We start from the raw sequence: 205,596 nt of genomic DNA on the forward strand, positions 1-205,596 counted from the left end.
GAAGAACATCGGAAAGCCGTATGCGGGAAAACCGCACGTACGGTTTGATGAGGAGGGGCTGGTAATCCCAGCCCTTTACTCTACTATTTTGTGCGTATCCGCCAGGATGGAGGAAATAAGAGCGGTTTGGAGCTTTTAAAATCAGCAAAAAGGGTGCATCTCTCGCCAGTGGGTTGAAATAAGGGGTACAAACCGCCTTTATTAACCTCGTTTTTTGGAAAGAGCCCAAAATAGAAGGTGCCAAAGACTCCTATATGGTTTAGAACCCGCGAGCGCATACGTTTTGGCGAAGGGAGTGGAACACAATCCGCTCGCAAGCAAGATGTTTTCGGGCTGCATTTAGAGCCGGGCGGGTCCCCTAAACCTCATCAGCCAGCGGCTGGAGCGAAGGTCCCCATTCCCTCCGATATACAAGCGTACGGGTTTGCGCGTCAATGGACCATCGGGGTGAATCTCTGACACATTCACATTCATAGTCATTCATCGTAATAAAGGCTTCGTTAAAATGAACCGGCATCGGCGGCCAAGGAGCGGCTTTCGTAGAACGAGCCCTATTATCGGGAAAAAAAGAAAGGAAAAGAAAAAAGGAAAAGAAAAAAGAACGCGGATACGAGGAGCAAGGAGCAGAGCGGTATGGAGCATTCTTTCAGTAAAGTGACTCGTAAAATTACAAGTTGTTGTTTATTTAACTCGTTAAATAACAATTGACAGCGCTTTACTTCCCTTATACACTCAAAGTATAGAGAAAATCTAACAGAAAAACCATATTGTGACTCATAAAATAGTTTATTTTATGAGTCGGCATAAAATGCGCAGGGACTCCTGCAACAGCGGAGGTGATCGCAGGCTGAGCTGAAGCGAATCGATGGTTGACTATACAGAGCCGGGGTGCATCACGTTGAGAAAAAGACCGACCAAGGAACAATTCGGACAACAGCTGGAACAGTTCGCAAAGGAATTGCGTGAAGAAATGATAACAGGAAAGTGGGCTCCCGGAAGCTTCCTGCCGCCGGAGAAATCGCTGGAAATCCGGTTCGGGCTGAGCAATCACTCGATCCGGCTCGGGCTGGAGCAGCTGGTGCAGGAAGGGTGGATCGAGAAAATTCCGAGTGTAGGGAACCGGGTCGTCGCCGACCGCCCTCCTGTCCATCTGACGGTGGCCTGCAACCACGTCATGCTGCGGAATTTGAAGCTAGCCGGGCTGATTGAGCAATTTCGGCGTTTGTATCCGTGGATAACGGTGGAAGTCCGGTCCTGGAGCGGTTCGGTCCCGGGAGTGGATCTGACGGAGCGCGTGCTCACGGACGATCTGGCCCTGATGGATAACGTTCAGTTTCAGCAGCTATTGGAGCGCAAGCTCACTCACGTCTTCGAACCTTTTGCGTGCTCCTATGATTTATATCCGCAATTCGCAGCGCATTTCAGCGCGGAGGACCAGCTACTGCTGCTGCCGATCGTATTGTCGCCGCTCGTGCTTTGCTACAATAAAGCGCATTTCCGGGAAAGCGGCTTGGCGGAGCCGAACGGCAGCTGGACCTGGGACGATCTGATCCGGCATGCGGAGTTGCTGTACGACGGCAGGGGGCGGTACGGGTTCGCCTTCCATATCCAATCGATGTACCGGTGGCCGCTGTTTCTGATGCAGAGCGGCGAGCGGTTCGAGTGGGACGGGGCGCAGCTCAGGGATATACGCGGCTCCCGGCTGCTGGACGGCTTGAAGCGGTGCAAGGACATCCTGCATAACCGGAAGGCGGTCCCGCTATATTTATCGGAAAACAACGACGATATCGACCGGATGTTCATGGAAGGGAAGCTGTCCATGGCGCTAAACACTTACATGGGCTTGAACGGCTGGACCGAGAGGGAGATCGAATACGATATATCGACGGTCCCTTATATGGACTCTCTGAGAACGCTTCTGATTACGCTTGGGGTTGGGGTAAATAGCAGTTCCGCGCACAAAGCGGAGGCGAAGCTGTTCGCTGATTATCTGGCATCGCCGGAGGCGCAGTCTTACCTGTATCAGCATACGCTGAGCATTCCAGGGCTGGCGACATTGCCGATGAAGCAGGTAGAACGGTCGGTGTATTCCCCGGACCGGTATATGCTGTTCCGTGAAACGATGGGGTCGTTCCGTACGCATGCGGAGCTGAACATTTCATCCGCCGCTTTTGTGTCGCTGGCCAATCTGCTGAAGCCCTACTGGGCGAATATGATCGATGAGGACGAGTTGTGCGACAGGTTAAGCGAAGCACTGCGAACGGAAGCTTATTGAATGGAGGAGAAGAAAATGGGAGTCCGAAAAAAGTTTGCTTGGCTTGCGGCAGTTTTAGTAGTAGGTTGCTCCAGTTTAATTGTAAGCGCTTGCTCTAGTGGTTCCAAGGGGGACCCTGCTGCCGCTGATCCGGCTGTAAGCAAGCCGCCAGAGAAAAAAGAGCCGGTTGAGCTCGTGTTTTACTCCCAGGTTCCGGACTACGACGAGTCGTTCATGGAGACGTTCGGAAACAAAATCCAGGCCAAGTTCCCTCATATGACCGTCAAACATCTGAAGGCAGGAAGCAATAAGATTGACAGTCTGATTACGAATGGCGATACGATCGATGTCATGTTCATGTCGATCGGCCAGGCCGATACACTCATTCAATACGGTTTGCAGAACGATATTTCGGATATGATCTCCAGTCAAAAATTCGATCTGAACCGGCTGGAGACGACGGCGGTCGAGCTGCAGCGCTCCTTCGCAAGCGGCGGCATGTACGGGCTGCCGGTATTTACGAATACGCTGGGGCTGTTCTACAACAAAGATCTGTTCGCCAAATTCGGCGTAACCCCGCCGAAGGACGGCATGAACTGGGACGAAGTGTATGATCTGGCGAAACGGATGTCCCGCACGGACGGAGGGGTCCAATATTACGGTCTTGCGATGTCGTCGTCGGCGAATTTCGCCTTGAATCAGTTCGGAGCCTCGTATATCGATCCGAAAACGCGGAAGGCGGCCTTTACGTCCGAGCCGTTCCGGAAAACGATGGAGCTGCTGGCGGGCGTCTCGAATATTCCGGGCAATGGACTGACCGCGCAAAACTGGGCGCTGGGCAATCAGCAGAAGCTGTTCCCGGAAGGCAAGGCAGCGATGTTCCTGCATTTCGTCGTATACGGACTATCGTTTTACAAAGATACGCTGAACTGGGACGTCGTCTCGTATCCGCAGCTCAAGGATAAGCCGGGCATGGGCGCGCAGACGTATCCGACCTATTTCTACGTCACCAAGACGAGCAAGCATAAGGAGCAGGCTTTCGAGGCGATCGCTTATTTGACCTCGGAGGAGTTCCAAAATCATCTGGCCCGCAAAGGGATGCTGCCGGTACTCAAAAACCGCGTAGCCGGGATGGCCGAGTTCGGTCAAGAGGTGCCCTACCTGAAAGACAAAAACGTAAAGGGGCTGCTTCCGGAGAAGTTCGCTCCGTCGCAGTTTACGTCCGTGGATGTGGTGAGGTCGCAGTCTCCGGGCCATTCGTTCTTTTTCAATGCGTACCAGAAAGCCGTTCTCGGGCTGGAAGATATGAACACGGCTCTGCGGAGCGAGGGGGAGAAGCTCGATCAGAAGCTGGCGGAGCTGTTCAAGTAACGCGATCGGTCTGCACTACCGCACTTTCCTAAATTAGGAATGAAAGAAGGATGAGGCATGGGAAAACGGTTTAAAGTCCAAACCTTGGTACGTCTCGTAATCGCTCTTCTTCTGTCATCGATGGTGTTCCCCGCTCCGGCCGCGTATGCGGATTCGTCAGGCGGAGGCCAAAGCGCCGCAGTCCCCCAGCCGATTCGTTACGACTCCGACAAGTGGGCCGTGCTGCCGGAGTGGAATTCGGCTCCTGTAATCGACGGCCAGATGAACGAATGGATGTGGGGGCTCGCCGCGAGCCTCAAAGATTTCAAAACGGCTTATTACGGCCATTCCTTGTCGCAGGATGCGGAATACCGGGTCGCTTACGACGATAACCAGCTGTATATCGGCGGCAGTATCGCCCGCTCAGAAGCGGATACGCTGGCGTTTATCGAGGTTCTTCTTCGTCCGGCCGCAGGGGCTAACGATTTCTATACGGTGAAAATTCCGCTCCCGACCGCGCAGGCTCCCGTCTTGACGACGATCTGGAATCCGTCGCCCGACGTGACCAATTTATCGGCGGATGAGGGCAAGCACGTGATCCAGTCGTTTACGCACGCTACGATGGTAGAGCAGGACAGACGATTCGTCGAAGCAGCCATTCCGCTCGCCTCGATCGTGCCCGAGGGCGTGTCCGCAGGCGACGAGTGGCAGATGAACATTATGCATGTGCACAATCTGTACACGCAGCCGCTCAGCTCCTGGGTGGGGGTCCGGCAGTCCGACCATTGGCATGAGAGCGGCCCCGGCGCGAGGATGCGCGCAAGCGTGATCGATCAGGACCGGATGGGAAGCATTTATTTCTCCCGTTTTCCGAGAGTGATCGTGGAGGCTGGAAAGGTGATGCTGCCCTGGCATCCGAAGGAAGCGAATACGGAGCTGCTGTACCGCGGGTATACGGAGAAAAGGCTGGTCTTGACGCTGCCCGCGCTCCAAAGCGGAGGACTCGGCCAACTGGGCAGCCAGGCGCTGAAAACGTCCACGGTCGAGCTGCTGTGGAAGGAGCCCGGCAAGTCTTGGCAAAGTCTGGGCGATCATACGTGGAGCGAGGACGGAAGCTCCTTCCTCCTGGATTTCCAGCATCCGGCTCCGCTGGCCAGCGGAACGTACCAGCTGAGAATGGTGCTCTCGCCCAAGCTGGCGTTTCTAAAAGGAATCGCCACGCTGACGTTCGACCGGGATGCGCTCGTATCGGCGGGCACCGCCGCGTACAACGCCGGCGGAACGACAGGGCCGGAAGCGCCTGCCGTCATCGTCCCGTGGAGCGCGCCGTCGGCTGAAGTTCTGCGCATTCAGGGGCTTATTCCGCCGCAGCCGGGATTTAGATTCGTCGGCCTGCCGGAGATGCCGGACTTGTATCCGGGCGGGTTGTACCAGTTGTCCGCAGACGGGTTAAAATTGACGGCTTCGCGCACCGGCACCATATACCCGAACGAACAGTTCGAGGAAGACAAGGAGCTTGTGGTCACGAATGCGAAAGGCGAAACCGTCTCGATTCCGTACTATGAGGATGCTGCCGGCACACGCTACTTTATAACGGCCCATCTGTGGTTTTTGCAAAAAGCCCGGGCGATCAGCCAGACGGCGGCGCTCGCGAAGACCGACCCGCTGGGCGCGGCGCGTCTGCTGTACGAATTCGCCAAGGCGTATGAAGGCTACAATCCGACCGTCGACCGGGTGGCCGGCAGCCTGCATGCGAACTTGTCGGCGGACAAACGGTCGGGTCCCCCGTACGCATACTGGGGCGGCATATGGGACCGCTGGTGGTACAACGATCTGACCCAGCTGACCCCGCTCATTAAGGCCTACGCCGAGCTGAAACAAACAAATGTGTTCGATCTGCTCGACGCGGAAATCGGGGAAGACGTGGAGGCGCGGGTCGTGCAGGGGCTGATCGTTCCTTCGGCGGATTTCGTACTGACGTATCCGGATTATCTGGGCAATATGTCGTTTCAGCCTTGGAAAGGGCTGATCGATGTCGGCAAGGCGCTCGGGGAGCCGGACTATATCCACCGGGTCGTCGAACTGATCGAAAGCCTCGTGACCCAAATGTTCCTGTCGGACGGCTACTGGCAGGAAGTGACGCCGAGCTACCACCTGCAGACGGTGAATGGTCTGATCCAGGTGGCGGATCAGCTCAAAGGCTGGAGCGATCCACCGGGCTACGTATCGCCGCGCACCGGCATCCGGTTCGACAATCTCGATATGGAGCAGCAGTTCCCGATCATCCGCCGGGCGGTCGAGAACAGCAACAAGCTTGTCTACCCGGATGGAAAAGTGCTGCCGGTCACCGATACGTGGGCGAACGGCAAGCCGGCCAATCCGATAATCAATGGCGGCTCATTCCTGCTGCCGGCTGCCAAAATCGGCCGTCTGGCCGGAGGGGCGGGACCGGGTCAAACCCAGCTGTACATGGGCTTTCAGCCGAAATACGGTCACGCGCATCTCGATCCGCTTAATCTGAGCCTGTACGCGCAAGGCCAGGAGCTGCTGCCCGATCTCGGCTATACGCACAATACGTTTTACCGCTGGTTCGCGTTATCCACGATGGGGCATAACACGGTCGTGGTGGACAGCGCGAATATGGTGAACGGCGCCCAGGCGAAGCAAGGCGGCAACATCGAAGCTTTCGTAACGGAGGGCGGTTTGTTCCAGGCGATGCGCGCCGATTACGCTTCGGCGTACGGGGTGACGGAGGCGTACAGCCGGGAGCCGTGGTTCGTGCCGTTCGCGGACGGAAGCGGGGAGCAGGGCTACGTGCTGGATCTGTTCCGCGTCAAGGGAGGAAGCCGTCACGAATATACGCTGCAGGGGGACGCAAACCGCGATGCGGAATTTGCGACGGATATGCCACTCACCGATTACGGTCCGTATTTGCTGCCTCCGGGAACGAATGTGGTGCAACCGGTGAGCAACAGCGACAGCGGCAGTGCGGAAGGTCATTATCCGGGTTATATTTACGTCCGCGACGTAAAGCAGGCGCAGTTGGAGGATGACCGGTACGAAGTGACGATGGTGACGAGCACCGGCGGCGAGGAGCAGGCCAAGCTGAACATCACCGGACTGCTCGAGCCGGGCGATAACGAGCTGTATCTCGGGCGATCCCCGTCGCTCCGCTCGATTCGCCTTGGAGGCACCGCCTTGGACAATAACGACGAAGCGGTCAAGTATACGATGCCGAAGCTGGTGCTGAGACGGGACGGAACGAATCTGCAAAGCACGTTTATAACCGTAATGGAGCCTTACCGCGGGAACGGAGCCCGGATCGAAGCGATCGACCGGCTGCCGCTCGATCAGGCGCCAGAAGGCGCGGCCGCGGTTCGCGTCACCTATGGGGATACGACGGATATCCTGCTGAGCAATCCGAATCACCCGGAGCAACCTCTGACGACCGGCGATGTGACGATGGTCGGGGAGATGGGCTTGATCCGGCTTATTAACGGGGAAGCGCGGGAGATGTCGCTCGTCGGCGGTACGCTGCTTAAGAAAGGCGATCAGCAAATCGCCGGACCGGGTGTGGCTGTGACGGGCAATGTCAGCGGTACGAAACGGGCGGCGAAGGGCGACGCCTACGATGCGCTCGTCGTGGACGCCGCTGTGCCTGAATCGGCGGCAGGCCAAACGATCGTTGTGAATCATCCCGACCAAACCGCAACCGGTTATAAAGTCGGGCAGGTGCTGAGGGAAGGATCGCAGTCGATCGTGGTGCTCGCCGAGCACGACCCCGGCTTCGAGATGATGGCGGACGGCTCGTCGCGTCAAGTCTTTTATCCCGGTCGCACGTGGACCGCAAACCATACATTTTCCTTGTCCGGCACGGTAAGCGCTCAAGTGTACGGAGGACCGCCTGCGCTGACCAGCACAGTCACCGGGGCGGTGTACGGGATGGACGGCAGACCGGTAGCGGGGGCGACGGTTCATGTAACCGGTTATACGAACCTTGCGGCGGTTACGGATGCCGGCGGAGCGTTCACGATCCCTCAGATCCCGTCCGGAACCCAGCGGGTGACGGCATTCGGGGGCGGGTATGCCAAGACGGTATCGGATGCGATCGTTGTCGCTCCCGGTCAGACGGCTCATGTTACGCTATTTATGGAAAGTCTGCCACCGGAGCTGATTGGGGTTACGCCTGCTTTGCTGATGGAAGGTGATCCGGTACAGGCGACGGGCAACAGCAACGGGTACGTCCATCTGGTGCCTGCGGATACGCCGCCGACCAAGGAAACGATCGAAACGGTGACCGCGAGCGTGTACGGAACGAGAGCGCAAGCGACGGCGAACGTGCCGTCTGTTCTAAGCACGGAAGCAATAAGCGGCGGCAAATACAAAGTGTACCTGATCAACGATAGCGGTCGGGTGTCTCCGGGCCGAGAAATTATCGTCCTGCCCTTCAATCTGGCGAGGATGGAAGACACAAGCCCGTATATCTCTTATGTCGGCAAATGGGAAAGGTTCAACTCGTCCAGCTATTCCGGCGGTACGATGATGCTGGGACGGGAGAAGGGAGCCTATATGGATATTCCTTTCTACGGCTCGTCGGCTAAACTCATAGCCGATCTTCATACCGCAAGAGGCAAAGGAAACATATATGTCGACGGCGAATACGTCGCCACGATTGATTTCTACAGCTCTCCGATCCGCTATAAGCAGGAAGTGTTCGATACCGGACCGCTGGAGGAAGGTATTCACACGATTCGCGTGGAGGCGCTTTGGGAGAAGCAACCGAGCTCGACCGGTTACAATGTTTCTTTTGATGCGCTTCAAGTCACCCAGTCGGACTTCCACCTTACGGGAGTAACGGCAGGACCGCTCGTACAAGGCGGGCCGGTAGCTGCAATCAGCCCAAGGAACGGTTCGTTGTATCTGGTGCCGGCCGATACGGCAGCCACCCGCAGTGCGATCGAACAGGCGGGTGCGGGTACGGCCGGGCGGACGTCCCCGGCGGCGGCAGGCATTCCGGGATCGCTGAATACGAGCGGATTACCGGTCGGCTGGTATAAGGTGTACGCGATCGATGCGCACGGCAAAGCATCCCCCGGATCGGCAGCGATCGCCATCGTAGACCCGCAGCAGCAAGCTTCCGTTATGGAAGATCATGATCCGCTGGTGAGGTATACGGGAGATTGGAGAACGTACACCTACACAGCTTATTCGGGCGGTACGATGAAGCTTGCTTTCGAGAAAAACGCATATGTGGAAATTCCGTTTTACGGCACATCGGCTGTATTGGTCACCGACCTTCATACGGCGCGCGGCAAAGGCGCGGTGTACATCGATGGCGTATTTGCAGGGAATCTCGACTTTTACAGCTCTCCGATCCGTTACAAGCAGGAAGTGTTCCAGACGGGGACGCTGGCGGAAGGGGCGCATGTTCTGCGGATCGAGGCGTTGTGGCAGCACCATGCCAGCTCGACGGGTTATACGATACCGTTTGATGCGTTAAAGGTATCGGCGAACTAGGAAATGGCGCAAGCCTGTTTTGCGGCTTTTTGTAAGAAAGGTTGAAGCCTCCCCCAAAAGTATGTCGCCCGGCAACGGAAACGAACTTGCTTTTGGGGGGAATTCAGACAGGAGAGGATCGGGATGTCGAAGAGATTGCTCTCCGCAATCGGGGGATGGCTCGTGATTGGTATCGTTCTCGCAACCGCGATCGGGTCGTATAGCGATCGTACTGCCGGCAGACGGGTGCCGGACGGCGCTTTCCAGCCTTACACGGATAAATGGGCGATCGTTCCCCCGGCGGGGCAAGCTCCGTCGATAGACGGAAACCGGGATGATCCGGCCTGGAACGGGGCGGCCGTGCTCGGAGACTTCAGGACCGCCTACTTCGCCCGCTCGCTGTCCCGCGCCGTAGAATACCGGGCTGTTTACGACGAGGACTATTTGTACATCGGCGGCAGGATCGCCCGTTCGGAGGCGGATGCGCTGTCGCATATTGAAGTCATCGTCCGGCCGGCGGGCCGTGATGACGGTTTCTATGTCGCGCGGATTCCGGTGGCTGCCAATGCGCCTGTCGCTTTATCCACGATCTGGAATCCGTCCCCGGACGTCACGAACCTTTCCGCCGATACGGGCAAGCGGATGATCCGCTCGTTCCGCTACGCCGTATCGGGGCAAGAAAGCGGTGGAAGCGGCGCCGGACCAACGCCGGACCGGGGGCCGACCGCAGGCGATCCGTTGGTCGTGGAGACGGCGATTCCGTTCTCCGAACTGCTGCCTGCCGGCGGTCAGTCTGCCGAAGGCGACGAATGGCAGCTGAACATCGTGCATGTGCACCATCTGTACACGCAGCCGCTCAGCTCCTGGGTGCCGGTCCGTCAGTCGGATCATTGGCATCAGAACGGGGCGACGGCCAATCTGCGAGTCAGTCTGGTGGACCAGGATCGGCTGGGCAGCATCTTCCTGGGCCGGTTGCCGGACCGTCTGGCTGCTGAGCCGGGAAGTTTCGCCGCATGGCGTCCGGAGGATGCTCTGTTGATGGATAACGGTTTTACCGCCAAACAGTTGAGGTTCACATGGAAGGAGGCGAAGCTGTCCGCATCCGACGTACAGCTGTACTGGAAAGAGCCGGGAGGCTCGTGGCAGCAGTTGAACGACGCGGATGTCAGCCGGAAAGGCTCCGCTTATACGGTGGACTTCCGGCATCCGGCTCCGAAGAATAGCGGACTGTATCATCTGCAGCTCGTTCTGGCGCCTGCCGCGTCCTCCGGCCGGACGACGGTGCTGACGTTCGACCGCGACATGCTGGCCGCCTCCGGCGATGCGAAGTATGCCGCTTCCGCTCCGGCGAACGGCGCGGCGAAGGATCAATCGGCCGAACCCGTCCTGTGGAGCGAGCCGTCGGCTGAGGTTCAGCGGATTAAAGCGCTGATACCGCCGCAGCCGGGGTTTATCTTCGTCGGCTTGCCGGAGATGCCGGAATTGTATCCGGGCGGCGGACTGTACCAGTTATCCGCGGACGGGCTCAAGCTGACGGCGCCCCGCACCGGTACGGTGTATCCGAACGACCGGTTCAAGGAAGACAAGGAGCTTGTGCTCACGAATGCGAAAGGCGAAACCATCTCGATTCCGTACTACGAAGACGCTTCCGGCAAACGTTACTTCATAACGGCCCATCTGTGGTATTTGCAAAAAGCCCGTGCGATCAGCCAGACGGCGGCGCTCGTGAGGACCGACCCGCTGGGTGCGGCGCGTCTGCTCTACGAATTCGCCAAGGCGTATGAAGGCTACAATCCGACCGTCGACCGGGTGGCGGGCAATCTGCATGCGAACTTGTCGGCGGACAAACGCTCGGGTCCCCCGTACGCGTACTGGGGCGGCATATGGGACCGCTGGTGGTACAACGATCTGACGCAGCTCACTCCGCTCATTAAGGCGTATGGACAATTGAAGCGCACGAATGCGTTTGCGCTTCTAAACGAAGAAGCCGGAGAAGACGTAGAGAAACGAATCGTGCAGGGACTGATCGTTCCGTCGGCGGATTTCGTGCTGACGTATCCGGACTACCTGGGCAATATGTCGTTTCAGCCTTGGAAAGGGCTGATCGAGGTAGGAAAGGCGCTCGGGGAGCCGGATTACATCCACCGGGTCGTCGAGCTGATCGAAAGCCTCGTGACCCAGATGTTCATGTCGGACGGCTACTGGCAGGAGGTGACGCCGAGCTACCACCTGCAGACAGTGAACGGCTTGAAGCAAGTAGCGGATCAGCTCAAAGGCTGGAGCGATCCGCCGGGTTACATGTCGCCGCGCACCGGTATCCGGTTCGACAATCTCGATATGGAGCAGCAGTACCCGATCATTCGCCGGGCGGTGGAGAACGGCAACAAGCTGGTCTACCCGGACGGAAAAGTGCTGCCGGTCACCGATACGTGGGCAAGCGGCCAGCCGGCCAATCCGATAATCAATGGCGGCTCGTTCCTGCTGCCGGCTGCCAAAATCGGCCGTCTGGCCGGAGGGGCGGGACCGGGTCAGACGCAGCTGTATATGGGTTTTCAGCCGAAATACGGCCACGCGCATCTCGACCCGCTGAACTTGAGCTTATATGCACAAGGCCAAGAGCTGCTTCCTGACCTCGGTTACACGCACAATACGTTTTACCGCTGGTTCGCGTTATCCACGATGGGACATAACACGGTTGTGGTGGACAGCGCGAATATGGTGAACAGCGCGCAGGCGAAGCAAGGCGGCAACGTCGAGGCTTTTGTGACGGAGGGCGAGGGTGGCTTGTTCCAGGCGATGCGCGCCGATTACGCTTCGGCGTACGGGGTGACGGAGGCGTACAGCCGGGAGCCGTGGTTCGTGCCGTTCGCGGACGGAAGCGGGGAGCAGGGCTACGTGCTGGATCTGTTCCGCGTCAAGGGAGGAAGCCGTCACGAATATACGCTGCAGGGGGATGCAAACCGCGATGCGGCATTTGCGACGGGTATGCCGCTTACCGATTACGGTCCGTATTTGCTGCCTCCGGGAACGAAGGTGGAGTTGCCGGTGAGCAACAGTGACAGCGGCAGCGCGGAAGGTTTCTATCCCGGGTATATCTACGTCCGCGACGTGAAGCAGGCGCAGTTGGACGGCGATCAATACGCGGTGACCCTCGTAACGGAGCGTAACGGGACTCCGCAATCGAAGCTGAACATTTTCGGGCTGCTGGAACCGGGGGATAACGAGCTGTATCTCGGGCGTTCCCCTTCGCTTCGATCCATCCGCATGCTTGGCAGCAGCAAGGACAATAACGACGAAGCGGTGAAGTACACGATGCCGAAGCTGGTGCTGCGGCGCGAAGGCGTGAACTTGAGCAGCACCTTTACGACCGTGATGGAGCCGTACAGCGATCGGGCTGCCCGGATCGAATCAGTCGAGCGGTTGCCGCTGGACGGGGCGCCCGAGGGCGCTGTAGCGGTCCGAGTCACCTACGGGGATACGACGGACATCCTGCTGAGCAATCCGAATCACCCGGAGCAACCTCTGAAGACCGGTGATGTGACGATGGTTGGAGAGATGGGCCTGATCCGGCTGACGGGCGGAGAAGTGCGGGATATGTCGCTCGCAGGCGGCACGCTGCTTCAAAAAGGCGATCGGAAGGTGACAGGTCCGGGCGCCGTAACCGGCACGATCCGTGATACATGGCGCAAAGCGAAGGGCGATCCGTTCGATGCGTTTGTGACCGATCAGGACGTACCGGAACAGGCAAAAGGCCGCTATATCCTCATCCGTCACCCGGACGGAAGCAAGACCGGGTTCAAAATCGGGGGCGTGCGCCGGCAAGACGGGAAGACGCTGATTGTTCCGGCAGAGCACGACCCGGGGTTCGAGGTGGCGGAGGACGGCTCGTCGCGTCAAATGTTTTATCCCGGACAGTCGTGGACGGGGCCGGGAACGCATACGTTTGCCATACCGAATATCGAGCGATTGAATCGATAACAGGAAGTTCGGCGGTTCGCCTTTGCACAGAACCGTCTTCACTGGATCGGCCGGGGAAGTCAGCGCTGCTGGCGGCTTCCGGCCGTTCTCAACACTACTGGGAGAACAGGGAGCGAGATTATGAAACCCTATCGGGCAGTCGTCATTGGAGCGGGGAAAATTGCGGGCATTCATTTGCAGACGCTGCATGAAAACGGAAGAACCGAGCTTGCGGCCGTAGCGGATATCGACCCAAGCAAGGCGGAGTCTGCTGCTTCCGCTTACGGAATTCCCGCGTATACGGATTATAAAGAGATGGTGCTGACGGAGAAGCCGGATATTGCGGTTATCACGCTGCCTCATTTCCTGCACAAAGAATCCGCCATCTGGTGCGCCTCTCACGGATGTCACGTGCTGGTCGAGAAGCCGATGGCGATGAATGTCCGGGAATGCATCGAGATGAACGAAGCGGCGCGCGCCAGCGGCATTATGCTCGCGGTCGGACATATGCAGCATTATTATCCGGTGAACCGGAAGGCGAAGGAGATTATCGAGTCGGGGAAGCTCGGAAAGCTTGTGATGGTGATCGACCGGAGGTGGAGCGATTATTTTACCGATGACCGCCCGTCCTGGTTTCTGAACAAAGCGCAGTCCGGAGGCGGGATCGTCATCAATATCGGCAGCCATTCGATCGACAAGCTGCAATGGTTGACCGGCAGCCGGGTAACGAGCGTCAAGGCGAGCCTGACGTATTTCGGAGACCGGGGAGATGTGGAGGGAAGCGCCAGTCTCCAATTGAAGACCGATTCGGGCGTTGACGCGAACCTATCGCTGAGCGGTTACCGCAACGTGATGACGAACGAAACGGAGCTGCTGTTTACGGACGGTCAATTAAAGATGGAGGGCAGCCGCAGGCTGTGGATCAGCGGCAAAGACAACAAATCGTTGGAACTGATCGTTACGGATCAACAGCCCGGCGCGTTCCAGGCGCAATGGGACGACCTGCTGGATGCGATCGGAAGCGGTCATGAGCCGGGAATATCCGGCCGATACGGCCAGAGCGTCGCTGCCGCGGTCGCCGCGGTGTACCGCTCTCACGAGACCGGCATGGAGCAAGCCGTCGAGGAGGCAGAAGCACGGGTCGTTTAGATCCGTGCGGCTTGCCTGCAATCGTTGAGGCCCAAACTGGAACGGCCCCCAACAGTCAGCCTTCTGAAACAACTGCAACGCTTTCGAACACTACCCCCTTCTATACTTCCTCCCCTCTCTTGTGCTAATGTAGTAGCTAACTTATAGTACGTGTTCAAAAAGTCCGGTTTTCAGCTCCGGAAGTTCCGGCTGAAATCCGTATTCGATGTCGGGTAGGATTCCTGATCGGCTACGTGATCAAAAGCGGACTTATTGAACAACCTCTTATAGCAAGGGAGGTCCGCCATGTCCGTACGCTCCAAAATTATCGTATCCTATACGCTCGTGCTTGTCGTTACGATCTTGATTTTTATTACGACGGCTTTTTTGGTCGCTTTGGCGGTCACGGGCGACGCGAGAAGCTTCAAGCCGTTTTATACGATCCATTTTACGCTTCAGCCTTTAACGCCGGAGCAGGAAAGCTTGTACATGGATTTAAAATATATAGCCAAGACGAGCCCTGAGAAGCTGTACGACGACAGTCTTCAGAAAGATTACGAGTTTCAGCTTCGCGTAGCGAAATCGACGCTGCTGATCCGTAAGGAAGGCGATGTCGACTTTGCCTCCCCGCAGCTGGAAGGAACCGGCGTGGAGCGGGTGCTGCCCGATTACGAGCTGGACAATATCCGAATCCGCAGCTCGGTCAACATCGGAGACCGGTTTTACGGCTATGCCAAATACGACTTCGTTCTGCCTGACCAGTCGCGGGGCAGCTTGTTCGTGATCCGCGAGCTCAGCCCGTTTGCGGCTTTGACCAGCAAATTGCTGCCCTTGCTCATTTCGCTGCTGTTTGTCGTATTGGTGCTGGCGAATGTGATGCTGTATTTCTTTATCACCCGGCGGATCATCAAGCCGCTCGATACGCTGCGTTTGTCCGCCGCCCGGATCAAGGAGGGCGACCTGGATTTCCGGGTTGAGGCCCAGTCCCAGGACGAGATCGGCCAGCTGAGCCAGCAATTCGAAGATATGCGCCGCAAGTTGAAGGAATCGGTCGATTTGCAGCTCCAGTACGAGGTCAACCGGAAAGAATTGATCTCCAACATTTCCCATGATCTGAAAACGCCGATTACGACGATCAAAGGGTACATTGAAGGGATACGCGACGGCGTGCCGAACACGAAAGAAAAGATGGACAAGTACGTCGATACGATTCTCACGAAGGCGGTAGCGATGGACCGGCTGATCGACGAGCTGTTTCTGTACTCGAAGCTTGATTTGAAAAAGGTGCCGTTCGATTTCGTCCGGACCGACCTGCGGGCGTTTATCGACGGTCTCGTGGGAGAGCTGCGTTTCGAGCTGGAGCAGCAAGGGTTTCAGGTGGAATGGGCATGCAAGGGCGGCGCTCCGCTCTACGTTCTGCTTGATCCCGACAAGATGAAACGGGCGATTGTGAATATTGTTGAGAACAGCATCAAATTCTGTGATAAGCGGGACAAAAAAATTCGATTTACGTTAACGGAGGAAGCCGGCAAGCTCAAGCTGACGATCGAGGATAATGGGCCCGGCATTGCCGAAGATGCCGTCCGCTCCGTATTCGACCGGTTTTATAGAGCCGATTCGTCGCGCAATATGCGGACCGGGGGAAGCGGTCTCGGACTGTCGATCGCCAAGCAAATCGTGGAAGGCCATCAAGGTTCGATCGGCGTGGCAAGCGAACCGGGTGAAGGAACGGTTGTTTCAATCACATTTAACGTTTACGAAGAAACGTAGGAGTCGATCACGATGAAGCACATATTGATCATTGAGGACGAGACGAGCATAGCCGAGCTCCAGAAAGACTATTTCGAATTAAACGGTTTCCGCGTCGACATGTGCCATACCGGCCGCGAAGGGCTGGAGAAGGCGCTGCAAGGGGATTACGATCTGATCGTGCTCGACTTGATGCTGCCGGGGATCGACGGTTTTGAAATATGCCGGAGCATCAGAAGCACCAAAGAAGTTCCGATCATCATCGTGTCGGCGAGGAAAGAGGAAATCGATAAAATACGCGGCTTCGGCACAGGCGCCGACGACTACATGACCAAGCCGTTCAGCCCGGGTGAGCTCGTCGCCCGCGTCAAAGCCCATCTGTCCCGTTACGAAAGACTGGTCGGCAAAAAACCGGCCGACGACGAGATCCGTATCCGCAATCTGACGATTCAGACGGCGTCGCGCCGCGTGTTCGTAGCGGAACGGGAAGTGACCTTTACGGCCAAGGAGTTCGACCTGCTTACGTTTCTGGCCGTTCATCCGGACCGGGTGTTCAGCAAGGACGAGTTGTTCGAGCGCATATGGGGAGCCGATTCGCTGGGCGACAACAACACGGTAACGGTCCATATCCGCCGGATCCGTGAAAAAATCGAGTCCGACCCGTCCGCTCCGCAGTTCATCGAGACCGTATGGGGCGCGGGTTACCGGTTCTCCGTCTGATTGAGGTTGTTCAAAAAGTCCACTTTTGATCACGAAGCAGATCAGGAAGCCTACTCGACATCGAATATGGCATTCAGCCGGAACTTCCGGTGCTCACGTAGCTTACACTACGCTCCGCTCCTCATTTCCTAGCTTCATCCCATATTCTCGGTGCTGAAAACCGGACTTTTTGAACTCGTACTAACAGTTAATAAATATTTAATCTCCGGTTTCTTTCGAGTTTAGAATTGTCCGTTATGATGAATGCATGAAGTCGCAATCATTATAATCCGGGAGGAATTCAAGATGAAGAAACCACTTATGACTCTTTTCGCGGCCGCCGTCATCGGCTCCGCGTCGCTTATTCCTTATCATGCCCAAGCTGCGGCCGTTGACACGACAATCGCTGCTGCACTTAGCGATTTGTCCGAGGCAGGCTCCTACCGCAGCGCGATCGAAGGGCTGATCAAGCTGAACGTGCTGTCCGGCTATGAGGACGGAACCTTGAGACCGAACCGCGAGCTGAGCGGCGCCGAGATCGCCAAAATTGCGGTAACCGCGTTCGGCCTGCAGCCGAAGCCGGACGGAGCTCCGCTGCCTTCCGACATTGCCGAATCGGACTGGTACGCGTCGTATGTACAGGCGTTTCTCCATAACGGACTGAAGCTCGGCACGAACGACAAGTTCACGCCTGCAGCGCAAGTGACTCAGCAGGATCTCGTATCGATTGTGGCAACATCGCTTACTAAAAAACCGGCGATCGTCCAACAATGGGTGACCGATTATACCCCGGGCAAGGCGGTAACCCGCGGGGAGGCTGCACAGCTGATCTGGAAGTCGATCCCGTACCTTCCTTCCGCGAATGCAGAAGTGACGAGCGTGAAGGCGCTCAACCCGGTGACGCTTGAAGTCACGTTCTCCGCACCGCTCACGGCTGCTGACGTCAACCTGGATCAGGCGAAGAAAAATTTCACTTTCGACAATGACATGATGCTCTTGAATGTACCGCAATTAAAAACCGGAGCCGTCTCCACCTATATCGTTCCCGTAACGGTACAAGCGCCAGGGAAAACGTATACGATGTCGTATAAAGGCAAAACCGCCGGTACGTTCGAAGCGGTAACGAACAAAATCCCGACCGGAACGGCTCGTCAGGTGACCAGCGATACGTTCGAGATCGATACCTTGCTCGAAGACGGAACGGCGGACTACGGCTATGTGGTGGAAGGTTACTATGGCAGCCGCAACGGTCAGGAGCTCACTCTTGACGAAAATAACTCGGCAAACGGCAAAACGTATGCGATCATCTCCTCGCTGCGGGACAAATCCGTAACGATCACGCCGGAGGGCGGACAACCGATCGAGGCGAAGTACGTACCGTTTACGCAGGCGACCGACGGACGTCAAGCTCCGAAATACCGGCTACCGGCCGGCGAAACATTAAAACCCGGCGTAACCTATACGGTATCGTCCGACTGGTCGACGATAGCAGAGCCGACTTTCAAGGCGGAATCGGTAGCTCCGCTTGCGATCCAGTCGGCAACCGCGATAAACGAGACGTCGGTCGAGATCGTGCTGAACGCCGATCCGCAGGACGAGCTGTTCGCGCTGCGCAGCGTAACGCTTACCGCCGAAGACGGAACCGCGGTTACCGCGATGTACAAGTTCCAAAGCCGTAAAGGTGCGGCAGGTACGTTCGATTTGACGAACGGAGCGAAGCTTGCTCCGAACATGACTTATAAAGTGATGGCTTCCGGTGATTGGGCTTCCGCCGATCAGGTGACCGTTACAACGAAGTAAGCATAAGCATACAACCGACCGGACAACGTTCGGGAAGAAGGATCTCCTTGGAGGTCCTTTTTCAACAGAATGAGGGGGCGGGTCAGATGGACATCTGGCATAAAATAGGGATTATTACGCTGCTATCCGTCATGCTGGCGGGCTGTCAGGCAGCCCCGGCGCCAAGCGGACCGGGCGGCGGGGAGCCGATTGGGGCGGAAGCTCCGCAACAGCCGAATGAAACGCCGCAACAGCCAAACGAAACGCCCGCACCGCCTGCTGCGGCACCACAAGACGAAAGGAGCGCCGGCGAAATGAGCAAACAGTTGATCGAAGCGGCGGAACGCGGGGAAACCGGCGTCGTTAAAACATTAATCTTGCAAGGCGCGGCGATCGACGCTAGGGACGATCGAGGCCGCACCGCCGTGATGGCGGCCACGCACGCCAATAAGCCGGAGACGGTAAAAGCGCTGATCGGAGCGGGAGCGAACATCCATATTCAGGACGGCCGGCAGGACAATCCGTTTCTGTACGCCGGAGCGGAAGGGCTGTTGGATATTCTGAAGCTGACGATCGAGGCGGGGGCGGATACGAAGCGGACCAACCGATACGGCGGGACCGCCTTGATTCCGGCGGCCGAACGCGGCCATGTGGACATCGTGAAGGAGCTGCTGACGACGACGGATGTGGATGTCAATCACATTAACCGGCTCGGCTGGACGGCTCTGATGGAAGCCGTCGTTCTGGGCAACGGGGGCGTCAAGCACCAGCAGATCGTGCAGCTGCTGATCGATCATAAAGCGGATGTGAATATCCCCGACAAAGACGGAGTAACTGCCCTGGAACACGCCGTCAAACGAAAGTATAAAGATATCGAGCGCATTCTGATCGAGGCAGGGGCGAAGAAGTAATCATTCGGACCACTGACGTACCGGACGCGCCTAAATAAAGACGCAGCCATCATCGCTTGCGAGAAGCGGTGATAGCTGCGTCTTTTGTCGGTTAGGCCGTCGTTGACGGTATTTCTATACGGCCGGCAGGGTGTTGCGCCTATTCGTTTCCGGTGTTGGTTCTTTTCCCCCATTTGTTTGCGATTCCGTCTATGCCCCATCCGGCGATCAGCCAGAACAGCAGTGTAATCAAGTAATAACCGGCCAGCGGAATTCGGACGTAGGATCGTACTGTTACGCTTGCTTCATGCAACCAAAGCGGCGGACTTGTCAGAAATAACACGATGTTGTAATCGTCGGCACCCGATAGATTAAACAAAATGACAGCGGCGTACACGACCGGAAGCCAAAACTTCGCTTGCTTGAGCATGTTTGGGCCCTCCCCGAATCACCGGTATTCGATCAAGGCAAGTTCGGAAGCAGCCGGGCGACCAGCGCGTCGCCGTTGCTTGCGACTTTCACTTCCGCATATTTCGCCGTCCGTTCCACGTCCATGCCCGTTCCTTCCGGAACGAAGAAATGCTCGATGCCGTATTCGATCGTCCGCCAGCTTCTCCATTTGCCGTTCAGCACCACTTCGCCCGGCTGGAGCGCATACGACTTGTCGTACAGCTGTTTGAACTGATACACGCCGGACGGCGACCTGGCCAGCACTACGGATACTTTGCCGCTTTCCTCCGGCGTATTGTCGGTCCAATCTCTTCCGAACGGCTCGGAAACGGTATACCGCAGCTGTACGTAGTCTCCTTGCAGCAAAGAACGCGGGTCCAAAGGAAGGAGCTCCAGATATACGGTCTCTCCGCGCGCCAGTATCGTTTCGCTCCGGCCGATCTGGACCGACAACAGCATCAGGCAGGCAACGACTACGGCCGCCATCCAGAACGAGCGGACACGCGGTCGGATATCAGACAACCGTTCCTCGGGAGCGTTCCGGAATTTCCGCTCCAGCCAGTAGGTGACCAGCAGGAGGAGGCAGCCGATGAGCGCGAGGCTCCACGACTTATGCAGCAGCTTCCACGCGGTATCGTAATATTTCCAGAAGACGAACAACGTCCAAAATCCGAATGTGACCCGGTATGCCGCCCTTTCGCCCAACCGATGCGCACCGACGATACAGGCGAGCAGAACGATAAAATAGAGCAGGTCGTACTCGTAACGTTGTGAAGCAAAAGTCAGCAGCAGGAACAAGGTCAAAAACGAGTAATACCCGCACCAGCGCATGGCGGACCGGAACGTGCCGACCGGTACGAAGCGATGCAGCCAGGAGATAACCGGCATGACGCAAGTTAGGAGAAGCAGCACCTGCACGGTATCGTCAAGCAACATAAACAGCCACAGTCCCGCGATCGTAACGGCTGCCGCAAAAAACATCGAACGTTCTGCCAGTCCTGTCGCGAATGTGAACATCAGAGCGCAAACAACCAGGTAGACGAGAAGGAGCAGCGTAAATTCGTCGAACAGGGCGGAGCCTACGCCGATGCATAATCCGATTGACAATAACGAGTAGCGGATCACCGGATTCAGCTTGCGCGCGGCCGTCATGGCGATCGTCAGAAACAACCCTGCGCCGTTTAATACGTTTAACGGCTCTTCGAGATCGAAGATGAGGATCAGAAAACCGATCAGGCTGACGGCCCCGATCACCGTTCCGACGAAAATAGCGGTTATCGTAAGCACTCTGACGATCCAATGCCGGAGCGCTTTGCCGCTTTCCTTCTGATCCTCGCCGCCGTCGGCATCGTCCGGAGGAACGAGTGATTTGACGTATTGTATCCATTTCGCGCTGCCCCATATAAACAGCCCGGCGAACAAAAGCGACAGGATGAAAAACGATTCGCCGGCTTCGAAATGAAGAAGCAGCTCGATATATTTCATAATGAGATACACCGACACGAACAATCCGGTTCCGAGCAAATACGGCTGGTTCGCTTCCCGGATGAAAAGCCGGACCCATACGGCGAACAAAACAACCGCCGCAACATTGAATATCTGTGCGTAATCCTCGTACGCAAACGAGTTGGAGAGCAGGATGACGATCCCGTTTAATACCGTAAAAGCGGTCGCTGCCAGAAATGCGCCCCGGAGCCGGTTCGTCCGGACGAGATAGTAAAGCAGTCCGTTAATGAAAGCGAGCAGAGACAAGATGCCGATCGCTTCAACGTCCTCGTAATCGACAAAACCGGTATTCGGAAAAAAGTACAGCCAGTAGGCCAGCGTACCGAGAATATAGGCGAGCACGGTGAATGGTTGCCAATTGACCTGTAAGGCGAATACGATCGATGCTGCGCACCAGACGGCGTACAGGGCGTAACTGTCGGCATGCGAATTGTACGTTTGCCCGATGACCAAAAGCGCGACGCCGAACGTGATGCAGCAGGAGAACAGGGAGAGCCGGCTTAGAAACTGCCGTCCCGGACGTCCGGCCAAATAGACGGACAAGCCGTACAAGGCCGCAAGCAGAATCATGATCGGGGCAAACTTTTGCCAGCGGTCCAGCGAGCCCCAATTGGAGGCGAAGAAATAGACGAGAGAAGCGAGCAGCGAGCTGCAGCCGAGCGTGTATCCTGCATTGTAGCCGAAGGATTGGGTTTTCATGGCGATTCCTCCCTGAAGCTTTAGTGGAGTAACATATCGAGTCCTCTTGATCTTATTGTATCCGCTTGGCTCCGGATTTCTAAGTACTAACTTTCTCTAGTACCTGGTCATAATCGCTGCTTATAAATTACCCGGAAACAGCAGTTTGACACAAGGCGCGAAGCAATTTCCGCCGCTTTCGGCCGATAGGCAGTCACCCGTGGGCGATTCGCGTAATATGATGGTTGTAGAATAAAAACGTCTGCGAGGTGTACGAATGGCTGTGGTCAAAGCAAGGGCCAACGATATCGATCTGCTTGCAAGACTTCTGCGCGCCGAAGCGGAAGGGGAAGGCGAGCAGGGCATGATGCTGGTCGGCAATGTGGGCATCAACCGGATCAGGGCGAACTGCTCGGATTTTAAAGGGCTGCGGACGATTCCGCAAATGATTTACCAGCCCCACGCCTTTGAAGCGGTTCAGCACGGATATTTTTATCAGCGGGCGAGAGACCGCGAGAAGCGGCTGGCGCAACGGTCCGTTAACGGGGAACGGAGCTGGCCGGGCAAGTTCAGCTTGTGGTACTTCAGACCGGAGGGCGATTGTCCGCCTACGTGGTACAATCAGCCTCTTGTCGGCCGATATAAGCTGCACTGCTTCTACGAGCCCAAGCCGGGCGAATGCGATAATATTTACAATACGTTCTAGTTACCGGCAGTGTTCTCGGCCGGCCGGCATGCCGCCTTTGCTGACAAGGGCGGCTTTTTTGCGTCCGACTGCTGCCGGCGGCAGGGAAGCCGGCGGCTCGTGAAGAATACCAAAGATGTCCGTAATGGAACAAAACAGGATCAAAGGTGGATCGGAATGAAAAACAAGCTGCAAGGAATCGCAATCGGCATTATTATCGGCGTCGTATTTTCCCTCTCTTTCGTATCGGCGTCCGGAACGAGCACATCGATCGACGTGTACTTCAAAAATTTGCGTTTTCTGTTTGACGGCGTCGAGAAGAAAACGGAGCAAAGAAGCTTTATCTACGAAGGGACGACCTATGTACCGATCCGTTTCGTCAGCGAAGCGCTGGGCTTGCCTGTCAAATACTTCGGCGAGACGGAAACGATCCGGATCGGGCGAATTTACGACGCGCCTCCGGCAATGACAATCGATCAAGAGCAAACGTACGAGGCGACGATCACAACGACCAAAGGGAGCTTCAAGGTGGAGCTGTTTGCGAAAGACGCCCCGAAAACGGTCAATAACTTCGTTTTCCTGGCCAAGGACGGATTTTACGACAATGTCTTGTTCCATCGCATCGTCCAATCGTTCGTCATTCAGACCGGCGACCCGACCGGAACCGGAAGAGGCGGACCGGGGTACGAATTCGAGGACGAGCTGGACAACGGCCACAAATATGAGATCGGAACCGTCGCGATGGCGAACGCCGGAGAGGACACGAACGGCAGCCAGTTTTTCGTATGTTCGGGAGCGAACTGCGATAATTTGAATAAAAATCCGAACTATTCGATCTTCGGCAAGGTGTCGGAAGGGATGGAAGTCGTCACGGCCATCGCCGCTACGCCGGTTGAACTGTCGGAATACGGTGAACCGACCAAGCCGACGGAAGAGGTTCGCATCGAGAAAATCGAAATCACGGTAAAACCGCAGTAGACATCTTGTTGAAAATGAATATCATTGTCATTATAATGGAAAAGAAGCAAGCTGACTGGGGTGAGGAGTGAAGCAATGTTTTTTGAGACGATAACCATTACGGTGAAAGAAGGGACGTCCGGGCTGGTCGTCGACCGTTTCAGCGGACCGGGACATATCGAGAAGTCGGAAGGTTTTATCGATATGAGCATTACGGTGAAGAAGACCCGGCGGGGCGACGAGGAAGTAATGATATTGATCCGCTGGGAGTCTGAAGCGGCATGGAAAGGCTGGGAGACGAGCGATGTTCATATCGAGGGCCACCGTCAGAGCAGAAGCCAGCCGAAGCCGGACCACATTATCGACCGGACCCACAGCCTGTATGAGGTTAAGGCGGTAAAGGGCTACGCAGGCGGCCAGTAAAACGGGGCGTCCTCCCTTGCCGCGCTGCATGGTGTACATAAACGAATAAGAACGGATAAGAGAATCCTTGCTGAGCCGCCGTATGCGCGCCAAGCGGGGTTTTTTTCTTTCCCCGGAAAACGTGTCTGTTCATAAGTTCTATTGTAGGATGACTGTCCATATAGTAAAATAGTAGCAGGACCTTTTACTTATTGCTAAGGGAATGATGCCGGGTGAGTGTACAAGTGGATCATTGTCCGAACTGCGGCTCCGTCTACCGGAAAAATTTCCGCAACATCTGCAGCGATTGCAGCGCCGCTCAAGATACGTATTTGAGCCGCTGTCTCGATTATTTATGGAAAAATCCCGATGCGGCAACCGAGGAAGTCAGCCGCATGGCTGAGGTTCCTTTGGCGTCCCTTCATAGCTTTATTAAAGAAGGCCGGATCTCGCGGTTTTACCGCAAGCTTACCTGCCCGTGCGAATGCTGCGGCGCCCCGGTACGGGAACGCAGGTTATGCGGATCGTGCAGCGCTCCTTTGCAGGAGATCGCGCGCCAGCTGCAATCGAGAGTCATTCCGCTGCAGCCGGGAAGCGGCTATATTATGAACAATCGGGGAAAATAACGGAAACAAGTGTCACTTTGAACAAGCGGCCCCTCATATGATGGTTAATATTCGGTATGAGGGGGAAGAACTGCGATGGCATCTTGTCTTCCATGGAAATACAAAAACGTGACGCCTGCTGTGTTCCGCTCGCTCCAGACACTGGGGAAACAAAAAGGCATTACGATCCCGAGCACGCCCTCGGGGACGTTTACGGTAAAGGTTGCGGGAATGCAAGTTAGCTTTCAATACGCCTGGGACGGAAAAACCGGTCAGCTTATGCTGAAGTGCGTATCCAAGCCTCCGCTGCTGGGCTGTTCGACGATCAAAGGGTTTGCCGATAAAATCGTAGCCGAAAGCGGCGGGAAATCGGAATAATCCAAAAGTGATGGAACGTGCGCAGGAAGCGAAGCTCAACCGTAACCATCTTGTATGGTTATGGTTTTTTTGTTTTTCATCGCAGAAGCGATTTCGACTTGAAGCTTTTCATAAGGAAAGACAAGCTGTGAAGCGGATTGAGCCCGTTTTCGATTTGTGAAATAGAGGGAAGCGTCAGCTAAATGGCATCTAAAAAAGCCTCCCTCCTGCAACAGGAAGAAGGCTGAAAGTTAGTGGTTGATTTCGATTGGTAACTATGTTATTATCAAGGGTATAGCTGATTGGGAACATCAAATTTTCATTACTGTTCTACTTTACAGTACCATATGCTAAATTAATTGTCAATACCGGAAATGGAGAACGATCCCAGTTCCTAGTTGGCAAGATGAACTATCCAGGTTGGGGGGAGCCGTATGACAGACAACGATCGTCAACCGGGACCGGAGACAGCGATTACGCTGGAACAGGTGAAAGAGGGATTTGCTTCTTCCGGGGAAGAGACGAACTTCGCAGACGACCTGACACTGCCGCCAGGCACGAATATCAACGATCCTGTTCGTATGTATCTGAAAGAAATCGGGCGTGTTCAGCTCCTTTCTGCCGAAGCGGAAATCGACCTTGCCCAAAGAATCGTCCAAGGCGACGAAGAAGCGAAGCAGAAGCTGGCCGAAGCGAATCTAAGACTCGTAGTCAGCATCGCCAGACGGTATGTCGGCCGGGGCATGCTGTTTCTCGACTTGATTCAGGAAGGCAACATGGGGCTTATGAAAGCGGTCGAGAAATTCGATTACTCTAAAGGATTCAAATTCAGCACTTATGCCACATGGTGGATTCGTCAGGCGATTACCCGCGCTATTGCCGATCAGGCCCGAACGATCCGGATCCCGGTACATATGGTCGAGACGATCCATAAGTTTATCCGGGTGTCCAAGCAGTTGCTCCAGGAGCTCGGCCGCGAGCCGACGCCCGAGGAAGTGGCGAAAGCTATGGATCTTACGGCCGAAAAGGTCAGGGAGATTATGAAGATCGCCCAGGAGCCGGTTTCTCTGGAAACGCCGATCGGCGAAGAAAACGATTCGAACTTAGGGGACTTTATCGAGGATCATGATGCGCTGGCACCGCCGGATGCGGCTGCCTTCGAATTGCTGAAGGAGCAGTTGGAAGACGTGCTCGATACGCTCACGGAGCGGGAGGAGAACGTGCTTCGTCTGCGCTTCGGCCTGGATGACGGGCGGACCCGTACGCTGGAGGAAGTGGGGCAGGTGTTCGGCGTTACCCGCGAGCGGATTCGCCAGATCGAGGCGAAGGCGCTTCGCAAGCTGAGACATCCGAGCCGCAGCAAGCGTCTGAAAGATTTTTTGGAATAAAGGATATGCTTGTATAAATAAGTAGGCGACCCGCACTTTGGTGCGGGTTTATTTAATTAGAATGCAGGAGAGCGCAGGAGTGTACATAAGGGTACATAAGAGCGGTTTGTAGCGTTTATTTCGCCCGAAATCGGCTTGGCTGGGGAAATAGGAGCGGATTGGGACTGCTAAAATCCGCGAAAAGGGGGCATCAACCATCTGTTGGTTGAAATAAGGGGTGCAAACCGCCTCTATTCGTACCGGACATCCCCATATGCCGACAATAGAGGGTCTCAGAGACTCTTATTTTGTTTAGAGCCCGCACGTGCAGACGGTTTTGCCGAAGCTGAGCCGAACTCGCAACTGCTCGCAAGAAAGCCGCTTACGGCTTACGGGCCGGGCAGCATCCGAAGTCGAGTGTTACTGCAAATCCTCATCGAAGAGCGGTGGAGCGAAAGCAACCATTTCCTCGAACGAGCCGCAGCAGATTGTACGCAAAAAGAAGGGTTATTCCAATCGTGTTCCTAGGACAGGGGACCGTCCCCATGTGAATACATAAGGACCTCAAATTCCACAGTAAAGTGGCAGCTGAGGTCCTTTTTTATGAGGAAAATCGATTCAAAGCGGGAAAAATAGCCAATCCGAGACAATCAAAACAAGATGTCTGAAGCTTCAAGCAATTTCTTTCTGAACAAAATAGACGGTAATTTCATTAGTTTAACTTATATAGACAGCCCTTTTTCTTCTTTTGTGCAGGGAGACTGGATTTAAGTTCAATCGTAAAAAAAATCATTGGTATACTTATAATTAAAAATATCGCTTGATATATTTTGAAAAGTGAACCAGTTGTTGCGGCTGAAACGAAATGAATCAACAAGTTAGTCCATGCTTACGAAACTGACGGAAGTTGATAAATAAGCATTGACAGCGTTAACAACGAGAAATATAATCATAAGTGAACCAGAACTTCGAAAAACGCTAACAAACAAATGGGTCAGGCTAAAATGGTTCACTTATAGTTATTTGATCAGAAAGGGGATGTTTACGATGATCAAGAAAGCGATTACAGTTTCACTCGGTGCTATGCTGGTGCTCACCGGATGCGGCGCAGGCGGCCAAGGAGGGGCGAAAAGCACCGATACCCCCCAGCCGGAAGCGTCCAAGCCCGTTGAGAAGGCGCCTGATCCGGTCACCTTGAAAATGTACGATGTGCAGCAATTTACGGACGACGATTTCAATCGGTTAATTGTGGAACCGGTGAAGAAGAAATACCCGCATATCACAGTCGAGCGAATGGCAAAAGCGAATAACCCGATCGACAACGTAATCGCCACGAAACAGCAGTTCGATCTGGCCACCTTATGGCACGGCGGATTGCCTTCGCAAAACTTGCTCGACTATTTGGAGGACATGACGGCGCTCATCCAGAAAAACAAGTTCGATCTCGGCCGATTCGATCCGAATGCGCTCGATGCGGTTCGCAAAGTTTCGAACGGGGGCTTGTTCGGCATCCCGTACAACGTTAATTTTAATGCGTTGTATTATAATAAAGACATCTTCGATAAATTCGGAGTCGGTTACCCGAAAGACGGCATGACTTGGGACGAAACGATCGAGCTGGCGAAGAAGCTGACGAGAAGCGAAGGCGGAGTCCAGTACAAAGGTCTTGATCCCGACGGTCATGTGCGTATGATGTTCCCGCTCTCGCTGAACCTGGTCGATCCGAAGACAAACACGGCGAATATTAATGCGAACGATCAGTTGAAGCGGGTGTTCGAAATGGGCAAAACGATTCACGACATACCCGGCAACGAGCAGCAAGGCTCCTTCCTGAACGTGTTTCCGAAAGATAAGACGATTGCGATGCTGGCCACCAGTAATTTTACGTCGTTCTTCCGCGACGTTCCCAACTTGAATTGGGATATCGCTCAATATCCGAGCTACAAGGAGCGCCCTAACGTGTACGGCATGTACGATCTCCATGTGATGGCCGTCCCGAAGACGAGCAAGCTCAAGGACGACGCGTTCAAAGTGATCGAGGTGCTGATGTCCGACGAAGTGCAGCTTGATTCGGTCAAAGTGACGGGACGGGTGTCGCCGCTGAAGGATCAGAAGTTCAAGGACAATTACGGCGTCGACCAGCCCGGGCTGAAAGGGAAAAACGTCAAAGCGATCTTTAAAAGCAAGCCGGCGGAAGCACCTGAATTCTCCAGATTTTATTCGGATGCCAATGCCGTCGTCACCGCCGAATACAAAGATTATCTGGCTGGCAAAAAAGACGTCAACAGCGCCTTGCGGGATGCGGAGGAAAAAATCAACCAAGCGATCAAGACCAAGCTCGGCAAATAGGCCGGTGATGAATCGCCGATAGAGAACCAGGCGTGCCAGCTTGGGTTCGAACCGCCAATGGCCTGGGGAAAAGGATGCGGCAGTGTCCGAACGGCAGTCCGAAATCCCGTTCGTAACTTTGGCGAAAGCGGGGCATGTCGAATGGAGAACAAGTCGAACGGCAAGTCGCAGGAAAATCAGGGAGGAGCCCGCCCGGTCAGCCGTCGGACGGCGATCGCGGCGATCGGCACAGGGACGCTGGCGGCGGCAGGGGCGGCCATGCTGCTCCCTAAAAGTATCGCAATGGGCCAGACGGTAGCAGAAGCTGTGTACGGCGGCGGCGAAAGTTGTTGCGGGACTGCGAATGTGACGATCGCCCAAATGCGGACCGACACTGCGCCCGACTTGTCTGGAGGCATCTACTACGTAACGGATGCGGGCCGCGAAGGGGAGTTTTATTACGACGCCGGCGATACGTCGTCAACGGACGACAACGGCACCGTATTCGTGTCCGGGTCGGGGAAGCGCTACAAACGGTCGTCGGGGAGATTTCCGGCCAACGTATACAACGTACGCTGGTTTGGCGCAAAAGGCGATAATACGGCGGATGACAGCGCGGCGTTTCAGGCGGCGATCGACAAGGCGCAGGAGCAGTACGAGGTGGACAAAACCGGAGGGACGGTCTACGTGCCTCCGGGAAAATACAAGGTGACGGGGCTGACGGTGAGGAAGCCTTACGTAACGATCAAAGGGGAAGGCAACGGTTCGTCGATCCTGATGAATTACTCGAATTCGGCGGCCATGTTCGATATTCAGCGGGAGGCGAACGTGACCAGTTCGATGCATAGTTTCGAGATGCGCGATCTGATGATCAAAAACAATGTGAACCGGCTGCCGGGAGATCGTCCGCTGGTGTATGCGAGACAATTGGTGTCCTCCCGGTTTACGAACGTCATCTTCCGCAATTCGAACGCTTTTGAAGGCGGCAGTGGCTATAACGGATCGGGTCTGAAAATATTAAATGGTTTTGAGCTTACGTTTACGAACTGCGTGTTCAGTCATTTTCTGAAAGGATACGCTGTCGATTTGCCTTGCCAGAGCATGAACGTCGGCAACTACCATTTCCTCGACTGCTTGTGGATGTACTGCGGTCACGGGCTGCTGATCGGCAGAGGCGGCAGCTCGATGCACAATTCGACGCTGCTCTCCAATCCGAAGTTCGTCGGTTGGCAAGGCGGCCATTATATCCGGGACGGCAAAGTGAAATATGCGCAAACGACGATCGCGTCCTCGCCTGCGGCGAATCAGGTGACCTTATCGAACGCAAGCGGCTTCGAGAGCGGCCAGCTGGTGCTGGTCGGCAGCGAGAGCCGGCTTACGCCGGCTTATATAAGCGCAATCAGCGGCAGTACGATCACGCTTGACCGGGACGTAGCCGTCCTGCCTGGCGATACGGCGCTGCAAGGAACAGTGGCGGTGCTTAGCGGCTGGAACGTTCAGGAGGTGCGGATGAACGTGGGGCATTTTGAAGGATACGACGTCGGCTTGCTGGCGAGCAATCATCTCGGTCTGATCTCGCTTGACAGCGTTCATGCGGGGAATTGCTCGAACGTCGTCGTTATCGACGATCAGGTTCAATATGTATCGATCCAGAACTGCCGCGTCTTCGCCAGCGATCCGAATAACCTGTGGCCGAACTGGTGGACGGCCGTCCGGATTACGAAGCTCGACAGCGACGACAACCTGATTATACTGGATAACAATATGATCGAAGGCGGCGGCGCCTATGTGTCCTATGTGGGCCGCGAGGTGTTCAACCAGACGGCTTTCCAGCCGAAGGTGCGCATCCAGAGCAGACAAAGCGGGGCCGTCTACGCCGGCAGATTCGACCATTCTTTCAGCGGAAACGTCAAGATAGGCGGAGCCTGGAACGGCCCTCACCTGATTATGGGGACGTATCATCTGTGGGTGGACGCCTCCGGCGCGCTGCGGATGAAGAATGGCGTTCCGTCGGGCGACCTGGACGGCAGCCCGGTGTAATTCCGCTTCGGGCACATCGAACGCTGAAAGCAGCCGCGCTTCGAGGAAAGTCGGGAAGCTATGAACCTGGAATGTGCACGCGGCGAATGTCCGCGAAAGATGCGAGTCGCTTTTGCGGGAGACAGCATTACATGGGGAGACGGGATGCTGGATGACGGCTTCGTCGGAGAAGCGGACCGTTATATCCGCAAGACGTATGCCGAGACGCTCGCCAGCGAGCAGTTGAACGTTTCCGGGACGGCGGAAGCTCTCAGCAGCCGCAAGTTGTATGGCGGCCGCGCCTTGAGACTGACGGGAGCCGGCAGCGCGGTGTCGTTCGAGCTGGAAGGCGACGAACTTACCGTCGTGCAGGCGATGGAGCGGGGGAACGGTTCGGCTTCGCTGATCGATGTGTATGTCGACGGCGCGTTGTTCGATACGTTCTCCAACCGGAACGAAGCCCCGTGCGGGGAAGACACGATCCGGTTCGTCGCGGACGGTGCGGGCAATACGTTCGATTTGGGACGTCCGTTTACTTATGCCCATTCGATTAGCGCGGATGGGAGGCCGGTCGTGGGAGGGCTGAATTGCGGCGGTTACGGAGCGGCTTTTCCGGCGGATCAAGACTACCGGGTAATTCGAATCTACGGTTCGGATGCGCACGGGGAGACCGAAGTGCATCATGCGCTGCAGTTTCGCCGGACACCCGCACAGGGGATTGTCATCGAAGCTTCTTTCCGTTACGGTGAAACGATCGCTTATGCGAAAACGACTGTCGGCGAGACAGAGGAGCGTTTCGGCTCCCCGCTCGAGAGCCGTTACGGCGAAGGCGGCGTCGCTTTCGACCCGGCGAGGCCCGTCGCGGTGAGCAGCGGACTCGATTACCGCATAACTGACGATCGGGCGGTCCGGACCTGGACGTTCCCGGATACCAGGAGACGAACGTTCGAATTGAAAATACGCGGTTTCGATCCGCTGGGCGGCAAGACCGGAGATCCTTATCTGATCGTCAATTTTGTGACGAATAGGTTCCATTCGATCATGAACGCGGGAATCGGAGGATGGACAGCCAATTTGTATAAGGGCGACAAAGGATTGAGAAACGTCAACGGTCTGTGCGACTGGAAGCCGGATATCCTTTTTATCGGTCTCGGTACGAACGACGACTGGGAGGCTGGAAATACGTTTGCCGCTGTTCGGCGGATCGAAGGACTAAGCGAAGCGGACGTAAGGCGCTTGCCTACTCTGCTTATTCAGAACTGCCGGTATGACGGGCCGGATCGGTACAGCGTCGATACGGCCGAGCTTATCGTCGCGGCCTGCGAACAGCGATGCGTCGTCCTCGATGGAACGGGAGCTTCGTTTGACTCCGTGAAGCAAGGGGATCTTGTCGTCGTCGGCGATTATTACGGCGACAACCGCAATGTGCAGAGCCGGCTGATCGAAAGCTGGGACCCGGATACCCGCACGGCCCGATTCACAGAGCCGCTCGAACCTACGCCGCTTACGCCTCACATAGAGGATTACGCAGGCCAGGCAATCCGAATCAAACGTGTGGACGGTTTTGTAACGGCGTTGGAGCGGATGCTCGCCATGATCCGGACAGCTTCTCCCGCAACGCGGCTTGCCTTGATCGAGACCGGTCTGAGCAACTATAACACCCGGCTTCTGATGGGTTACCCGGAAGTCATCCGGGATATCGCGAAACGTTACGGAGCGGAACTGGTGAACGTGTACCGGCCTCTGATGCAGTGGCAGTATGAACAGCCACTCGACTTCCAAGGGTACATCGGGCCCGGAGAGCAGCAAAGGTCCGGCGGCTCTTCCGAGTATCCGCTCGTTACCCCGGATGGAAGAGACATGGCGGAGGCCGTACGTTACCAGCTGCGCAACTGGTCCGTTCGTATAGACGGGCGGGAGAAGTATGGCGACGGCTGCCGGATCGAAGGCGGCTATGCGCTTGCGTTCCTGCCCGGCACGGAGCCGGAACAGCTCACGATCACGGATTGGAACGGGCGAGGCCGTAATCCGAAGGTCGGGTACCGGTTCATTCCGTCCAGGCTCGTCTTCACTCGCGATGTGCCTCCCCCTGGGGCCCGGATCGAAGTATCGGCTTCGCCCGCGAAGTGGAGTATGGACGATGCGCATCTCGGAATGCCCGGCGGAAACGGCATTTACGCGGCGCAAGTGAAAGCGGCGATCCGGCGGATGATAGGCCGCGAATAACAACGAAGTGGGGAGAACCTCCAAAACCTTAGGCGTTGGCCGGGATTGGAGGTTTTTTTGTGCTGCCGGAATGACTGGTATTACGGGAAAAGAAAAAATGTTGCAAAGAGCGGGTTCGGATGATTGACAATCGCCGAACTGTGATGTACTGTGTATATAGATATAAACACATGTACACATATACAGTATATCACTTACGCACACTGAGGAGGATTTTCACATGATTATGGAGTATTTGGATAAGTGGTCTTATTTGGCAGTATTCGTCTTGTCAGTCCTGCCCTGGGTCGAATCGGCGATCGTCGCGTTTTTCGCCGTTATGTTGGGGCTTAACCCCGTAGCGTCCGGAATTCTTGCGTTTTTGGGCAATTGGCTCGTCGTCGTTCTGGTCGTATTTCTGTTCGACAAGCTGAACGTTTGGCGCAACCGCAGAAAGGGAGCCGCTCTGAACGAAGAGGCCGACAGCAAGAAGAGAAAACGCGCCTATCACATTTTCGTTAAGTACGGTCTGCCCGGACTTGCCATTATCGGTCCGCTGTTTATCGGAACGGAGATTGCCGCCGCTTTCGCTATGGCGTTTAAAGCCCCGCGTGGAGCCGTCATGTTCTGGATGACGACCGCTTTGGTGTTCTGGACTGTGGTTGCCTGTGTTGCCGCTTATTTCGGGATCGATGCGGTCGGATTGATCCGCGGTACCGTATAATTGGAGGGAGAGCCATGTTGCGCGATGCTTGGCCGATAGCCTGGTATGAATTCAAACAGCGTTATCTTTCGCTGGCGATGAATATGTTCGCTTCCGTACTGATTGCGCTTGTGGCGGTAGAGGCGCTGATGCGGTTTGAAAGGGACGACCTGTCACCGAATAACGTTCTGACGTTTTTGAATGTCGCAGATTTGCTGCTGCTTGCCGCTCTTCCGGCGCTCGGAGCGTTTTCGTTCTCCAGAGAATACATGTCCTGGAATTCGCTGACGGATGAACCGTTTCTGAAAAGGCTGCGGTTTTACCGGATGTGGGCGATCCCGCTGCCGGTTATTGCCTGGAGCCGCATGCTGTATATGCTGCTTTGTTTTGTAGTCTCGATGACCGTGTTTGTTACCGTGTTCGTTGCCGTGGGCTGGACGGTGCTATCGGATACTAGACCGATTGCTCATTTGTTGTCGTTCGCGCTTGTCTGGACCGGTTATGCGGCCGCGATTTGCGGCTTGCATCCTTTTCTGGAGTACGGGGCGAAGGCCAAGATGATCCACGTGGTCTCCATCGGAATGGTCGTAGTCATTGTCGGAGCGGATCTGCTGCTGAACTACTTGCTGAATAAGCCGATTTTTTTACACGTGCTCGAAATGGTGAACGGGAATCCGTTCTGGCCTGCCGTTATCTCCCTGTGCGCGGGCGTTATTGGCATCATCGCATTTCAGCGGGGGCTTGTTCGGCGGCTGGAACGTATCGATCTTCCCTGAGAAAGGAGGCGACGGGCCATCCGACTGCCGATACAAATATCCGAACAAAGCCGGGAGCCGATCTATCATCAGATCGAGCAGCAGCTCCTTTCGTTTATCGTCAGCGGCCAGCTAAAGCCGGGTACGCCGCTTCCCTCGATCCGGGCGCTCGCAGGCGATCTGGCCTGCAGCGTCATTACCGTCAGCAGAGCCTACCAGAACCTGGAGCAGCAGCGGTACATCCAGACCATACAAGGCAAGGGGACGTTTGTCGCGGAGATGGAGGCTAAGCAGCAAAAGCAGGTGGCGGATGCCAGCTTGTACCAGGCGTTCCGGACCGCCGTCGAGATGAGCTTCAGGCTGCAAATGGACCCGGATACGACCCGCAAAACGTTTGAGCAGGTGCTGGAAGATATGTTGAAGGAAAGGGGGAAGCAAGGATGAACTCAACGATTGCGCTCCGGACGGAGCGGCTGGTGAAGCGGCGTGCCGATTACTGTCTTGGACCGGTCGATCTTGCGCTGGAGCATGGATACACCTACGCGCTGGTAGGCCCGAACGGAACCGGCAAGACGACCTTGCTGACTTGCTGCATGAACTTGACGCGGCCTACTTCCGGTAAGGTAGAGCTGTTTGGTCGCTCCTACGAGACCGGGGAAGCGGAGATCCGAACCTATGCCGCATTCGTCCCGGACCCTCTCGAGGGATGCGAATCGTTTACATTGCTGGAGATGGAGAAGTTTATCGGCAGGTGGTACGAGCGGTGGGACGGGTCGGACTACCGCAGACGCGCGGAACGGTTTCGAATCCCGCTTCACAAACCGTACGGCCGGTTGTCGCAAGGAGACCGCAAGAAGGCGGCCTTGACGCTTGCGCTCAGCACGAGGGCGCCGCTGCTGCTGCTGGACGAACCGACGAACGGGCTCGATCTGGCAAGCCGCAGCCAGTTGAAGCAAATGCTCGTAGAAGATTCCGAGACGATGGAGCGCACCGTCCTGATGTCTACGCATTCCGTAGAGGATATCCGCCAGTTTGCCGATTATATATTGCTGCTCAAAGAGGGGCGGGTAGAAGGGCCGTACGACAAGGACAGCTTGTCGATGTCCTGGCGGAGATTGTGGTTAACCGGCCCGGCGACTCTCGATATGTCGGCGGTACCGGGGGCGGTAGAGTGGAGCGAGGCTCCCGTACCGCACCTGATCACCCGGGACCGGGACGCTGCGCTGGCCTATTTGGAGGAGAACGGCGTTCAAGTGACAAGCGAACAACCGCTGCCTTTGGACGAACTGCTGGAACGGCTGCTGCAGCTGTAAAATTAGCTTGTAAAATCTATGAAAACAGCTTCCAAAACTTGCTTTCGCGGTTTTCGTATGGTATAGATGGATACGAGACCAACTGGGAGGCTAAGGATGCAAAGCTGGATTACGGACTTTATGAGCGAGTATGGTTATATCGGCATTTTTCTGATGATAGCGCTGGAAAATTTGTTTCCTCCGATTCCGTCCGAAGTAATTCTGACGTTCGGCGGATTCATGACCACTTATTCGGAGCTTACGGTAACAGGCGTTGTCGTAGCGGCAACCGCAGGAAGCATCGCGGGAGCTGTCGCCCTTTACGGCATCGGGCGTCTGCTGCATGTAGACCGGCTGGAAGCGATCATTGACCGCTGGGGACGGCTGCTTCGCGTGAAGAAGGAAGATTTGCATAAATCCGCCGCCTGGTTTGACAAATACGGGTACCGCACGGTATTTTTCTGCCGGATGATTCCTCTGATCCGCAGTCTCATCTCGGTTCCGGCCGGTATGGCCAAGATGAAGTTCGGTCTGTTCCTGCTGTTCACCACGATCGGGACCTTGATCTGGAACGTGGTGCTCGTCTCTGTAGGCGCCGCCGTCGGGGAATCGTGGGAAGATATCGTCGGTTTCATGGACGTGTACTCCAATGTCGCTTATGCGTTGATTGCCGTCGCAGGTCTGACGGTCGTCTACTTCTGGATTCGCAGAATGAGGAAGAAAACTTCATAGAATGATATAGGATCGCAAAAGCAGAGAGCCGCCGGTTAACAGCCGGGCGGTTTTTTTGTTTAGAGCTTAGAGCTGAGCAAGTATAATCCCCTTGCAAGAACAGCTGTTTCTTACAAGGGGCGTTCGTCGTGGAAAAGGCTTTGTTTAGAAGCCTTTCTTAGTTAGGGGACACGTCTTGACCCGCACGAACCGTTCCATAACGAACAGTGGGATATCACCGAATTATTAGCCATACCTCAGTTTGAGAACATTGATGAGCTCCATAATGTCGGTTACTATAGTCTTAATTTGTAAAGAAGCGGGGACATGGGAAGGGGGCGGGTGGGAAGTTGGTTTACGTTATAGTTAACTTGTTTCTCGTCGCGGCTTTCACCTTGTCGATTCGGAGAGCCGGTGTTTCCAGACCTTCTTCGAAAGCAATTGCCGCAGCGCTCGGGCTTTCGATTGTAGCCGTTGTCTGTCTGGCGCAAAACTATATGAACAATCAAGTTCCCGGAGCGCAGGACGGGATTGGCATTACAAATCCGGTCGCTTATTGGATTATCGGTGAGGATCGATGGTCGATAGAAAAATTCAGGATCGCGCTTGTACATTCCGTTTGCTTGACGCTGCTGCTCATTGCCGCTTATCCAGCGGTTTCTTGGAGGGAAGCGCATGACTCGGAAACAAAAAGCAGCTAATGGACTCAGCGTATAAGATAATATGTTTGCAGCCTTTATTTTGTCCGAAACCCGCTTGAATGGGGAATTAGGAGCGGTTTGGAGCTGTTAAAATCGATGAAAAGCGTGCAGCCCCGGCCGGTATGCGAAAATAGGGGGTACAAACCGCTTTATTCGCCTCGGTTTAACGAATAGGCCGAAAATAAAGGGTGCAAAAGACTCTTATGGGGTTCGACCGACCGCACTCACATCGTCGTCACGTTGCCAAACAACGGACTGGAAATTACGTGCGGTACGAACATCTTCGTAATCCGTAATCGGGCCGCACGCGTCGTTCCCAGCGAAGGCTGAACACAAACCGCCGGCAAGAAAGCCGTTCGGGCCGCAAAGGAAGTCGCGGCTGTAGCTGCTGCCGCCGGATACTGCCGGTTGCCGCCCAAACGATCCACATAAGGAGAGAGCGTCCGCAGCGAAGGCGTCCGTTCCCTCCCGCACTTCCTCGTATGGATTAGCGCGCACCGTTGAAGGGCCGTCCCGACGGCGTTCTTTGACCGGCTTAAACGAACCGGCGCAAAGAAATTACCGCAGCAGGGCCGGATCGATCTCCGGCACGAGCCCCTCCTTGGCGGCTCGTGTTAGCAAAGCGGTAATGGCGGCATACCCGTCTTCCCCTAAATTGGCCGTAAACTCGTTTACATACAGATCGATATGCGCCTTCGCGACTTCCGGCGACATCTCCTGGGCATGCTGCATGACGTAACTCCGCGACGCGTCCGGGTTCGCCCAGGCGTATTCGACCGAAGCGCGGGTCCAGCGCGCGATCGCGTCCAGATCGAGCGAACGGCGGGCGATAATCGCTCCGAGCGGGATCGGAAGTCCCGTATCGGTCTCCCACCAGCTGCCGAGATCGCTCAGCATGTTTAACCCGTAGGACGGATACGTAAAGCGGGCCTCGTGAATGACCAGGCCGGCATCGATCCGGCCGTCGCGGACCGCCGGCATAATCTCATGAAACGGCATGACGACAATGTCCTTGACGCCGCCGGGCACTTGCTGGGCCGTCCACAAGCGGAACAGCAAATACGCGGTGGACCGTTCGCTCGGCACGGCTACGCGCCGGCCGGCGAGTTCGGCCGGAGCTGTAATGCCGCGATCGCCTCCGGCGGATAATACGAGAGGGCCGCAGCCTCTACCGAGCGCGCCTCCGCAAGGCAGCAAAGCATAGTCGTTCAGCACCCAGGGGAGGGCGGCGTACGATATTTTAAGCACCTCCGGCCCGCTCGAAGCGGTTGCCAGACTGTTGGTGATGTCGATATCCGCATAGGTGACATCGAGCGCTGGCGCTCCGGGCAGTAAACCGTGCGCCCATGCGTGAAAGACGAATGTATCGTTCGGGCAAGGCGAATAAGCGATCTTCATGGCAGTACCTCCGTTAGTAGGGCGCCGGCAGACTCCAGCGCCTTCATGGCGTCTATAATATTCCAGGCGGAGCGGTCGCGGGGACCGACCGGATTGGAGATGGCGCGGATCTCCAGTACAGGCAGACCGCGGCCGGCAGCCGCAACCGCGACGCCGTAACCTTCCATCGCTTCGGCAGCAGCTCCGGGGATGCGGCGGACGAGCCTATCCGCCGTCTCGGCCGTTCCGGTAACGGTGCTCACGGTCAGGACGGAACCTGTCGTCACAGGATGTCCGGCGGCCTGCAAAGCTTCGGCAAGGCGTGCGGACAATTCGGGTTCCGCAGCAATACGCGAGGAACCGAACCCTAACTCGTCCACGCTGATAAATCCGTCGGGCGTCTCGGCGCCGAGATCGGCGGCAATCATGGCGTCGGCTATGACAAGCGATCCGACAGGCGCCCGGCCTACAAAACCGCCGCCGATTCCTGCGCTGATGACCAGACGATAGTCGGCCGCTGCAAGCGCGGCCGCCGCTCCCGCTGCGGCGGAAGCTGGTCCGACGCCTGCCGCCGCCAGTACGAATCGGTTGTCGCCGCCCAATCCGCGCTGCAGCGCTTCTTTTTCCGCCTCGACGGCGGTTATGATCAGATAAGGCTTTTCGGTGCTGGAATTAAAATAAAAATTCGGAGCTTGGCTCATCCGGTAACCTCCTTGACCTGCGGGTACAACCCTGTCCTATACAAACTTATCCCGAATAGGCCGCTGTTGTAAAGAGGCGCCGGGATTTCCCGGACCTGCATAACCGTCCGCCCTGCGACAAACACTACCTTTAATTCTGCAGGTTTGGCAAGGAAAAGGAGGCCGCTTCGTGAAAGGTGCAATACGTTACTGCTTGGGTGTGGGACTGGTGGCAGTTGCATTGACGGTATCCGGCTGCGCGAACCAGAAAACGCTGAAGGTCGGAATCGAAAGCGATTTTCGCCCGTTCACCTATACGGAAGGCGGGGAAAACAAAGGGTTCGAGGTCGAACTGTGGGAAGAGATCGCGAAGAAGGGAAATATCAAATACGAGCTTGTCCCGATGGAGATGGGAAATATGTCCACGGCGCTTAAATCCGGAGAGGTCGACCTCGTCATCGCCGGTATGACCGTTAACAAAGCGCGTAAAGACAATTTGGCTTTTTCCGATCCGTATTTTCAGACCGGGCTTGTGATGCTGACGGCGCAGGATAATACGGACATAACAGGTAAAGATAAACTGAAGGACAAGACGGTGGCGACGCGTATCGGCTCCACGGCTTATACGTACGCGGGCATGCTGCCGAAGCTGAAGGAGGTTCGGGGTTATCCCGATATCAATCGGGCGTATGAGGATTTGGCCAACAAAAAAGTCGACTGCGTCATTTTCGACGAGCGGAACGCTCGCGATTATATCCAAACCAAAGGCCAGGGCAAAATCAAAATCGTCGGCGATGTTCTGAACAAAGAAAGCTATGCGATCGCCACCAAGAAACGAAACAAATATATCGGCAACATTAACAGCGCAATCGAACAAGTATCCAAAAACGGCACCTACGAAACGTTGTATATGAAATGGTTCGGCAGCAAGCCGAAAAAGCTGCCCGGCCAGTAAGTGTGTCAGCAATAGATGTTGAATCCATTCAGCTTATAGCAATCGGCAGGCCCACTCTTCGCAGAGGCGGGCTGTTTGCTTTGCCAACGCCGACTTGTCAACTAATGCTCACATTTGCGGACCGTTTATAGCCCGTTATAGTCATTTTAAAATCGGCCTGCTCGGATATGATAGATAAGGAAGCAGCGAATAAGACTAGCCGGAAGGAGTCGGCCGACATGAGAATCAGATGGACCGTAAAAATGACAGCGTTGATGCTTGTGTTTCTCGTAGGCGTATTATCTGCCTGTTCGGGAAGCGATATCCGTTCTGTCGACCCGGCGGATGTGGAAGTGGGATTAAAGTCCGATCCGTCGCCTGCCAAAGCGTCCCAGCCGGTAACGCTGACTGCGACGTTCGACGGGGTGGAGCCGGCCGAATGGGCGAAGGCGGTGCTCGAAATCCGGGTCGACGGCAGCATGAAGCTGGTGGATGCACAGAAGACGCCCGAAGGGGGCTACGCCGCCAAGTTCACGTTCCCGAAGACGGGGACCTATGACATCTACGTGCATCTGTACCAGGGAGATTTTCACGTAACGAAACTGAAAAAGCTGGAAGTATCATGAGGATATCTGCAATTGGCAAAGTTCTCGCGATTGTATGCCTGTCGGTTGGACTCGGAATCGTGTCCGGGGAGCGGGCACGGGCAGCCGACGCGGCGATGGAATCGGCGAATATCCAGAGGTTGCTGGACGAGGCGCGTGCCGGAGACACGGTACGGATTCCGCCGGGCACGTACGATGGCTCGCTCGTCATCGGCAAGCCGCTTCGGATTGAGGCGGACGGCGACGTAACGATCGTAACGAGGTCCGGTAAGCCGGCCGTGCATATAACCGCCGACGGCGTTCAGCTCGGAGAGCTGCAACTGGTCAACGAATCGGCCGGCGATTCGTCCGCCGTACTCGTGACAGCCAATGACGCCAACCTGCACGGGCTAAAAATCCGGACATCGGCTTTTGGCATCAAGCTGGAAGGAGCGAACCGCGCCGAGATCCGCAACGCAGATATTACATGGGGCGGCCCGGAATCGGCGAAGTTGACCGAGAAGCGCAACGGAATCGACTTATACAAGTCGGACGACAACGTAATGACAGGCAACACGATATCCTCGATGCATGACGCGATCTACTTGGAGAGCAGCAACGGCAACAAGATCGAGAGCAATCAAGTGGAGAAATCCCGTTACGGGATTCACTGCATGTATGCGGACCGTACGACGATACGCGGCAATACGGGAACCTATAATGTAACCGGCGCGATGATCATGAGCGTCAAAAATTCCGAGCTGTCCGGCAATTCGTTTGCGAAGCAAAGCGAAAACGTCCACTCGCAAGGCATTTTGATGTTCGACGTGCAATCGTCGCGCGTAGTTGACAACGCGGCAGAAGGGAACCGCGTCGGGATCTATGTCGAACAGTCGCAGCACAACGAGTTGTCGGGGAATGTGCTTACCGGCAATTTTATCGGCTTTCAATTGCTAGATTCCGAGAACAACCGGATTAGCGGGAACGAGCTGATCGGCAGCGTGGTGGACGCAGAGGCGAGGGACAGCAGGAACAATGCAGTGTCGGGCAATTACTGGGATTCCTTCCGTGGAATCGATACGGACGGGGACGGGCGCAGCGATACGGCGTATGCAATCAATCCGTTTTTTCAGGCAATGGCAAAGGCTAAGCCTGCGTATCAATTGTTTTTTCAGTCGCCGGGAATGACATTTCTCGAAAGTTTGTTTCAAGGTGGCCGCCAGGAGTGGACAACGGATGCCGCACCGCTTATGAAGCCGCCTTCTTACGGTACGAAGGCAGGCGAAGCGCCGAATGCGGCGGCCACGGGCATTCTGGCGTCGTTATTGCTGGCCGCGTCGCTGGTAATCATTTATTATACGGGGGTTAGACGATCATGATCATGAAAAAAAAATCCGGATTTACGGCGCTTGCGATTATTCTCGCGATGCTGATGCTTGCCGCTTGCGGAGGGAAAACCTATGAAGCAGTCCCGATTCAAGAAGGGGTCGACAAATGCGAGATTTGCAATATGCTGATCAAGGACGACGAATTTGCAGTGCAGCTGCTGACCAAGGAAGGGAAGGTTTACAAGTTCGACGACATCGGCTGCATGAACGAATGGAAGACGAAAAACGCCTCCGTACCGGTTACGATCGAGTTCGTGCGGGATCATGCGAGCAAAATGTGGATCGACCTGGAGAAAGCGTATTTCGCCTATGACGCTTCATACAAGACGCCGATGGCATACGGGCTCGTCTCGTTCAAGGACAAGGCTTCGGCCGAGAAGTATATCAGCGAGCAGGGCAAAGGCAAACTGCTGAGCGCGGCAGATCTGAAATCGCATGCGTGGGAACGGAACAAGGCGGGCATGGACATGCATCATGGCGAAGGACATGAGCAGAAAGCCCATTCCGAAACGGACAAAAAAGGAAGCTCGCATTGAGCCACGCCATCCATGTTGCGCTGCGGGAAGTCAAGATCGGATTCCGCAATCCTTGGGCCTATTCCTTCATGGCCCTTTTTACCGTATTCAGCCTCGCGCTGCTGCTCATCCAGGCGCAAAACGTTGTACGCGGATACTCCGCTGCGACCGGGACGATGCTGAGTCTGATCTTGTACTTGCTGCCGCTAATGACGCTGCTGCTCGGCTCGTTCTCCCTGACGGCGGAGAAGGAGGAAGGGAGCTGGCAGTTGCTATCGACGTATCCGATGAGCACGTTTTCGTTCATCTCCGGCAAATATGCCGGCCTTGCCGTCGTCCTGCTGACGATCGTCGCCTTCGGCTTCGGGGTTACCGGCTTGCTCGGCGCGATCGCCGGCCAAAGTTTCGACGCTGGCACGTACGCGCTGTTCCTCGTGTTCTCCGCCGGACTTATCTTACTCTTTTTGGCTGTCGCTCTGGGGATTGGGACGATTGCGGGCAACCGTTGGCAGGCGCTTACGTATGCGGTGGCGATCTGGTTTTTCGCCATAATCGGCTGGCAGGCGCTGCTGATTGCCGGACTCGGCATGCTCCCCTATATGTGGATCAAACCTGCGGTTACGGTGCTGACCTTCCTGAATCCGGCCGAGCTCGTCCGTCTGTTCGTCGTCGTCAAGCTGGGCGGCGGAGCGGTGCTCGGACCGGAGTATTACAACTGGGTGCAGTGGATTCGGGAGCCTTCCGGCACATGGGCATTCGTCGGCATATGCCTCGTCTGGATCGTGATCTCGATCGGACTTGCGAACCAGATCTGGGAAAGGGGGCGCGCACGTGGATAAGCCGATGGTAGTAGTGACAGATGTGGCGAAATCGATTGGCAAGCAGACGATCGTGCAGCAAGTGCAGCTGAGTGTGCAGCCCGGTCAGGTGGTCGCGTTATGCGGCGGGAACGGAGCCGGCAAAAGCACGATTCTCCGGATGGTGGCGGGAATGATGCAGCCCACCTCCGGAACGATCGAAGTGAACGGGATCAAGTGGAAGGAGAACCGGAGACGTTACGCCGAGCAGATCGGTTATATGCCGGACGATTACCGGTTCGGTCCCGGGCTGACCGCCATGGAGACGCTGACGTTCTGGGCGTCGCTGCGCGGACTGCCGAAGAGCAGGGCGGAGGAAGTGCTCGCCGACGTCGGATTAACCGATACGGGACGCAAGCCGGTCGCATCGTTCTCCAAAGGGATGCGGCAGAGGGTGTTGTTCGCGCAAGCGCTGCTGGCGCGCCCGCCCGTGCTGATCATGGACGAGCCGACCAACGGGCTGGACCCGTACTGGATGGATTCGTTCGTCAAGCTCGTACAGGCGGCGGGAGAGGCCGGTCAAGCGGTTATTTTCTCGACGCACCAGCTGGAGATTGCCGAGGCGCTGGCCCAACGGGTAGCTTTCCTGCGTCAAGGCCGGATCGAGCTGGAGGGAGCGGTGGAGGACATCCGTACACGGCTCGGTTCGAAGGGGCTTCACGACGCGTTCGCTTCCATGTTCGGCATTCAGAGGGCGGCGAATTGACCGCTGGATTGCTCCACGTAGTGCGGCCCGGCATCTGCGATACCGGGCTTCCGTCTGTTGCCTGGACTTATTTATGTTCGGCCAGCCATAACGACAGGTTGGCAATCTCCTCTTCCTTCAAGGAGCTTTTGAATGCGGGCATTCCGCCTTTGCCGTTCAGAATCAGCTTGTACAGCTGCTGTTCGGTAAATTTGGTTCCCGCCTTCTGCAGGTTCGGGCCGATCTTGCCCTGGAGCTGGTCGCCGTGGCACGACAGGCACGATTGCTTATACACCGTCTCGGCAGCGACTTTGTCCAGCGTAACGGCAGGTACGGCGATTTGCGGTTCCGGCTCCGCTTCGGGTTTCGGCTGGGCCGACGTTACGATCAGCATGACGAGCCCGAAGGTGCAGGCGCCGAAAAACAGTACGGCCATAATCCATTTTTGCATGTGGACAACCTCCTTTCAACCGTACAATACCAGAGCGGACCTCCGCTTGTATATAGCTCCAAATAGTCATGCCCGGCGCGGAAGGCATGGCGGTTACCATTTACGAATCGCTTCCAAGGAGAGACGGACCTATGTCCTATAAGCAAATCAAATGGCTGATTCTGATTTTGCCTACCGTCACGATCGGGCTGTGGGAATATATCCGGCACCAGTTTCTGTTGCCGTACATTTCGATGGATCTGGGCAATCTGCTCGCTCCGGTGATCGTATTTCTGGTGACGATGATTTTCCTGACACAGTTATTCTCGATGCTGGAGGATATGCAGGAGGAGCTGAAGGAAGCCCGCGCCGCCAAAGCCGCGCTGGAGGAACGCGAGAAAATCGCCCGCGAGCTGCACGACGGGATCGCCCAGTCGCTGTTTCTGCTATCGGTCAAGGCGGATCAGCTCGACAAGCGTTACGCCGGGGAAGCCGCCGACATACGGGGGTTCAAGCAGACGGTCTATGAAGTGAACGGGTACGTCCGGCAGGCGATCGCGAACTTGCGTTATCCGGCCGAATCGGATTCGCTCCCTTGGATGGATATGCTGAAGTCGCTGGCCGCAGATCTGACGATGAATACGGGGATCGGCGTCGAGTGGAGCTGGAAGCTGCCCGAGGACAAGCTGACGGCGAAGGAAAAGGTGGAGCTGTTCGCCTCCATACGCGAGGCGCTGCTGAACGTGCGCAAACATTCGAAGGCCGAGCGGGTAAGCATCGACGCTGCGGAACGAGGCGGGGGCTGGGTATGCGCCGTCAGCGACGACGGCCAGGGCTTCGAGGGCGATCCGCTGAGGCGCGATAACAAATTCGGGCTCAGCATGGTGAAGGACCGCGCGGACGAGATGGGGTGGACGTTTGAGATCGTCAGGGAGCAGGGAGAGACGGTAGTCCGCATACGAAAGGGGGAAGATGGATGACTCAGCCGTTTCGGGTATTGATCGTAGACGACCATAAGCATGCCCGGGAAGGGATTCGGACAATTCTCGAACTGGACCCGGCTTTCGCTATCGTGGCGGAAGCGCAAAACGGCCGGGAGGCGATGGAGCTGACCGACCGGTATATGCCGGATATGATCCTGATGGACATCCATATGCCGGAGATGGACGGGTTGGAGGCGACCAAGTGGATCAAGGACAAATACCCGTATATTAAAATCGTCATGGTCACCGTATCCGACGACATTACTCATCTGTTCGAGGCGCTTAAGAAAGGGGCGCAGGGGTATTTGCTGAAAAATCTGCATCCCGAGGAATGGCACCATTACTTGCGGGCGGTTGCGGTGGACGAAGCGCCACTTAGCCGCGAGCTTGCGCTGCGGATTTTGCACGAATTTTCCCAACACAAAGAACCGGCAGCCGTTCAGACGCCGCTGACGGCGAGGGAGCAGGAGATCCTTGGACTCGTCGCCAAAGGGATGTCGAACCGGGACATCGCCGGCAGGCTGGACATCTCGGAGCATACGGTCAAAAACCATTTAAAAAACATTTTGCACAAGCTGCATCTGGACAACCGGGTCCAGCTCGCGAGATACGCGTTCGAGAAAGGGATGATCAAGAAATAGCGGCCCGGCAGCGCAAGCAGACATTGTTCCTGCATCCGCAGCCGCCGGTTAACGGTCAGCTTGCCGCCTCGTCATCCCCCGGCTCGACCGTTACGTTCCCCCACGCTCCCCAGACGAACACGCCGGCGACGGCCGCAGCGACGACAAGCAGCGGGGCTCCCATTATGAGAAACGAGATCATGCGGCAACGCTCCTTCCGTTACATTTAATGCTTGCTTCGTTTGCCCTGGACGTACAACGCATCGAACAGAAACAGTCGCAGCAGCAAATACAGCGACGGAATCAGCAGCAGCAGTCCGAGGACGAATACCGTAATTAGCCCGGCCGCCATCGCGTCGCTCGTAAAATGATCGTGGATCGTCAGGTACGGATACAAAATGTACGGCAAATGAGCCGCCCCGTAGCCGAAAAAGGCGAAAGCGAATTGCAGCATGACGAACAGAAACGCCCAGCCGAGCCGGATTCTCCGTGCGATCAGCGTAATCGCGATTACGAAGCAGATGAAGGAAGCCGCGAACATCCACGACAGCGACAACATGTTCTGATAATGCTCGTAGTTGTGGCTGCGTATGGCGAAGAAGACAAGCAAGCTGCTGAAGATCGTCGGCAGGCTCCAGGCCAGGGCGTAGGTGCGGACAATCTCGAACGCTTGACGGTCTCCGGCTTTATGGGCGTAGTAGCTGAGAAACATCGCGGAGATGTACAGCACGCTGACAAGTGCAAGCAGGACGACGGCCCATGAATAGGCACTACTGAACAAGGCTCCGTACAGGAAGCGGACTTCGCCGGTGCCGGTTACCTCGATAAATCCGCCCTCAGATATCGTAAGCACAGTGGACAGTGAGGCCGGAATGAGCAGACCGCTGGCGCCGTACAGCAGCATATAGACCCGGTTGGAGCGGGAGCCGTACGTGCTGAACGCATAATAGGAGCCGCGGATCGCCAGCAGCACGATCGCAATGCTTCCCGGAACGAGCAGAGCCGTCCCGAAATAATAAGCCGTATCCGGGAAAAAGCCGACGATCCCGACAAAGAAAAAAACGAGAAAAACGTTGGTCACTTCCCATACCGGGGACAAATAACGTTCGATAACGTTGTGAATCAGATGGCGGGTACCGGTGACGGAGCTGTAATAGCTGAAAAATCCGGCTCCGAAATCGATGGAAGCGATGATCAGATAGCCGTACAGAAATAGCCACAATACCCCAATTCCAAGCGTTTCGTAGCTCATCTATGATCGCCTCCTTCCATGCCGAGCGCTCGCAGCTCGTCCTCCGCCCGGTTGGAACGGAACATCCGGCTTAATACGCGGACCGTCGTGATGCCGAGCACGAGATATAACAGCGCAAATACGATCAGCATCGTATCGACATGCCCGGACGTCGTGGCGCCTTCGGCGGTTCGCATAATCCCCCGCAATATCCAGGGCTGCCGGCCCACCTCGTTCAAGATCCAGCCGTGCTCGATCGCCAGCATCGCCACCGGAGCCGCGACGACGATAAGCGCCAGCAACTTGCGGCTGCGGTACAAACGCCCCTTTCCCCGCCACATATACCAAAGAAACAGCAGCACCACGAGGGTCATGTAAGCGACGTACATCATTTTAATATCGAATATATAATGGGTCCACAGCGGAGGCTGCTCGTCCTTCGGAATGTCGTTCAGTCCGGTTACTTCCGCACTCGGGATGCCGTGGGCCAATATGCTGAGCGCATAAGGGACGGTCAATCCGTACTTCACCTCGTTGTCGTCGCCCAGCACGCCGCCGAACAGCAGAGGCGCATGTCCGGTCGTCTCGAAATGCCACTCCATCGCCGCCAGCTTCTCCGGCTGGTAGTTCGCCAAATATTTTCCGGACAAATCGCCGATCAGGGCGGTGGACATCGTAAATACGGCCGCGCAGCCCATCGTCAGCTTTAATGCTTTTTTGTAATAAATGTGTTGGCGTCCTTTCATCAGTGACCACGCCGCGATCGCAGCGAGCACGAAGGCACATGTGACGAAGGCGGAGGAGAGCACGTGCGCCACCTTGGTCGGCATCGCCGGACTGAGCATGGCGGCGATCGGATGAACGCTTGTAATCGTGCCGCCTTCCATCGTTAAGCCGACGGGATAGTTCATAAAAGCGTTGACGATCGTAATAAACAGGGCGGAAGCCGACGAGCCGATAACGACCGGGACAAGCAGCCAGATATGAGCCGTTTTGCTTTTGAACCGGTCCCAGGTGTATAAGTAGATGCCGAGGAAAATAGCTTCAAAGAAAAACGCGAACGTCTCCATAAACAGCGGCAGCGCGATCGATTGGCCTGCGACGCGCATGAAGCTCGGCCACAGCAGGCTGAGCTGCAAGCCGATGGCCGTTCCGGTAACGACGCCGACCGCAACCGTGATCACATATCCGCGGGCCCAGCGGCGGGCGAGCAGCAGGTAGTGCGGGTCGTTTCTGCGGATGCCGGTCCATTCCGCGAGCGCGATCAGCAGCGGGACGCCAACTCCCAAGGTGGCAAATAAAATATGAAAGCCGAGCGTAAGCGAGGTCAGCAGTCGGCTTAGCAGGACAGGATCGTAGATCGTGCCGGACATAGCAATACTCCCTTCGTTACTGCATCTTGAGCGTATTCAGGCGAACAGGTGGCGGGACAGCGAGAGCAGCATAAGTGCAGCGACAATAAGGCAGAGGACGATCAACCGCTTCTCTTGCTTGGCGATACGCCGATCTTGATTGGAATCCGGCATGGAGAACCTACCTCTCTTGGAAGATATACGGAGCGAAACGTCTCTCCAGATTATTACCGGGAAGCGAAATCTTATGCATTCACAAGAAATTAACAATCGCCGGGATTGTTAGGGTTCTTGACGATCTTCTATAATGGAGCAAGGGAAGATTGGGAAACAAGCGGAGGCAGGATACATGGCAGGCAGCAGAAAGAGGGGCGCACGAAATTCGTGGCTTGAAGTATTAAAAGTGTCGTTGAAACTAGGACTGACTTCATTTGGCGGCCCAGCCGCCCATTTAGGGTATTTTCATGGGGAATACGTACGTAAGAGGCAATGGATGGACGAACGCAGCTACGCGGATCTGGTCGCCTTATGCCAGTTTCTACCCGGGCCTGCAAGCAGTCAGGTGGGAATAGGAATCGGGACGGTCCGTGCCGGGCTCGTTGGCGGGATCGCCGCCTGGATCGGTTTTACGATGCCGTCCGTTGTCGCTTTGGCTTTGTTCGCGATGCTGCTCCAGTCGTTCGATCTGGCTGGCGAGGGCTGGATACACGGCTTGAAAATCGTAGCGGTAGCGATCGTCGCTCATGCGATAGCGGGGATGGGGCAAAAGCTGACGCCGGATCGCAGCAGAATCTCGATTGCGGTAGCCGCTTCGGTCGTCACCCTGCTTGTTCCGAATGCAGCCGGTCAAATTATTGTGCTGCTGCTCGCTGCTGTGTGCGGCTGGATCTGGTTCCGGCGACAAGCGGAGGCGGATGTTCCGGTTCTGGATGTTCCGGTAAGCCGGCGGACGGCGATCGTCTGTCTGGTCCTTTTCTTCGGACTGCTTGCAGCACTGCCGCTGCTTCGGGGATGGATCTCCTCTCACTGGCTGGCTGTCTTTGACAGCTATTATCGGTCCGGTTCTCTCGTATTCGGGGGCGGGCATGTCGTTCTTCCCTTTTTGGAGAAAGAGACGGTGGCCGCAGGTTGGGTGTCGAAGGAAGCGTTTCTTGCCGGTTACGGGGCAACGCAGGCTGTACCGGGTCCGCTGTTCACGTTCGCTTCTTATCTGGGGGCTATCGACGGGGGATGGATCGGGGCGGCAGTTGCCACGTTCGCGATTTTCCTACCCGCCTATTTGCTCGTCACCGGAACGCTTCCGTTCTGGAATGTGATACGGACGAGTCCCGCGTTGCAGGGAGTGCTTGCCGGAGTGAACGCCGCGGTCGTAGGGCTGCTGCTGGCCGCCTTGTATGATCCGCTCTGGACGTCGGCGATCGGCTCGACCGCTGATTTCGCATGGGCTGCGGTTCTGTACACGATGCTTGCTTACTGGAAAGTACCGCCATGGATCGTTGTCGTAACAGGGGCGCTGGGCGGGATGGGGCTGGCTGTGCTGCTTTAATCTGCAAATAAAATCGAAACAAGGACCGTTTTCGCGGTCCTTGTTTCATTCCTGCATGTTCGGAAGACACAAATGTTAGGCCACTAAGGCTTAAACGTTTGTCTGACTATCCCTTTCCCGTCTTTTACCTCAACTTCGGCGCAGGCTCCGTTAATGAACGTAATTTGAGGCGGTACATGACCGCAATCGATATCGTACACGATCGGAACCTGCAATTCGTTTGCCAGCTCGTCATAGACGTCCTCCGCCGTATAGCCGTCTACAGGCTGATTGGCGGCGCTTCTCCCGAACATAACACCTGCACAGTTGTCAAACCATCCCGCCAATTTCATTTGAACCAACGACCTTCGCAGATCCGTTGCGGACAATTCGCAATTTTCCAGATACCACAATATCGGTTCGTGGTTTATGAAATGATTTTGAAAATGTCGAAGGTTACCGAACGGGGTTCCGATCAAATGCCGGATCACGTCGATGCACCCGCCCAGCAAGCGGCCGCGCAGGTGCACTTCAGTACGGCCTGTGACTTTCCAATACGTTCGTTCAGTTAGGTGAAAGACACAGGGCGAAGGGTTCGCGTAGTTCCATTCTTTCTGATAGTTGGATGAGGAATGCTGGGTGATCGACTCGCCTGCTTGAGTCTGCAGTACTTGAAGCCACATCGCCGTCGTGGGGTCCGAATATTCTCCCCGCAGATCGATGAGGTTCGTCCCGTGAGCCGTTGCAATTCCTGTCTTTAATGTAATGGCTAACAATAGGACGCTGATATCCGAGTACCCCAATATCCATTTCGGCTTTACATTTTCAAAATCGATATGTTCCAGAATCTCGATTATCAGTTCTCCGCCCCATGGTGGGAAAATCAGACGGATGGGGTCATTTTGCATCCATTCATTGAGTTCAGCCGCACGTTTTTGGGCAGGCGCCGACTTCGCTTTCATCTGAGTCCATACGGCTTGACCATAAAGGAGGCGAAATCCCATTTGCTCCATACGTTTGCCTGCAAGCCGCAATAGATCATGAAGCTCTTTATTAACTCCGGACGAAGGCGCGGTAACACCGATCGCGGCTCCTTCTTCAAGAACAGGATACCTTATCATAGTTTTGGGTTACCTCCAGTATCTCAGCCTCATCGAATCGAAAGCATAGCAGCCAGGTAAGCGGATATTGTAAACGCCACGCCAAAGCATACGGCTGCCCGCGGCGAGTTGTTTTTCCCGGATCGGAAAATGAAATACAGAAGCAATAGCGATAAAGCGGCCAAACCAATCCCCAGCGGCTGGAAGCCGAGCTCCACCTGCATGTTGACGCTGACGCCATCGCCGTGAATCAAGCGGAATAACGCGGAAGGAACGGGAAGCTCGGGATTTTCCGGATCGTCATGCGGCGGTCTTTGCATACCCATAAACGCCGTAGCGGCAAAGACGAGCAGGAGGATGACGCTTTCCGCCCGAAGCCATCTGCGCGGATCGAAGCCCGGGTTCGTACGGACTTTGCTTTTGAACCATAAGCCGTTCAAAATCCCGAACGCTACGACCGGGACGATCAGCAGATGCTTGATCAGCATCGCCTGGCCGTACGAGACAACCCAGCTATTCGTATAGTCGGGCACAATAAAAGCCATCATGACGAATCCCGCGCCGACAATGACAAGCACACAAATCATCGCCAGCGGATGGAACCAGCGTAAAAATTCGCTCCAGCGTGCCGTACCGTGAGCGAACCATCCCGCCGCGATCAGCAGTCCGATCCAAACGCTCGCCGCCGTCAAGTGAAACGATTGGGCGAGAAAGCCCCACGATTCGGATTGTCCGGCGGCATGGCTGGCCCAGCCGTAAGAAAACAGCAGCCCGAGGGTCAATAAAGCCGCCGCCGCGTTGGCCAGCGGATAACGGGCCGGATCGCGGAGCGACAGCAGCGCAAGAAACAGCGTGCACAAAATAAACATCCAGACCCACGCTTTGCCGAATTCCAGATCGAGCAGCACGTCGTCGAAAATCTCCCAGAACGGCCCAGCGAATTGAGTCAGAAAAATCGTGTTTTTGATGACCGGCACAAACGATAATACCGCAATCCCGATCACCGCATTGAACAAAAGGGAGCCCGGTATTCGGATATCGGGCTTGGCAGAAACGGGAACGAAGTTCAGCAGGATCGCTCCGCAAACCAGCGCGAAGCATAGGTACAGCAGCGTTTCCGAAATATATACGATCATGGTCGGTTTTCACTCCAATAGATAGAGACGGCTGTTTGCCGTCAGCTTGGCATAGGTGTCGGGGTCGGTTTGGCATATCCCTTCTGGTACGTCTCGTCGATGATCTGCCGGATTTCTTTCACGGACTTGCCCTGCTCCTTCAGCTGATACGACGTGACGGCGATCTGCATGCAGACGCCGCAGCGCGTCCCGTGGTCGTCCCACACGACCGAGCCGTCGCTGTTGATTTCCTGAATAAAGCAGTCCTCATTGCTTTTGTGTCCGACGCTTTCGCCGCAGCCGCAGTAACACGGCATCGACCGCAGCACATCGGCCGCCTGCGCCGCTACCCGGTAAGCGATCCGGATCTCCTCGCGCTGCTTGTCCAGAAAGGAAGGAAGCTGTTGAAGCGAAGCGGTTTTCTCCTGAATATCCCCGGATACGACCGTACTGTGATCGTGACCGTCGTGCTCTCCGGTCGATGACGGCTTGCCCCCGCCGCCGCAAGCGGTCGTGACGAACAGGGATGCGGCGGCGATCAGAACGCCGATAGTTCGTTTCTTCATCCTGCACCTCGTTTATTTATAAAGAATCGGTAAGGGAATCGTACAATCCCCATCATATCATACATATGATATCTGATCGTATGCTCATATGACAAAAGTTCGAAAAGTTGTCCATCCTTTGCAGAGGGAGAACCAGCCTGGTTTGGTATACTGGGAACGTATTCCCGGATTAATCGGGAAAAAGAATCGATGAGGAAGGAAAAAGCGAAGATGAAACAAACGATGAGCCTATTCGTGCTGCTTGTCCTGCTGCTGATGCCGTCTGCCGTGTACGCTCACACCGGTCTCCAGTCGTCCTCTCCGGCGAACGGGACGACGGTCAGCGAGCCTCTGAACGAAATCAGGATGGTGTTTAACACCGAGATCGGATCGCTAAGCTCGTTCGAGCTGCGTGCTGCCGACGGAACAAGCGTCAAAATCGCCGACCGCAAGGTGGACGGAGCCACGATGAGCGGCAAGCCGGAAGCGGGATTGGCCGACGGGGAGTATACCGTCGTATGGAAAATTGTAGGCAGAGACGGTCATCCGGTCGAAAATAAATTCGCGTTTACGATGAAAGCGTCCGGACAAAATCAAGCCCAGCAGCCGCCGGCACAATCGCCTCAGTCTGCCGATCCGGTAAAGCAGCCGGCAATGGCCGTACCTCCGGAGAAGGCGAACGGTCCCGTGTTGGTGATGGGAGCCGTAATCGTGCTTGTAGCGATCATCCTGATCGCTGTACTCGTTATTTTCAAGATGAAAAAGGGGAGCGGACGGGCTTGAGTCTGTCGGCTCCCGGCATTGCCGGCCGTCTTGTCCGGCAATGTATAAATACGTTTGACACGAAACCAAACGGTGTCGTATAATCAAATGCGAAACCAAAAGGTTTCACGTCGAGACGTCAAGTTTGTCTGATCCAAGCCAAATAAACGGTTTATTCAGGAGGAATTGAATAATGAGTGATCTTACACCGGAATCCATCCCCGACATTCGCAAAACGCTGGTGCTGAACGCGCCGATCGCCAAAGTATGGGGCGCCGTGGCCACAGCCGAAGGAATCGCAGCCTGGTTTATGCCCAACGATTTTAAGCCGGAGATGGGGTGCGAATTTCATCTGGAGGCCGGTCCTTTCGGCCGTTCGCCATGCAAAGTGACGGAGATCGACCCGCCGAACCGGCTGACCTTCCATTGGGGCGAACAATGGTCGGTTACGTTCGAACTGGCCGAGCAAGGAGATAAAACCGAGTTCACGCTCATTCACTCCGGATGGGATCTAAATAAAGTAACCGAATTCGGCGAAGCCCATACGATCGTGCGCGACCGGATGAACAACGGCTGGACGGGCATCGTACAAAAGCTTGGCGCTTACGTCGGGTCCTGAGATGACCGGTACTTCGCCGAAGCATGATGTGTTCCATGCGATTGCCGATCCGACTCGGCGCAGACTGCTTCATTTGCTGGTAGATCGGGAGATGCCGGTCACCGTGATTAGCAGCCACTTTCCGATGTCCCGGACTGCGGTGTCGAAGCATCTGCGCATCTTGTCAGATGCCGGGCTCGTCAAGGAGAGGAAGGTCGGGCGGGAGACCCGCTACAGGCTGGAGCCCGAGCCGCTCCTTGAGCTGAAACGGTGGCTGGCCTTTTATGACCGGTTCTGGGATAACAGGCTATCCGTACTGAAACATCTGGTCGAAGCGGATGACGCGAACGAACCGGAAACTGCGGTAAAGCCGATCAAACCTCAGGCGATGGACCCGTTATCACTCGATTGAACGGACAACTGGGAAAATTTCATTTGGCGCGCTTTATCCGTCTTCGGGTTATTCGTTTCCGGCAGCCGCATCCTGCCATAATGCCGGCAACGCCTTTCGCCAAATAGGGGGCGGGAGCGACCGGCTTTAATCCGGGCAGGCGAAACATCTCGATTATTTTGGGGACATCGTCATTAACCATTCTCCTCATGAAGCGGATCGGACGACCGAATTTGACGTAGTCGTAATCGGATTTATCTTTGTTGAGAAATTCATCCGGGAGCTCGCCGGGAGTGCTGTAGGCAAACAGCCTGCCGTTCCGTTCGCCGATCAAAATGAACGGGGAGCTGTCATAGCCTTGTCTGATCCATTCCTGGCGGGACATCTTAAATACGGAGATCGTCAATACGTCGCCATACGTTTTACCGCGGTACTTAAAGAGAAAGCGAACGTCGTATTCGGTCTCCCCGCCGCTTCGCGATCGGTCGATAACGGTATACGGTCTCCACCAGTCCGGAACGCGAATCGTGAAGCCATACCGGGGATCTCTATACAAATAATGCAGTTTGGGTTTCATCGAAGGTCTTCTCCTGTCTGTCCGACAAGCGGGCAAGCTCGTTCGGAGCTGGAATTGTTCTTCCAACAGGATATGCGGCAGCAGCGGATCGGTTCGTCGGCAGGAAGACCGGTGTGACCGCTGTGCGAAAAGAAGAGCTCTGATTCCGTCCGGGCAGGACGGAATCAGAGCTCTTCTTCGGTTTAACGTGGCGGAAAATGGCGGGACTACCTGGTGTCTTTCTGTTTTTCCTTTTTCTCGCGTTTGAAGCGTGTTTTTAATTTTTGATACAGCAGGTAGATCGATTTCGATTCTTTCGTCAATAAAGGTCCTAATACAGCTAGTATTAGCACATATAATACGGCGAAGGATTGGATGGCCGGCATCAGTCCTCCGGCTTTTCCAATATTAGCCATTATAATCGAAAATTCACCCCGGGATACGAGCGTAAAGCCAACGTTCAGCGATGCGCGCGGGGAAACGCCGGATAGTCGTCCGGCAATCGCTCCTGCGAGCAGGTTGCCGATGATCGTCAGGACGACGGCGATTAACGCCATGCCGACTGCACCGCCCAGCGTTGCCGGCTCGATGGTCAGTCCGAATCCGAAGAAAAAGACGGCGCCGAAAAAATCGCGGAAAGGCAAAATGTGATGTTCGATCCGCTTCACATGGGCGGATTCTCCGAGCACCAGTCCGATCATCAACGCTCCGATCGCTTCGGCTACATGGAGCGTCTCCGAGAAGCCGGCCACGAGAAACAGCATCGTCATCACCATGAGCAGAAATAGCTCGGAGGATTGGATATTAAGCGCAATATCGAGATATTTGATCACTTTTCTTCCTATGATCAAAAAGACGACGATAAACAGGAGGGCGGATAAGGAGATCAGCACGACTCCGCCGAGTGAGGTCGCCCCGCTCAAGACCAGACCGGTCAGAATGGAAATATGGACGGCGATGAACAAATCGTCAAACATGATCATGCCCATGATCAATTCCGTCTCCGGATTGGCCGTTCGCTTCAAATCAACGAGCACCTTGGCGACGATGGCGGTGGAAGAGCTTGTCATAATCCCGCAGACGACCAGCGTTTCCTTCAGCGGCAAATCCATCATCCAGCCAAGCAGAAGGCCGGATACGAAGTTCAGCCCGACATAAAAGGAGCCGCCAACGAGAATCGCTTTGCCGGACTTGAGCAGCCGGGCGACGGAAAATTCAAGCCCCAAATAAAACAGCAAAAATAAAATGCCGAGACGCCCCATAAAATCGATAAACATCGAGCTCTCGATAAATCTCAGGTCGATAATCCAAAAATGCGGAGCGTGCGGGCCGACGGCCATCCCGACCAGAATATAAAAGGGGATGACGGAAAAGCGCAGCTTGGTGGATATGAATCCGACAAGTGTGATCAGGGCAACGGCAAGACCCACTTCGAAAATTAGCATATCCATAAGTTACAAGCTCCCGTTCAATAGCAGCTGCTTAAGTTCCTTTAAATGCATCCGTTCCCCGGCTACGACCAAGGTCGATCCGGCTGCAAACATATACTCCGGCCCGGGATTCATACATTTTTGATGATTTTTCTCAATGACGGCGATGATCGTTGCCCCTGTTCTCCGCCGAATATCCAATTCCCCGATCCGCTTCCCGATACATAACGACAACGGTTCGATCCGCAGCCACTCGATCAGCAGTCCGTCCAGCATCATTTCCTGCGTTTCCAACTGCTTCGGCTTGTACGTGATGCCGGATAAGATCCCGGATACCGTCCGAGCTTCCTCGTCGTCGAGCGTAATCATCGACATGACCTCGTCGGGATCGTCCGGATTCAAATGGTACAGCTCACGGCGGTCGTCGTTATGAATGACGATTACAAGCTTGTCGCCGCTGCGGGTATCCACGCAAAATTTACGGCCAATGCCCGGCAAATCCGATTCTCTAATGTTCAAGATGCGCCCCTCCTTTCCTGATTGCTGGAGAAGCGATACAACTCGTGACTAGAACTATGGGTCATTGTACGAAACGCCTCCTATGCCAGTATTGAGAACCAGGACTGAACAATCGCTTAAGTACTCCATGTCAATCTCCTCCTTTGAAATGTTGTACGAATAGACCTCCCGGAAGAGGTCTACTTCAAATCTTACCAGACGACAGAAATAAGTCCAGTCTCTAGTCCCAGGTAATTTATGATGTCACCAGAATGTAAGATGTCCCGGTTATAATCCGATTAGCAGGATCAAGCTAACGGAATTGGAGATGACGGGATGAGCATTTTAAAAACGATAGATATTAAGAAAGTTTACGGCAAAGACTCGAACCGGGTCGTCGCGCTGGACGGCGTTAGCCTGGAAGTCAAGGAAGGCGAATTCATTGCGATCGTCGGCTCTTCCGGCAGCGGCAAATCGACTTTGCTTCATATGCTGGGAGGCCTGGACAGAGCTACAAGCGGACAGGTGTATGTCGATGGCAAGCCTATTTTCGATATGAATGACGACGAGCTGACGGTGTTCAGAAGAAGGAGAATCGGGTTTATATTTCAACAGTACAATCTCGTTCCGATCTTAAACGTCTACGAGAATATCGTGCTGCCGATCGAGCTGGACGGCAACCGTGTCGACACTGCGTTCATCGAACAGCTTGTAAAGAGGCTGGGGCTGCAAGACAAGCTGCATCATCTGCCGAACCATCTGTCCGGCGGGCAGCAGCAGCGCGTTGCAATCGCCAGGGCGCTGGCGACGAAGCCGTCGATCGTTCTGGCCGACGAGCCTACCGGAAATCTGGACACCCGGACAAGCCAGGAAGTGATCGGGCTGTTGAAAGTAACGAGCCGCAGCTATAATCAGACGATTGTGATGATCACGCACAATGAGGAAATCGCTCAGCTTGCCGACCGGATCATCCGGATCGAAGACGGTATCATCGTCGCCGGCGGTGAACGGCTATGATGTTCCCCAACTCGAATTCCAGCATCGTCAAACGACTGACGATCCGTTCCTTACAGCAAAACCGGCTCCGCAACCGGTTTGTATGGCTGGCGATAGTTCTTACGGCGTTTTTGGTTACCTCGGTATTCAGTATCGGAATGAGCTACGTCAAAACGATCGATAGGCAGCAGTTGAAGATGATGGGGACAAAAAGCCATGCCGCGCTTACGCTCCCGAGGGAGGATCAGATCGATAAGCTGAGGAAGCTCGATTATGTGGATGATGCAGGATTGTCCGCAAGTGTTGCACATGTGGTCAACACGCCCGAAATGGGCCATATATCCGTGAATCTGCATTGGTACGACAAGGCGGAATGGGAGAAGATGAGAAAACCTCTAGTCGATTCGTTCACCGGTACTTATCCGCAGAAAGTTAACGAAATACTAGTGCCAACCTGGATTCTGGAGAAGATGGGAATTCGGAATCCGCAGCTCGGGATGCCGATCGAGCTTGCTTACAGGACGATACGGGGAACGGAACTGTCGGAGGAAATACAGAGCGGCTTCGTATTAAGCGGTTGGTATTCGGAGACGATGCATATCCGTTCGGGCAATATCGGGTCGATGTTCGTCTCTGCTCCATTTGCCGAGTCGCTGGGCGCTTATCCCTGGACGACGGGCAGCGCCTCGATCGTTTTCAGCAGCGAGAAGCGAATTTCAACGTTAGCGGAAAGGCTGGAGCGGGATATCGGGCTGACCGGCGATCAGAAGGTTAAAGTCGTCCCGCTGTATGAGCGTGAAACGGAAGGCAGTCTGGCTACGGGTGCCGGGTTCGCCGGGCTGATCGGGTTCATCTTATTCAGCGGCTACCTGCTTATTTACAATGTGCTGTATATATCCGTATCCAAAGATACGAGGTTTTACGGGTTGTTAAAAACGATCGGAATGACGCCGAGGCAGATTCGTACAATCGTTACCGGTCAAGCTCATAGGCTCGCATGGACCGGAATACCAGCCGGAATGGCGCTTGGGGCCGTCACCTCGTTCGCAGCCGTACCGCTGGCGCTCGGCAGTCTGGACATGGAAGCCGGGGTGGAAGTGTCCTTTAGTCCGTTCATCTTCATAGGAACCGCCTTGTTTACTTGGCTGACGACAATGGCAAGCAGCATGAAACCGGCCGCGATCGCGGGCAGCATTTCGCCGATCGAAGCGGTGAAATATACCGGATTAACAATGAATACGAAAGTGAAAAAAAGCACCGGCGGTTCGAAGCTGTACCGGATGGCGCTGCGCAACGTCTTCAGGGACAAGAAACGCGCGGCGGTTGTGTTCCTGTCGCTTTTCCTCGGACTAACTACGTTTTTGACCGTGAATTCGCTCGTCTTAAGTATGGATACGGACCATTTTCTGGCCAGCTACACGGAAAACGATTTTGATCTGTACAACAATACGATGAGGATCGGCTACCCGGATGAAGTAAAGTCCGTAATCACGGAGGACAAGCTGAAGGACATCCAATCGATCGAAGGGATCCGTCAAATCAGAACAACGTACATGTCCAAGCTGGCGATCCGCTACGACCCGGGTGTGTTCGGCAAACATATCGACGCTTTTGTACAGAAAACCAAATCGGAACGGCCGAGCGACGAAGCTATCACCCAGAACGATTTGTTCCGTTCTCTGCTTATCGGGCTGGATACGGACTATGTAAGGGAGATGAATCAAAAGCTGGAGGAACCGATTGATATCGGGGCATTTGAGCGAGGGGAAGTCGCTTTGATCGGCGGTTCGCCGGAATATTACGAGACATGCAGTCCGGTCCAGTTCCGCCTGCCCGGGAATAACGCCGAAAGAACCGTACAGATCGGCGGGTTCGTCGACTGGATGTTTCAAGCTCCTTACGGCAGTCTGGCGCCGAATGTATATGTCAGTCATCGGGCTTTCGAGCAAATGGTGGCCGATCCGCTCATTTACAAGCTGAACATTCAAGCCGATCCCGCCAAGCATCCGCAAATCGCGGATCGTCTCAAGGCGATTATTGACGGAGATCACGCCTGGTATATGGAATCGAGAATGGAACAGGCGGAGGATCTGAAAGCGGGCAAGCAGATGCTTTATATACTCGGCGGCGGTATTACGGTGATATTAGCTTTTATCGGCATACTCAACTTTATGAATACGATGCTGACGGGAATAACGGTCCGGCAGCAGGAGCTGACGGTTATGGAAAGTATCGGGATGAGCAAGAAGCAGTTGAGAACGATCCTGCTCTACGAAGGAGTCTGGTATGCCGTTTTGACGGCTCTGCTCCTCTCGACGCTCGGGACGTTGATCAGCTACGGAGCTTATCGGTTGTTCCGGATCGAAGCGACGTATGCGGTATATACATTTCCGTTCGTACCGCTCCTAGTATCGCTAATGCTTGTTTTTGCGGTATGTCTGGTTGTTCCACTCGTTTTCTATCGAATATTGAAAACAAAAACGATCGTGGAGCGGTTAAGAGAAGCGGCCTGACCACGGGCAAGAGATGAGGTATCCCGGCGTACCTCTCTTTGGTTATGTCTGCAGCCGGACCGATTAGACGATGCAGGTATTAATACTTATAATGGAAGTATAGGAAGGGGAAAAAGGGATGACCCGAATTCTCATAGTGGAAGACGACAAACTGCTGAACGAAGGATTAACCTTTGCGCTCGGCAAGCAGCATTACGACGTAATCGGCGCGTTCAGCTATGACGAAGGGTTGTCCGCCTTTCGGAAGTTTTCCCCGGATCTCCTTATCCTGGACATTAATCTGCCAGACCGGAAGGGGACCGAGCTGTGCCTGGCGATCCGGCAAACCTCTCAAGTTCCGATCGTCTTCTTGACGGCGAATGACAGCGAGCGGGATATTGTCGAAGGGTTCGAGCTGGGAGCCGACGATTATGTGTCGAAGCCGTTCAGTATGGCGGTACTGTGTCAGCATGTCAAAGCGATATTGCGGCGAAGCGGTAAAGATGGCGCGGACGACACGTTTACCGACCGAGATATTGCGGTGCATTATGCCAGGATGAAGGTGTACAAACGAGGCAGGGAAGTGAAGCTGACGGCCAACGAATTCAAGCTGCTTGCGATTTTGACCCGGCATAACGGACAGGTGCTTACCCGGCAAATCATTCTGGAAAAGCTGTGGGATTTGGACGGCAACTTCGTCGATGAAAATACGCTGAGCGTGAACATCAAAAGGCTGCGGGACAAGCTGGAGGACGACGTCAAAAACCCGGATTATATCAAAACCGTATTCGGCATCGGTTACACGTGGGGAGAATAGCCGGATGAAAAGCTCTTTCACCCGGATGATCGCCTTTTGTTACGGCGCATTTCTGCTGTCCGGTACCGTTTACTTCATCATACTCATCGTGCTGTTCGAACCGGGACGTGGGGTCATCGTGTTGACGGCCGGCTTTATGGCGATTTCTGCGCTTATATGGACCGGCTATGTGCTGGCGATCCGCAAACGGATGACGACGATTTTGCACCAGTTGTCGCTGACGATACAATCGCTGATCGAGCTGGAAGAACGGGAGCTGTTTCCCGTCACGGAAGATACGATGTTGTCGAAGCTTCAATCCCAAATCGTGAACCTCTCGCGCGTGCTGAAATCGCAGAGGAAGCGGTATCAGGAGGAAGGCGATGAAATGAAGGCGCTCATCTCCGACATCTCCCATCAGCTGAAGACGCCGCTGGCCAATCTGAACTTGTACAATAGTCTGCTGCTGGATGAAAGTCTGGATGACGGCAAACGTAAGCAATTTACGCTTCATATGCAAAATCAGCTGGAGAAAATGACCTGGCTTATGAACAGTCTGATCAAAATGTCGCGGCTTGAGGCCGGGATGATCGAGATCCGCAAGGAAAGCGCAAGTCTTGCCGATACGGTGTTGTCGGCGATCAAGCAGGCCTATCCGGGCGCCGATTCGAAAGGAATGGAGATCCGGTTTCAGTGTGGACAGCCGGTCGTGATCCATCACGACGTCAAATGGACCGGTGAGGCGGTTTACAATGTCATCGACAACGCCGTAAAATATTCGCCGCCCGGTGCGATCATCGAGGTCGGAATCGACGTGTATGAGTTTTTTGCGAGAGTAGACGTCTGGGATTACGGCGAAGGGATCACTGAAGACGAGATAAACCGGCTGTTTCAGCGGTTTTACCGGGGAGACAACGCACGGAACGTCGAAGGGGCCGGCATCGGTCTGTATTTGACCCGGAAGATGATAACCGAGCAGGGCGGCTACATCAAGGTAACCTCGACACCAGGGAAAGGAAGCCGATTCTCGGTCTTTTTACCTGTATAACCGGTTCGGTCCGGCGCCGGTTCAAATCTGCTATTCGAGGGGGAATTGAAATGAAAGCCGTAGTTATCGTAGCTCATCCGAACAAAGCCAGCTTTAATCACGCGATTGCAGGCCGAGTCCGCAAAACTTTGGAGAACAAAGGGTATGATGTGTTTTTTCATGATCTATACGCGGAGAACTTCAATCCGATCTTTGTGAATGAAAGCTCTAACGTCGAAGATGAGCTTGTCTTGCTTCATCGCCGGCATATGGTGGAAGCGGACGCTATCTTTATCGTTCATCCGAATTGGTGGGGGCAGCCGCCTGCGATACTGAAAGGCTGGGTCGATAAAGTATTGTTCGAAGGTGTGGCGTATAAGTTCCCGGAAGGAGTGGACGGCGGCGGAGTTCCGGTAGGGCTGCTGCAAGCCGGCGTTGTTCAAATTTTGAACACTTCCGACACGCCTGAAGAAAGGGAACGGGCGGAATTTCACGACCCGCTGGATACGATCTGGAAAAACTGCATCTTTAAATATTGCGGTGTCCTGAACGTACACCGGAAAGTGTTCCGGGTTATAGCTTCTAGCACGGAGCCGGAACGGATCGCCTGGCTGGATGAAGTGGAAGCGATCACGACCAGCCGGTTGAGTTAGCCGCTGGTCGTTCAGGGCAGTGGTTAGGCTGCGATGTATAAATCGGTATGTGCTTTCGATATTCTACTATATAAAAGAAGAATTCTATTTCTCGCTTGAAGGGCGGGTGGCGGATTGGAGAGTCACAATACGATTTTATATTTTGTGAGGCACGCCCAATCGGCATATGTCGAAGGCTCCGAATGGACGCGGGGATTGACGGAGCAGGGGAAACGGGACGCGGAGCGGGTCAAGGATTTACTGACCGGCGAACAGCCGGACTTGTTCGTGTCGAGCCCTTATCGGAGGGCGGTCGATACGATTCTCCCCTTGGCGCAAGCATGCGGATGCGAGATCCGGCTTGAGGAGGATCTGCGTGAACGTGCATTGTCAGGTGCGGAAATGGGCAAGGATCGTTTTTTTGATGCGAAGCGGACCTTGTTCGAGCAGCAAGACTTCGCCTACCCCGGCGGCGAATCGAGCAACGAGGCGCGGCGGCGGGCGAGTCCGGTTATCGCGGATTTGCTGAAGCGGCATACGGGCAAACGGATCGTGATCGGCACTCATGGCGACATTATGACTTTAATGCTGCAGACGTACGACCCGTCCTGCGATTTCGGGTTTTGGCAAAACACGACGATGCCGGATATTTACAAGCTTGAATTTGACATGCAAGGTGAGCTGATCGCGAAGAGAAGATTATGGGGCTGAAGGAGGTCTGACATTGATCCGATTGTGTACGATGGACGATGCTGCGACGATTTATGAGATTATTAATGATGCCGCGTCAGCCTATAAAGGGACGATCCCGGAGGACCGGTATCGGGAACCGTATATGCCTGTAGAGGAACTGGAGGCGGAAATCGCGGACGGCGTCTTGTTTTGGGGCGTCGAGCGGGACGGAGGTTTAGTCGGTGTGATGGGCATCCAGGACAAAGGAGAGGTGGCGTTAATCCGCCATGCTTACGTCCGCACGACCGAGCGGAACGGGGGGATCGGTACCCGGCTGCTGTCGCACTTGATGAGCCAGACGGAGAAGCCGGTGCTGATCGGAACTTGGGAAGCGGCGGAGTGGGCGATCCGGTTTTATCAGAAAAACGGGTTCGCGTTCGTGTCACCGGAAGAGAAGCGAATCCTGCTTCAGCGGTTCTGGAACGTGCCGGAACGGCAAATCGAGACGTCCGTCGTCTTGTGCGACAGCCGGTGGAGCGCGAATTGATATCCGGAAAACGAACGTAGATGATGCTTTATATCGGACCGGAGGAATTATGCCAATCGTTCATGTGGAGATTGTAGTGCGAAGCGACCTCGAAAGCTGCTTCGACGCGTCAAGGGATATCGGTCTGCATACGAAGACGGTATGGAAACATACGCGGGAACAAGCGGTAGCGGGTGTGACGTCCGGGCTGATCGGCTATGGCGAGACCGTAACGTTTGAAGCGACCCACTTCGGCATCCGGCAGCGGTTAACTTCGAAGATTGTGGAATTTGATCGGCCGTACCGGTTTGTGGACGAGATGCAAAAAGGAGCGTTCGCTTACCTCCGGCATGCTCACGATTTTCTAGAGCATCCGGAAGGAACGCTGATGAAGGATACGCTGGAGTTTCATTCCCCGTACGGAATCATCGGGAAAAGCTTCAACTTCGTCGTGCTGGAGCGGTACATGACCCGGTTTCTCGCGGATCGGAGCCGTTGTTTAAAGGAACAGATGGAGTCGGGCTTGTGGCGGCGGAGCTGACTGCATAAAACCCTCCGGGAATCGTATGCCCGGAGGGTGTCAATGAAAAGGAGTTAGCCCGGCTGCTTCTGTCTGGTTTGGAGCAGAATCGTTAAACTGACGAGAGTTACGAATATCGTCGCTCCCATATCGGACAAGATGGCGATCCATAGCGTCAGCCAGCCGGGTATGGTGAGCAGAATCGCCAGCAGCTTCAAGCCGAGCGAGACGGAGATGTTGAACTTGATAATCCGGTTCACTTTTTTGGAGATGCGGATCGCCTCGGGCAGCTTGCCCAAATGGTCCTGCATCAGGACAATGTCCGCCGTCTCGATTGCGCTGTCCGTTCCTTTCCCCATGGCGATTCCGAGCTGGGCGGCGGCCAGAGCGGGAGCGTCGTTCATGCCGTCCCCGATCATCGCTACGCGGCCGTGCTGTTCAAGCTCCTTGATCTTAGCGACCTTATCCTCCGGGAGGAGATTGCTGTAGTAATTGCTGACGCCTACGGCAGCCGCCACTTTCTCGGCTGTTTTCCGGTGATCTCCGGTCAGCATAACGGTTTCACGGATGCCGGCCCGGTGAAGGGCGGCGATTGTATGGCGGCTTTCCTCGCGAACCTCGTCGGCGATTCCGAATATACCCAGAATGTGATCCGTATCCGCCACAAGCACGAGGGTAAGTCCTTCGTTTTTTAACTCCTCGATCGAAGCGCGTACGGTGTCGTTAAGCGTAATATGATCGATCGCTTTTTCGCTGCCGATCCAGTATGTCCTACCTTCCACTTTTGCGGTCAAGCCTTTTCCAGTCTGATTTTGCATCTCCTCGGCATCAGGCGGCACGATGCTTAATCGGTCCAGTTCCTTCATGATGGCTTTGGCCAGAGGATGGGAGGACGATTTCTCCATAGCCCCCGCAACCCGGTAAAAACGTTCCTCGGCGTATACGACCGTACGCTGCACATGCGGCTCGCCTTTCGTAAGCGTTCCGGTTTTGTCGAAGGCGAGGATGTCGATTTTGCCGAGCTGCTCCAAAAACACGCCGCCTTTGACGAGAATACCGTTCCGTGCGTTCCGCGCAATTCCCGAGATGATCGCAATCGGCGAAGACAAGATTAACGCACACGGGCAACCGACGATTAATACGGCCAAGCCCTGGTACAGCCATTTCCCCCAGTCGCCCCCGAGCATCAGGGGAGGGACGATGATAACAAGTGCGGCGATGATCATAATAAGCGGCGTATAGATTTTGGCGAATTTGTTAATGAACAGCTCCGTTGGAGTTTTCGTCTCCTGGGCCTCTTCGACCAAATGCAATATTTTTGCAAGCGACGAATCGCTATAAGGCTTGTCGATGCGAACCCGCAGGACGCCGTCGTTATTGAGACTGCCTCCGAATACGAACTCGCCGGCCGTTTTCTCGATCGGCATCGATTCTCCGGTAATCGCCGCTTCGTTTACCGAGCTTCTTCCTTCCGCAATTGTCCCGTCGGACGGAATTTTCTCGCCGGGTTTTACCAGAACGATATCGCCCACCGCCAGCGCCTCGATCGGGATGACCGTTTCTACGCCGTTGACCACTTTGACGGCTTCCTTGGGAGCGACTTGCAGCAGCGTTTCCATCGTCCGCCGGGCTTTCTCCATGCCCATGCCTTCCAGCAGCTCGTTCAACCCGAAGAGAATGGCGACCAGGGTCGCTTCCTTCCATTCGCCGATTGAAACCGCTCCGACCAAGGCTACCGTCATTAACGTGTCGATATCGAACCGGAGCCGGAACAAATTTTTCAAGCCGCGCATAAACGTGGTATACCCGCTCAAAACAGTCGCCAGCAAATACAAACCGATCAGATACGGTTCGCCGATCTGTCCGCCGAGCAGCAGGGCCGCCGCATACAAAGCGCCCGACGTGATCAGCAGCCCCCAGATTCGCGAATGGGAGCCGCCGTGCGAATGGTCGTGCCCGTGCGAATCGTCGTGATCATGATGAACATGTCCATGCGAATGATCGTGGCCGTGGTCGTGACCATGGGAGTGATCGTGTCCGTGACTATGCGAATGTCCGCCGGATGCGTGATTTTGATCGTGTTGATGCGGTCTGGGCTGCGGCCTGATCAAGGCGGCGCCGTCCGTTTTTAATATTTGTTCGACCTTGGCGAGATCGATTAGCGGATGAAGCGTAAGTTTGCCGGAGTTAAAGCTAAGCTTGGCATCGCTGCCGTGCTCCAGCCGCCGGATTTCATCCTCGAGTCTTTGGGCGCAGCCCCCGCAGGAAAGTCCCTTTACTTTGTACTCGGCCATGACGAAACCTTCTTTCCGATAACATATGATTATATGTTCATATGATATGTCGCATTTCGTTTTTTGTCAAACCTATATTTCCCACAATGCAGCAATACTAATTGATTAAAAACGTTGTTTCTGTTGCGATACCCAAAAAATGTATAATAGGATGGATACCTGAGGAAGCAGGGACTTGAACGCTGATGGAGGAAAAGAAAATGGCAGTCGAAGCAGATCGCGAAACGGGATTCAGCATAACTCACGACTATAACGACGAGGATTACGACTATGTGGCGGAGAGCTTATACGAGTACAATGTCAGTGCGACCGGGGGACTATTGAGGAAGCCGGCCCGGGATATTCATCTGTTTTTAAGGGACGAGTCCGGGCGGGTGGCCGGAGGGATTTTTTGCGAAACGTTTTCCTACTGCATGTACATCGACGTTTTTTGGATCGATGAGTTATACCGGAGCCAAGGTTACGGCAAGAAGCTGCTGCTCGAAGCGGAGAGAGCCGGCAAAGAGATGGGATGCCTGTTCTCGCACACGTCCACCTTTTCGTATCAGGCGCCAGAATTTTACAAAGGGATGGGATATGAGGTGTTCGGCGTGCTGGACGAATACCCGGACGGGATCAAGCAATTTTTTCTGAAAAAACGGTTGTAGGTGGAGCTGCGGCATACTTCATGACTTTGGCTAAAGCAAGGAGACGATGCACCGATCCAAAAGAGTAGATTATTTTTCAAAAAAACCGAACGATTTCGATAAAAAAAACCAATATAGTGTAGGCAAAAGGAGGGAGGAGAGCGCAATCGATCCGACACCGGAATTAATCGATCGGGTGCTGAATGGGGATGGCCATGCCTTTGAGCAGCTGTACAACCTAACGATCCGTAACGTATACCGGACCTTATACTTCTTATGCGGTGCGGACCGGGACGACGTCGAGGATATCGTCCAAAGTGTATATTTGGAGTTGTACCGCTGTCTGTCGAACTTCAACAAAGGCAGCTCATTCACTGCATGGATGTCGGGAATTACATTGCGGCAGCAGCAAGCCTATAAACGGCAAAAGTGGAAGGAACGGCGCAGGAGGGAGCGGCTCTACTCGGTTCGAGACACGGACCGGAGCATCGGCGCGGACGGGACATCCCATTCGCCGGCTGAAGAAGTTATGGAGCAGCTGGACCTGCTGTCGGATAAGCTTCGGCAGGTGATCGTCCTGCATTATCTAAGCGACCTGACTCAACAGGAAGTGGCCGATCTGCTGGGCATCCCGGTCGGCACCGTCAAGTCGAGAATCAATCTGGCGTTAAGACGGCTAAGGGAACTGGGAAGGAGGGAGCACGATGCGCAACCGGGACGAGCTGATCCGGTCCATACTCGACAAAGCGGCCGCCATTGAACCGCCTCCGGAGCTTAAAGGGAAAGTGATGCAGCTGGTGCTGCGCGGCGGCAGCGGAAATCCCGTATCCGCGATCCGAGTCGATTCCTGGGATGAGTCCGATCCGATGGACCGGATCTTGCAGCAGTTGAAGCCGGGCATGGGCATTGCAGTGTATATAGCCGGTACGGCAGATCGCACAGTCAGCCAGCAAACCTGCTACAAACCGGTCGAATGGACAGGGAGTCTGAACGGGCTTCTGGAGGCAGCCGCACCGTATGATCCGCGATTGCCAGCAGGGGCCGAGTTGATCCGAGCGAGTGTGATGTACGGATTCGATAACTTAACCAATGACGAAATAGCGGAAATGATCGAACGGAGCGAACATACCGGACAGCGGGTAGTCGTCAGAGACCTGGTTCCGAACGATCGTCTCGTAGGCGCACAGCTGGATTATACGTACGGAGGCACATCGTTTGAGTATCACATCCTGACGACAACCAAAAGCCGGATACACGTGCCGGATATACAAAGTCATCGCATTGAACGGGTGGCGGTTAACGGACAAGAGGGCCTCTACTTGTCGGACGGGTATCAGAATCAAATGATCTGGGTTGAGGAAGATTCGGCTTCCGGTTATCCGCTTCAATACGAGATCCGAGCCCGCCAAGCGGAGAAAAAGTGGCTGCTGGCGATCGCCGGATTATGCACGATCAGGTGATCAGGTGAAAAGACAGTGACTTCGCCATAAACGGAAAAAACCGATTGCAGAACCAAGCCGCCGCCGGTTCCGTAATCGGTTTTTTGTGCGCAACCGGTAACGTTCCGTTCGGGGAAACGCACCCATGAAGCCATCAAGAGCCTGTCGAACGATAATGCTTCACGCCGAAATGCCACACCAGCAAGCACGGGATTATGAAGACAACCCCGGCTAAAGGGGAGATCATATAGAGCAGATCGCTGCCTTCGGTTTTGCCGAGAATGTACAGCATCGGCAAGTAATTAATACATGCAAACGGGATGACGAACGTAAAAAAACGGGACACCCACTTCTCGTAAATATTGAGCGGATATTGGGCCATCTCTCTGCCGCCGTCCGTAAAAATATTGGCTACCTCCAGCCCCTGGATCGTCCAAAAGCATAAAGTGGCCGCAAGGATGAAAATTCCCGTAAACACGAGGACGCCGCAAGCGATCATCAGGATCAGCGTAACGATTTTCCAGGCGGTCCAATCGACGGGCAGGCTGGCAATCGCCCAGATCAGCACAATCAAGCTCTGGGTCAACCGTCCGACCCGGGTGAATTCGAATTTGGAGCCCATCACTTGCACGACGGTGCTTCTCGGGCGGACGAGCAGCCGGTCGAAGTCGCCTCCCGCAACCAGCGAGGAGAACGTATCGAAGCCCCGGGCAAAACATTCGCTGATGGCAAAGGAGATATGAGTGACCGCGAAGATCATCGCCACCTCGAAAAACGTCCATCCCTTCAACTGGCCGAACCGTTCGAACAAAAAGTACAATCCTGCGAACATCATAAACGGGGTGAGACACTGGCCGACAGTCAGCATCCAGAAAGACGCGCGGTACTGCATCTGAGACTTGAACAAGATGACCATATATTTGAAATAAAGCTTCATCGCCCGCTCAACCTCCTTGTACGATAACTTTCCGCATCGCCCGGCTCAGCAGCCATTTGCCGAGCGCGACCAGCACGAGCAGCCAGCCGATTTGTGTGGCGATCCCGATCAGCGCCTGGTCATGCGGGATGTGACCGGTATACACCCGGAACGTAAAGTCCGCCGTCAGATGAAACGGGAGCAGGTAGGTAACTTCCTGCAGCCAGGTCGGCATGAGCGGAATCGGGATAATGCGCCCCGAGAAAAATTCGCCGACGATTCCGAACATAATCATCGAGCCGGTAGGCGACATCGTAACGAATACGGAAATGTAGATGAGCATCGAAATCGCCACGACAAGCAGCAATCCGAGCATCATCGTAATGAGGAAATAGATAAGGGCCGCGCCGTCATTCGGCAGCGACAAGTTGTAGGGCTCCGGTATAAAAAAGACGACAGCCAGTATCGGAAAACAGCGAAGCATCGCGCTGGACAGACGCTGCGCGATCAGCTTGGAATACCAAAATTCATAGATGCCGGCCGGCCGGCACAGCTCGTAGGCGATATTGCCTGTTGTAATAAGCTGAAACAGCTCGTTGTCGCGGGACCATAACATGACGATCGCCAGAAAGGCCTGCTGCAGCCAGACATAGGTAACCAGCTGCGGCAGAGACATCGGCTGCACTTCAACGGACTGGCTGTAAAAAGCGGAAAATATCATAATAAAGACGAAACCGAAGAAAAACTGGGTAGCGACTCCAGCCAGCGCGGCCGCCCGGTATTGCATCCCGTTTTGCAGCCGCAGCTTTAACACAGACGAGTATGGCTTCATATTTGATACTCCCGGTACAGCTGCACGATAATCTCTTCGACCGGGTACGCTTCCACAGCGAGATCGAGCAGTTCGACTTGAGCGGATAGCTGGCCGATGACTTCGGAGATGTTCGCTTGCTCTGTATTCACGCTTAGCGTTGCCCGTTCGGGCGTCCAGGACACGATCTCCGTTCCCGGAATGTCCGGCCGTATGGAAGTTTCCCGGTAATCGGCGGTGATCGTTTTGCGCGTGCCGAACCGGCTTCTTAACGAGTTCAATTTGCCGTCGAACAGCAGGCTGCCCTTGCCGATGAGCAGAATCCGGTCGGCCAACGCTTCGATATCGTTCATATCATGGGTCGTCAGGATGACGGTTACGCCTTTTTCTTTATTGATCGTTTTGATAAACTGTCTGACGGCGATTTTGGAAATGGCATCGAGCCCGATCGTCGGCTCGTCGAGAAACAAGATTTGAGGGCTGTGCAGGAGGGAAGCGGCGATTTCGCATCGCATCCGCTGGCCGAGACTCAACTGTCGAACGGGCGTCCGAACGATACTATGAAGCTCCAGCGTATTGACGAGCAGCTCGACGTTGTCCTTATATTCCTTTTGCGGCACTTTGTAAATATCCCGGAGCAGTTCGAAGGAGTCCATCACCGGAACGTCCCACCATAATTGAGTCCGCTGGCCGAACACGACACCGATGTGCTTCACATACGGCACGCGCTCCTTCCATGGCGTATACCCCATGACGCTGCAGGTGCCGCCGTCCGGGACGAGAATCCCGCTCAACATTTTGATTGTGGTTGACTTTCCGGCGCCATTAGGTCCGATATACCCTACGATTTCGCCTGGTTGAATCGTAAATGATACGTGGTTTAAGGCGTGGACTTCGGTAAACTCGCGGACGAACAACGCTTTGGCCGCCTGCATCAGTCCGGTGGAACGCTTGGCGACTTTAAACGATTTGTGCAAACCTTCTACGGATATCACTGACCTCATGCCTCCTTTATGGAACGATGGATTTTTTGCAGCACATCCTATTGTCCTCAAGCGAAGCGGCTGGGGCAAGGGGGAAGATGAGTATAATTATTTTCCCTTTTGAGAGATTCATGTCCTTGAAAAAGGCAGGGCAAGGGGACAAGCAGACACGTCTGCGGGTCTTTGATATCATAGGAATAGATGGGGAGTCGAGAATAGGGCGAGCGGGTGAGTTTACGATGGAGGAACGGATTCGGAAGCTGCTGAAGGAGCTCCGTCAGCAAGCGGAGTTTGACCGGCATGAAGTGGTGGCGAAAGGGCACTCGGATGCGGTGAAGCTGGCTTTATTCCGGGATGGGCTGCCGGCCTATTTACTGCGGATCTATAGGCTGGACACTTACAGCCGCCGCAAGAACGAACACGATTTCATAAGGCAGCACTACACCAACGGGGTTCGCTGCCAAAAGCCGATCGCGCTGGAAGCTTGGCCCGAGCTGCAGCTATGCGGGCTGCTGTTAACTTATATGGAAGGGGAGAGCGGGGAAGTCGTACTGCCGGGACTGTCCTCCGAAGAGCAAATCTTGCAAGGCGAAGCAGCAGGGAAAGAGCTTCGGACGATCCATACGGTTGTTCCCGAGACAGAGATAAACGGGTATGAGCGCAGGTACGTCAAATATTTAGACAAAAAAAGAAAATTCGGCGAGCTTGGTCTTCGCTTCCACAAGCAATCGGAGCTTGAAGCTTATATCGAGCGGAGCTTCGGTCTGCTTCGCGACAGTCCGGTCTGTTTTCAGCATGACGATTATCATCCGTCGAACTTGATCTTCCGGGACGGTCGACTTGAAGGGGTAATCGATTTCAGCCGGTTTGACTGGGGCGACCCGTGGGAAGAGTTTTTTAAGCTGCCCAAATACACATGCGCCGTCAGCCGATTATTTGCTGCAGGTCAAATCAGCGGTTACTTCGACGGAAAAATCCCCGATCGTTTCTGGGAGAAGTACAATTTGTTCGTGGCCCTTAATCAGCATGCTACATTGCTTGGGAGTTCGTCAAACGGCAAAGTTCAACAAGCGCTTGAAAAAATCGAAACGACGATTGAAGGCCACGATTTTGCCGGCGGGGGACCTCCTGCCTGGTTCCGGGAGACGAGTATTTAAATAGTCACATTCGGCTTTACGGTGTATTCTTACCGGGTTCCGGGAGCACGCTTTGCTTCGAAATTCATGCAGGGCTTGCCGGACGAGGACAGCACGGTGACGCTCGGCATTTGCGGCGACTTGAAGCCGAACGCTTTGCAGCCTTTCGGAAATTGGGGGTCCCAGGTGACATAAAAGTAGGCGCATTTCATACAATCGATCCGTTTGTGGTCTGACATAGGCTCTCCTCATTTGCTTGGTCGGTATTATTATAACGTACCGGAAGAAAAAAGAGAGCAAAGTTTATTCTGGCGATAATCGGGAAACGTATGCCGGGAGTCGCGAAAGGACCGAAAGCGAATAGGAGCGGTTTGTACCCTTTATTTTGTCCGAAATCGGCTTGTACGGGTAAATAAGAGCGATTTGAAGCTTCAATTATGAGCGAAAAAGGTAATATACCCAACCGATGAATGATATAAGGGGGGCAAACCACCTTTATTTGCTTCTGTCTTCCATAAATGCCGAAAATAAAGGGTGCCAACATCTCTTAATTAATTGTTCGGTGCAGAGAACATACGATGAACAGACGGGTGCATACATAACATTAGTTATCGCGAGATATCGCGCCTTTTGCCTTCAAGCGGACAAATCCGAAAGGAAGGTGCCGGAATGAACGATGGAAAGAACGAAAGGCAGAACGAGAGACGGAACGAAAAGCAAAATGAAAAGCAAAATGACAAGCAAAATGATAAGCAAAATGATAAGCAGAACAAAAGAAGTAATCGCAGCGTCACCGCAGACGGCATACACGGACCCAGCATCCAGGTAGACCCGCTGTTTCCCTATTACGCCAACCGGTCAGCGGACAGTATCGCCGAGGAAGTGTTACTGGCGGGGTACCGGATCGTACACTATTTCGTAGTTAACGAAAACAACATAAACGCCGAACTGCTCCGGGCGTTCCATCGGCGCGGCATGTTCGTATGGGCGCTTGTGCTCGGCAACGGGACGTTTTCCACGGAAGGGTATCCGAAGGAGTGGATGCAATGGGAGATGAAGCTGCTGAAGCCGGTCGAGGACGGCTACCGGCGATTCTCTTATTTCAGCAGGGACTATGTAAGGTGGAAAAAGCGTACGATCGCGGAGTTGCTGGCGCGATATCCTTTCGACGGGATCGAGATTGCCGAGCCTTATTTTCCGGAATGGGACGGCATCCGCCGAGGCGTATACGGGGATGTGGGCCCGATGGCGCAAAAAACGTTTATGGAGCTGCACGGCTGCCGGATGCCCGATTTTGTCAACCAGTTATCGCCGCGATATTACAAAAGAGATACCGCGACTTATACCAAATGGGTGGAGTTCCGGGTCGATGCGGTAAACGGGTTCGTCGACGAGATGATCAACGGGGAAGGGGGCGCCCGCGACGTACGTCCGGATATCCGGACCGCGACCTGGTCGCTGGCCGTAGACGACGGCCCGGATTCCGCGTCCCGGCTGAGAGAGATGCAGGGATTGGACGCTCCGGCAATGATCGCCCGTGTGCGTCCCGATCTGCATATGCTGCAGACGCATTGGCCGGATTGGGTGAAGGCTCGCCTGCCGGGCGATTACATCCGCAGCTACGAACCGTTCGTACGTGATATCCGGGCATCGCATCCCTTATTGCCCCTTGGCGTTCAAGCGGATATCGGCTCGGCGAAGACGATGATCAAGGACCGGAGATGGCTTCATACGTTTGCGGGTACGGCGAATCAGCTTGGTTACGCGACATGGACTGCATACGAATATCATATCGGCGGGACGATGTACGAGACGAGGCCGGTTCCGTGGAAAGCGGTCCGGATATCGTTAACCGAGGTGATGATCTCCTTTAACAAGCGGATCGATCCCGGCAGTTGCACCAATTTGCAGCAATTATTTGGAGTATATGAGGCCGGGGAGCACAGACCTGCCGGTATCAGTCATCTGCAGACGGACGGCAACCGGCTCTTCGTGCGTTCCCCGATATTCCCGGCGGGTCCGTTCGAACTGCTGATCCCGGCTATCCGGGATACGCCGGAGCTGTGGCTGTTCAAGGACTGCAAGGCGAACGAGGCGGCACCCGGATCGCGGGTTTCCGTACCTGCGTGTCTGGTATAGGCAGGCGGTGCGATCGATTTTCAGAAAAAAGCTTCGGCTTCCTCGTAACCGGATGGTATAATAATCAGGATCATGAACAGTAGGAGGAATATTCCAATTGACGTCACATCAACAACCCCTTAGTTTCGGCCGGATGCTGGACCGCAGCTTCCAACTGTACCGACGCCATTTCGCGAAGTTCGCCTTGCTCGCGTTGATGATGTTTGGTCCATTGTATTTGATGTATTCCTGGATATTTGCCGATACGAATCCGAGCTTTTCATTTGACAATTTCGGCAGCTCCTTCACCGCTCCAATGGACAGCGAGATCGGCGAGAACATCAGTGTTGGAGCTATATTGTTTTTCGTGTTTTTGTTGCTGCCCGTCACGTTCCTGATTCTTACACCGGTGGCTTTCTCAACGTCGGTATTTTTGATCGGGCAAGTGTATGACGGGAATTCGCCGGATCTGGGCACAGCCTTCAAACAAACGTTCCGCCGGTTTTGGCCACTATTCGGCAACAGCGCGCTGTTTGGTCTTATTATGCTTGGCATCTACTTGGTGCTCGTCTTTGCAATCGTTTTGCTTGTCGTCGTATTGGTTTTTGTTTTTGGAATCATGGGCGGATTAACGTCCAGCGCCGGATTCAACGGTAGTGCGGGACTTATCTTCACCGCTGTCGTCTTGTATATTGCAGTTATTTTTCTCGTTTATGCGGCAATCTCGTTTTTCCTGATCCGCTGGGGCTATTTCATTCCGGCGGTTACGGCCCAAGGGGAATCGATCGGATTCGGTCCGAGCTGGCGGCTGACGAAAGGCAGCTTCTGGAGGCTGTTTTTCGTATACCTGGTGCTTAGCTTGGTCATGACCGCTTTTTCGTTTTTGAATTTGCTGCTGATCGGCTTCATTCCGGTCACGATTTTGCAAGTGCTTTTGTCTGCGCTGTTTTATATTTTGCTCTCGCCGCTGATTTTGTCCGTGTATGCCGTCAGTTATTACGATATGACGCTGCGGACGCAAGGCAAAGATCTGGAATCGATGCTTACCCGGATGCGTGAAGCGGAGCCGGATGGAGGGGTCCGAACTGTCGAGTGAACGAGCGATAACGCCTGCCGAGCTGGCCGCCGACCGGGAGAAGCTGAATGAAATTTTGTCGGGAAGCGAATACGAGGCGTACCGGACTGTGGCGGCAGAAGGGGAAAATGCGCTCAAGCGGCTGTTGCTCAAATTGTGGGAGACGATCCGGGAGTGGCTGCCCGATACGGCGGTCCCCCGTACGTTCGCGGATGTGATCGCTTATGCGGTCATCCTCGGCGGACTGGCTCTGCTTATCTGGCTCCTTATATGGATTGGCCGTTCGCTGGCCGGCAACCGTACCGTTCTGCGTAAAATCGGGCTAACCGAGAAGGAGCTGAAAGGAGCTTCTTCCAGCCGGTATATGGAACAGGCGCTGCAAGCGGAACGGTCGTTCGACTATAAAGAATGCTTGCGGTATCTGTTTCTCGCGCTGCTGATTTATGCGAACGAACGCGGATGGCTGCGGGCGGAACGGTGGAAAGCGAACGGCGAATACGCACTGGAGCTGAAGGCAAGCAAGCCGGAGCTGCTTCCGCTGTTCCGCAGCACGGCAAGTTTGTTTGAGCGAGTCTGGTACGGCAGCATGGAAGCGGATCGAGATTCGGTCGTCCGTCTGCGGCTTGAGATCGAAGCAGGGCTGACGGCGGGGGAGGCGGATGGATATGCTACGGGCGAATAGCGGAGGGGGTAGGCTCAAACCGTGGTCCCCGCTAGCGGCTATGGCCGCAGCCGTCGTCCTGTTCCTCGCAGCCGGCTTGTTTCTTGTCCGGGAGAAGGCGCCTGATCAGACTCCGTATGTATCGTTCTCCGCCGACCTGGACGGAACGAAGGCAACTGCCGAGATGATCGAAGGAGTCGCGGCCGACGTGCGCCAGTGGCGGCAGCCTTGGACGCAGCTGCCGGAGCCGGTGACCATAGGCGTGCTGGCGGCGATTCAGCCGGCGGCCGGCGGCATCGATCCGAAAGAACGGGATTCGGTTCTTCAATGGGTGGAGCGCGGGAACCATCTGCTGTTATTTCAGCAGCGGCCTGACGAATGGGCCGGCATGAACGGGGAGCGATTGGAGAAAACAGCGGATGCCGCAGACGGTGCGTTTCCCGTCAAACGGCTTCAGCCCGGATCGCCAGCCGTCGAAGCGTTAGCGGACAAGCCGGTAACGAGATACAGGCTGCAGGGAGCGGAGCCATCGGAGCAGCTGTTGACCGACGATTTCGGTACGCTGGCGGCGAGCCGCAGGTATGGCGAAGGAACGATCACGATCGTCCTGACGCCGGAATGGCTGCGCAACGATACGATCGACCGGCACGGCCACTTCGAGCTAGTATGGCCGATTCTGCGCGAGCTGTCCGACGGACGGACGGTATGGATCGACGAGTATCATCACGGGATTACATCCAAGCCCGGCCTGTTGGCCGTATACCCGGGCTGGCTGCTGGCCGTTTACGCTCAGCTGGCGCTGGCGTTTCTCGGCTGGCTCTGGATTCGCGGGAAACGGTTCGGCCCGGTCCATACGCCGAGGGAATGGATCGTGCGGCGCGGGGACGAGACGCTGCTTGCGGTATCCGGCTGGTTCCGGAAACGGCGGCTGAACGGGCATTTGCTCCGCGAGCAGGAAATGTACGTCAGACAACGGCTGCAGGACCGGTATGGAGTACGAGCGCAAGCATCCATCTCCGAATGGGTGGAAACGGTGCGTTCCCGCGCCGGAGACCGGGCTGCGTCGGAACTGCAGGTTATCCTGGAGCAGCTTGAGCGTGTATCGGGTTCGGACAGCGTTCCGGATCGCGAATTTTTGCAAACAAGTGGAAAAATCGCTGAATGGATCGAAAAGCTGGATAAGGAGAGATCGCGTTAACTATGGAACGACTGATCGCAAGCATGGAACAGACGATTATCGGCCAGCCGATGAACGTCCGTCTACTAATAACTGCACTGCTCGCCGGCGGCCATGTGCTGCTGGAAGGGGCTCCCGGACTGGGCAAGACGAAGCTGGTCCGGACGCTGGCGGAGAATATCGAGGGCGAGTTCAAGCGCATCCAGTTTACACCCGATATGATGCCGAGCGATATATCCGGCAACGTCGTCTGGAACGCGCGTACGAGTGAGTTCGATACAGTTCGAGGGCCGGTATTTGCCCATCTCGTGCTCGCCGATGAGATCAACCGGGCCGGGCCGAAGACGCAAGCGGCCTTGCTGGAAGCGATGGAGGAGCGGCAGGTAACGATTCATGGACACACTTACCCGCTGCCCGATCCGTTCCTCGTCGTCGCCACTCAGAATCCGGTGGAGTACGAAGGAACGTATCCGCTGCCGGAAGCGCAAATCGACCGATTTATGTTCAAGCTGACGCTGGATTATCCGTCCGAGGAAGCGGAAACGGCGATTCTGCGCGGACATGTTCCCCTTTCTGTGCAAAGTCCGAATAAGCCGGTTCCGGTAAGTACAATTGAGGAGATTCGAAGCAAACGTGCGGAGGCGGCGGGTGTAATCGCAGAGGAAGCGGTCCTCGGCTATATCGCCCGGATCGTCAGGCGGACCCGCGAGCTGTCGTCCGTGCGGCTCGGGGCGAGTCCTCGTGCGGGGATTGCGGTGCTTTCGGCCAGCAAAGCATGGGCTGTGCTGGAAGGTCGCACCTATGTCACGCCGGACGATGTGAAGCTGGTGGCCGTTCCTGCGCTGCGGCATCGGCTCATCTTGTCGCCGCAGGCGGAATTGGAGGGGATGAGCGGTGACGAAGCCGTCCGGGAAGCGCTCGCGTCTGTTCCGGTCCCTCGTTGACCGGCTGATCTGGCAGTCCGTGCTGCCTTCCCGGCGTGCGGTTGCCGTGCTGCTGGCCGGTGCTGCGGTCATTCCCGCTGGTTACGTCTGGAGCGGAGGCATGCTCTGGTTTTGGCTCTATAACGGGCTGTTCGCCGCCGTATCGGTCGTCGATCTGGCCACGCTGCCGAAGCGGCGGAAGCTCTCCGTCCGCCGTGTACTGCCGGATCGGGCCGAGCACAAGCAGCCGTTCGATGTTCGCATCGATGTATCGTTCAGCCACGCTCCGCAGTTTCCGTTAACAGTCGAAGTCGCGGACGATCTGCCTCTGACCTTCCGGGAGCATGCTCCGTTGAAGGGACGGTTGGAAGGAGAAGAGCTGCAGCTGTCGTATACGACCGAAGCGTCGGAACGGGGAGATTATCCGCTGCGCTACATATACGTCAGATATGGCGGCATCATCGGGCTCTGGTACAAGCAGGCGAGGGTGGAGGCGGAGCAAATCGTGAGCGTCTACCCGGACTTGTCCAATGTCCGCGGGGTGATGGCTTCCTTGCAGGACAGTCTCGTGCTGGACGGCCGCAAGCTGCATCGCAAGACAGTGTCGGGCATGGAGCTGCACGCGATTAGAGAGTATTCGCCCGATGACGACCCGCGCACGATCAACTGGGCGGCTACGGCGCGGGCGGGACGGATGATGACGACGATTCGGCAGCCAGAGAAGGGCAAAATCGTCACGCTGCTGATCGATTGCGGAAGGATTATGACCGTCGAGCTGGACGGCCGGACCGTGCTCGACCGGTCACTGGAGGCGGCGCTGACCTTGGCGGCCGTCGCATTACGGCAAGGCGATCAGGTCGCAGCGCTCGCGTTCTCTGGCAGCTTGAAAGCGTATGTCCCTCCCGGGGGTGGAATGGCGCATGTGCAGACGATTCTCGAAGCTTTGTACAATTTGAAGGGAGACTCTGCGGAGACGAATTACGCCCGAGCTTTTGACCACCTGCTGCGCGTACAGCGCAAGCGAAGCTTGATCGTGCTGTTCTCGGATATGGAAAATTATTTGTTCGAAGAGGAGCTTGCTCCCTATCTGCTGAAACTGCGGCGGATTCATCCGCTCGTCTTGCTGTCGCTGCAGGACCCGCTTCTGGCCGGATGGGCCGGAAGCGAAATCCGGACGGTGCAGCAAGCTTACGTGAGCAGTACGGCTCAGTCGTTCGAGCTGAAACGGAGACGGTTCGCCGCCCGGATGGCCGGGATCGGCGTACCTGTCCTGGATGTAGCCGCCGACAGGCTGGCGCTGGCGGCGGTAAATCATTATCTGGAACTCAAATCGAGGGAGTCAATCTGATTGCGTCTCAGCCTGCCGTAGATGTAATAGGCTGCCAAAGCGAGCAAGGTGAGCAAGGCGAACGCGTATTTCATCTCGAGGCTGAGGGCCGAAGGGGTAATATATCCTTCAATGATTCCGGCGATGACGAATAAAGGAACGGTTCCGAGCAGCAGTTGCACGGACTGCTTGGCCGAGCGGAGCAACTGCAGCTTCCACACGTATCGGCCAGGTACGAACATCCGGTACCCCATATACAGGCCGGCGCCGCCGGCGATAAAGATTGCGGCCAGTTCAATAACGCCGTGAGGCAGGATATAAGCCCAAAATAAATAGGTTTGTCCGGCTTTCCAGTATACGGCTGCGAGCGCGCCTATGAGGATGCCGTTATAAGCAAGCAGGTAGACGGTCCAGATGCCAAACGTAATGCCGCCGGCGAACGCGAGAATCGCGACCCGAATATTGTTGGTCATGATCTGGGTGGACAGGACGGAGTGGGGCGCGTCCTCGAGCCCTTTGCCTGTCTGCGACGGATCGATATGACCGGCGATTTGCTGCGGAAGAAGGGCGTACAGATTTTGCTCATCCACCAGGACGGAGGCAAATCCGGAGACCCCTCCGAATAGAAATAAGAGGGCGGCCGCAACGATAAACCACTGCCTTTCCCGGATCAGCCGTATAAAGTAAGTTCCGAAAAACTGTTTCAGCTGTCCGCTGCTTTTATGCTGCTGCCTGTACATCATATGATGGGCGCGGGTGACGAGCTGATTCAAATAAGCGGTAAGCTCGCCGCCGGGATCTTCGGTCTGCATCACGGCCAGATGCGAGGAAGCTTGCTTGTACAGAACGGTTAGCCGGTCAATGCTCTCCGCGCTTACCCGGCCCGGGGATTTGTCGAACAGCTCGATCAGTTCCTCCAGCTGCTTCCAATTCCCGCGGTGACGCAGCAGCTTTCGTTGTAGGTCCATATGTAGTTCCTTTCGTTCATTCCATTTTTAGAATTCAAAGATGAAATTGTATGCTATAGCAATCCAATACTCTAATGCTACCATATTAAGGCTCCAAAAGGGAGATCGAGGCAACATGAATCAAACGTTTCAAAGGGAAATGGATGTTGTAACCCCCGAGCAGGTCCGTCTAAAATTTCAGACGGCAGGCATTGGCAGCCGTGCGGGAGCGCAAGCGATCGATATGCTGCTGCTGGGACTCGTTATTTTGCTCGTGTACGCGTTGTTCGGCGAAGTGCTAATCCGGACCGGAGAGAGTCTGCTGACGGAATACGCGCTGGCCGGAGCGATCGTCCTTGCCTTCCTGTTGCAGTACGGATATTTTACGGTCAGCGAGTACGTTGCCGGTCGGACGATCGGCAAGCGGATCGTCGGCCTTCGGGTGCTGCAGGACAACGGTCAGCCGGTTACGGTATTGTCGTCGCTGATTCGCAACCTGCTTCGGATATTCGACTTTTTGCCTGTGGGTTACACGCTGGGGGCCATAGTCAGCTTCCTCCATCCTTCCGATAAGCGGCTCGGCGATTTGCTGGCCGGTACGGTGGTCGTTTACGATACGGCAGGAGAGCGGGGACGACGCAACAAACGGACGAACAAGGTGATCGAGCGCAGAAGAGTGAATCTCCCGGCTTTTACGCTGGATGAGCGTTACAAACGGCTCGTCGGCCGTGAGGATTGGCTGCTGCTGCGCACGTTTATCGACCGGCTGGAATGGATGGACAGTTACTCGCTGCGGATGCTTGCGCCTCAGATCGTCGCTCATTTTACTGCCAAGCTGGAGCTGACGCCGGGCGAATTGCCGGCATTGCCTCCGGAGGACGTGCTTGTCGCTTTGTATGAACAGCTTCGGGAAGACTGGGAGCTGTGAGCCAACAAAATTTCTGCTTGTTGAATAACGGTAAAGAAGCGGGAAAGGAGTGAACGGAATCGGACAGCGGAGTAGATTAGGTATCGTAAGTGTTTTGATCCTTGCGGCGGCTCTCTGGACTTATTTCGAATGGGTCCGGCCGCCGGTCAATCAGTTGGCGGAGCGGAGTATTCGCGAACAAGATCCGTCCTATCAGGAAATGATCCACCTCCAGGCATGGGGGGATCAACTGGTCGTTTATTACCGGACGAACGATAAAGTAACGGCGGTCTTGCTTCACAAGAAGATGCTTGGCTATGAAATCGCCCAGTATTTATTAAAACACGAATTGAACGAGATGCAGTCCAAAGCCATCAGCTGGAACGGCAACGGAGGAGACGGCAAGGAGAACCCTAATCTGCTGCACGGGATCGTATACGATCCGGCGGTCACGCAAGTTATTTTGATTAGCGAGCGAAGCAAAGGAGCGACGATTATTAGAAACGGTTCGACAACGATATGGTTTTCGTTCCTGGACGATCAGCCCCAATTGCCTATAACGATTCGCGCAACGGATAAAAACGGAAAAACGTTATACGAAACCGGCGTTATGGAGCACTGGGGCGAACAGAAGCGCCTGTAAGAAACCGAGCAATCGGCGGCGGACGGGGCAGTGGGAGGGAGGAGATTGCCAGCTTGAACCGCGACATACGTTTATTCGATCCGAAATCCATTCGTCAAATACTCTGGCCGTCCACCGAGGACGGGGATTACGCCAGGCGTTACATCGTCTCGTTGCTGGAGCAGCAGGTAGACCGACTTATTCCGAATGTGAAAACGGGTCTTCATGCGCTGCAAGTCGGAGATGTCGTACTGCCTGTTACGGTGAACGATAAAGAATACGGAAATTGCTACGTTTGTTCCCCATACACGCATTATGTGAGCTACGCAAGAGAAGAGCTGTACGTGCTGAACTCCCGATTCGCGCGTATTGCGTTAGGGGGCTTGCTTCACGCCCTGGGGTTTTTGATGCGGTTCAGCCGGATTAACCGGACGGTCCATATCAATAATTGGCTGTTATCGACCAACCTGTACGATCCGCTTCCGGACAGCGGGGTGGAGCAAGCCGTCCGTCTCCTGCTCCGCGAATATCCGGGGCATTCGCTGGTTTTCCGCTCGTTAAACCGGACGACGAACGGCCCGCTGATCGATCTACTCGTGAGGCTCGGTTTCCGGATGGTGCCCAGCCGGCAAGTGTATTTGCTCCATCCGTCTGATCCGGCGGCGACGAATTCCAAAGCCCGCTGGCTGGTGAAGCGGGATTACGGCCTGCTGGCGAAACACGGATACGAGACGGTCGGTCCGGACAGGCTGACCGAAGCCGATATGCCTCGTCTGGCGGAGCTGTACCGCCTTCTGTATCTGGATAAATACTCTACCTACAATCCCCAGTTTGGAGCGCCGTTTCTGGAGCTGGCCTGGAGACAAAAGCTGCTGGAGCTGCACGCCATCCGGCATATCGATACGGGCCGGATCGATGCGGTGCTCGGCTTTTATTGCCGCAGCGGCGTGATGACGACTCCGGTGTTCGGTTACGATACGGCCTTGCCCCAGGAGACCGGACTGTACCGGATGCTATCGGCCGTCTTGATCGGAATCGCCGGACAGAGAGGGCTGCTGCTCCACGAAAGCTCGGGCGCTCCTCAGTTTAAGCGGAATCGCGGGGCGGTTGCGGATATCGAATACAGCGCCGTCTACGACCGGCATCTGCCAGCCCGTCAACGCATAAGCTGGGCGCTGCTGGACAAGCTGTTGAACGGCTTCGGCAAGGAACTGCTTCAAAAATATAAGCTGTAGACAATCGCGATTTGACCATGCGCAGCTGAACACGTTTTGCACGCCAAAAGGGCCTCAGCTTCCACTATAAAGTGGAGACTGAGGTCCTTTTTCTCAAGGAAGCGGCTCTGAGCGAGGCTCAATAAATCGCAAAAAACTTGGATGCTGCTCTTTCTTCAAGTCCGGTCAATCGGTTGTTCCGCAGGCTGCTCGTACAGACTGGAGCGGTTTTGGAACCAGTGGAACAGGTGGGTAACGATTACTTTCAGAACGGCATAGCCCGGAACGGCGAGAATGATTCCCAATATTCCAAACAGTTTGCCGGCGGTCAAAATGACGAAAATAATCGTAATTGGATGGATGTGCAAGTTTTTCCCCATAATTTGCGGCGATATAAATTTTCCTTCGATCAACTGCACGATCGTCCATACGACGATCATCTTGAGCAGCATAATAGGCGAGGTCACGATCGCTATGATCAGAGCGGGCGTAATCGCGATTGCCGGTCCCAGATACGGAACGATACTGGTCGAAGCGGCGAAGATGGCGAGGACGAGCGAATAGTCCAGGCCGATAATCAGGTAACCGAAATAAAGCAGCACGCCGATGCAGAAGCTCACGATGATCTGGCCCCGGATATAGGAACTGATCTGATTGTTCATCTCGGTCATCACCGTGTACGTCTGACCGCGTAGGGAGGTCGGCACGAACTTAAGGATAAATTGCGGCAGCTGCTTCCCGTCCTTCAACAAATAAAACAAAATAAACGGAACCGTCACGATGGCGAGAATTACTTCCGTTACCGCGCCTACAAAGGCGCCGATGCTCGTCCAAGCGTTATTGACGATCGCGGTCAGTCGGCCCGTCATTTTCTCGATATAACTTACAGCATCAAAGTTGATCGACTGCTGGATTTGTGCGAAGTACCCGCTGCCGATGAGCCGTTCGAATTGGAGCTGCACTTCCCTGCTGTATCTCGGAACGTTTTGAATCAAGCTCTCGACTTGTCCGCGGATGAACGGAACCACGATAACGAATAAGAGAGTGATGATCCCGATAATAAGCAAATACAGGACGAGGATCGAATAAACCCGCTTCACTTTTTTGCTTTCCATATAATCGACGATCGGGTTCAGCAAGTAAAAGACGACTCCGGTAAGCAGAAGCGGGAGCAGCACCGACTTGATCAGCGCGATGAAAGGAAGAAAAATAAAAGAAACTTTCGTAAACACCATAATGTTTAATCCGATGAGCAACAGAACGAGCAGGACCAGGACGAACCGGTTGTTCAAAAAAAACAGCCTGAACCTGTCGCTCCAGTTGGTTGGACTTTTCATATCACCGCATCCTTCCGTAACGAAACCACAGCCGCTATAGCCATGACTAGGCCAATTGTGGTACCCGATGAAAATTAGCATATCGAACACGAAAAACAGAGTCAAGTTTCGCAGGAGAAAGACATGCGATTTTTGAAGAAAAAAGCTCATACTGATGCCGATTCGGCAGCGTCTGCCAATTCACCGGAATAGAAGCAAGGTGAAAAATCAAAAATTGCTGCCGCTTAAGCCGGTAGGCCATTGATAATAAAAGCGATTATCCCGGAAAATGGACCAGTTGCAAATCGACTGCGATTTTGTTGACTCCGAACTCAACATGTGCTAGGATGGAAATTGTTGGGGGAGACATGCTTCTACGCCTTAAATGTTGAGTTGAATATCAACTCTAATATAATCCCGCACATCGGGTTTATAGAATAGAATCTAATTGGTGGAGGTAGGCAGGATGATGGCTAATCAGGACCGGAACATGAACAGCAATGATAGGCAATCGAGCACTCAGGCTGATAGGGAGCGTGTCGAGTTTCACGTAAGATGCGCCATGGAAGAAGAATCGGCAGCTCTATCAAGGGTGACGCAAAGAAGGATTGAGCAAGCTGCGCTACGCGGACAGAGTTCGATCGGACTGGTCGGCTATGACGGAATCCACGCCTTTATCGAAGCGGAAAAAACCGCGACATATTCCGGCATTAAGCCGATATTCGGAATCCGCGCGGCGCTGGGAATCGAATCGGAACGCACCGTTCGCTGCTGTATCTACGCGAGAAACGAAAGAGGCAAGAGATGCTTATATAAGCTGATCTCGCACTCGAACGGTTTTCATGACGATTCGGGACTGGCCGTATCGTTGGACTCGCTTCAAGCTGATCGGGGAGATCTTCTCTTGTTAAGCGAACCGGACGATGCGGAACTTCTGGATGCTATCCATCGAGGGACGCAAGTAGAAGCGGAGGAGTTGGCCCGTAGCTTCGATGTTTTGACGATCGGAGCTTGGCACTCCGACCTTGGAGGCCCGGACGGCCGATGCTATTCCCGTCAAGAATGGGAGGAGGTCGTCCGCAGCGTCTGGGACTACGGAGAGGGGGCCGGACAACCTGTAATCGCCGTAGATCAGCCCGTCACAGCGCATCAGGATGGGGATTCGCACCGCCTCCAGGCCTCCGAAATGATCCGCGAGTTCGGCTATCTGGGTGCGGAGAATGCATACGCTGTCGTCGTTGGCAATACGAGAGAACTGGCCGCCCGGTTCGAATCCTTCGAGCTGATTCCCGGTGGGCTGTTCCTGCCTAGACTGGAAGCCGAAGACGAGCATATATGTACGCTTAGTTACGACGCGGCCCGGGCCCGGTACGGCCATTCGATCCCGCAGCCGATTCAGAACCGGCTGGAAAAGGAACTGTCTTTCATCTGCAATTTCGGATTTGCTTCGATCTATCTGATTGCGCGAAGCGTCGTGAACCGGTCCAAGAGCGACGGGTACCCGGTTCTCCCGCGCGGCTCCGTCGGGTCGTCCCTTGTCGCTTATTTTCTCGGGATTACGGATACGAACCCGCTGCCTCCCCACGCTTTGTGCGGAACGTGCCGGCAGATCGAGTGGATTCCGGCAGAGGAAGCGCGAAGCGGCTTTGATGGACCGGACCCGTTATGCTCCCGGTGCGGGGGAGGAATGTGGGGAGACGGACACAACATTCCATACGAGATGTTCCTCGGATTTCACGGCAATAAAATGCCCGATATCGATCTGAACGTAGCCGGTGAGTATCAGAGGCAGGCGCAGTCCGGGGTAAAAGAGCTGCTTGGAGAGAATAACGTCCTTCTGGCGGGAAGAAGCGACGGAACCCCGCATCCGTCAGGGCTTCTGCTTATTCCGGACGGGATGGCCGCCGAAGATTTTACACCCGTCCGGGACGCCTCAAGCGACGGCAGGCCGGGATGGAGAAAGTCGTATTTCGATTACCGGCAACTGGATCATACGGTACACAAATTCGATATTCTGGGTCACGACGGCCCGTCCATGATGAGGCTGCTTCACACCTCTACAGGCATCGATCCGGAGACGATCCCGATGAACGACAGGCGTGTATTAAGTATGTTCCGCTCTACGGCAGAACTTGGCGTAACCCCCGAGCAGCTCCTTTCTCCGGTGGCTACATACGGGTTGCCCGAGATGGGGACGCCTGCCGTCCGTAAGATCCTCGAACAAACGAAGCCGGATTCTTTCTCGGAGCTGCTCCAGATATCGGGACTGACGCACGGAACAGGAGTATGGGAAGGAAACGCCCATGAGCTAATCCGGACAGGAACCTGTTCGCTGCAAACCGCGATCGCTTGCCGGGATGACGTGATGCTAACACTAATCGCCTATGGGTTGGAGGGCGAAGCCGCATTCAAGATCACGGAAAACGTGCGGAAAGGAAAAGGGATCGCAGAGGCGGAAGCTGCACAGATGCGTGCGAAAAACGTTCCGGAATGGTACATCGATTCCTGCTGGAAGATCGGCTATCTGTTCCCGAAAGCTCATGCGGTGTCTTACGTGATGTCCGCAATTCGCCATGCGTACTATAAACTGTACAATCCTCTGGAATATTACGCGGCCTATTTTACTGTAAAGCGCCCCGCCTTGGAGATATCCATGTGCCAGAGTGGATATGAAGCGATAAGAAGCCTGCTGCTGGAGCTGCCCGAAGCGGAGCCTGGCCGCACCCTGGAGAGTCCTCTACCCAGCAAGCGCATTCTGGAAGTCACGCTAGAGATGAACGCAAGAGGAATCCGGTTCGTACAGGGGACTTCCGGCGCCGGCGAATGGTTCATTGAAGGAATGAACCGTCGCATACGTATCGGCGTTTCGGGAACTTTAGAGCAATTGAACGTATAATCGCGAAGCAGAAGCCGTTTCCTCCCGGAGGGGGAACGGCTTTCCGCCTTCGGTACGCACACAATGTTTGTTTGTGCCAAACGGTTCATGATGTACCATCGATATCTTCCTCATAACCGCGCAGGAGGAGTTTGGTCCGGTTTGGTAGAATGAATAAGCATCATCGATTGGGACGAGAGGTACCGCGGTGCTCAGCCGAACGTAGGGACCGGTTACGGCTCGACCAGATGAGCGAATCAGGCCATAACAGGAGGAGCGAAATCAGATGAAGGTTCACTTTTTGGGGACGGCGGCGGCCGAAGGCATTCCTTCTTTGTTTTGCCGGTGCGAGACGTGCAGGCAGGCGATGCAAAAGGGCGGTAAAAATATTCGGACCCGCACGTCGGTGATGATCGATGATGTGCTCAAGCTCGACTTTCCTCCGGATACGTACTTCCATATGATCCGGGACGGGCTCGATCTGGAGACGGTTCAGGATCTCATTATTACCCATTCGCATTCCGATCACCTGCTGCCGGAAGATCTGTATATGCGGCTGCCGGGTTTCGCTCAATCGGAGAACCGGCCGATTCACGTCTACGGTCACGACCGTCCGATCGGCAAATGTATCGATGTAGTCGGAACAGCGCAGCAAAAATTCGCTTTCCACATCGTCCAGCCCTTCGTTCCGGTGCGGACGCAAACGGCTGTACTTGTCCCCCTGCTGGCGGATCACGATAAAACCGAAACCTGTTTGCTCTATTACATCGAGAAAGACGGCAAGACGATGTTGTACGGTCACGACAGCGGCTGGTTTCCGGAAGCGACCTTGGATTGGCTCAAGGATAAAAAGCTGGATCTGGCGATACTCGAGTGCACGACCGGCCGGATTCCATACCGGCATAACCATATGGACATCGACTGCACATTGGAGACGAAAGAGTGGCTGGCTGGCAACGGCGTTTTGAAGCCGGACGCGCAAGTCGCAGTGACTCACTTCTCCCATAACGCCCATATGCTGCATGAAGATTTCGTCGCCGCCTTTGAACCGCACGGTATCACAGTCGCCTACGACGGGATGGTTTTGCACATTTGACCGATTCGGCTGTGTCGCTCCTTTTATGACTAAGGTTTTGAGGCCCCTCGTTGATCACGGATCTAGGCGTTTTTAGGGATGGAGTTGACAGCTGCGAGAACTTTCCGTATAATCCCAATAAATTGAATATTCGAATTAAAAGCGATGAAGAGAAAGAGTACCTGACGAACGTCTTATACAGAGAGCTCCGGCAGCTGAGAAGGAGCGAAGAATACGCCAGGGAATATGGTCTCGGAGCTGCGCATCGATGCCTTAACGGGCTGTAGGTTGCGCCGGGTCCCGCACCCGTTACCGTGCTAGGGTATACACGCCTGTTGTAAACGGAAGCGTCGTACCTGAAGAGGTTTATGCCGCGAGGCATTCATAAAATTGGGTGGTAACGCGTGAGTCCAACTCTCGTCCCTTTGGGGATGAGAGTTTTTTGTCGTTTTTACACAAAAAGGAGGTAGTTAGGATGGCAAATGTATTTATCGGGGGCGCATGGCCTTATGCCAACGGTTCGCTGCATCTCGGCCGGCTGGCGAGTTTATTGCCTGGGGATGTGCTGGCAAGGTATTATCGGGCGAAAGGGGAGCGGGTGCTCTATGTGTCGGGAAGCGACTGCCACGGCACGCCGGTCGCCGTGCAAGCGAATCAGGAAGGCGTCACTCCGGACCGGATCGCGGACCGGTATCACCGCGAATTTCTCGATTGCTTCGAGCGGCTAGGATTTACGTACGATCTCTACACCCGGACCGATCATCGCTTTCATCATCAGGTCGTTCAAGAGCTGTTTCTGAACCTGCTGGAGAATGGGCATCTGTACAAAAAGACCGTGTCGCAGACGTATTGCGAGACCGACGAAAGGTTTCTGCCGGACCGTTATGTGGAGGGGGAATGTCCGGTATGCGGGCAGCGTGCGCGGGGCGATCAATGCGAAGCGTGCTCCACGATCCTCGATCCCGCCGATCTGATCGGCAAAACGTGCAAATTGTGCGGAAATCCGCCGATAGAGCGGGAGACCGAGCATTATTATCTCGCTCTTTCCCGGTTCCAGGAAGCGCTGGCCCGCTATGCGGAACGTGCCCAAGGCTGGAAAGACAACGCGGTGCAGCTGACGCAGCGTTACTTGAAGGAAGGGCTGCGCGACCGGGCGGTGACCCGGGATCTTGACTGGGGTGTCGACGTGCCGCTGGACGGGTTCGAGGGGAAGAAAATGTACGTTTGGATCGAAGCGGTATGCGGTTATTTGTCGGCGAGCAAGCAGTGGGCGGCCGAGGCGGGCGGCGATTGGGAATCGTTCTGGACGGACGGCGGGGAAGAGATTACCGCCTATTACGTCCACGGCAAAGACAACGTGCCGTTCCATACGATCATCTGGCCGGCGCTGCTGCTCGGAGCCGGCGGGCTTCATCTGCCCGATCGGATCGTTTCATGCGAATATATGACCCTCGAAGGGAAAAAGTTTTCGACCAGCCGCGGCTGGGCCGTCTGGGTTCCTTACCTGCTGAGCCGCTATCACCCGGACTCGATCCGGTACTTCCTCCTTGCCAACGGGCCGGAGAAGCGCGATTCGGATTTTTCGTGGAGGGAGTTTATCCACAGCCATAATGGCGAGCTGCTGGGCGCTTTCGGCAATTTCGTCAACCGGACGCTTGCTTTCATAGCGAAATTGATGGAGGGGACCGTTCCAGCAGGCCAAGTTCCGGCAGACTGGTCCGGCCGGATCGAGTCGTTATACCGGGAGGCCGGGGAGCGGATCGGCAGCGGGAACCTGAAGGAAGCTCTGGAAACCATATTCGCAGCCGTCCGCGCCGCCAACAAATATTATGACGAGCGAAAGCCTTGGGCCGAGTGGAAAGAAAACAGGTCCGGCTGTAACGATACGATATTCGCCTGCGTTTTTATCATTGCGAATTTGGCGAACGTCCTGCAGCCTTTTTTACCTTTCTCGTGCGACCGGATTCGAACGTTTCTGTCGCTGGAGCCGCCGAGCTGGGAACCGGTGACCGTTCCGGCCGGCCGGACGATACGGGATCTGAGCCATTTGTTCGAGCGGATCGAGCCCGGGCGGATCGAGGAGGAGACGCTGCGTTTGGGCAGCTTGTAAAAAAAACGTCGAAAACCGACCGGCGGATCAAGTACAATAGAAGCTGGACGCAGGGAGGGATTGCGGATGATTTTATCCGTTCAGGACAGAGAAATGTTATTGGCGGAATTAAACGCGGAGCAGCGGCATTATTTGTCGGAGCAGATGGTCCGTAGCCGCCGTACCGTATTTGCCAATGCGATGGCCAGGGAGAAAGGGTATCATATCCCCGAGCATGCGGACCCGGAAACGATCGAGGTGCTGCTGGACGATTGGCTGTATACCGGCTATATCGATGCGGGGGCCGTTACTCCGGATTTGCGCTGCGAATGCGGGAGGCCCTTGAGATACCAGCATCATGTAACCCATAAGGTTACGGGCGAAGAGAAAAAGTTCGGGATCGAGCATCTGAAGGAGCATCTCGGCATCGACGCTTCCATCGTGACGGCTATTAAGCAAGGCTTCGATGCGATCGACTATGAGCTGGATGAGATCCTGATCAAGCTCCGAAGCGGCTGGAAGCCCGAACCGGAATTGCTGGCAAACTTGCCGGCTTCGCTTCCCGAAGAGATCCGGATGCATCAGAAGCTCGGACTGCCTTTACTGGAAAGGCACACCCGGAAGCTTCGCCAGTTGAGGTCCGAAGGACTGAAACCGAAAATATTGCCGCCGCTGCCGCAAGGGGCGCCTCCTTCCGGGACCGGCACGTCCCGCCGGGAAGAGAAGGAGAAAGAGAAGGTCGACGATCTGTTCAGCTGGTTCGAGGAGCCGGAGGAAGAGCCGGAGCAGCCCGGACAGCAGGCGGAGCCGGTATCCGCCGCTTCCGCCATTTCGGTGCAGAGCTTGCCGCCCTATTTGCAGCAGAAGGTGGAGAGTTATGTCCGGGACGACGTGCGAAGCGCGCGGGTCATCTGCGAGCTGCTGATCCGGGAGCACGGAGCCAGCGAGGCGAGATTCGCGACAGGGAAACCGATGATTTATTTGCCCGTCTGCCTGTATATTGAACGGGTATTCCCTGACGCGAAACTAGAACGACTGTACCAGGACGACCGCTGTTATACCGTGTAAAACCAAGGAGCCGGGTTGGTTTAACAGACGAACAAATGATATATTGGAATATAGCTGAATTCAGGAAGGAGGGCCCTATCATGATCGATCATATCGTCTTAGTCAAATTCGCAGAATCGACCTCCCAGGAGCAGCTGGAAGAAGTCGTAACCCGGTTCAAGGCGCTTCAAGGGAAGCTGCCGGGAATCGCCGATATCCAGGCCGGCATCAGCTTCACCGGCAAACATCAGGGCTACCAGCTGGCGCTGACCGTACGCTTCGAAAACCGCGCCGCTCTAGAAAATTACGGGCCTCATCCGCTGCATCAGGAAGTGGCGGCCTATATCCGTGAAATCGGCAGAGTGGACAGCATCGTAGTCGACATCGAGATTTAATTGGGCCGGATCAGACGCCGTCCGGCGGGGCAGACGGGCGGCAGTCTTGCAAGTGAATGCGTGGAGGGGAAAGCATGCTGAGAACGATCATTATCGACGACGAGCTGCCAGCTCTGGACTGGATGAAGAGGCTTCTGACCGGCAGCGGAAGCGTCGAGCTGGCGGGCGCGTACACGAATCCGATGGATGCGCTGGAGCAGCTCGGATCGGAGCCGATCGACGTCGTCTTTCTGGATATCGAGATGCCTGTCATTAACGGTCTGGAGTTTTCCGGCCATATTGTGGAAATCAGTCCCTCGACCGACATCGTGTTTGTAACCGCCTATCATCAATATGCGCTTGAAGCCTTCGAACGCCATGCGGTCGATTACGTGCTGAAGCCCGCCTCCCCTGACCGGATCGGCGCCACGCTAGCGAAACTTTCGGCCAGACGGCGCCAATCGGCCGGTCCCTCGGTGAAAAGCGGCGGAGCAGGCGAAGGCATCCGCTGCTTCGGCCGATTCGATTGGCTCCGGGACAACGAGCCGGGCGGAGCTGTCAAGTGGCGTACGACCAAAGAGCGCGAGCTGGCGGCGCTTCTGGTCCATAATGGCAACGAGTGGGTCCAGAAGGAGAAAATACTCGATGCGCTGTGGGGGCAGGATCATATCGATCAGTCCCGGGCGTATTTGTATACTTGCATCTACACGCTTCGGAAAAAGCTGAGCGCCATGGGGCTCGAGCGGCTGCTGCAGTCGGAGCAGAACGGATACCGGCTCGACGTGTCGAGCATCGGCTGCGATGCGGCCGAGTTTTCCAAAGTATGCGAAGGCGAGCAGCTGGTCGATGCGGCATCGATTGCCAAAATGGTGCGGGCCGTCTCCTTGTACCGCGGAGATTATATGGAGCAAGACGGCTATTTCTGGGCGATGCAGCTGCAGGAACGATACCGGGAGCGATACATCAGCCTGCTGAAACGAATGGCCGCCTATTATGCCGGCGTGCAATCGTATTTTCAAGCTATCGAATGTCTGCGCAAGATTACGGACAAAAATCCGTTTCTGGACGACATCAACGAGCTGATGATCCGGTATTACGCCAGAATGGGCGACAGATTGTCGATGATCCGTCATTATGAGAAATTTACGAAACAACTGAAGCAGGAGCTTGGCATCGAACCGCTCCAACGAACGGTATTGTTGTACGAGCATTTGCGCAGCGGTCTCTCCGACGACACATTTTCGTTGTGAGTTTTTTTTGAACGTTAAAGAATGTTTAAGTTTACTAAAGCGTTAAAGCGGTAAAATGAAACATTTTTTACTAAGAAAAGCCTCCTCTTACGCAGGGTCATTCATCGTGGATAAGGCTTCGTTTAGAAGCTTTTCTTATTTGGGAGTTTATCCCGAACCGGAAGTATGAATAAGAGGGCTGCCCGAATGCGAGATCCGGACAACCCCCGTTACTTGTTCGTTACCAGCTAATCTCAGGATCATCCAGATCCAGTTCGATCGGAGCCGGTCTGGATGGAGATTGAACCACGACCTTATTCGTCTCCGGATGGACAGCAACGACCTTCACTTGGCCATAAGCGGTCGTGATTGTACCGCCAGGGGAAGGGAAGCCGGATTTCCCGCTCTCATAGTTGTGGGTCTCGAAGCGGAGACAGCACATTAATCGTCCGCATAAACCGGATAGCTTGACAGGATTGAGAGACAGCTTCTGGTCCTTCGCCATCTTAATCGACACGGGCTCAAATTCGCCCAGAAAGGTCGAGCAGCATAGTATACGGCCGCACGGCCCGATTCCTCCTATTAGCTTCGCTTCATCCCTGACGCCCACCTGTCTTAATTCCACCCGGGTACGCCGATACAGGCTAACCAAATATTTGACCAGCTCCCGAAAATCGACCCGGCCTTCCGCCGTATAATAAAAATACATTTTACTGCGGTCGAACGTATATTCGATCTGAAGCAGCTTCATCTTTAATTGCTTGAATCTATCGGTCAAAGAGGCCAAATCCTGCACGGCCTCGACGCTGTTTCTGTTCATCCGGGCAAAGTCGTCGCTCGTCGCTGACCGAATGATCTTCCTTAACGGTTGGACGATATCGCGTTCCTTCACGTCTTTGGAAGGAAGTACGACCGTTCCGAATTCGACTCCATGCGAGGTTTCCACGATTACGTTAGCGTGTACCCCGAATTCGCTGCCTGCGGGGTCAAAATAATAAATTTTACCAGCCGGCTTGAATCGGACGCCAACTACCCGATACAAGATGTGTACCACCGCCTTCTCTGTAATTTGGAATGTAGAAGCGTTTATACGCCGCAATTATGATAGCCCGAAAGTCGCAGCAGGATCAGGTCAGGTTCCCCGAAAATAAGCGACTTAGGGAAAGTTTACCATATCGTCTCCTAAAATCAAGCACTTGCGACGGAGGCATGAGGCGTTCGGGTTCTACAAAAGTTGGAACTACAACAATCCTGCACGGCTGGATACGATTATAGGTGCAGAGGACGCAATCTGCGGACACCATAAACAGGGAGAGGAACGGGTACCGACATGGGCGTGAAGGGGATAGGGGTTATCCTTGCAGGAGCCGTCTTGCTGCTGTTTTCGGCTTGGCCGCTTTATTTGATGGGGCAGGAGTTGTTTTTGGAACGAAAGGTGCGGCAGCAAGCCGACATCGATCGGATTTATGTGAATTTTCTTGAACTGGGCAAAGTCGAAATATTAGGCAGGGGCGTTCCCATTCCGGTAACCCGCATCTCCGTCCGTAATCGGGTGGAAGCAGCCGGTGAAAGCCGAGAGCCGCTGTCATACGATGACTACTACAGGTATATGGAGAATACCGCTTCGGAAACGGTTCGGTATACGAGGGAGTACACTTGGGAAAACCAAGTGATTCGAATCGAGGACGAAACCGCGCCGGGTGTGCGCAGTAGGGATAGCCACAGCCGCTCGCCGCTGCGGATTACGATCAATCAGAACGATTGGAGCGTATCCGACCCGGTTGAGGTGAGGTCTTATTTTTTGGATGAGAACCGGTATCACGGTTATTTTGGAATGCTGACCGTTCGGCACCGCGATCACGATCAGCTCGTCCTCGTACAGCGTATATCGGAGATCGGAGATTTCCATGTGCCGTCACTGGCATGGCGGGTGCTCTCCATCGCTTCGGACGGTCAAGTCCGGGAGGAGCGGTTCGAGTATGGCGAACGGGCGGACGACCCGATTCGGGTGAAGTACATTCAACAGTCATCGGCATCGCCGATTTCATTCGGTTACCGATCCAATATGTTGCATGTGTGGCCTTCATTATGGTTTCCCGTTCTGTATCCGTGGACGACTGGCGGGCTCGGGCTTCTGCTTCTGGCCGCAGGGGGAACGGTTCGATGGGCGGACCGGCGGAAGATCAAGTCAGTCCGTCACAGGCAATGACCCAAGTGAAGAGTTTCCGCATCCCCGCTTCCGGCCAATTTGTAAATATTCAAGATCATACGTTCGCAGAAGGAATCGCTCCCTGTTGCATCGAATGAATTCAGCAGGCAAGAACTGCCAACGAGAGAGCCTTGCAGGGACGGTAATCGAATGGATCTGTATCATTATTATGAAGCTGATCTGGGACCGTTCCGGAACTTATCCGGTTTGAACCGATCAGAGGCCCGGCTGATCATGGAGGAGCTGAGAAAAGACTCCGTCTTGTTCGCCAGCCGCCGCCCGGACGGCTATATGGACATTCGCCGGGAGCTGGAAGCAAAGGCCAGGGCGATGTTTATTCAGAAAGGCGGAATGCCGGTTCTTTCTTATCCCCACTATATGACCGTTGGAGAATGCGCATGGATCAAGGAATGGTATAGAGATGGCCGAGAAATTCGCATTCCCTTAGGCGAGTTTGCAGGAAGTTCGATCAGCTTCACTTACGGAGATTTATTCCCGACGATGCGTTATAAGGACGGCAAACCGTACAGGGAGAACGTCTACACGAAGCGGGAGATCGAAGAACTCATCGCCCGGCACGGGTTGCCTCAGCAGTGGAATCCGGACGGCCAGGGCGGGCCGGAACGGTATATCGAAGTGCAGGTGTGGGACGATGCGGTGCTGAGGAGATACATGCCGCTTGAATCGTGAACAGTCGTGAACAGATGAGCAAGCGCAAAAAGGGCCGCTCCATCGGAAGAGGCCCGCAACGCTCAGGCTAGCAGGTAGCGCCGGTCAGCTCGTTGGTAAACATCCGCTTGTACTCTTTGGGCGACATCTTGACCGAGGACGCGGCGGCGTAATGAAACTGAAGCGCCCGGCGGCGTTTGATGGAGAAGTTCGGCGGAGTGCCATGTATAAGCAGGCCGTGAAAAAACAGGACGCCTCCGGGAGGCAGCGGTACGGCTACATCCCGCTCCACTTGTACGTTGTCGTCGCAGACTTGCCAGTCCCGCTTGGCGTAATGAGGCGTGCCGCCGTCCATATGCGAGCGCGGGATGAGGTGCATGCAGCCGTTGTCGAGCGCGGCTTCGTCCAGGGCGATCCATACGCCTACAACCGCTTTATCGTAGGCCAGCGGCCCGTAGGCCATATCTTGATGCCAAGGCTTCTCCCCGCCGCCATGAGGGGGCTTCAGCAGCGCCATATCTTGAATCAGCACCGCTTCCTCGCCCAGCAGCTTCTCGACGCACGCCAGCAGCTCCGGGTGATGGGCGATCTCGTACAGAGTCCGGTTGCCATGTACGAATTCGTATATTTTCCGGACAGACAGCTCCCGTTCCTCAGCGGTGATAATTTCGTTCTCCGGTTTGGTGAACTGGATTTTCGCGCCGTTAGCGTCCTGGAACAGGATGGACATCAGCGCTTGTATGGAACGGTTCGTATCGTCCCCGGACAATACCCGGGTAACGGCCAGATACCCTTGCTCATGGTACAGCTTGATCTCGTCCGGGCCGATCGCTGCGGGCGAATCCAGCCTGATTGCCATGTTGTCGTACTGGTACAGCAGCCGGGCGATTTCCTCCGGCGACTTTTCGTTTGCAGCCAAATGCATCTCCTCCGTTCTTTTGTTTCTTTCATTATAAAAATGAACCGAGAGCCGGGGAATGGTCTGCAAAGCTGCCGGTTTGTACCGTAAGGCATATCGAGATTACAACCGTGGAGTCGCTGGCGACAGGCGGACTGTTGCGGAAAGGAGCGCTTATGAGCGAAGTGAAACCGGGCCGGGCGCCGGGCAGTGTCAAGCTGGCGGCAGTGCGGATCGGGAGCGGAGGAAGGTCGGGGAAAGCCCGGTGCGAGCCGGGGTGGGACTGGCGTCCGGCTCCGCTAGGCGATTACGACCTGTGGTATGTCGTATCCGGCAAAGGGGACGTCCGGTTAAACGGCGAGCTTTTCCCGGTGCGGCAAGGCTCCTGCTTCGTGTTCCGACCCGGCGACCGGATAGAAGCGACCCAGCACCCGGACGACCGGCTTACAGTGATCTACATTCATTTCGACGTGACGGATCTGCGCACCGGAGAACCGTGCGATCCGGAGTCAAGCTGGCTTCCTCCGGGATACGTATATACCGAAGACGCCTATCCGCTTGAAAGCCGGATGAACGAAGTGCTGGAGGCGGACGCCGAGGAAGAAGAGAGCGAGATGCGGGATGAGTGGTTTCATTGTCTGATGAAGCTCGTCCTGCTGCAATTGTCCAAAGCCGGTGAAGCCGGTTCACCCGAAACGGAGGCGGAACCCCCGATCTCGCACAAACAGAAGCGGCTGCTGCTTCAGACCAAGCAATATATTAAGGAACACATCGCTTCGCCTATCGATTATGACGAAATCGCAAAGTTCGCCGGACTAACCCCAAGGTATCTCAACCGGCTTTTCAAGAGGTATACGGGACAATCGTTGAAAGCTTATATCACGAGCACCCGTGTGGAGCGCGCCAGGCATCTGCTCGCAGAGACGTCGATGACGGTCGGAGTAGTGGCCGAGACGCTGGGGTATTCGGATATTTTCTTTTTCAGCAAACAATTCAAGAAATACAGCGGCATACCGCCATCCACGCTCCGGGCGAAGGCGCTGCCTGCAGAGCCTCATACCGGACGGTAAGCAACTACATCGATAACTGGAACGTTCCAGAAGAAAGGCAGGCAAACCCAAATGAGTCAAACCGTAAACCGTTTGGAAAAACAAATAATTAAGCCGATCCAGCTTCAATATTTATTGCATTTGCCGCAATCGTATGATCCCGAATCGTCCGAGCGCTGGCCGCTGATCCTGTTTCTGCACGGCGCCGGCGAGCGGGGAGACGATATCGAGAAAGTGAAAATACACGGCATCCCGATGCTGGCGGAACGCAATCCGTCCTTCCCGTTTATCGCCGTATCGCCGCAATGCCCCAAAAACGCTTATTGGCACCAAAAGCAAGACGGAGTGATGGCGCTCCTGGACGAAATAACGGCCAACTATAACGTCGACGACAAACGGATCTACCTGACCGGACTCAGTATGGGCGGATACGGCACTTGGAATCTTGCCTGCGACTATCCGGACAAATTCGCCGCGATCGCGCCGATTTGCGGGGGCGGAGATCCGTACCGGGCGAAGCTTTTGGTCAAAACGCCGGTATGGGCGTTTCACGGGGCTCAAGATACGATCGTGCTGATCGAGGAGTCCGAACGAATGGTCGAGCAGCTTCAGGCGTGCGGATCTGATGTACGCCTTACGGTGTATCCCGAAGCGAAACATAATGCCTGGACCGAGACGTACGAGAATCCGGAGTTGTACGAATGGATGCTGAGCCATTCCCGCTGATTGCAGGCTTGCCGCAATAACCGATCCTAGCCCCGCGGTCCTACTAATCTTCCTAAATATAGGCGGATTGGTAGTGGATTTATAACTGCGACTAGTATTAATATATAACGATACCCATGATCAGCAGGGAGGAAACTGCAAATGTCCGAAGTAAAACTAACGATCGATTACGACCAATATGAAGAAAACGTGAAAATGACCGAACTGCTCGAGCAACTGGCGAACAGTCCGGAAGCTGCGGATATGACCAGTCTGATTATCGGCGATTGGGGCGGCTCTTACGAGAACGATTCTAGCGATATCGTGGAGGCATTGGTTCGTTTAAACGGCCGCTTTCCAAAGCTTCGCAAACTGTTTATCGGCGACATGGGTTTTGAAGAGTGTGAAGTGTCCTGGATCATGCAATCGAATATCGGACCGGTCCTTGCCGCCTATCCGGAGCTGACGTCGCTGACGATCAAAGGAAGCAGCGGGTTGGCGCTCGATCCGGCCCGCCACGAGAAGCTGGAGGAGCTGGTCATCATCTGCGGAGGTCTTGGCTCGGACGTCATAACGAGCATAAGCAACGGATCATTTCCGCAGTTGAACAAGCTGGAGCTCTACTTAGGGGTCGACAACTACGGCTTCGACGGGTCGCTGGATACGATACTGCCGTTAATCGAACCGGGGAAATTCCCGAAGCTTACTTATCTGGGCCTGAAAGACAGTGAGCTTCAGGATGAAATCGCGATTGCGGTTGCCGAAGCTCCGATTCTCGACCAACTGCATACGCTCGATCTGTCGATGGGCACGCTGTCGGACAAAGGGGCGGAGGCGCTGCTGCAAAGCGATAAAGTGAAAAAGCTGCAACATCTGGACCTTAGCTACCACTTTATGTCCGATAAGATGATGCTGAAGTGGAAACAGTCGGGTCTGAACGTTAATACGAGCGACCAGCAGGAAGCTGACGACGATGAAGACTATCGCTTCCCGGCTTTAACCGAGTAAGATGGACCGATTGATCCTAATCGGCAATCCCGGCAACCGGCGCACCGAAGGATTGCAGGAGGCCCGCAGAAAACTCGGAATGCCGCCAGCCGTCGTCGTTCCTTATCTCGATCTGCTTCGCGGCCGTACGTCGCTGGAGCAAACGGCCGAGCTGGCGGAGCTCCGAGGCGGCCGCTCTCCGGTGCTGCGCCTGGACGCGCCTGGCGAGCTGTTCGAGGTGGAGCGGGAGCTCATCGCGCTCGGAGCCCCGGATGCGCCAGCCGAGCTTGCCGACGACCGGCTGCTGCCCTACGGGGCATGGAACGACCCGCAGCCGCTGCCGGTCAAGGCGGCGCTGTCGATTCAAGAGCAGCGGGGTCGGCTGTACCATCCGTCCCAATGGTTTCGCGGCTATGGCCGTCTGCTTGCGATGGTGGAGAAGAGGGCGAAGGAACTGTGGCCGCACGGACGGTGGATAAATGCCCCGGACGATATTGCCGCCATGTTCGACAAACGGTACACGCACCGTGTATTAACGGCTGCGAACGTCCCCGTTCCCAAACGGCTCGCTCCCCCCGAGCAGCTGCCGGATTACGAAACGCTCCGCGAAATGATGAGCCAACGCCGGCTGCACCGCCTATTTATTAAATTGGCTGCGGGATCGGGCGCTTGCGGCGTGATCGCTTATCAGACCAATCCGGTCACAGGCGCCGAGCTGGCGGTGACGACGATCGGCGTAGAATCCTACAATACCCGGCCTCCGGCTTATTACAATGCGGTGAAGCTGCGCCGGTATACCGGGAGCCAGGAGATCCGGTCCATCATCAATTGGCTGCTGGCGCACGGCGCACATATCGAGCAATGGATCGCCAAAGCGGCGTACATGGGTCATTCCTACGATATCCGTCAGCTCGTCGTAGGCGGGGAAGCTTGTCATCGGATCGCCCGTGTCAGTCCGACTCCGATTACGAACCTGCATTTGCGAAGCCAAAGAAAAACGCTGGACGAAGTGGGATTGAATTCGAGCGAACAAGATACGGTCAAGGATTGTGCGGAGCGGGCGCTGGCTGCGTTTGGCGGCTCTACGGTAGCCGGGGTCGATGTGCTGCTCGATAGCCGATTGAAGAAACCTTACATAGTAGATGTGAATCCCTTCGGCGATTTGCTGTATCGCGTCGAGTACAGCGGCTGCAATCCGTACGAATGGGAGATGCGCAGGCTGGGGGAGACATTTTCGCCGTTTTCCCCAATGGGCAAGGAACGGTCCGAACCGGCAGAGAGGAAGAACGAGTATTGATCAACATGAATGACATCGTCGGCAGCCACGACATTTTAATGATTACGCTGGATACGCTGCGCTACGACGCCGCCGTACTGGAGGAGAACCATTGTCCGAATTTGTGCGGAAGCGGGTCCTGGGAGAAGCGTCATACCCCCGGCAGCTTTACCTATGCGGCGCATCATGCTTTTTTCGGCGGATTTCTGCCAACACCGGCGACTACGAACAAAAAAGACCATATCCGGCTGTTCCACTCCAAACATACCGGCTTGCCCACTCACCCGAATACGTGGCTGTTCGATACGCCGGATATCGTCTCCGGGCTGCAGGCGGAAGGCTACCGGACGATCTGCATCGGCGGAGTGATCTTCTTCACGAAAAAGGTACCGCTCGCCAAAGTGCTGCCCGGTTATTTCCAGGAAAGCTACTGGCGCATGACCTTCGGCGTGACGAACTCCCGGTCTACGGAGCATCAGGTCAATCACGCCCTGAAGCTGCTGGAACGCGCGGGGATGGAGGAGAAGCTGTTTCTGTTTCTCAACGTGTCCGCCATTCACGGGCCGAATCATTACTTTGTGCCGGGGGCGAAAAAAGACTCCGTAGATACACAGCGCGCCGCGCTTCGTTATGTGGACGGGCAATTGGGCCGGCTATTCGAGGCGATGCGTTGCCGGGAGAGGCCGGTTTTTTGCCTCGCTTTCTCCGACCACGGCACCGCTTATGGCGAGGATGGTTATGAGGGACACCGGCTAGCCCACGAGGTCGTCTGGAACGTGCCGTACCGCGAGTTCGTGCTGTAAGCGTCAATGGTTTCATACAGCCGGCAACTACTAACTTTCATTAGATTCATGGATGACTGCTTACACCATTACCCGGAAAGGCTGTGGCCCTTTTGTTCGAATCTTTTGCTGCCCGTTCGGGAAGCGCAGGCGGCGGTCCGGATGAGCTCCGCGGCTGGAAGGAGAGGCTGACTTCCGATCCTTACCGGTCTTATTTATATTCGTACCCACATAAGACGGCTTACTCGGAGCTGGAACCGAAGCGGTCCTTGTCGGAGCTGTGGCGGGACGAGCCGGCGGAGAGCTTCTTTCTGTATATGCATATCCCGTTCTGCGGGGCGAGATGCGGCTTCTGCAATCTGTTCACGCTGCCGGACAAACGGGCGGACGTACACGAGACTTACGTCGATGCGCTGCATCGGCAAGCGGTGCAATGGTCCCGATTCGTCGGCCATAAGCCGTTCGCCCGGTTTGCGATCGGCGGGGGGACGCCTACGCTGCTGGAGCCGCGTCTGCTGGAGAGGCTGTTTGATATCGCCGAAAACGTGATGGGGCTGAATCCGCAGCAAGCGTCCATCTCCGTTGAAACTTCGCCCGAGACGGTTACCGCGGAGCGGCTTCGAATTTTGAAGCAGCGGCAGGTCGACCGGGTGAGCATGGGCATTCAAAGCTTCGTGGAATCGGAAGCGGCTGCCGTATACCGGCCGCAAGGCCCGGCGGAAGCGGAACGCGCGCTTGAACTGCTGAAGCGGGAACGGTTCCCGATTCTGAATGTCGATCTGATCTACGGTCTTCCCGGCCAGACGGTCGATTCCTGGCTGTACTCGCTGGACCGTGCACTTCAATACGCTCCGGAGGAGCTGTTTATTTATCCTTTATATACGCGGGACCATACGATCGTGAAGCCGGAGGATGTGTTAAGCGGCGGCGAAGATATCCGGATGGCCTGCTACGGGGCGGCGAGGGAGAAACTGCTGGCGGAAGGCTACATCCAGTATTCGATGCGCAGATTCGCAAAGCCCGAAGCCGATTCCGACAAAACGGTGCTGTCTTACGGCTGTCAGGAGGAAGGAATGGTCGGGCTTGGCTGCGGAGCCCGCTCTTATACCCGATCGGTGCACTACGCTTCCCGCTACGGGGTTAGCCGCCGGGCGACGGCAAGCATCATAGCCGACTACGTCGCGGCGGAGCGTTACGATACGGCGGATTACGGGTTCGTGTTGTCCGAGGCCGAGCAGAAGCGGAGATATATATTGAAGGCCGTCCTGCATCGCGAGGGGCTGGATCTGGGGGCTTACGAGAACCGGTTTGGGAGCCGAACGCTGGACGATCACCCTGAGCTGGAACAGCTGCTGCGTGCCGGACTGGCCGTACTCGAACATAACGTATTCCGGCTGACGGACGATGGGGTGGCTTATTCCGACGCGATCGGCGACTGGTTCATCTCGCCGGAGGTGCGGAAGCGGATGGAAGGGTACGAGCTGGTATGAAGGCGACCTTGTACTTCCGGGGCAGCCTGACCTCCTGCAACTACGATTGTCCGTATTGTCCGTTCAGCAAAAATGTCGATACCCGGGCAACGCTGGCCAGAGACCGCGATCATGTCATGCAGTTTGTCGACTGGGTACGCGGTCGGGCCGGGGAAGGCGACCGGCTGTCGGTGTTCTTCAACCCTTATGGCGAAGCGCTGATTCACCGGTGGTACCGGGAGGCGATCACAGAGCTGTCCCATCTGGATCATATAGAGAAAGTGGCGATCCAGACGAATTTGTCCGCCAAGCTCGATTGGACGGAGAAGCTTAATCGAGATAAGGCCGCCTTCTGGGTTACGTATCACCCGGGGCAGACGAAGGAAGCGGACTTTCTCGCTCAATGCCTGGAACTGCACCGCCGGAACATTCCGTTCAGCGTAGGTTCGGTAGGAGTGCGAAGCGCCTTCGGGGCGATCCGGTCGCTGCGCCGGGCTTTGCTGGACGATGTCTACCTGTGGGTCAATGCGTACAAAGACAAGAAGGACTATTACTCTGACGAAGACCTGATCTTCCTGCGTGCGATCGATCCGTTGTTCGACTACAATGTGTCAGATTACGACAGTATGGGTAAACCATGTGAAACGGGACACAGCGTTTTTTATGTTCAGGGGCCGGGAATCGTGAAGCGCTGCTACAAAGACCGGCAAGTGATCGGACATCTGTACCGGGACGGACTGGAAGGTTTGTCCAAGAGACGGGCTTGCGGGATGAAATGCTGCGACTGTTACATCGGCTACATTCATATGCCGGAGCTGAAGCTCGATCGTGTGTACGGGGACAAGCTGCTGGAGAGAATCGCTTCCCCGGCGGTTCTCGTGGGGACGCAGATCAGTCCGTCCTGAAGCCGGAGGCTTATGCCTCTCCTGTTGAAACGTCCTCCTCCCGAATGTATAATTTCCTTGTTATCAGAATCGAATGACGCTTGTTGTTGTCGGCTCCTGATTACAATTGCCCATTCAACAAGGAGGAGAAAACGCTATTACCATGACATTCGGAGCACGTATGCTCAAGACGGGAATCGCCGTCACCTTGGCCTTATACATCAGTACATGGCTGCAGTTTTCTCCCCCTGTTATTGCCGCCATCGCCGCGATTTTCGCGGTGCAGCCTTCGATCTACCGGTCTTGGCGCTATTTTCTGGAGCAGGTGCAGACGAATACGCTCGGAGCCGTGATCGCGATGCTGGCCGGCACTTATTTCTCCAAGGAGCCGATTGCGATCGGGGTCGTCTGTATCCTGGTCATTATGCTGTGCATCAAGCTGAAGATGGAAGAGACGATCGGCCTGACGCTGGTCACAGTCGTTGCGGTAATGGATGCATCCGGGCAATGGGGATTTGCGCTGAACCGTTTTTTGCTGAGCATGATTGGAATTGTATCGGCGTTTGCCATCAATATCGTCTTTTTACCGCCAAAACCGAAAGAGCAATTTACCGACCAGGTTCATACGGTTTTCGGCAAGCTGTCGCTGCTGCTGCGGACAGCGGTATCCGACGAGATGAAGGAGAAAGTGTTCCGCAGTCAGAAGCAGGGACTCGCGGACAGCCTGAATTCGCTGAGCGGCAAGTACAAGCTGATTGAAGAGGAAGTCAAAAAGCTGAAGCGCTCCAAATACCGGCAGACGCGCCAGCTCGTCGTCTACAAGCAGATGCTGTATACGCTGCAAAAAGGCTACGAGGTGCTGGAGGCGGTGGAGGAGCATTTCTTCCAGGCCGACCGGACGGACGATATGAACAAAAGGTACGACCGGCATATGGAGAAGCTGATCAAGTTCCATGAGCATGTGCTGCTTAAGTTCGAAGACAAGCTGAAGCCGGAGAGCTGGAAATCGGATTCGGTCGTAGAGGCGAACGATCTGTTCATGAAGCACGCCACGGACGGTTACGCCGAAGAACGGGAAGGGGCTTTGCGGCTGTTTATCGTTGCTGCGGCGATGTACGATTACGGTCATCAGACGGCGCGGCTGGACCGGCTCGTGGAACATGTGGACTCGGAGGAAGACGAATAAGGGCGGAGGCACACCGCCCGGCATACAGCCTGTCGAATCGCTCGACAGGTTTCGTTTGTCATTTACCGCTGCAGAGCGTGCAAATGTGTTGAAAGGGTAAGGCTTCAAGGCGCTGCTTTATCGTGGCCAACTTGTACCGGACGGATTTGTTTGATCTGCCAGAACGTATACTCAGGTTCGATGACTAACGAATCGTATCGTTCTTATGGCTGAAAAACGATGTTATTTCAGACGTAACGAATCCGGGTATCGTTATCGAACCGAAAGCGGAAAAAAACGATCCGATTTGCGAGGAATAACCATACAAGAGTTCGTTACAAATTCAAACATCCGCATTCGGTTCTGGTAACGAATGTTGGGTTCGTTAGCCATACCGCCGCATGAAGACAACAACGACTTTAGCGAGCGGCTGGAGCGAAGGTACCCATTCCCTTCGATGCGCATAGGTATGGGTTTGCACATCAAAGAACCGTCCGGACTTCGCTTGTACCGGACGGTTTTGTTTTACCCAAGCAAAAGAAGCTCCCGGATGTCCGCCTCTGTAAACGACGACAACGATTCCTGTCCCGGCCGGATTACATCCTCGATCAGATGCAGCTTTTTCTGCTGGAGGTCGTACATTTTTTCTTCCACGGTGCCTTGGGCGAGCAGCCGGATGATCTGCACCACTTTTTTCTGCCCGATCCGGTGGGCGCGGTCGGCTGCCTGCTGTTCCACGGCGGGGTTCCACCACAGATCATACAGAACGACGGTGTCCGCTCCGGTCAGATTCAGCCCGGTGCCGCCGGCCTTCAGCGAGATGAGGAACAGATCGCGTTCTCCTTCATTGAAGCGGCCGCACAGCTCGACGCGCTCGGCAGGCGGAGTCGAGCCGTCGAGATAAAAGAACGGAATCCCCCGCACCCCAATCTCCCGCCCGATCAGTCCGAGCATCTCCGTAAACTGGGAGAACAGCAGGACCCGTTTGCCCGCGCTTTGGCATTCCTCCACAATGTCCAGCAGCTGCTCGAACTTGGCCGATGAGCCGTTGTAGTTTTCCACGAACAGGGCAGGATGGCAGCACAGCTGGCGAAGCCGGGTCAAGCCGGCCAATATTTTGATCCGGTTTTTGTGGAAACTGGCTTCGCTCAGATGCTTCAACGCTTCCTTCTGGAGTTTCGCCAAATAAGCGGCATACAGCTTTTTCTGCTCGGGCAGCAGTTCCGACGTATGCAGCGTTTCGATTTTTTCCGGAAGCTCCGTTAATACGTCGCTCTTCAGCCGGCGGAGCAGGAAGGGGCGGATCTTCTTGGCTACCGTGCTGCGGGAAAGCTCGTTGAACGCCTTTCTTCCCGGGAACAAGCCCGGAAATACGACATCGTACAACGTCCACAGCTCCTCCAGCCGGTTCTCGACAGGCGTTCCGGTCAGCGCGAACCGGTAGGGGGCTTGCAGCTGTTTGACCGCATGCGCCGTCTGGGTCGTGTGGTTTTTGAAAAACTGGGCTTCGTCCAATATCAGCGTATGAAACGACCGCATCATATACGCCTCGATATCTCTACGCAGCAGCGGGTAGGAGGTGATGATCACATCCAAACCTGCTGCGTTTTTCCAAAACTTGTTCCGCTCCGCTTTGCTGCCGTCGGCGATCGCCGCCCGGATGTCCGGTGCGAACTTGTGCAGCTCGTTTTGCCAGTTGTACACCAGCGAAGCGGGGGAGACGATGATCGCCGGCAGCTCCTGAGCCCGGATCTCGGGCAGCATCGAGACGAGGAAGGCGATCGCCTGAACTGTCTTGCCCAGCCCCATCTCGTCGGCCAATATGCCGCCGAAACGGTAATGGGCCAGCGTCCTCAGCCACTGATACCCGTATTGCTGGTAATCCCGCAGCACGGGGGCGAGGTTGTCCGGCACCGGGAAGTCTAGATGGTCCGGATTGCGCATGTGCGTAAGAAGGCGCCGGAGCGTTTTGCCCAGACGAACCGTGTGGCTCTGCCTGTCGGTGTCCATCAACTGGAGACCGCGAACGACCGGCAGCCGGAAGGTCGTACCGTCCGCCTCTCCCATCCGGACGCCGAGCTCGTTCATGCAGCGCACGATTTCCTGGAATTCTTCGGATTCAAGCGGCAGCAAAGACCCGTCCGGCATTTTGTGATACCGGCGTTTCTCCTCCAGCGACTGGAGCACTTTACGGATTTCCGCTTCGGGAATTGTTTCAATATCGAACCGCGCTTCCAACCAGTCGACTTTGTCATTGACATCCACTGTAATCTTGGGCGGAACATGAACCGGATAGATCCGTTCCTTCACGTTGGAGGTGGCATACACTTTAACCAGCTTTTCAAGCCGGGGCACGGTATGAACCAGGAAATCGTACTCGCCGTCCTCGTCGTCCATCCGGTAGCCGCTTTCCGTCCGGACGAAGGACGACTGCTCCATCAGCTCGAGGATTTGCCGCTCCAACTCGCCGTCCCGCACCAGAATCCGGTCGGAGCTTCGTTTGGCCGACCAAGGCTCCAGCGGGTTGATCGTAATGTCACCGTAATGGAATTCCAGGGCGGCCAGCATCTTCTCCTTCACCCGATCCAGGTACAAGCTCGCTCTCAGCGGCGTCTTTACGAACTTCTCGGATACGGCGTCCGCAATCTGAACGCGACCAAGCTTCATTAAGCCGGGTACGGCTCTGTCCATCATCGATTCCAGCTGAACCTGAGACAAGGGAAGCTGCCGTCTGCCGGCGTCGTCGAACATCTGCTTAAGCTCCGATAACCGGCTGCATGATTCGGACGGCAGCTGCAGCAGCTTGCCGTTTGTAAGAACAACCCCGTAGGATTCCAGTACGGTCACGTCGTCCAAGCCCGTTACTTCCAACTCGTAGGCGTGATTCCCGTTTCCGGTCTGCCGGAAGTCAAAGTGCAGCGGCACCGGCTCAACGGACAACTGCAGCGGATGGACGGAACCGTCGGGATGTTCAACAAGCACGGACGTCTCCGCACGGGTTAGGAGCGGCAGCAGACTGTCCCAGGAGAGCGGAGGGAGGAGCAGGGTCCGATCTGTCTGGTGCTTGCTGCGGACGGGGAATACGTTCGAATCCCGATACAGTTGCTCGTTCTCGGCAATATTGGTTAATTGCTGGATGATCGACTCGTCTTCTTTTTTAAACCGGTGGATCTCCGGATCGTACGTGAACAGTTTAGCGAATGGATACGAACTCCCCTTATCGAGCTGCTCGAGAAATTCCCTGATTCTCTGAACGATATAAAGCCGTTCCGGCCCCACTTTCATCTCGATGCCGAAAAGCTGTTTCCGGTAACCGTAGGGAAGCAGCGTACACTTAAACTGTACGTGGAGCGGGTCTCTCGGATCGTGCAGCAGCCCGCTGCCGACGGATCGTGCCGGCTGTTTGCGGAACAGCCCGAGCATGCTTTCGACCAGCCGGGCCTCCTCGCGGGGCGTGCCGGCAGGCGAGTCCTGCACTTGCGGCTGCAAGCCGCCGGCATCCGCAGCGGACTCGGGCCGGTCGCTGCGCTGGATCTCGATCAGGCACAGCAGCGCGGACGCGATATGTTTGCAATGTTTGCTGTAAGAGCCGAGCGTTGGGCAGGAGCAGCTTGCCGCAATCGTTCCGGACGGATCGTCCAGCCTGACGGATACTTCGCTCCGCCCTTTGTCCGTTACGGCCGCTTCGAACAATTGCCCGGGCTGGTACCGAACAACGGACACTTTCCCCGACAGAAAGTCGGCTTTTCCTTTATGGTAGGCCATCCGGCCGCACATGGATTCCACAATTTTATTATGAAGCGACAAACTCATAACCGTCATCATCCTTTGAATGAATCGTTGCCGCCATTCGAGCGGCAGAGGTGCGATACTAGAATAGTGTACAATGTTTCCGGTTTTTAGTCGAACGTATGATCGATTCGGCTCGCGGCCATCCCCAAATACTATGTTGGGCTATCTTTTTAGGCCGAACTCTATTAAAATCCCAAGATAGTCTATTATTTTATTTTATATATCATTGAGGAGTAACAACATCATGTGGAGAAATCGCAACGTTTGGATCGTCCTCGTCGGTGAATTTATCGCCGGGTTAGGGCTCTGGATGTCCATTATCGCCAATCTGGAGTTTATGCAGCAAAAAGTACCGTCCGATTTCCTGAAATCGTTAATTTTATTTTCCGGTTTGCTCGCCGGCGTACTGTTCGCACCGCTCGCCGGCCGGATCATCGATACGAATCCGAAAAAAACGGTGCTGCTCTTGTCGGGGGCGGGCCGGCTGGTGGCGGTTGGTTTTATGTTCGTCGCCCTGTATTTCGACTCGGTGTGGTGGATGGTGCTTTTTGCCGTGACGCTGCAAATATCGGCTGCGTTTTATTTTCCCGCGCTGCAGTCGGTCATTCCGCTGATCGTCCGGGAGAAAGATCTGCTCGCCCTGAACGGTGTTCATATGAATGCCGGAACGATGGCTCGGATTCTGGGCACTACGCTGGCAGGGATTATGCTGACGCTGATGAGCCTCCAGGGGCTGTATATTGTGTCGTTCGTTGCTTACGCTGCGCTTCTGCTGACAACCTGGTTTCTCAACGTGCCGGAGAACGGGAAGCAGCAGGCTCGGACAAACCGGGAAGCAGCGTCATCGGTCCCGCCTGCCGAAACCGGTACGGACGCCGCAGGTAATGGAGGTTTCAAATCGCTTATGCCGGTATTGCACCGGCAGCCAGTTATCGTCGCCGTATTGCTGCTGTCGGTCGTGCCGACGCTGTTCATCGGGGCGTTTAATTTGATGGTCATCAATATAAGCGAGCTTCAGCAAAGCGCGCAGATCAAAGGACTGCTATATGCGGCGGAAGGAGTCAGCTTCATACTCGCCGGTTTTCTTGTCAAAAAGGTGGCGGACCGGGGCAAACCTTTGAACCGGTTGTTTCTGTTCGCCGCTGTTGTAGCCGTCGCCCAATGTTTGCTCTATTTTGCCGATTCCCCGGTATGGTCGCTCGTATCGTTCGCTTTATTCGGCCTGGCGGCCGGCTGCTTTTTTCCGGTGGCGTCGACGATCTTTCAAAAGCAAATGCCAAAGCCGTATCATGGCCGCTTTTTCTCGTTCCGGGCCATGCTGGATCGTGTCATGTTCCAGGTCATTCTGCTGAGCACGGGTCTGCTTTTGGATACGATTGGCTTGCAGCGGATGGTGCTTGTTTACGGGGGCTTGTCGTTTGTTCTGGTAGCGTTGTTTGCGTGGCGCGAATCCCGGGCGCCGAGACGAGACGGGGACGACAAAGCCGGAGAGTTTGTCTGAGAGAAGAGAGAAAGCAAGTTAGTCTGCCGCCTCCGGAACTCGTATAGGTCACATGAAACGTGAAAGGAATTGATAAAAATTGAATCAGGGCCGAACCCTTGGGGGATCGGTCTTTTTGGCGTCTAAGGACAGACGGCGACGGCCTCCGGAGCGGGCGGAGCAGGTTTGCGTTCAACGCTTTTGGTAATAGATAGGGGGAAATGCCGGCACACAGAATAGGAGGACAACGTCATGAACGATAAAGCCCAGTCTGCTGTCCTGTCGACGAACCTTTCCGATAATTTGGCTTTGATCCGCAGCCTGCTGAACGAGTCAAGCGATCTGTTCGTGAAAGTGATCAAGAGCGGAGACGGTCCTGCCAGCTTCGCGGTAATTTGCCTATCCGGCCTTTCGGATACCGGTCTCATTCACGATCATATTATCCGGCTCATCCAGCAGAGCAGGCTGTCCAGCGAAGAATGAATGCTTCTGCGGGACGACAATGCGCTGCTAGATGAGCTTGAGAACAAGCTGCTGGCTGTGCAAATTATTCGCCGTGAGCGCTGCTTGCCGGAAATCGTGCCGTTTCTGCTGACGGGGGATACGGTGCTGATCGCCGAAGGAACCGGACAAGCTCTTGTGATAAGCAGCCGAAGCGGCCCGGAGCGCAGCGTCGAAGAGCCTCAAACGGAAGCGTTGGTCCGCGGGCCGAGAGTCGGATTTACGGAAAATATCCAGACCAACGTATCGCTGATCCGGCGAATGATCACCGATCCGCAGTTGAGCTTCGAAACGTACACCGTCGGGCAACGGTCCAAACAAACGCTGTCCGTGACGTATATTAAAGGGATCATTCATCCGGATATCGTAAACGAAGTGAAGCGCAGACTGGACTCGATCGGGATCGACATGGCGCCCGAGTCGGGTACGGTCGAGCAGTGGATCGAAGACAGCTTTCTGTCGCCATTCCCGCAAGTCCTGCATACCGAGCGGCCGGATAAGGTCGTAGCCGCGTTGTTCCAAGGAAAAGCGGCGATTCTGCTGGACGGGACTCCGTTCGCGCTGGTTCTGCCGACGACGTTTATCTCGCTCGTCTAATCACCGGAAGATTATTACGAGTTCGGCACCGTTCGACCCTTCGCTGCGAGGTGACTGGCAGGATTTATTTATCAGGGCGCCGATTACGGTGTTGACGAGAAGACCCCGGTTTATGCAGACCCGGGACGAGGACCGCGTCGATCCAAACGGTGGAAAACGATGAAAAACTTCGAATACGGAGATAAAGAAATCGGACAAAAGGAAGTCGCGTACGCGATCAGCAACATGGTAATCGGGCTCGGTATTCTGACGCTGCCCAGCACCATCGTGGCGGCGACGACCTCCTCGGACGGATGGATGTCCATCCTGATCGGCGGGCTGATCGCCCTTGGCTGCGCGTGGGCTATCGCCAAGCTCGTCATGCGGTTTCCGAAGATGAACTATTACGAGATAACAGCCAAGCTTACGAATCCGGCTGTCGCTTCAATTGTCACGCTATTGTTTGCCTTGTATATGTTTTTGTTTGTCAGCATCGAGGTGCGGGGCGTATCCAGCATATCCAAGCTGTATTTATTCGACACGACGCCCGTGGAAGCGATCTGTTTCTTTTTTTGCTCGTGCTGCTGTACGGAGTGGCCGGTCCGAGCGTGTCACTGCTGCGGCTGAATCTGCTCTATTTACCGGTCATCGTGTTCATTTTGCTGGCGGTGCTGATCATGAGCCTGGGGGACTTCAATATTCGTCTGCTGAAGCCGGCGTTCGTTACCCCTTGGTCCGAGATTGCCTTAGCGGCGAAAGAAACGTCGATCTCGTTTCTCGGCTTTGAGATATTGCTGTTTTATAACGTCTTCATTAACAAGCCGCAAAAAACCGTAAAATCGGTATTGATCGGCTTGCTGGTGCCGCTTGTCATGTGCGAGCTGGTCCTTGTGTTTGTGATCGGCGTGTTCGGTTCGGTCGTTGTCGCCAATACGATGTATCCGCTAGCGGAGGATATATCAATATGATCAATCACCCCACCTACCAATATCGGCCAGGTGCATGCGTTTCTGCTGCAAAACACCAGCTTCGCGCTGCCCAAGGTCCGATCCTTGGATAACAAAGTCGTTACAAGCGGCGCAGCGATCTTCGACGGGCATACGCTTCTGCTGAAAGGATTTCTGAACGAGGACGAGGCGACAGGCCGCAACATATTGACAGGTACGCTAAAGGCAGGGGCTCTGGAGCTATAGTGAAGGACCAAGTGGTTGTGTCCGAGGTCAAGCAAATGAGAAGAACGATCAAGGCAAGCGTTGCAGATCCGCGCCGTCCGGCTTTCGATGTGTACGTTTCTGTCGAAGGCAATATAAGCGAGTCTCACCTCGGCCAGTCGCTGATCGATCCGGACATTATGGCGGAGACGGAGAAAAAAGCAGAGCAGAAGCTGATCGATTTAATGACGGACGTTACGCGCAAAGTGCAGAAGGTGTACAAGACGGACATTTTCGGGCTAAGCGAGCATTTGTATCAGGAACATTATCAAGTATGGCGGGCGCTGAAAGAAAACTGGGAGCAAGGCGAGCAGATTTTCTCGAAATGCCCGATCCGGGTCCATGCGAAAGTGAAGCTGCATGTGGTCGGTTCGATTTTGAAATCGGAGTAATAAGGAAGGGGCGAGAGATGGAGTTTTTGAGCGATCGGATTCCTTCGCTGAGTGTTCTGATTTATGCGCTTCTGTCTATGGTTATTCCATGGGTCGTCTACGCCGTGAACCGCTGGCAGCACCGGATGGCCGATCCTCCTTGGAAAAAGGAGCCGGAAAGGAGGGAGGAGAAGCCGTAAGTCGAGTTTGATATAGATGTTTTCTATGGCAGGGGTTCGTCTTTTCGATTTCATTTATTTCATGACCCCCGCTATAATCGAGCTATACCCACAGCGATTGGCAGGAGGCGGTCATATGGCAGGCAGTTCGTTTGGAGAAATGCTACGGATCACTACGTTCGGAGAATCCCACGGGGAAGCGGTTGGCGTCATTATCGACGGAGCGACGCCGGGCGTCGAATTAAGCGAGTCGGACATTCAGACTCAGATGGATCGGAGAAAGCCGGGACAATCGTCCGTAACCTCTCCCAGAAAAGAGTACGATGTGGTGCATATTCTGTCGGGCGTGTTCGAAGGGAAAACGACCGGCACCCCGATCTTCGTCATCCTTCATAACACAGATATGCGTCCGGAAGCATACGACGATATCCAATACTCGTTTCGTCCCGGTCATGCGGACTTTACGTATTGGCAAAAATACGGAATCCGCGATCACCGGGGGAGCGGAAGGGCTTCCGGACGGGAGACCGCCGGACGGGTCGCGGCCGGGGCGGTGGCCCGCAAACTGCTCGCGAACCGGGGGGTGAGCCTTGTCGCATATACGAAAGAAATCGGCGGCATCCGCTGCGAATCGTTCGTGGAGAGCGAGATCGAGCGTAATGCGGTGCGGGCGTGCGACCCCGAAGCGGCGGCCGAGATGATCCGCAAGATCGAAGCGCTCGCCTTGAAGGGAGACAGCTGCGGCGGCATCGTGGAGTGCCGGATTCGCGGAGTCGTTCCCGGCTTGGGCGAGCCGGTATTCGACAAGCTGGATGCGGAGCTGGCGAAGGTGATGCTGTCGATCGGCGCGATCAAAGGAATCGAGTTCGGGGCCGGATTCGCCGCAGCGGGCATGCTCGGCAGTGAGCATAACGACCCGATGGACGCCAGCGGCTTCCTGAGCAACCATTCCGGCGGCATCGTCGGCGGGATCAGCACCGGTCAGGAGATCGTCTTCCGCGTCGCGGTCAAGCCGACCTCCTCGATATCGGTTCCTCAGCGGACCGTACGGATCACCGGCGAGGAGCAGACGATCGTTACGGAGGGCCGGCACGATCCGTGCATTTGTCCGCGAATCGTTCCCGTCGTCGAAGCGATGGCATGCCTTGTCATTGAAGATCATTACAAGCGTCTTGCGGCTATGCGCGACTAGTCCATGTCGTGCGCGGCAGCGAGGCGTCATATCGCCAAGGAAGCGCACGTAGCCGGGGCCGTCCATTATCGTGGCCGTTCGGCCCGATGTCCTGCTACTAGCTGGGATGGGACCGAATAGGAGCGGTTTGCAGCCTTTATTTGGTCCGAGAACCGGCTCGGGCGCGGAATTAGAGCGGTTTGAAGCTGCTAATATCCACGAAAAGGGCGCAGTCCCCTTCAAAGGGCATAAATAAGGGGTACGAACCGCCTCTATTTGTCTCAGTCCTCCCAAGATGCCGAAAATAGGAGGTACCAGAGACTCTTATAAGGTGAATTAGCCCGTATGTAATTCGTCTCAGCGAAGCCCAATGCGGCGGTTCGCAAGAAAGGGTATACTGGTTTCCTGCGGAGTCGCGTTGTTCCCGCACAACCTCTTCAACGACCGGCTGGAGCGAAGGCCCCGGTTCCCTTCCACTCATAGACGTATGGGTTTGCACGCAAAAGGACCGTCCGGAACCTTTCCGGGACCTGGACGGTTTTACTTAGTGAACAGAACGGTTTTCGATCCGAAACCAAGTGCGATTTGGACCGATTGCAAAATGTGGCTTAAAAAAATGACCAATTTGGCTAGAAATGGGTGAGGGAAATTTTGTATAATTCAGTATGTAAGCGGATACAACGGCGATTGTATACAGGTAATTTCCGTGTCTGCATATGACATCCGCCACTGTCAATAAGTCCGGGGGAAGGAGAGGGATACAGAACCGTATACAACTTGGGGAGCCGCATGCAGCCTGGCAAGCGGACTGTACGAACAGCGCCGGCAATCGGAGGAGCTAGGTTACGCTGTGCAGATATTAGGTGTCTGGTCGCCGGGAGGGGCAACTCCTGCTGCCGAATCCGTCCTTGTACTTGTACAGAGACGGAGCTGACGGGGTGTCCTGAATCCGGACCGCTATCGCCGAATGGCTCGGAACGCATGGCAAGAGCCGATATCGTACAGGGAATTTGCTGCCGGCAATCTGATTGGTTTCGCGAAAACACTGCATGTCAGTCCGAACAATCCATGGATCGGAGAGGAGCGTTATGATGACCGTTCGCTTACGGCAAAAAATGATCGCGCTTGCGGCTATCTTCAGCTTATTGGCAGCTCTGCTGCCTGCGGCCGTGTGGGCCGATTCGCCTGCCGGCACGGAGGCCGAGACAGAGACGATCGCTAACGGCGGCTTCGAAGAAGTTGCAAGCGGCAAACCGGCCGGCTGGATCGGCTTCGGCTCGGGAGCCGTCTACGAGTCTGTGTATCAGCCCGTTCACGGAGGCAATTTCAGCGTGAAACTGACGGACAACTCGCCCCAGGGAGGGAACGGCATTCGCAGCAGCTCCATCCCCGCCGTTCCCGGCAACCTGTATAAAGCTTCCGTCTACGGGCGAAATGAATCGGGAACTTCCCAGCTGTATCTGGAGTTTTGGAACGCGGCCAATCAGCGGATCGACGTGAAGATCGCCACCGTTCCGGCAGGCGCGCAATGGAACGCCGTTGAGATTGTTGCCGAAGCCCCCGCAGGAGCGGTGGGCGCCAACGTGCTGCTCTACCAGCATCAGTCGAACGTCGGGGTTGCTTATTTTGACGATGCTTCGCTTCTGGAGGTGCCGCTTGTCATGCCTTATAACGGCGGATTTGAAGAAGTGGCGGGAGGCAAGCCGGTCGGTTGGACAAGCCTCAGCCCGTCATCGGTGTATAGCTCCGATTCAACTACGGTTCACAGTGGCGTGTACAGTCTGAAGATGGAAGATCCGAGCACGACGTCGGGTCCCGGTCTGAGGAGCGGCAGCATGCCTGTAATTGCGGGCAAGCTGTATGAAGCGTCCGTGTATTCGTATAATGAATCCGGCCTATCCCAGCTGTATCTCGAGTTCTGGAACAGCTCCAACGTACGGATTCTTACGAAAATCATCACCAATTCCGCGATCGGCACCTGGGAAAAACTCGAAATTCAAAATGAAGCGCCAGCAGGAGCGGCCTATGCTACGCTACTGATGTATCAGCATGTAGGCAACCAGGGCACGGCTTATTTCGACGACGCCTTGTTCCGGGTGGCGCCTCCCGAGCCGGTAAGGGAATTTCCGCTTCTGAACGCAGGCCATCCGAGATTGTACTTCACCCCCGCGGATCTTCCTTCCTTGCAGTCAAGAGCTCAGGATACGGTCCATGCCCCTTTCGGCAAAACTGGCAAGCAGCTCTGGGACTCGATCAAAAGCACAGCAGACGCTTATTTGACCGAAACGAGCTTCTCCAGAACGTATTATGCCGGCAAAGTCGTGACCTTCCCGCTGCCGCCGGTGCAGCCGGGACCGATCGAGAATCCGCCCGGATTTACATCGCCATATCCGTATTGGACGATGATGACCCGCTCGATTCAAGAACGGCTGGAGACGCTTAGCCTCGCTTATGCGGTGTCCGGCAATACGGCTTATGCGGACAAGGCCAAATCGTACGTGCTGTCGCTCGCCGGTTGGAACAGCTGGACCGATCCGACCTACCCGTGCGGCGGGGAAACGTGTCTCGATACGTCTCACCTGACATTCGGGGTCAGCATGGCGTTCGATATTTTGTACGACATATTCACCGAAGCGGAGCGCACGCAGGTTATGACGGCGCTGGAGAATAAAGGTCTGATCCCGCTTTATAAGGATGCCAGAAACAAGCTGGACCATAATATCCAGTCGCTCCGCGCGGCGGCGCTGGGCAGCGGGGCGGCGGTTCTGCTCGGGCACAGCCCGAACGCAAACGCCTACTTGACGAGAGCGATGAATTATTACCAGTGGTATCTGGACGAGCGGATGACTTCCGGCCAGCAGGAAGGCTTGCTGTATACGAGCTATGCGATGGACAATATGATTAAGGCGTTCGATCACATTAACCGCGTCACCGGCGTTCAAGAGCTGGCCGATCATCCGTTCATCAACGATTTCCTCGTTCGCTGGATCGTGTATGCCCTGGCTCCAGGCGGAGGCGGACTCGCGAACTTCTCGGATTCCGGCACGGCGAACTATTTCGGCTTGACGATGAACGTCATCAACGCCTGGCTGAACAACGGGCAGGCCGGGTGGTATTTGCAGGAAACGGGCGCGGCTGCCAGCGGCAACGACGGCTTCCTGTACTTCCGTCCGAACGCCGTGATCGCATCTCCCGACGAATGGCCGGCATCCGCTGTTCTGGACGAGATCGGCTGGGCGCTGCTTCGAAGCGGCTGGGAAGCCGACGATATGCTGTTCGGGATGGTCGGCAACAATTCGAATCTCGGTCACAACCATTTCGACCAGAACAGCTTCCAGATTGCGACAAACCGGACATGGATCGCCGGCGACGCCGGGTATCAAGACTACGTAGCCGGTCCGGCAAACGATCTGACCGTCCGGCTCGGGCACAGCACCATTCAGGTGGATGGCCAAGGGCAGACGGTCCGGGGCAGAGGTTCCTTGACGGAAGGGCTTCTCGCTCCCACCTATGATTACATCAAAGGGTCCGCAGCCGGCGCGTACGGCAATCCAAAGCTCGACCGTTTCGACCGCCACGTCGTTAACTTGAAGCCGGATACGTTCGTGCTGCTGGACGAACTTGAGGCGGACGCCCCCCATGTGTACGATTGGGTGCTGTTCAGTGGAGCGCTGAACCATTTCGAGGTAAACGGCCAGGAGGTGCAAGCCGGCCAGACGACGCAAGGCAACGGATTGTACGTGCGCAGCGGCGGAGCCGAGCTGGCTGCCAAGTTTTTGGCCGATACGACATTGCCGATCACGGTCACCCAGCATCCGGGGGCGGAATCGTACGGCTACTATACGAAAGTAGGCAGCGGCGCGGCAACCGCCGATCACCGGTTCCTGACCGTGCTGAAGGCCCGTCCGTACCAGCCGCAAGGTCTGTTCGACGAGTCCAACCTGCTGCCGCTCACAGACAGCTCCGGCCGTGAAGTGAAGCTCGTTCAAGCGTCGGGCAGCACCGTTATTTTCTATCGCGGAGCTGAGACCGGCGACTACATGACCGTCACCGTCAACGTTCCGGAAGACGGTACCTATGCGCTGAAAAGCCGATTCTTAAAATCGCCCATGTACGGCATCGTCCAAACATACGTCGACGGACAGCCGGCCGGCGGAGCGTTCGACGGTTATGCTCCCGATGTGACGGGGCCGGTTACGGCCGATCAAGGCAATCTTCAACTGACGGCCGGAACGCATACGATCCGGTACGAAGTAACCGGCAAAAATGCGTTGTCGGGCAACTACTTTATCGGCCTTGACGCGGTTACGCTGCTGCCTGCCAATTCTCCCGAGCTGGAGCAGTTGGAGGTTAGCGCGGCGATGGTTACCGGCACGAACGGTGTCGGAGCGAGCGTCGACCGGGAAGACGGAAGCGGCGTGCGCGATCTCGTCGTGTTCCGCACCGGAAATTCCGGTTTCACCGTCGGCGCTGTGACCGGCGATGCCGAGCAAGCAGTCGTAAGTTATAACAGCAATGACGATATCGTCGGATTTAAGATGACACGGGGAACCTCGCTGCTCTCCGCCAACAGCGTCCTGTTATCGGGCAGTTCGGCGTTCAGCGCATCGTTCGATACGAGCAGCGAGACGTTGGAGACCGAAGGGATTATAGACACCGCCGCAGCGCAAAACATCAGCATTCAAGCGCCGGCCGACGCCCTAATTTATGTGGACGGTCAATTGCTGGGCCAAGGCAATTACACGGTCAACGAGCCGGCGGGGACGGTCGAGCTGGCGTTGAGGGCGGGACGTCATCAGGTGCGGATCGTGTCGCTCTCGGCACGGATCGATGCGATGATCGAATCGTGGGGACTCACTCCTCCGGCCTCTCAGATCGTCTCGAATACGGTTCGGCAGATGCTGCATCACTGGAATCGAGATAATACCGAACAAGCGATAGCGCGTCTGGAGCGGCTCCAGGATCATCTGAACAAACCGCCGCTGTTAGCCGTATTGCCGCAGGAGATCCGTTCGAAGATTCAGCAGACAGTCCAGGAAATGATCGGTCTACTGGGCGGCTGACCCCTATATCACAACGCGGAAAGAGAACCGGGTGCCGCTTGAGCCGTAAGGCTTGAGCGGCGTTTTCCGCGCCGGGCGAACGGGGAATTTGTCGGAGTGTGACGAATTTTTTAACGGGAATAGGTCCTAAGCTCCCTATGTTTGGAAGAAACCGTGTGGTAAAATCCTCAACGGATAGGGAGGAGATAAAAATATGAAAAAACAGACAAAACTGAAAAAAACGGCAACCTCTGTACTGCTGGTACTTTGCGTAGCCGCTTTGGCCGCATGCGGACAAAAACCCGCCGAGCCTGCCGGCCAGACGCCTGTGGCATCGAACGGTACGGAAGCGTCTTCGCCGGCGAAGACGGGCGAGACTCCAAAACCGGCGGAAACGCCAAAAGCGAGCTCCGCTTCGGAAATTTTTATGAAGTCGATGGAAGTAACGGCCAAGTTGGACAGCTATACGGTAAACATGAACGCCAAGCAAAATATCGAGCAGGGCGCTAACAAAATGGACATCCAGTCCAAAATCGATATGGATGTCGTCATGAAGCCGCAAATGTCGTTTAAACAAACGATGTCGATGAACATGATGGGCCAAGACATGAAGATGGAGATTTATATGACCAAAGATGGCGTCTTCATGAAGGAATCGACAACCGGACAATGGATGAAGATGCCTAAGGAGCAAATGGACGCGGTAATGGGCGCGATGTCCAGCGAGCAGCTCGATCCGGCCAAGCAGTTCGAGAAGCTGAAGGAATTCGCCAATGACTTCACAATGACGGAAAGCGGCGATACGTACACGGTCGTTTTGTCGGCAAACGGAGATAAATTCAACGATTTTATCCAAAAAGAGATTCAAAACAACATGGGCAGCGATCCGGCGATGCAAGAAGTGGTGAAGCAAGCGGCTTCCGGCATGAAGATTACGAAGATGGAATATTCGTTTACAATCGATAAAAAGACGTACTATCCGAAAAACATGAAAGTGAACATGGATTTCGACATGGACGTTCAAGGCCAGAAGATGCGCATGATTCAAGCGATCGACGGCACGTACGCCAACTACAACGGCGTAAAAGAAATTACGGTTCCGAAGGAAGCGCTGGAAGCTCCAGCAGCCGGCTAAGCGCCGGTCCCGGACAGCTTTGCGGTGAAGTCGTGAGAAACGGCTCCGCAAAGCTGTTTTTTTGAAAGACCCGAAGGTGTAGGTTCTTCACCGGGGTAAAGCGGAGAAGGAGGCTCCTTTCTAGTCCAGCCAGAGTCGGCAAGTGAGGAAGCTCCTCGCGGGCGGCCGGTTGGTTTTGCTGACCGCTTCAAGCGGGGGAAGCAACCGATTAAGAGCGGTTTGTACCCGTTATTCTCTTCAAAACCCGCTTGGCTGGGGAAATAAGAGCGGTTTGAAGCCGCTAAAATCTGCGAAAAGGGTACATCCCATCAGTTTGGTTGCAATAAGGGGTACAAACCGCCTCTATTCGTTTTCGCTTGTCGATAAGGCCGAAAATAGGAGGGGCCAAAGACTTCTATTCTGCTCAAAGTCCGCGTGCGTGCATACGTTTTGGCGAAGGTGATTACAACCTGCTCTCCCAAATGAGGGCAACGGGTTTCGAATGGAGTGGAGTCGGGTTGATCCGTAATACCTTATCAACGAGAGCCGGAGCGCAGGACCCTTCCTCTTTATCGCACCAACCTATGGGTTTGAACACCAAAATAGGACCGTCCGGTTTTCACTTTCACCGGGCGGTTTTTTCTATCGTCGTGCAGCCTGTCCGGTGACGGGAAGGCAGTCAGCTCCGAACCAAAAGCCCTATTACGAGGCAAAACAGGGGGCCGTAAAACAAATTACCGCTTGAAGCGTATAAGCCTATGGTATACGATTTGGCTTATTATTGATTTATCAGGGAGCCGTCAGTGATTCCCGATTTTTAATCAGGCCAAAATGGGATAAGATGAGGAAGATAGCAGAATCGGAGGGAAACGCAACTTGGAGACGTTCGCATGTTTATATATTGTTAGAGGGGAGCCCTTTCAGCCCGGGACATGCTTGAATTTGACGGCGGAAGAAACCGTGGTCGGAAGAGCTTCAACTGCCAATTCCCCGGACGTTGCATTTACGAATACGTTTATTTCCCGCAACCATTTTGTTATTCGCAAGGAACGGCAGAAAGCGGTATTGTACGACTCGGGAAGCCGTCACGGCACCGAGATAAACGGAGTCAGAGCGGTTGCCCACACGCCTTATCCTTTGGAGACAGGGGATATGATCAAGCTGGCCAAAGGGTTAACCGTCATTCAATTCTCGTATTCATTCGGCGATCAGACGCTGGAGATGGAGCCGATCCGTCTGGCCGAGCCGGGAGACCTTCCGTCGGTTCAGCCCGCAGTAGATTGGGAGAAGCGGGAATGCGTCATCGACGGTAAACGGATGGCGATGTCGGAGAAGGAATATTTGTTCCTGCAGCTGCTGCAGGATCATTCGGGGCGTCTCGTAACCATCCCCGTCATCAAGCAGACCGTATGGCCGGATCGCAACCCCGGTCCCGACGGAAGCCCCGACGTTACGATGGACGAGCTGAACGCCCTTATATACCGGATTCGTAAAAAGTACGGGAGGGACACGTTTCCGATCCGTGCGGTACGCGGGAGCGGATATATTATGGACAACCAATCGACATAGGACCTATGAGAAGAGGGTGGAGCGGGAATGCGATATATACAGATCGAGCCTGCCGGCAAACTTCAAGGCGTTATTCAAGTACCGGGCTCCAAAAACAGCTCGCTTGCCTTGCTTGCGGCATCTTGTCTGGCGGACGATATTGTCACGCTGGAAGGCGTCCCCTACAATGAGGACGTGAGGGTCATCAAGCAGATCGGCAAGGAGATCGGGCTGAAGCTGACCCGGCACGGAGACGGGCGGATCGAGCTGGACCCCCGGTATATTCACAGCGCCGTGATCGATCCGGGGAGAGCTTCCTCGTACAGAGCTTCCTATTACTTCGCCGGCGCCTTGCTGGCCAAATTCGGACAAGTTACGATCGGTTATCCGGGTGGCGACAATTTCGGATCGCGCCCGATCGATCAGCATATCAAGGTGTTTCAAGCGATGGGAGCCAAGGTCGTCTTCCAGGAGGAGGGCTACCGGGTGGAAGCCGCCGAGCTGCACGGCGCGGATATTTATTTCGATACGATCACATGCGGCGCTACGATCAACGCGATGCTGGCCGCTGTCCGGGCGAAGGGCCGGACGCATCTGTACCATGCGGCTGTCGACCCGGAGGTTGTCGACACGGCTGCATTTCTGTCCCAGCTGGGCGCAAAAATCGTCGGAGCCGGCACAGGCCGTATCCGGATCGATGGCGTCCCGTATCTGAACGGCGGGTACCACACAGTCATCCCGGACCGGCTCATTGCCGGCACGTTCCTGATGTCGGCGGGAATCACAGGTGGACAAGTGACGGTGGATCAGGTCATTCCCGAGCACTTGGGGTCCTGCATTGCCAAGCTGAAGGAGATCGGGCTGACGATCGAGACGACGGACAGCCGTATAACCGCTTACGGTGCCGATACGATCAAGCCTGCGCGTATACGGGCGTCGATGTACCCGGGATTCGCCACCGACCTGCAGCAGCCGATGACCGCGCTGCTCGTCATGGCCAAAGGGAAAAGCGTAGTGACCGAATCCGTCTTCCCGGACCGGTTCAATCATATTCCGCAGTTGAGGCGGATGGGCGCCGATATCGAACTGCGCAAAGAAACTGCAACGATTCGCGGCGGCCGGCCGCTTCAAGGCAACTGGGTGCATGCGACCGATGTGCGCGCAGGGGCGTGCCTGCTGCTCGCCGGACTCGCTGCGGAAGGAACGACGCGTATTACGGGCGTCGAGCATCTGGAGCGCGGATACGCCGATGTCATCGGCAGCTTCCGTTCGTTAGGAGCGCAGCTTAGCTTTATGGAGCAGGCAGCGGAGGCGGGCTTCGACTCGCACATCGGCTAGAGAAGGCTCCATGTGTCGTTCAGGCGCATAGAGATTCGAACAGGCACACGTATCATGCTATCCCCAAAGTGTCGAATGACAGGGGAACGTCCCGAATTTCAAACAAAAGGACCTCAAATTCCGTTGCAAAACGGAGGCCGGGGTCCTTTTTAGTCGTGGAAAAGCCGTTTCGGGCGGGCACTAAATTGTAAAAGGACTAAGGGAACAGCCCCTCTGCTACGGAAAAGTAACCGCTTTTGAAGAAGAGGAGATGGCATAATTTGAATTGATTTATGGACATATAGGTGTTAAGATTTTCATATGGGTCATTAAATGACCTATAGGGACATCAACTGTCCCACGACTTAAAAAACTCAGCGTAGACTATATCCGCTTCTCCACAAATAGCAGGAGGTATTCCGATGGATTATCCCGAACTGGTATTACCCCGGCTGCGTTATCAATATTGTCCAATGTGCCGCACGAAGCTGATCCGGGGAGTGTTAGGCGACGACGGGATTGAGCGGGTGAGCTGCCCGTCATGCCGCTGGACGCATTATCCGTCGAATGCGATGGGGGTTGTGATCCTGATAACAACGGATCATGGGATTGTCGGGTTATTGCCGCCGGACGCTCCGGCTTCATTTCCGGGTGCGCTGCCGGGCGGTCACGGAGAGTACGGCGAGTCGCCGGAGGAAGCGGCTGTACGGGAAGCCTATGAGGAGACCGGACTGCACGTGGCGATCACCCAATTGTTAGGCTGGGAATTTGCGAGAAACGAATCGTATCCGGGGCCGATGCTTAACTTTTATTTCGAAGCGAAAGCGGTTGGCGGCGTATTACGGGGAAGTGAAGAAGGAAGAGCAGCGGTATTCGAACTAGACCGGTTTCCGTCCGTCTCGCCCAAGCGGGGCGGAAGCACCCGGACGTTAAAGCTGTACAAGGAAAAGCTCGATCAAAGGAAGCTTGGCAGCATGGGCAATTGACGCATCCTCCGGACCGAAGCCTTCGTATACGCAGGCGGCGCCTGAGCAGCGGCACATGCTTCGACGGGCTCCTTCGAATTGAACTAGCACCGGGGAGCCCGGAACCGCGACGACGATCGATGATGGAGCCGGTTAGCTTGACAGGGCGGTTACGAATTGTCTGATCTTCGGGAAGTGCGTTCCAGGCGAATCGGTCTCTGAATTTCCGCATAATTGTCGTCGATATCCGATTGGATCGACTTGATCAGGTGAAGCGCATAACTTCGTTCATACTGGTCGGGAATGGATTGAATGATCTCCTCCAGCTGTTTAAACCTCGTTTCCGTGACGAACCTCATCATCGGTCCCCCTCTGGTCGTTCTTCCTTACATCGTTCGTTCGGCTCTTCACGTTTCAGTCGAATGCTGTTCATCTTTCTATTCTACCCGTATCCGTTCGGTAAAGAAAGGGGACGTGGGAGAGCCGAGCTATACTTGCCGGGAATCGAGATTATGAACTTGATAGGATAGACATGACGTGAAAAAAATTTACACCGCGATGACAAATTCGGGATTGTGCTTTAACAAATGATCCTTAAAATAGAGATTGTAATTGTTTAATAAAACAAATTGATTTATTAATTAAAAGGGGGCGTTTGGTATTTTGGTTTCGACCGCGCGATACCGGAAAAGGTGAAGATGACCTTCCGACCTGCCGCGCTGAGCACAAAAAAGCACAATGCAATGAAGCACGGCGACTGGGTATTCATGCATGACAGCAGCAGATGAACGTATACACTGTAAAAGAGTACAGGACCGGACCCTCCGGTTTTTCCGAACCAACCATAGCTGGGGATGTTCCTTTCCTATTCAAATCATTTGATTTATAATACGAAAGGAAGAAGTACCGAACCGGAGGAAAATATGCAAGCTAACAAACCGACAAGCAATAAATTGTTGAAATCGATTAATCAGCAAAAGGTTCTGCGCCTTATCTTCACAGACGGCCCGATCTCCCGGGTGGAGCTGGCGGAGAAAACGGGACTGACCCAACAAACGATTACGAATATCGTGAACCGGCTGCTGCAGGATCGGATCGTGCTGGAGATGACTCCGACCACAAGCAGCGTGGGCCGCAAGCCGGTCCCGCTCATCGTCGACGGAAGCAGCATGTACGCGATCGGGATCGAGGTGGCGGTCCAGTATATCCGCGGCTCGCTGATGGATTTTCAGAATAAACGGATTTTTGAAGTCAAACGGGAGAAGATCGACCGGGAAGGTTATCCGCTAGCGTATATGATTCAAGTTGTGGACGAACTGCTGCAACACGTGCCGGATCAGAGCCGGCTGCAAGGAATCGGCTGCAGCATTCAAGGGCTCGTCGACTCCAAGCAAGGGATTGTGCTCTATTCTCCGGGGCTCGGCTACCGTGATTTCCCGCTTAGAGACCGGCTGGAGGAGAAGTACGGACTGCCGGTGCTGCTCGATAACGACGTTAATTTGCTTGCGCTCGTGGAGAACCTGAACGGCAGGCTGGCCGCATCCCAGAATAATATGACGCTGAAGCTGGATTACGGGATCGGCGGAGCGATCGTAGCCAATAACCAGCTATGCTCCGGCGCGAATCATGTGGCCGGGGAATTCGGACATTACAAAGTCGTCGTCGGCGAACAGGCCGTAAAATGTCACTGCGGCGGCAAAGGCTGTCTGACGACGATCGCTTCGATCAGCAGCTTGCGGCGGTCCGGCTGGAAGCTGGACGATTTCCGGACCCGTGTGCTGGAGCAGGAACCGGAGGCGATAACGCGATTCGGTTCGATGATCGACGGTATCGGCCTGGCGCTGAGCAACATGATAACGATGCTGAATCCCGAGCATGTGCTCGTAACCGGCGCTCTTGTAGATGCGTTCAGGGACACGCTGATCGATGCCGTCAAAGAACGGATCGCAAGCTCCGTCCCGGATACGTGCAAAGGGGTCCAAATCATATGCCTGCCGGAGACCCCGAATGAATCGATATCGGCGGCCGGATTGGTCATGAACGATTTTTTCGAGGTGCCGCTGGAGCAGCTGTCTCTGTAGCGAACGGGGGAGAGGATATCAGTACGTGTCGTCTTCCTGCGCCCCCTTAATGAGGCGGAGCTGCGCGTTCCTCTTTTTCGGCACATTACTAAATCAAATATATTAATCAAATAAGGGTAATTCCGATGCTGTCTCATAAAAAGATTGCAACGTACGGCACTGTGCTGCTCGCCGTTTCCATCGCTTTGTCGGGCTGCAGCCAGTCCGGCAGTGGCGGTACTCCGTCCGCCGGAACGACGGAGCCGGGCGCTCCGCAGAACGTTCCCGAGTTAAACATCACGGAGCCGGTTACCGTCAAGCTATACTCTCACTACGCGGCGATCAACAACCAGAACGATCTGAACGCATTGTTCAGCACCGTCAACCAGAAGCATCCGAACATCAAGATCGAGCTGATTAAAGGAATTACGCTGAACGATATGATAGCAGCCGGCGAAGTTCCCGACCTGATCGCTACGACCCATTTTTATATGAACGGACTGCTGCCTCTCGGGGTTGCCAGCGATTTGAATGCATTCGTCAAAACATACAAAGTGGATCTCGGCCAGTTCGAGCCCCAAGCCGTCAATGCTGTGAAAAGTTATGGCAAAAACGGCGAATTGTATGGGATTCCGTATACGTTAAATTACGGGGTGCTGCTGTACAACAAAGAGATTTTTAACAAGTTCGGGGTTCCGTTCCCGAAAGACGGCATGACCTGGGAAGAGGCGATCGACCTCGGCAAAAGGCTGACCCGCAAAGACGGCGAAACACAGTTTATCGGACTCGATCTCGGGACCGACCGGACGCTTGCCCGCGGCTATTCGCTCGGAACGGTCGACAAGCAGGGCAAGGCGGCTTTCGATTCGGACGGCTACAAGAAGATGTTCGGACTTATGAAATCGGTTTATGAGATACCGGGGATGATCGGCGATAAGAACAAATATACGTACGGTGTCGATTATTTGATCAAGGATCAGAAGCTGGCCATGTTCCCGTCCTGGTTGGCAGCGATTACAAGCCGGTTGAAGACGGCGGAAGAAGGAGGGCAAACGTTCGATTGGGACGTCGCCGGACACCCGGTATTCTCGGATAAGCCCGGCGTGGGCAGAGAGATTGAGTTCCAGTCGCTGATGGTGCCGCCGACGGCCAAAAACAAAGAAGCTGCCTACCGGGTCATTTTGACGATGATCGGCGAAGAGTCGCAGGAGGTGATGAACAAAGACCGGAATTTGACGATCCTGAACAAGCCGGAGCTGCGCACACAGTATGCTTCAACGACGAACATTTTCAAAAACAAAAACTTATCTGGTGTATTCTCGGTGAGACCGGCCGAAGCGCCAATCGCCTCGGAGTATGATAGCGAAAACTACAAGTATTTGCGCGAGGCTACGGAAAGCATGATCTTTGGCGGTGTGGATATCAACTCCGCGCTCCGTACGGCGAATGAGAAAGCGAACAAACACATTGAAGAAGTGAAGACGAGATAATGCGAGGTTGGGGCTCCCGGGCGGAGCCCCGCATTTGCGTCACTACATTCGCAAATCTTATAGGGAAAGAGGGATATCATGACCGCATACCGGTTGCTGGCATTGGATATGGACGGCACGTTGTTAACCGACAACAAAACGATAACGGAGGCGGCGGCCCACTGGATCAGGCTTGCTGGAGAAGCGGGGGTCACGGTCATGTTCGCTACCGGGCGCGGGATGCAGACGGCCGGCGCGTTCTGGGACGAGCTTGGCTTGTTGTCTCCGATGGTTCTGCTGAACGGTGCGGAGATATGGGAAGGGCCGGGGCGGCTGCATGAACGGACGTTTCTCAGCAGGGAAGATATCCGCAAGCTTCACGAATTGGCGGCGGTTGTGTCGGGGGCTCGCTTCTGGGGCTACAGCGTCGAAAGCTTGACCGGCAGCAAGCATTGGAACGACGAGATGTTCGACCGGGATTGGATGAAGTTCGGCATCCATCATCAGGAGATTGACGTCATCGAATCGCTGCGGGAAGAGGTGCAAAGCTGGGGGCATCTGGAGGTTACCCGGTCGGCGGATACCAATATGGAAATATCGGTACGGGGCGTCAGCAAGGCGTCCGGTGTAAAAAAAGTGTGCGGGCTGCTCGGAATTACGATGGACCAGGTGATGGCGGTCGGCGATCAGCATAACGATATGGAGCTGATTCGCGCAGCGGGACTCGGGATCGCGATGGGCAATGCGGACGAAGCGTTGAAGCGGGCCGCCGACGGGGTGACGGATACGAACGAGCGCAACGGAGTGGCGAAGGCGATTCAGAAATATATTTTTCAATTGGCCCCTTCAGAGTCGCAAGCGGGATAAGGGGAGGGCAGACCGCAAGGGCTGTTCCAAGGGCGGCCCGTAAGGATACAAGCCCGGCAGCAACACCAGAACGAAAGCCTCTATATCCACTTTGCAGTGGGAGCGGAGGCTTTTTTTATGCTTGGCCTGCAGCTTGTCCGCCTCGCTTACACGAGTGCGATTAGAAGCCATCCTTATTAACAAATCAGTTGGCAAGTAAGTATATATTATGTATAATATATAATGTAATGAAATAGTCGGCGATTTCACCTGCCCAGCCGCCCCGAGACAAGTCGACGGAACCTGCAATGTACATTAGGCAAGTCCACCATAACCAGGGAGCTGATCGGATCGTGAGGACCATCAAAAGAGCGGTGCATATCGATTTTCATACGATGCCGGACATACCGGATTTCGGAGAACGGTTCGATGCCGTCCAGTTCGCGCGCACGCTTGCCGATGCGCGGGTCGATTTTATCAATTTCTTCGCCAAATGCAATATCGGCTTTGCGTATTATCCGACGAAGATCGGCATCCCGCATCCGCATCTCAAGTTCGATATGCTGGGTCAGGTCGTCGAGGAGTGCCGCAAGCTGGGGATTGGCGTTACCGCGTATTTTAATGTAGGCCTCGACCACGAGATGGCGCGCAAGCGCCGGGACTGGACGGTCGTCAACGAGGACGGTCAGATTATATACGGGGACAGAACCGCCAACTTTTTCCGCAACATGTGCTACCATTCCGGTTATCGCGACTATATGCTGGCGATGATCCGCGAAGTTTTGGAGCGGTATCCGGTGGAGGGCGTGTTTCTGGACTGTATGGCGGTGCGCCCGTGCCACGGGAACGAATGTCTGGAGACGATGCGCGAGAAAGGGATGGACCCGCTCGATCCCGGTCAGGTGCGGGAGTTTGCCCGCGAAGCGCTGCTCGAGTTTTGCCGGGATGTCAAAAAGCTGGTCGGGGATGATAAATTTTTATATTTGAACGGACTGAGCACGCAGGAAACGAAGGGGCTGCGGACTCATTGGGAAATCGAGTGTCTCCCGGGCGCCTGGAGTTACGACTTCTTTCCGGCGCAAGCCGCGTATATCCGTAATTTGGGGCAGCAGGTGTTCTACATGACGGGGCGGTTTCATGCCAACTGGGGCGATTTCGGAGGACTCAAAAGCAAGGCGTCGCTCCAGAACGACTGCTGGGATGCGATCATGAATGCGATGCCGACCTCGGTCGGCGATCATATGCATCCGCGGGACGGACTGGATGAACCGGTGTACCGGATGATCGGAGACATCTACCGCGACATCGAACGTTACGAGCCTTGGACCGACGAGGCGGCAGCCGTTGCGGATGTTGCCGTGCTGACCCGAACGGACGGACATCTTCACGGCTGTCATGCGGGAGCGGTCCGCATGCTGGGCGAACTTAAGCTTACGTACGACATTATCGACGAAGAGATGGAGTTTGACCGCTACAACCTCCTTATTATGCCGGATCAGATAACGGTCACTCCGGCGCTGCGGGCGAAGCTGAAGGCTCATTTATCGGCCGGCAAAGGGATTATCAGCTCCGGACACTCCGGGCTGGACGAGGCTCACACCGGGTTTGCCATGGAGGAGTGGCAGTTGAGCTATGAAGGGAAGGATGCGTCGAACGCCTCTTATTTCCGGATAAAGGAAAATGCGGGGGATGACATACCCGATATGCCTTGCTCGATGTACGGAACGGGAATCCGGATGAAGCTCGGAGAGGGCTCCCGGACGATTGCGGACTACGTGCAGCCTTATTTTAACCGGCGGTGGGACGGTTTCCACGGTTCCTTCTATACGCCGCCCGAGAAGGAGAATGGGGAGCCTGCCGTGGCGAGATGCGGAAACATCATTCACTTCTGCTTCCCCGTATTCGGAAATTACAACCGTCATGCGTACCCGGTGCACAAATATGCGGTGAAGCATTGCATCGATCAGCTGCTTGCGCAGCCGGTGATCCGGTGCGAACGAATCCCGACGACAGCGCGTGTGACGGTTACGGCGAAGGAACGGAACCGGATGATCCACATCAAGCTGACGTATCCGGAGAAGCGCGGCAGCTACGAAGTGATCGAGGACCGCCCGGTTCTGCACGGCGCGGCGGTATCCTTAAGGGCAGACGGCGTGACGGCCGTCTATATGGCGCCGGACCGGACGCCGCTGCCCTTCGACCGGACGCCGGACGGCTATGTGCGGATTGCCCTGCCGTCTATTGAAGGGTATGCGATGATTGTTGCGGAAACTGCGCTATGACGGACGGCTGACATTGGATTCGGAATGAGGAAAAAAACACTTGCTTACCTGCAAGTGTTTTTTTATTGACGCCGGAAGTTCAAGTTCTTCACCTTACTAATGCGGGTAAAGAGATCCTCGTATTTGTCGAGTCAGCCAGTGTTATGAGTTGCATGTCATTGTTTATCATTGCTTATCATAGCCGTTCGGCTCTCTGTGCTGCTGCTAGCTGGGGGAGGGGGACCGAATAGGAGCAGTTTGCAGCCTTTATTTGGATGTTCAAGATTGAAGCTGCTAGAGACTCTTATCTGGTTAGGCAGTCTGTAGGCGCGTCGTCTCCGGTTTTCCGAAGCGGTATTTGTTCTGGCCGGGTTCCGTCTTATGGTATAATGGGCTGGATAGGCTTGGGAAAACTGCCGGTATACGGCCATGACGAACGGACAGACAGAAAGGGAATCGGCAATGAGTATTAGTCAAATGGAACAGGTAAAGACGATCCGCAACAAAATTACGCGGTTTATGATGATGTACAAGTTCGCCCTAAGCGAGCTTGAGACGAAAGTGGACATTCTGAAGGAAGAATTCCATCTGCTGCACGATTACAATCCGATCGAGCACACAAAGTCGCGGATCAAAACGCCGGTCAGCATTATGAACAAGCTTCACCGCAAAGGCTGCGGCACTTCGTTTTCCAGCATCAGGGAAAATATCAAGGATATTGCGGGGCTGCGGATTACGTGCTCCTTCATCTCGGATATTTATTGGATCAGCGAGATGCTCAGCAACCAGAGCGACTTGAACATCGTAGAAATCAAGGATTATATCATGAATCCGAAGCCCAACGGCTATCGCAGCCTCCACCTGCTGATGCAGGTACCGGTTTTTATGTCGGACCGCCAGGAGAACGTGTTTGTCGAGGTGCAGATCCGGACGATCGCAATGGACTTTTGGGCGAGCCTGGAGCACAAAATTTTTTACAAATACGATCAATCCGTCCCCGCCCGTCTGCTGCAGGAGCTGAAAGAAGCGGCTGACTCGTCCAATGAGCTCGATCTGCGGATGGAACGGCTGCACCGGGAGATCGAAGCGATTAAGGGAGAACAGCATCACGACGACGCCGAGGAGCTGGCCCGGTTTATGATCGACAATAAGCATTTCTCGATCCCGGCCGCTTTGATGGAACTGCTCAGCGAAGATATAAAGCTTGGAAAATCCGGGGTATAAGCGCCACGCTCGATGTGCCGGGGGAGAGGAAGAAAAAGGGAGGTTTTCGAAATGAGCTGTACGGTTATGTTTCCGCATGACGGCGATATATTGAATGTGTACGATGGCCAAATCCGGGAGGAGCGGCTCGTTATTAACGTATCCATATCCGCGCCGGACGGTAGGCAGTTGCTCGTCAACGGTGCCGAAGCGCGCCGGGAGGGCGAGTACTACTACGGGGAAGCCGCTTTGGACGGATATGCGAATACGATAACGGTGACGGATCGGGAGACGGGTTACACCGACAGCCGGGTCGTCTATTGGCTGAAAAACGCCGTGAACAAATACCGGATTGCGGTTGACGACAACATCTGGTTTCTGAAAGACATCGTCGACAATCGTCATCAGTACCGGTCCATCTTCGACAACCCTTACCTCGGCATGTTCAAGGATATTCACGACAAGTACGGCACGAAGGTGCAGTTTAATCTGTACTACCAGACGGAAGGCTTCAACCTGACGCAGATGCCGGATACGTACAAGGAGGAGTGGAAGGCGAATGCCCACTGGCTCCGGTTAACGTTCCATGCGCTGCAAAATGACCCGCCCCGGCCTTATGAACACGCGGAGCCCGAAGAGGTGCTGCGCGACTGCAAGCTCGTCACCGGCGAGATCGTCCGGTTTGCAGGCGAGGAGGTTCTGGAGCCGGCCACGACGATCCATTACGGCGCGGCGACACGCGAAGGGTGCAGAGCGCTCCGGCAGTTCGGCTTCCGCGGATTAGCCGGTTATTTCCGGTTTGCAGACGGACGCCCGATCGTCTCTTATTATTTGAACGACGAGCAGACCGCGCATCTGAACGGGCGGGACTTCTGGAAAGATCACAGCGAGGATCTCATCTTCATCAAGATCGATGCAGTGCTGGACGGGCTGAAGAAAAACGATATTATCCGGGAGCTCGACCGGGTCAAGGCGAACCCGGGCGAAGCGGGATTTATCGAGCTCCTGATTCACGAGCAATACTACTATCCGCATTATACGGCTTACCAGCCGGATTACTGGGAGAAGCTGGAGACCGCAGCCAGGTGGGCGACGGAGAACGGTTACAGTCCGGCCTTTTTGAGCGAGTGCATCGGGGAGTAAGGAAGCCGGAAGGAGCGGGTGAATCGGATGAAGCGGATGAAGACGGACACATCGCTAAATTTGAATAAGATCGTGGATCTGTTCAGGCAGCTGCTCGAGGACCGGTTGATCGGTATTTATTTGCACGGTTCGCTCGCTATGGGCTGCTTTCATCCGGATCGGAGCGACATCGATTTTCTGGTCATCCTGAAGGATAAGCCGGACGAGGACACGTACCGCAAACTGGCGCGTGCCGTACTGAGGATGGCCGACGACATGCCGGAACTTCCCGAGCTCGAATTCAGCGTGCTGCTGGAATCGGCGGTGAAGCCGTTTACGTATCCTACGCCTTTTGAATTTCACTACTCCCCGCTCCATAGAGAGAAATACAGATTGGACGCAAACTACAGATGCGGCGGATTAACGGACGAGGATTTGGCAGCCCATCTGACGATCGCCTATTACCGGGGCATCGCTCTATACGGCCCGCCGCTCCGGGAGCTGTACGAGCCTGTAGATGCCTTGTACTATACGTCGTCGATCCTTAATGACATTAAGGATGCGGCCCGGGATATTCTTGTGAACCCGCTGTATATGACGTTAAATTTATGCCGGGTGTTGTACTATTTGAAAGAAGGGACGATAAGCTCCAAAAAAGAAGGCGGGGAGTGGGCGGTACAAGTTGTTCCGGACCGGTACAAGGCGCTGATCCGCCATGGTCTGGACGAATACAGCGGAGTATCCGCGCGCCTGGAAGCGGAGACGCCGTTGCTGCCTGGCTTCGCCGAGTATATGCTGACTGAAATCAACCGGTCCCTCAGGGAACGCGAATCGTCCGGAAATCGGCTGACGAAGGAGTGAGCGGCAGCAGATGAACCCTTATCATTGCTGTGCTTCCTGTACGCATTATGAGATCCGGAAGCACACTCCGGAGAAATACTGGTGCAGCCGGCTCGGTTATGCAACGAGCCCGAAGTACGTATTCGACTGCTGGACGCCGAAAGAATCGGTCCTTCATGCAATCGGGAAGAACAAGCCGAAATAATTCGCCGCGGCTGCGTTCGGGGTCGGGGAAGAGAGACGGCCTTTCCGCATTCCGGCAAATCGCTTCATCCTGGACGAGTACCAGCATGATGTTAACCGTACCTTTCCGGGCAGGAAAGCAGCTACACCGCTTGGAAGGAAGACCAGCAAGTTTCGGCAGGCCGAGCGCCTGCTTTTTTTGATTTTACGAATCGAAGAGGAGCTGTGTTTCAACTTTTTTTTGCCAAAAGGCGTATTGCATGCAACCGGATCGGCACAGCTTGCATCTAAAGTGCAGAGAGAGGGGGCGAGCGGACTGGATGTCATCGAACGGTTGAAGCGCCGGGATGAAGCTGCGCTGCAAAGTTTGATGGAGATACACGGCGACTATTTGCTTCGCACGGCCTATCTCCTGCTCAAAGACCGGCAGGCGGCGGAAGAGGCGGTTCAGGACACCTTTATCACCGCTTATTACAAGATCGGACAGCTCGCCGAGCCTTCCCGGCTGAAAGGCTGGCTGACCCGGATCGCCGTCAACCGGTGCCGGATGAAGCTTCGTACCTGGGACTGGAACCGGCTGCTCTCATATGCACGGATGGAATCGTTTCTGGGGGACGATCCGGAGCCCGGTCCGGAGGAGCGTTTCTTTCTGGAGCGGCGCACCGAGCGTCTCACCGATGCGGTTCATCGGCTGACATATTTATACAGAGAGGCGATCACGTTATATTACTACAATGAACTGACTGTGCGGGAAATGGCGGAACAGCTCGGAACGAACGAAAATACGGTTAAAGCGCGCCTCGCCAGAGGGCGTTCGATGCTGAAGCGGATCTGGGAGGAGGGGGACCACGATGAGCAGGGACAACGAGTCGGCAAAAATACGATTGGATGAGGAGCTCAGCGAGCTTCATTTTACGAAGCAGGAGGAGGTGCGGAAGCAAGCTTTTCCTGCTACCTGGAGCCAGCGGCTGCGCGCGTTATGGAACAAAGAGATCGAGCTTCCGGTCGTGCCCGGCGCTGCGGCGGCTTTGTTATTGTTCGTCTTGCTGGGCGTTCAGCGGCTCCCTCCCGGCTCCGAACCGGAGCATCCCGCGCCTGCGGCGGTCCGGCAGCTCGTCGAAGCGGGCGGCAATACGTATTGGGAAGATGAACTCGAGAAGGCGGTGACCTATGCTGAAAATCAAAATAAAAGTTAAGCATCTGGTCCTGTCGGTATTGGCGATCGCGGTGGCCTTGCCGCTGCTGACGGAAGTGGCGCTTCCTTACTGGAATTTGTATTACGCTCGACAGCAGGCGGCTGCCGGCAATATCCGGGGGGGGCAGGGCATCATGGAGGCGCTCGACGGTTCGCTGTTTACGGAAAAGCAGAAGCTGAAACTGATACGGGAGACGATGATCGAAGGAGCTATGGCGCCTGAGCGGATGCGTGCATCCAACTACGATTTGTATGTCGGCCCCGGTCATACCCAGTCCCATCTGCCGAACCGTACGGAGCTGTTCCGGACCGAAGAGAAAGTGCCTTACCTGGAATACTATGTGAACCAGGCTCCGATCGACGGTTATTGGTCGCAGGCGGTGAAACATCTGGCGTATGTCTACGACCGCAAAGGGCTGCCGGAGGAAGCGATCCGGACGCTCGAGGAGGCGGAGCGGCGGCTGACTGCCAAAGGCTTCGCTAATGTGCGCCAAACGCTCGTAATAAGACGGGCGGAGCTGCTCGCGGCCAGCGGACAAGTGGAGGAGGCGGACCGGGTTCTGGCAGAGTTCGCATACCGCCAGCTGGAGGGCGAGATGAACAGCAGCGGGGAGATCGCCCGGATGAGAGCCCGGGTCTGGATCGATGCCGGTCAAAGCAGGCAAGCGCTGGAACGATTCAGTGCCGAGCTGGAGGAAGCGAATTCGCTCCCGGCGGCATCCGCCAATAGGCAGGTCTTTATACACCAAATAACGATGCTGCAGGAGCTGCTGCAAAAAGAGGAACAACGGCTCGAAGCGGGACGTACAATCGTCTCGGGGACGCTCCGCCGCAGCGACGGCACGCCGATCGTAAACGCCGGCGTCTTCCTTCGGGAGGAGTCGATCGCGAATCGCAGCGTGACGGAACAAGATCCGTATCAGACGACTACGGATGCTTCCGGGCAGTATACGTTTTATGGAGTCACTCCCGGCAGCTACCAGCTGTACCTGGGGATGAATTTCGATCAGATCAGCGGCTGGACGTGGCCGATCGGCAATGACGAATGGACGATCATCGACGGACAACCGAACGTTTCGCTGCCGGTGACGTTATATCCGCTGTTGGAGCTGTTTTCTCCGGTGAACCAGCAGACCCTGTCCGGACCCGACATCGAGTTCGAATGGGAACGGGTGGAAGGAGCAGCCTATTATAATGTAAATGTAGGAATCGGATTCAAAAACGGATCGGGCAGCACGACGCTGCAGACGCATGTGGAGAATAACCGCTTAACGATTCAGGCGGAACGGTTGTACGATCAGGTATTCGGCTTGTCGTATGAGACGGAGAGGGACTGGGCGTCAGCCGACCCGGCGGGTCTGCTTGGTTTTTCCAATCCGGACAACCGGTTTTTCTGGAGCGTCGAAGCTTTCGGCGCGGACGGCCGGATGCTGACGAAGAGCAGCGGCTACCGGCTGGATGACGATTCCATCGGCAACCTGCCTTTCTTCTACATGAAGCAGAGGACGTTGACCGAAGCGGATCGGCTCGTTCAAGCACGCCATTATGAGGAAGCTTTGTCGAAATACAAGAAAGCGCTGGAGAACGATCCGAACGACGTTCACGCTCTCCGGATGGTCATTCGCCTGCTCCAGTCGAAAGCGCTCGTGATGAAGGACGAATCGATACAAGAAACGCTTGTTCCGTATTTGAAGCGGATGCTGGAGGTTCGTCCCGAAGCCGTCTATGCGAGCGCGCTGGCGGAATATTATGCCGGGAAACGGGACTGGGCGGAATACAATACGAGAATCGGGCTTTACGACCGGCTGCGTCGCTCGCCCTTGTCCTCTTACGAGCTATCGGTGCGCGGAAAGACGCTGACGCAGCAGAGCCGGTTCGACGAAGCTTTGACGTACTTCGAACAGGCGATGCGGCAAGATGGCAGCCACCGATTCGTCGGATTGTATCTTGCAGTCGAAATCTTTACAGACCGCTCGATGGAGGATGCGCTACGGATTGCAAAAGCTTACCCGGAACATTTCGTCGGTCCGCCGCAGCGGAATTGGGTCAGGCTGGTCGAGGCGATGGGCGAAGAATCTGCAGCCTCATCCCAGGCGAAGGCGTACATGGACGAATTAGGAGAGAAGCTGGAATGGGTGTTTCAAGGCGACGAGGAGCGGTTGAGATCGTGGATCGCGGCGACCCGACAAGACGGTATGAAGGAGTTTGTAAGAGCGGTTATGGCGGTTCGATAACTGAATCGGGGTGGAGGAGAAAAGTCCGAGCGATCGGGCTTTTTTCGTTATGCCTTGAAGCTGGGGCATACGGCGAGCGGGCGTGTGCTTGACAGCAAGTGTAGGGGAGGATATATAATACTATTATGATAATAACAAAATGATACTAACAAATTTCAGTCTAGCTGACGGAATAAGCTGGATAGGGAGGGGAACTTATGAATCGGTTGAATCGTATAAAAGGCGGTCTGTACGGTGTCGCAATCGGGGATGCCCTGGGCGGAACGACGGAGTTTATGACCCGAAGCGAGGTCAAAAACAAATACGGCTACCTGACGGAGATCATCGGAGGCGGCGTCTGGGATCTGGAGCCGGGCGAAGTGACGGATGATACGATGATGACGCTCGCGGTCGGCGAAGGGATCGTCCGCAACCCGCATGATCCGATTCCGCATATCGGGTCCAACTTCCTGGAATGGTACCGGTCCGATCCGAAAGATATCGGCAATATCATTAGAAGAGTATTAAGCACTTATAACGGCAGCTGGTTCGAAGCCGCCTACATCGCGGATCTGGATCTCGGTCAAAGCGCCGGTAACGGCTCGCTGATGCGTTGTCTGCCCGTAGGGCTAAGCTACCCCGGACTGCCGGAGATCGAGAAGTTTTCGCGGTTGCAGTCGAAAATGACCCATTACGACGAACGATGCAGCGAAGCTTGTACGCTGTACAACCGGATCGTATACCGGATTATGAACGAGGAGCCGCTGCGCGAAGCCGTTCGCAGCGAAATCGGGAATACCGTCTACGCATCCGTCCTCTCCCGGGAACCCGACTGCGAACCAAGCGGTTATGTCGTTCATAGTATGAGCTGGGCGCTTTATATCCTGCTCCAGGCCGAATCGTTTGCGGAGGTGGTCCAAGCGGCGGCGAACTTGGGCGGAGACTCGGATACGATCGCTGCGATAGCGGGAGGGATCGCGGGCGTGTATGATGGATATGAAGGCATTCCCGCGTCCTATTCGACCAAGATTCTGATCAGGGACCGGTTGGATGAGCTGGCGGAGCAGTTGGCCGCCGTGCGCGCCAGGCTGATTACTTAGCGACTGGTCGCTATGAGCTCCGGCTGGCGGCATCCGTTCCGGCCGAACGGTGTGAAATTCGCAAAGTGAAGGTGGAAGAAAAGATGAGCAGCCTGTATCAAGACTTATACATAAGGCGGTTGGAGGATGACGATATCGGTTCCGTGATGGAGCTTATGCAGCTGATCGTATCGCTGCTTCCTTCTTCCGACTATTACGCGATGGACGATTCCGGCTATTTTCGCGAGCATATCCGGAATATGGGGGAGCTGTACGGCGCTTTTGCCGATACGCAGCTTGTGGCCGTAACCGTCCTGGGATTTCCCGGACCGGGTCCCCGGAACTTGGCACGCGAGTACGGGGTGCCGGAATGGGAGCTGCTTCGCGTAGCGGCTCTGGAAGGCTCGGCGGTCCATCCGTCCGCAAGGGGGAAAGGGCTGCAGCGGTTATTCGTGGAGCTTCGCGAACGGAGAGCTGCCGAGTACGGATGCTTGCACCTGTATTCGACAGTTCATCCGGACAATGAGGCAAGCCGGCGCAATCTGGAGTTGTCCGGATACGAATGGAAATTTTCCCGTCTGATGTACGGCGGTCTGCCCAGACATTGTTATGCGAAGCGGCTGAACGGACACTTGTAGGCAGCAACCGGCGGCTGCATCTGTGGCTTCGAACACCGCCCCAATGCGGTAGGGGGCCCCAACAAAACATCCTCTGCCGCATCCGCCGAATATTGGCGGGCGATAGAGGATGTTCCGCGTATATCGGATCGCAAGCGGCTTAATTGGCTGAATGGCCCAGCTTGCGGAGCGTTTCGCCGATGAAATCCGGTTCATCGTGCGGTCCCCGGGAAGTTACGAAGTTGCGGTCCACGACGACCGGCTGATCGGAATATACACCGCCTTGCTCGGCGATTTTCTCCGCTACGCCCGAATAGGAAGTGAAATTTCGGCCCTGGACGAGCCCGGCTTCGGATAGCAGCAGCGGACCGTGACAGATGGCGGATATTGTGATCTCCTTCTCGTTGGCTTGCAGAAGGAAGTCCAGAATCTGATCGTTCTCCATCAGATTTTCGGGAGAACGTCCGCCTGGAATGACGATCGCGTCATAATCGTCCGCAGATGCTTCGTTGATCGACAAATGCGTCGTATACGTGATCGTCCCCTGCTTGCCTTGCAGCTCCTGTTCTTTCTCCAGGCCGATAATGACGGCTTCGTGCCCATATTTGGTTATCGCTTCGAACGGATGTTTCATCTCGGAATCCTCATACCCGTCTGCCAGCAGAAAAGCGACCTTGCATCCTCTCTGTTCCATGTTCCGCACTTCCTTTCGTCATAAAGTTCTCTCTACAACTATGTATTACCCGGCTTGGACGCGAGTCAAACGAAAGCCGGTATTCAACCGCGGGGCGGCGCGGGCTTGCGGGATTGCCAAGAATGACGAGAAAAAATCAATTCCGTCCGGAAAATACGGAGGAGATGGAAGGGGATTCACGAATATATACGTATTGGGGTTTCATCGCGCCAATCTTCATGAGCGGGTTTTCATGGCAGGGAAGAAGGGGGAACGATATGAGAAGAGTAGCCATAATAGGAGCGGGCAGCGCCGTATTTTGCAAAACGCTGATGCTTGACATGATGGCCACGGAAGCGCTTGAAGATACGGAGTTCGTCCTGATGGCTCCCTCAACGAGAAAAACGAGCCAGGTCGCGACTTTCGCAGATCGCGTCATCAAGCGGAACGGGTTGAAATCGAAAGTAAGTGTAACGACGGACCGCCGGGAAGCGCTGCGCGGCGCCGATTATGTGATCTGCTCGTTCCAGATCGGCGGGATGGGCGCATTTGAGCTGGATTATAAAATTCCGCTGCGCTACGGCGTCGATCAATGCATCGGCGATACGCTCGGTCCCGGCGGCGTGTTCCGCGCGCTGCGCACCATTCCGGTTATCCTGGACGTAGCCCGCGATATGGAGGAACTGTGTCCGAAAGCGACGATGCTTAATTACGTCAATCCAATGGCGATGGTCGGTTGGGCGCTCGGGGAGACGAATATTCAGTACGTCGGCTTGTGCCACGGCGTGCAGACGACGCTTGATCTGATTTCCGGCTATGTGGAGGTGCCGAAATCGGAGATCGATTTTGTCTCCGCAGGGATCAACCATATGGGCTGGTTTCTTAAAATCGAACATAAGGGGAAAGACTTATATCCGGAGCTTCGGAGACGGTTCGAGGAGCCGGAGTATTACGTAAACGAGAAAGTACGAGGCGAAGTGTTCCGGCATTTCGGCTATTTCATGACCGAATCGACCGGGCACCTGTCCGAATACGTTCCCTGGTTCCGCAAAAGCCCAAAAGCGATGGAGCTGTACTGCGACGAACCCGCCTTCGGAGGCGAATCGGGAGCCGCCTATCAATGGGGCGAATACGTGGCCCGCAAATACGAGGAGCGTGACCTTCTGGCGGACGAGCCGGCCGACCTGCCTCCGCGTAGTATCGAATATTGCGCCTACATCATTGAAGCGCTCGAAACCGGCAAAACGTTCAAATTCAGCGGCAACTTGCGAAATAACGGCATGATCGCCAATCTTCCGGCGGATTGCTGCGCGGAAGGCCCGTTGTTCGCGGATCGGACCGGCATCCACCGGACGATTGTCGGGGAGCTGCCGCCGCAGTGCGCCGCGCTTAATATGACCAATATCAATGTTCAGCGTCTGGCTGTTCTGGCAGCCAAATCGGGAGATCCGGAAACGGTGGTGCAGGCCGTCGCGATGGACCCGCTTACTTCATCTGTGCTGACGCTGAAGGAAATCCGCGATATGGTGACCGAGATGCTGCAAGCGCAGGCGCAGTGGCTGCCGCAATTCACAGGGCGGCTGCCGAAGTCGACTCCGGTGATTCCGATTCCGGCCGACGTCCGGAGGGCGCATGTACCGATCGATCCGGCGCTCGCGATCTTCTCGCGTTTCGGAGAATTGGCCAAGTAGGCTGCACGATAAACGAATACATACATAGGAGCCGAGTTAACGATGAATCCATTTGCAGATTCCGTAAGTATGGGAAGGTATCATTTAGAGCACGATTCGTACGGCCTGGCGTCATTTTTCTTTTACCGGGCGATCTTGGAAGAGAATACGAACGGAAACGCCTGGAACGGATTAATCATGTCCTTCAGCCTGATGCGTAGGGAGGAAGACGCTCAGATCGCGCTTGCCCGGTTCGCTTTGCAGGAAGGGCTGCCGTTTGATAAAAATCTGGTCACGTTCGCCATGATGATGTTTCAGCGCAGTCCGATCGCTTTGTCGTCGTGGTTCCGGGCGATGTCGAAACGTTTCGGGCTGACTGCCGAGGAGCGGGATAATTACTCGCAGCTGGCGGACGAGATGGAGCAGACGTACCGGAAAGCGGCGGAAGAGCAGGGCGAGACGCTGCTGAACTTGCAGGGCAACCTTACTTTGGAGGAATATGCGGGCAAAACGATGGAGCTGGACAATCTGGTCGGAGGCCAGGTGGATGCAATCTATACCCGCGCCCAGGCCGGCTTGGACGGGGATATGCACGAGGCGCTGAACGCGGTCCGGATGTTGTGCATGGTGCCCGATCCGAGAAGCGAGAAGCTGCTCCGCCGCGTATGCCGCAACGAAGACCTGAACGGCAAAGTGATTACGCAGGCGCTGCTGTCGCTGCGCTGGCTCGGAGTCCGCGGCAATGTGAAAATTCATAAGATGGGCGAGCCGTTCGTCGTGAATCTGGACGATCCGCAGCCGGAGCTTACGATATCGGTGCCGGCCGCGTACAAACCGGCTCTCGACCGGATGAAGCTGTGGATGGCAAAGGAACAGGGCGCCGTTACCGAAGCGGAATACGAAAGCCACGCGTCTACGGACGAGCCGGAGCTGCCGCAGGAGCTGGCCGAGAAGCTGGAGAAGGCGGACATCCCGGCCGTTCTGCAGGAAGTGGTGCATACACTGATCCGGGCCGCCTACGATCATTATTATCCGTTCGTACCGACCATTCGCGAAACCCGCCAGTGGAGCACGGCGTTCCTTCTGCTGATGAGGGAGTATTTATTGGGCATCGGCGAAGCGTGGCCATACGGGGAGCCGGAGCAGGACGATACGGCTGTGCTGCACCGCAACTGGCTGTTAAGCGCCAGCCCGGATTTTCAAAATTCGGTGAAAACGGCCGGATTGATTCGGGCCAGCTTGAAGAAAGACTAGGGTTGTCGGAGTGGAAGGATAAGGATAGGGCAAGTGCAGGTGCAAGTGCAAATGTGAGTATACGAAAACGGCTATAAGACGGGCTGTCACTATAGTGATTATGCGATTGTGGAGCCCGGCCAAGAATCGATTTGAACAATAAGGACCTCAATCCACGTTACAGTGGAAGCTGAGGTCCTTTCGTTTTGAAACCCGGGGATGTTCCCGCCTCATGCGACACGTTTGGGGCAGCCACATACTTGCGCGGGCATCTTAATGACGGTGTCGGAGGCAGTGGCAGGTTCGCGATTTGTTGCTGACGGGTGCTGCCGCACCGATCATGGCGCTTTGCCAACGTGGCTGCCGCGATCTTCTGGCGATCTGCGTGCTGCCCAAGTCGCAGGATTCATCGTAGCCGCCCGGTCCGGTGCCTCTGCTTATGGGGAGGAAGGAGCCGAATAAGAGCGGTTTGTACCCTTTATTTCCTCCGAAACCGGCTCGAAGGGGGAAATAAGAGCAATTGGAGACTCTTAAAATCGGCGAAAAGGGTGCGGACCCCACAAGTTGGTTGAAATAAGGGGTACAAACCACCTCTATTTGTCCCGATCATCCTCAAATGCCAAAAATAGGAGGTGCGAGAGACTCTTATTCGTTGTCGAGCCCATGCAAGGAACGCTTGCCTTCAAGCGAATCATGTCTGCTGCAAGTAACGTCCCGTTTACGCAGTGTATTCTACGCGGAATAGGCTTCGTGAAAAAGCTTCGTACGATAGTTTTTGTTCCTGTATATTTTGTACAAACACCAAGACACATTTTTGAGTTTGTCCATTGAGTCTCGTTCCGATTTTGTGTAATCTCATTAATGATAATAATTATCATTATCACAGAGAGGCAGATTGCTCAAAAAGCGGGAGGGAACCAAGTTGAAAAGGCTGACAAAACAGAGCATATCCGTGATCGCTGCGGCAACGATGATGGGGCTGCTATTGATCGGGTGTACATCCGGCAATTCGGATTCAGGTTCAGCGAAAGGGGACAACGGCGGCAGTCCTGCCGGTACGAATGCGACATCGCCAAACGGGCAGACGGGAACTAAGGAACAAGCGACGACACGCTCGTATACAGATTACAAAGGGCATACAGTGCAAATTCCGGCAGCGCCGAAAAGAGTTGTATTCGCAGGGGAGACGACAGGCGATCTGATTGAGCTGGACATTCCTATGATCGGCATTTTCGGTGATCATCTGGATGGCAGAGTGTACCAGAAAGAAGCGGCGCAAATCGAAAACGTAGGTTTTCCGCTTAATCTGGAGAAGGTGATTTCCTTAAATCCCGATCTGATCATCGTCGGCAATACGGACGAGAAAGCTTACGCCCAGCTGGACAAAATCGCGCCGACAATTATGTTCGACACGTTTGCTTCGCTGGACGACCGCTTCAAGGAATTGGGCATTATTTTCAATAAACAGCAACAGACGGCCGACTGGTTGAAAGCTCATCACGCCAAAACCGCCGAGATGTGGAAGAAGCTGTATGCGACAGTGCTGAAGCCGGGCGAGACGGCCTCCGTGTTCACTTATTACCCCGGAGACCGGTTGTTCGTCATGGCAAGAGCAGGTCTGCCGCAGCTGTTGTACGGCGAAGGCGGGCTGAAGCCGACGGCCCCGATTCAGCAAGTGCTGGATGCGAAGGAAGGTTTCCGCCAAATATCCGTGGAAAGTCTCCCCGAATTTGCAGGCGACCGCATCTTTATTCTGGACCCGGTTGCCGACGAAGCAAAGAAATCGACGGATGCCCTCATAAACAGCGCGGTATGGAAAGGACTGCCGGCCGTTAAGAATGGGCATGTATATCGCCTTTACATTCAGAAATCGGACTCCGACGCCGCCTCGCGGGAATGGCTGCTGGAGGAGCTGCCGCGCATGCTCGCCAAGTGACTGTCAAGAACCATGAAGAGCAAGAAGAGCAAGAAGAGCAAGAAGAGCAAGAAGAGCAAGAAGAGCAAGAAGAGCAAGAAGAGCAAGAAGAGCAAGAAGAGCAAGAAGAGCCATGAAGAGCCAAAGAGCCATCGTCAAAGCTGGTACTTCCAGCACGTCGGGAAAAGTTTGCCGGACCGTGCTTCACCCTTTGGGGATTTCCTGAGCCTTCGCTTTGCTGAAGCTATTGTCGATAAATTGTCGGTGGACATTATGTCCCATGGATGTATAATGTAGAGATATTATGTGTACATGGATGCTGGACCGATAGGCATGTGCTGGATGGAGGAACTTACGGATGGTTGCGGATCGAGTCAGACTGGAAGACATTATCGTGGCGGGGCACGCGCTGAAGGACGTTGTGCACCATACGCCATTGCAAAAAAACTATATTTTATCGGAACGGTACGGCTGCAACGTTTATTTGAAACGGGAAGATCTCCAAGTCGTCCGTTCCTTCAAAATTCGCGGCGCTTATAACCTGATGCGCGGGTTGTCCGAGGACGAGCTTAAGAAAGGCGTCGTCTGCGCGAGCGCCGGCAATCATGCGCAGGGAGTCGCTTATTCATGCAAGGCAATGCAGGTTTCGGGCAAAATTTTCATGCCGGCGACGACGCCGCGGCAAAAAATATCCCAGGTGAAGCTGTTCGGAGGCCCGTTCGTGGAAGTGCTGCTGACCGGCGACACGTTTGACGATTCGTTGCGGGAGGCGCTTGATTATTGTAGTCGCGAAGGGATGCAGTTTATTCATCCGTTTGATCAGCCCGAGATTATCGCCGGACAAGGTACGGTCGGTCTGGAGATTTTGAACGATATGCGGGAGCCGGTCGATTACATTTTTGCCGGGATCGGCGGGGGTGGCTTGATGGCCGGCATCGCCGCTTACGTCAAAGGCTCGAAGCCGTCCGTGAAGCTGATCGGCGTAGAAGCGACCGGAGCGCCATCGATGCGCCAATCGATCCAAAGAGGCGAGATCGTTACGCTCGGTGAAATCGACAAGTTCGTGGACGGTGCCGCGGTGAAACGCGTAGGCGAGCTGACTTACGAAATCTGCAAGGAAGCGCTGGACGATATTCTGGTCGTGCCGGAAGGCAAAGTGTGCACCACCATCCTCGAGCTGTACAACGAAAACGCGATCGTCGCCGAACCTGCGGGAGCGCTGCCGATTGCCGCGCTCGACTTTTACAGAGACCAGATTGCCGGCAAAAACGTCGTATGCGTAATCAGCGGAGGCAATAACGATATCGACCGGATGCAGGAGATCAAAGAGCGCTCGCTTATTTATGAAGGGCTGAAGCATTATTTTCTGGTCAATTTCCCGCAGCGGGCCGGGGCGCTCCGCGAGTTTCTGGAGTTCGTCCTCGGGCCGAACGACGATATTACCCGCTTCGAATATGTGAAGAAGACAAGCAAAGACAACGGACCGGCGCTTGTAGGCATCGAGTTGAAGCAGAGGGACGATTACGAACCGCTGATCGACCGGATGCGGACGCGGGGGCTGCAGTTCAGCTATATTAACGAGGATTCCAATCTGTTCAGCCTGTTGATTTAAGGGCTGGACAACTTTGGAAGCCAGATGAGCTTCGATACCCAAAAGACAGATGATCCAATCGCTGTCTTTTTTTGTTTTTTCAAGGAAATAGCAGGAAATATTCGGGAATTGGGCGAATCTATCCGATATGGAGGCAATATTCTATATTAGCTAATCAGCATAATCGGAAGAAAGGGGGCGCGGCACCGGAACTTGCAGACTTACACGAAACGGGGAGGTTAGTCGGATGCACAAACCTAACTACAATGTCGGTCACAACGTCGGTACGACCATTCGCTGGTTTATTTTCATACCCAGCTTTTTCGGCGCTTATATGCTGATGGCCTTATTTCGATATCCGGTCGATTATTTCGTGCTTGGTTGGTTTACGAAGTATAGTTTGCAGACCAAATTTATTTTGGACCATCTGTATTCGGACTTTATCTGCATCGCGTTCGCCATATTCGTAAGCTGCATATTCGCGCCCGGAAAAAGGGTCATGATCGCGGCCGTCTACATGGGATTTGTGCTTATCGCCATACCAGGGCAGCTCAAGACCGATCTGCTCTACAACTATTACGGTTATCAGCCCTGGAAGATGCCGTTTCTTATTTCTTGCTATGTAGCCGCAGCCGTCTTACCGTTTCTTTTTATGCTGCTGCAGCAGTATTTAGAAAAGAAAGCTTCAATGCCGGCGGACACCCCCAAGCAAATCGCGTAATAAAAAACCGGATCAGCCGGGAGGTTTCAAAGTGATCATTCTGCTGGTAGTCGGCCTGTTTGTCCTTGCAGCCGGAACTTTCGCGGGTATTCTGGAATCCGATATTCTGATCGTCGTTTGCAGTGTTGCCGGAGGTCTGATCCTCGTCTCCCTATGGAAAATTTGGAACGTGCTGCAGAAGATTCATTATCGGCTGCTCGGCATTGCGTTGACGGACAGTCAACTGAACACGATTGTGAAACATTCCGGGAAATACGTTGTCGAGTCGGACCTGTTCGACGTTTATCCGGATTCCAACACTCTATACCCGCTGGTTATGCTGGACGGCGAACTTTATATACGGGCCAGACTGTTTCGCGATTATGTGGAGCAGGAAGAACATCGGTATCGGTTTTCGCTGCCGGGCCGGGAGCCTGTCCAGATGAAGTTTTCCGATCGTTATGTTCCGGGCGCCGCGCTGTTCGGTCACGGGGATCAAGTGTTCGTTTCGGTTTCGAGGCTTGGGCTTACCCCGGTTTTCTATAAGGATCGTATCCAGCTGGAGTAACTGCCGAGAAGATGGCACGATAAAAACCCCCGCAAGGCGATCAGCCTCATGCGGGGGTTGCTTCGATTGACAGTCAATCAGATCGCTTTGAGCTCGGCGGACAAGTCGAGCCAGTTCAATTCCTCTTCGCTCAGCTGAATCCGGGTAGCGTCGTGGCACGATTCCAGCTCCGCCTTGTTTTTCGGTCCGATCAGAGCGCAGGACGGGAACGGCTGGTTCAATACGTACGCAAGCGCAATCTGAATCGTGGACACGCCGCGCTCCTTGCCGAGCTGTTCGGCCCGGCGATACCGCTCCCAGTTGGCGTCGCTGTAGAAGACGCGGACAAGGTCGGCGTTGTCGCGTACTTCCGGCGTAAACGATCCGGTAAAAAATCCGCGCGCCTGCGACGACCAGGACAGCAGCGGGAACTGCTTCTCGCGGTGCCAGGCGCAGTCGGCGCTGTCTGCGGATACGCAGCCTGCCCAGAACGGCTCGTTAGCCTTCGCCAAGCTTAAGTTCGGACTGCTGAACGTAAAACCGACGAGTCCGTTCGCTTCGGCATAATCGTTCGCTTCCTGAATCCGTTGATGCGTCCAGTTCGATACGCCGATGGCACGTACGCGGCCTGCTTCGATATGCTCGTTCAGCGCCTCGATAATCGGGCCTACCGGTACGTTCGGGTCGTCGCGATGAAGAGCATACAGATCGACATAATCGGTGCGCAGACGCTGCAAGCTGATGGCGAGCTCTTCGTCGATCGCTTGCTTGTTGACGCGGGGACCGCTCGCATTGTGATGGGCTCCTTTCGTCAGCACGATCACTTCGCTGCGGTTGCCGCGGGATTCCATCCATAAGCCGATTGTTTCTTCGCTTTTGCCACCTGCATAAATATGGGCGGAATCGAGCGAATTGCCGCCCAGCGCGATATATTCGTCAAGCAGCACACCGACCGTGTCCAGCAGCTCCGGCTTGTAGTAATCCGTTCCCATCATGAGCTGGGAGCAAGGTTTGTCCAGTCCGGGTATCGTAAAATAGTTCATGTCGGCTTCTCTCCTTTATCCGTTCGGGATCGAAATTCGGGAACGCGTGCGCGCCGATTCGAGGCAGGCGTCGAGAACTCGCATATTCAGGACGGCATCGTTCGGTGCAAATCGGGCAGGGGTGCCATCCAGGACGGCAGCCGCCATCTCATCCGATTGCAGACTGTACTGGTTGACGGGCTCCAGCTGTTCTTCGCGCCGGTTGCCTTTGACCGTGACATAAAAGACCGAAGGAGCATCCGTCGAGCAGACGAAGGCGGAAGGAAGCTCGATGCGGCCTTCCGTGCCGAGCACCTCCAGCGTGTTGCGGCCTGCGGCCCACATCGCGCAATCGAACGTAAGCGCCACGCCTCCGGAAAATTCCAGCAGCCCGGAAGCCATCATGTCCACGCCCCCATGCTCGGGCGAGAAGAACGCATGTACGGTTGCCGCTTCCGGCTCGCGGCCGAGCAGCATACGGGCGGCGCTGATCGGATAGACGCCGATATCGTACAAGGCGCCGCCTCCCATGGCTTGGTCGTTGCGGAAGTTGGTCGTATTGGCCGAGCTGTTAAAGGTAAACGTTCCGTGGATTCCGCGAATCGCGCCGATCTCGCCGGATGCGATAATCTCTTGAATGCGCGCATACCGCGGATGATGGCGGTACATGAACGCTTCGGCCAGCTTCACGCCGTGCTTGTCGCACGCGGCGACCATCTCGGCCGCTTCGGCGGCGTCCATCGAGAACGGTTTCTCGCACAGCACGTGCTTGCCGGCTTCCGCGGCGCGGATCGTCCACTCTTTGTGCATGTTATTGGGCAGCGGTATGTATACCGCGTCGATATCGTCGTCGGCAAGCAGCGCTTCATAGCTGCCGTACGCTTTCGGGATGCCGAGCATCTCAGCGGTTTGCTTGGCTTTGGCTTCGTCGCGGCTTGCGATCGCAGTGACGATACCCCGCTGCGATTGCTGGATTCCGGGAATGACCGAACGGATGGCGATTCCGGCGCATCCCAGAATGCCCCATCGAAGTTTACTTTGTCCCATTAGTTGTCCAACCCCTTATTAGCAGTATATTGTCATTATAGTTCAATCACATTAGAATAAAAATAATAATATATTGACTCGGATAACACGATATTGTCATTATTCGTGTTTCGTGCTTGGCCGCTTGCGGCGCTCGTTGTCCCGCCCCGGAGCGCACTCCCGTTACCTGGATATATGCATATTTGAGAGTTCATTCCAGTCGTTTGGCTTCCTATGTCTGGGGCAAATGGCAAATACGAAATCATTCATGCCCGCATCGAAATCGGCGTGATATAATTGGGATAACGCAAGATATGACGAGACCGGGTAGACGATCATGAAGAGGGACCCATCACGGTCTACGAAAGGAAATGGGGTGCCGGCCATTGAACAACCTGGCAAACGGAACGGGCGAAGCAGGCGGTTTTAACGATAAGCCGAATCAGGGAACAGACGCGTTGCGGTGGATACAACCCGAAGAACTCCGCACGGATGAAGGTACAGACATTTGGCAAATGATAATGGCTTCGATCACGGGCGATCTGGCAAGCGCCGAGCAGTTGCTTCGCGTTAAGCCGCAGCTCGCCGCGTGCAGCTGGGGGTATTTCACGCCGATTCATTTTGCCGTGCGTTACGGACATGCCGAGCTTGTCCGGCTGCTGCTGAAGCACGGGGCGAATGCGACGGAACGATGGCTGGGCTGGCAGGACGACCCGCTTACCAAAGCGAAGGATCGCGGGTATGCCGGCATTGAGGAGTTGCTGTCCGGTCACCTGGAGAGCACGTTCCATATATCGCCTGACGGAGCCCGGGTATGCGGATTGATCCGGTCGGGTAAGAGCGAAGAAGCTGTGCAGCTGATCGACGGGCGCCCGGAGCTGATCCATGCCGGCGACGAGCGCGGCAATACGCCTTTGCACTGGGCTGTGCTGACCCGTAATCTGCGGCTGCTGGACGGCTTGATCGAACGAGGGGCTGACCCGGACGCCCGGAGGATGGATGGGGCGACACCGCTTCAACTCGCGATTGAAGGCGACTACTGGTTTAGAAGCCAGCGCGATCTGAATCGTAACGCCATCCGCAACGCGTGGTTTGTCGTCGGTTATCTGGTTGCCCGCGGAGCGGCATACGATCTATGGACGGCAGCGGCCATCGGCGATACCGAATCGATCGAGTCTTTTCTGAACGAAGACTCCGCACTTGTTCAGGCGCCCGATTCGATGGGGAGAAGAGCGTTAAGCTATGCCGCCAAATACGGACATTCCGCAGCCGTTCAACTGCTGCTCGATTATGGAGCCGATCCGAATGCGGCGGAACCGGATGCGCCTTACGGCAGTGCTTTGTGGCATGCCGTGAACGGCAATTATGAAGATATCGTTCAAAGGCTGCTCGAATCCGGAGCGAATCCGAACGCCCCGGTCGATGCAAGTGGCAATCCGCTGTTCATCGCGGCGAAGAGAGGTCACAGCTCGCTCGTTCAGCTGCTGTATGCCCACGGCGCTGCGATGAATCTGGATGCGGCATGCTGTCTGGGCCGGCTCGATCTGGCCGGCGAGATTTTGCAGGCGAACCCGTCTCTCGTGAACAGCGGCGGCGACTACGGGCCGTTGTGTATGGCGGCGGGAGAAGGGCGTACGGACCTGGTTCGTCTGCTGATCCGCCGGGGTGCGGATCTGAATGCGCCCTGGTACGCCAACAATTATATGGGCTACGCGATGGAGAAAGGACCGGAACTCGTAAGCTTGCTGCTCGAATCGGGGGCCGATCCGAATCACGCAAACTGGCTCGGTGTCACGTATCTTCATAAAGCGGCGGCGGCAGGCAATCTGGAACTTGCCCGGCAGTTCGTGGATGCCGGCGCCGATTGCAACGCGATGGACGAGGAGTACGGGGCGACGCCTCTTGGCTGGGCGGCCAAATACGGCAAAGCCGAATTGGTCCAATATTTGCTGGACCTTGAAGCGGACCCCCGGCTTCCGGCCGAGCAATCCTGGACACAGCCTCTGTCCTGGGCAAGGCGCAAGGGGCATGCGGATATCGCGGAACTGCTTGAGGTTGCGCTGACAAAATTGAAGACAGCCGGACATTGACAGGTCCGGTCTCCAGCAATTACGAAGGGTGCCGTATGTGATACCGGCACCCCAATTTCATGGATTAAACATGTACAAATAGCTGATCCTCGTTAACCGTAACGTCATAGCGCTCGACGGTCACATCGTACGTTTTCGTTCTCGTCTTCGGATCGACCACCATGCAGCCCGTCTTGATCTCGAATTCCCAGAAATGCCAGGGACACCGTACAATTTCGCCTTCCTGTTCAAAGCAAAACTCGCCGCGGGCGGTAGAGGTAACGAAGGAAGTCGTGATTCCCAAGCAGAGCGGTGCGCCTTGATGCGGACACAAATTGCGGATGGCATAATAATTTCCGTTCACATTGTACACGCCGATGCTGCGTCCGCCGATCTCCACGATTTTTCTCGACCCCGGTGCGATTTCCGAGGTGCTGCCTACACATACACGGTTCAAGCCCGGGCACCTCCCGCCGCTTGTTTTCTCGCCGGCAACCTGTACAGCTCCGCCGCATTTTGATAAAAGATACGTTCCTTCATCTCCTCGTCCATCTTCGGAAATGCAAGCAGCGGCGAATCAAAATCCCAGTGCGGATAATCGCTTGCAAACATTAAGTTTTCCCGGGCGTAGATCGCCTCCATCATAGGCATAAACATCTCCTTTTGCGGCGGAAGCTCGATGGGCTGGGACGTTACTTTCATATGCTTGCGATAGTATTCGCTTGGCGGCTCTTTCACCCACGGAGTCTGATGACGCAGCGCCTTCCAATCCTGATCGAGTCTCCAGATGAAGGGGGCCACCCACATCATCCCGGCCTCGACCATGATTACTTTCAGGTCCGGATATTTGACGAACACGCCTTCGAAAATAAAGCTGGCCATATGCGCCATCATAATTTGCGTGCGTGCTGCCCTGTATTCCGCGTAATAGCTTACATAACCGGCGCCGGTAGGCGGGTTGTTGATCCCGATTCCCTCCATGCTCACGTGGATCGCGAACGGCAAATTGTTGCGCACGCAAGCTTCGTAGATCGGCTCGTACATCCGGTTGCCGTATGGTTTTATCGCACCGTTGGAGACGATGACTTGAACCATGTCCGGATGCGAGCCGACCCGGTCGATTTCCTTGGCCGCCAGGATCGGATCCTGCTTCGGAATATGGACCGAACCTTTCAGCCTGCTGTCCCGGGACAAATAGTGCTCGATCACGTAGTCGTTGGAAGCCGAGCAGAGCGCTGCCGCATAATCCGTGTCCGGCGTCGTGTGAACGCCGTAATCGCTGCCCGTCATTATTCCGTACTCCAGATTGAATTTATCGATATGCTGGGCCCGAATATAGTTCAAATAGCTGTCTTCTTCCTTATTTCGCGGAGGTTGATGCTCCTGCATCGAGCCGTTCGTGCCGCCATTCAGATACATGTGGTTTTGTCCGGGAAGCCGGCGTCCCCAAGTTTCAACCTGTTCGCGGTATATACGGGGCAAATACGGCTTTATTCCGTCCAGTGGAATGGTGGCATGAATATCGCAATCGATGATGGACGTTTTCCCTCCGGGGGATTTGATTTTCGTCGACGCATTCGTTTCCATACGGTCACTTCCTCAACTATTAAGGTTTGGTAAAGTACTTATTTTCATCTTACAGGGGAGGGGGGGGCAAGAATATACAGGAATTTACCGTTTTATTTTCACTTTTTTGCATATGATCCGAATAGGTGCGGCTAATTTCGGTTCTTGATCCTTCGGGATCTGTCAGAGGAACTTCGGTCAGTGGACGAAGTATGGAAATGGAGGGCTTGGACAAAATTTTCGCCGGAGTACGCCGCCCGCCTGCCATCTTATCGTTAAAGAAGAAACAGACCTCCCGCCGAACCTGCAGCTGGAAGGTCTATTGGATTATGAGGATTACTTGCTTGCTTTTTCCTGCGCGATCCATTGATTCGATTCCTCTTCAATTTGCCGGAAAGCGGTATTTAAGTCGATTGTTCCTTGCGCGAGCTGCTCCAACGGCTTGAGGTATAGATCCTGCACACGCAAATCGTACACTGTCATCGGAGGGGAGTTCGTAAATTTGTTTTTGAGAATCGCCGAATAGTTCTTATTCGGGTAAGGCGCTTTGGTGCCGTAGGCTTGGATGACGGCCGGCGTTTGCAGGATCGGAATGATGGCGCGTTCGGATAACGATTTTTGCACTTCTTCCGACAGCATGTAGGAGAGCACTTCCATAGCTTGATCCGGATGCTTGCTAAGTGAGGTTATGGCGAACATCGTAGGCAGCGCCTGCTGTCCGACTCCGGGAACTTCTTTATATAGAGGATAAGAAGCGATGTCCCAATTCATTGCGGATACGTCAAAGTTCAGAAACATATTGGCTAGTCCGAGAAACATGGCCATATTGCCTTTCAAAAATTGATTCGGATCGGACATTTTCTTATTATCGGTAGTTTGATAGGCGGCAACCAAATGCTCGTACAGCGTCTTCCAGCGGGGATCGGTTTGGATCGTCGGCTTGTCCGTTTTGGCATCGACGTACGGAATCGAGAACGGACTTAGGGCAAGGGCGTAGGAAGGATACGTTCCGAGTCCGTAATATTTGATCCCGCCGTCGGTCCGGTTAAACCGCTTGGCCAGATCCAGCAGCTCGTCCCGTGTCATGCCGTCTTTCGGGAACGCCACTCCGAACTTATCGAATACATCTTTGTTGTAATAAAGTACCTCGGTGTTGCTCACCAGCGGGAGAGCGGAGATGCCGCCGCCAGACATCGATTTGGCGATATGGAGGGAGGACGGGTCCAGTTGGGCCAGGTTGACATTATGTTTCTGGATCAGCCCGCTCATATCGGACTGGATCTTGAAACGGTCCAAATTGTTGAAGGTGGCCGTATGAGTATCCCAATACACGTCGATCGCGGTTTTGGATGTGATCAGACTTTCCATCGTAACTTCTTTGCTTGCTTGAATATACTTGATCGTATATTCCGGGAATTTGGCTCTCATCGTTTGGCCGAATCGTTCGTTGAACGCTTCCTCCGACCAGCCCGAGGTGGAGAAAAAAACAAGCTCCACCGGTTCCCGCATCGCTGACGGTACCGGCTGTTGCGAAGTCTCTTGCCCGGTGAAGCCGCATGCAGCCAGTATCGACATAGTCCCTGCATCGAGCAGAAACCGGTAAGGGGTTAGCGCTTTCCTAGAAATAGGTTTAATCAGCCTCTTGACGGTATGGACACTCGAAAAAAACAACTTGTAACCCTCCTCAACGTCATTGGATAACCTAATTACGCTTTCATGATACATGCCGCCTGCGCGAAAAAACATGCAAGAATTTGAGATTTAATTTTCATTTTTTTGTGTCCGAAAGTTTGTTATTCTGAAAAAGGACGATCTGGCAAACAGGGGAGAATCGCGCATGATGACATTATGGAACGGGAGCATCGAGGTGGAGAACTGCGTTTATACGGGACCGCGACCGAGCTTCATGTACCCGGAGAGCACAAACCAAACGTACACGCTGCTTGGGATCGAGACCGGATCCTTCGAATATGAGATTAGGGAAGAGTCGGGCCGGGCCGCCTTCGGGGACTTGTTGTTATGTCCGCCGGACACGCTGTTTAAACGTAAAGCGCTTGAGGAAATTACGTTCCATGTCATTTATTTTCATTGGGTCATGCCGAAGCTGGAGTTGTACGATCAGCTGCCAGTCGGCAAATTTGGAATTCACGACACCGCCCGGCTGCTGTCGACTTATTCTTATTTGCGTGGGATGCAAAAGATTTTCAGCACGATGACTACCGCTAGAAACAGGGCGATTCCGCTGCTGCTGGACCTGCTGTTTTTGTGCGAAATGGACAGGGAGCTAGCCCTTAAGGGTAAAGATTCGAGCGACCCGATCATGCAGCTGGCCGCGGGGTATATCCACCGGCATTTGTTCGAAGAGATCAGCCTGAAGCAGATTGCGGGGAAGCTGGGCATCGGGCAATCCCAATTAACCCGGCGTTTTCATGCGGCTTATGGGACGACTCCTGTCGATTATATAACGAAGCTCCGCTTGGACGAAGTAAAGAGACGGCTGCTGGAGACCGATGAGACGCTGGATACGATCGCGTACCGGTGCGGATTCGAGAACGGCTCGTACTTAAGCCGCGTATTCAGCGCGAAGATCGGAATAACCCCCTCGTCCTTCAGAAGAAATTACCGGATCTAGCTGGCGGCGCTTTTAAGAAAATTCCTGACGGGGTTTGAGGCTCGCTGTTTCCGGAGAATATGGTTAAATAAAAATACTCGGTTGCATGAACGGAGCGTTAAGGTTAGAATAAGGGGTATGTTCAGGAACGGAGGGTTTCGTGTGGTGGATTTTATCCGAGTAGCAAGAATTTGGCGCGGCTAATGGAAGGTGCCAAAGGTCTGCCTGCGGGCAGAGGACTCGGGATAGGTCTGTCCACATAAGCTCATACGACAAGAAGGGAAATTGTGCTGCAAGACGGGAGGAGTGTGTCCCGAGGCGGCAGAAGTTCTGTTTTCTTTCTTTCCGTGTGACGATAGACCCGGCTATTCGGAATCTAGGCGTTTCGCCTTGCGAATGTATCCTTACGTCCTCTATACCGGTAACACAGGCAACGGCCGCGTCGTCTGTGTTTTTTTGTATTTTCAAAAACCGAGAATGAAAGGGCGATGAATATATGGAACAAAAAGCGATAATAGTTGGAGTTAATTTAAACGACCAGTCCGATTTTACGGATTCGATGGAAGAGCTTAAAAATTTGGCGGCGGCCTGCGATGTTGACGTAGTCGGGGAATTGACGCAGAATGCAAGCAAAATTCATATCTCGCATTACATCGGAACAGGCAAAGTCAAAGAAGTGAAGGAGCTGCTGGAACAGCGCGATGCCTCGATCGCAATATTTAACGACGAGCTGTCTCCTTCGCAAATCCGCAATCTGGAGAAAGATCTGGACTGCAAGGTGATCGACCGCACCATCCTGATTCTCGATATATTTGCCGATCGGGCCCAGACGAGAGAAGCCCAGCTGCAAGTCGATGTGGCCCAGCTGCAATATATGCTGCCGCGTCTGATCGGACTGCGGGAATCGCTCGGGCGGCAAGGCGGCGGTGTCGGGATGAAGAACAGAGGGGCTGGCGAAACGAAGCTGGAGCTGGACCGCCGCAGAATCGAAGCCAAAATATCCGCCCTGCAAAAAGAGCTGGAAGGGTTGGTCGCCCAGCGACAAGTACAGCGGAAGCAGCGGCAAAAAAACCGGATTCCCGTAGTCAGTCTCGTCGGATACACGAACGCCGGCAAGTCGAGCCTGATGAATGCGATCCTCGAGACTTACAATCCGGAAAGCGGCAAGCAGGTTTTGGCCAAAGACATGCTGTTCGCCACGCTCGAAACGTCGGTGCGTAATATTACTTTGCCGGACAACAAAGCGTTTCTGCTCACCGATACGGTAGGTTTCGTAAGGAAACTGCCGCATCATCTGATCAAAGCGTTCCGCTCGACGCTGGAGGAAGTATCCGAAGCCGATCTGCTGATTCACGTTGTCGATTATTCCAACCCGGAGCACGAGAAGCTGATCGAGGTTACCCGGGAGACGGTGGAGGAGCTGGGCGCCGGCCATATACCCGTTATATACGCCTACAACAAGGCCGAATTGACGGATGGGGAGTGGCCGGCCAACGAGGAGGAGCGGGTGTACATCTCCGCAAGGCATAAGACCGGGCTGGATGAACTGATGCAGCGCATCCGCAGTAGCATCTTCGGCGACTACGTCCGGTGCGACATGCTGGTTCCGTTCGATCAAGGCCGCCTCATCGCGTACTTTAACGATAATGCGAATGTGACGGCTACAAGCTACGAGGAGAACGGGACGAAGCTGACGATGGAGTGCAGGCGCGCGGATTACGAGAAGTATCAAGCTTATATTGTCGAAGGGGAGGGCAGCTGATTTCAGGCTGACTGTAACCTCTTGTCGAAACCCGGGACGTTATGTCCCGGGTTATTTCAACTTACCGAAATCCGCGACATGATGTTCCGTTTTTGGCAACGTTGCGTGCCTAGCCAAGCCAGCTTTAACGAACCGGTGGAAGTGGCCATGTGGACTTTTTGCCCTGCTTCAATCGGGGAAGGAACACAATAGGAGCGGTTTGTACCCTTTATTTTGTCCAAAACCCGCTTGAATGAGGGATTAAGAGCGATTTGAAGCTGTTAAAATCGGCGAAAAGGGTGCAGTCCTCACCAACTGGGTGAAATAAGGGGTGCAAACCGCCTTTATTGGTTTCGTTTTTGCGAAAAGGCAGAAAATAAAGGGTGCCAGAGACGCTTATTACGTATAGAGCTCGCACACGCAGAGAGTTTGGCGAAAGCATGGACAAGCAATCGAAGTTCCGATTGACGGCCGTCACCTATTTAGTATATTATATATAATATAGATTATGTACATGGAGGTTGCGGAGAAACCGGAGGCATAAGATGGAAGCGCATGCACGATTGCCGTGCAGGAACAAGCACACAGGGGATCACACCGCGAGTGGTCGTTACTAACGTATTTAGAAGATCATATCGATGAGTACAGGGGAGGATTTCGCCTTGATCGATGCTAAATATTTGTTGAACGATGAGCAGGTGGCTCAGTTTATCACCCATGGATTTGTGCAGCTTCAGACTGATTTCACCGAACAGTTTCACCAGGCCGTGCTGAAGAAAATGAGCGAAGTGTACGAGAACGAAGGCAATCCCGGCAATAATCTCGTTCCCCGCATTCCGGAAATTCAGAAGTTTTTCGATCATCCTACCGTTAAAGGGGCATTAACCAGCCTACTTGGGCCTAGCTATACGATGCACGCTCACCGGCACGGGCATTTCAACCGGCCGGGAACGAGCGACGGGGGATGGCACAAGGACAACTATTGGGGGAATGAGAAGACCCGCAATCATCTTCCGTGGTCAGCGATGATTTTTTATTATCCGCAGGACGTCACGGACGATATGGGGCCTACCGGCATCGTACCGGGTTCGCAAAACCGTTATAAAATGAACGTCGCCTCGGAAATCAACTTGCCGGTCGTCGGCAAGGCGGGGTCGTTCGTACTGATCAATTACGATATATGGCACCGGGCTACAGCCAACACGTCGGCGAACGACCGGTATATGCTGAAATTATTATTTTTCCGCCTGGAGGCGCCGAAGCGAGCGGAGTGGAACAACCTCAGGGAGGAGTGGAAGACGCCTGAGGGAATGATGCCCGTTCCGGACAACACCTTATTGTGGAACCATGTGTGGAAATGGATGTCCGGGTCCCCGGCTTGGGCGGACCGGCCGGCCGATCCTGCCGAGCGTACGGGGGCAGCGCGCCATAGCGATATCGCCGGGCTGGAAAGCCGGTTATACGGAGAAGACGAGAATGAGGCTTTGAACGCGGCTTACGGCTTGGCGGCGATCGGAGCGGAAGCGGTCCCGGCGCTTATACGCGGATTGAAGCATACTGATCCCGATGTGGTCAATCCGCTGACGTTTTCGATTCCCCGGCTTTGCGCACACGGCCTGGCGGCTATGGGACCCGAGGCGATTCCCGCACTAACTGAAGCGCTGGGCGATTCGTACGGGAACCGGGACGTGATCGGGCAGATCGCTTTTGCACTCGGCGAGATCGGTCCTCCCGCTTCCGGCGCCGTACCCGCATTAATCGGCTTGCTGCAGGAGGAATCGGATTTTATCCGCCAACATGTCGTGGAAGCGCTCGGCATGATCCAGGAGCCGGCGGAACAGGTCGTTCCCGCTCTTGGCGGCGCTCTGCAGGACTCGTCGATGTACGTCCGCTTCTCGGCCGGCCTGGCGCTCGCGCGGATCGGTCCTGCGGCCGCCTCCGCAGTCGGCGCGCTGAAGCAGGCGCTTCACGACGGGGATGAAGGTCCCGCTCCGATGCTGGCGGCATCCAAAGCCGACAAAGGGGCGCGTTACGTTTCGGCTATCGCCGCGACTGCGCTTCAGCGAATACGAACAGACGAAGCGTTGGACATTTTGTTATCCTATTTGCAAACCGCCAGATGGTGTCCGTCCACAACTAAAGTTTCTACGTTTTAATGTACAGGAACGGAAGCGGGTCCATCGTATAAGAAAACAGGTGCGGCTCGACCCCCGGCAAGTACGACGGTTATTGGGCAAATTGGCCTTGCCGGGGGGCCGGCTCCCTACGAACAGAACGGATGTATGCCTCCCTGGGGGCAATCGTTCGCCCTATCCTCCCATCCTCCAGCCCTACGGCTTCCTAGCTGCAGATGAAACCTATACCTACGGATTTCGATCGATCATACCCGCAGTTGCGATACCTCTTCTGACTAACAACAGCATGTGCCGAGTTTCTTTCAACCTTGTATGCGTTTACAAGTATGGATAGATAGGACGGATTACGTTGCAAGTCCGGAAAAATTAAAAATGGGGTGTTCCATATGCGGAAATCAAGAGTGATTTCATCCATCGGACTTTTATCCCTCACGTTAATTGTAAGCGCTTGCGGAAAGGCGGCCGGTCCAGCGGAGCCGGCTCCCGGTCAAACGCCGGACACTTCGCCGCCTCCGGCAACGGTTAATAACCAGCCGGTTACCGTGAAAATCGCCGTCCACGCCGGGATCGTCAACGACAACGATTTGAAACGGTATTTTATCGAACCGGTAAAAGCGAAATATCCGCATATCACAATCGAGAGAATCAATGTGGCCGACAAAGGGCTGAGCTTGCCCGAGCTGGTCTCGACGAATGCCGTTCCCGACATGGTGATCAATTATCCGTACAACTTGACGGATCTGACGCAGCTCGGCATCAGCTACAACATGGATGAATTGATCAAAACCCATAAGCTGGACTTGAACCGGATCAGCCCGGAATATTTGGAATCGATCAAAATCGTGAATGGTTCGAATTTTTATACGGGGTTGCCGATGAACAACAATACGTTCGCGTTGTTTTTCAATAAAGATTTGTTCGACCGGTTCGGCGTATCGTATCCGAAGGACGGCATGACCTGGGATGAAGTACGTGAAATCGCGGTCAAATTGACCCGCAGCGAAAACGGAGTCCAGTATTACGGCCTGTTCCCGGATAACGTGTACCGGGGGGCATATCAGGCAAGCGTGCCGTTCGTCGATCTGCAAAACAATAAATCGGTATTCCAGACCGATGCATGGAAAAACTTGTTCGAGCTGTGGTATAGTCTCTACAAATTTCCCGGAGCCGTAATCATGCCGAAAGAAATGAATACCGTCAACGGCTTCAAGACCGGACAAATCGCGATGTTCTCCGGGTATTCGGGCCAATTGCCGGATCTGTTGTCGATGAAGGATCTCAACTGGGATGTGGTCACCTATCCGACCAATAAAGTCGCGCCTGGGGTCGGCCAGCGGGTAGATTCTCCGATGATGTCGATTACGAGCACAAGCAAGGTCAAAGATGCGGCGATGCAAATCATATCCGTCATTTTGTCGGATGAAGTGCAAACCGAGATGACGCGCAACCTGCAGTCGTCCGTCTTGAAAGATCCGAAAATTAACGCCCAGTTCGGTAAGGCGACTCCGGAGCTTGCCTCCAAAAACGTCGTTGCGTTTACGAAGCTGAAAGTAGCGGTGCTGAAACCGTTCGGGTTCGTGCCGGTCGGCAGCGCAGCCGGCATCCCGATCACCGCGTTCACCGAGCTGCTCTACGCAGGGAAAGACGTGAATACGGTTCTTCGCGAAGCGGACGAGAAAATGGAAAAGGTGATCGCGGAAGAATTGCAGAAGAAAAAATAGAGCGGGTCTTTCAGGAACGAATCCATCACCTTCTCCAAGGCGGGGCGGGAACATAGAAGGAATGCGAGGAAGGCTGCCGCGTGCGGCCTTTTTTGTTTTAACCGATTGATCCTTCGGCGGGGGAAGGAAATCATGGAAGTAGTCCAGAATAACTATCCGGATAAGGAAGGGGGCTTACCGAACGATGAGTGAATGGAAATCGTTGACGGGTGATTCGCAGGCAAGGTGGGATGAGGTGGCGCCATTTTGGGACGATTATATGGGGGCGGCCAGCAACCGGTTTCACCGGGAGATCGTCAGGCCGAAAACGGAGGAGCTCCTGGATGTCAAAGAAGGACATGCCGTTCTCGATCTGGCCTGCGGCAACGGGAATTTCTCCAGACGGCTGGCGGATCTGGGCGCCAATGTAGTCGCTTTTGACTACAGTCCGGTCATGGTTCAGAGGGCGCTGGAGAGGTCCTCGGACTATGCCGGACGAATCGATTACCGGGTGGCGGATGCGACGAACGCCGAATCCTTATTGGGGCTGGGGACGCAGCAATATGAAAGCGCAGTGGCAAATATGGCGCTGCATGACATCGCGGATATATCGGCTATTCCGAAAGCGCTGCAGGTTATGTTGAAGCCCGGCGGCGTATTCGTCTTTTCGATTCCGCACCCTTGCTTCCAGCCTCCCGGTATGAGGAAAATTCATGAGACGGAAGAAATAAACGGTGTTGTTGCCACGAGAAACAGCATTCAGATCAGCAAATATTTGACTCCGGAGCCGTGCGAAAGCATCGGGATTCGCGGTCAGCCGGTACCGCATTATTTGTTCCATCGCCCGCTGTCGGCGTATATGAACCTGTTTATGCGCTCTAGCTTTGTGCTGGACGGCTTCGAGGAACCGAGCTTCGAGCCGGACGACAAAGCGGGCGAAAGGTTCGACTGGTATGAGATCCCCCCGGCGGCGATATTCCGGTTCCGCAAGCAGGGATGAGGTTTCGCCAGCTGTTGTGCGGCTGGCGTAATATAACATCGGAGAAAAGGGGGGACACGCTTGACTAAGCCGGTATCGACGGATTCGGACAAATCTTTGTGGGCGGTGTACGTCTGGTGCGTATCCTTTCTCAAGCCGTATCTGTTCTTGTTAGTTTTATTAATAACGTCAGCTGCCGTCGTATCGGCGGCCGAGCTTGCCATTCCGCAATTTATCCGTACTTTTATCGATGTTACGCTCCCGTCCGGGGACCGGAGCGGATACTATTCGGCGATGGCTTGGCTGGCCGGTATTATCGCAATCATGATCGCGGCGGGCATGGTTCAGAATCTGCTCCGCCGCATGTTACAGGAGAGAGCGGCACGTGATTTGCAGGTTGCCATCCTCGGGCATCTGCGGCGGCTCGGATTTGCTTACTTCGAACGTACGCCGTCAGGCCAGACGCTGTCACTGGTCCATACGGAAGTCGCCGCTGCTCAGAACTTATACCGGCAGCACTTCCCAGCGATGATCGGCAGTTTTTTGTTCTCGGCCCTTTCGATCGCGATTATGGCATCCACGCACATCGGGCTGACGCTGATCGTGATCCCCTGCTTCTTGCTATACTACGTATTCGGTCCGATGCTTGAGCGCAAAGCTTCCGTCAGCGGCAAGGAAATGTCGCAAAACCGGATCGAAGAAAACCAGAAGGCGTACGAAAGCGTCTCCGCTGCGATGGAACTGCGGGCGTTTGGCGCGCACGGATGGGATATGAACCGGTATAACGAAAAGGTGACTGCTCACAACCGGAGCATGATTCGCACGTATTGGTACGCCTATTTGCGGGGGACGAACCGGAGACTGACTTATTACGCGGGTGCCATTGCCGTTTTTATATACGGATATCATTTGATACAACATGATCTGTTAACGGTTGGGGGATTCGTATCTTTTCTGCTGTATTATTTCGCTGCGATGCATCGGCTGACCGCTGTCGTGACCAGCGTTACGGAGCAGAAAGTGCTTATGTATCAAGCGGAGAAGCTGTATCAATTCATCCGGCGCAAGCCGCTCGTCGAACCGCCGGCGGAGCCTGTAAGACGGGACAGCATTCAAGGAGAGATCCGATTCGAACGGGTTTCGTTCAGCTATGATAACGGAAGGCTCGTTTTGAAAGAGATGGACTTGGTCGTACGGCCAGGGCAGCGGGTAGCGCTGGTCGGACAAAGCGGCTGCGGTAAATCAACCGCCCTCAAGCTGATCGGCAGATTTTACGACCCGGACAGCGGCTCCGTTCGCATAGATGGCATACTTGTCCGAGATTTGTCGCCCGACTCGCTTGGACATGCTCTAGGTTATGTGTTCCAGGACACCTATTTATTTGGCGCCTCGGTCAAAGAAAATATCCGTTTCGGCCAACCGGATGCAACAGATGAAGAGGTTGAGCTTGCCGCCAAAGCCGCGTTCGCCCATGATTTCATTACCGAGCTGCCGGACGGCTACGATACGCTTGTCGGGGAACGCGGAGTGCGTCTGTCGGGCGGACAAAAGCAGCGCATCTCCATCGCTCGCATGTTTATCAAAAATCCTGCCGTCGTTTTGCTGGATGAAGCTACCTCCGCCCTGGACAATACCAGCGAACGCGAGGTGAAATCGGCACTGGATCGTCTGTTGGCGGGCCGAACGGTGATCGCCGTCGCTCACCGGCTGACGACCATTAGCGACTTCGATGTAATCGCTATGATGGAAGACGGCCGGGTGATCGAATTCGGTACTTATAAGCAGTTGATAGCGGCCGGAGGTGCTTTTAAGCAACTGGCCGAAGGCGAAGCGCCGAGAAAGGAGGGGGCCGGTGTCTAATCTCATTTGGCTGGCCAGGCTGGCGGGCAAAGCTAAGTGGCTGCTCCTGCTATCCGTTGTATTGATGACGGCTGAGTCGTTATCGTATCTGATGCAGACCGGACTGCAGCAAACGATCATTGACGACGTGCTGATGGCGGGACGGACGGAGTTGTTTTGGCCGACCTTGCTGCAAATCGCTGCGGCTTATATCGCTTATTCGCTTTTATTTACGTTCGGGCCGCATGCGATCCATCACACCGTTGCCCGGGTTCGCCATTCGTTGTCGGGCAGTCTGATGGATCGGCTCCACCAGATCCCGTCGCTTGATTTGCAAAAAGAAAGAACCGGGCACTACGTGTATCATTTCACAACGGATTTGCAAAATGTGGCCGGCATGACCGGAGGCGATTTGCCGAGGTTGTTTCAGCACTTGACCACCGTGTTGTTTCTATCCTATGTGATTGCCAAGGCAAACCTGATCTTGTTTGCAGTTTTGGCAGCATTCAGCGTGATTTACGTACTTCTTGGAAAAAGGTTTGCCGCCGAACGCAAACAGGCTGCTGCCGAAATCAACCGCACCAAATCTGCGCTGCTTGTACATATGGAGGAGAGCATATCGTCAACTCGTGAAGTCATCGCCTTCCACCGGCAGTCGTGGGAATCCGCCATCTACAAAAAACGGTTCGGAGCTTATTACCGTGACGTCATGCGGGAAGGCAAGCTGATTAACCGGCAGCAGCTGATCAGCGACCCTCTGCGATGGGGAACGACGTGGATCGTGCTTCTGGCCGGCGGACTTCTCGTCATCGACGGCCAGCTGTCGCTGGGGATGTTCGTGATCACGTACCAGTTTGCCAACCGGTTTATGGATTCCTTTCATGGTTTGTATCAATTTGCGCTGGGGTTGTCCGGCAAGGTGTCCTCGGTCGAGAGGTTGCGCCGCTATCTGGATGGGGATCGTCTGCACTCGTTAGGTGACCCGCTGCAAGGACCGCTCTCGGAACTGAGGTTCGAACAGGTATCGTTTGCGTATGACACCGGACGGAATGCCGTATTGGCCGGAATCAGTCTGGACATCCCGCTGGGACGGAAGGTTGCTCTGGTCGGCACAAGCGGCGGCGGCAAATCGACCCTAGCGGGCTTATTGCTCCGGTTTCTGGAACCTACGGACGGTGTACTTGCGGTAAACGGCCGACCGCTGCCGGAATGGTCCCGCGGCGACTGGATGAATCGGGTGGCAGTCGTGCTTCAAGACCCTTACTTTTTCCCCGATACGATCCGGACGAATTTGCTGCTGGGATTGGAACAAGTGTCGGATCGGACCATGATCGAGGTGTGCGAGGCGATGCAAATTCATGATTTCATTATGAATACTCCTCAGGGCTACAACACGGTGATCGGGGAAAGAGGCATTACGCTCTCCGGCGGGCAAAGGCAGAGGCTTGCTTTGGCGAGAGCGCTGCTGCGCAATCCGGATATTCTCATCCTTGACGAATCGACTTCGGCACTCGATCTCGAGACGGAACGGTGCATCCAGGAGCAGTTGGATATCATCCGCGAGGGGCAGACGACGATCATCATCGCGCACAGGCTGTCGACGATCCGCAATGCGGACCTGATTGTGGTGCTCGATAAAGGGAAGCTGGCAGAAAGCGGGTCGCACGATCAGTTAATGCAGGACGGGCCGCTATACCGCGAACTTGTATGGAAGGAGCAGGAGGGGGAGGGGCTCGTGGCCGGGTAACAATCAAAGAAGCAGACAAGGCTTGAAGCTTGCGCGAAAGCGTACCCGGTTTGATGCTGGAACAGGTACGCTTTTGTATGTTAAGCCGGGTGGTGCACGAATGCCGATCCCGGTACCATCATAAAAGAAATCGGTCCGCTGTAAGTCGTATCCAAGTCTGTTTCCAACCTCCCAAAAAGACAGCAATCCGTAAGAAAGCCTGGCGCAATCAACATGCTACAATAGGAAAGCAATAGGAGCATAAGTTCGCTTATGGCTAATTGCTTATGGTTTTAGATGGAGACAAGACCGGAGAGGAGCCAGATGGTGGAGAGTCAAGGTACTAAAAAAGATAGAGAAGGAACCTTTGGCAGCAGAAGTAATTTTATTGTAGTTTTGGTTATGATTCTGGGCGTGTTTGTCGCCATTTTGAACGAGACGCTGCTTAATGTGGCCTTGTCCAAAATTATGGCCGATATCGGCGTTTTGCCCAGTAAGGCCCAATGGCTGACGACCGGATATTTGCTGGTGATCGGGGTGCTGATCCCGGTGACGGCGTATTTGATTCAGAGATTTACGACAAGGAGTTTGTTTCTGACCGCTATGGGGCTGTTTACGGCGGGGACGTTCGTCGCTGCGGTCGCTCCCGGATTTGAAGCGCTTTTGGCCGGGAGAATCTTGCAGGCGGCGGGGACGGGGCTGTTGTTCCCTTTGCTGACCAATGTCGTATTCGCTACAGTCCCTATCGAGAAAAGAGGCTCGGCCATGGGGATGATCGGGATCGTGATTACGTTCGCTCCTGCAATCGGGCCGACTTTGTCCGGCATCATCGTCGAGCATTTCAGCTGGCGGCTGCTCTTTTACAGCGTGCTTCCTGTCGCTCTGTTCGTCATCGCCTTCGCTTACGTGAAGCTACGCAACGTGACGGAGACGACGAATCCGAAAGTCGACCTATTGTCGCTTCTGCTGTCGACGCTCGGGTTCGGAGGACTGGTGTACGGGTTCAGCAGCGCAGGAGAAGGGCACGGCGGATGGACCAGCAGCAAGGTTTACGTGCCGATCGGAATCGGAGTTGTTTCGCTGGTGTTATTTACATGGAGACAGTTGACGCTGACGCAGCCGCTGCTTGACCTTAGAACGTTTAAGTACAACGTGTTCCGGATGTCGACGCTGATTATGATTATCGTCATGATGGCGATGTTCTCGGCGATGATGCTTTTGCCGATTTATTTGCAGAACGCCTTGAGCTACAGTCCGCTTGAAGCCGGGCTGATCATGCTGCCGGGCGGAGTCGTGATGGGGATCATGTCGCCGGTCACGGGAAAGCTGTTCGACAAGTTTGGCGCCAAGTGGCTGGCTGTGGTCGGGCTGGGGCTGATCGCCGCTTCGTTATGGCAGTTCGCGTTTCTTTCGGTGTCCACACCGTATTTCACGATCATGATCTTTAATACGTTGCTGATGCTCGGAATCTCGATGCTGATGATGCCGGTTATGACCAATGCCTTGAACGAACTTCCTTCCAGGCTGTATCCTCACGGAACGGCCATTATCAGCACGCTCCAGCAAGTGGCCGGAGCCGTAGGGACCGCGCTGCTCGTCACGATTATGACGAACGGGTCCAAGCGTTATTTGGAACAACTCGGCGGCTCTGCGGACGATAGGGAGATGCAAATTCTTGCCATGATGGCGGGAATGAAAAGCGCCTTTCTGCTCGCCTTCGCTCTGGTCGCGGTCGCATGGGCGGTATCGTTTATGCTCAAACGGTCAGTTCCGCCGGAAGGGGAGCTGGAAGGCAGCAGGGCAACGGTTCACTAGTCGCCGAAGCGGCGGACTGTTGGCGGTTGAGAGGCGCTCTGAATATCAAAAGCTCTGTTTCTATCTATTTATTAGGTTTGCCCGGTTTTGGGACCATTTTCGGCTTGGCCACTAACGTCATTTTCTTATTGTCGATATAGTCGATTTCATAGTCGCCGAGCTGGCGGATCAGGGACAAGACGGCGGGCGGAAAATTGGCTGCCTGAACATCCAGCGCATCTTCCAGCTCGTTGTACCAGCCGAGCATATTTTTATGGATCGTGACGAATTTCGCTTTATTTTTCATAGCGTACCCCTCTGTTCTAGTTTTTCTATATCCTATGCGCCGCCACAGTAATAGGGATGGACTAATAGAGGTAGAAACCGAAAAAGATTCGAAACGGAACCCCCGTTTGTTAATCCTGACCGAATCGTTGATAATAACTTTAACGCGGTTATTACACCATATAGAAATGAGCGATCAACGGTGCAAAAACGATGGGTTGGCGAGGTCACGCATATTACGAGATATCCGGTCAAATCGATGGCGGGAGAGTCTTTAACCCGGACGGCTGTAGCGGCTTACGGGTTGTACGGGGACAGGAGCCATGCTCTCGTCGATCCCGCGAAGCAAGGCTGGGAGCGTTATATTACCGCCAGACAAATTCCCCGGCTGCTCGGCTACAGGCCGACATTTCTCGAACAAAGCACGGAGGGGGAATTTCCGCAGTTGCAAATCGCTTCTCCGGATGGGCGGACATTCGGGTGGGACGAGCAGTTGTTAAGCGAGCTCGGCAGCCTCTCGAACCGGACGATGACGATGATCCGGCACCAGCCGGACAGTGTCGATCTGCTGGCCGTGGATACGGGGGCGATTCTTCTGATTACCGACCGGTCTTTGCGGAAGCTGGAGCGTCTGACGGGCCGGGAGATCGATCCGCGCCGGTTTCGCGCCAATATCGTCGTTTCCCTGCACGAGGATGCCACAGAGGACGAGACCGGTTGGATCGGAAAGGAACTTTCCATAGGCGGCTGCCGGCTCCAGATCGAAGAGCCGTGCGAGCGATGCTCTGTCATTACGTTAGATCCGGATACCTACGAGCGAGATGTGAAGATTCTGAAGCAAGTCAACGAACAGATGAATCTGATCTTCGGCGTATATGCTTCGGTAACGGCGGTCGGCGACGTAGGCGTGGGAGACCGGGTGTATGTAGGGGAGCAAGGATAGATTTGATCAGATGGCCAATTAAAAGAATGGAAACTTATGATCAATTATTCCTTGACAGGAATATTCCTTAAAGGGTATATTTGAAACGTAACCTACAGCGGATAAGAAAAGCTGCTACGACTAGAGGAACCAAAAACGGCTGGCCAAGCGGCTCAACCTTATAGCCCGTAACAAAGCCGGCTCGACAAATTATCGATGAGGTGATCGTATGGCAGTTAGAGCGAATCAAATTTTTGTTAATTTACCGGTTAAAGATTTGAACCAAACGATCGAGTTTTTTACAAAAGTCGGGTTTGAGTTTAATCCGGAATATACGGACGAGAATGCAGCATGTATGATCGTCAGCGACCATATTTTCGTGATGCTGCTGGTCGAAGAGTTTTTCAAAAATTTCACTAAAAAAGAGATCGCGGATGCAACGAAAACGACGGAAGTTATCGTGGCGCTGTCTGCAGACAGCAAAGAGCAAGTGAATGAGATCGTAAACCGTGCGCTCGCAGCCGGCGGTACAGTATCCAATGAACCTATGGATCAAGGCTTCATGTACGGATGGAGCTTCCAGGATATTAACGGCCATCTGTGGGAACTGATGTATATGGATATGAGCGGAGGCGGCCAAGCTTAAATCCGCGGCAGAACGAGCTTGTTGGGTATGAAAGCGAAGACGGGCCTCCTCAAGCGGGAGGCTTTTCGCATACGGGGAGATCGAAAGGAGTTCATAGTGGGCGCATATGTGTATTCGGGAATCGTATGGGGGCTGCTTCTGATCGCGGGCGTGCTGCTCATCGCCGCATCCCGGACGAATCGGAAAGATAAGAACAGCGGCATTTTAAGATGGACGGGGTATGGACTTCTTCTCTGTACTCTTGGGCTGATTGTCCTGGAAATCTATGCTGGTTTCGAGGAAGCGTCGCATCGGATCGGTCATTAAACGCCGAGCGCGAGCCGTTTATTCATTTCGCTAAGATGATATGAAAGAAAAAGGGTATGGGTAGCAGATCGGAAGTCCGATTCTGGATAGAGCGGGCTTTTTTTGCATTCGAAGCTGACGGGTTTCTCTGCCGGATTTATCGGCCTGCGACCGGAACGGGACGTTTTCCGTCCTTTCTAAGTATAATGAAAATGTTGACATTTCGTTTTTAGGCAACTAAGCTTAATTGAAAATTAATACGATTTTTTTGGGGAATTTTTTGGGGTTATCCGTAATACATGATAGAATTTCCTTCCTACTATTAGTTCATCTTATATATTTATATAGTAAAGAATTTTTGAGGGGTGCCGAAGTGGAATTTATCCAATTAATTTGTCCAAATTGTAACGGGAAAATTGAAAATAAAAAAGGGCAAACGTTCAAATGTCCTTTTTGTGAGACGGAACTATTATTAAAAGAGAATAAAGTCTATTATGTGGACCAAACGATTCATAATTATTACGGGACGCCTCCTGCATCCGCTCCTGTGACAACAAACCCGGCGAAACGTGCAAAAACGGCAGGTCTTGTGTCGCTCGTGCTCCTTTGTGCCATGGTTGGATATTTCTTTTTGATCGGCAATCCAGTTAAAGACAGCGGTACTGTCAAATCGCCGCCTGTACGAACGATGCCGGAAAGCGAAGTGCTCCTGTTCTTTTTAAAAGATATTTTCAACAAAGGCACAGCGATGCCGACGGAAGAAGAAATTGAGCGAATCCGTTATTTGTCCGCAGACCATTCTGAAGATCAGTGGCATTTCGTTTACAGCTTCGACGATCCGTTTACGAATAAGCAAGCTGAAAAAATCAACTATGTGATTTCAGACAAAATATTGAATACTCAAAAAATCGAACAAAAAGACTTTGAGGCGTTTAGCGGACTAACGGCGTTAAATCTGATGGGGGAATACGAGATCTCCAAAAATCAGGACGTCAGTTTTCGGCATATGGAACAATTAAAAAGCTATGAAGGCGGCTTTAACGAATCGTTCCAGGTGTTCGCCCAATATTTTGCCGATAAAGCCAAGGTCGTAGAACTCTCCGTACAAATCCGGAACAACGCTGAACTGGCCTTACTGCTGGAGTTTCCGAATTTGCAGTCGCTTGACATTTCCTATGTCGATAAGTCTGTTACGGACTTCCATCTGCTGAATCAGCTGAAGCTAAAGTCATTATCATTTCGTACGATCAACGATATAAAATGGTTGTCTTCCTTAACCGGCTTGGAGTCCTTAGGCATCTATTATAGTGATGCAACCGACTTTAGTTCTTTGTATTCACTGAGTCAATTACAAGAGTTGAGGTTTGAGGCAGTAAAAAATTTAAAAACGATTGATTTTGTACAAAACATGCCTAACCTGCAAGTGCTGGAGATCGATCGGGCCGATCTTGCGAGCTTAGAACGGCTAAGAAATAAGTTATCCTTGACGAAGCTGCGAGTAGCGTACCTCTCTCCATTAGGTTCTGTTGAATTTGTGAACAGTTTAACTTCTCTGACGGAATTGTCGATAACGGGTTATCATGGAGCGGTCTCCTCATTCACACTGCCTAATTTAAAGAAAGCCGAAGTATCCGGTTCGATCTTGAAAAAGCTGACGGCGCCTGCCTTGCAATCTTTAAAGGTTAACATTGGCAGCGTAGATCTACATGGGGCAGATGTCGTGAAATACCCGCAGCTGGAGCAGCTTTCACTGATTGATGGAAGTTTTGAAGATATCCGTTCCCTGGATCGTCTGCCCAGTCTGCAATCCTTATATGTAGAAGATATGAGTTTTTATGATGAAACGAGTGCGTTATTCCAATTGCAGCATATCAAAACGTTGACCTGTAAGGATTGCAGTTTCCAGCTCCGCAGCCAAGATCCGTTCTCAAATGATACGCTCGAACATTTAATTTTGACCAAGACGTGGTTTCAAATAGGCAACGAACGAGTGAGTGAAATGGATAAGGTGATGCCTTATTTTGCAAATGTGACAGCCTTACGTTCATTTTCCATGCAGGACAGCTCGCTGCAATCGCTGGATTTCATGAACAAGTGGCAGCATATGGAGGTGCTTCATTTGGAAAATAACGCGATTTCCAATGTGGAGCCTCTGGTGAAACTTCCAAATCTGAAAAAGTTGTATATGGAAGGCAATCCGGTACAAAACAAGTCTGTTCTGGATAAGAGAATTTTAGTTTATTGATAAAAAAGGTCGGTTGTCCAGCTCCCTATAGGATAGACAGGTAACACGGTCTGTCGCATAGGGAGTTTTATTTGCTGCGGAAACGATTGTATCAAATCCCTCACGGAAGCCGCACAGGGGAACAGCGTCTCCATGCCCGGTCCATATTCCGTAGATAGTAGGCAGGACTTGAAAAGGACGGTGCGAATTGATAAGATTTTGGTGACGTCCAAAATCCAATTCAATCAGGCAGGGAGCAGGAATAGCGATGAATTCAAAGCCGAGCCGACGCACTTTCAGAGACCGTATGAACGAAATGATCGCCACGCTGCGCCGCGATATCGAGTCGGGCGTTTATGCGCCCGGCTCTTTTTTGCCTTCGGAAGAACGACTTGCCGAGCAGTTCGAAGTGAGCTACAAATCGGTGGCCAAAGCACTTGATCAGCTGGCGGCCGAAGGGTTGCTGGTCAAAATACGCCGGGTGGGCAGCAAGGTCGTCAAAAAGGAGACGGTTCATTTCGGGTTTCACGATACGATGTACCGGGACGTCGACCTGGCCTCGCTGCTTGCCTTGTTTCACCAGGAGCATCCGCATATCGAGATCCGTCCGGTCGCCATCTCGCAAAACTATGCTTCGGATACGATCGACGATCTGATGACATCCGGCCGGTTCGACGTCATGATGACCAATCATATTTACTACCAGCACGCCCGGGAGCGCAATCGGCTGAACGTGCTGGAGCCGGTGTGCCTTGCGGACGACACGTATCCGTTTCTTCGCGAGGAGCTGCTTGTCGACGGCGTCAGCTACGCTTTGCCGCTTGTATTTTCACCGGTCATCCTCGCCTATAATCCGGAGCATTTCCGGGAGGCGGGGCTCCCGGAGCCGGACAGCGGATGGACGTGGGAACGGATGCTGGAGGCTGCCGCGCAGTTGACGAAGCCAGAAGGAAGATATGGATTTGCCGCCAGCTTCCTGGCCGGCAACAACCGCTGGCCGGCGATCTGGATGCAGCTTGCCTCCGATCCGCTGCATTCATCCGGCTGGCGGCTGGAGGCGGAGGAACTTGCCGCGGCCCTGACGTACAGCTGCGGCTTGATGAAAGCAGACGGAGTCGTTCCGAGTTTTCTCGACGTTTCGACGATGCAGTCCCTGTTCGCCGAAGGCAAGCTGTCGATGCTGATGACGACTTACTTTTTGCTGAACGGCTTGGGCGACAAGATTCCGTACGATATAGCGCCATTGCCTTACGTAACGAAACCGCGGACCATGCTGCTGTGGATCGGACTGGCCATTTACCGCAAGACGGCGGTGCCGGAGGCGGCCCGCACGTTCGTTGAGTTTATGTCGTCTCCCGAGGCGCAAGCGGTCATCCGCCGCAATACGCTCAGCATCCCGGGCTCCGCCGTCGCGGCCGGCGCGTCGGAGCCGAAGGTGCACAAGCCGGAACGGTACAATTTGTACCGGGAAATTATTCCGACCTACCGGAGCCATCGGCAATACGGGCTGAGCCACGAGACGATCGAAGCGGTGCGCGAGCTGCTGCCGCTGCTGTACTCCGGCTTGATCGGAGCTGCGGAGCTGCGCGTCCGGCTGGCGGAGCTGCTGGATCAGCAGGAGGCCGGGCGGATCGCTTCCGGCGGTTAAGGCACTTCGGCACGGTGCGGCTGCCAGTCCAATAACAAAAGGGTACATCCCCCGCCAGTTGGTTGGAATAAGAGCGGTTTGAAGCTTTTATTTTGTGCGAACCCGTGTGGATGGAGGAATTAAGAGCGGTTTGGGCTGTTAAAATCGGCAAAAAGGGTGCAACCCCCACCAGTTGGTTGGAATAAGAGGTACAAACCACCTTTATTTCGTTTGTTTTATGGATAATGAGGAAAATAAAGGGTTAAAAGACACTTATCTTGCTCAAAGTCCGCGTGCGTGACGAATGTTGGCTATCTGCACGAACACGGCGTATCTACATGGGACGAATGGGCTGATGAGAACGGCGATTTGGGGCCGGTGTGCGGCAAGCAGCGGCGCGAATCGGGAGGACCAAGCTGCTCGCAAAAATGAGGTGACCGGTTTCGCTTATTGGAGTCGGGTTGCCCCCGTAACACCTCATCAACGAGCGGCTGGAGCCAAAATACCCGTTCCCTCCACGCACAAACGTAGGGGGTTGCTCGCCAAAGGACCGTCCGATGGTTTACAGATCCCAGAAAAAGTCATGGTTTTTTCAGGGAGTGCGAATTATTAAGTTTGATCTTCAACGAGAGACCGTTTAATGCCAGTTCACAGGCTAAAAACGGTCTTTTTGCATCTTAGAAAAAAGCCAAGAGGGCTGTTCTGTTCAGTGGCCGCGAGCTTTTTGGACGGTTTTTTGGCGTGCATTTGTGCAGCCGGACGCGCAATTGAAATCAAAAAAAGCGACGAATGAAAATCCGATGGTTGACATTGCTGCGGGAAGGATTATAATTTGTTATGTAGATAGTATGTAGATGTTTATTTTTGAATTATTGTAGCTTGTTAATGTATTCTGCGTATCTTCTACATATCTAAAAAGAATGGAGGACGAGAAGCTTGGCATGGACGATCGCTCTCTGCTATCCGCCCAACTTGCAACGACCGATTATGCACGAACGGCACCTGGAACGTCTGGCGGGCCTGGGGAGGGTGATTCACACGGAATGGACGGACCCGGAGCAAGCACGCCGTTCGCTGTATGAGGCCGATGCGGCCATCACCTCGTGGGGGACGCCGGCGCTGGACGAGGAGTGGCTTCGCCACTGTCCCCGGCTGAAGGTGGTCGCGCATGCAGCCGGCACGGTCAAAGGGCTTGTATCCTCCGCGCTGTGGGAACGGGGCATCCGCGTATCGAGCGCCAACGGACCACTGGGGGAGGGGGTTGCCGAGACAACGCTAGGCATGACGATCGCCTCGCTGAAAAATATGTGGCGCATCGACCGGGCAACGCGTTCCGGCGGATGGAAGGAAGAAAGAAAAGGGGCGAGAGAACTGTATCAGATTACGGTCGGCGTGATCGGAGCGGGCAAGGCGGGCATGCACTATATGAAGCTGCTGCGCCCTTTTCAGATCAAGGTGCTGGCTTACGATCCGTTCGTCAACCAGCAGCAGCTGGCAGAGCTGGGAGCGACCCGGACGGACCTGGACGAATTGATCCGCCAATCCGATGTCATTTCGATTCACGCGCCGCTGCTGCCTTCGACCCGCAATATGATCGATCGGAGCCGGCTTATGGCGATGAAGGACGACGCCATTGTGATCAATACGGCCAGGGCGCCGATCATCGACGAGGAGGCGCTGGTCGAGCAGCTGTCGCTCGGACGGCTGTTCGCCTGTCTGGACGTCACCTCGTCGGAGCCGCTGGCGGCCGATCATCCGCTGCGCTCGCTGCCGAATTGCGCGTTGACGTGCCATATTGCAGGAGCGGTATCCAACGGCGGCTATCGGCTCGGACAATTTGCAGTCGAAGAGCTTGAACGTTTTAAGCGGGGGATCAGGATGGAAGGCGAAGTGGAGCGCGAGCAGATGGAGATTTTGGCGTAGGAGCCGCTGGCTTGGACAATTAAAGAAAGCGTTTGCAAAAATAAGGAGGCAATGTGGACCATGAACCGAACTGTGAAAACGGCATGGCTGCCAGTGATGCTGGCGAGCGCGCTTGCCCTGACCGCATGCGGCAGCGACGGAACGGAGCGGCGGCAGGCCCAAGAGGACAATGGCGCGGCCGTACCGAGTGGGCCTAAGCCGGTCGATCTGTTTATTTATACCGATGTGACTGACGAAGTGTTCCAGGCGACTTGGGGCGAGCGCATCCGCCGGCAATTCCCCCATGTGACTATCAAACATCAGCAGGGGGTAAAAGGCGCGCGGATCGAAGATCTGGTGGCGGCGGGCACGATCCCGGATGTGATGCGGACGCAGACGACAACGATTCGCGACGAATATTTGAACCTGGGGCTTTCCTACGATATGCGCGAGTTGGTGCAGAAACACAAGCTGGACCTTAACCGGTTCAATCCCGTTTATTTGCAGCGCATCATCAATGAAACCGGTGCGTCCGGAGGCGAAATCTACGGCTTGCCGATCAATTCCCCCAGTCCGCTCGTCCTGTTTTACAACAAAGACCTGTTCGGCAAGTTCGGCGTTCCGTATCCGAAGGACGGTATGTCATGGGACGATTTGGTTCCGCTGGTCCAGCAGCTGTCACGCTCGGAAGGCGGCATCTTGTATCGCGGGCTGACGACCAATTATATGTCGGTGCTGCGGGACAATGCGTGGTCCCACCCGATTTTGAACCCGAATGCCGACGAGATGGCCGATACGGCCAAATGGCAAATTTTGTTCAACAATCTGAAGCGTTTTTACGAGATTCCCAACAATCCGATGGCGGCCTCGCTTACGGCCGAGCTCCAGCTGTTTTACAAAGAACGGACGGCTGCGATGTATGTCGGGCAAATTAACCAGTTCAACTCGTTCCCGGCCGATCTGAGCTGGGATATGGTCAGCTTGCCGCAGTTGAAGGAAGCGCCGAACAGGCTGTCCCAGCTGACGCCTCCGTACTGGTCAATTACCCGTCAAAGCAAGGTGAAGGACGAAGCGTTCGCCGTCATACTGGATTTGCTGTCCGAGGACGTGCAGCTCGCACAAGCCAAGGAAGGCAAAATTCCGACTCTTGCGGACAAAAAGCTGGAGCAGGCGTTCGGTCAGGAGACGCCGGCGCTGAAGGGTAAAAATACAAAAGCGGTCTTTTATCATCCGTTCGCCGACCCGACGCCGCTCAGGAAAGCCGAACTGCCGGTTGTGCCGCTTGGCAAGCAGCAAACGATTGTCAGCAACGCTTTCGAGAAGGTAGTGAAGCAGGGGACCGACGTCAATACGGCGCTGCGGGAGGCGCAGGATCAGCTTAAAAAAGAGCTGGATACCGCAAAAGCCAAGTAGAGCCGGCCGACTGCGCAGGGCGTACAGACGACAGAACAGCGGACCGGGATGAAGCGATCCTATGACGATACGAAGCTGTATATCGCCTGGGACGGACGATATGTAAGCGGATACAATAAAAGGCTGCAGCAATCCTTACAGCCTTTGAGGAGGAGACGCACATGCAGGGAAAATGGAAGCAAGGTCTCACCCGGGTGCAGGCGGGCGTATTGATCGTGGCGCTGGCATCGCCAGGCTGGACGGCAGCGGGCGGCTCGCCGGTGACGGAGCCGTATGAAGGGGAGAGCGCCGCTGTAGTAGTTGCGCCGGAGGTTGCCGTGCATACGGATCGATGGCTGACAGCGCAGCCCACTTCAGTCCCCGTCCAGACGGACGGCGTGTGGAGCGAAAGCGTGTGGGAAGAAGTTTACGGAACGGGCGGTTTTTCCACCGCCTTTTTCAATGAACAGGCGGAACAGCAGACGATCATGAAGCTGGCTTATGACGATACGCATCTGTATATTGCCTTGGACGGCCAATATGAAAGCGGATACAGTGCGGCGAATGCGCCGGAGGCGGAGCGGGTTTTCGTGCTGCTGAGCCGCGACGACGACATGATGAAATTTTACAGCGTCCCTGTCACGATTACGCCGGGACCGCATCCGATCCGGATTCGGTACAACAATTTCACCGCCGCCGATGTGCGGGAAACGCTGCAAGTGACGGTGGACTTGACGCAAGCCGGGCAGTCGCAGCAGGCGGTGAGCAAACGAAGCGACGGCTGGAGCGCCGAAGTCAGCATCCCGCTGTCCGCGCTCGGAGTCGATGAGATCGAACCCGGTGAGCGCTGGCATGTGAATGCGATCCGTTATTTTGGGATCGCTTCCCAACGTCCGCTCAGCTCCTGGGCGCCGGTGCGGAGGGCGACGGTGATCGACGGCGACGGTTCCGGCCCGAACCGCGGATATACGCTGAGCGTATACACGGCCAATGAAGGACGATTCGGCAGCCTGTATTTCGGAGGAAGAGCGAATGCGCCCGTCAGCGGCAAGCCGGTTGTCGCGTGGCCGCTGACGACCCCGGCACGATTGCTGTACGACAGCTTTACGGAGAAGCAGCTAATCCTGCAGGAGAGTGATTGGAATGCGGTTGAGTCGTCGGTGGACATGCGCTGGACTTCACCGCACGGTGAACAGACTTCGATCGTTCCGGTGTCCAGTGTAAGCGAGGGAAACGAGCGGGTCCTCTCGTTCACCCATCCGGAGCCGCTGCAAAACGGGACGTACCGGCTGCAGGTGACCGCAGAGGAAAACGGAGGGCTTCAGGCCAGACAGCTGGAGCTGGCCTTTGACCGGGACGGACTGATCGCGGCCGGCGATAAGCGGTTTCCGGTTCAACCGTTGGCGGCGGTGACTCATTTGACGCCTGCGGCCCCATCGCCGGAAGTCGCTTTGCTGCTGACACTTGTGCCGGAGAAGGTGGGGATGTTTTTCGCGGGGGTGCCGCATGCCCCGGAGCTGTCGGAGCGGGCGACCAATTACACTTGGTCGGTTGCCGATCCGTGGGCATTGACCTCGACGGACAGCGGGAAGTTGAAGTATCCGAATGCGCAGTATCCGGAAAACAAGCAGCTGACGGTGACCAATCGTCTGGGTCAGACGGTGGACTACCCGTACTACGAGGATGCGAACGGAACACGGTACTTTCTGTCCGCCCATCTGTGGTATTTGCAGCGGCAGTACTTGTTGACGCGGACGCGGGAGCTGGCGTTAACCGATCCGCTCGGTGCGGCGCGTCTGATACATCGGTTCGCCGAGGTGTTCCCGGGCTGGGTGCCGATGAACGATTACGACAAAGGCGTGCAGTATCCGGTCGAGCCGGCGGGCGGTCCGCCTTACCCGTACTATGGCGGCTTGTGGTCCCGCTGGTCGCAGTCCGAACTGAACGCGCTCGGGCAGTTGGCGGATGCTTATGCGATCGTTAAACGGACAAACGCCTTCGATCTGCTGAGCGCCGAATTGGGCGAAGACGCGGACGCGCGCATCGTCGAGGACATGTTCCGGCCGACGCTGGATTACTTTCATTCGTTTCCGGTCATTAAGCACAACAACGAGGTGCTGAACTACATCGGCCTGATCGCGCTGGCCAAAGCGCTGAACGATCCCGCCTTGATGCACGAGGCGGTGGAGCTGGTGGAGCGGTACGCAGCCAATGTGTATATGCTGGACGGCTTCTGGAAGGAAGTGTCGGTGACGTACCACAAAGATTCGGCGCTGCTGCTCAGCCGGGCGGCCGAGCAGGCGGCGGGGTGGAGCGATCCGCCGGGGTACGTGTCGCCGCGGACGGGCACGCGGCTGGAACAGCTGGATTTGCTGCAGCGGATGCCGCAGCTGCCGGCGATGCTCGGGCTCGCTGCGAAGCTGACGTACCCGGACGGACGGGTGCTGCCGATCAACGATACCTGGGCGTTCTATAAACCGCCGCAGCCGCAGGATACCGGCTCGCTGGTGCTGCCCGGCGGCGGGATTGCCAAGCTGGCGCGCGGCCAGGGGGCCGGACAGACGATGCTGTATATGGGCTTTTCGCCGAACAACGGCCACGATCACAAAGATCCGCTCAATTTGACGCTGTATGCGAACGGTCAGGAGCTGCTGCCGGACATCGGTTATACGCATACGAAGTATAGGCAGTGGAGCGCATCGACGCTGGCGCACAACACAGTGGTGGTGGACGGCCGCGATGCGTCGATCTCGGGGAATGCCAAGCCGGGCGGCCTCATCCGCGAGATGGTCAAGCTGGGCGATGCGGCCGAGGTGGTGCGGGCGGAGCAATCGAACGCATACCCGCAGACGGAGACGTATGGACGGGAGCCTTGGCTGATCGGGTTCCACGGAGGGGGAGCGAACGAGGCGTATGTGCTGGACTTGTTTCGCGTGACCGGCGGAGCGAGGCACGAGTATACGCTGAACGGCGATGCGAACCGGACGGCATATTTCGAAACGGAGGCGGCGCTGCAGGAGTACGGCCCGTATTTGCTGGACGGAAATCCGGCCGTGGTGGAGCCGGTGAACGAATACGATACCGGCACGATCAGCGACGGTCAGTACCACGGGTACATGCATGTGCGTAACGTGCGGTCGGCCGCGCTGGAGGACGGACGGTTCGAAGCGACGCTGCGGACGATGGAAGGCGCGGGAGCGCGTTCGAATCTGCGAATCAGCGGGTTTGCCGGAACGGGGGCGAGTCAACTGTTCATAGGTGAATCGCCGTCGCTGCAGGCCACCCGGCTGAAAGGCTTGAACTATGACACGCAGACGGAGGCGGTCAAGCATTTCATGCCGAAGCTGGTCGTGCGCCGGGAAGGAACAGCGCTGAAAAGCAACTTCATTACGGTGCTGGAGCCGTTCGCGTCCGGGCAGCAGCCGCGGATCGAACACATCGAAGTGCTGCACAGCGACGAGCAGACCGGAGCGGCGGCGGTGGCGATCACCTACGGCAACATGCGGGATATTGTGCTAAGCGCGCCGCAGTATGCGGGTGTGCCGCTGGTCGTCGGCGATTTGCGGCTGGACGGCAAGCTTGGCTTTATCCGGCTGGTGGACGGCCAGATCGAGCAGATGCGTCTGGCGGACGGCACGCGGCTGAGCAAGGGAGCGGTCGTAATCACGGCAGGCGGCGCGGTTCAAGGTACGATTGTGCGAACGGAGCGGGAGCGGGACGGCGACGGGCATAACGCGCTGGTGACGGAGGCGGCGGTGCCGCAGTCCGCGGCAGGCCGTTACGTGATCGTCACGCATCCGGATGGATCGGCAGCCGGCTACCGGATCGAAAGCGTTCAGCCGGGGGCAGGCGAGACGGCGCTTGTGCTGGGAGAGCAGGAGCCGGGCTTCACGATCGGGCCGGACGGCCGCTCCGGACAGTTGTATTTTCCGATGAAGCAGTGGACCGGTGCGCATACGCTGCATCTTGCAAATCTGGAGGCAAGCGGGTTTGCCGCTCTTCCGCAACTTATGGCGGGAACGGTAAGCGGAACGGTATACGGTCCCGGGCTTGAACCGCTGGATGGCGCAAATGTGAATGTGAGCGGATTTGGCGGTTTCTCAGCCGTAACCGGACCGGACGGCGCCTTCGTGCTGCCACAGGTTCCGGGCGGCTGGCAGCGGGTAACGGCTAAGAAAGACGGCTATCGTACGACAGTGTCGGATGCCGTCTATGTAGAAGCGGGTCAGACGGTAAGCGTTCCGCTGAAGCTGGATGACAACTCGCCTCCGATGTTGACCGGCGCGCCTGCGGTAGGCGCGGGAATCGGGGAGTCGATACAGGCGGCGTCGTCCCGCGACGGCTGGCTGTACCTGGTACCGGAATCGGTTCCTCCGGTGCCGTCGCAGCTGGAAACGGCTGTCGTCAGCGCAGCGGTGTACGCTGCCCGCGCCGAGGCCGCGGCTCATATTCCAGCTTTGCTCGATACGTCCGGTTTCGCTGCCGGGAGGTATTTGTTGTACGCAGTAGACGGCCGCGGACGTGTGTCCGCAGGATCGCTCGTATGGCTGTTGTCTACCGTCCAAGAGATCGTGGACAATGAAGATTCGCTCGTCGGGTATTCCGGGACGTGGACGACGACGCGCAACGACGACCGGCATATCGGCAGCAGCGCTGTAACGGCGACCTCGGACGGAGCCTACGCCGAGATTCCCTTTTATGGCGCAAGGGCGCAACTGCTCGGCGTTCGTTTCCATACGCACGGCAAAGCTGCGATTTATGTCGATGGCGAATACCGGACAACGGTAGACAACTACCGTGCAAGCTGGAAAGCGCAGGAGGTCCTATTCGATACGGGAGAGCTGCCGGAAGGGGCGCACATCATCCGGTACGAGCGGCTCGGCGAGAAAAACGCAGCCTCCAGCAACTATTTGATCCACTTTGACGCGCTGCGTGTCATGACAGCGGCACAACTGCCGCCGGTTGCCGCCCGCGTCGGAGAAGGACCGGTTGCCGTTGGCTCGCCGGTAGCGGCCACGAGCTCCAAGAGCGCTACCCTTTATCTTGTCCCGCGAAGCACGAGCGCGATCCGCAGTGCGATCGAAGCGGCAGCGGCGGGAGCCGGCGGCTCAAGCGTGACGGTGACGGCTTCGGCATACGGGCTGCTGGACACGACCGGTTTTTCGCCGGGCTTGTACAGCGTATATGCGATCGATGCGAACGGCGTCCTATCCGAACCGCTTCCGCCGATTCCCGTGATCGATCCCGGCGCAACGATTGTAGACAGCGCCGGCCCGGTTGTCTACTACAGCGGATCGTGGTATACGACAAACAATGATAGCCGGCATATCGGCAATAGCGCGGTGACGGCGATGAACAATGGGGCTTATGCCGACATTCCGTTTTACGGGAAAAGGGCGCAGCTGCTCGGCGTTCGCTTCCATGCGCACGGCAAAGCCGCGATTTATATCGATGGCGAGTACCGGACAACGGTGGACAATTACCGCGCAGCCTGGAAGGCGCAGGAGATTATTTTCGATACGGGAGCGCTGCCGGAAGGGCTGCACACGATCAGATACGAGCGAATCGGCGAGAAAAATCCCGCCGCCAGCGACTATTTGGTTCACTTCGACGCGCTTCGGGTGACCAACGAGCCGTAGTCGGGGGGAGGAGGGGATGCCGATCCGCAGATTCGCAGATCAGATGTATAACATCCTCAACCTGCTCATGCGGGAAAGTGGGCCCCTCCCTTGACGAGTCAGCAAGTGTCGCAAGCCCGATACCAAGCCGTTTGTCGCGGCTGTTCGGCTTTCGGCCCTGCTTGTAGCGGGGAAAGGAGCGGATAAGAGCGGTTTGTAACCTCTATTTTGTCCAAAACCCGTTTGGCTAGGGAAATAAGAGCGGTTTGGGACTGCTGTTATCCGCAATAAGGGTACCGACCCCACAAACGGGTTGAAATAAGGGGTACAAACCACCTCTATTCGTCTCTGTTTTCCCGAAACGCCGAACATAGCGGGTGCTAAAGACTCTTATATTGTGCTAGAGCTAGAGCTAGAGCTAGAGCTAGAGCCCGTACGAATGGCAACTTGCGATCCACATAGCCGACCCAATCTGCCGATCAAGCAAGAAAGAGAAAGAGAAAGAGGTAGTCTTACTTGCCCCCATTGCAATCGGGCGTTTACCACCACGAAATCTGAGCATGGGATGCTGGAGCGAAGGCCCCGTTTCCTCCCACGCACTGCATGTCAACAGACCGTCCGGACTTTTACCGGACGGTTTTTTGGCTTTCTCAATCGGATTGTCATCGAGTGACAAAAGTGGTGACAACGCGCTCCCAGATATGGGCCGTTCGTTGCTATGTTGCGGATGGCGCCTCTCCTATAATGAAAAAGGCAAAAACTGCACGCATTGCCAACAAATCGAGGGAGGAAGAGGAGATGAGGCACGGATGAAGCGCGAAGTCGGGTACGGACAGCAGCCGATGCCGGGTTATGGATCAATCCGCGATTAGGAGAAGGAGCAGTGCAATGGGAAACCGTAATCGATTTTTGGGGAAAACGCTTTGTTTGACGCTGGCGCTTTCGATTCCGCTGTCCGGTCTGCTGGCGCAGACGGGAATCGGGGGGACTGCGGCGGCCGAGGCGAGTACATCGGAAACGATGCTGAGAAGCTTGTTCGGCGGGTTGACCACAGAGTCGATCATGTCGCAGGTCGGGACGCCGGAGTCGAACGACGACCCGATCGTTAAACAGAACCTCGGTTTATTCGCCGCAGAGGCCGGGGGTGTCGCCAAAGCCGTCTACGCGGCGGAGAAGCCGGCCGCGCCGGTACTGGACCCGCTGCCCGCCTACTCGAACCTTCCAAGCATCGCCGTAACGGGAAGCGCGGCGGCGGGAGCGTCCGTAACGGTAAGTTATGTGTGGAACGGGGGAGGCGAAACCGCAGCGGGAACCGTCACAGCCGACGCTTCCGCGGCATTTCGGTTCGATTTGCCGCTGATGGAGGAAGGGGAGTACCGGATTACCGCCATAGCGAGTCAGAACGGGACGTCAAGCGACCGTTCCGGGCCGGCTGTCGTCATAGCCGACCGTACGCCGCCGCAGAGAGTTGAGAATGCGGGCTGGAAGCTGCTGTACCCGTCCAATACGACGGTGCTGCTGCAGTGGATGCCTCCGCTTGTCCCGTACGGACAGGGCGGCATGAAGCCCGATGCTTCAATCGCCCGCTACACCGTGTCCGATACGTCGGATACGCAGCTTCGGGAAACGGCGGGGCTGGAGGCGATCATGGAAGGGCTGGAGCCTGCGCGCATGTATCTGTATCGGGTTCGTGCGGTCGATCAGGCCGGCAACGTATCCGACTACGAGACGATTTATGCGGGAACGTCGCCTGCCGGGGAGGTCAAGTTGACCGATTTTGACTCCGAGGTGCCGGTGCCTCCCGCAATGAGCGGCGATGGCGGCACGATCCTGTACACGGACGAGGAGAGCCGGCTGTACCGCGTCGATACGTCGACAGGAGATCACGTGGAAGTGGTTCTGACGCGCGACGGGGAAGCGCCGGATGGCACTATCCGGGAACTGGCCGTCAACCGTGCCGGGAACCGCTTCGCCTTCTCGTCGGATGCGGCCAACCTGCGGGTCGCCCAAGATCCGAACGGCGCGCCGAATGCCGTGTATGTGTATGACGCGGATACGGAGCTGATCGGGCTTGTGTCTACGTCCGGACAGCGGGCCGGCAAACCGGTCTTGAGCGGCAGCGGGCAGCTGCTCGCCTTTGTGGAGAACGGCCAAGTTTACGTGCACGACCGGGCGGGCAATTCCGTCAGGCTGGTAAGCGCGGCGGAGGAAGGAGGGGCCGGCAACGGCATCAGCGACTTTCCGGCGATCAGCGCGGACGGGCGTCGGATCGTCTATGAGACGACCTCGACGAACCTGAAGGGGGCCGCAACGAGCGGGGGCGGGTCCAACGCCATCGCCGTGTACGACGTCGCCTCGGACCGGCACCTATGGGTGGCCGGAGGCGGCGGCTCGAGCCGCAACCCGGCGATCAGCGCCGACGGCGCGTTTGTCGTGTACCGGGGCAGTTTTGGCGGCTTCCCCAAGCTGCATATGCTGGATATGCGGGACCCGGACAGCGCCAATTGGACCAATGAGGCGTTCCCGGACAACCGCTCTACGAATCAGCGGAAGGACAAATCGTACAGTCGGGTCGCGATCAGCGGCGACGGCAGCTATGCGGTTGCGACACTGCATGACTATAACCCGCAAGGAAGCCCGTACGCCAATTCGTATGCCGAGCGGTTCAACCGTCAGACCGGAGCGGTCGATACCGTCGGCAATCCGGCATCCAGCGCCCCGTTCGCCTTGATCGACGAAACGGGCAACCGGATCGTTTATGCGAGGGACGGCGGTTTGTACACGTACTGCAACGGAGTATGCGTGCAGCCTGAACCCTCGGATGACATCGAATCGGTTAATTGGTCGGCGGCAAGCGGCGATCAGACGTTCGGCAACGTGAATCCCGGCGCCGTTGTCACGATTCAGGCGATCGGCAAGCCGGGAGGCGATGTCGTGGCCGAGGTTGCTTACCGCGAGAGGATCGAGGGAGATCCAGCCCGTGAGGGTGCGGCGAAGAAAACGCTGGTGATGACGGAAACGCCGGGCGGTTCCGGCTTATACCGGGCGACGTTCTCCGTAGCCGAAGGCATGACGCAAATCGACTCCATCGCCGCCCGGCCGGCAGGCGGCGGAGATTCGCGGTACGCGCCTCAGACGCCGATTCACGTCGCCGGCAAGCTGTCGGTCACGATTGAGGCTCCGTATCCCGGCGTGCTCGGCACACTCCAGCTCGCGCTGCAAGGCTCGGGAGGACTGTCAACAAAGAGGCCGCTGGTTGCAGGACAGACGCGTTACGAGTTGATGTGGCCGGCCGATCCCGGCGTGACCTTGGAGATCCGCGACGCGAACGGCACAGCGGTTTACGCGAGACAAAGCGGCGTAGCGGTTCACAAGGGAGCGGCGACATCGGTCGCGCTGGCTCCGGTCATTCCCGCCACCCTGTCCGTCGAGGTGTTGCACGGCTTTCGCCCGGTGGTTGCACAGCTGACGTTCAAGGACGAGAGCGGCGCGACGATCGGCAGCATGACCACGGACAGTATGGGTAAGGCTGTCTTGTCGGGCCGCCAGGCCGGCGAAACCGTAACGGTATCGGTCGCGCCTCCGAACGAATATGCCGTGCCGGCCGATCGGCAGGTTACGCTCCGCATCGGGAACGAATCGCTGCAAGTTCCGCTCGAAAAGTGGAGCGATACGGTAGGCAGCCATAAAATCGAGTTCGCCCGCGAGGTTGGCCGGGAACCTTTTACACTACCGGTAATCGGCAGCGAGGTCCGCGTGACGGCCAGAGCGAAAAGCGGTATTGCGCTGCGGGCCAAAATCGTCAAGGAGGTGTGGGACGGCGGGGAGTCGACCGTACCGGCAGACGAGTGGATCGGGCTTGCCGAATCGCCGGATGATCCGGGAGGCTACACGGGGAGCTTTGCGATCGCAGAAGGAACAGCCTCATTAAAGGAGCTCACGTTCGAAGCTAACGGCGTCTTGTTCGCCGAAACGTATCCGATCCGAAAACATGTGGCAAGCCGGCTCCAGGTCCAACTTGACGTGCTTCCCGATTCGGAATGGTCGGCCAAATTGGCAGGCGCTGCGTTAGACATGTCGTCTTCCGGCGGTTCGAATCTGTTCTATTACTCGGAGAGGAAGACGGTCGGCGACGGAACGGAGGTGTACACGTTTGACACCCCGTATCCCTTGTCAGCGCATTCGCTTCTCTTGCGTCCGGCCGGGTTGAAGTCGGTACAGCTTACGATGGCTTCGCCTGCGAGCGGGTTAACCTCGAATGTGTCGCTCGCTCCCGAATTCAACTTCGCCTTTCGCTGGAACATGAAGCAGGACGGCGTTCCGGCTATGTGGTATAAAGGGACGCTGCGAAACGTCTCCGACGGTTCCGTCGTCTGGCAGAGCAGCGGATACGACTTGTTGCCCGCCGCCGTCCAACTGCCACGCCGCAGTGCGTCGGCGGAAAGGCTGCAATTGACGATCGTTCCGTCAGACCCTTCGTACGAGGTTCAAACGGTCGAAGTGACGGCAAACAGCGCCGTCACCGCCATGAATGTCCCGATTGTCAAAAAGCCGGAAGCGCTGCTGAGCGGGCGCGTGTTCGGGACAGGTGGGGCACCGTCGGCTGGCAGCTCCGTCACCGCTACGGTCAAGCGGGACAACACGTCCAAAACGTTTCGGGCGGTTACGGATAAATCCGGCGCTTACAACCTGACCGTGCCCGCGGGCGAGGTAGAGCTGAAGGCGACTAGCTCTGCCGGCGCCGGACGATTGTCCCGCACGTTGAAGCTGGAGGCGATCGGCGAGCAGACCGTCGATTTGACCTTGCACGACTATGCCAAGGTAACCTTCCGTCTGTATACGAAGCTGCTCGGAGGGGATTGGTCAGGCCCGATCGAGCTGGATTGGCGGACTTCCGTCCATTTTCATGTGAAGCCGTCGTTCCAAGTCATGAGCCAGAAGGGGAACGAGTACCGGGCAGAAGCCGTAATCGGGGATACGATCGGCATATGCGTTAACGGATTCGAGGCCGGACTTCCTGGAAAATGCCAGGAGACCGTCATTGACGAGAATAACGAAGCCGTGATCGAGATCCGTTTGGAAAACTCGGGCGGGCAAGCTGCATTCCGCGCGATCCGCCCCGACGGCAGTACGCCTTCGAGCGTTTCGGCGGTACTGTATCAGCCGGACGGCTCGCACTCCAACTACTCCAATCTGTTGATTCATAAGGAGAAGCAGCAGTTCGTCATCCCGATCGGCAGCGCGGGCAACCACCGCCTGCAGCTGAAAGCGGCGAACGGGGATGCCGCCATGGTCGATTTCGCTGCGCGGCCGGGAGACATCGTCGAATTGGGCAACATTGCCCTGCAGCGGCCGATACGATTTTTCGGCGCAGGCAACGGGCTTGAAAGCGCGTCGGATTGGGCGACGCCGAACGGACGCATTACGCTGCGCGCTTTTTATTTGGACGGCGGCGGCTCTGGTCAAGCCGAAGTTCGGGACACTATTCTGTCGCTTCAACTGCCTAAAGAAACGGAATACGTACCGGGGACACTCGTCGTGAATGGTACCGCCGCGCAGCCGCCGGCCGTCGGGCAAACGCTTGAAATCCCGCTCGGATCAGTTAAACGGGGAGAACGCGGCGCCGTGCAGCTGCAATTGAAGCTGCGGGAGCAGCCTTCGCTGTCCCAGGTCGCGATCGCAGGCAAAATTCGCTATTCGGACAGCGCTATACGCGAGGAAGCCCTCGGCACGACGGTCATCGACATCGTGCCGGTTACGATCCGGGCGCCGGAGACGGTTGCGGCGCCGCACTTCAAGGTGAGCGGGTACGCGCCGGCCGGAGCGCAAGTAACTGTCTATGACAACGGAGTCGTGATGGGCGTAGCGTCCGTATCGCCGGAAGGCACATGGTCGCTTCCCGTGGAGCTGGCCGACACGTTGACGCGGAAGCATCGCCTGACAACGGAAGCGGAGGTCGCCGGCGTACGCACCTACGGGGAACGCGCCTTCGTCGAGTATGATCCAAACGATCCCGGGCTTTCTTCGGTCGTGATGCGGCAGCCCGACGGGCGCGTCTACCAGTTCGATCCGGGCGAAGGAGTGGCGGTATTTCCATATGTCGTCGCCCCGAGCTATCCGTTTCTCTTCGAGCTGAGTTTTCGCGATATTTCCCGCGTCTATGACGTTTATGTGACGGTCGGAGACAGCGTCGCGCCAGCACAGCTGGTGGACGGCCGTTACCAGGCGAGCGTGCCGGTCACGTACAATCTCGGTCCGATCGGCGTGGAGTACAGAACGAAGCGAGCGGCAGATGAAGGGCCGGGTCCGGTACCGGATGAGGAGCAGTTCCGCCGCAGCCTGCCCAGCGATGTTGCCGGCTACAGCGTCGATTGGATCGCCGGTCCGGGCGAGAGAACGCCGGATGGAACGGTTATGCCCGCAGGCGCCGCTTCCGTCAAGCTGCAGTTCAATAGCAGTCTGAAAGGGCAGATGAGCGTGCTCACGGAACCGGCAGGCGCCTACGAGCCGAGCGAGCGGGACCGGCAAATTGCGGAGCGAACGGGTGTCCCTGTATACGGCTTCAACCTGAGTCTGTCCAAGAACGAGTCGTCTATGACCGTCAAGCTGACCGGCTACGTGCCGGACGGCTCGGCCTCGCCGGCGACGGCGCGCGGCGGTCCGGTCGCTGCGCTTGCGGTCAAGGAGGAACTGGTCAAGAAAACAGTGAAATTCACGATCGATAGGGTTGGCCAGGCGCTCGGCTTCCGCGACATCATCGCCGGGGGGATGGACGCCGCCGATCCGGACAATTTCGCAAGACGGATCAACCGGGCGATCGAAGTCGCCGAAAACCTTTGCGATTTGCAGGCGCGGGAATATTACACCAATTTCGCCTGGAACGTCAAACTGGATATTCATATGCACGAGCGAGTCAAAACGACAGTCGGCGTGCTCGGTACGTATCTCGGCAAGGGCCTTGGCGGTATCGCCTTCTGGGGAGAAGGCTACTACATCGGGATGAAGCTGGATGAGGTCATCAACGATGAATTGACCGAGCTGGAAGACCATTTGAATAAATATAACAGCGAGTTGAAATGCTCCAAGAAAAAGCCGAAGAAGCCGGTCGCCGATCCGAAATATATATGGGACCCGAGCGGTTATGTGTATGAAGGCATTCCGGGCAACCGGGTACAGGGCGTGACCGCGACCGTGATGGAGAAGGAGCCGGCAACCGGCGTCTGGAACGTGTGGGACTCCGAGTGGTACGGCCAGTCGAACCCGCTGTTGACCGACGGTCAAGGCCGGTATGCCTGGGACGTTCCGCCCGGTAAATGGATGGTCAAGTATGAGAAGGAAGGTTACGAGACGACATATAGCGACGAGTTGGACGTACCGCCGCCTCAGCTCGAGGTTAATATTCCGATGATGTCGTTTGACGAGCCGCAGGTGGACGCCGTTTACGCTGCCGCGGGCGGTGCGCATGTGGATATCCGTTTCAGCAAGCCGATTGATGAAGGCTCGATCGGTCCGGATTCCTTGATCGTGACCGCCGAGAATGGAACGGCCGTCGCGGGGGAAGCGAAGGCGAAGGCGCCGGTTGAAGCGAACGGCAAGACGCTGACCGAAGCGGTCCGTTTCGTTCCGGCCGGTCCGATGCCTGATGGGGCTTACCGGATGACCGTATCGGGAACGCTCGCCAGCTACGCCGGGGTAACGATGGGACGCGTTACCGAGCTATCGTTCCAGGTCGCAAGGCGGGACGTGACGCCTCCGGCGGATGTTGCGGGTGTGACGGCCGGGGTGGCGTCCGGCACCGCGATCGTGGCGTGGGACGAACCGAAGGACGCCGATTACGCTGCATCGCGCGTGCGCTGGAAGATGCGCGGAGCATCGGCGTTCGGCGAGCCGATCGAGGCGGCAAAAGGCGCCGGATGGGCACAAATAACGGATTTGCCCGACGCGGACGGTTACGAGTTCCAAGTGACGGCCATCGACGAGTCCGGCAACGAATCCGCGGGCGTCACCGCATTCTGGACGCGCGGGGAAGATTGGACGCCGCCGCTTGCCGCTGCCGATCTGGAGGCTCTTGCCGTCCGGGAGGATCGGATCGAGCTCCGCTGGACCGATCCGGCTTCCCCCGATCTGGCAAAGCTGCGATTGTCGTGGGCCAGGGAGGATTCGCCCGACGACGTTCGTTCCGGCGAAACGACGCCGCGGACGGGTGCTTATACGATATCCGGGCTGACTCCGGATACAGCGTACATCGTATCGGTTGTGGCTGTCGACACCGCAGGCAACGAATCGCTGGCGGCATCGATCCAAGTCCGGACGAACGCGGCGTCTACAGGAGGCGGCGATCCGGCTCCGGGCGGCGGCTCCGGCGGGCATCCGGGTGGTCCTGCAGGCGGTGGTACAGGCAGCGGAACGGCGGCGGACCCGCATGCAGCGGAAGCGACGACCGGCCCGGCTGGCGGCATCTACCGGGCGTTCGAAGGCAAGGTGGAGCTGACCGTTGCTCCGGGAACGTTCCCGGCCAATACGAAGCTGTCTCTGCGCCTGAAGGAAGGAACGGACGCCAGGCTGCCGGGCGGTTATGTCCGCATGTCGCATGCGGTTACGATCGCATCCGACGGAGCCGTGCCGGCGAAGCCGATGAAGCTGAGCCTTCGGTTCGATCCTGCAGCGGCACGAACGATCGACGTGCGGAAGCTCGGCTTGTATAAGAAAGCAGATGCCCATCCGGCCGGATGGACTTATGTCGGGGGGATCGCCGATCCGGACAGCGGTAGGGTCGAAGCCGATGTAGCAAGCTACGGCGAATACGTCGTACTGCTGTACGACCGGACGTTCTCCGACTTGCTCGCACATTGGGCGCGAAGCGATGCGGAAGTTCTCGTCAGCCGGCATCTTGTAGACGGTGCGGGCGCCGACCGTTTCGAGCCCGACCGGCCGATTACGCGGGCCGAGGCGACGAAACTGCTGGTAGAGTCGCTTCGGCAAGGAATGGCTGCGGAGCGGAACGGGCAGACGGAAGCGATGGCGAACGCCGTATTTGCAGATGTGGCCCCGGACGCATGGTATGCTCCATACGTGGCTGCCGCCGTCCGGCTCGGCTTGGCGGAAGGGGCCGACAACCGGTTCCGTCCGGACGATGCCGTCACCCGCGAGGAGTTGGCCGTCCTGCTGCGGCGGTTTGCCGGGCTGTACGGCGGCGGCGCCTTGCCGGTGCCGCGCGGCGAAGAGCCGGCAGTGCTGGAGCGCTTCGCCGACGAGCGGGACATCTCCGGCTGGGCCAGAGAGGCGATGGCGGATTCCGTCAGCCAAGGCTGGCTGCAAGGCGTAACCGCCACTGAGCTGCTGCCGCAAGGCGAGGCGAATCGCGCCCAGGCCGCCGTGATGCTGCTTCGCGTGCTCACCAGCCTCGGCGCTATAACGAAATAAGCCGCGTTTTTTTAACCTAGCCGCCTGGTAAGGGCAGCGGAACACCTTCGGGTATTCCGCCCTCTTCCGGGCGGCTTTGTCTTGTTCTCTGAAGGGGCCTTCGCAGCAATTTCCGCTCAACCCGCTTTGTCCGAACCGACGGTTATGTATCGCGGCCTGCCGGGGAGAACCGTTTTTTGTACGACAACGGCGTCTCGTTCACCAGTTTCCGGAATTCCCGATAAAAGGAAGAGGCGCTCTGAAACCCGCATTGCTCGCAAATGTCCTCGATCGGCATATCCGTCTGCACCAGCAGCCGCTGAGCCGCTTGCACACGCAAATGAAGCAGGTACGTTTTGAACCTTTCCCCCATCACCTCCGCAATCAGATGACGGGCCCGCGACGGGCTGAGCGACATCGCTCTGGCGACGTCCTCCAGATGGATGCTCTCGCGATAATGGGATTGAATATAGGCAAGACCGGCTCGTACGGTTGCATATTTGGAATAAAACGGCTTCCATGTCCCATCTGTCTCGGCATCGTAATGACGCGCCAGCAGCGAGCATATGTGAAACAGCAAGCTTTTGACCAGCGTGCCGTAGGCCGGACGGCGCTCCGCCAGCTCCTCCTGCATCTGTTGTATCAGTTTGCCGATCTCTTGAGCGATCGGGAGCTGCCCGGGGATCCGATGCGTAAACCGCTCGCGGTCATAGATGAACGGGCGGAGCAGATGGAAGTCCAGCTGCTCGATCGTCGATGCCTGGAAAAATAAAAACAAATTCGAGCAGGTGCGACCCCTGTACGATTTGGACGTATGACGCTCGACGTTGTTGACGATGACCAAATCGCCGGGCTCGATGTCGTATTCCCGGTTTTTGAAATAAAACACCCCTTTGCCGGAAAGACAGTAGCAAATCTCCAGCGTATCGTGCCAATGCGGTATTTCCGGAATGGTCGGCAGCGTCCACGGAACGAGCGAAACCCCCGTTTCGGCGCTAGGCAGATGGTGGTTCCGGATCGCCTCGACGGACAGAATAATGTCCACAGCCACAGCTCCTTTCGTATAGTGCCTTCTCGGTTCCAGTATAGGACCCGGTCAGCCGCCGTTCAATACACTCCTGACGAAATAGCCGTTTTTGGGAATAAAATAGACGCTGCCGCCATTGTTTGCGTTAGGGATGGTCAGTAAGATGAAATCACGATCGGTGACCGGATGAGCAAGGTCAGCGGTTGGACAAAAAGGAGGGTTATTCGGATGCCAGCACATGCGACATTGCCGTACCGCTTCGAATTCGACAAGAACGAGGTGCGGAACATTGTGGAATGCAACAAGCAGCATGGTTTTGCGATTGTAAAAGGGATGCTGCCCCCGGCTATGGTGGAGATGCTGAAAGCGGAAGTGCGCCGCGTGCTCGAGCCCGTCATACAGTCATCCGGCGTTATTACGTATACGCATACTCAATTCATCGAATGTTCTCCCGTTTACGCGTCTTTGATGGCTTATGAGCCGTACATGCAGATCGCTCGGGCCCTGAACGACGATGAACCGATCACATTGAACCGTTCCGCCGCGATTTACAAAAAAGCGGGCTGCGGCCCGATGGCCTGGCACACGGACTGGGGGCCGCTGGAGCATCCGTACGATACCAATGCGGTTTTGAACAATTCCGGCGCCAACTCCATGTGGTTTTACTTGAATGGCATTGACGATGTGAGGGGAGGATTGGCGATCATTCCGGACTCCCATACGGAAGATTGGAACGCGCCCGAAGGCTTTGCTTTTACGAAGCACAACAAGTCGTTTTACCGAAAAGGGGACGCGCCGGCGCCTCATACAAGGATGGACGATGTGCCCGGCGCGATGCCGGTAATCGCCGAACCGGGCGATATGATCTTGTTCGCGGAGCGGACGTACCACGGGGTATACCCGCACCTGGGGACGGAAACGCGGCTAAGCTGCGGAATGAGCTTCCGCAAGATAAGCTACAAGCCCGAGCAAGTATGGCCGCTGACCGAATCGGCGAGACGGTTTATCGACTCAAGCGCGCCGGAGATCAAGCCGCTCGTCGAAGGGTATATCGGGATGGGCGGGGATTGGCGGAGCGTCGCCCGTTAAGGTGTTCCCGCAAGTCGCAGGAATGAGTCGTAGAAGCTGTCCTCAGAGATACTTTGCGCTCGCGCTTGCTTTCATTAATCACGAATATAATCTTTTGCCGCCAAATGGCGGCTTTTTTTATCGGCTTTAAGTTGTTCGCCGCACTGGAGCAGAAAAGGAGGGGCTTTTCTTATCGAGCCGGCAAGGGGCGAAGCCGCCCATCACAGGTGGCCGTTGGGAGCTTCTGCCCTGCTTCAAGCGGGAAAGGAACCGGATAAGAGCGGTTTGTATCCGTTATTTTGCCGAAAACCCGCCTGAATGAGGGAATAAAAGCGTTTTGGAGCTGCTAATATCCGCGAAAAGGCGACACCCTCATCAGTTGGAGGAAATAAGGGGTACTAACCGCCTCTATTCGTCGATGCTGTCCCCAAATGCCGAAAATAGCGGGTACCAAAGACTTTTATTTCGTGGTAGAACCCACGCACGATACCTAGCTTCTCGCTTTTTTTTGATCCGATGTGGCTATTTCACGTTTTCTGGTGTCTAATGGGATGTGACGTCATAAGGAGGTTAACCGCATGCCTGCATCCGCCGACCGAATGGAAGACCTCTATATTAGGTATCACTATAGGCTTCGTAAGTATTTACAGCTGAAAGTCGACAAGCAGACGGCGGAAGATCTGACCCAGACGACCTTCGTCAAAGCTTTGGAAAACAGGCACGCCTTTCGCAATCACGCCAGTCCTTTTACGTGGTTATGGCGCATCGCCAGCAATACGCTCAAGAACGAATACCGCAGTAAGAGCCGCAAGCGCGAACAATATACCGATCTGGACCGGCTCGAAAACCGTTTCGTATCTTGTGAATTCGCGAACAACGTAGAGATTCGGATCGATGTCGGCTCTGCGATTCGGAAACTGAACGATACGGACCGTGAAATTCTCGCGCTCCACTATGATATCGGGTGTACGCTGAAAGAAATTTCGGAGATCGTTGGGCTAAAGCGGAGCACGACCAAAAATCGGCTGTATCGGGCGCTTGCAAAATTACGCACCGATTTGGCCGACCTTGAGGAGGGGCCCGCCAGCATACCGCTTTTTCAAAACTTTTTGTTCATGGATCGCCCGGCTCCCGCACACGCCGCGCAAGTCCGGGAGGATCTGCTCGGCGGGCTCGGAAGCGGCGTCGAACGGGTCACCGCTCGTCTTCGGCATCAACCGGCCGAGAAGCTGACGATCCAGATATATCCCGATCTTGCTGCCTTCCACCGGGCGGTCGGCGAACCGGACGCTCCGGACTGGTTCATGGGCGTCATAGACGGCACGACGATTAAGATCGTATCGCCGTTGAATCCCGGTCCCGCTCATACGTACAGATCGGTGCTGCAATCCGCCGTTCATCTGTTCACGATCCTCCTGGTGAAACAGGTGAACCCCATTTCGCCGAAATGGCTGTATCAAGGACTGGGCGGATATGAAGCCGGGTTAATGACAAAGGAACATATTCGCCGCTCCATCCGCAAGACGGTCGAATGCGACGAGGTGCCGACATTCGAAGACTTGGAGGATGATTCCTGGGATTTCGAGCGGAAAAAAGGGTTTCAATACGCGTATACTCTGGCGGAATATATATTGCGGGATTACGGAGAGGAAGGATTGAATCGGCTCATCCGAACGCCGGCTGATTTCGAGGACGCGCTCCGATGCTCGGAGCCGGAATTCCGCAGCCGATGGATCAAATTCCTGAAGGCTCATTACGCGTGACAGCGCCAAGTCTCCTCGTGTTATGCATACCATATAGCATCTCCTATAGCGTCCATACTGTTAGACAGGAAGTATCTGTCCGAATGGAAAAAATGAACAAAACCATCGGTGGTGATTGGTCTGGAACCTTCTGATCAGAATAAGCAATCATGGAATAGCGGGGCTTACCGGGCATGGACCAACCGGTTCGGTACCCCTTCCGAAGCCGCAGTGAGGATCAAACGCGACCCGGCAAAAAGAATCGGAAAAGCCCTTGACTATACTGGTGATGTCAAAGATAAAAAAATCGCGAATTTGCTTGGGTCGAACGGAACTAAGGCCGTCGCTTTAGCGCTACTGGGCGCAATCGTCACTGTTGTCGATTTCTCTACCGAGAACGAAAAATATGCATTGGAGCTGGCTGAAGCTGCTGACGCTCCTATACGTTACGTAGTATCCGACGTCCTGCAGCTTCCGGCCGATGTGCCGAGGGGCAGCTTCGATATGGTTTATATGGAACATGGGATTCTCCATTACTTTACGGATTTGAATGTTCTGTTCCATGTGGTGAGCACCCTTCTGCGCCCGGGAGGACTGCTTGTTCTACAAGATTTCCACCCGGTGACAACAAAGCTTATAACGTCCAAAGGCTCAACGGCCAATACACGCAAGCATAAGGTAACAGGCGATTATTTTGATGCTTCGATTGAAGAAAAAGTAATTTCCTTTTCGAAATTCGGAGATGACTGCAATGCGAATGTGCGAAAAGTACTTTTGCGCAGATGGACTCTCGGGGAGATTATTACCTCCATAGCAAGCAGCAATCTAACGATTAGACTTCTGGAAGAGCTGCCTAACCAATCTTCAGACGACTTCGATAAAGGCATCCCCAAAACGTTTACCCTCCTAGCCGAAAAGTTGTGAGGCGATCACTGCACGAAGGATGGCAGCCCTCCCTCGGAAAAAATGCCTCCGCAGCCCGCACATCACCCCAACCCAACTAAATCACAACGCGGGAACGAACCGTTTCCGGTATTCCATCGGCGTGAAACCGGTTTGTTCCTTGAATACTTTGTCGAAATAGTTGATGTTGCAAAACCCGCTTTTTTCGGCGACATCGGTGACCGGTATGTCCGAATCGAGCAGCATCCGTTTCGCTTGTTCGATGCGAATCCGGGTCAAGTAGCGGATGGGGGGAAGGCCGAACACTTTTTTGAACAAGCTGGAGAAATGGTACGGGCTTAAATTGACGGTTTGGCTGACTCGCTCCATTTGCACTTTGCCGGCATAATGGTGTTCCATATAATCGATCGCCGGCTGCAGCCTGCGGAAAGAGGCGGCATGCTTCTCGGCATCGCCGTTCCGCGGTTCGTGCTGGTGCAGCCGGAGCAGCGGCGCCATCACCCGGTAAATGCAGGACAAAATGCCGTATTCGTAGGCAAGCTCCTGCTTGGTATATTCGTCGTACGCCTTCTCCATCGCCTCGGCCAGCTCCGCCCATAGCGGATGCTTGGTGTCATAGTGATTGCGGATCACGTTGGAGCCGCCGAACAAGGAGAGCGCCTGGCGGATTGCCGGATTGTCCGCGGCAAGGAGCAGCAGCGACTTATCGAACACCATTCCTTGGATTTCGCCCTTGCCGTTCCCGTTCGCATCCACTTCGGTCGTAACGGAATGGATCTGGTTGCTGTTGAAAAAAAAGATATCGCCGGCTTGCGCTTCGAACGTTTCCCTGTCAATCCGGACGGTAACGGAGCCCCGCGATACCCGTATAAATTCGAGATGCTCATGCCAATGGGCGATTACCAGATAAGGCGCTCTATGCTGAATGGAAGCTTTGAACGGAAAACGCGTTCCTTCAAAATCTTCTTTTTTTTTCATGGGCTCCATCAATGGCTGCCTCCTTCGGCTGCTGCTATTGTATGGCTTTATTGTAGCACGACTCGGTTAAGCGTTTTACCGGAATCGCAAAAAAACATAACTTAATCGCGAAAAGTTGTATAGCTATCCCTATCGGAATCGGGCATAGTAAAGAGGGTAAACCGCGCGGGGCCCAACGAAAGATACGAATTGGAAAACGATTTCATAGGGGGATTACAATGTTTAGTCGCGGATTGCGTTTTTTTGCTGCGGTACTGGTTGTCGTCACGGCGGCGGGCTGCTCCGGAGAAAGTAAGCCGGGAGCTTCCTCGCCGAATAGCGACGTTTCGTCAAACAAGGGCGAACCGTCCGCCGAGCCGGTTACGTTGAACTTTTATACAGAAGGGAATGCATCGGTTTTGGCGGATACGATTGCCGAGCTGGTTGCGAAAAAATATCCCCATATCAAACTAAACACGACGTTAGGCAAGGGAAAGGCTCAAATCGAGGATATGGTCGGAGCCGGTCAAGTGCCGGATCTGATCTCCTATTCGCTCGGCGGCGTCACACAGCTGAAAGAGATGCAGCTCGTCTCCGACTTGACCCCGCTGATCCAGAAACACGGCTTTGATCTGACGCGCCTCGCGCCCGGAGTAGAGGACAATATCCGCGCTTTCTCGGACAATGACGGCAAGCTCATTCTGATGCCGTTCGAGTTGAATAACAACGCTTTATTTTATAACAAGACCATCTTCGACAAATTCGGGGTCGCGTATCCGAAGGACGGCATGACTTGGGAAAGCCTGCTCGATGTGGCCAGACAGGTGACGCGTATGGACGGAGGCGTTCAGTACAAAGGCTTCCGCTTCGAGGAAACGAATCTGGTGTTCAAAAACCAGCTCGGACTTCCGTTTATTGATCCGGTTACGTTGAGGGCTTCGATTCATAACGACGGCTGGAAACGTTGGCTGACTACGATGACGGCCTTTCATGCGATTCCCGGCAATACGCTGAATACGAAGGTCAGCGAGAAGGACGAGTTCATCAAGGAGCAGACGCTGGCCATGCGGACAGGACCGAATTTCATGAGCGAGCTGCCGGCCGCCGTCGGAAGGGGAGGCTTCGATTGGGACGTCGTATCGCTTCCGGTTTTCCAGGGATATGAGGGAAAAGGCTCCCAGTTTAATGCGCCGTATTATGCGATCCCGCCGACGAGTAAATATAAAGATCAGGCGTTTCAAGTGATTGCGTATATGATGTCCGACGAAGTGCAGCAGATGATGTCCAAGCGGGGACGGCTTCCGATCGTGAAGGACGAGAAGGCGAAGAACGAATTCGGGACCGGAATCGAAGGCTTGAAGGACAAAAACTTAAAAGCGTTCTTCATGGATACGGTCGCCATGCCCGCGCCTTCGACGATTTATGATACGATAGCCAAAACGACGATGGTCCAGAAAGGCATACGCGGTATCGCTGTGGACGGCAAGGACGTCAATACGGCGCTTCGCGAGTCGGAGGACGATATCAATAAACAGATTGAGGCTGACAAAGCGGCTAAAAAGTAAACGAATCGGACCTGGTCGTCAAAAGCGGAAGAGGGAGAGGGAACGACATGACCAACGACATGACCCATAAACAGGAGCAATACGATATTGTCATCGTCGGAGCGGGAGTGGGCGGCATATGCGCCGCTCTCGCGGCGGCCCGGCTGCGGCGCAGCGTGCTGCTGCTGGAGGAGATGGCGGAGATCGGCGGAACGGGCGTGCATTCCGCCGTCTCGCTGATCTGTGCGTTCAGGGACAACAACGGACGGCCGATCAATAACGGAATCCACCGTGAGCTGTTTCCGCAAGCGTATACACACGGCAAGGGCTTGTTCGAAGTGGAGGAGACCGTCCCCACCTACGACGAGAAGCAGTTGAAGGCTTCCTACCAGGCATTGCTGGAGGCGGAGCCGGGCATAACGGTTCGGACAGGGCACAAAGTGACGGGTGTCGAATCGAAAGACGGCTCGATCGTCTCGTTATCGGCGGAGTCGGTTAACGGGGAGACATCTCGGGTAGGCGGACGCGTGTTTCTCGATGCGACGGCCGACGGCAACCTGAGCGCCCTGGCAGGCGCCGAATGCCAGATGGGACGCGAAGAGGACGGGAAAATGCAGACAGCTACCGTGACGTTCAAGATGGTCGGCTTCGATCCTGCCAAGCTCTTCAACCCGCGTATCACGACATGGGGCGGCATCCATTCGTTAAGAAAAGAGTTGACGGTGTATTACCAGCAAATGAAGGAAGCCGGGGGAACGAACAATCCGCGCCCGAGCGTACTGTGCTTTCCGTATCCGGACGGACGGGGCATTTTGTTCAATTCGACGGCCGTGACCAATATCGACCCGACGGATGCGGAATCGGTTTCCGCAGGGATGCGGGAAGGAACCGAGCAAGCGGTTCAACTGGCCGAAGCCGTCAAGCGCCACCCGGCGTTTGCTCAAGCGCAGGTCGAATTTATCGCGCCGAAGCTGGGCGTCCGCGAAGGGCGGCGTGTCGTCGGAGATTATATGCTGACGGCCGACGATTGTTTGTCGGGGCGCGCTTTCGACGATATGGTCGCCGCTTGCGCGTACAGTTTGGATATTCATGATCCGCTCGGCGGCGGCGCCAAGCTCGTGAAAATCGGCGGCCCCGGTTATTACCATATCCCGTATCGTTCGCTGATCGCAAAAGGCTGGACCAATTTGCTGCTGAGCTCACGCTGCATCAGCGGCTCCCATGAAGCGCACAGCTCGTACCGCGTCATGTCCGGTGTTAGCGCTATCGGGGAAGCGTCGGGGACGGCGGCGGCATTGGCACTATGGAGGAATGCCGGCGATGTGCGCGACGTTCCGGCGGCGCAAATTCGCTATGTGCTTCAAGCCGGCGGCCAGTTTGTGGAAGGTCGCGTAGAGAAAGTGAGCCTGAAGCAGCCTCCGGCGGAACCGGGCATCAAGCGGTAGAACAAAGGAAGAACGATCAGGCTGCCGGACAGCCGGATCGTTCTATTTGCGTAGGACAGCTTGACTCTTGGTATTTAAGGAATTGGGTTTTTCGTCGGAGCAGATTTGTCAGATTCAGCAAAGAGTGGCGAGCTGAAGCCGATCTTCCGCCCCGGAATTACGCGCCGCTTGGAGTCAAGGAAGTGCGGATGCTCCGAAACACATCATAAGTGCGTTTGGCGCATTCCGAGATCGAGATGGGGTGGAATCCGATCAATTCCGCGTATAACGTATCGTTCAGCGGTTGCGTCCAGTTTGCAGGCAGATTGTTTGCGCCTAGCGAGGCACCCATAATGGAACCCACAGTTGCGCCATTGCAGTCGGTATCCCAGCCGCCAAGCACGGAAGTCGCGATCGCAGTAGTGAAATCGCCTTTGGCGAAAATGATCGAGGCGGCGACAAGAGCCGCGTTGTTGTTCGTATGGACAGGGTGGTAGTGCTTGAACGACTCCCAGATCCGGTCGACAAGCTCTACCTGGTCTTTGGCTTCTTTGGCGATCGTGATCGCAAGCTCGATATCGTGCGCAAGTCGGCAATTGCGCGGGATTTCGCTCAATCCTATGCGTACGATCCGCTCCGGATCGCTTTCGACGAAAGCGGCTGCGATCATGGCCGCACAGAACATTTCCCCGTAGATGCCGTTCTTCACATGGGAAAAAGAAGCGTCGCGCCAAGCAAGATCGGCTGCAAGTTCAGGGTTGCCGGCTGCGCCGTAGGCGAAACCGTCGGCGCGAATTTGCGCTCCGATCCATTCCCGGTAAGGATTCAAATACGTGCGCACCCAATCTATGCGGGAATTCCAATCGTCCGGCCGTTGTCCCTTCTGATGAGAGGTCGCCTGCATGAAGTTCAAATAAGCTTGTGTCTCTGCCGTACAAACCTGTCTGTAGGCGAGCCGTCTGTGCCATAATTTCCCGATGTCGAACGAGTCGAATTCAAGCCCTTTCTCCTCCAGCATAACCAGTCCGAGGACGGTATAGCGGATATCGTCGTCCGTTTCCATGAATGCGATGCGTTCCCGCGTGCTTTTCACGCTGGCAGGGGCAATCGCTAAACCATGCTCCTTCTCTGCGCGGGATGCGATCGGGGTGTAGCCCTGAATCGGCCAGGCGTCAGCGCCTTCGAACCACAGCTGGACGTTGCGCCATCCCGGATTGTTCTCCGTTCCTGCCATGTAGGGCCATGCCTCGAGCGGCTTGCCCAGTGCGCAGCCGGCGCTGCGGCCGAGCCAGGCGCCATAAAATTTGTCCTGCCACTGCGCTTCATCCATCGAATCGTTCAACAGGCGCGGACCGTCAGGCCGCAGAGCACGTATATCCGCCAGCTCCGATGGCTCCTCGAACGGGAAATCGCTTCGAATCGGAAGCGCTGCCAATTCGTTGTAGAGCGCCATCAGTAACGCTTCATCGGTTCCTGCCGCCGCGACCTTCTCGGCATAGCCGTCCACATTGCAGCCTTCCTCCTGTCTTTGCACGACTTCCTTTTGTACCAGCTCATCGAGCGATGTCCAACCCGCCATATCCGAACCCTCCATAAAATGATGTTGTTGTAGGATCATTATAGTTGCGGCACGAGTGAGACTTCTACTCAGCTATTGTCGGGTATTCTCAATAATTGCGCAAACGGAAAATTTACTGCGGTAATCTAACGGAGAAATTCCCGCGATCGATTTGAAAAGACGATAGAAGGAAGGGATGCTCTGAAAGCCGCTTTCAAAACAAACGTCTGCGGCGCTCAGGTTCGTACTGATCAGCAGCCGCTTCGCTTCGTTAATCCGCAGCTGCAGCAAGTAATCTTTAAAGCTGCGGCCAAGCTCCTGTTGAAACAGATGGCTGGCCCGGGAGGGGCTTATGTGAAGGGCATCCGCCATGTCCGTCAACTCGAGCGGTTCTCGGAAACGCTCTTCAAGGATAGCCAAAGCCGGCCGCATCCGCCGGAACGAGTCGCTCATCCGTTTCCATTCGAGCTTTGACATGCCGGTCGAATAATGGCGCAGCAGCAGCACGCACAGCTCCAGCAGAGCGCTTTTGGCCATGCTTAAATAGCCGTCCTGTTTGGCGTCGAGTTCGTACCATACTTTCTCAATTAATGCCCCGATCGGTGCAGACAGGGGAGAGGCGGAAGTCATGCGATTGTCGAAATGATCGGAGCTGTAGGCGAAGGGCAGAAGCAGCGATTCTTCCTCACCCAGTAGCAGCCGCGGATCGAAATTGATAAAGATGTACGTACTGGGGTCGCATTCAGCCGATTGGGCAATATGAAGTTCCCTGTTATTTACAATGAAAATATCGCCGGCAGCGACCCGGTACCGCTTCTCGCCGAAATAAAAAAAACCGCTGCCGGAAATACAGAGGCCGATTTCCAGGCTGGAGTGGTAATGAAGCGGCTCCAGCTCTGGGCTCGGCGTCCAGCGGAAGGCGTTGATCGGAATATGATTCTCATAAGTAATAGTCAGCCTCATCAGGAACCTCGAATTCTCATGTTTTGCCCCGGGCATCCCAAAGAAACGCCAGTTAAGGCTGACGCGGCCCCTGTGCCTTCGTCTCCCGCCGCTCCTGCTGCTGATATTGGCGGGGGGAGCAGCCGTATTTGCTGCGGAACACCCGTTCGAAGTGGGTCAAGGTGCGAAAGCCGGAAGCGTAGCAAATATCGGTTACCGGCCGGTCCGAAGCAAGGAGCAGGGCAGCCCCGAATTCGAGCCGCAAGTTCTGCAGGTAGTGCTGGAACGTATGGCCGGTCGTCTGCCGGAAGCATGTGCTGAAGTAACCGGGCGCGAGATTGGCTTCTCTGGCGGCATCCTGCAATCGCAGCGGTTCCCGGAAGTGATGATGAATAAAGGGAAGGGCGTTCGCTACCGCGGCGTGCCCCGATGTCGTAGCCTCGGCGCCGATGAAGCCCCGATCGGCCGGGCTGATCTCCCGCTGGCGCAGCAGTTCGATCAGGATGCGTTCCAGCGCCCCTTTGACCATCAGCCGCTGGGCGATCTTCGGCTCCCGCACCTCCCGGTCGATAACCCTGTATTCCTGCTCCACCCGCAGCAGTACATCGTGGTCCAGACGGATCATCCGGCTGGTATTGCCGTACAGCAGCAATTCGCGCAGCTCGCCGACCAGCATATCTTCCGAAAAGATTACGTTATAGATATGCAGGACGGAATCGGGATAAACTTCGTGAAAATCCGCCGGGGTTAGCAGGAAAAGACTGCCTCTCTCCAGCGGATGGGAGACTCCGTTCAAGATGTTCGTTCCTGTTCCTTCCGTGATGACGCACATTTCGTAAAATTCGTGCCAATGAAGCGGAGACGGCTTCGTCAGCTGTTGTACAAAGATGTTGAACGACCGGTTAAGCTCCATATACTGCTCATTCAACAGCCGCCTTGGCTGAGTGCCGCTCTCCCGCTTCATCGGATCATTCCTTTCCTTTAACAGGCGTCTATACGTTCTCGAAACGGCTTCCTGCTACATCCCGTCCCCGGGCAAGCCATACCTTGTGATTCTCATTGCGCTCCGGAATGACGCGCGTTTCCGTAGAGAAATAACGCATCGTATAGCCGCATCTGCGG

Annotated in this window: 165 protein-coding genes, 3 pseudogenes and 1 other annotated feature; of the genes and pseudogenes, 130 read left to right on the plus strand and 38 right to left on the minus strand. The window is 55.3% G+C overall.

The annotated features are described in order from the left end of the window. The first annotated feature begins 898 nt into the window (after positions 1 to 898). The 9 genes from IDH45_RS13325 (at position 899) to IDH45_RS13365 (ending at position 19,323) form a co-directional block, all read left to right on the plus strand. Positions 899 to 2,275, plus strand: a complete 1,377-nt coding sequence (locus tag IDH45_RS13325) for an extracellular solute-binding protein (RefSeq protein WP_190928353.1) — start codon at positions 899 to 901, stop codon at positions 2,273 to 2,275. 15 nt (positions 2,276 to 2,290) lie between these two features. After that, complete coding sequence (locus IDH45_RS13330; RefSeq protein ID WP_190928355.1) at positions 2,291 to 3,625, plus strand: ABC transporter substrate-binding protein; 1,335 nt, start codon at positions 2,291 to 2,293, stop codon at positions 3,623 to 3,625. A gap of 57 nt (positions 3,626 to 3,682) precedes the next feature. Further along, positions 3,683 to 9,121: a carboxypeptidase regulatory-like domain-containing protein gene (locus IDH45_RS13335; protein WP_190928357.1), complete on the plus strand. Its 5,439-nt coding sequence runs from the start codon at positions 3,683 to 3,685 to the stop codon at positions 9,119 to 9,121. 123 nt (positions 9,122 to 9,244) lie between these two features. Then, a complete protein-coding gene (locus IDH45_RS13340; RefSeq protein ID WP_190928359.1) occupies positions 9,245 to 13,078 on the plus strand; it encodes a heparinase II/III domain-containing protein in 3,834 nt (1,277 codons plus the stop codon). Between the two features lie 120 nt (positions 13,079 to 13,198). Beyond that, entirely contained in the window at positions 13,199 to 14,206 is a 1,008-nt protein-coding gene (locus IDH45_RS13345; RefSeq protein ID WP_190928361.1) for a Gfo/Idh/MocA family protein, read from the plus strand. Between the two features lie 285 nt (positions 14,207 to 14,491). Next, positions 14,492 to 15,955 carry a sensor histidine kinase gene (locus IDH45_RS13350; protein WP_190928363.1) on the plus strand — a complete coding sequence of 488 codons (1,464 nt, stop codon included), beginning with the start codon at positions 14,492 to 14,494 and terminating at the stop codon, positions 15,953 to 15,955. A gap of 12 nt (positions 15,956 to 15,967) precedes the next feature. Further along, positions 15,968 to 16,654 (plus strand): response regulator transcription factor, encoded by a 687-nt coding sequence (locus tag IDH45_RS13355; RefSeq protein WP_190928365.1) that lies wholly within the window; start codon positions 15,968 to 15,970, stop codon positions 16,652 to 16,654. Between the two features lie 285 nt (positions 16,655 to 16,939). Further along, positions 16,940 to 18,433, plus strand: coding sequence for an S-layer homology domain-containing protein (locus tag IDH45_RS13360; protein WP_190928367.1), 1,494 nt, complete (start codon positions 16,940 to 16,942; stop codon positions 18,431 to 18,433). Between the two features lie 86 nt (positions 18,434 to 18,519). Beyond that, a complete protein-coding gene (locus IDH45_RS13365) occupies positions 18,520 to 19,323 on the plus strand; it encodes an ankyrin repeat domain-containing protein (RefSeq protein ID WP_223836633.1) in 804 nt (267 codons plus the stop codon). Between the two features lie 139 nt (positions 19,324 to 19,462). Here IDH45_RS13365 and IDH45_RS13370 read toward each other — a convergent pair whose 3' ends face one another. Both IDH45_RS13370 and IDH45_RS13375 read right to left on the minus strand, forming a co-directional pair. Then, positions 19,463 to 19,732, minus strand: coding sequence for a hypothetical protein (locus tag IDH45_RS13370; RefSeq protein WP_190928369.1), 270 nt, complete (start codon positions 19,730 to 19,732; stop codon positions 19,463 to 19,465). 32 nt (positions 19,733 to 19,764) lie between these two features. Then, positions 19,765 to 21,957 carry a GDYXXLXY domain-containing protein gene (locus tag IDH45_RS13375; RefSeq protein WP_190928370.1) on the minus strand — a complete coding sequence of 731 codons (2,193 nt, stop codon included), beginning with the start codon at positions 21,955 to 21,957 and terminating at the stop codon, positions 19,765 to 19,767. A gap of 256 nt (positions 21,958 to 22,213) precedes the next feature. Between IDH45_RS13375 and IDH45_RS13380 the strand changes: the two genes are divergently transcribed. The 16 genes and pseudogenes from IDH45_RS13380 (at position 22,214) to IDH45_RS34040 (ending at position 37,023) form a co-directional block, all read left to right on the plus strand. Further along, the gene (locus IDH45_RS13380; protein ID WP_190928372.1) at positions 22,214 to 22,642 is read left to right on the plus strand and encodes a cell wall hydrolase; all 429 of its coding nucleotides are present in this window, start codon (positions 22,214 to 22,216) and stop codon (positions 22,640 to 22,642) included. Positions 22,643 to 22,798: 156 nt separating this feature from the next. Then, complete coding sequence (locus IDH45_RS13385; protein WP_190928374.1) at positions 22,799 to 23,599, plus strand: peptidylprolyl isomerase; 801 nt, start codon at positions 22,799 to 22,801, stop codon at positions 23,597 to 23,599. A gap of 75 nt (positions 23,600 to 23,674) precedes the next feature. Then, on the plus strand, positions 23,675 to 24,001 hold the full coding sequence (locus IDH45_RS13390) for an antibiotic biosynthesis monooxygenase family protein (RefSeq protein WP_190928376.1): 327 nt from the start codon (positions 23,675 to 23,677) through the stop codon (positions 23,999 to 24,001). A 212-nt stretch (positions 24,002 to 24,213) separates the two neighbouring features. Next, complete coding sequence (locus tag IDH45_RS13395; protein ID WP_190928378.1) at positions 24,214 to 24,606, plus strand: flagellar protein; 393 nt, start codon at positions 24,214 to 24,216, stop codon at positions 24,604 to 24,606. Positions 24,607 to 24,681: 75 nt separating this feature from the next. Then, complete coding sequence (locus IDH45_RS13400) at positions 24,682 to 24,963, plus strand: hypothetical protein (RefSeq protein WP_190928380.1); 282 nt, start codon at positions 24,682 to 24,684, stop codon at positions 24,961 to 24,963. 413 nt (positions 24,964 to 25,376) lie between these two features. Beyond that, a complete protein-coding gene (gene rpoD, locus IDH45_RS13405; protein ID WP_190928382.1) occupies positions 25,377 to 26,330 on the plus strand; it encodes an RNA polymerase sigma factor RpoD in 954 nt (317 codons plus the stop codon). 1,026 nt (positions 26,331 to 27,356) lie between these two features. Continuing rightward, the gene (locus tag IDH45_RS13410; protein WP_190928384.1) at positions 27,357 to 28,658 is read left to right on the plus strand and encodes an ABC transporter substrate-binding protein; all 1,302 of its coding nucleotides are present in this window, start codon (positions 27,357 to 27,359) and stop codon (positions 28,656 to 28,658) included. Positions 28,659 to 28,799: 141 nt separating this feature from the next. Further along, positions 28,800 to 30,677, plus strand: a complete 1,878-nt coding sequence (locus IDH45_RS13415) for a glycosyl hydrolase family 28-related protein (RefSeq protein ID WP_190928386.1) — start codon at positions 28,800 to 28,802, stop codon at positions 30,675 to 30,677. Between the two features lie 60 nt (positions 30,678 to 30,737). Then, on the plus strand, positions 30,738 to 32,882 hold the full coding sequence (locus IDH45_RS13420) for a hypothetical protein (RefSeq protein WP_190928388.1): 2,145 nt from the start codon (positions 30,738 to 30,740) through the stop codon (positions 32,880 to 32,882). Positions 32,883 to 33,102: 220 nt separating this feature from the next. Beyond that, positions 33,103 to 33,585: a small multi-drug export protein gene (locus tag IDH45_RS13425; RefSeq protein ID WP_190928390.1), complete on the plus strand. Its 483-nt coding sequence runs from the start codon at positions 33,103 to 33,105 to the stop codon at positions 33,583 to 33,585. 14 nt (positions 33,586 to 33,599) lie between these two features. Next, positions 33,600 to 34,340, plus strand: a complete 741-nt coding sequence (locus tag IDH45_RS13430; RefSeq protein WP_190928392.1) for a hypothetical protein — start codon at positions 33,600 to 33,602, stop codon at positions 34,338 to 34,340. Between the two features lie 96 nt (positions 34,341 to 34,436). Then, positions 34,437 to 34,532: pseudogene (locus IDH45_RS35275) on the plus strand (GntR family transcriptional regulator); the annotation flags it as partial. A gap of 66 nt (positions 34,533 to 34,598) precedes the next feature. Continuing rightward, positions 34,599 to 34,763 (plus strand): hypothetical protein, encoded by a 165-nt coding sequence (locus IDH45_RS34035; RefSeq protein WP_223836634.1) that lies wholly within the window; start codon positions 34,599 to 34,601, stop codon positions 34,761 to 34,763. Then, complete coding sequence (locus tag IDH45_RS13440; protein WP_190928394.1) at positions 34,760 to 35,632, plus strand: ATP-binding cassette domain-containing protein; 873 nt, start codon at positions 34,760 to 34,762, stop codon at positions 35,630 to 35,632. Before IDH45_RS34035 ends, IDH45_RS13440 begins: the two co-directional genes overlap by 4 nt. Before the next feature lie 96 nt (positions 35,633 to 35,728). Next, positions 35,729 to 36,343 carry a DedA family protein gene (locus tag IDH45_RS13445; RefSeq protein WP_190928396.1) on the plus strand — a complete coding sequence of 205 codons (615 nt, stop codon included), beginning with the start codon at positions 35,729 to 35,731 and terminating at the stop codon, positions 36,341 to 36,343. A 329-nt stretch (positions 36,344 to 36,672) separates the two neighbouring features. Further along, entirely contained in the window at positions 36,673 to 37,023 is a 351-nt protein-coding gene (locus IDH45_RS34040) for a hypothetical protein (protein WP_223836635.1), read from the plus strand. A 224-nt stretch (positions 37,024 to 37,247) separates the two neighbouring features. Here the strand turns inward: IDH45_RS34040 and IDH45_RS13455 are convergent, their stop codons facing one another. The 3 genes from IDH45_RS13455 to IDH45_RS13465 form a co-directional block, all read right to left on the minus strand. Further along, positions 37,248 to 37,451 carry a hypothetical protein gene (locus tag IDH45_RS13455; RefSeq protein WP_190928398.1) on the minus strand — a complete coding sequence of 68 codons (204 nt, stop codon included), beginning with the start codon at positions 37,449 to 37,451 and terminating at the stop codon, positions 37,248 to 37,250. A gap of 130 nt (positions 37,452 to 37,581) precedes the next feature. Then, entirely contained in the window at positions 37,582 to 38,421 is an 840-nt protein-coding gene (locus tag IDH45_RS13460; RefSeq protein ID WP_190928400.1) for a 1,4-dihydroxy-6-naphthoate synthase, read from the minus strand. Further along, on the minus strand, positions 38,418 to 39,101 hold the full coding sequence (locus tag IDH45_RS13465) for a futalosine hydrolase (RefSeq protein WP_190928402.1): 684 nt from the start codon (positions 39,099 to 39,101) through the stop codon (positions 38,418 to 38,420). The genes IDH45_RS13460 and IDH45_RS13465 overlap by 4 nt, the downstream gene beginning before the upstream one ends. 169 nt (positions 39,102 to 39,270) lie before the next feature. Here IDH45_RS13465 and IDH45_RS13470 point away from each other — a divergent pair, with 169 nt between their 5' ends. From IDH45_RS13470 to ccmA, 6 genes are all read left to right on the plus strand, one after another. Beyond that, positions 39,271 to 40,035 carry a transporter substrate-binding domain-containing protein gene (locus IDH45_RS13470; RefSeq protein WP_317891206.1) on the plus strand — a complete coding sequence of 255 codons (765 nt, stop codon included), beginning with the start codon at positions 39,271 to 39,273 and terminating at the stop codon, positions 40,033 to 40,035. 218 nt (positions 40,036 to 40,253) lie between these two features. Next, positions 40,254 to 40,640 (plus strand): hypothetical protein, encoded by a 387-nt coding sequence (locus IDH45_RS13475; protein WP_190928404.1) that lies wholly within the window; start codon positions 40,254 to 40,256, stop codon positions 40,638 to 40,640. After that, complete coding sequence (locus IDH45_RS13480) at positions 40,637 to 41,977, plus strand: right-handed parallel beta-helix repeat-containing protein (protein WP_190928406.1); 1,341 nt, start codon at positions 40,637 to 40,639, stop codon at positions 41,975 to 41,977. Before IDH45_RS13475 ends, IDH45_RS13480 begins: the two co-directional genes overlap by 4 nt. Beyond that, complete coding sequence (locus IDH45_RS13485; RefSeq protein ID WP_223836636.1) at positions 41,974 to 42,522, plus strand: nitrous oxide reductase accessory protein NosL; 549 nt, start codon at positions 41,974 to 41,976, stop codon at positions 42,520 to 42,522. Before IDH45_RS13480 ends, IDH45_RS13485 begins: the two co-directional genes overlap by 4 nt. Continuing rightward, on the plus strand, positions 42,519 to 43,340 hold the full coding sequence (locus IDH45_RS13490; protein WP_190928408.1) for an ABC transporter permease: 822 nt from the start codon (positions 42,519 to 42,521) through the stop codon (positions 43,338 to 43,340). Before IDH45_RS13485 ends, IDH45_RS13490 begins: the two co-directional genes overlap by 4 nt. Beyond that, the gene (ccmA, locus tag IDH45_RS13495; protein ID WP_190928410.1) at positions 43,333 to 44,064 is read left to right on the plus strand and encodes a heme ABC exporter ATP-binding protein CcmA; all 732 of its coding nucleotides are present in this window, start codon (positions 43,333 to 43,335) and stop codon (positions 44,062 to 44,064) included. Before IDH45_RS13490 ends, ccmA begins: the two co-directional genes overlap by 8 nt. A 67-nt stretch (positions 44,065 to 44,131) precedes the next feature. Here ccmA and IDH45_RS13500 read toward each other — a convergent pair whose 3' ends face one another. Beyond that, complete coding sequence (locus IDH45_RS13500) at positions 44,132 to 44,494, minus strand: c-type cytochrome (protein ID WP_190928412.1); 363 nt, start codon at positions 44,492 to 44,494, stop codon at positions 44,132 to 44,134. Between the two features lie 131 nt (positions 44,495 to 44,625). On the opposite strand from IDH45_RS13500, the gene IDH45_RS13505 reads away from it, so the two are divergent. Together IDH45_RS13505 and IDH45_RS13510 are read left to right on the plus strand one after the other, a co-directional pair. Next, positions 44,626 to 45,453, plus strand: a complete 828-nt coding sequence (locus tag IDH45_RS13505) for a sensor histidine kinase (protein ID WP_190928414.1) — start codon at positions 44,626 to 44,628, stop codon at positions 45,451 to 45,453. Further along, positions 45,450 to 46,097 carry a response regulator gene (locus IDH45_RS13510; RefSeq protein WP_190928415.1) on the plus strand — a complete coding sequence of 216 codons (648 nt, stop codon included), beginning with the start codon at positions 45,450 to 45,452 and terminating at the stop codon, positions 46,095 to 46,097. The genes IDH45_RS13505 and IDH45_RS13510 overlap by 4 nt, the downstream gene beginning before the upstream one ends. A 55-nt stretch (positions 46,098 to 46,152) precedes the next feature. On the opposite strand, the gene cydS is transcribed toward IDH45_RS13510, so the two are convergent. From cydS to IDH45_RS13520, 3 genes are read right to left on the minus strand one after another with little or no spacing between them, the layout of a single operon-like run. Then, complete coding sequence (gene cydS / locus IDH45_RS34660; protein ID WP_263364813.1) at positions 46,153 to 46,278, minus strand: cytochrome bd oxidase small subunit CydS; 126 nt, start codon at positions 46,276 to 46,278, stop codon at positions 46,153 to 46,155. 24 nt (positions 46,279 to 46,302) lie between these two features. Continuing rightward, positions 46,303 to 47,328, minus strand: a complete 1,026-nt coding sequence (locus tag IDH45_RS13515) for a cytochrome d ubiquinol oxidase subunit II (protein WP_190928417.1) — start codon at positions 47,326 to 47,328, stop codon at positions 46,303 to 46,305. Next, a complete protein-coding gene (locus IDH45_RS13520; protein WP_190928419.1) occupies positions 47,325 to 48,680 on the minus strand; it encodes a cytochrome ubiquinol oxidase subunit I in 1,356 nt (451 codons plus the stop codon). Before IDH45_RS13520 ends, IDH45_RS13515 begins: the two co-directional genes overlap by 4 nt. A gap of 328 nt (positions 48,681 to 49,008) precedes the next feature. On the opposite strand from IDH45_RS13520, the gene IDH45_RS13525 reads away from it, so the two are divergent. After that, a complete protein-coding gene (locus IDH45_RS13525) occupies positions 49,009 to 50,205 on the plus strand; it encodes a chromate transporter (RefSeq protein WP_190928421.1) in 1,197 nt (398 codons plus the stop codon). 83 nt (positions 50,206 to 50,288) lie between these two features. Here the strand turns inward: IDH45_RS13525 and IDH45_RS13530 are convergent, their stop codons facing one another. Genes IDH45_RS13530 through IDH45_RS13540 form a run of 3 tightly spaced genes read right to left on the minus strand, consistent with a single transcriptional unit; the run spans position 50,289 to position 52,965 of the window. Beyond that, positions 50,289 to 51,305 carry a S66 family peptidase gene (locus tag IDH45_RS13530; RefSeq protein WP_190928423.1) on the minus strand — a complete coding sequence of 339 codons (1,017 nt, stop codon included), beginning with the start codon at positions 51,303 to 51,305 and terminating at the stop codon, positions 50,289 to 50,291. A gap of 29 nt (positions 51,306 to 51,334) precedes the next feature. Continuing rightward, positions 51,335 to 52,420, minus strand: a complete 1,086-nt coding sequence (locus IDH45_RS13535) for a copper resistance D family protein (RefSeq protein ID WP_190928424.1) — start codon at positions 52,418 to 52,420, stop codon at positions 51,335 to 51,337. Between the two features lie 41 nt (positions 52,421 to 52,461). Then, positions 52,462 to 52,965, minus strand: a complete 504-nt coding sequence (locus tag IDH45_RS13540; RefSeq protein WP_190928426.1) for a PCYCGC motif-containing (lipo)protein — start codon at positions 52,963 to 52,965, stop codon at positions 52,462 to 52,464. A gap of 210 nt (positions 52,966 to 53,175) precedes the next feature. Here IDH45_RS13540 and IDH45_RS13545 point away from each other — a divergent pair, with 210 nt between their 5' ends. The 3 genes from IDH45_RS13545 to IDH45_RS13555 all read left to right on the plus strand — a co-directional run bounded on the left by IDH45_RS13545 (position 53,176) and on the right by IDH45_RS13555 (position 54,716). Further along, on the plus strand, positions 53,176 to 53,727 hold the full coding sequence (locus tag IDH45_RS13545) for a copper resistance CopC family protein (protein WP_190928428.1): 552 nt from the start codon (positions 53,176 to 53,178) through the stop codon (positions 53,725 to 53,727). 172 nt (positions 53,728 to 53,899) lie between these two features. Beyond that, positions 53,900 to 54,325, plus strand: a complete 426-nt coding sequence (locus IDH45_RS13550; protein ID WP_190928430.1) for an SRPBCC family protein — start codon at positions 53,900 to 53,902, stop codon at positions 54,323 to 54,325. A gap of 1 nt (position 54,326) precedes the next feature. Next, entirely contained in the window at positions 54,327 to 54,716 is a 390-nt protein-coding gene (locus IDH45_RS13555) for an ArsR/SmtB family transcription factor (protein ID WP_190928432.1), read from the plus strand. A gap of 19 nt (positions 54,717 to 54,735) precedes the next feature. On the opposite strand, the gene IDH45_RS13560 is transcribed toward IDH45_RS13555, so the two are convergent. The 3 genes from IDH45_RS13560 to IDH45_RS13570 form a co-directional block, all read right to left on the minus strand. Continuing rightward, a complete protein-coding gene (locus IDH45_RS13560; RefSeq protein ID WP_190928434.1) occupies positions 54,736 to 55,272 on the minus strand; it encodes a hypothetical protein in 537 nt (178 codons plus the stop codon). A 206-nt stretch (positions 55,273 to 55,478) separates the two neighbouring features. Continuing rightward, positions 55,479 to 56,702 carry a cation:proton antiporter gene (locus IDH45_RS13565; RefSeq protein ID WP_190928435.1) on the minus strand — a complete coding sequence of 408 codons (1,224 nt, stop codon included), beginning with the start codon at positions 56,700 to 56,702 and terminating at the stop codon, positions 55,479 to 55,481. Between the two features lie 3 nt (positions 56,703 to 56,705). After that, entirely contained in the window at positions 56,706 to 57,203 is a 498-nt protein-coding gene (locus tag IDH45_RS13570) for a cation:proton antiporter regulatory subunit (protein ID WP_317891209.1), read from the minus strand. Positions 57,204 to 57,515: 312 nt separating this feature from the next. Here IDH45_RS13570 and IDH45_RS13575 point away from each other — a divergent pair, with 312 nt between their 5' ends. The 8 genes from IDH45_RS13575 to IDH45_RS13610 all read left to right on the plus strand — a co-directional run bounded on the left by IDH45_RS13575 (position 57,516) and on the right by IDH45_RS13610 (position 64,861). Further along, positions 57,516 to 58,196 carry an ABC transporter ATP-binding protein gene (locus IDH45_RS13575; protein WP_190928439.1) on the plus strand — a complete coding sequence of 227 codons (681 nt, stop codon included), beginning with the start codon at positions 57,516 to 57,518 and terminating at the stop codon, positions 58,194 to 58,196. Then, the gene (locus IDH45_RS13580) at positions 58,193 to 60,688 is read left to right on the plus strand and encodes an ABC transporter permease (protein ID WP_190928441.1); all 2,496 of its coding nucleotides are present in this window, start codon (positions 58,193 to 58,195) and stop codon (positions 60,686 to 60,688) included. Before IDH45_RS13575 ends, IDH45_RS13580 begins: the two co-directional genes overlap by 4 nt. 118 nt (positions 60,689 to 60,806) lie before the next feature. Further along, complete coding sequence (locus IDH45_RS13585) at positions 60,807 to 61,484, plus strand: response regulator transcription factor (RefSeq protein WP_190928443.1); 678 nt, start codon at positions 60,807 to 60,809, stop codon at positions 61,482 to 61,484. 4 nt (positions 61,485 to 61,488) lie between these two features. Next, the gene (locus IDH45_RS13590) at positions 61,489 to 62,511 is read left to right on the plus strand and encodes a sensor histidine kinase (RefSeq protein ID WP_190928445.1); all 1,023 of its coding nucleotides are present in this window, start codon (positions 61,489 to 61,491) and stop codon (positions 62,509 to 62,511) included. Positions 62,512 to 62,561: 50 nt separating this feature from the next. Next, on the plus strand, positions 62,562 to 63,143 hold the full coding sequence (locus IDH45_RS13595) for an NAD(P)H-dependent oxidoreductase (RefSeq protein ID WP_190928447.1): 582 nt from the start codon (positions 62,562 to 62,564) through the stop codon (positions 63,141 to 63,143). Between the two features lie 114 nt (positions 63,144 to 63,257). Beyond that, positions 63,258 to 63,833, plus strand: a complete 576-nt coding sequence (locus IDH45_RS13600; protein WP_190928449.1) for a histidine phosphatase family protein — start codon at positions 63,258 to 63,260, stop codon at positions 63,831 to 63,833. A 13-nt stretch (positions 63,834 to 63,846) separates the two neighbouring features. Then, positions 63,847 to 64,341 carry a GNAT family N-acetyltransferase gene (locus IDH45_RS13605; RefSeq protein ID WP_190928450.1) on the plus strand — a complete coding sequence of 165 codons (495 nt, stop codon included), beginning with the start codon at positions 63,847 to 63,849 and terminating at the stop codon, positions 64,339 to 64,341. Between the two features lie 49 nt (positions 64,342 to 64,390). After that, positions 64,391 to 64,861, plus strand: coding sequence for an SRPBCC family protein (locus IDH45_RS13610; RefSeq protein WP_190928452.1), 471 nt, complete (start codon positions 64,391 to 64,393; stop codon positions 64,859 to 64,861). 53 nt (positions 64,862 to 64,914) lie between these two features. On the opposite strand, the gene IDH45_RS13615 is transcribed toward IDH45_RS13610, so the two are convergent. Further along, a complete protein-coding gene (locus IDH45_RS13615; protein ID WP_190928454.1) occupies positions 64,915 to 67,134 on the minus strand; it encodes a heavy metal translocating P-type ATPase in 2,220 nt (739 codons plus the stop codon). Between the two features lie 200 nt (positions 67,135 to 67,334). Between IDH45_RS13615 and IDH45_RS13620 the strand changes: the two genes are divergently transcribed. From IDH45_RS13620 to IDH45_RS13630, 3 genes are read left to right on the plus strand one after another with little or no spacing between them, the layout of a single operon-like run. Beyond that, positions 67,335 to 67,781, plus strand: coding sequence for a GNAT family N-acetyltransferase (locus tag IDH45_RS13620; protein ID WP_190928455.1), 447 nt, complete (start codon positions 67,335 to 67,337; stop codon positions 67,779 to 67,781). Positions 67,782 to 67,827: 46 nt separating this feature from the next. Beyond that, positions 67,828 to 68,520, plus strand: a complete 693-nt coding sequence (locus IDH45_RS13625) for an RNA polymerase sigma factor (RefSeq protein ID WP_190928457.1) — start codon at positions 67,828 to 67,830, stop codon at positions 68,518 to 68,520. Continuing rightward, on the plus strand, positions 68,465 to 69,220 hold the full coding sequence (locus IDH45_RS13630) for a hypothetical protein (RefSeq protein WP_190928459.1): 756 nt from the start codon (positions 68,465 to 68,467) through the stop codon (positions 69,218 to 69,220). Before IDH45_RS13625 ends, IDH45_RS13630 begins: the two co-directional genes overlap by 56 nt. Before the next feature lie 133 nt (positions 69,221 to 69,353). Here the strand turns inward: IDH45_RS13630 and IDH45_RS13635 are convergent, their stop codons facing one another. The 3 genes from IDH45_RS13635 to IDH45_RS13645 are packed head-to-tail and all read right to left on the minus strand — an operon-like array spanning position 69,354 to position 71,921. Continuing rightward, on the minus strand, positions 69,354 to 70,136 hold the full coding sequence (locus tag IDH45_RS13635; protein WP_190928461.1) for an ABC transporter permease: 783 nt from the start codon (positions 70,134 to 70,136) through the stop codon (positions 69,354 to 69,356). 7 nt (positions 70,137 to 70,143) lie between these two features. Continuing rightward, positions 70,144 to 70,947, minus strand: coding sequence for an ABC transporter permease (locus tag IDH45_RS13640; RefSeq protein ID WP_190928463.1), 804 nt, complete (start codon positions 70,945 to 70,947; stop codon positions 70,144 to 70,146). Then, on the minus strand, positions 70,944 to 71,921 hold the full coding sequence (locus IDH45_RS13645) for an ABC transporter ATP-binding protein (protein ID WP_190928464.1): 978 nt from the start codon (positions 71,919 to 71,921) through the stop codon (positions 70,944 to 70,946). The genes IDH45_RS13640 and IDH45_RS13645 overlap by 4 nt, the downstream gene beginning before the upstream one ends. 227 nt (positions 71,922 to 72,148) lie before the next feature. Between IDH45_RS13645 and IDH45_RS13650 the strand changes: the two genes are divergently transcribed. Further along, a complete protein-coding gene (locus tag IDH45_RS13650; protein ID WP_190928466.1) occupies positions 72,149 to 73,066 on the plus strand; it encodes an aminoglycoside phosphotransferase family protein in 918 nt (305 codons plus the stop codon). Between the two features lie 29 nt (positions 73,067 to 73,095). Here IDH45_RS13650 and IDH45_RS13655 read toward each other — a convergent pair whose 3' ends face one another. Next, positions 73,096 to 73,284, minus strand: coding sequence for a uracil-DNA glycosylase (locus tag IDH45_RS13655; RefSeq protein WP_190928468.1), 189 nt, complete (start codon positions 73,282 to 73,284; stop codon positions 73,096 to 73,098). 430 nt (positions 73,285 to 73,714) lie between these two features. Between IDH45_RS13655 and IDH45_RS13660 the strand changes: the two genes are divergently transcribed. From IDH45_RS13660 to IDH45_RS13685, 6 genes are all read left to right on the plus strand, one after another. Beyond that, on the plus strand, positions 73,715 to 75,184 hold the full coding sequence (locus IDH45_RS13660) for an N-acyl-D-glucosamine 2-epimerase (protein ID WP_223836638.1): 1,470 nt from the start codon (positions 73,715 to 73,717) through the stop codon (positions 75,182 to 75,184). A 97-nt stretch (positions 75,185 to 75,281) separates the two neighbouring features. Further along, complete coding sequence (locus IDH45_RS13665) at positions 75,282 to 76,259, plus strand: hypothetical protein (protein ID WP_190928470.1); 978 nt, start codon at positions 75,282 to 75,284, stop codon at positions 76,257 to 76,259. After that, positions 76,234 to 76,920, plus strand: a complete 687-nt coding sequence (locus tag IDH45_RS13670; protein WP_190928472.1) for a DUF4129 domain-containing protein — start codon at positions 76,234 to 76,236, stop codon at positions 76,918 to 76,920. Before IDH45_RS13665 ends, IDH45_RS13670 begins: the two co-directional genes overlap by 26 nt. Continuing rightward, positions 76,904 to 78,097 carry a DUF4350 domain-containing protein gene (locus tag IDH45_RS13675; protein ID WP_190928474.1) on the plus strand — a complete coding sequence of 398 codons (1,194 nt, stop codon included), beginning with the start codon at positions 76,904 to 76,906 and terminating at the stop codon, positions 78,095 to 78,097. The genes IDH45_RS13670 and IDH45_RS13675 overlap by 17 nt, the downstream gene beginning before the upstream one ends. Before the next feature lie 2 nt (positions 78,098 to 78,099). Further along, positions 78,100 to 79,020: an AAA family ATPase gene (locus tag IDH45_RS13680; RefSeq protein WP_190928475.1), complete on the plus strand. Its 921-nt coding sequence runs from the start codon at positions 78,100 to 78,102 to the stop codon at positions 79,018 to 79,020. Next, positions 78,971 to 80,347: a DUF58 domain-containing protein gene (locus IDH45_RS13685; RefSeq protein WP_190928477.1), complete on the plus strand. Its 1,377-nt coding sequence runs from the start codon at positions 78,971 to 78,973 to the stop codon at positions 80,345 to 80,347. The genes IDH45_RS13680 and IDH45_RS13685 overlap by 50 nt, the downstream gene beginning before the upstream one ends. Here the strand turns inward: IDH45_RS13685 and IDH45_RS13690 are convergent. Then, positions 80,314 to 81,294, minus strand: a complete 981-nt coding sequence (locus IDH45_RS13690; RefSeq protein ID WP_190928479.1) for a stage II sporulation protein M — start codon at positions 81,292 to 81,294, stop codon at positions 80,314 to 80,316. The genes IDH45_RS13685 and IDH45_RS13690 overlap by 34 nt on opposite strands. 115 nt (positions 81,295 to 81,409) lie before the next feature. Here IDH45_RS13690 and IDH45_RS13695 point away from each other — a divergent pair, with 115 nt between their 5' ends. The 3 genes from IDH45_RS13695 to IDH45_RS13705 are packed head-to-tail and all read left to right on the plus strand — an operon-like array spanning position 81,410 to position 84,037. Further along, on the plus strand, positions 81,410 to 82,201 hold the full coding sequence (locus tag IDH45_RS13695; protein ID WP_190928481.1) for an RDD family protein: 792 nt from the start codon (positions 81,410 to 81,412) through the stop codon (positions 82,199 to 82,201). A 49-nt stretch (positions 82,202 to 82,250) separates the two neighbouring features. Beyond that, positions 82,251 to 82,823, plus strand: coding sequence for a hypothetical protein (locus tag IDH45_RS13700; RefSeq protein ID WP_190928483.1), 573 nt, complete (start codon positions 82,251 to 82,253; stop codon positions 82,821 to 82,823). Between the two features lie 53 nt (positions 82,824 to 82,876). Continuing rightward, on the plus strand, positions 82,877 to 84,037 hold the full coding sequence (locus IDH45_RS13705) for a GNAT family N-acetyltransferase (protein WP_190928485.1): 1,161 nt from the start codon (positions 82,877 to 82,879) through the stop codon (positions 84,035 to 84,037). A 155-nt stretch (positions 84,038 to 84,192) separates the two neighbouring features. On the opposite strand, the gene IDH45_RS13710 is transcribed toward IDH45_RS13705, so the two are convergent. Beyond that, positions 84,193 to 85,353: an AI-2E family transporter gene (locus IDH45_RS13710; RefSeq protein ID WP_190928487.1), complete on the minus strand. Its 1,161-nt coding sequence runs from the start codon at positions 85,351 to 85,353 to the stop codon at positions 84,193 to 84,195. A gap of 445 nt (positions 85,354 to 85,798) precedes the next feature. Here IDH45_RS13710 and IDH45_RS13715 point away from each other — a divergent pair, with 445 nt between their 5' ends. The 6 genes from IDH45_RS13715 (at position 85,799) to IDH45_RS13740 (ending at position 94,042) form a co-directional block, all read left to right on the plus strand. Then, positions 85,799 to 88,228, plus strand: coding sequence for a PolC-type DNA polymerase III family protein (locus tag IDH45_RS13715; protein WP_190928489.1), 2,430 nt, complete (start codon positions 85,799 to 85,801; stop codon positions 88,226 to 88,228). A 265-nt stretch (positions 88,229 to 88,493) separates the two neighbouring features. After that, complete coding sequence (locus IDH45_RS13720; RefSeq protein ID WP_190928491.1) at positions 88,494 to 89,303, plus strand: MBL fold metallo-hydrolase; 810 nt, start codon at positions 88,494 to 88,496, stop codon at positions 89,301 to 89,303. Between the two features lie 135 nt (positions 89,304 to 89,438). Further along, positions 89,439 to 89,710: a binding site (T-box leader), on the plus strand. Between the two features lie 47 nt (positions 89,711 to 89,757). Next, on the plus strand, positions 89,758 to 91,392 hold the full coding sequence (metG, locus tag IDH45_RS13725) for a methionine--tRNA ligase (protein WP_190928492.1): 1,635 nt from the start codon (positions 89,758 to 89,760) through the stop codon (positions 91,390 to 91,392). Positions 91,393 to 91,458: 66 nt separating this feature from the next. Continuing rightward, the gene (locus IDH45_RS13730; protein WP_190928494.1) at positions 91,459 to 92,439 is read left to right on the plus strand and encodes a DUF3895 domain-containing protein; all 981 of its coding nucleotides are present in this window, start codon (positions 91,459 to 91,461) and stop codon (positions 92,437 to 92,439) included. Between the two features lie 80 nt (positions 92,440 to 92,519). Beyond that, entirely contained in the window at positions 92,520 to 92,813 is a 294-nt protein-coding gene (locus IDH45_RS13735) for a Dabb family protein (RefSeq protein WP_190928496.1), read from the plus strand. A gap of 74 nt (positions 92,814 to 92,887) precedes the next feature. Then, positions 92,888 to 94,042 (plus strand): response regulator, encoded by a 1,155-nt coding sequence (locus IDH45_RS13740; RefSeq protein ID WP_190928498.1) that lies wholly within the window; start codon positions 92,888 to 92,890, stop codon positions 94,040 to 94,042. A gap of 220 nt (positions 94,043 to 94,262) precedes the next feature. On the opposite strand, the gene IDH45_RS13745 is transcribed toward IDH45_RS13740, so the two are convergent. Further along, positions 94,263 to 95,063 carry a PSP1 domain-containing protein gene (locus IDH45_RS13745; RefSeq protein WP_190928500.1) on the minus strand — a complete coding sequence of 267 codons (801 nt, stop codon included), beginning with the start codon at positions 95,061 to 95,063 and terminating at the stop codon, positions 94,263 to 94,265. Positions 95,064 to 95,351: 288 nt separating this feature from the next. Here IDH45_RS13745 and IDH45_RS13750 point away from each other — a divergent pair, with 288 nt between their 5' ends. Both IDH45_RS13750 and IDH45_RS13755 read left to right on the plus strand, forming a co-directional pair. Then, positions 95,352 to 96,230 carry a hypothetical protein gene (locus IDH45_RS13750; RefSeq protein WP_190928502.1) on the plus strand — a complete coding sequence of 293 codons (879 nt, stop codon included), beginning with the start codon at positions 95,352 to 95,354 and terminating at the stop codon, positions 96,228 to 96,230. A gap of 150 nt (positions 96,231 to 96,380) precedes the next feature. Continuing rightward, on the plus strand, positions 96,381 to 96,920 hold the full coding sequence (locus IDH45_RS13755; protein WP_190928504.1) for a hypothetical protein: 540 nt from the start codon (positions 96,381 to 96,383) through the stop codon (positions 96,918 to 96,920). Positions 96,921 to 96,987: 67 nt separating this feature from the next. Here the strand turns inward: IDH45_RS13755 and IDH45_RS13760 are convergent, their stop codons facing one another. After that, entirely contained in the window at positions 96,988 to 97,818 is an 831-nt protein-coding gene (locus IDH45_RS13760; RefSeq protein WP_190928506.1) for a phytanoyl-CoA dioxygenase family protein, read from the minus strand. Positions 97,819 to 97,973: 155 nt separating this feature from the next. Here IDH45_RS13760 and IDH45_RS13765 point away from each other — a divergent pair, with 155 nt between their 5' ends. The 8 genes from IDH45_RS13765 to IDH45_RS13800 all read left to right on the plus strand — a co-directional run bounded on the left by IDH45_RS13765 (position 97,974) and on the right by IDH45_RS13800 (position 106,135). Continuing rightward, complete coding sequence (locus tag IDH45_RS13765) at positions 97,974 to 98,867, plus strand: AraC family transcriptional regulator (protein WP_190928508.1); 894 nt, start codon at positions 97,974 to 97,976, stop codon at positions 98,865 to 98,867. A gap of 51 nt (positions 98,868 to 98,918) precedes the next feature. Next, positions 98,919 to 99,572: a carboxylesterase family protein gene (locus IDH45_RS13770; protein ID WP_190928510.1), complete on the plus strand. Its 654-nt coding sequence runs from the start codon at positions 98,919 to 98,921 to the stop codon at positions 99,570 to 99,572. Positions 99,573 to 99,713: 141 nt separating this feature from the next. Beyond that, a complete protein-coding gene (locus IDH45_RS13775; protein WP_190928512.1) occupies positions 99,714 to 100,559 on the plus strand; it encodes an STM4015 family protein in 846 nt (281 codons plus the stop codon). 1 nt (position 100,560) lies between these two features. After that, positions 100,561 to 101,835 carry an STM4014 family protein gene (locus IDH45_RS13780; RefSeq protein WP_190928514.1) on the plus strand — a complete coding sequence of 425 codons (1,275 nt, stop codon included), beginning with the start codon at positions 100,561 to 100,563 and terminating at the stop codon, positions 101,833 to 101,835. Further along, positions 101,832 to 102,617 carry an STM4013/SEN3800 family hydrolase gene (locus IDH45_RS13785; RefSeq protein WP_190928516.1) on the plus strand — a complete coding sequence of 262 codons (786 nt, stop codon included), beginning with the start codon at positions 101,832 to 101,834 and terminating at the stop codon, positions 102,615 to 102,617. Before IDH45_RS13780 ends, IDH45_RS13785 begins: the two co-directional genes overlap by 4 nt. Positions 102,618 to 102,709: 92 nt before the next feature. Next, positions 102,710 to 104,086 (plus strand): STM4012 family radical SAM protein, encoded by a 1,377-nt coding sequence (locus tag IDH45_RS13790; protein WP_190928518.1) that lies wholly within the window; start codon positions 102,710 to 102,712, stop codon positions 104,084 to 104,086. Further along, on the plus strand, positions 104,083 to 104,970 hold the full coding sequence (locus tag IDH45_RS13795) for an STM4011 family radical SAM protein (protein ID WP_190928520.1): 888 nt from the start codon (positions 104,083 to 104,085) through the stop codon (positions 104,968 to 104,970). Before IDH45_RS13790 ends, IDH45_RS13795 begins: the two co-directional genes overlap by 4 nt. A 142-nt stretch (positions 104,971 to 105,112) precedes the next feature. Next, positions 105,113 to 106,135, plus strand: a complete 1,023-nt coding sequence (locus IDH45_RS13800; protein WP_190928522.1) for an FUSC family protein — start codon at positions 105,113 to 105,115, stop codon at positions 106,133 to 106,135. Between the two features lie 504 nt (positions 106,136 to 106,639). Here the strand turns inward: IDH45_RS13800 and IDH45_RS13805 are convergent. Next, entirely contained in the window at positions 106,640 to 109,927 is a 3,288-nt protein-coding gene (locus tag IDH45_RS13805; protein ID WP_190928524.1) for a DEAD/DEAH box helicase, read from the minus strand. A 223-nt stretch (positions 109,928 to 110,150) separates the two neighbouring features. Between IDH45_RS13805 and IDH45_RS13810 the strand changes: the two genes are divergently transcribed. The 13 genes and pseudogenes from IDH45_RS13810 (at position 110,151) to IDH45_RS13875 (ending at position 125,402) form a co-directional block, all read left to right on the plus strand. Next, positions 110,151 to 111,407: an MFS transporter gene (locus tag IDH45_RS13810; protein ID WP_190928526.1), complete on the plus strand. Its 1,257-nt coding sequence runs from the start codon at positions 110,151 to 110,153 to the stop codon at positions 111,405 to 111,407. 231 nt (positions 111,408 to 111,638) lie between these two features. Then, complete coding sequence (locus IDH45_RS13815) at positions 111,639 to 111,869, plus strand: hypothetical protein (protein ID WP_190928528.1); 231 nt, start codon at positions 111,639 to 111,641, stop codon at positions 111,867 to 111,869. Continuing rightward, complete coding sequence (locus tag IDH45_RS13820) at positions 111,870 to 112,484, plus strand: spore germination protein (protein WP_190928530.1); 615 nt, start codon at positions 111,870 to 111,872, stop codon at positions 112,482 to 112,484. Positions 112,485 to 112,709: 225 nt separating this feature from the next. Beyond that, a pseudogene (locus IDH45_RS34045) lies at positions 112,710 to 113,431 on the plus strand (GerAB/ArcD/ProY family transporter). 84 nt (positions 113,432 to 113,515) lie between these two features. Then, on the plus strand, positions 113,516 to 113,656 hold the full coding sequence (locus tag IDH45_RS13835) for a Ger(x)C family spore germination protein (protein WP_190928534.1): 141 nt from the start codon (positions 113,516 to 113,518) through the stop codon (positions 113,654 to 113,656). Then, entirely contained in the window at positions 113,656 to 114,066 is a 411-nt protein-coding gene (locus tag IDH45_RS13840; protein ID WP_190928536.1) for a Ger(x)C family spore germination C-terminal domain-containing protein, read from the plus strand. The genes IDH45_RS13835 and IDH45_RS13840 overlap by 1 nt, the downstream gene beginning before the upstream one ends. A gap of 17 nt (positions 114,067 to 114,083) precedes the next feature. Further along, a complete protein-coding gene (locus tag IDH45_RS13845; RefSeq protein WP_190928538.1) occupies positions 114,084 to 114,245 on the plus strand; it encodes a hypothetical protein in 162 nt (53 codons plus the stop codon). 115 nt (positions 114,246 to 114,360) lie between these two features. Beyond that, the gene (gene aroC, locus IDH45_RS13850) at positions 114,361 to 115,416 is read left to right on the plus strand and encodes a chorismate synthase (protein ID WP_190928539.1); all 1,056 of its coding nucleotides are present in this window, start codon (positions 114,361 to 114,363) and stop codon (positions 115,414 to 115,416) included. A gap of 1,070 nt (positions 115,417 to 116,486) precedes the next feature. Then, on the plus strand, positions 116,487 to 120,458 hold the full coding sequence (locus tag IDH45_RS13855; protein ID WP_190928541.1) for an FIMAH domain-containing protein: 3,972 nt from the start codon (positions 116,487 to 116,489) through the stop codon (positions 120,456 to 120,458). A 193-nt stretch (positions 120,459 to 120,651) separates the two neighbouring features. Then, positions 120,652 to 121,572, plus strand: coding sequence for a DUF6612 family protein (locus IDH45_RS13860; RefSeq protein ID WP_190928543.1), 921 nt, complete (start codon positions 120,652 to 120,654; stop codon positions 121,570 to 121,572). A 921-nt stretch (positions 121,573 to 122,493) separates the two neighbouring features. Beyond that, positions 122,494 to 123,120, plus strand: coding sequence for an FHA domain-containing protein (locus IDH45_RS13865; protein ID WP_223836639.1), 627 nt, complete (start codon positions 122,494 to 122,496; stop codon positions 123,118 to 123,120). 27 nt (positions 123,121 to 123,147) lie between these two features. After that, positions 123,148 to 124,437, plus strand: coding sequence for a UDP-N-acetylglucosamine 1-carboxyvinyltransferase (murA, locus tag IDH45_RS13870; RefSeq protein ID WP_190928547.1), 1,290 nt, complete (start codon positions 123,148 to 123,150; stop codon positions 124,435 to 124,437). A 401-nt stretch (positions 124,438 to 124,838) separates the two neighbouring features. Further along, complete coding sequence (locus IDH45_RS13875; RefSeq protein WP_190928549.1) at positions 124,839 to 125,402, plus strand: NUDIX domain-containing protein; 564 nt, start codon at positions 124,839 to 124,841, stop codon at positions 125,400 to 125,402. Positions 125,403 to 125,551: 149 nt separating this feature from the next. Here IDH45_RS13875 and IDH45_RS13880 read toward each other — a convergent pair whose 3' ends face one another. Beyond that, the gene (locus IDH45_RS13880) at positions 125,552 to 125,740 is read right to left on the minus strand and encodes a hypothetical protein (protein WP_190928551.1); all 189 of its coding nucleotides are present in this window, start codon (positions 125,738 to 125,740) and stop codon (positions 125,552 to 125,554) included. A 564-nt stretch (positions 125,741 to 126,304) separates the two neighbouring features. Here IDH45_RS13880 and IDH45_RS13885 point away from each other — a divergent pair. The 13 genes from IDH45_RS13885 to IDH45_RS13945 all read left to right on the plus strand — a co-directional run bounded on the left by IDH45_RS13885 (position 126,305) and on the right by IDH45_RS13945 (position 140,490). After that, positions 126,305 to 127,462, plus strand: a complete 1,158-nt coding sequence (locus IDH45_RS13885; RefSeq protein ID WP_190928552.1) for an ROK family transcriptional regulator — start codon at positions 126,305 to 126,307, stop codon at positions 127,460 to 127,462. A 125-nt stretch (positions 127,463 to 127,587) separates the two neighbouring features. Then, positions 127,588 to 128,931 carry an ABC transporter substrate-binding protein gene (locus IDH45_RS13890; RefSeq protein WP_190928554.1) on the plus strand — a complete coding sequence of 448 codons (1,344 nt, stop codon included), beginning with the start codon at positions 127,588 to 127,590 and terminating at the stop codon, positions 128,929 to 128,931. Positions 128,932 to 129,009: 78 nt separating this feature from the next. After that, positions 129,010 to 129,777, plus strand: coding sequence for a Cof-type HAD-IIB family hydrolase (locus IDH45_RS13895; protein WP_190928556.1), 768 nt, complete (start codon positions 129,010 to 129,012; stop codon positions 129,775 to 129,777). A gap of 332 nt (positions 129,778 to 130,109) precedes the next feature. Then, positions 130,110 to 132,038, plus strand: coding sequence for a family 10 glycosylhydrolase (locus IDH45_RS13900; protein ID WP_190928558.1), 1,929 nt, complete (start codon positions 130,110 to 130,112; stop codon positions 132,036 to 132,038). A 441-nt stretch (positions 132,039 to 132,479) separates the two neighbouring features. Further along, a complete protein-coding gene (locus IDH45_RS13905; RefSeq protein WP_190928560.1) occupies positions 132,480 to 133,241 on the plus strand; it encodes a GTP pyrophosphokinase in 762 nt (253 codons plus the stop codon). A 51-nt stretch (positions 133,242 to 133,292) separates the two neighbouring features. After that, the gene (locus IDH45_RS13910; protein ID WP_190928562.1) at positions 133,293 to 134,363 is read left to right on the plus strand and encodes a hypothetical protein; all 1,071 of its coding nucleotides are present in this window, start codon (positions 133,293 to 133,295) and stop codon (positions 134,361 to 134,363) included. A 27-nt stretch (positions 134,364 to 134,390) separates the two neighbouring features. After that, complete coding sequence (locus IDH45_RS13915; protein WP_223836640.1) at positions 134,391 to 135,203, plus strand: aminoglycoside adenylyltransferase domain-containing protein; 813 nt, start codon at positions 134,391 to 134,393, stop codon at positions 135,201 to 135,203. A gap of 10 nt (positions 135,204 to 135,213) precedes the next feature. Then, positions 135,214 to 135,387: a hypothetical protein gene (locus tag IDH45_RS13920; RefSeq protein WP_190928564.1), complete on the plus strand. Its 174-nt coding sequence runs from the start codon at positions 135,214 to 135,216 to the stop codon at positions 135,385 to 135,387. A gap of 177 nt (positions 135,388 to 135,564) precedes the next feature. Beyond that, positions 135,565 to 136,257, plus strand: coding sequence for a sigma-70 family RNA polymerase sigma factor (locus IDH45_RS13925; protein WP_223836641.1), 693 nt, complete (start codon positions 135,565 to 135,567; stop codon positions 136,255 to 136,257). After that, entirely contained in the window at positions 136,217 to 136,561 is a 345-nt protein-coding gene (locus IDH45_RS13930; protein ID WP_190928566.1) for a hypothetical protein, read from the plus strand. The genes IDH45_RS13925 and IDH45_RS13930 overlap by 41 nt, the downstream gene beginning before the upstream one ends. Then, complete coding sequence (locus IDH45_RS13935) at positions 136,536 to 138,794, plus strand: carboxypeptidase-like regulatory domain-containing protein (RefSeq protein ID WP_190928568.1); 2,259 nt, start codon at positions 136,536 to 136,538, stop codon at positions 138,792 to 138,794. The genes IDH45_RS13930 and IDH45_RS13935 overlap by 26 nt, the downstream gene beginning before the upstream one ends. Positions 138,795 to 138,991: 197 nt before the next feature. Next, positions 138,992 to 139,873, plus strand: coding sequence for an ADP-ribosylglycohydrolase family protein (locus IDH45_RS13940; RefSeq protein ID WP_190928570.1), 882 nt, complete (start codon positions 138,992 to 138,994; stop codon positions 139,871 to 139,873). A gap of 83 nt (positions 139,874 to 139,956) precedes the next feature. Then, positions 139,957 to 140,490 carry a GNAT family N-acetyltransferase gene (locus tag IDH45_RS13945; RefSeq protein ID WP_190928572.1) on the plus strand — a complete coding sequence of 178 codons (534 nt, stop codon included), beginning with the start codon at positions 139,957 to 139,959 and terminating at the stop codon, positions 140,488 to 140,490. A 139-nt stretch (positions 140,491 to 140,629) separates the two neighbouring features. On the opposite strand, the gene IDH45_RS13950 is transcribed toward IDH45_RS13945, so the two are convergent. Then, positions 140,630 to 141,163: a DJ-1/PfpI family protein gene (locus IDH45_RS13950; RefSeq protein ID WP_190928574.1), complete on the minus strand. Its 534-nt coding sequence runs from the start codon at positions 141,161 to 141,163 to the stop codon at positions 140,630 to 140,632. 257 nt (positions 141,164 to 141,420) lie between these two features. Here IDH45_RS13950 and melA point away from each other — a divergent pair, with 257 nt between their 5' ends. The 6 genes from melA (at position 141,421) to IDH45_RS13980 (ending at position 148,819) form a co-directional block, all read left to right on the plus strand. Further along, entirely contained in the window at positions 141,421 to 142,833 is a 1,413-nt protein-coding gene (gene melA, locus IDH45_RS13955; protein ID WP_190928576.1) for an alpha-galactosidase, read from the plus strand. Positions 142,834 to 142,875: 42 nt separating this feature from the next. Then, entirely contained in the window at positions 142,876 to 144,066 is a 1,191-nt protein-coding gene (locus IDH45_RS13960; RefSeq protein WP_190928578.1) for a HEAT repeat domain-containing protein, read from the plus strand. Positions 144,067 to 144,967: 901 nt separating this feature from the next. Next, complete coding sequence (locus tag IDH45_RS13965; RefSeq protein WP_317891207.1) at positions 144,968 to 145,981, plus strand: ABC transporter substrate-binding protein; 1,014 nt, start codon at positions 144,968 to 144,970, stop codon at positions 145,979 to 145,981. 337 nt (positions 145,982 to 146,318) lie between these two features. After that, positions 146,319 to 147,572, plus strand: a complete 1,254-nt coding sequence (gene ilvA, locus IDH45_RS13970; protein ID WP_190928580.1) for a threonine ammonia-lyase IlvA — start codon at positions 146,319 to 146,321, stop codon at positions 147,570 to 147,572. Positions 147,573 to 147,798: 226 nt separating this feature from the next. Further along, entirely contained in the window at positions 147,799 to 148,272 is a 474-nt protein-coding gene (locus tag IDH45_RS13975) for a hypothetical protein (RefSeq protein WP_190928582.1), read from the plus strand. 31 nt (positions 148,273 to 148,303) lie between these two features. Then, positions 148,304 to 148,819, plus strand: a complete 516-nt coding sequence (locus IDH45_RS13980) for a hypothetical protein (protein ID WP_190928584.1) — start codon at positions 148,304 to 148,306, stop codon at positions 148,817 to 148,819. A gap of 77 nt (positions 148,820 to 148,896) precedes the next feature. Here IDH45_RS13980 and IDH45_RS13985 read toward each other — a convergent pair whose 3' ends face one another. Continuing rightward, positions 148,897 to 149,841, minus strand: coding sequence for an aldo/keto reductase (locus tag IDH45_RS13985; protein ID WP_190928586.1), 945 nt, complete (start codon positions 149,839 to 149,841; stop codon positions 148,897 to 148,899). Positions 149,842 to 149,856: 15 nt separating this feature from the next. Further along, the gene (locus IDH45_RS13990; RefSeq protein ID WP_190928588.1) at positions 149,857 to 150,867 is read right to left on the minus strand and encodes a Gfo/Idh/MocA family protein; all 1,011 of its coding nucleotides are present in this window, start codon (positions 150,865 to 150,867) and stop codon (positions 149,857 to 149,859) included. Positions 150,868 to 151,232: 365 nt separating this feature from the next. Here IDH45_RS13990 and IDH45_RS13995 point away from each other — a divergent pair, with 365 nt between their 5' ends. Further along, entirely contained in the window at positions 151,233 to 152,936 is a 1,704-nt protein-coding gene (locus tag IDH45_RS13995) for an ankyrin repeat domain-containing protein (RefSeq protein ID WP_190928589.1), read from the plus strand. Between the two features lie 64 nt (positions 152,937 to 153,000). Here IDH45_RS13995 and IDH45_RS14000 read toward each other — a convergent pair whose 3' ends face one another. The 3 genes from IDH45_RS14000 to IDH45_RS14010 all read right to left on the minus strand — a co-directional run bounded on the left by IDH45_RS14000 (position 153,001) and on the right by IDH45_RS14010 (position 156,152). Further along, the gene (locus IDH45_RS14000) at positions 153,001 to 153,372 is read right to left on the minus strand and encodes a Rieske (2Fe-2S) protein (RefSeq protein WP_190928591.1); all 372 of its coding nucleotides are present in this window, start codon (positions 153,370 to 153,372) and stop codon (positions 153,001 to 153,003) included. Continuing rightward, positions 153,369 to 154,502 (minus strand): amidohydrolase family protein, encoded by a 1,134-nt coding sequence (locus IDH45_RS14005; RefSeq protein ID WP_190928593.1) that lies wholly within the window; start codon positions 154,500 to 154,502, stop codon positions 153,369 to 153,371. Before IDH45_RS14005 ends, IDH45_RS14000 begins: the two co-directional genes overlap by 4 nt. Positions 154,503 to 154,817: 315 nt before the next feature. After that, entirely contained in the window at positions 154,818 to 156,152 is a 1,335-nt protein-coding gene (locus IDH45_RS14010; RefSeq protein ID WP_190928594.1) for an ABC transporter substrate-binding protein, read from the minus strand. A 166-nt stretch (positions 156,153 to 156,318) separates the two neighbouring features. Here IDH45_RS14010 and IDH45_RS14015 point away from each other — a divergent pair, with 166 nt between their 5' ends. The 8 genes from IDH45_RS14015 to IDH45_RS14050 all read left to right on the plus strand — a co-directional run bounded on the left by IDH45_RS14015 (position 156,319) and on the right by IDH45_RS14050 (position 169,027). Then, positions 156,319 to 157,113 (plus strand): helix-turn-helix domain-containing protein, encoded by a 795-nt coding sequence (locus IDH45_RS14015; protein ID WP_190928596.1) that lies wholly within the window; start codon positions 156,319 to 156,321, stop codon positions 157,111 to 157,113. 475 nt (positions 157,114 to 157,588) lie between these two features. Then, positions 157,589 to 158,854, plus strand: a complete 1,266-nt coding sequence (hflX, locus tag IDH45_RS14020; RefSeq protein WP_190928598.1) for a GTPase HflX — start codon at positions 157,589 to 157,591, stop codon at positions 158,852 to 158,854. A gap of 641 nt (positions 158,855 to 159,495) precedes the next feature. Next, entirely contained in the window at positions 159,496 to 160,989 is a 1,494-nt protein-coding gene (locus tag IDH45_RS14025) for a HEAT repeat domain-containing protein (protein WP_223836642.1), read from the plus strand. 365 nt (positions 160,990 to 161,354) lie between these two features. Next, positions 161,355 to 162,689 carry an ABC transporter substrate-binding protein gene (locus tag IDH45_RS14030; RefSeq protein ID WP_190928602.1) on the plus strand — a complete coding sequence of 445 codons (1,335 nt, stop codon included), beginning with the start codon at positions 161,355 to 161,357 and terminating at the stop codon, positions 162,687 to 162,689. 184 nt (positions 162,690 to 162,873) lie between these two features. Then, the gene (locus IDH45_RS14035) at positions 162,874 to 163,668 is read left to right on the plus strand and encodes a class I SAM-dependent methyltransferase (RefSeq protein ID WP_190928604.1); all 795 of its coding nucleotides are present in this window, start codon (positions 162,874 to 162,876) and stop codon (positions 163,666 to 163,668) included. A gap of 60 nt (positions 163,669 to 163,728) precedes the next feature. Then, positions 163,729 to 165,507, plus strand: a complete 1,779-nt coding sequence (locus IDH45_RS14040; protein WP_190928606.1) for an ABC transporter ATP-binding protein — start codon at positions 163,729 to 163,731, stop codon at positions 165,505 to 165,507. Then, complete coding sequence (locus IDH45_RS14045; RefSeq protein WP_190928608.1) at positions 165,500 to 167,233, plus strand: ABC transporter ATP-binding protein; 1,734 nt, start codon at positions 165,500 to 165,502, stop codon at positions 167,231 to 167,233. Before IDH45_RS14040 ends, IDH45_RS14045 begins: the two co-directional genes overlap by 8 nt. Positions 167,234 to 167,536: 303 nt before the next feature. Further along, positions 167,537 to 169,027 (plus strand): MDR family MFS transporter, encoded by a 1,491-nt coding sequence (locus IDH45_RS14050; protein WP_223836643.1) that lies wholly within the window; start codon positions 167,537 to 167,539, stop codon positions 169,025 to 169,027. 64 nt (positions 169,028 to 169,091) lie between these two features. Here IDH45_RS14050 and IDH45_RS14055 read toward each other — a convergent pair whose 3' ends face one another. Next, complete coding sequence (locus tag IDH45_RS14055; RefSeq protein WP_190928609.1) at positions 169,092 to 169,313, minus strand: hypothetical protein; 222 nt, start codon at positions 169,311 to 169,313, stop codon at positions 169,092 to 169,094. Between the two features lie 180 nt (positions 169,314 to 169,493). On the opposite strand from IDH45_RS14055, the gene IDH45_RS34970 reads away from it, so the two are divergent. The 10 genes and pseudogenes from IDH45_RS34970 to IDH45_RS14105 all read left to right on the plus strand — a co-directional run bounded on the left by IDH45_RS34970 (position 169,494) and on the right by IDH45_RS14105 (position 193,330). Next, positions 169,494 to 170,234 (plus strand): MOSC domain-containing protein, encoded by a 741-nt coding sequence (locus tag IDH45_RS34970; RefSeq protein WP_190928611.1) that lies wholly within the window; start codon positions 169,494 to 169,496, stop codon positions 170,232 to 170,234. 208 nt (positions 170,235 to 170,442) lie between these two features. Beyond that, positions 170,443 to 170,859, plus strand: a complete 417-nt coding sequence (locus IDH45_RS14065; RefSeq protein WP_190928613.1) for a VOC family protein — start codon at positions 170,443 to 170,445, stop codon at positions 170,857 to 170,859. A gap of 96 nt (positions 170,860 to 170,955) precedes the next feature. Further along, positions 170,956 to 171,165: a hypothetical protein gene (locus IDH45_RS14070; RefSeq protein ID WP_190928615.1), complete on the plus strand. Its 210-nt coding sequence runs from the start codon at positions 170,956 to 170,958 to the stop codon at positions 171,163 to 171,165. A gap of 352 nt (positions 171,166 to 171,517) precedes the next feature. After that, a complete protein-coding gene (locus IDH45_RS14075) occupies positions 171,518 to 173,389 on the plus strand; it encodes a leucine-rich repeat domain-containing protein (RefSeq protein ID WP_190928617.1) in 1,872 nt (623 codons plus the stop codon). Positions 173,390 to 173,636: 247 nt separating this feature from the next. Further along, positions 173,637 to 175,016 (plus strand): extracellular solute-binding protein, encoded by a 1,380-nt coding sequence (locus IDH45_RS14080; RefSeq protein WP_190928619.1) that lies wholly within the window; start codon positions 173,637 to 173,639, stop codon positions 175,014 to 175,016. A gap of 279 nt (positions 175,017 to 175,295) precedes the next feature. After that, positions 175,296 to 175,409 (plus strand): annotated as a pseudogene (locus IDH45_RS14085) (thymidylate synthase); the annotation flags it as partial. A gap of 522 nt (positions 175,410 to 175,931) precedes the next feature. Continuing rightward, entirely contained in the window at positions 175,932 to 176,918 is a 987-nt protein-coding gene (locus IDH45_RS14090) for a hydroxyacid dehydrogenase (protein ID WP_190928621.1), read from the plus strand. Between the two features lie 60 nt (positions 176,919 to 176,978). Continuing rightward, the gene (locus tag IDH45_RS14095) at positions 176,979 to 178,310 is read left to right on the plus strand and encodes an ABC transporter substrate-binding protein (protein WP_190928623.1); all 1,332 of its coding nucleotides are present in this window, start codon (positions 176,979 to 176,981) and stop codon (positions 178,308 to 178,310) included. 161 nt (positions 178,311 to 178,471) lie between these two features. Beyond that, positions 178,472 to 183,928 carry a heparinase II/III domain-containing protein gene (locus tag IDH45_RS14100; protein WP_190928624.1) on the plus strand — a complete coding sequence of 1,819 codons (5,457 nt, stop codon included), beginning with the start codon at positions 178,472 to 178,474 and terminating at the stop codon, positions 183,926 to 183,928. 867 nt (positions 183,929 to 184,795) lie between these two features. Then, complete coding sequence (locus IDH45_RS14105) at positions 184,796 to 193,330, plus strand: S-layer homology domain-containing protein (protein WP_190928626.1); 8,535 nt, start codon at positions 184,796 to 184,798, stop codon at positions 193,328 to 193,330. Between the two features lie 142 nt (positions 193,331 to 193,472). On the opposite strand, the gene IDH45_RS14110 is transcribed toward IDH45_RS14105, so the two are convergent. Further along, entirely contained in the window at positions 193,473 to 194,354 is an 882-nt protein-coding gene (locus tag IDH45_RS14110; protein ID WP_190928629.1) for a helix-turn-helix domain-containing protein, read from the minus strand. Between the two features lie 210 nt (positions 194,355 to 194,564). Between IDH45_RS14110 and IDH45_RS14115 the strand changes: the two genes are divergently transcribed. The 3 genes from IDH45_RS14115 to IDH45_RS14125 all read left to right on the plus strand — a co-directional run bounded on the left by IDH45_RS14115 (position 194,565) and on the right by IDH45_RS14125 (position 198,070). After that, entirely contained in the window at positions 194,565 to 195,425 is an 861-nt protein-coding gene (locus tag IDH45_RS14115; protein WP_190928631.1) for a phytanoyl-CoA dioxygenase family protein, read from the plus strand. Positions 195,426 to 195,982: 557 nt separating this feature from the next. Continuing rightward, positions 195,983 to 197,167 (plus strand): RNA polymerase sigma factor, encoded by a 1,185-nt coding sequence (locus IDH45_RS14120; protein WP_190928633.1) that lies wholly within the window; start codon positions 195,983 to 195,985, stop codon positions 197,165 to 197,167. 114 nt (positions 197,168 to 197,281) lie between these two features. Then, positions 197,282 to 198,070 (plus strand): class I SAM-dependent methyltransferase, encoded by a 789-nt coding sequence (locus IDH45_RS14125; RefSeq protein WP_397327060.1) that lies wholly within the window; start codon positions 197,282 to 197,284, stop codon positions 198,068 to 198,070. Between the two features lie 81 nt (positions 198,071 to 198,151). On the opposite strand, the gene IDH45_RS14130 is transcribed toward IDH45_RS14125, so the two are convergent. Beyond that, a complete protein-coding gene (locus tag IDH45_RS14130) occupies positions 198,152 to 199,036 on the minus strand; it encodes an AraC family transcriptional regulator (protein ID WP_190928635.1) in 885 nt (294 codons plus the stop codon). Between the two features lie 209 nt (positions 199,037 to 199,245). Here IDH45_RS14130 and IDH45_RS14135 point away from each other — a divergent pair, with 209 nt between their 5' ends. Both IDH45_RS14135 and IDH45_RS14140 read left to right on the plus strand, forming a co-directional pair. Continuing rightward, complete coding sequence (locus IDH45_RS14135; RefSeq protein WP_190928637.1) at positions 199,246 to 200,571, plus strand: ABC transporter substrate-binding protein; 1,326 nt, start codon at positions 199,246 to 199,248, stop codon at positions 200,569 to 200,571. Between the two features lie 47 nt (positions 200,572 to 200,618). Continuing rightward, positions 200,619 to 201,995, plus strand: coding sequence for an FAD-dependent oxidoreductase (locus IDH45_RS14140; protein ID WP_190928639.1), 1,377 nt, complete (start codon positions 200,619 to 200,621; stop codon positions 201,993 to 201,995). 157 nt (positions 201,996 to 202,152) lie between these two features. Here IDH45_RS14140 and IDH45_RS14145 read toward each other — a convergent pair whose 3' ends face one another. The 3 genes from IDH45_RS14145 to IDH45_RS14155 all read right to left on the minus strand — a co-directional run bounded on the left by IDH45_RS14145 (position 202,153) and on the right by IDH45_RS14155 (position 205,438). Further along, positions 202,153 to 203,553 carry an ADP-ribosylglycohydrolase family protein gene (locus IDH45_RS14145; protein WP_190928641.1) on the minus strand — a complete coding sequence of 467 codons (1,401 nt, stop codon included), beginning with the start codon at positions 203,551 to 203,553 and terminating at the stop codon, positions 202,153 to 202,155. 72 nt (positions 203,554 to 203,625) lie between these two features. Then, positions 203,626 to 204,495, minus strand: a complete 870-nt coding sequence (locus IDH45_RS14150; RefSeq protein ID WP_190928643.1) for an AraC family transcriptional regulator — start codon at positions 204,493 to 204,495, stop codon at positions 203,626 to 203,628. 52 nt (positions 204,496 to 204,547) lie between these two features. Continuing rightward, complete coding sequence (locus IDH45_RS14155; protein WP_190928645.1) at positions 204,548 to 205,438, minus strand: AraC family transcriptional regulator; 891 nt, start codon at positions 205,436 to 205,438, stop codon at positions 204,548 to 204,550. Between the last annotated feature and the right edge of the window lie 158 nt (positions 205,439 to 205,596).

It is taken from the genome of Paenibacillus oceani, from assembly GCF_014705615.1.
Lineage (GTDB): Bacteria > Bacillota > Bacilli > Paenibacillales > NBRC-103111 > Paenibacillus_AB > Paenibacillus_AB oceani.

Bases quoted from the DNA above. Each gene is read 5' to 3' on its own strand.
- IDH45_RS13525 (WP_190928421.1), top strand. From the start codon at position 49,009: ATGGCAGGCAGCAGAAAGAGGGGCGCACGAAATTCGTGGCTTGAAGTA.
- IDH45_RS13345 (WP_190928361.1), top strand. From the start codon at position 13,199: ATGAAACCCTATCGGGCAGTCGTCATTGGAGCGGGGAAAATTGCGGGC.
- IDH45_RS13620 (WP_190928455.1), top strand. From the start codon at position 67,335: ATGGCAGTCGAAGCAGATCGCGAAACGGGATTCAGCATAACTCACGAC.
- IDH45_RS13475 (WP_190928404.1), top strand. From the start codon at position 40,254: ATGAGAATCAGATGGACCGTAAAAATGACAGCGTTGATGCTTGTGTTT.
- IDH45_RS13800 (WP_190928522.1), top strand. From the start codon at position 105,113: ATGACATTCGGAGCACGTATGCTCAAGACGGGAATCGCCGTCACCTTG.
- IDH45_RS13550 (WP_190928430.1), top strand. From the start codon at position 53,900: ATGAGTGATCTTACACCGGAATCCATCCCCGACATTCGCAAAACGCTG.
- IDH45_RS13860 (WP_190928543.1), top strand. From the start codon at position 120,652: ATGAAAAAACAGACAAAACTGAAAAAAACGGCAACCTCTGTACTGCTG.
- IDH45_RS14080 (WP_190928619.1), top strand. From the start codon at position 173,637: ATGAATTCAAAGCCGAGCCGACGCACTTTCAGAGACCGTATGAACGAA.
- IDH45_RS13635 (WP_190928461.1), bottom strand. From the start codon at position 70,136: ATGAAGCTTTATTTCAAATATATGGTCATCTTGTTCAAGTCTCAGATG.
- IDH45_RS13585 (WP_190928443.1), top strand. From the start codon at position 60,807: ATGACCCGAATTCTCATAGTGGAAGACGACAAACTGCTGAACGAAGGA.
- IDH45_RS13480 (WP_190928406.1), top strand. From the start codon at position 40,637: ATGAGGATATCTGCAATTGGCAAAGTTCTCGCGATTGTATGCCTGTCG.
- IDH45_RS13910 (WP_190928562.1), top strand. From the start codon at position 133,293: ATGAGCTGTACGGTTATGTTTCCGCATGACGGCGATATATTGAATGTG.
- IDH45_RS13805 (WP_190928524.1), bottom strand. From the start codon at position 109,927: ATGAGTTTGTCGCTTCATAATAAAATTGTGGAATCCATGTGCGGCCGG.
- IDH45_RS13355 (WP_190928365.1), top strand. From the start codon at position 15,968: ATGAAGCACATATTGATCATTGAGGACGAGACGAGCATAGCCGAGCTC.
- IDH45_RS13335 (WP_190928357.1), top strand. From the start codon at position 3,683: ATGGGAAAACGGTTTAAAGTCCAAACCTTGGTACGTCTCGTAATCGCT.
- IDH45_RS14145 (WP_190928641.1), bottom strand. From the start codon at position 203,553: ATGGCGGGTTGGACATCGCTCGATGAGCTGGTACAAAAGGAAGTCGTG.
- IDH45_RS34035 (WP_223836634.1), top strand. From the start codon at position 34,599: ATGGAGGCTAAGCAGCAAAAGCAGGTGGCGGATGCCAGCTTGTACCAG.
- IDH45_RS13330 (WP_190928355.1), top strand. From the start codon at position 2,291: ATGGGAGTCCGAAAAAAGTTTGCTTGGCTTGCGGCAGTTTTAGTAGTA.
- IDH45_RS13460 (WP_190928400.1), bottom strand. From the start codon at position 38,421: ATGAAGATCGCTTATTCGCCTTGCCCGAACGATACATTCGTCTTTCAC.
- IDH45_RS13410 (WP_190928384.1), top strand. From the start codon at position 27,357: ATGATCAAGAAAGCGATTACAGTTTCACTCGGTGCTATGCTGGTGCTC.
- IDH45_RS13735 (WP_190928496.1), top strand. From the start codon at position 92,520: ATGATCGATCATATCGTCTTAGTCAAATTCGCAGAATCGACCTCCCAG.
- IDH45_RS13595 (WP_190928447.1), top strand. From the start codon at position 62,562: ATGAAAGCCGTAGTTATCGTAGCTCATCCGAACAAAGCCAGCTTTAAT.
- IDH45_RS13855 (WP_190928541.1), top strand. From the start codon at position 116,487: ATGACCGTTCGCTTACGGCAAAAAATGATCGCGCTTGCGGCTATCTTC.
- IDH45_RS13615 (WP_190928454.1), bottom strand. From the start codon at position 67,134: ATGGCCGAGTACAAAGTAAAGGGACTTTCCTGCGGGGGCTGCGCCCAA.
- IDH45_RS13420 (WP_190928388.1), top strand. From the start codon at position 30,738: ATGAACCTGGAATGTGCACGCGGCGAATGTCCGCGAAAGATGCGAGTC.
- IDH45_RS13920 (WP_190928564.1), top strand. From the start codon at position 135,214: ATGAACCCTTATCATTGCTGTGCTTCCTGTACGCATTATGAGATCCGG.
- IDH45_RS13730 (WP_190928494.1), top strand. From the start codon at position 91,459: ATGATTTTATCCGTTCAGGACAGAGAAATGTTATTGGCGGAATTAAAC.
- IDH45_RS13590 (WP_190928445.1), top strand. From the start codon at position 61,489: ATGAAAAGCTCTTTCACCCGGATGATCGCCTTTTGTTACGGCGCATTT.
- IDH45_RS13820 (WP_190928530.1), top strand. From the start codon at position 111,870: ATGCTTCTGCGGGACGACAATGCGCTGCTAGATGAGCTTGAGAACAAG.
- IDH45_RS13660 (WP_223836638.1), top strand. From the start codon at position 73,715: ATGAACGATGGAAAGAACGAAAGGCAGAACGAGAGACGGAACGAAAAG.
- IDH45_RS13350 (WP_190928363.1), top strand. From the start codon at position 14,492: ATGTCCGTACGCTCCAAAATTATCGTATCCTATACGCTCGTGCTTGTC.
- IDH45_RS13720 (WP_190928491.1), top strand. From the start codon at position 88,494: ATGAAGGTTCACTTTTTGGGGACGGCGGCGGCCGAAGGCATTCCTTCT.
- rpoD (WP_190928382.1), top strand. From the start codon at position 25,377: ATGACAGACAACGATCGTCAACCGGGACCGGAGACAGCGATTACGCTG.
- melA (WP_190928576.1), top strand. From the start codon at position 141,421: ATGAGAAGAGTAGCCATAATAGGAGCGGGCAGCGCCGTATTTTGCAAA.
- IDH45_RS14095 (WP_190928623.1), top strand. From the start codon at position 176,979: ATGAACCGAACTGTGAAAACGGCATGGCTGCCAGTGATGCTGGCGAGC.
- IDH45_RS13340 (WP_190928359.1), top strand. From the start codon at position 9,245: ATGTCGAAGAGATTGCTCTCCGCAATCGGGGGATGGCTCGTGATTGGT.
- IDH45_RS13975 (WP_190928582.1), top strand. From the start codon at position 147,799: ATGCACAAACCTAACTACAATGTCGGTCACAACGTCGGTACGACCATT.
- IDH45_RS14055 (WP_190928609.1), bottom strand. From the start codon at position 169,313: ATGAAAAATAAAGCGAAATTCGTCACGATCCATAAAAATATGCTCGGC.
- IDH45_RS13515 (WP_190928417.1), bottom strand. From the start codon at position 47,328: ATGAGCTACGAAACGCTTGGAATTGGGGTATTGTGGCTATTTCTGTAC.
- IDH45_RS13750 (WP_190928502.1), top strand. From the start codon at position 95,352: ATGGGCGTGAAGGGGATAGGGGTTATCCTTGCAGGAGCCGTCTTGCTG.
- IDH45_RS13540 (WP_190928426.1), bottom strand. From the start codon at position 52,965: ATGAAGAAACGAACTATCGGCGTTCTGATCGCCGCCGCATCCCTGTTC.
- IDH45_RS13655 (WP_190928468.1), bottom strand. From the start codon at position 73,284: ATGTCAGACCACAAACGGATCGATTGTATGAAATGCGCCTACTTTTAT.
- IDH45_RS14135 (WP_190928637.1), top strand. From the start codon at position 199,246: ATGTTTAGTCGCGGATTGCGTTTTTTTGCTGCGGTACTGGTTGTCGTC.
- IDH45_RS14155 (WP_190928645.1), bottom strand. From the start codon at position 205,438: ATGAAGCGGGAGAGCGGCACTCAGCCAAGGCGGCTGTTGAATGAGCAG.
- IDH45_RS13400 (WP_190928380.1), top strand. From the start codon at position 24,682: ATGGCATCTTGTCTTCCATGGAAATACAAAAACGTGACGCCTGCTGTG.
- IDH45_RS13950 (WP_190928574.1), bottom strand. From the start codon at position 141,163: ATGGAACAGAGAGGATGCAAGGTCGCTTTTCTGCTGGCAGACGGGTAT.
- IDH45_RS13430 (WP_190928392.1), top strand. From the start codon at position 33,600: ATGTTGCGCGATGCTTGGCCGATAGCCTGGTATGAATTCAAACAGCGT.
- IDH45_RS13610 (WP_190928452.1), top strand. From the start codon at position 64,391: ATGCCAATCGTTCATGTGGAGATTGTAGTGCGAAGCGACCTCGAAAGC.
- IDH45_RS13940 (WP_190928570.1), top strand. From the start codon at position 138,992: ATGAATCGGTTGAATCGTATAAAAGGCGGTCTGTACGGTGTCGCAATC.
- IDH45_RS13990 (WP_190928588.1), bottom strand. From the start codon at position 150,867: ATGGGACAAAGTAAACTTCGATGGGGCATTCTGGGATGCGCCGGAATC.
- IDH45_RS13960 (WP_190928578.1), top strand. From the start codon at position 142,876: ATGAATCCATTTGCAGATTCCGTAAGTATGGGAAGGTATCATTTAGAG.
- IDH45_RS13580 (WP_190928441.1), top strand. From the start codon at position 58,193: ATGATGTTCCCCAACTCGAATTCCAGCATCGTCAAACGACTGACGATC.
- IDH45_RS13385 (WP_190928374.1), top strand. From the start codon at position 22,799: ATGAAAAACAAGCTGCAAGGAATCGCAATCGGCATTATTATCGGCGTC.
- hflX (WP_190928598.1), top strand. From the start codon at position 157,589: ATGGAACAAAAAGCGATAATAGTTGGAGTTAATTTAAACGACCAGTCC.
- IDH45_RS13755 (WP_190928504.1), top strand. From the start codon at position 96,381: ATGGATCTGTATCATTATTATGAAGCTGATCTGGGACCGTTCCGGAAC.
- IDH45_RS13530 (WP_190928423.1), bottom strand. From the start codon at position 51,305: ATGATAAGGTATCCTGTTCTTGAAGAAGGAGCCGCGATCGGTGTTACC.
- IDH45_RS13670 (WP_190928472.1), top strand. From the start codon at position 76,234: ATGGAGGGGTCCGAACTGTCGAGTGAACGAGCGATAACGCCTGCCGAG.
- IDH45_RS13535 (WP_190928424.1), bottom strand. From the start codon at position 52,420: ATGATCGTATATATTTCGGAAACGCTGCTGTACCTATGCTTCGCGCTG.
- IDH45_RS13795 (WP_190928520.1), top strand. From the start codon at position 104,083: ATGAAGGCGACCTTGTACTTCCGGGGCAGCCTGACCTCCTGCAACTAC.
- IDH45_RS13560 (WP_190928434.1), bottom strand. From the start codon at position 55,272: ATGAAACCCAAACTGCATTATTTGTATAGAGATCCCCGGTATGGCTTC.
- IDH45_RS13875 (WP_190928549.1), top strand. From the start codon at position 124,839: ATGGATTATCCCGAACTGGTATTACCCCGGCTGCGTTATCAATATTGT.
- IDH45_RS14050 (WP_223836643.1), top strand. From the start codon at position 167,537: ATGGTGGAGAGTCAAGGTACTAAAAAAGATAGAGAAGGAACCTTTGGC.
- IDH45_RS14035 (WP_190928604.1), top strand. From the start codon at position 162,874: ATGAGTGAATGGAAATCGTTGACGGGTGATTCGCAGGCAAGGTGGGAT.
- IDH45_RS13440 (WP_190928394.1), top strand. From the start codon at position 34,760: ATGAACTCAACGATTGCGCTCCGGACGGAGCGGCTGGTGAAGCGGCGT.
- IDH45_RS13650 (WP_190928466.1), top strand. From the start codon at position 72,149: ATGGAGGAACGGATTCGGAAGCTGCTGAAGGAGCTCCGTCAGCAAGCG.
- IDH45_RS14120 (WP_190928633.1), top strand. From the start codon at position 195,983: ATGCCTGCATCCGCCGACCGAATGGAAGACCTCTATATTAGGTATCAC.
- IDH45_RS13710 (WP_190928487.1), bottom strand. From the start codon at position 85,353: ATGAAAAGTCCAACCAACTGGAGCGACAGGTTCAGGCTGTTTTTTTTG.
- IDH45_RS14105 (WP_190928626.1), top strand. From the start codon at position 184,796: ATGGGAAACCGTAATCGATTTTTGGGGAAAACGCTTTGTTTGACGCTG.
- IDH45_RS13630 (WP_190928459.1), top strand. From the start codon at position 68,465: ATGCGCAACCGGGACGAGCTGATCCGGTCCATACTCGACAAAGCGGCC.
- IDH45_RS13880 (WP_190928551.1), bottom strand. From the start codon at position 125,740: ATGAGGTTCGTCACGGAAACGAGGTTTAAACAGCTGGAGGAGATCATT.
- IDH45_RS14100 (WP_190928624.1), top strand. From the start codon at position 178,472: ATGCAGGGAAAATGGAAGCAAGGTCTCACCCGGGTGCAGGCGGGCGTA.
- IDH45_RS13425 (WP_190928390.1), top strand. From the start codon at position 33,103: ATGATTATGGAGTATTTGGATAAGTGGTCTTATTTGGCAGTATTCGTC.
- metG (WP_190928492.1), top strand. From the start codon at position 89,758: ATGGCAAATGTATTTATCGGGGGCGCATGGCCTTATGCCAACGGTTCG.
- IDH45_RS14065 (WP_190928613.1), top strand. From the start codon at position 170,443: ATGGCAGTTAGAGCGAATCAAATTTTTGTTAATTTACCGGTTAAAGAT.
- IDH45_RS13565 (WP_190928435.1), bottom strand. From the start codon at position 56,702: ATGGATATGCTAATTTTCGAAGTGGGTCTTGCCGTTGCCCTGATCACA.
- ilvA (WP_190928580.1), top strand. From the start codon at position 146,319: ATGGTTGCGGATCGAGTCAGACTGGAAGACATTATCGTGGCGGGGCAC.
- IDH45_RS13520 (WP_190928419.1), bottom strand. From the start codon at position 48,680: ATGTCCGGCACGATCTACGATCCTGTCCTGCTAAGCCGACTGCTGACC.
- IDH45_RS13360 (WP_190928367.1), top strand. From the start codon at position 16,940: ATGAAGAAACCACTTATGACTCTTTTCGCGGCCGCCGTCATCGGCTCC.
- IDH45_RS13715 (WP_190928489.1), top strand. From the start codon at position 85,799: ATGATGGCTAATCAGGACCGGAACATGAACAGCAATGATAGGCAATCG.
- IDH45_RS14150 (WP_190928643.1), bottom strand. From the start codon at position 204,495: ATGAGGCTGACTATTACTTATGAGAATCATATTCCGATCAACGCCTTC.
- cydS (WP_263364813.1), bottom strand. From the start codon at position 46,278: ATGATCTCGTTTCTCATAATGGGAGCCCCGCTGCTTGTCGTCGCTGCG.
- IDH45_RS13765 (WP_190928508.1), top strand. From the start codon at position 97,974: ATGAGCGAAGTGAAACCGGGCCGGGCGCCGGGCAGTGTCAAGCTGGCG.
- IDH45_RS13505 (WP_190928414.1), top strand. From the start codon at position 44,626: ATGTCCTATAAGCAAATCAAATGGCTGATTCTGATTTTGCCTACCGTC.
- IDH45_RS13845 (WP_190928538.1), top strand. From the start codon at position 114,084: ATGGAGTTTTTGAGCGATCGGATTCCTTCGCTGAGTGTTCTGATTTAT.
- IDH45_RS13640 (WP_190928463.1), bottom strand. From the start codon at position 70,947: ATGAAGCCATACTCGTCTGTGTTAAAGCTGCGGCTGCAAAACGGGATG.
- IDH45_RS13930 (WP_190928566.1), top strand. From the start codon at position 136,217: ATGAGCAGGGACAACGAGTCGGCAAAAATACGATTGGATGAGGAGCTC.
- IDH45_RS13815 (WP_190928528.1), top strand. From the start codon at position 111,639: ATGAACGATAAAGCCCAGTCTGCTGTCCTGTCGACGAACCTTTCCGAT.
- IDH45_RS13780 (WP_190928514.1), top strand. From the start codon at position 100,561: ATGGACCGATTGATCCTAATCGGCAATCCCGGCAACCGGCGCACCGAA.
- IDH45_RS14130 (WP_190928635.1), bottom strand. From the start codon at position 199,036: ATGGAGCCCATGAAAAAAAAAGAAGATTTTGAAGGAACGCGTTTTCCG.
- IDH45_RS14015 (WP_190928596.1), top strand. From the start codon at position 156,319: ATGATGACATTATGGAACGGGAGCATCGAGGTGGAGAACTGCGTTTAT.
- IDH45_RS13625 (WP_190928457.1), top strand. From the start codon at position 67,828: ATGCACCGATCCAAAAGAGTAGATTATTTTTCAAAAAAACCGAACGAT.
- IDH45_RS13915 (WP_223836640.1), top strand. From the start codon at position 134,391: ATGAAGCGGATGAAGACGGACACATCGCTAAATTTGAATAAGATCGTG.
- IDH45_RS14030 (WP_190928602.1), top strand. From the start codon at position 161,355: ATGCGGAAATCAAGAGTGATTTCATCCATCGGACTTTTATCCCTCACG.
- IDH45_RS13885 (WP_190928552.1), top strand. From the start codon at position 126,305: ATGCAAGCTAACAAACCGACAAGCAATAAATTGTTGAAATCGATTAAT.
- IDH45_RS13375 (WP_190928370.1), bottom strand. From the start codon at position 21,957: ATGAAAACCCAATCCTTCGGCTACAATGCAGGATACACGCTCGGCTGC.
- IDH45_RS13555 (WP_190928432.1), top strand. From the start codon at position 54,327: ATGACCGGTACTTCGCCGAAGCATGATGTGTTCCATGCGATTGCCGAT.
- IDH45_RS13575 (WP_190928439.1), top strand. From the start codon at position 57,516: ATGAGCATTTTAAAAACGATAGATATTAAGAAAGTTTACGGCAAAGAC.
- IDH45_RS13445 (WP_190928396.1), top strand. From the start codon at position 35,729: ATGCAAAGCTGGATTACGGACTTTATGAGCGAGTATGGTTATATCGGC.
- IDH45_RS13675 (WP_190928474.1), top strand. From the start codon at position 76,904: ATGCTACGGGCGAATAGCGGAGGGGGTAGGCTCAAACCGTGGTCCCCG.
- IDH45_RS13770 (WP_190928510.1), top strand. From the start codon at position 98,919: ATGAGTCAAACCGTAAACCGTTTGGAAAAACAAATAATTAAGCCGATC.
- IDH45_RS14005 (WP_190928593.1), bottom strand. From the start codon at position 154,502: ATGGAAACGAATGCGTCGACGAAAATCAAATCCCCCGGAGGGAAAACG.
- IDH45_RS13510 (WP_190928415.1), top strand. From the start codon at position 45,450: ATGACTCAGCCGTTTCGGGTATTGATCGTAGACGACCATAAGCATGCC.
- IDH45_RS13485 (WP_223836636.1), top strand. From the start codon at position 41,974: ATGATCATGAAAAAAAAATCCGGATTTACGGCGCTTGCGATTATTCTC.
- aroC (WP_190928539.1), top strand. From the start codon at position 114,361: ATGGCAGGCAGTTCGTTTGGAGAAATGCTACGGATCACTACGTTCGGA.
- IDH45_RS13680 (WP_190928475.1), top strand. From the start codon at position 78,100: ATGGAACGACTGATCGCAAGCATGGAACAGACGATTATCGGCCAGCCG.
- IDH45_RS13935 (WP_190928568.1), top strand. From the start codon at position 136,536: ATGCTGAAAATCAAAATAAAAGTTAAGCATCTGGTCCTGTCGGTATTG.
- IDH45_RS13370 (WP_190928369.1), bottom strand. From the start codon at position 19,732: ATGCTCAAGCAAGCGAAGTTTTGGCTTCCGGTCGTGTACGCCGCTGTC.
- IDH45_RS13545 (WP_190928428.1), top strand. From the start codon at position 53,176: ATGAAACAAACGATGAGCCTATTCGTGCTGCTTGTCCTGCTGCTGATG.
- IDH45_RS13500 (WP_190928412.1), bottom strand. From the start codon at position 44,494: ATGCAAAAATGGATTATGGCCGTACTGTTTTTCGGCGCCTGCACCTTC.
- IDH45_RS13690 (WP_190928479.1), bottom strand. From the start codon at position 81,294: ATGGACCTACAACGAAAGCTGCTGCGTCACCGCGGGAATTGGAAGCAG.
- IDH45_RS13775 (WP_190928512.1), top strand. From the start codon at position 99,714: ATGTCCGAAGTAAAACTAACGATCGATTACGACCAATATGAAGAAAAC.
- IDH45_RS14140 (WP_190928639.1), top strand. From the start codon at position 200,619: ATGACCAACGACATGACCCATAAACAGGAGCAATACGATATTGTCATC.
- IDH45_RS13810 (WP_190928526.1), top strand. From the start codon at position 110,151: ATGTGGAGAAATCGCAACGTTTGGATCGTCCTCGTCGGTGAATTTATC.
- IDH45_RS13380 (WP_190928372.1), top strand. From the start codon at position 22,214: ATGGCTGTGGTCAAAGCAAGGGCCAACGATATCGATCTGCTTGCAAGA.
- murA (WP_190928547.1), top strand. From the start codon at position 123,148: ATGCGATATATACAGATCGAGCCTGCCGGCAAACTTCAAGGCGTTATT.
- IDH45_RS13365 (WP_223836633.1), top strand. From the start codon at position 18,520: ATGGACATCTGGCATAAAATAGGGATTATTACGCTGCTATCCGTCATG.
- IDH45_RS13465 (WP_190928402.1), bottom strand. From the start codon at position 39,101: ATGAGCCAAGCTCCGAATTTTTATTTTAATTCCAGCACCGAAAAGCCT.
- IDH45_RS13945 (WP_190928572.1), top strand. From the start codon at position 139,957: ATGAGCAGCCTGTATCAAGACTTATACATAAGGCGGTTGGAGGATGAC.
- IDH45_RS13390 (WP_190928376.1), top strand. From the start codon at position 23,675: ATGTTTTTTGAGACGATAACCATTACGGTGAAAGAAGGGACGTCCGGG.
- IDH45_RS13985 (WP_190928586.1), bottom strand. From the start codon at position 149,841: ATGAACTATTTTACGATACCCGGACTGGACAAACCTTGCTCCCAGCTC.
- IDH45_RS13740 (WP_190928498.1), top strand. From the start codon at position 92,888: ATGCTGAGAACGATCATTATCGACGACGAGCTGCCAGCTCTGGACTGG.
- IDH45_RS13415 (WP_190928386.1), top strand. From the start codon at position 28,800: ATGGAGAACAAGTCGAACGGCAAGTCGCAGGAAAATCAGGGAGGAGCC.
- IDH45_RS13895 (WP_190928556.1), top strand. From the start codon at position 129,010: ATGACCGCATACCGGTTGCTGGCATTGGATATGGACGGCACGTTGTTA.
- IDH45_RS13890 (WP_190928554.1), top strand. From the start codon at position 127,588: ATGCTGTCTCATAAAAAGATTGCAACGTACGGCACTGTGCTGCTCGCC.
- IDH45_RS14115 (WP_190928631.1), top strand. From the start codon at position 194,565: ATGCCAGCACATGCGACATTGCCGTACCGCTTCGAATTCGACAAGAAC.
- IDH45_RS13905 (WP_190928560.1), top strand. From the start codon at position 132,480: ATGAGTATTAGTCAAATGGAACAGGTAAAGACGATCCGCAACAAAATT.
- IDH45_RS13695 (WP_190928481.1), top strand. From the start codon at position 81,410: ATGAATCAAACGTTTCAAAGGGAAATGGATGTTGTAACCCCCGAGCAG.